Genomic DNA, 230,686 nt, shown 5'->3' on the forward strand with positions numbered 1-230,686 from the left:
TCACCGTCACGTTCAAGTCGGGCACGAACCTCGATGCCGCGCAGGTGCTGGTGCAGAACCGCGTCGCCGTCGCGATCCCGCGCTTGCCGGAGGAAGTTCAGCGGCTGGGCGTCGTGACGCGCAAGACCACGCCGGACTTCCTGATGGTGGTCAACCTGATCTCGCCGGACAAGTCGATCGACCGGAGCTACATCTCCAACTACGCCCTCACACAGGTGAAGGACCGGCTTGCGCGTATCGACGGGGTCGGTGACGTTCGCATGTTCGGTGCGCGCGACTTTGCCATGCGCGTCTGGATCGATCCGGGTCGGGCTGCAGCCCTGAACCTGACGGCGGGCGATATCGTCCAGGCGCTCCGCGGTCAGAATATCCAGGTGGCGGCCGGTTCGCTCGGTCAGCCGGGCTCGGCGCCCAGCGGCAACGCGTTCCAGCTCAACATTGAGACGCAAGGACGCCTGAAGGACCCGGCGGAATTCGGCCAGGTCGTCATTCGCAGCGATCCCGACGGTCGCCAGGTCCGCGTCAGCGATGTGGCCCGCGTAGAACTGGGGGCGGCGGATTATTCGTCCAACACGTATCTTTCGAACCAGCCGACCGTGATCCTGGCGGTGTTCCAGCGGCCGGGCTCGAACGCGCTTGCGGCAGCCACCGCCGTCCAGAACGAACTCGAGGCGATGTCAAAGGACTTTCCCAAGGGTCTGGAATATCGCGTCATTTACAATCCCACCGAGTTCATTTCCCAGTCGATCGATGCCGTGTATCACACCCTGGGCGAGGCGGTGCTGCTCGTCGTCCTGGTCGTGATCGTGTTCCTGCAGAAGTGGCGGGCTGCGATCATCCCGGTGGTCGCGATCCCGGTATCGTTGATCGGCACGATGGCGGTGCTGCTGCCGCTTGGCTATTCGCTCAACAACCTCTCGCTGTTCGGCCTGGTGCTGGCGATCGGTATCGTCGTCGACGATGCCATCGTCGTGGTCGAGAATGTGGAGCGCAACCTCGCGCGGGGGATGACCCCGCTGGAGGCGGCACAGACGTCGATGGACGAAGTGTCGGGCGCGCTGGTTGCGATCGTGCTGGTGCTGCTCGCGGTGTTCCTGCCGACGCTGTTCCTGAACGGCCTGTCGGGCGCATTCTACAAGCAGTTTGCGGTAACTATTTCGGTCGCTACCGCCATCTCGCTGCTCGTCTCGCTCACGCTGTCGCCGGCACTCGCGGCCGTCCTGCTCCGGCACCATGAGGGAGAGGCCAAAGGCCGCATCGGGCGCATCACCAGCCGCGCCGCAGACGCGTTCAACCGCGGCTTCGACCGGATGAGCCACGGCTACAGCCGCCTTACTCGGGTGCTGGTGACGCGTCCCAAGCGGATGATGCTCACCTATGCCGGATTGATCGCCGCGACGGTCGGGCTGTTCTGGGTAACGCCGGTAGGCTTCATCCCCGCACAGGACCAGGGCTATTTCCTGACTGTCATCCAGCTGCCGCCGGGCTCGTCGCTCGAGCGGACGGACGAGGTGATGCGCAAGGTCGTCGCCCGGATCCTGCCCATCAAGGGCGTGAAGGGTTCCGTGATGCTCGCCGGCTTCGACGGGCCGTCGCAGACGCTCGCACCCAACAGCGCCGCCGCCTATGTCCCGCTGCAGTCGTTCGAGGAGCGCAAGAAGCTCGGCGTCACCTATGCGGGCATCATGGACGAAGCGCGCAAGCGGACGGCCGACATCAATGAGGCGATGCTGCTCGTCGTGCCGCCGCCGCTGATCCAGGGCATTGGTTCTGCCGGTGGCTATCGGATGATGATCCAGGACCGCGGCGAGCATGGCTATGCGGACCTCGGCAAGGAGGCGTTCGGCCTGATCGGAAAGGCCAACCAGACCGAAGGCCTGCAGCAGATCTACACCTTCTTCAACACGGCGACCCCGCGCGTGTTCGCGGACATCGACCGGCGCAAGGCGAACCTGCTCGGGGTTCCGCCGGAGCGGGTGTTCGAGGCACTCAACGTCTATCTCGGTTCGACGTTCGTGAACGACTTCAACATGTTGGGACGCACATATCGCGTGACGGCTCAAGCCGATGCACCGTTCCGTTCGACCGAAGCGGACATCGCCAACCTCAAGACGCGGTCGGACAGCGGGGCGATGGTGCCGATCGGGTCCGTCTCCACTTTCGAGAACAAGACGGGCCCGTATCGCGTGACGCGCTACAACCTGTTCCCGGCGGTGGAGGTCGATGGCGATACTGCCCCTGGCTACAGCTCGGGCCGATCGCTGTTGACGATGGAGAAGCTCGCGAGCGAACTTCCGGCCGGATATGAGGCCGAGTGGACGGGCATCGCCTTCCAGCAGAAGATGGCGGGAAGCACCGCGGGCCTGGTCTTCGCCCTGGCCGTGCTGTTCGTCTTCCTGGTGCTGGCCGCGCAGTACGAAAGCCTGACGATGCCGCTGGCGATCATCCTGATCGTGCCGATGTGTCTGCTCGCGGCCATGGCCGGGGTGAACCTGCGGGGCATGGACAACAACGTCCTCACCCAGATCGGCCTGGTCGTGCTGATCGCGCTCGCGGCGAAGAACGCCATCCTGGTGGTGGAGTTCGCCAAGCAGGCGGAAGATGACGGCCTGTCGACGGTCGATGCGGCCGTGCGGGCCGCGCATGACCGACTGCGGCCGATCCTGATGACGTCGTTCGCTTTCATCCTCGGCTCCGTGCCGTTGCTGATCGCCAGCGGTGCCGGTGCAGAGCTTCGCCAGGCGCTCGGGACCGCCGTGTTCTTCGGGATGATGGGCGTCACCGCCTTCGGCCTGCTGTTCACGCCGACCTTCTACGTCGTCTGCCGCGGCTTCGGAGATCGCATTGCTCGCCGTCGCGCGCGCAAGGCGTCCGACGACGGTGCGGCACCTCACCTCCAGCCCGCTGAATAAGGAGGGCATGATGCGTTTCATTCTGGCAACCACGTCGCTGCTGGCGCTGAGCGCCTGCGCGGTCGGCCCCGACTACAAGGCGCCCAGCCGTCCGCAGAGCGCCGGGGGCAATTTCATCGCCGTCACCCCGGCGGTCAGCCTGGAGCCCGTGAAGGGCGACTGGTGGCGGCTCTACGACGATCCGGTGCTCGACCAGCTGGTGGCCGATGCACTGGCCGCCAACACGGACGTGCGGGCGGCGGCCGCCCGGATCGAGCGGGCCCGTGCCTTGCTGCGCGGCGCACGTGCCGATCGGCTTCCCCAGGCGAACCTCCAGGCCGGCGCGAACTATGGCCGCACGCCGCAGATCCAGCGGGTGCCCGGATTGTCGCGTGAGAACTGGCAGATCGATGCCGGGCTGAGCGTGAGCTATGAGGCGGACGTGTTCGGTCGCCTCTCCCGCGGGGTGGAAGCCGCGCAAGGCGACGTCGGCGCTGCGGAGGCGGACGCGGAGGCGGTTCGCGTGGCCATCGTCGCGGAGACCACCCGCGCCTATGCCGATGCGGCCTCGGCCGCCGAGCGGCTGCGCGTGGCGGAGCGGATCGTCCGGCTGCTCGACCAGTCCCTCGACCTTACCGAGCGGCGCCGGAGTGTCGGCGAGGGGACGCGGCTCGACACCGCCCGCATCGGTGCGCTCCGCAACGAACGCCAAGCCGACGTGCCCTCGTTGCAGGCAGAGCGGGACGCGGCGCTGTTCCGGCTTGCGTTGCTGACCGGGCGGACGCCTGCCGACCTGCCGCCCGTGGCGGGAGCCCGGACGACGACCTTGCGCCTCAGCCAGCCAATCCCTGTGGGAGACGGTGCCGCCCTGCTGGCGCGGCGCCCGGATGTGCGGGCGGCCGAGCGTCGCCTGGCGGCTTCCACCGCCCGGATCGGCGTGGCGACGGCGGATCTCTATCCGCGGATCAGCCTGGGAGCATCGGGCGGTTCGACGGGTACGGACATCGGCGACGTGTTCGGAGCTGGGCCGCTGCGGTGGCTGGTCGGCGGCCTGATCAACTGGGCGATCAACCCGGGGCCCGCACGCGCGCGGGTCGCAGCGGCAGAGGCGGAGAGCAGGGAGGCGCTGGCCGACTTCGACGGCTCCGTCCTGCGGGCACTGCAGGAGACCGAGACGGCACTGTCCGCCTATGGCCATGCACTGGACCGGCGCACCGCATTGCAGGCTGCGCGGAACGAAGCCGAGGCGGCCGTGAACATCGCCCGCGCTCGGCAGCGGGAGGGCGACATCGATTCGCTCGCCCTGCTGGACGCCGAGCGGACCTTTGCGGACGCAGAAGCGACGCTGGCCAGCGCGGACGCGTTCATTGCCCAGACGCAGGTCGACCTGTTCCGGGCGCTCGGTGGAGGTTGGCAGAGCCAGGCATGATGGCGGTGCGGCGGCGCTAAACGACTGCAAGGGCGCCCTTCCACGCTCTTGCAGTCCCACTATTTACGGCCCCCAAGCTTGCGCAGCGGCTGTCGCTGCACAACATTGTGCAATGCAGCAACGCCACATCGTCTCATGGCCGTTCTGCATTGCCGTGGCCTCCGCCAGGGCAGGAGAGCCCGGATGCGAAGCCTGAACGACACGCTCACCCGCCTTGCTGCCCTTCGAGGCAGGACCGACGCCGCGAGTGGCGGGGAGGGCGTTGATCGTCTCTCGGACCTGCGTGCGTTCGGTTCGAATCCCGGAGCACTGAAGGCGCGCCATTACGTCCCTGAAGGACTGACCGAAGGTGCGGCCCTGGTGGTCGTCCTGCATGGCTGCACCCAGACGGCGGCGGGCTATGATCATGGTTCCGGATGGTCGCGCCTGGCAGACGAGCAGGGCTTCGCCGTGCTGTTCCCGGAGCAGCAGCGCGCGAACAATGCGAACCTGTGTTTCAACTGGTTCAATGCCGAGGATACCCGGCGCGCATCCGGCGAGGCCCTGTCCATCCGGCAGATGGTTTCCGCGATGCTTTCGGCGCACAAGCTCGACGCGAGCCGGGTGTTCGTCACCGGGCTGTCCGCGGGCGGCGCGATGACCTCGGTCATGCTCGCGACCTATCCGGAAGTGTTCGCGGGCGGCGCGATCATCGCAGGCCTCCCTTATGGCACTGCCAATTCGGTTCCGGAGGCGTTCGATCGCATGCGTGCGCACGGCGGTCCCGCCGGGGCGGGATTGGGCCAGCTGGTCGCTTCGGCATCGGACCACGCCGGGCCATGGCCCACCATCTCCGTGTGGCACGGCGGCAGCGACATGACGGTGAGCCCCGCGAATGCAGGGTTGGTGATCGAGCAATGGCGGGCGCTGCACGGCGTATCCCCTACGCCGACCTACACCGAAACCGTCGCCGGGCACCCGCGGCGGGTGTGGCGCAACGCGGAGGGGCGGGAGGTCATCGAGGAGCACCGCATCGCCAGCCTGGGCCACGGCACACCCCTGAGCACCACCGGCGCCGACGCCTGCGGCGTGGCAGGCCCGTTCATGCTCGAAGCCGGCATCTCCTCCACCCGGCGGATCGCCGCCTTCTGGGGCTTGATGGACGGCAGTACGGCATGGCGTCAGCCTTCGTCCGCCGGGGGTGTCATCGCGGGGCGCACCGCGACGCTGGCCGTTCAGGTGCCGGGCCGTGCCCGTTCCGATGAAGCCGCGACGGCAGCCAGCCAAAGTCCGCAGCCTGCAACCGGCGTTCAACAGATCATCGAAGATGCCCTGCGCAGTGCGGGACTGATGCGCTAAAGGCTTCTGCCGTCCCCCACCAGTCCGGCGAATCGCGATGCGGCGGGTTCACCATCTAGTTCAAGTCACGTTCAACTGCCGGGGCCGATAAGGCGCACATGGTCAAGCTCCTGTAAGGACACGCCCGTGCCCAGATACCGGTTTGTTGTAGACGATGGTTCGGACGCCCCCTCTGCCGACCTCTTTGAATGTACGGACTACGGACAGGCGAAGCGGACAGCGGTGAATTACATCACCGAGCTGCTTCGTGAGCGCGACGAGGCATCGTCCTCCGCATGTGGATGTCAGGTGCAGGTGTCGGAGGAGCACGGCCCGGTTCGGTTTACGGTTGAGATGCGCGCGTTCGAGAGCGATCTGCAAGCGCAGGGGTAAGGCGGCTCGGCGGGAGCTGCCAAGACCCCGCCGAGCCTAGCCGCATCGTGGCTCCGAACGATGAAGGCTGTACTATGCCTACAACCTCCGGCGGGTCGTCCTATCGGTAGAAGCCCTTAGGTAGCGCTGTCCGCTCGCCCTGATTCCTCCCGTCGCCCTGCGCCGGCTTCGGGCTCGTGGAGCGTCCGCGGTACCATCCACCCCCATATTGCCCCTCATGGTGGCAATCCCGGCGGCGGCTGGTGGCTAGGTACATCCCGCAATTAGCCAGCATGCTTCGTGCCCCCATCTGATCCCGTGCAGCGGGCGGGCGACAGGAAGGTGCAATCGTGGAGACGGTGCTGATTCTCGTCTATGTCGTGGCGGCGTTGCTGATGGCATTCCTGTGCGCAGGGGCCTGGTATCTCTGGTTCTGCGCGATCTCAAGCGAAGGTCGGCTTGGCGCCGATCGCGACGCAGCCAGGCGCCATAAACTGCCGTGAAGTCGGCCGGCGGCGGTTGCGCTTCGCTCCGCGACTTTAGCGCCCCCTACCAGCCGACACTAGCTGTCAGGCGGGTCCTCGGGAACGTGCGCACGGAAGAAGCGTCCAACCGTATTCGGTGACGCGTATCAGCTGCGATGTCGCTGGTTGTCCATGGTGACCCCTACGAGAATCGAACTCGTGTTTTCGCCGTGAGAGGGCGACGTCCTAACCGCTAGACGAAGGGGCCAATCGCTTGGAGGGGGCCGTTTACGGGTGGGGGCGCAAGGCGTCAAGCATGCAATTGCAGGGCGAGGCAGGTTTTTGCCAAGTATCTATTACGGCGCCGAAAAAGTGCCGGATAGGTGGGTGCAGGCCATCCACCCGAGACGACGCTGTTGCCTGACGACCAGCGCGCTCGTTCATGTTTGGGCAACCTTTTCGGTTCCGGCGCATTGAGCAACTGACAACCTTGTAGGTGATTTACGATGTTAAAGTTGTTTCCCGTAGTGTTCGCATCAGTCCCGTTTGTGGCGGTAGTCAGCGCCTACATCATGGTTCATTGATCGCGACCTAAGCGCGCCGCTACGCACAGGCTGGCGGGGCGTTCACGGGCACAAAGAAAGGGCCGCCGGGATGATCCCGACGGCCCTTCTTTTTTACGTTGCCGCGTTGGGCTTAGGCTTCTTCGCCCTCGACCGGCGCTTCGTCGCGCGCGATCTCGCCCGGCTCGGCGTTGGGGTCATAGTCCTCGGTGAAGCCGGCGGTGTCCTGTTCGAACATCGCAGCCATCACGTCGACGCCCTGCGCCTGCATCTCGGCCTCTTCCGGCGAGCGGGCCACGTTGACCTTGACGGTCACCGCGACTTCCGGGTGCAGGGCCACGCGCACGTCGTGCACGCCGATCGTCTTGATCGGACGGTCGAGCACGACCTGTGCCTTGTTGACCTTGTGGCCGTCGGCGACCAGCACCTCGACCAGGTCGCGGACTGCGACCGAGCCGTACAGCTGACCGGTGTTCGATGCCTGACGGATCAGCGTGACCGAAACGCCTTCCAGCGTCTTGGCCTCGGCCTGTGCGTCGGTGCGGCGCGAAGCGTTGTCGGCCTCGATGCGCTCGCGGTTGGCTTCGAAAACCTTGCGGTTGGCTTCGTTGGCGCGCAGCGCCTTCTTGCGCGGCAGAAGGAAGTTACGGGCAAAGCCGTCCTTTACCTTCACCACGTCGCCGATGTGGCCGAGCTTCTCGACGCGCTCCAGCAGAATAACGTCCATGTGGGCGCTCCTTACTTCACGATGTAGGGCAGCAGGCCCAGGTGGCGTGCACGCTTGATCGCCTGGGCGAGCTCGCGCTGCTTCTTTGCGCTCACCGAAGTGATGCGCGACGGGACGATCTTGCCACGCTCGGACACAAAGCCCTGCAGCAGACGGACGTCCTTATAGTCGATCCGGGGAGCGTCCTTGCCCGAGAAGGGGCAGCTCTTGCGGCGGCGGAAAAACGGTCGTGCCATGATGCTGCTCCTTTACGCTTCTTCGCGGCGCGGGGCGCGGTCTTCGCGCGGACCACGATCGTCACGGTCGCGGCCACGACCACCACGGTCGCCACGCTCCGAACGCTCGCTCTTGCGCATCATCACGGTCGGACCCTCTTCCAGCTTGTCGACCTTGACGGTCATGAAGCGGATCACGTCCTCGTTGATCTGGGTCTGGCGCTCCAGCTCTGCGACAACACCCGCGGGGGCGTCGATTTCGAGCATCACGTAGTGGGCCTTGCGGTTCTTGGCGATCCGGTAGGCCAGCGAACGCAGCCCCCAGGTCTCCGTCTTCACGACGCGGCCGTTATTCTCTTCGATGATCTTCGTGGCGTTTTCCGCCAGCTGGTCCACCTGCGCCTGTGCCAGATCCTGGCGCGCAAGGAACACATGCTCGTACAGAGCCATGCTGCTTACCTATGTTGGCCGATCGCTGACGCCGCCCCATGCGGCGCCCCTCCGGCTGTCGTCCCGAAATCAAACGAGGGCGGAAGGACGCGCCTTCCACCCCCGAGGACCCGTGCCTGTACCGCAAAAGCGGCGGAAGGCAAGGCATTTAGTGCCGATCAGTTGGCCAGGACGCCACCGATCACCGCGCCGATCAGGCCGCTGGCAAGTGCGACCAGCACTGCGTCGTTGCCCGACTGCACCCACTGATAGCCGCTGGGCGGGGCGTAGAGCCGGCCATTGCGACGATAATCGACCTGGCGATAGTTGGTCGCATAGCGATTGTCGAAGCGCTCGCCCCGCTTCCAGTTGCGGTTGGTCTGCGCATAGCGGGTGTTATTCCAGTTACGATTGTCATTGCCGCGGGCGAATTGCGGCTGGGCGTTGCGGACCACCTTGCGCTGCACGGTAGTCGTGCGCTCGACGGTCCGGTGTGCTCCATGATCCGAGCGCTGCGGCGCGGCCATGGCGGGCGTCGCGAGCAGCGAAGCAGCGACGGCGGCGAGAACGAACTTCTTCATGGGACAACTCCTTGACCGCCCTCAGTGGCGATGAAGACAAATTGGGCCCGGCGTGTCGCAGGCGTTTGTCGCGATCGGCATGAAATGGTCGCAATCTGTCGCCGTTCGCGGGGTTGCGTTCATCTTGTCCCTCGGCCTAACCCGCGCGATGGAATTCAAGGAGAGGTACGTGCGCGCTTTCATCTTTCCGGGGCAGGGCAGCCAGTCGGTCGGCATGGGTGCCGCGCTTGCGGCCGCGTCGCCCCACGCTCGCGAGGTATTCGGGGAAGTCGACGAGGCGCTCGGGCAGAGCCTGTTCCGGCTGATGACCGAGGGCCCTGCCGACGAGCTGATGCTGACCGAGAACGCCCAGCCGGCGATCATGGCGAACGCGATCGCCGTGTTGCGCGTGCTGGAACGAGAGGGCGGTATCCGCCTGGCGGAGAAGGCGGACTTCGTCGCGGGCCATTCGCTCGGCGAGTATTCCGCGCTGTGTGCGGCGGGAACGTTCGACCTCGCGACGACGGCGCGCCTGCTCAAGGTGCGCGGCCAGGCAATGCAGGAAGCCGTGCCGGTGGGCGAGGGTGCGATGGCGGCACTGCTGGGCGTCGACCTGGAAAAGGCCCAGGCGATCGCCGGGGCGGCCGCCGACTCGATCCTGGCCGAAGGCGGGCCGCAGCTCGTCTCGACCGTCGCCAACGACAATGATCCGGGCCAGGTGGTGATTTCCGGTCATCGCCAGGCGATCGAGCGCGCCGTCGCGCTTGCCAAGGAAATGGGCGCCAAGCGCGCCCTGCTGCTGCCGGTGTCGGCGCCGTTCCACTGCCCGCTGATGCAGCCGGCGGCCGAGGTGATGGAGAACGCGCTTCTCGACGCCGACCTGCGCGCGCCGCTGGTCCCGGTCTTTGCCAATGTCGACGCCGTTGCGATCGTGAGCCCCGGCGAGATCCGGGTGGCGCTGGTGCAGCAGGTGACCGGCATGGTCCGCTGGCGGGAGTCGGTGCTGGCGATGCAGGCCGCCGGCGTGTCCGATTTCGTCGAGTTCGGCGGCAAGGTTCTTGGCGCGATGGTCAAGCGGACCGCACCCGATGCGACCGCGACCAGCGTCGTCACCATGGATGACATCGAGGCGCTGGCAGCGCGCCTCTGAACAGGGATCAGGAAATGTTCGATCTTACAGGAATGACGGCGCTCGTGACCGGCGCATCGGGCGGCATCGGCTCCGCGATCGCCAAGGCGCTTGCAGGGCAGGGCGCCCGGCTCGCACTTTCGGGCTCGAACCTCGAAAAGCTCGAGGCTTTTAAGGCAGAGCTTGGTGGTGACCATGTGGCGCTTCCATGCAACCTGTCGGACGCTGCCGCGGTGGACCAGCTGGTTCCCCAGGCGGTCGAGGCGCTCGGCAAGTTCGACATCCTCGTCAATAATGCCGGGGTGACCCGCGACAATCTGACGATGCGGATGAAGGATGACGAGTGGGACCAGGTGATCCGCGTCAACCTAGAGGCGGCGTTTCGCCTGATGCGCGCCGCTGCCAAGCCGATGATGAAGGCGCGGTTCGGCCGCATGATCTCGATTACCTCGATCGTAGGCCAGACCGGCAACCCGGGGCAGGCGAATTATGCGGCGTCCAAGGCCGGTCTCGTCGGGATGTCCAAGGCGATGGCCCAGGAACTGGGAAGCCGCGGCATCACCGTGAACTGCGTGGCCCCTGGCTTCATCCGCTCGGCAATGACCGATGTGCTGCCCGACGCGCAGAAGCAGGCGCTGCTCGGCAAGATCCCGGCAGGTGATCTTGGGACCGGCGAAGACATTGGCGCGGCGGTTGTTTATCTCGCCAGCCGAGAGGCCGGTTATGTCACGGGGCAGACGCTGCACGTGAATGGCGGGATGGCAATGATCTGAGCCGGGGCACGCTCCAGCGCGCCGGCCCCCTTGCAAGCGGAGGGACGGCGTTCTAGGTGCGTTCAGGATTTAGCGTTACTGCATTTTGAAAGAGGAACAGGGAATGAGCGAGACCGCCGATCGCGTGAAGAAGATCGTCGTCGAGCATCTGGGCGTCGAAGCCGAGAAGGTGACCGAGGACGCCAGCTTCATCGACGACCTGGGCGCGGACAGCCTCGACATTGTCGAGCTGGTCATGGCTTTCGAGGAAGAATTCGGGGTCGAGATTCCCGACGATGCAGCCGAGAAGATCACGACCGTCAAGGACGCGATCAGCTACATCGACGAGCACAAGGGCTAAGCTCTGCCGGCCCGGTCGTGTGACGCGACGGGGCCGCGGCTGATGCCGATTCAGAACGGCCCTCCGTCCCGCCGCGACAAGCGAGGGGCGGGGGGCCGTTCGCATTTCTGAGCATAGACGGAGAGTTGCCATGCGCCGCGTAGTCGTGACCGGGCTCGGGCTCGTCACCCCGCTGGGTGCCGAGGTCGAAACGGCCTGGAAGAACATCATTGCCGGGAAGTCCGGCGCCGGAACCATCAAGCGCTTCGACGCAACCGACTTCCACACCAACTATGCTTGTGAGGTGAAGCCGGCGGACCATGAATATGGTTTCGACCCGAACAAGCGTGTGGACCACAAGGTTCAGCGCCAGGTCGACCCGTTCATCGTCTATGGCATCGACGCGGCCGGCCAGGCGATCGAGGACGCCGGCCTGACCGACATGACCGAGGAAGAGCGCTTCCGCGCTGGCTGCTCGATCGGTTCGGGCATCGGCGGCCTGCCTGGCATCGAGAGCGAGTCGCTCGTGCTCGCGGCCAAGGGCCCGAAGCGCGTGTCGCCGCACTTCGTCCATGGTCGCCTGATCAACCTGATCTCGGGTCAGGTCTCGATCAAGTACGGGCTGATGGGCCCGAACCACGCAGTGGTGACCGCCTGTTCGACGGGCGCGCACTCGATCGGCGACGCCGCGCGGATGATCGCGATGGACGATGCCGACGTGATGCTTGCCGGTGGTGCGGAAAGCGCGATCTGCCCGATCGGCATCGCCGGCTTTGGTCAGGCGCGGGCGCTGTCGACCGGGTTCCGGGACGATCCCACGAAAGGCAGCCGCCCCTATGATCGCGACCGCGACGGCTTCGTCATGGGCGAAGGCGCGGGCGTGGTGGTGCTCGAGGAGTATGAGCGCGCCAAGAAGCGCGGCGCCAAGATCTACGCGGAAGTGATCGGCTATGGCCTGTCCGGCGACGCTTACCACGTGACCGCACCGCACCCCGAAGGGTCTGGCGCGTTCCGTTCGATGGAGATGGCGCTCCGCAAGTCCGGGCTCGCCCTGTCCGACATCGATTACATCAACGCACATGGCACCTCGACGCCGCTGGGTGACGAACTCGAACTGGGTGCTGTTCGCCGCTTGTTCGGCAGCGCGATGGACGGCGTGTCGATGAGCTCGACCAAATCGGCGATCGGCCACTTGCTGGGCGGCGCGGGCGCGGTCGAGTCCATCTTCTGCATCCTGGCGATGCGCGACGGGATCGTTCCGCCGACGCTCAACCTGGATAACCCCAGCGACAATTGCGCCGGTGTGGACCTGGTTCCGCACGTGGCCAAGGAGCGCAAGGTGAACGCGATCCTGAACAACTCGTTCGGGTTCGGCGGCACCAATGCTTCGTTGGTGATGAAGGCGATCTGATGCAGGCATCACGGCAGTTCTGGAGCCGCGTCTGATGCGTCGTCCCGGTTGTTTGGGAATGGTGCTCGCGCTGGTTCTGCTGGCCGCGCTGTTTGGGGTGACCCGTAGCTGGATCGGATCCGGTCCTGCGGACAAGGACGTGGCAGTGGTGGTGCCGAGCGGCGCCACCCTGTCACGTGCTGCAACGGAGCTTGAGACCGCCGGTGTGATCCCTTCGGCTCGCCGGTTCCTGCTGCTTGCCCGCGTATTCGGATCGGATGAGCCGATCCGCGCGGGTGAGTACCGCGTTCCGGCGCACGCCAGCCAGTCCGACGTGCTGGAATTGCTCCAGAGCGGCAAGGTCGTTCAGCGCCGTGTGACGGTGCCTGAGGGCATGCCGTCGGTGCTGGTGCACGAGGCGCTGATGCGGGCGCCCTATTTGACGGGCAGCGTCGCGGTGCCGGAAGAAGGCAGCGTGCTGCCGGACAGCTACAACTACCAGCGTGGCGACACGCGCCAGCAGGTGCTGGACCGCATGCAGGCAGCAATGCGCGAGTACCTTGCCGATGCCTGGAAGCGCCGTCAGCCGACCACTCCGGTGCGCAGCCCGCGGGAGGCGCTGATCCTGGCCTCGATCGTCGAGAAGGAAACGTCGAAGGAAGCAGAGCGGCGAACGGTGGCGGCGGTCTATAGCAATCGCCTGAAGCAGGGGATGCCGCTGCAGGCCGATCCGACCGTGATCTATCCCGTGACCAAGGGGCGGCCACTCGGCCGGCGCATCCTCCGGTCGGAGCTGATCGCGAAGAACGGCTACAACACCTATGCATCGGCGGGGCTGCCGGTCGGGCCGATCGCAAACCCCGGGCGGGCCTCCATCGAGGCGGTGCTGGATCCCGCGACGACGAACGCGCTGTACTTTGTGGCGGATGGCACCGGTGGGCACGTGTTCGCGGACACGCTGGACGAGCACAACGCCAATGTCCGCAAGTGGTACGCGATCCGCCGGGCACGCGGCGAGATGTAGAACTGGCTTGGTGGCGGGGGTGCGTTGCGCATCCCCGCCATCAAAGCACCCGTAGACCTGCCGCCCACGTCGACGCGAAGACGCCCGCGACGAAAGGCCGCGGGCGCGCATCAATCTCCGAAAGGCGAGCCTCGGATCAGCGCTTCAGCTGAGCGGCGGCGCGTGCCTTGGCCTCGACTTCTTCCATGGTCCCGGTCGCAAGCCAGCTTCCGCCGACGCAGAGCACCGGATCGAAGGCGAGCCATTCCGGTGCGGTTTCCAGCGTGACGCCGCCGGTCGGGCAGAAACGCGCGTTGTAGAAGGGCGCGGCGAGGGCCTTCAGCGCCTTCAGTCCGCCCGATGCTTCAGCCGGGAAGAATTTGAAGTGGGTGAGGCCAAGGTCGAGGCCGCGCATGATGTCGCCGGCATTGGCCACGCCGGGGAGGAACGGGACGCGGCTGTCGATCACCGGTCCGGCGAGCTTTTCGGTCAGGCCCGGCGAGACGATGAACTCGGCGCCCGCCTCCATCGCCTGTGCGAACTGGGTGGGGTTCACCACGGTGCCCGCGCCCACGATCGCGCCCTCGACCTTCTTCATCTCACGGATGGCGTCCAGGGCGGCGGGGGTGCGCAGCGTCACTTCCAGCGTACGGATGCCGCCGCGCACCAGCGCTTCTGCAAGCGGGCGCGCCGTCGACGCATCGTCGATCACCAGCACCGGGATGACCGGCCCGGCGTTCATGATCGTCTGGATGTTGGGAAGGGTCATCGTGCGTGCTCCTGCGCAAAGGCGGCCGCGGCGCCGAACAGGCCGGGCTGGGGATGGGTGATAATCTTGACCGGGATGGTGTTCATCAGCTGCTGGAACCGCCCCTTTGCGACGAAACGCTGTGCAAAGCCGGACTCGACCAGCCGGTCCTTCAGCCGCAGGCCGAGGCCGCCGGCGATGACCACCCCGGTCGGGCCATGCGCGAGGGCCAGGTCCCCGGCCACGCCGCCCAGACAGACGCAGAAGCGGTCCAGCGCAGCCACCGCGAGCTTGTCCGTGCCTTCGAACGCAAGCTGCCAGAGGCGCTTGTCGTCCAGATGGACAAAGGGCTTGCCCTCGATCTGCGCCAGCGTCTCATAGATGTGGACGAGGCCGGGGCCGGCACAGACGCGCTCGGCGGACACGCGGGTATAGGTCGGGCGAAGACGGCGGATGATCGCGTCGTCGATCTCGTCCAGCGGCGCATAGTCCTGGTGCCCGCCTTCGGTAGGGATGACGTGATAGTCGCCGGAACGCCGATACACCTGCGCCACGCCCAGGCCAGTCCCCGGCCCGCACACCGTGATCGATCCGTGATCCGGCAAGGGCACGTCGGGGCCGCACAGGTGGACATAGGCGTCCCCATCGAGCTGCCCCACGGCGTGACCGATCGCGCCGAAGTCGTTGATGAGGGTATAGCTATCGACGTCGAGCCGTTCCTTGATCAGCGGCGGCCGGATGATCCAGGAATTGTTGGTCAGCTTGATGAGATCGGGATTGATCGGCGAGGCGAGCGCGATCGCAGCGGCTCGGGGGATCGGGCGATCCAGCTGTTCGGCGAAGGCCGCCCAGGCGAGCGGGAAAGTCGAGTGCTCGGCCACCTTCTGGGTGACGGGCTCGTCCATCCGCACGACGCGACCGCCTTCGACTTCCGCGATGGCGAAGCGGGCATGGGTGCCCCCGATATCAACCGCGACGACTTCCATCTAGCATCCTTTCCGGGCTTCCCGCCTGCGGCGGGGCGGGTCTTAGAACCCTGCCATCGCCAGCATTGCAGAGGCGCCTGCTTCCGCCTCGCTCGCGCCGTGGCGCATCAGGGCGAACAGCTCGCGACCGGTGCCCTGGACGGGTGCCGGGGCCGGTGCCAGCTCGCGCGCTTCCCATTCGGCCGCGTCGACTAGGGCGGTGAGGACGCCCGCCTCCGCGTCGATGCGGATGATGTCGCCGTCGCGGACCTTGCCGATCGGGCCGTTCCCCAGCGCCTCGGGCGACAGGTGGATGGCGCAGGGCACCTTGCCGCTGGCGCCCGACATGCGACCGTCGGTGACGAGCGCGACACGGAAGCCACGGTTCTGGAGCACGCCCAAGGGAGGGGTGAGCTTGTGCAGTTCGGGCATGCCGTTTGCGCGCGGCCCCTGATGGCGGACGACCACGACCACGTCGCGGTCGAGCTCACCCGCCTTGAACGCGGTTTGCACCTGCGACTGATCGGAGAAGACGCGAGCGGGCGCTTCGATGATCCAGCGGTCTCGCTCCACGGCAGATACCTTGATGCACGCCCGGCCGAGGTTGCCCTGCAGGATGCGGAAGCCGCCTTCGGGAGAGAAGGGGGCGTCGGTCGTGCGGACGATGTTCTCGTCGCCCGATCGCTGGCCGTGCTCGCGCCACACGAGCGCGTCGGCTTCGATCTCCGCCTTGCGGGAATAGGCAGCCATGCCGTCCTTGGCGATCGTCATCACGTCGCCATGGAGCAGACCGTCCTTGAGCAACTCGCGGATCACGAAGCTCGGACCGCCGGCGTCCTCGAACATGTTCACGTCAGCAGCGCCATTCGGATAGACGCGCGCCAGCAGCGGCACAGCCTTGGAGAGCCGGTCGAAATCCTCCCAGTCGAGCACCACGCCGGCGCAGCGCGCGATGGCGGGCAGATGGATCAGGTGATTGGTCGAGCCGCCCGTCGCCAGCAACACGATCGCCGCGTTGACGATCGCCTTCTCGTCGACGCAGCGCCCCAGCGGGCGATAGTCGTTCCCGCCCCAGCCGATCTCGGCAAGCCGGTGGACGGCCGCGCGGGTCAGTTCCTGCCGCAATTTGGTGCCCGGATTGGCGAAGGCGGCGCCGGGCACGTGCAGCCCCATCGCCTCCATCATCATCTGGTTGGAATTGGCGGTGCCGTAGAAGGTGCAGGTGCCCTTGCCGTGATAGGCGGCGATCTCCGCGTCGAGCAACTCCTCGCGCGTCGCCTTGCCCTCGGCATAGCGCTCGCGGACCGCCGCCTTGTCCTTGTTGGCGAGGCCCGAGCGCATCGGGCCGCCGGGCACCATGACCATCGGCAGGTGACCGAAGCGCAACGCGCCCATCAGCAGGCCGGGGACGATCTTGTCGCAGATGCCGAGCAGGGCTGCGCCCTCGAACATGCCATGGCTGAGCGCGATCGCCGTCGACAGCGCGATCGTGTCGCGGCTGAACAGCGACAGCTCCATGCCGGGATAACCCTGGGTGACGCCGTCGCACATCGCCGGAACGCCGCCTGCGACCTGCGCGGTGATGCCCGCCTCCCGCGCCCAGACCTTCATCTGCTCGGGGTAGCGATAGTAGGTCGCATGGGCCGAGAGCATGTCGTTGTAGGCAGTGACGATGCCGACGTTCATGTTCTTGGCGGGCCGCATGAAGTCGCGGTCTTCATCAGTGCCGGCATAGCCGTGTGCAAGGTTCGCACAGCCCAGCATCGGACGATCGACGCCGCTCTCCCGCTCTCGGTCAATCAGCGCCAGATAGGCGGCGCGGCGGTCGCGCGAGTTCTGAATGACCCGATCGGTGACGGCGGCGATTTCCGGATGCAGCGTCATGATTCGCTCCAGTGCACATCGACCGGCAACTCGACTTCCGAGAGCACGCGGCCGATCGGCAGCGTAGAGCCTGCGCCCTCGCTGATCGCACGCTCCAGAACCTCACGCTTCTTCGCGCCGGTGATCGCGATCATCAGTGCACGCGAGGAGGCAATCGCAGAGTGGGAGAGGGTGACGCGGGCGACCGGCGCCTCGGGCGGCAGCGGGTCCGGCATGACGCCGAGCGCGCGGCGTTCTTTCGGGCCCTGCAGCGCCTCGTCGAGATCGGGCCCCGGGAAGATCGAGGCGGTGTGGCCATCGGCACCCATGCCCAGGAGGCACAGGTCGAGTGGCCAGTGCACGTCTTGAAGCCGTGCGTCCGCCGCGCGGCCCGCGGCGCGATAGTCCGTCGCCTTCTCGCTGGTCAGCGGCAGGACCCGGCCGCCCTTGGGCAGGAAGATCTTGGCAATCGCGGTAACGTTCGACAGCGCGTCTCCCATCGGCACCAGGCGATCGTCGGTGGGGACGATCGTCACGCGCTTCCAGTCGAGCTTGGCGGTTACCAGCTTCTCGTAGATGGGCATCGGCGTCTTGCCGCCGGGCAGCGCGATGACGGCGCCGCCGCGGGCGTCGATCGCGCTCTCGATGATGAACTGCACGTCGCCGGCGACTGCGGCTGCCATTTCGGCCGCGTCGTCATATTCCCACCATTCAATCTCGGTCATTCTAATATCCTGCTTGCCGGCCGATGCCGCGGGGCCGCGGCCCCGCGCTGCTTTCCGAACGAACGGAACGGACGGGGGAAAGGTTCACTCGTTCCAGGTCACGCCGTCGCGTTCGGTAAGCCCGACGCTCGCGCTGGGGCCCCAGCTGCCCGACGCATAGGGCTTGGGCTTCATGTCGTTCGCCTTCCAGCCCGCGCGGATGCCGTCGATCCACTCCCACTGCGCTTCCACTTCGTCGCGGCGGACGAACAGCGTGGGATCGCCCTCGATCAGGTCGAGGAGCAGGCGCTCATAGGCGATGCGGCGGCGCGTGTTGGCAAAGGCGGTGGTGAGCGACAGGTCGAGCGGCACTTCGCGCAGGCGAATGCCCTCGCGGTCGAGCCCCGGCTCCTTGGCCATCACCAGCAGCCGGATATATTCCTCCGGCTGAAGGCGAATCACCAGCGTGTTGGGCTGAAGCTGGCCGCCGCGTTCCGCGAAGATCGAATGCGGGACGGGCTTGAACTGGATCGAAATCTCCGACTGCCGCCCTGCGAGCCGCTTGCCGGTCCGCAGGTAGAAGGGGACCCCCTGCCAGCGCCAGCTGTCGACGTGCGCCTTCACTGCGACGAAGGTTTCGGTGTTCGACGGCTTTTCGAGCTCGTCGGTATAGCCACGGACGATCTCGCCGTTCACGGCGCCGTCGCGATACTGGCCGATCACGGTTTCCGACTGCACCTCGGCCGGGCCGATCGGACGCAGCGAGCGCAGGACCTTTACCTTTTCGTCCCGGATCGCGGTGCCGTCGAAGCGGGCCGGCGGCTCCATCGCGATCAGTGCGAGCAGTTGGAGCATGTGGTTCTGCACCATGTCGCGCAACGCGCCGACATCGTCGTAATAGCCGGCCCGCCCCTCAAGACCGACCGTCTCGGATACCGTGATCTGGACGTGGTCGATGCCGCGTGCGTTCCAGATCGGCTCGAACATGGCGTTGCCGAAGCGGAGCGCCAGGATGTTCTGGACCGTTTCCTTGCCGAGATAATGGTCGATCCGGAAGGTGCGCTCCTCGGGAAAGGCGAGTGCGACCAGGTCGTTGATCTCGCGGCTCGACTTCAGGTCGTTGCCGAGCGGCTTTTCCAGGCCGATGCGAACATTGGCGCCGGCAAGTCCCGCGGCCTCAAGGCCCTTGATCGTGGGCGCGAACAGCCAGGGTGCGGTCGAGAGGAAAATCGCGAGGCCGCCGGAGATGTCGCCCAGCTTTTCGGCAAGGCCCTTGAAGCCTTCCACCTGAGACGCGTCCATCGAATGGAACTGAAGCCGCTCGAGGAAGCCGGCGAGCGCCGACTCATCGCGGTCGCTCGGCAGATGCTCTTCCAGCGCCGTCTTCGCGAATTCGCGATAGGCCGCGTCGTCATAGGCGTGGCGCGCGGTGCCGGTGATGGTGAGCCCTTCCGGCAGCAGCCCGTCGGCGTGAAGTCCGTAGAGCGAAGGCAGCAGCATGCGCTGCGCCAGATCGCCCGTCGCCCCGAACAGCAGCAGCTTGCCGACCGGCTGTCTCATATCAACTCCTTACTCTAGCTTCGGGCATGCGATAGTCCGGTCGTGAACCCGCGCAACCCGCGGGATCGTGAAACAGACGGTGCTTCAGAGCACGAGCCCAGCGGCAGGGTCGAACCCGGCCATGATGTTGAGGTTCTGCACGGCGGCACCGGCAGCCCCCTTGCCAAGGTTGTCCAGCGTCGCGACCAGGCGAAGTTGCCCCGTCGCCTGGTTTCCGAACACGCGCACGGTCAGCCGGTCGGTTCCGGCATTCTCCTCGATCGAGACTGTCGATGCCTCCGAAGACCCGACCCGGACGACGGCAGAGCCGCGATACGCATCCTGCAGCGCGCTTTCGATCGCGGCCAGAGTGGGGCGCGGGGTCATCGCGTGGAGCGGCAGCGGCACCTCGACCACCATCCCGCGATAGGTATTCACGACCGCGGGGGTAAAGATCGGCGGGTGAGCGAGCCGGGCGTGGCGCTGCATTTCCGGCACATGCTTGTGCGCAAGCGCCATCGCATAGGCGCGGAATGCCGGCGGATCGGGCTGCTGATACTCCTCGATCATCGCGCGACCGCCGCCGGAATAGCCGGAGACCGCGTTGACGCTGACCGGCCAGTCGTGCGCGATCAGCCCCGCGCGCACCAAGGGCCGCACCAGCGCGAGAAAACCGGTGGGATAGCAGCCGGGATTGGCCACCCGCGCCGCCTCGGCGATCAGCGCCGGCTGCGCCGGCTCCAGCTCCGCCATGCCATAGGTCCAGCCCTCGACGGTACGGTGGGCGGTGGAGGCATCGATCACCCGCGTGCGATCATTCTCGATCAGCGAAACGGCCTCTCGGGCCGCGTCATCCGGCAGGCAGAGAACCACGAAGTCTGCGTCGTTCAGCGCTTCGCGCCGGGCGACCGGATCCTTGCGGCGGCTGTCGTCCAGCGTGACCAGCGTTATTTCCGGCCGATCGGCCAGCCGGTCGCGGATTTCCAGGCCGGTGGTGCCTGCGGCACCGTCGATGAACACCGTTGCGTTCACGGCTGCCGCCTCCTGAGAATGGGGCCATAGATAGTAGTAAGTTCGGAAACTTCCGCTTGCACGACGCCGTCCGCGCTGACGTGAATGGCGTGCGCCTCGTCAACGGCGATCGCCGCATGATCCTCAAAGAACAGGACCTGGCCACGCGTCATCTGCGCGGCCTCGACCAGGCTCGCGCCGAGTTGCACCGATTGAAGGTCGAGAAAGCGGGGTGCGGAAACTCCGGCCAGATGCAGCGACAGGAACACCAGCCCCGCAGGATCGAGCCCAGCGCCGGACCGGCCACCGGCACGCAGCGGCGCGCCGATCAGGCGCTCGGCAACCGTCGCGATATCGAGCGACAGATCGCTCAGCGGAAGCAGCGCGTCGGCGTCGAGATAGCCTCCTTCGACTTCGAAGATCGAATCGCTCGCCGCGGTCGAGGCCACACAGGATCCCATCGGGAGGGTGGCGACGGGGCTGCTGTCGAGAGAAGGCAGCGCGCGGATCGCTGCGCTGCGAACGGCAACGATATGGGTCGGGGCGAGGAACGCGGTGAACGCGTCCGCCGCTACATACCCGACGCTACCGTCGATCGGGGAAACGCCCCAGATGTGGGTGCCCGACATCTCGAGCGCGTCAAAGGGTTCGCCCGCAAGTACCTCGGAAAGAACGCTTTCAGAATTTCCGGCGCGGGCGAATAGCGGAACGCTGCGGCCGGCCGTACGCGGCACTGCCAGCGAATAGTGAGGGGCGAAAACCCGTTCGGCGAGGCGAATGTCGGCCAGATCCCGGCGAGCGGCGTCGACACGACCGTCAAGGACAGGGGAGCGGCCCGCGAGCGAAAACCGGCTACGCCGTTGCCCTTCGGACAACGAGCTCGCTGACGCGATCGTCTGCGAGGAAATGCCCGAACTCTGCAAGAAAATTTGCCCCTTCGCTGGTTTTGGCGACGAAGATGTTGCGTTTGTCCGCTTCGTCACGTTGGCGGCGCAGATAGCCGAGGGTGCCCAGCCTGTTCAAGGCGCGCGTGACAACGGGCTTCGACACGTTCAGCGCGCGCGCCAATCCGCGCACGGTGTGGGGGCCAGGCTCGAGGTACACGAGCAGCATCAACGCCATCTGCCGATTCGTCAGGTCGGGCTCCCCGGACCGGACGTAATCGACCAATCCGCGCATCCACTTCCCGAGGGATTTCTCGGAGAACGGTTTCACGTTTTCTCCCATGACGTTATGCTTCGTCCGCGAAGAAGCTGACCGGGATCTGAACGCCCCTGAAGGTGCAAGTTTCCCGCCGTTTGCGAAATGTTACGGGTGCGTTCATCCGTTGCGGTTGATCCCCCGCCTGCGGTCGCCTATGTCGCCGCCATCCCCTGGAAAATCGGATCGCTTTCCCGACATGTTCACCTTCCTGCTCATCGTTCATGCCATCATCGCTGCGCTTCTGGTGGCGGTGATCCTGATGCAGCGTTCGGAAGGGGGCGGCCTGACCACGGGCGGTAGCCCTTCGGGGCTGATGTCCGCGCGCGGCGCGGCCGATTTCCTCACCCGGTCGACCGCGATCCTGGGTGGCCTGTTCATCGCGATGAGCATCCTGCTCGCTGCGCTGGCAGCGACGCGGCACGACGCGATCGACACCACGCTGGCCCGCCCGGCCAGCCCGGCCGCGGCTGCTCCGACGGGGCCGGTCGCTCCTGACGCGGGTGCGCCGACGAATGGCGTGGCACCGGCTCCGGTTGAGAATGGCGCGGTTCCGATCGCCCGCTGAGTCTTCTTTTTCAAACATTTTGCCGTTTTGCGGGGCGCGCGAGCAATCGCGCGCTTGCGCAATGCGGCTGCAACACGTTAGGCGTTCCCTCCCATGGCGCGGTATATTTTCATCACCGGCGGCGTGGTATCGTCGCTCGGTAAAGGTCTCATGGCAGCCAGCCTCGCGGCGCTGCTTCAGGCGCGGGGCTACAAGGTCCGCATTCGCAAGTTCGATCCTTACCTGAACGTCGATCCCGGCACGATGTCGCCGTATCAGCACGGCGAAGTGTATGTGACCGACGACGGTGCGGAAACGGACCTCGACCTTGGCCACTATGAGCGGTTCACGGGCGTTGCGGCGCACCAGTCCGACAACGTCACATCCGGACGCATTTATCAGCAGATCATCGCGCGCGAGCGCCGTGGCGACTATCTGGGCGCGACCGTCCAGGTGATCCCGCACGTGACCGACGCGATCAAGGCGTTCGCCCTGGCGGACACCGAAGACCTCGACTTCGTGCTGTGTGAAATCGGCGGCACGGTGGGCGACATCGAGTCGCTGCCGTTCATCGAAGCGATCCGCCAGCTCAAGAACGAGATGGGTCGCGGCCAGTCGATCAGCGTCCACGTGACTCTCGTCCCCTACATCTCGGCAGCGGGCGAGCTGAAGACGAAGCCGACGCAGCATTCGGTGCGCGAACTGGCGGCGCTGGGCGTGCAGCCCGACGTGCTGGTCTGCCGCTGCGAGCAGCCGCTTCCGGAAGGCGAACGCGCCAAGATCGCGCTGTTCTGCAACGTCCGCAAGGAAGCCGTCATTCCGGCACTGGATGCGTCGAGCATCTATGCGGTGCCGTTGCAGTATCACGGCGAGGGCCTCGATTCCGAGGTACTGCGCGCGTTCGGGATCGAGCCCGGCGAACCGCCGAAGCTCGATCGGTGGTCGAACATCATCGAGCGTCTGTCGAACCCCGAGGGCGAAGTCACCGTCGGCGTGGTCGGCAAGTATGTCGGCCTGCCGGATGCGTACAAGTCGCTGCACGAAGCGCTGGTGCACGGCGGCATCGCCAACCGGGTAAAGGTCAACGTTCGCTGGCTCGATGCCGAGCTGTTCGAGCGGGATGCCGAGACCATCGCCAGCCAACTGGAGCCGATGGACGCGATCCTGGTGCCGGGCGGCTTCGGGGAGCGCGGGTCTGAGGGCAAGATCGCCTCGGTCCGGTTTGCGCGCGAGCGCGGGGTGCCGTTCTTCGGCATCTGCCTGGGCATGCAGATGGCGTGCGTGGAAGCGGCACGCGAGCAGGGCATCGCGAAGGCTTCGACCACCGAGTTCGGCGCGACCGAGGAGCCGGTCGTCGGCCTAATTACCGAGTGGATGTCCGAAAAGGGCCTGGAGAAGCGGGAAGCCGGCGGCGACCTTGGCGGTACGATGCGCCTGGGCGCCTATCCGGCCAAGCTCGCTGGAAACAGCGTCGTCGCCTCTATCTATCAGGCCACCGAAATCAGCGAGCGGCACCGCCACCGCTACGAAGTGAACACGCATTATCGCGATGTTCTGGAGCGCAGCGGGCTGGTCGTGTCCGGCACCTCGCCCGACGAGACGCTGCCCGAGATCGTCGAGCGGCCGGACCACCCCTGGTTTGTCGGCGTGCAGTTCCACCCGGAGCTCAAGTCCAAGCCGTTCGACCCACATCCGCTGTTCGCCAGCTTCATCGAAGCGGCGGTCCGCCAGTCGCGGCTCGTCTGAATAGCAAAGGGCGCCCGGGCCTTCGTCCGGGCGCCCCTGCTTCGGCGCGCAAGGGAGCAACGCGCCTCAGTATATAACCCCGCTCAGGCGGCCTGAGCCTCGGGGTGTTGCTGCGTCGCCTGATGCTCCACGGCGGGAGCGGCGCCGGTCGAAACCGCGATCTTGCGGGGCTTCATCGCGTCCGGGATCTCGCGGACCAGCTCGATCACGAGCAGGCCGTCGGCCAGATTGGCGCTCTCGACCCGGACGAAGTCGGCGAGTTCGAAGCGGCGCTCGAAGCTGCGGTTGGCGATCCCCAGGTGGAGGAAGCCACTGCGCTGCGCGTCCGATTCCGCGGCCTTCTTGCCGACCACCAGCAACAGGTTCTGCTGTGCGGTGATGTCGATTTCCTCGGGCTTGAACCCGGCGACCGCAAGCGTGATGCGGTAGCGATCCTCGGCCAGGCGCTCGAGGTTGAACGGGGGGTAGTTTTCCGACGACGCCTGACGGGCCGAAGCCTCCATCATGTCGAACAGGCGGTCAAAGCCGATCGTGGAACGGCGATAGGGGGTGAAGTCAAACTGGCGCATGCAAATCCTCCATCGAGCAAAATGCGTGTTTCACGCCGGCGTGGCCGGTTTCGAGCGACCCCGAAGGCATCGCTCGCCACAGGATTTGGGAGTGGAAATCGCCCTTTCAAGGGGGCAAAAACACGGTGTGGCGGGCCTTCTCGAAAAACCCTCCCCAGCGCCGTCGCAGCGGCGGCATTGATTTGAAATTATAGGATGCGGTCCCGCCGGGCTAAGGCTCTGTTCGAGCACCTGGCGATGCTCAAAAACGACAAACGCTCGGACCGTTGCCGATCCGAGCGCCTGCGTGACGATCGCTCGTCAGCCCCCTTGTCAGCTTCCCGCCCGCACGCTGTTTCCCCTAAGGACAGCGGGGCTTGGAAGCCTCCCCGAACCACGGCCTGTTTTGCCTGCGTTTCGTTCGGACTTGCTACGTCGGCTGCCGCGGCTTGTCACCAGCCTCTGGGAGGGGGTGTGGAGAATCGCTTAACCCTGTGTTCATTGGGCAACAGGGCAGATTGCCACTCTTCGCCCCGCCACTTACAGGCGTGGTATCTTTTCTCCTGCGGGACCTGTCCAGCCAATGCTCCTGTCCAGCTACGAGCGCATGATCGCCCGACGCTACCTCCTGCCCGGAAGGGGGGAAGCGTTCATCGCCCTGGTCGCCGGGATCAGCTTGATCGCTGTGATGCTCGGCGTCGCCGCGCTCGTGATCGTGATGAGCGTCATGAACGGCTTTCGCGCGGAGCTGTTCGACAAGATCGTCGGCCTGAACGGCCATGCGGTGGTGCAGGGCCATAACGGCACCATCCGCGATTGGCGCCAGGTGCTGGAGGAGGCGCGCAAGACCCCGGGCGTTACCTCCGCGGTTCCGCTGATCGAGCAGCCGCTGTTCGCCACGCTGGACGGTCGGTCGGACTTCGTGCTGGTCCGCGGCATGGAGGTGCCGGACATCGTTGGAAACCCCACGATCCGCGACAATGTGAAGGCGGGTTCGCTTGCCTCGCTGGTACCGAACAGCGGCACCGTCGCGATCGGCTCCCGGCTGGCGGAGTCGCTGGGCGCGACGATCGGCAGCGACATCTCGATCATCAATCCGCAAGGACCGGCCACCCCGTTCGGAACGGCGCTGAGGATGGTGAGCTATCGTGTAGGCGCGATCGTCGAAGTCGGCGTGTACGACTATGACAAGGCCTTCGTCATCATGCCCATGCAGGACGCCCAAACCCTGCTGATGCTGGGCGACGGGGTGGGCATGATCGAGATCGAAACGGTCGATGCCGACAGGGTCGAACAGATCGTAGCGCCGCTGGCCGAAAAGGTCGCGCGGGTAGGGCGTATCGTGGACTGGCGTCAGCTCAATTCGCAGCTGTTCGAAGCGCTTGCGGTCGACCGGATCGTTACCTTCACCGTGCTGTCGATCATCATCCTGGTCGCCGTGTTCAACATCCTGTCCTCGCTGATCATGCTCGTGCGCGCGAAGACCCGCGACATCGCGATCCTGCGGACGATGGGGGCAAGCCGGGCCAGCCTGCTGCGGATCTTCATGACGGTCGGCACCACGGTCGGCGTGCTCGGGGTCGGCGCCGGCTTGGTGCTCGGCTTTATCTTCCTTTACTACCGCCAGGGCGTCGTGCGCTTCATCGGCCTGGTTACGGGGCAGAACATCTGGGACCCGACGGTGCGGTTCCTGACGACGTTGCCGTCCAAGGTGGACCCGGTGGAAATCACCACCATCGCCGTCGTGGCGCTTCTGCTCGCCTTCCTCGCGACTTTGTACCCGGCCCTCAAGGCCGCCAATACCGATCCTGTGCAGGTGCTTCGTTATGACTGATCCCGTCCTGCAGACCACGGACCTGCGCCGTAGCTTTACCCAGGGCGAGCAGACGATCCACGTGCTGCGCGGCGTCGACCTGAGGGTAGAGCCCGGGGAAATCGTCGCGCTTCTGGGGCCGTCGGGCTCGGGCAAGTCCACCCTGCTTCAGGCGGTGGGCCTGCTGGAGGGCGGCTTCGAAGGATCGATCCGGATCGCGGGGGTCGAGGCTGCCAAGCTCGACAGCCACGGACGCACGGCCATGCGGCGCGAGCGGCTTGGCTTCATCTATCAGTTCCACCACCTGCTGCCGGACTTCAACGCGGTGGAGAATGTGGTGCTGCCGCAGCTGATTGCCGGGAGCGGCCGCGCCAATGCCGAGGCGCGCGCGGAGGCACTGCTCACGGCGCTGGGCCTCGGGCATCGGTTGGGCCATCGGCCGAGCCAGCTCTCGGGCGGAGAGCAGCAGCGAGTCGCGGTCGCCCGCGCGCTCGCGACGCAGCCCGCGCTCGTCCTTGCGGACGAACCGACCGGCAATCTGGACGAGGCAACCGCCGATGTGGTGCTCGCCGAGTTCCTGCGTCTGGTCCGGCACGAAGGGTCGGCGGCGCTGATCGCCACCCATAACGAGCGGTTGGCGCTGCGGATGGATCGCGTGGTGCGGCTGCACGAGGGCGTGCTGGAATGAGCGCATGGACCGACCCGCCGGTGCTGCAGGGTCGGCATGTCACGCTGCGTCCGCTGGCGCCGAACGATCGCGACGCCCTGGTCTCGGCGGCGTCGGATGGGCGGCTGTGGGAGCTGTTCTACACGACCGCTCCGGGCCCGGATTCGATCGACTCCTGGCTGGCCAATGCGGACCGGGAGCGGAGTGAAGGGCGGGGGATGCCGTTCACGGTGCTGGACGCAGACGGCGCGGTGGTCGGCTCCACGCGCTATCTGCGGATGAACCGGGCCAATCGCCGGGTGGAGATCGGCGGCACCTTTTACGCGGGGCGGTCGCAACGCACCGGGGTGAATACCGAGGCGAAGCTGTTGCTGCTGGGCCATGCGTTCCAGGCGATGGACTGCGTGTGCGTTCAGTTCCGCACCGACTGGTTCAACAAGGCATCGCAGCGCGCGATCGAGCGGTTGGGTGCGAAGCGCGACGGCGTGCTGCGCGGCCAGCGCGTGATGCCGGACGGGCGGGTGCGGGACACGGTGGTCTATTCGATCCTTCAGCACGAATGGCCCGGCGTGAAGCGGAACCTGGAAATGATGCTGGCGCGAGGGAACAGGCAATGACCACGATCACCGAACTTCCCGTGACATTTGCCGACGGCACCACCGGCACTCTTGCCGACTTCGCCGGCAAGGTGCTGCTGATCGTCAACGTCGCTTCAAAGTGCGGGTTCACGCCGCAATATGAGGGGCTTGAGGCGCTGCACCGGCGCTATGCCGATCGCGGGTTCGCGGTGCTTGGGTTTCCGTGCAATCAGTTCGGCGCGCAGGAGCCGGGGGACGCGGCCGAAATCGCGAGCTTCTGCTCGCTGACCTATGACGTCACCTTCCCGATCTTCGCGAAGATCGACGTCAATGGAGAGAATGCGGCGCCGCTATTTCGGGTGCTCGCCGCCGAGGCGCCGGGATTGCTCGGCAGCAAGTCCATCAAGTGGAACTTCACCAAGTTCCTGGTCGACCGGTCGGGGCAGGTGGTGGAACGCTATGCGCCCACCACCAAGCCCGAAGCCTTGGCCACCGATGTCGAGCGACTGCTCGGCTGAGGCTCAGCTTGCCATCTTGAAGGCAGGGGTGCCGGATCGGTGGCTCAGAGCGCTTGCAATCGCGGTGATGCCGCCGAGCAGGAAGCTGAACCCCAGGATGAACCCAGGGAGGGTGAGGGCCGAGAAGGGGACCGTCACCAGGATCAGGATCGCGAGGACCAGGTTCACGACGCCGAGTATCAGCATGAGGACGCGGCCGGCGCGTATCTTGATGCCCCAGCGGATCTCCATCAACCCGCGCACCGCAAGCCAGATCGCCACAAGCAGGGTGAGGGAGATGGCGCCGGCGACCGGGCTGAAGACCAGCATCAGTCCGACGATCAGGGACAAGATCCCATAGGCGATCGTGTAGCCGCGGGACTCGTAGCCTTTTCCGGCGATGCCCGCGATGATGGCGAAGACGCCCGAGACCAGGAAGAAACTTCCGATCACGATTGTCACTGCGAGTGTGGCCGAGAACGGCCAGACGAAGGCGAGCACGCCGATCCCTGCCGAGACGATGCCATAGAGCAGGATCCAGCCCCAACCGGGGCCGGGGCGGGGCAGTGCGTCGGTCATGCTGGCGGAGGCGGTGCGGAAATCGGTCATATGCCATTCCTCGTCCGGTTCGGGCTGAAACGAAGCGGAAGGTCTGCTGTTCCGTGATGGGCGCGCTGGAAGAATCAGGGCGCTTCGGCTAGGCTCACCCGATGCCGCATTCCGGGTTCGTACCGCTTCGCACCTTCTCCTCCTTCACCATGCTCGAAGGCGCAATCGACCCGAAGGCGATTGCCAAGAAAGCGGCGAAGCTCGGCTTTCCTGCGATCGCGCTGAGCGACCGCAATGGCCTGTACGCGGCCATGGCATTTTCCGATGCGTGCAAGGCGGAAGGTGTGCAGCCGATCATCGGCACGCTGCTGTGCGTCGCGCGTCCCGTCCCGGAAGGCGTGGAGCCGCCGCTCGACTGGCTGGCGCTCTATGCCCAGGACATGCGCGGTTATGAGAACCTGTGCGCGCTGGTTTCGAAGGCACATCTCGACCGCCCTGTGGAGATCCCGGCACATGTGACGCTGGATATGTTGGAGGGCTATACGGACGGCCTGATCGCACTGACCGCGGACGGAGAAGGTGCGCTCGCGCGCCTCTTTGCCGAGGGGCAGGAGAGTGCGGCCTTCGCCTATGCCGATAAGCTCGAGGCGTTGTTTCCGGGGCGGCTCTACATCGAGCTGTGTCGCCGGAACGACGATGTGGAGCAGCGCGCGGAGGCGGCGTTGCTTGACCTGGCCTATGATCGCAACCTGCCGCTGGTCGCGACCAATCCCTGCTGCTTTGCCGATCCCGACTTCCACGAAGCGCATGACGCGATGCTGTGCATCGCCAGCTCAAGCTATGTTGCGAGCGAGGATCGCCAGCGGAGTTCGCCCGACCTCTGGATGAAGCCCGCCGACATGATGCGCGACATGTTCGCGGACTTGCCGGAGGCGATCGCGAACACGCTGGTGGTGGCACAGCGCTGCGCCGTGGCCGCGCCGAAACGCAAGCCCATCCTGCCCAGCCTTGCCGGCGACCGCGAGGCGGAGGCCGCGCGGCTGCGCGAAGACGCCTTTGCCGGCCTAGTCGCGCGCCTGCACAAGATCGTCGAGCTGGAAGATGGCGAGGGGCAGCAGCTCAGTGAGGCTGCCCTGCGCGAGCGCTTCCCGGAGTATTTCGAACGCCTGGAGTTCGAGGTCGGCATCATCATCCAGATGGGCTTCCCGGGCTATTTCCTGATCGTTGCCGACTTCATCAAATGGGCCAAGGACCATGACATTCCCGTGGGCCCGGGACGTGGATCGGGCGCCGGCTCTGCGGTGGCATGGGCGCTCACCATCACCGATCTCGATCCGATCAAGCTGGGCCTGCTATTCGAGCGCTTCCTGAACCCGGAACGTGTGTCGATGCCCGACTTCGACATCGACTTCTGCGAAACGCGACGTGGCGAGGTCATCCGCTACGTCCAGCAGAAGTACGGCCGTGACCAGGTGGCGCAGATCATCACCTTCGGTAAGCTCAAGGCACGCGCGGTGTTGAAGGACACCGGCCGTGTGCTGCAGATGAGCTATGGCCAGGTCGATCGCCTCGCCAAGCTGGTGCCGAACCACCCGACCGACCCGTGGACGCTGGAACGCGCCATCAACGGCGTGACGGAGCTAGCGCACCAATATGAGCGGGAAGACGACGTCCGCCGCCTGCTCGACCTGGCGATGAGGCTGGAAGGTCTGCCGCGCCACAGTTCCACCCACGCCGCCGGCGTGGTGATCGGGGACCGGCCGCTTGCCGAGCTGGTGCCGCTCTACCGCGATCCCCGTTCCGACATGCCCGTCACCCAGTTTGACATGAAATATGTCGAAGGTGCCGGCCTGGTGAAGTTCGACTTCCTCGGACTCAAGACGCTTTCGGTGCTCAAGAAGGGCGTGCAGCTGCTTGCGAAGCGCGGCGTCACGGTCGATCTGGACAGCCTGAAGTGGGATGACGAGGGCGTGTACGCGCTCCTGCAGCGCGGTGAGACGGTCGGCGTGTTCCAGCTGGAATCCGAAGGCATGCGCCGCACGCTGACGGCGGTGCGCCCGACCAACTTCGGCGACATCATCGCGCTCGTTTCGCTCTATCGCCCCGGCCCGATGGACAACATCCCGAGCTTCGGCGCGCGCAAGGCCGGGCGCGAGGAGATCGTCTATCCGCATGCGCTGCTGGAGCCGATCCTGAAGGAGACCTACGGGATCTTCGTCTATCAGGAACAGGTGATGCAGGCGGCGCAGATCCTCGCCGGCTACAGCCTGGGTGGCGCGGACATGCTGCGCCGGGCGATGGGCAAGAAGGTCCAGGCGGAGATGGATGCCCAGCGCTCGATCTTCGTAGAGGGCTGCGCCAAGGTGAACAACATCCCGGAGGCGAAGGCCAACGAGCTGTTCGACTTGATCGACAAGTTCGCGGGCTATGGCTTCAACAAGTCGCACGCCGCCGCCTATGCGCTGCTCGCCTACCAGACGGCGTGGCTGAAGGCGCACTATCCGCACGAGTTCTTCGCGGCCTCGATGTGCTTCGACATGGCGCAGACGGACAAGCTCGCCGTGTTTGTCGACGACATGAAGCGCCTGGGCATTCCGTGCCTAGGACCGGACTTGAACGCCAGCGAGGCCGAGTTCGACGTGCAGCCGCATGGCGACGGACTGGCGGTCCGCTACGCACTCGCCGCGCTGAAGGGCGTCGGTGAGCGGGCGATGGAGCAGCTGATCGAGGAGCGGCGCGCCAATGGCCCGTTCAAGACCCTCGACGATTTCGCCCATCGCGCCGACCCGCGGCTGCTCAACAAGCGGCAGCTGGAAACGCTCGCCTCGGCAGGCGCCTTCGATAGCATCGTTGCCGATCGCGCGGCCGTGGCAGCGGCGGCGGAGACGGTGCTGGGGGTGGCCGCGCGCACGCAGGAGAACAAGATCAGCGGGCAGGGTGGCTTGTTCGGCATTGGCGGCGGGGCCGCCGAACCGGCGATCCGCCTACCGGACGCGCACTGGTCGATGACCCAGGGGATTGCAGCCGAGCGCGAGGCATTCGGCTTTTACTTCTCCGCGCATCCGCTCGATCGCTACGCCCATCTGGCAAAGGTGCATGGGGCTCGCACCATCGCGGCGCTGGCGGATACGCCGGTTCCCGAAGGCGGGCGCTCCGGTGCGACGGTCGCGGCGTTGGTCGAGGATGCGCGCTGGCGCACGTCTGCCCGGGGCAAGCGCTACATGATGGCGACGCTTTCGGACGCGAGCGGCCAGTGCATCGCGACCTGTTTCGAGGATGCTGCCGCCGACGCGCTGGAAGAGGCGAGCAAGCTTGGCGGCTGCGGCCTGATGACGCTGGAGCTAGACCGTCGTCCGGGCGACGAGAGCGCACGGGTGACGGTGAAGTCGGTGAAGCCGTTCGAGGCGCTCGCCAACAGCATTCGCCTGACGCTCGAACTGAAGCTCAGCGATGCGGCGGCGCTACCGACGCTGGCGACGCTGCTGGCCGGCCACCGCGGGGCCCGCGGGGAAGTCTGGGCAGAGGTCGAAGCGGCGGGCGGCACCACCGCGCACCTGGTCCTTGGCCGCGACTATCTGCTCGACGGCGAGCTCACCAGCCACGTCGAACGGGTGCCGGGGGTCGTGTCCGCGACCTTGCGGGCCGCGGACGCGAAACGCCTGGCTGCCGTCGCCTGAAGCTCAGCCGGCGACGACCAGCTTGACCAGACGACCCGGCGTCAGCGTCGAGCTGTCCTCCAACGCGTTGAGCGTCACGAACCGGTCGCGCTGGTGGTCGGGGTACGCCATCTGGCGGGCGAGGCTGTCGATCGTATCGCCCGCCTTTACCGTGACGATGCGGATGCGTTTGCCCTTGATCCCGGCGGCCGCCTGCGGCGACAGTTCCGAGACGCTCGACACCAGACTGGTGAGCGGGCCAAGACGGCTGCCGCTGGGCGTCACCACGAGGAAATAATAGGTCGATGAGGGGAAGCGGTAGGCGATGATGGTCGCATCCACCGCGCGGCCGTTGCTGGTGGCCGAGACCGTGCCCTGCACCGTCTGCAAGCCGTTGATCTGGCCGCTGCGCAGTTCGACGCCGGCCGTGTCGCGGGCTCCGAGCTCCGCGAGCCGGGCGCGCACGAATGCGGAAAGGTCGGTAGTGGCGGCGGCCGTGCGGAACTGGGCCTGGCCGCCGCTGCCGGCGATCGTCACCGCGTCGGTGCCGTTGTCGATCTTGTAGCCCGCGGGCGCGGTGAACTGCAGGCGAAACTGCGGGTGGCGAAAGGTCTGCCCGTCGACGATGCCCTGCGCGGGATTGTCGTCGTACGGCATCCCGTCGAGCATCCGCAGAAAGGCGATGTCCTGTACGCCAGCGGCCGGGGCGCCGCGAACCTGCTGCGCAAGCTTGCGAGCGCGCGCGACGCGATCCTCGCCATTCGGATGGGTGCTGGCCCAGGTCGGCACGGCATCTGCCTGCTTGCCCTCGATCCGCGCAGTCAGCGTCTGGTCGTCGTTGAGCTGGCGAAGCATCGCCGCCATGCCATAGGGATCGTAGCCGGCGGCCGTCGCATAGCGCACGCCCAGACCGTCCGCTTCATATTCCTGGGAGCGACTGAATCCCAGCGTGTAGAGCTGGGAGCCGGTGCTGGCGAGGCGGGTCAGCACATCACTTCCCGTCAGCACGCCTACGCCGGCGGACAACAGGTTGCCCAGCGTGGCGCGGGTGTTGCGCTTGTTGGAATGGCGTGCGGCGACATGGCCGACCTCATGGCCCAGCACGGCGGCAAGCTCAGCCTCGCTGTTCATCAGCGCCAGCAGCTGGCGTGTCACATAGACATAGCCGCCGGGCACCGCGAACGCGTTCTCGACCGGGGAGTCGAGCAGGGTGACGGTGAAGTCGCCCTGCGCATTCGACAAGCCTGACTGCACCGCGACGCGCTTGCCCACGCGCTCAACGAACGCTGCCTGTGGGCCGGTGTAGGGTCCACCGAACTGCGCGAGCAGCTGCGGATGCGCCTGCGCCCCCTGCGCTTTGTCGGATCGGGAAATGGCTCGTGCAGTTTGTGCCGAGGCAGGAAGCGTCGGCGTCACGATCAAGGCGGTGGCCGCGGTCGCGGCAATATACATAGGGTTCATAGCGTCTCCGGCGTCCCAGCGCTTGTAGCGGCATCCGGTTCCCGCACCCAGATGCTGCAACCACCGGGAAGCCTAGCCGAACAACTCTCCCTGCGGCCCGGGCGGAGGGCGAAACAGGTCGCAGCGCAGTGGTGTGCGCTTTCGGTCGAGGCCATGCCGGCGCAGCGCGATGCGGAACCGGGTTCGCATCAGTTCTGCCCACGGACCCGAACCCTGCATTCGCGTGAAGAAGTCCGGGTCGTTCACCCGGCCGCCGCGTAACGAGCGGATGATGGCCATTACCTTGTCCGCGCGATCCGGGAAATGCGTATCGAGCCACGCCCGGAACAACGGCGCCACTTCCCAGGGCAGCCGCACGGGCAGGAAGAAGGCGCCGCATGCGCCCGCCGCGGCGGCTTCTTCGAGGATGTGTTCGATCTCTCCGTCGGTGATCGCCGGGATTACCGGTGCGACCGAGACCGAGCACGGCACCCCTGCGGCCGTGAGCGCGGCCACCGCCGCAAGGCGCTTTCGGGGATGGGGCGCACGCGGCTCAAGGGTGCGCGCGATCGACGGGTCCAGCGACGTGATCGACAGCGCCACCGACACCAGCCCCTTGGTTGCCATCGGTGCGAGCAGGTCGAGGTCGCGCACCACCCGGTCCGACTTGGTCGTGATCGTCAGCGGATGATCGCACTCGGCGAGAACCTCGATGCAGTTGCGCGCGACCCGCCATTCCGCCTCGATCGGTTGATAGGGATCGGTGTTCGTCCCGAAGGCGATGGGGCGGACGCGATAGCTAGCCTTCCCGAGTTCCGCGCGCAGGAGCATTGGCGCGTCCGGCTTCGCGAACAGCCGCGTTTCGAAATCGATGCCCGGTGACAGGTCGTGATAGGCGTGGCTGGGCCGCGCGAAGCAATAGATACACCCGTGCTCACAGCCGTTGTACGGGTTCACGGACCGGTCGAAACCGACGTCAGGCGACTGGTTGTAGCTGATGGCGGTGCGCGGGGTCAGGATCCCGACGGTCGTACGAACTGGCGGCGGGGCGCCGTCGATTACTTCCTGTGCGTCCAGCCAGTCGCCATCCGCCTCCCGTTCGGGCAAGCCGAAGCGGGTGCTGGTGCTGTTAATCGTTGCGCCACGTGCGGTGCGAGCCATGGCGCATGAGAACACAACAAGAACGGAGAAGCAAGCCGCTTGGGTCAGCGCTCCAGCAGGCGGGGCATCAACTCGACGAAGTTGCAGGGGCGGTGCCGGCTGTCGAGCTGGCTTGAAAGGATGCCCTCCCACCCGTCGCGCACCGCGCCGGTCGAGCCGGGCAATGCGAAGATATAGGTGCCGCGCGCGACGCAGGCACAGGCCCGCGACTGCACGGTAGAGGTGCCGATCTTGGCATAGCTTAGCCAACGGAACAGTTCGCCGAAGCCGGGGATCATCTTGTCGGCGACGCGCTCTACCGCTTCCGGGGTGACGTCCCGACCGGTCACGCCGGTGCCGCCGGTCGTCAGGATGCAGTCAATCTCCGGGTCGGCGATCCAGCCGTGAAGCCGCCCGACGATGGCATCGACATCGTCGCGAAGCAGCGCGCGATCTGCAAGCACATGGCCAGCTTCCGTCAGGAGCGCGACCAGCGTGTCGCCTGAACGGTCCTCGGCGAGCGTCCGGCTGTCGGAGACCGTCAGGACAGCGATGCGAACGGGAAGGAAGGCGCGGTCGGGATCAATTGGCATTGGTAAGCCGCGAACGCCCGGCACTGCTGATGCGGACGGCGCCGCTGCCCTTCGCGCCCGGGAACTTGGGCCACATGCCCTGCGCCAGCGCCGCCCGGCTCGCGGACGTCTTGCCGGCCTGCTTCTCGTACATCCAGTAATTGCGCAGCACCGACATCACATAGCCGCGGGTTTCCCAATAGGGGATCGACTCGATGTAGAGCAGCGGATCGCCGCCATCGCGGGATTGCAGGTCCCACGCCTGTACCGGGCTCGGTCCCGCGTTATAGGCGGCGATGACCTTGGGCAGCAGGCCGCCGGTGGCTGACATGTCGCGCAGCTTTTCCAGATAGCTCTGGCCGACTTCGATATTCGTCGAGGGACGGGCAAGCGCCGAGCGGTCGATCGTAACCCCGCGCGCGCGGCCGAAGTCGCTGGCGGCAGCGGGCATGATCTGCATCAGCCCGAACGCGCCGGCGGGGCTGACCACCTGCGGGTTGAACTTCGATTCCTGAAGCGCATGGGCGTAGACCAGCGACTTGTCGACGCGCCAGCCGCCGTCGGGTGTCCAGTTGGGCTCAGGGAAGCGAGCCTCCATCACGGGCTTCGCCCCGGCAGGGCCGTTGTGCGAGAGCCAAAGCTGGGTGGCGGGCAGGTTCATGCTGCCCGATACGCGGGTCAACGCGGCATAATCGCTGGGGTCGCCGATCTTCGCCTGGTGGCGCAGGACCTGGTCCGCGAGTGCTGCCTCCCCGATTTCGGAAAGCGCGGCCGCAACCCGCACATTGGGGCGCCGCTCGAGCATCTGCCAGTCGGCAGTGACCTTCTCTGGCGAGGACTTGCGGTCGATCATGCCGAGCGCCTGTCGCGCGAGCAGTCCGTAATAGGTGTCGCCATATTGGGCGGCGCTCTGCAGGCGGGGCTGGACCAGATCGGGGCGACCGCAGGCGATGTCCGCCCGCGTAGCCCAATAGAGGCCGGCTGAACGCAGTTCGGTGTCGCTGGCCCGGCGCGCGACGTCTCCGAAGGCGACCTGGGCGGCGGCGCAATCCTTCTGCCGCCACGCAGCCAGCCCCTGGGTCCAGTCCGCCTGTGCGGCCCAATCGCCCCGGCCGGTCTGGGCAAGCCGGGCGACGCGTCGCGCGTTTCCGTCGTCGCCAGCGACGAAATAGATCCAGGCGACGCGCTGCTGCCATTCGGTAAGGGCTTCAGGCGTCAGTTCCCCCGCCCGCTGGTTGAGCAGCGCTTCGGCGGAAGGGCCGTCGTCGAGCTTTACGAAGGGCTTCATCGCGACTGCGAGTTCGGCCGCAACCTGGTCGCTCCGGATCGCACGGGTCCGAATGCGCGTGGGGGCGCCGTCGAACCAGGTCATGCGCTGCTCGGTCGGCAGGGACGGGAGAGAGGTGGCGCCCCGCAGCTGGGCCAACCGGGCGAGTTGCTGTGCCTGCGGAAGCTCCGGCGCTTCGGCCAGGAGTGCAAGCAGCGGCTCGAGCGGGGTCTTGGGAGAGCTAGGCGCGGTGTAGATCTGGGCACGCGCGATTGCGTGCAACGGGCCGGGCTTCAGCGCGGCGAGCTGAAGCTGGGCGTCGGCCCAGCGCTGGCTGCGAATTGCCTCGAACACGGAACGGTAGGCGGAGCGTTCCTCTGCCGTCAGCTGGCTGGGAATCCCTTGGGAAGCCGGGGGCCGGGTGACGCGGCCCGGAGTGCGGCCGCCATCGACGTCGTCGGTAGCGGCGAAAGCTGGCGCGGCCATCAACAGCGCGCCCATGGCAAGAGCGAGTTTCACGCGTTGTCTTCCTCGATCAGCAACTGCAGGTCGCGCCAGGCCTCTGCCTTGCACATCGGTCGTTCCAGCAGCACCCGCGGGTGGTAGGTGGCGACCGCCTTGCACGCTAAGTTGTCAGGGATAAGGGCGTTCGAACAATCTCCGTTGCCGGCCGCATCCGGCCCCAGCACGGCACGGCTTGCCGTCTGGCCGAGCAGCAGCAGCCGCCGTGGTCGCACGATCTTCACCAAATGCCGCGCGAGCGCTTCGAGCTCGGTGGCGCTCGCGCGCGGTACCCGCCCGGCAAGCGGCCGTGCGACGCATACGGACGCAAACAGGGTCTGTTCGCGGGTGACGCCGATCGCCGCCAGCATGCGATCGAGCAGTCGTCCCTCAGGGCCGGAGAGCAGGCGGCCGGCCGCGACATCGCCTTCTTCCGGCACGTCGGTCAGGACCATCAGCGTCGCGGTTGCCGGGTCGCCAACAGGAGCCACACGCACCTGAGCCCATTTTGCATCGGGGACGGCATCCCCCATCCGATACGCCACGAACTGCTGGTATTCGTCGGGGTAGCCCGCAGCCGCATCCGAAGCCGTCGGAGCGGTTTGAAGCTGGGGCGCGGGGAGGGGAGCGGGTCGCTCTTCCGGCACCAGCCAGTCGCGCGGAAGCTCCTGCACCAGCGTGTCCGCGCCGGCGTCTGCCCACCAATCGAGCACACTCTCCGCGGCTTTTCGCCAATCCTGATGCTGATCCGCCCCCATCGCCCTATATAGGCCACCGGGTTGACGCCGCGGTCAATCTGAATGAATCCGGCCACCGACAAGGCGTTGCAGCGACGCGACGACACGGTGCTGCGGCGAAACAGGAGTAGGAGTGAATGAGCGAGCGGGAATCGATGCCCTATGACGTCGTGATTGTCGGCGCCGGCCCCGCAGGCCTGTCGGCTGCGATCCGGCTGAAGCAGTTGGCGAACGAAGCAGGGCGCGAGATTGCCGTCTGCGTCCTGGAAAAAGGGTCCGAGGTAGGCGCCCATATCCTGTCGGGCGCGGTGATCGATCCGCGTGCGCTCGACGAGCTATTGCCCGAATGGCGCGACCAGGGCTGTCCGCTGGCCCAAGTGCCGGTGACGGAGAATCATCACTGGATCCTCAGCGCCGCGGGCAAGACCGAAATGCCGCACGCGGCATTGCCGCCGTTCATGTCGAACGAGGGGACCTATACCGGTTCGCTGGGCAGCCTGTGCCGCTGGCTCGCAGAGCAGGCCGAAGGGCTCGGCGTCGAGATCTTCCCTGGGTTCGCTGCCGCCGAAGTGCTGTTCCACGAGGACGGTTCCGTAAAGGGCGTCGCGACCGGCGACATGGGCGTTGCGCGCGACGGCACGCACAAGCCCGACTGGCAGCCCGGCCTCGAACTCCATGCGAAGTACACCTTCCTCGCCGAGGGCGTGCGCGGACATCTCAGCAAGCAGCTGATCCGCACTTTCGACCTTGCGAAGGATTCCCAGCCGCAGGTCTATGGCATCGGCATCAAGGAACTGTGGGACATCGCGCCGGACAAGCATGTTCCCGGCCGGGTCATCCACACACAGGGCTGGCCGCTTTCTGAGACCCGCGGGACCAATGGTGGTGGCTTCCTCTACCACCAGGCGAACGGGCAGGTAGCGCTGGGCCTCGTCACCTGGCTCAATTATTCCAACCCGTATCTGTCTCCCTTCCATGAGATGCAGCGCTGGAAGACCCATCCCGAGATCGCAAAGATCCTGGAGGGCGGCAAGCGCGTGTCCTACGGCGCCCGCGCGATCAACGACGGCGGCTGGCAGTCAGTGCCGAAGCTGGTCTTCCCCGGCGGCGCCCTGATCGGTTGCTCGGCGGGCTTCGTGAACGTGCCGCGCATCAAGGGTACGCACACGGCGATGAAGACGGCAATGCTCGCAGCCGAAGCGGCGTTCGAGGCGATCGTCGCCGACCGCGGCGGAGACACGCTCGACGCCTATCCGCGCGCCTATGAAGCAAGCTGGGTCTATGAAGAGCTGCGCAAGGTCCGCAACGTCGTGCCGCTGGTCAAGAAGTTCGGCGACTTCGTCGGCTCCGGCCTGTCGGGCATGACGATGTGGGCGGAGCATTGGGGCATTCGCATGCCCTTCACCATGAAGCACCACCCGGACCACGAAAGCCTGTGGCGCAAGGACCAGGTGCAGCCGATCGCCTATCCCAAGCCAGACGGGAAGCTGACCTTCGACCGCCTCTCCTCGGTGTTCCTGTCGAACACCAACCATGAGGAGGACCAGCCGGTCCACCTGACGCTGCGCGACCCGGACATCCCCATCGACTATGACCTGCCGATGTTCGATGAGCCGGCCCAGCGCTATTGTCCGGCCGGCGTCTATGAGGTCGTGGAGACCGAAGGCGCGAAGCCGCGCTTCGTGATCAACGCGCAGAACTGCGTCCACTGCAAGACCTGTGACATCAAGGACCCCACCCAGAACATCAACTGGGTGGTGCCAGAGGGCGGGGGAGGCCCGAACTATCCGAACATGTAAGCGCCTGCTGTGGGTGGCAGCGGTTTCGGCGATGGCGCTGTCCGCCTCGCCGGCCGCTGCCGCCGCCGCGGAGGAGAACCTTCCGGCGTACGTCCGGGCACGCGCTGCGGACGCGGACGGAAACGTCGATGCCGCGGCCCGCTATTACGCGCTGGCACTGGCGGCGAAACCCGGGAGCGAGGTAGTCGCGATCCGTGCCTATCGCGAGGGGCTGGCCAGCGGCGACATGGCGCTGGCGCGAAGGTCGGCACAGGTGCTGGCGCGCGCGGGCGTGGCGCCGCCGGACGCGGCGCTCCTGGACTTTGCGGATGCGCTCGCCGCCCGCCGGCGCGATCAGGCTGTGGCGGCGCTCGAAAGCCTTGGCGAAAGCCCGTTTGATTTCATGCGGCCGGTGCTGGCGGCGTGGCTTGCAATGGACGGGCGCGACAATGCCGCTGCGCTCCAACTGGGAACTTCGGGTGGGGATGCGCTTGATCGGCGCTACGCGTCCGAGAACAAGGCGCTCCTCCTGATCGCACAGAAGCGGACGGCGGAAGGGCTTGCCGCGGTTCAGGCGCAGCTCGGCGGGTTGCGGGACGACACGCAGCTGCGCTTTGCCGCGGCATCGTTGCTGGCAGGGCAGGGAAAGTCGGACGCGGCGAAGATGCTGCTCGCAGGCGAGGACCCGGCGATTGCGACGTACCGCCAACGGCTCGGCCGGGGCGCCAAGGGCGATGCCCGGTTCGGAGCATCCCGGTTCCTGGTCCGGGTGGCAGTCGACATGACTTCCGAGGAGACGGCGCCTCTGGGGATCGTCCTGACGCGCGCCGCGCTGGTGCTCGACCCGGGTTATGATCGGGCGCGCATCGCTCTGGCCGATGCCCTTTCTCAGGAGGGCGCCCATGCCAAGGCGCGTGAGGCGTTGGCGGCGGTCCCGGCCAAGAGCCCTTTCGCGCGCGAAGCCCGCGTCGCCGAAGTCGCGGTGCTTTCACGCGCCGGCAAGGCAGAGGCCGCCATTGCGGCAGCCGCTGCCCTTTCGGCTGGCGCTGGCGGCAGCAGCGACGATGCCCGGCGGCTGGCCGATCTACTGACCGAGCAAAGCCGTTTCGACGATGCCGCTGCGAGCTATGCGGTCGCGATCGAGCGCGAAGGAGAGCAGGCCGACTGGACGCTTCTGCTCCAGCGTGGCGCCGCCCTGGAACAGGGCGGGCGGTGGGACGAAGCGCTGCCGGTCCTGCATCAGGCGGTGCAGATTGCACCGGAGGAGCCGCTGGCCCTCAATTACCTCGGCTATGCGCAGGTGGAGCGCGGCCAGAATGTGCCTGCGGCCGTCGCGCTGCTGGAAAAGGCACACCGCCTTGCGCCCGAGGACCTCAGCATCGCGGACTCATTGGGGTGGGGCTATTATCGCCAGGGCGACCTTGCCCGTGCGCTCCCGCTCCTTGAGGTGGCGGCGAACACCAACGATGTGAGCGGGACGGTGCAGGAGCATCTGGGCGACGTGCTGTGGGCGCTCGGCCGCCGGTACGAGGCGCGATATGCCTGGTCGGCGGCGCAACTCGATGCCGAGGATGCGACGGTCGAAGCGCGGCTGGCGGACAAGCTGGCCCATGGAATGGCCGCAGCGCCGGGGGCGCGTCCGTGATCCAGGAAGTTGCGCGAGCAAAGCTGAACCTTGCCCTTCACGTGCGAGGCCGGCGGCCGGACGGCTACCACGAACTCGAAACATTGTTCGCCTTTGTCCGGGACGGCGACCTGCTGACGGTCTCGCCCGCCGAGCAGGACAGCTTCGCCATCACCGGGCCTTTCGCGGCCACCCTGCAGGGGGACGGGGACAATCTGGTGACGCGCGCCCGCGACCGGTTCCGGGCGGCGTTCGGCGACCGGCGGGGGCACCAAATCCTGCTCGACAAGCGTCTGCCGGTTGCATCCGGTATCGGCGGGGGATCGGCCGACGCGGCCGCGACACTCAGGGCGCTAGCGGCGTTGGACGGCGTGTCTCTGAACCATCCAGACCTGCTCGCATGTGCCGATGCACTGGGATCGGACGTGCCGGCGTGCCTCCTCAGCCGCACCGCGATCGGTCGCGGGCGGGGCGAGGAACTGACGCCTGTTGACGGTCTGGCCGGCATCCCGGCGCTGCTCGTGAACCCCGGCGTCGGCGTATCGACCGCGGCAGTTTTTTCACGATGGGACGGAGTCGATCGCGGCCCGATCGGGATCGGAAATCCGCTGGAGGTGGCTCGCACCGGTCGCAACGATCTTGAACCGCCGGCCCGGGAATTGGCGCCGGAGATCGACGCGGTGTTGGCTGAGCTGGAACGTCAGGACGGGACCTGGATGGTTCGCATGTCCGGGTCGGGCGCGACCTGCTTCGCCCTGTTCGACGACCGAGCCCGGTGCACAGCCGCCGCGAGCACGATCCGGAGCGCGCATCCGGGGTGGTGGTGTCTCGAAACGGAACTGGTCTGAGCCGGAATCCCGGGGCGGGACGTGCAAGCACGCAGCGGCGATGATGTCGGCGGTTGCGGAACGCCTCGCCGTGCGGCCTAAGCGGGATGCGGATCAGACGCCGTTAGCGGGACGTCCGTGGATGGCCCCTGCCGAGTGCAGGCGCCATCCTCCCCGGCTCCAGGGGTGACAGACGCGCCTGTCTGGGGCAGGTCGCTGTCATGGATCCCGTGAACCAGCCGCCCGAACTCGCAGCACTACCCCCGGCGGAGCAGATCGACGGCCCGGGTGGGGGCGTACTGCTGCTGTGTGATCATGCGTCCAACCATGTGCCAGCCGACATCTCGCTGGGCGTGCTCCCGGCGCTGCTCGACCTGCACATCGGCTATGATATCGGCGCAGCTGCGCTGACCCGCAGCCTTGCGACGAGGATCCGGGCGCCGGCCGTGCTCGGCACGGTCTCCCGGCTTGTGATCGACCTGCATCGCGAACCGCATCATGATGCGCTGGTTCCGCCGGCGAGCGATGGTCATGTCATTCCGGGCAACGCCGCCGCCGATCGTCTCGGGCGGATCGAGCGCTTTCACATGCCCTATCATGCGGCGATCGAGCAGGCGGTGCGCGACTATCGCCCGGCGCTGGTCGTGGCGATCCACAGCTTTACGCCGCGGCTGGCGAGCGGCGGCCCGGAGCGGCCGTGGCAGGTCGGCATCCTCTACAATCAGGACAGCCGCGCTGCCCATCCGGCGATCGCCGCCCTGCGTGGCCGCGGATTGGTGACCGGGGATAACGAGCCCTATTCCGGTCGCGAGCTCAACGCGACGCTCAACCGCCATGCCGAGGCACATGGCATTCCCAGCATTTCCGTCGAAGTGCGCAACGACCTGATCGGCGACGATGCCGGGGTCGCGAACTGGACGGCCATTCTCGCCGAGGTGATCGGCACCGTACGGACACAGCTGCGCTGACGTTCGCTAGCGCTAGCCCAAGTCTGAGTCGGCAGCCTACAAGGCCAGCGATGACACCTATCCGATATGCCCGTGTGGCCAGCCTGACGCTTCCCACCCTTTTGCTCGTGAGTTGCGGCGGAAGCAGCGCTGACGAGCCGGTGACGGGCGGGCTGCGCATCGCCTGCGCCATCGGTTCGAGCAATTTCGAAGAGGCCTGTTACGTCGATCGAGCAGAGACACCCGACGGCCTTGTGCTCACCCTGCGCAAGCCCGACGGCGGGTTTCAACGTTTGCGCGTGACGGATGATGGAAGCGGCGTTGTGGCTGCAGATGGCGCCGAGCCTGCGCTGGTGACCCTGCACGGGCCGGACCAGATCGAGGTGGCGATCGGCGATACGCGCTATCGCCTGCCGGCCCATCAGGAAGTGGGGAAGGGCGCATGAGGATCCTGCCCACGGGCGCTCCCATCCTTCGCGCCGCCGAAATGCGTGCGGCGGAGCAGCGCTGCTTTGATGCCGGCGTCGGCCAAGCCGAATTGATGGAGCGGGCATCGCTGGCGGTGGCAGGCGAAGTGGCGCGGCTGGGTGCCGGGCAGCCGGTGCTCGTGCTGGCGGGGCCCGGCAATAACGGCGGGGACGCATATGGCGTCGCCCGCCTGCTCCGGGACTGGGGTCACGACGTCGCCGTCGCCGCGCTCGGACAGCCGGCGCACGGCGCAGCGGCCGAGAACTTCGCGAAGTGGAATGCACCGGTGCAGGCTCTGGCCGAAGCGACGCCGCGCCCGGTGGTGGTGGACGGCCTGTTCGGCACCGGCATGACCCGCGCCCTCGACGACGCGGTCGCGGCGCAACTCGCGCGCCTGGTTGGGGCTGCGTCGGTTACCGTTGCGATCGATCTCCCCTCGGGCATCGCCACCGACAGCGGCGCCGATCTTGGCGCACCGGATGGAATTACCGCTACCGTCGCGCTGGGAGCCCTGAAGCCGGGGCATGTGCTCGGCGCGGGTGTCGCCAGGTGCGGGCATGTCCTCCTCGCCGACATCGGCGTGGAGGCCGCTACGGCGTGGCACAGCATCGACCGACCCGCACTGCGGGGGCCGGCTTTTGACGCCCACAAGTACCGGCGCGGGCTGGTGGTGGCCGTGGCGGGCAGCATGGCAGGCGCCTCGCGTCTTGCCGCCCGTGCCGCGCTCCACGGCGGCGCCGGCTATGTCATCCTTGCGGCGCAGGAGGCGGCATCGGGCGGGCCTGACGCGATCGTCCATCGTGCGGTCCATGACGGAAACGCACTCACAGAATTACTCACCGATGCGCGCATCGGCGCCGTGTTGGTCGGTCCGGGCCTCGGCCGGGACGACGCCGCGGTCGATCTGCTGAATGCGGCCGTCGACTGCGACCGCGACCTCGTGATCGATGGCGATGCCCTGACCTTGTTGGGATCGGATGCCGCCCACCGGCTGCGGGCGCGGGGTGCGGCGACGCTGCTGACGCCCCATGCTGCCGAGTTCTCACGCATGTTCGAGGCCGGAGAAGACAAGATCACGGCAACACTTGCCGCGGCGCAGGCTACAGGGGCGGCCGTGATCCATAAGGGTCCGGACACCGTGGTTGCCTGGCCAGACGGAAAGGTGGTCGTCGCTTCGGCTGCCTCTCCGTGGCTGTCGACCGCCGGAACCGGGGACGTGCTCGCCGGCCTGGTGGCGGCACGACATGCGGCGGGCGGTAGTGCCGACGAGGCGGTGTGGCTGCACGCGCGCGCCGCGCGACGCGCGGGCCCAGCCTTCGCCGCCGACGATTTGATTGCGCAGATTCCCGCTGCGCTGGGAGAATGCCTGTGAGCGGGAACGTGATCGTGCGGGTGGCCGCGCGCGGCGAGGGCATCTCCGCGGACGGCCGCCACGCCGCGCTCGCTGCCCCCGGGGATCTGCTCCTCGCTGACAACAGTGTCGTGCCCGGGCCGCATCATCAGCAGCCACCGTGCCGTCACTTCCCGGAATGTGGCGGATGTCAGCTTCAGCACCTTGACGAGGCAAGCTACGCGGACTTCGTGCGCGATCGCGTCCTCGGCGCGCTCGCAGGGCAGGGGCTGAACGCCGAGGTTCGACCAGCGATCGTCTCGCCGCCCCGGACGCGCCGGCGCGCGACTCTTCATGCGGAGCGGCGCGGCCGGCAGGTTCTGCTCGGGTTCACCGAGGGAAGCAGCCACCGCATCGTCGACATGATGGAATGTCATGTCCTGCTGCCCGAATTGTTTGCCCTGGTAGCGCCGCTGCGGATGCTGCTGGCCGCAATGCTGGGGGATCGTCGCGCCGATGTTCACCTCGCGCTGACCGACCGCGGGGTCGACGTGCTGATCACCGGTACGCTGGGAGACAAGCTCGCCGAGGTCGAAGCGCTTACCGCGTTTGCTGAACGCCACGGCCTCGCCCGGCTTTCGGTGGACGACGGCTATGGCCCGGAAACCCGCTGGGAGCCCGAACCCGCGACCGTCAGCTTTGCCGGCGTCCCCGTGGCGCTGCAGCCCGGCGCCTTCCTGCAAGCCACGCGGGAGGGGGAGGCGGCCCTGGTCGACGGCGTTGCCGAAGCGGTGGGGGGCGCTCCGATCGTGGCCGATCTCTTCGCGGGGCTAGGTACTTTTTCGCTGGCGTTGGCGCGGACTGCGAAGGTCTATGCGGGGGAGGCTGCGCGCGAGCCGATCCTGGCGCTGAAGGCGGCGGCGGGGCGGGCCGGGCGCCCTGTGTTTGCCGAGCATCGCGACCTCTATCGCCGACCCTTGGCTCCGGCCGAACTGGACCGCTTTGCAGCGGTGGTGCTTGATCCGCCGCGTGCCGGTGCCCGCGAACAGGCCGGTGCGCTCGCTGCGAGCAAGGTGCCGGTGGTGGCCTATGTTTCGTGTAATCCCAGCAGCTTCGCACGCGATGTGAAGACGATGTGCGATGGCGGATATCGCCTCGACTGGATCCAGCCGGTCGGTCAGTTCCGCTGGTCCACCCATGTCGAGCTGGTGGCGCGGCTCAGTCGCTGACTGGGTAGACCGCGCCGGTGAAATACAGCCCGTCCGGCGGGGCGTTGAGCCCCAGCCGGGCGCGGTCTCTTGCCTCCAATACCTCCGCGAGCAGGTCCGCGCTCCAGCGGCCCTGGCCCACGAGACCGAGGCATCCCACCATCGAGCGGACCTGGTGGTGAAGGAAGGACCGGGCGGCGGCGCGGATGACGACGCGGTCGCCGTGCCGCTCCACCTCAAGCAGGTCCAAAGTCCGCACCGGGCTTTCGGCTTGGCAATGGGCCGAGCGGAAGGTGGTGAAGTCGTGGCGGCCGACCAGGATCTGGGCGGCGGTGTGCATCGCATCGGCATCGAGTGGCTGCGGAACCTGCCAGGCGAGACCGGCCTCCCAGGTCAGGGGCGCGCGGCGGTTGACGATGCGGTATTCATAAGAGCGACCGACACAGGAAAAGCGGGCGTGCCAGTCATCAGGCACCGCCTCACACGCGAGGATCGCGACCGGATCGGGGCGAAGCAGCGCGTTCAACGCCTCCATCAGGCGGAACGGGGCGATGTCCTTCACGATCTCCACATGGGCGCGCATTGCGAGCGCATGGACGCCGGCATCGGTGCGGCCGGCCGCATGGACGGCGACCGTTTCCCCCGTAACGCGCCACACGGCGCGCTCGATCGCTTCCTGCACGCTCGGTCCGTGTGACTGGCGTTGCCATCCCATGAAGGGCCGGCCGTCAAATTCCACCGTGAGCGCGAAGCGAGTCACGAGAGCTGCGTTCCCTCTGGGATCGCGAACCCCCGCAACAGGTCTGCGGCCGGCATTGCGCCGCGACCGGCGCGCTGGACGAGCGTCGGGCGGATCGCGCCCGCGCCGCACGCGATCGTCAGCCGGTCGTCCAACACGGTTCCGGGTGTCCCGGCGCCCGGCACCACCTCTGCCGCGAGCACACGAAAACGCTCCCCATCCAGTTCGAAGAAACTGGCTGGATGGAGCGCGCGGACCTGGCGCTCGACCGCCTCGGCGGGGTGGTCGAAGCGCAATCGTGCCTCAGCCTTGTCGATCTTGGCCGCATAGGTGACGCCCGTTTCCGGTTGCGGAACAGGGGGATAGCGTTCGAAGTTGGCAAGGACTTCCACCATCGCGGTGCCGCCAAGCTGGGCAAGCTGCTCGGTGAGTTCGCCCGCCGTGGCGGTGCCGATGGCGATCCGCCGCTCAAGCCGCACGGGGCCGGTGTCGAGGCCGGCCTCCATCTGCATGATGCCGACGCCCGTCTCCACATCGCCGGCGAGGATCGCGCGCTGCACCGGCGCGGCGCCCCGCCAGCGCGGCAGCAGCGACGCATGGACATTGAGGCAGCCGAGACGGGGAGCATCGAGGACTGGCTGCGGCAGGATCAGGCCATAGGCGGCAACCACGGCGACATCAGCGCCAAGCGCGGCAAACGCCTCCTGCGCTTCTGTTGTCCTCAGCGTGGTGGGGTGCCGCACGGGAATCCCCAGCGCCTCGGCGCGGACATGAACCGGGGTCGGGGTGGGGGCCTTGCCGCGACGGCCACCGGGGCGCGGCGGTTGGGTATAGGCAGCCACGATCTCGTGCCCGGCATCGACCAGAGCGTCGAGGATGGTGACGGCGAAGTCGGGCGTGCCCATGAAGATGATGCGCATGGGGGCTCTCGACACGCTGGCGGCGCGGCACGCAACCCCCTATCTGTACCTGCGATGGCTTCCCCCGAGATCGAGGCGCTGACGCAGGCGCTGTCCCGCCTCCCTGGACTGGGCCCGCGTTCCGCGCGGCGCGCAGTGCTGCACCTGATCAAGAAGCGGGAAACCGCGCTTGTCCCGCTGCTGGCCGCGCTCGAACGGGTGAGCGAGCGGCTGTCGACCTGCTCGACCTGTGGGAATGTCGACACCTCTGATCCCTGCGCCGTCTGCTCCGATCCCCGACGCGACGCGCGCGCGCTGTGCGTGGTCGAAGAGGTCGCGGACCTGTGGGCGCTGGAGCGGTCGCGCCTGTTTCCCGGCCGCTTCCATGTGCTGGGCGGGCGGCTGTCTGCGCTGGAGGGCGTGCGGCCGGAGGATCTGGCGATCGAGGGCCTGGTCGCCCGCATCGCCAAGGGCGGCATCGACGAAGTCGTGCTGGCGATGAACGCCACGCTGGAGGGACAGACCACCGCCCATTATCTGGCCGAGCGGATCGAGGGCTATCCGGTTCGCGTCACGCAATTGGCCCATGGGCTGCCCGTCGGCGGCGAACTCGACTATCTCGACGAGGGGACGCTCGCCCAGGCATTGCGCGCGCGTCGTCCCGTGGCATGAGCAGGTTCGCTTGACGTGCCGGGGGCGCTTACCTAGCTAGCCCCTTATGGCCATCCTGCCCATCATTGAGATACCCGATCCGCGTCTGCGGCTGATTTCCACCCCGGTGGAGGCGGTCGACGACGAAGTCCGCACGCTCATCACCGACATGTTCGAGACGATGTACGATGCTCCCGGCATCGGCCTTGCCGCCATCCAGGTGGCGGTGCCGAAGCGGGTGCTGGTCATCGACCTGCAGGAGCAGGAGGATGAAGAGGGCAAGCCGGTCAAGCAGCCGCGCGCCTTCGTCAATCCGGAGATCCTGGAGACGTCGGACGAATATTCCGTCTACAAGGAAGGCTGCCTCTCGATCCCCGAGCAGTTCGCCGATGTGGAGCGCCCCGCGCGGTGCCGCGTCCGCTGGCTGGACGAGCAGGGTGCAGAGCATGACGAGTGGCTCGACGGGCTGCTGGCGACCTGCCTCCAGCACGAGATGGATCACCTGAACGGCGTGCTGTTCATCGACCACCTGTCTCGGCTGAAGCGCGACATGGTGATCAAGAAGCTCAACAAGATCCGTAAGGCGGCCTGAGGCGGCGGCGAAACGCCCGCCGCCCCGTCTACCTACGACAGGCCTTCGATCTGACCTGCGGCATTGACGTGGATGCCCTCTGCGGCGGGCTTCCGCGGCAGGCCGGGCATGGTCATGATCTCTCCGCAGATGGCGACTACGAAACCGGCGCCGGCAGCCAACCGCACTTCGCGGACGTGTACGACATGCCCGGTCGGCGCTCCCAGTTGCGTCGGATCGGTCGAGAAGCTGTACTGCGTCTTGGCCATGCACACGGGCAAGTCGCCGAAGCCGTCCGCTTCCCAGCGGCGCAGCTGGGTGAGCACGCTTGCGTCCGCGACGGCTTCCTCGGCACGGTAGATGCGGGTCGCAACCGTGTTGATCTTGTCGAACAGGCTCAACCGATCGTCATACAGCGGGACGAAGCGAGCGCTGCCTGAGTCCGTTAGTGCTGCCACAGCCTCCGCCAAATCCGCCGCGCCGGCGCCTCCATCGGCGAAATGGGTGCAGACAATCGCCTCGCATCCTTGCTGCCGGGCGATCGCGCGCACCGCTTCGATCTCCTCGGCCGTGTCGGACGCGAAGCGGTTGATCGCCACCACGGCGGGGACGCCGAATGCGCGGATATTCTCCAGATGGCGCGCTAGGTTGACGCCCCCGCGGGTCAGGGCGGCCACGTCCGGCTTGGCGAGGTCGGCCTTTGCGACGCCGCCGTTCATCTTCAGCGCGCGGACTGTTGCCACCACGACCACCGCGTCGGGGGAGAGGCCTGCCTTGCGGCACTTGATGTCGAAGAACTTCTCCGCGCCCAGGTCCGCACCGAAACCCGCTTCCGTCACCACATAGTCGGCTAGGCCGAGGGCGGTCCGGGTGGCGATCACCGAATTGCACCCGTGCGCGATATTTGCGAACGGGCCGCCGTGGACGAAGGCGGGCGTGCCCTCCAGCGTCTGGACGAGGTTGGGCTTTACCGCTTGGGCGAGGAGGGCGGCCATCGCGCCCTCCGCGTTCAGATCGCGAGCGGTCACCGCGCGGCGGTCGGCGGTATAGCCCACGATGATCCGGCCCAGCCGCGCTTCAAGGTCGGCGAGGTCACTCGCGAGGCACAGGATCGCCATAACCTCGGACGCGACCGTGATGTCGAAGCCGGACTCGCGCGGATAGCCGTTGCTGGCGCCGCCCAGCGACTGGACGATGCTGCGCAGCGCCCGGTCATTCATGTCGACCACGCGCCGCCAGCTGATGCGGCGCACGTCGAGGCCGAGTTCGTTGCCCCAATAGACGTGGTTGTCGACCATCGCAGCCAGCAAATTGTGGGCGCTGGTGATCGCGTGGAAGTCCCCGGTGAAGTGGAGGTTGATGTCCTCCATCGGGACCACCTGCGCATAGCCGCCTCCGGCAGCACCGCCCTTGGTGCCGAAGCAGGGGCCGAGCGACGGTTCCCGCAGGCAGAGCGCCGTCTTGCGGCCGCTGCGCGACAGGGCGTCGGCGAGACCGACCGACGTCGTGGTCTTGCCTTCGCCCGCGGGTGTGGGATTAATCGCGGTGACCAGGATCAGCTTCCCGCTTGCCGTTCGCTTGGGCAGCATCCCGACCGCGATCTTGGCCTTGTGATGGCCATAGGGCTCTACTGCCTGGGCGGGGATGCCGAGCGTTGCGGCCACTTCCTGGATCGGGAGCAGGGTCGCGGCGCGGGAGATTTCGATGTCGGTCTGCATGGGCGCGACTTAGGGGAGCCGGGGCCGGGCGGAAAGGGTGATCGGGGTCCCTTGCGGCTGTGCAGGGCGCGGGTTTTCCGATGTTCCGCTTGTGACCGTCGGTGGGTCCGCGTAAGTTCCGGGTTCGTTCGCTTTGAGGTGCTTTGGAATGGATGCGGTGGTTCTGCTGGTGGTCGTGCTGGCGATGGTTGCGGGGCTGGCGATTGGCTGGTTCCTGGGACAGCGCGGCGTCGCCGAGGCTCGGAGCGAGCGCGATCGGCGCGAGGGCGACTTCAAGGCGGCGATCGCGGACCTGGCGCTTGCAACCGAGCGCGCGAAGGACGCGGTTCGGCTGCGCGAGGAAGCCGACACCTTCCGCCGGGAGCTGGAGGCAGAACGCTTGGAGCATGCCCGGCTAAAGGCAACGGCAGCGGCCTTCGAGGAGCGGCTGAGCGAATTCAAGGACGCGCGAGAGGCGATGACGGCGCAGTTCCGCGAAACTGCGCAAGTGATGCTCGACGGCGCCCAGCGGTCGTTCCTGGAGCGCGCCAACGAGCGCTTCCACCAGGCCGGCGAGTCGAACGAGATGAAGCTGAAGGCGCTGCTCGGGCCGGTCGAACAGACGCTCAAGCGCTATGAGCAGAATGTCAGCAAGGTCGAGGGTGAGCGCAAGGAAGCATACGGCAACCTGGCCGGCCTCATGGAGGCGATGCGCATCGGCCAGGAGTCGGTGAAGAGCGAAGCGGCAAAGCTGGTCAACGCGCTCCGTTCGGCTCCCAAGGCGCGGGGTCGCTGGGGCGAGCAGCAGCTTCGTAACGTGCTGGAGACCTGCGGCCTTGCCGAGCACACCGATTTCGCGATGGAAGTCAGCGTCGAGAGCGAGGGCGGGCGGCTGCGTCCGGACGCCATCGTCCGCGTACCCGGCGGCAAGAGCCTGGTGATCGACGCGAAGGTGTCGCTCAACGCCTATCAGGACGCGCATGGCGCGCTCGATGAGCGGGAGCGTGCGACCCATATGCAAGCGCATGTGGCGTCCATGAAGACCCACATCACCCAGCTAGGTGCCAAGGCGTACCAGGCGCAGTTCGACGATACGCCGGATTACGTCATCATGTTCGTGCCGGGCGAGCACTTCCTGTCCGCTGCGCTGGAACACGCCCCGGACCTCTGGGACTTCGCGTTCGAGCGGCGGGTCCTGATCGCGACCCCGACCAACCTGATCGCCATTGCGCGAACCGTCGCGGCAGTGTGGCGGCAGGAGAAGCTGGCGGGCGAGGCGCGGCAGATCGCGGAACTGGGCAAGGAGCTCCATAGCCGGCTCTGCACGATGGGGACGCACGTCGCGAAGCTCGGCAAGAACCTGGAGACGGCGACCAGCGCCTACAACGCCTTTGTCGGAAGCCTGGAGTCCCAGGTGCTGACGTCCGCACGCCGGTTCGAAGCGCTCAACATCGATACCGGGGGGAAGGCGATCGACCCGCTGCCGGTGGTCGAGCAGAACACGCGCCCGCTCACCAAACTTGCTCCGGTTCTCACAGAGGTGGAGTCCGCGGCTGCGGAGTAAATGCCCGCTAGTTCAACATGCTGCAGGGAAATCCTGACAGCATGTTGAAGGTGTCTCAGCTGCCCGGGCTATGCTCAAGACGGTCGAGCACCGTGTAGGCCATTACGGCAGTAGCGACCGCGGCGTTGAGGCTATCGGCCTTTCCGCGCATGGGGATCTTGACCAGCAGGTCGCATTCGGCCGCCATGAAATCGGGCATTCCCTGCGCCTCGTTACCGGTGAGCAGGAACACCGGCGCCGCATAGGGCGGCGCACGGTAGTCGTGGTCGGTATCGAGGCTCAAGCCGACCAACTGGCCGGGGCCGGAGCGGAGCCATGGCTGGAACTCGTCCCACCGCGCGCGAGCAAGCGGAACGGTGAAGATCGCGCCCATGCTCGCGCGTACCGCCTCCACCGAAAAGGGATCCACGCAGTCGTCGAGCAGGATGACGCCGCCCGCGCCGGTCGCGTCGGCCGTGCGCAGGATCGTGCCCAGGTTGCCGGGGTCGCGAAGTCGCTCGGCCACGAGCCAGAGGGATGCGGTGCTACGGTCCAGTCGGTCCAGCGTGGCTGGCAGTTCGTCATAGACGCCCAGCACGGCTCCGGGATTGTCCTTGCCCGACAGCTTCGACAGGATGTCGGCATTGGTTTCGATCGCTTCGCCGCCGGCCGCTTCGCAGGCCGTGACCAGGGGACGCACCAACGCATGATCTGCACTCGCGCGGGTGTAGAACAGGTAGCGTGGCAAATAGCCGGCTTCGCGTGCCTCGGTGAGGATACGCAGACCTTCGGCGAGGAAAAGACCCTCGTCGCGGCGATGCTTCTTGTCGCGAAGCGTGCGGACCCGCTTTACCAGCGGGTTCGAGAAGGCAGTGATTTCTCTGGGCATGACACAAGCAGCGAGGATCAATCCTCGCCGAAACGATCCTCTACCAGCGCCACCATCTCTCCAACCACGCGGTCGGCCTCGGGGCCCTTGCCGCTGATGACGATGGTGTCGCCCATTGCGGCACCCAGCATCATCAGCCCCATGATCGAGGTCGCGGTGACTTCCGTCCCGTCCTTTTCGACGGTCAACGCAATGGGCTGGGTCGAGGCGAGCGTCACGAATTTGGCACTGGCGCGCGCGTGCAGCCCCCGGCGGTTTGCGATGCGGACTTCACGGCGGACTTCGCTCATGCGGCAGCTTCTCCCAGGACCTCGGAAGCGACTGAAATATATTTGCGGCCGGCATCGCGCGCGGCGGCGACAGCCTCGACGACCTTCATCGTCTTGCGTGCGCCGCCCAGCCGGATCAGCATCGGCAGGTTGATACCTGCGATCACCTCGATCCGCCCGGTCTCCATCAACGAAATCGCGAGATTGGACGGGGTGCCGCCGAACAGATCGGTCAGGACGATCACGCCGCTGCCGTCGTTCACCTCGTCGATGCCGCGCGCAATGTCCGCGCGGCGTTCTTCCATGTCGTCGTCCGGGCCGATGCAGACGGCGGCAATCCGTTCCTGCTGGCCAACGACATGCTCCATCGCGACGACGAACTCTTCTGCGAGCCGCCCGTGCGTCACGAGTACCAAGCCGATCATTTCTCTCGAGCCCCCGAGCAGTTCATGGAGCCTGTGGCGCACCCTCCAGCGAGTTCTGGGGCTTCATTCCCAGATCGCGGTGGGTAACCGTGGGCGAAAATCCTGCGTCGCGCAACCATGACGCCATTCGTTCTGCGACGTGGACCGAACGATGCCGCCCCCCGGTACACCCGAACGCGACCGTAACATAGGCCTTTCCTTCGGCCCGGTAGCGCGGAAGCAGGATACCCAGGAGCGTTTCGATCGCCGCCATCGACGCAGGATAGGCGGGATCATCGGCGACATAGGCGGCAACATCGGCATCCTGTCCCGTTCCGGGGCGTAGTTCGGGCACCCAATGCGGATTTCGCAGGAAGCGCATGTCGAGGACGATATCCGCGTTTCTCGGCAAGCCGCGAGCGAAGCCAAACGACATCACCGACAGCGTCGGCTCGCCATGGCCGGGGATCGCGTAGGTCGAGCGGACCTGCTTCGCGAGGTCGGCGGCCGACATGTCGGTCGTGTCGATCAGCTGGCCTGCCGTATGCCGAAGTGGTGCGAGCAGCTCACGCTCGCGCGCGATGCCGTCACTTGCCGGCCGATCGAGGGCGAGGGGGTGGCGCCGGCGCGTCTCCGAATACCGCCGTTCAAGCTCGCTGCCCGCGCAGTCGAGAAACAGTGTGCTGACGTCGCGCTGGCCTTCGTCGTTCAGCCGCTTGATCCGACGGACGATGCTCTCGGCGTCGAAACCCCGAGTACGCGACCCGATGCCCAGCGCCAACGGCTGCCCGCCGTCCCGGTGGGTTACGGGCTGCTCGGTCGCGAGCAACCGGTCGAGCAATAGCAGCGGAAGGTTGTCGACGACCTCCCAACCAAGGTCCTCAAGCGTCTTGAGCACGGTCGATTTGCCCGCGCCGGAGAGCCCGGTCACGAGGAGGATGCGTTGCGGGTCGGCCGGGGCGGTCATGCCGCGGCCGCCAGCATGCGCAGAGCAAGTTCCACCTTGATCGGCGCGGAAGGCTCCAGCGCCGGCAGCGCCACCACGGGAAGCTCTATGCCTGCGACCCGGCGACGTTCGGGCCGTTCCGGCAAACGCTCGGGCAACGGCTCGATCCGGACCAACATGGCGACAGCTACCTCCTTGCGATAGGGCAAATTGACAATGCCGATGCCCCGTATTTCGATCCGCCCGGCAATGCTTACTGGCGCGCGGCCCAGGAGTTGCGCGCCGTCCCGCTCCAGCAGCGTATAGTCGTCGCTGACCAGTTCGGCCCCCCGATCCACGAGGCGAAGGGTCAGATCGGATTTGCCGGCGCCCGATGCGCCTTCGATCAACACGCCCTGGCCGTTGATCGCCACGCAGCAGGCGTGGAGCGTCTCTGTCGGAGCGGTCACGCCGGAACCTGCGGCAGCCGTACGACGAAGCGCGCTCCGCTCAGGCGATCTTCCCGGGATTCGACTGCGATCATACCGCCATGTCCTTCGACGATGGTGCGCGCGATAGCAAGGCCGAGGCCCGAATGGATGCCGAACGCTTCGCTGGCGGGACGAACGGAATGGAAGCGCCGGAAGATCGCGTCGCGCGCCTCCTCGGGAACGCCCGGCCCTTCATCCTCGACCCGGACAATGATGTTCCCGTCCTCCGCGATCGCGGACACCGTCACCAGGCCATCGTCGGGTGAGAAGGAGACCGCGTTGTCGAGCAGGTTCTCGAACACGCGCTCCAGTCGCGAGCCTTCGCCCGACACGAGCAGCGGTCCCTCCGTCAGCTGGTCGAAGCGGATGCGGACGCCCCGGACCGCGTCGCGCTCGGCCCGCAGCCGGACCAGCGCTTGCAGCAGCGCCGCGATGTCGATCGGCTCGAACTTGGCGCGGCTGAGCTGCGCGTCGAGCCGCGATGCGTCCGAGATATCGCTGATCAGGCGATCGAGCCGGTGCACGTCGTCGCGCATGATCGCCATCAGGCGTTCCTGAAGCGCGGGATCGCGGACGTGGTCCAGGCTATCCATCGCCGATCGCAACGACGCCAGCGGGTTCTTCAACTCGTGCGTAACGTCCGCCGCAAAGGCTTCGGTCGCATCGATCCGCTGGCGCAACGCGCTGCTCATGTCGGACAGAGCGCGGGCCAGCATGCCGATTTCATCGCGACGATAGGGCAGGCGAGGCACCACCACCTCGCGCGCACGGCCCAGGCGGACGCGAACCGCGGCCCGGGCCAGCAGGCGGAGGGGCTGCACGATGGTCCGCGCAAGAAACAGCGAGAGCAGGATGGAGACGAGCGCGACGACCAGCAGGACGACGCTCAGCCGAAGACGCTCCGCCCGCACTGTCTGGACGATGTCGCGCGCGTCCACCGTCGTGTGAAGGGTCATGCCGGCAGCCAAGGGGGCGGCAGCGGTGATGACGGGCGTGCGATCCGGCGCACGCCAGACCGACGCCACGCCCCGGCCGGTGGCGACGGCGCTGCGAACCTCCGGCCACTTCAAGCCTTCGGCCTCGCCGCGTTCGCGGTAGAGCGGCGCGCGGCGGGTCCCGGCCACCGTGTCGATCAGCGCATCCAGAAGTCGTGCAACGTCCTGCTGCCAGGGCTCCTTGTCGGGATCGCGCAGACGGAAATTCTGGACGCCTTCATCCCGGCTGTCGAAGCGCTCGACGCCGGCGGCGTCATAGACGCGCAGCCGAGAGCCCTGCGCGCGCGCCATGCGCAGGAGGAGGGCGGGCCGCGCATCCGGCGCCACGGCGCGCAACGCTTCGCCGATGAGGGCGATTTCCCGCTCCGAACGGCTGACCCGAGCGTCGAGAATGCGCGCGCGAAAGCTGTCGAGGTAGAAGAAACCGCCCGCGACCAGTGCGAGGGCGAAGATGTTGACGAACAGGATGCGGGGAGTGAGGGAGACCCGCCCCGACCGGCGGGGCGTCAGCGCCTCCTCGTCACTCTTCGGAGAAACGGTAGCCGGCGCCATAAAGCGTCTCGATCGCGTCGAACTCGTTGTCGACTTGCCGGAACTTGCGCCGGATGCGCTTGATGTGGCTGTCGATGGTACGGTCATCGACATAGATGTCGTCCTGATAGGCCGCATCCATCAACTGGTTCCGCGTCTTCACGATGCCGGGACGCTGCGCCAGCGTTTCCAGGATCAGGAACTCGGTGACGGTCAGCGTTACGACCCTGTCGTCCCAGGTGACGCGGTGGCGCGCAGGATCCATCGAAAGCCGTCCGCGGACAAGCACTGGCTGCGCGGACTCCTCGCCGGTGCCGCTCGCTGCCATCGGCGTCTCCGCCCGCCGCAGGATCGCCCGGATGCGCGCGATCAGGAGCCGCTGGGAGAAGGGCTTTGCGATATAGTCGTCGGCACCCATGGCGAGGCCGAGCGCTTCGTCCAGCTCATCGTCCTTTGAGGTCAGGAAGATCACCGGGACCGAGCTTTTTTCCCGCAGGCGCCGCAGCAGCTCCAGCCCGTCCATCTTGGGCATCTTGATGTCGAGCACGGCCAGGTCTGGCGGATTGTCGACCAGCGCCTTCAGCGCGGCTTCGCCATCCGAATAGACGCGCGTCGCAAACCCATCCGCCTGCAGCGCGATGGACACTGAAGTCAGGATGTTGCGGTCGTCATCGACGAGCGCGATGGTCGCTGTCATGCCGTGCCTTTGGTTGCTTCACCGGACGCGGGTATCGCAAAGGGGAGGGCGGCTCAACCTCGCGCCTTTGCGATGAACGCGTCGACGTTGCGTTCCAGCACCGTCATCGGCACGCCGCCGCCCGTCACCACCGCGTCGTTAAAGGCGCGGAAATCATAGCGGTTGGCCAGCGCGGCCTGGGCCTTTGCGCGCAGCCGGTTGATCTCGGAATGGCCGACCTTGTAGCCGCACGCCTGCCCGGGCCAGGAGCAATAGCGGTCAACCTCGCCGCTGACCTCGGCGACGCTGGAGCCGTTCGTGGTTGCGAACCACTGGATGGCATGGTCGCGGGTCCAGCGCTTGGCATGAATGCCGCTGTCGACGACCAGGCGGCAGGCACGGAACGCGATCGACTGGAGGTAGCCGAGCCGACCGACGGGGTCGTTCTCGTACACGCCGAGTTCGTCGCCAAGCTGCTCGCCATACAGCGCCCAGCCTTCCGAAAAGGCGTTGAAGCCTAAGAGCGAGCGCATCAGCGGCAGGCGGAAGGTATATTCACCCTGCCAGATGTGGCCCGGGATCGCCTCGTGATAGGACAGGGTCGGAAGGGCGTAGCGCGGCCAGATTTCGGTGGTGCGCAGGTTGATCCAGAGCTTGCCCGGCACGCTGCCGTCGATCGAGCCGGGGCCGCCATAGGCGCCGGGCGCGCCCGCTTCCTCCACCATCGGAATGCGGCGGACCTCTGCCCGGCCCGGCACCAGCGTGTTGAAGGCGCGCGGCATGCGGGAGCGCATGTCGTTGATCCGGTCCGTCAGCAGCGCGACGATCTGCTCGCGGCCCTTGTCGTCGTTGGGGAAGAGGAAGCGCGGATCCTTGCCCAGAGCAGTCATCCGCTCGCCGACCGTTCCCTTGGTATAGCCGAGCGGCTTCAGGATCGTGTCCATCTCGCCCTGCAGCCGCGCGAGTTCCTCGCGGCCCATCGCATGGACTTCGTCGGGCGTCATGTTGGTGGTGGTCGAGGCACGCAGCGCCCAGGCGTAAAAGGCGTCGCCCTGGGGCAGCTTCCACACGCCAGCGTCGCTGGTGGCCTTCGCGCGCTGCGCCTGCAACGCCGCCTCCTGCCGCAGCAGTGCCGGGCGGACCTTCTCGTCAAGCAGCCGCGCTATCGCCTTGGCATCTGCACCGGGAATCTCGGCCGTGCGCGACGCATAGCTCTTGTAGACATCCCAGTCGGTGACCGCGCCCTGACGGCTCTTGCCGATCTGGACCAGCGTCTTGTCGAGGAGGAAGTCGGGCGGGACCACGCCGAGGCCCGTCGCCGCACGCAGGCGCTCCGTCTCGCCGTCGAGCTGATCGGAATAGGATTCCAGGCGGGCGACAAAGGCGTCGGCATCTGCCCGGTTCTCGATCTTGTGGTCGCTGTCGAGGAAGCGCGGGATGTCGAGATAGGCGCCGACGTTCTGGACAACGACATAGGGCGTGTTGCGCCATCCGCCGACCGCGACATCGCCATAGGGCAGCGCGAGCCCGTCGAGCGCGATCTCGAACGCGGTCCGAACGACGTCCACGTCCGTCCGCTTCGCGTCGGAAAGCCGGGCCGTGTCGATGGCGCGAAGCCTGGCCACGTGATCGGTGAGGTGGCGGCGAAGCAGGGCTTGTCCCGCAGGAGAGCGGTCGGTGAGCTTCGACTTGAGTGCCGCCCGCGTGCCGGTGTCTATCCCAAGGCTGGAGGCGGCCTCAGGCATGTCGGCCAGCAGGGCCTCGGCGATCTGGGAAAGCAGTGTGTCTGCTGCTGCATCGGCATTCTGCGCCGTGCGGGCCGCGGAAGGCAGCGCCTGGATCGCGACGGTGGCGGCGCCGGCAGCGAGAAGTTCGCGGCGAGTGACAGTCATGCAGGCTCCCGGAGGAAGGGGGCGGTGGCTTGCGGAAGTTCCACAGGCCGCCGCGCTTGGAATCGTGCGGCATTGCTAGCATGACCGCGCGATGAGGAAACCCCATCTAACCCGCGCTGGTGCCCCCCGCTGATGCGCCGTCGGATCCTGTTCGGGGAGCATGCGACCCAGGCGCCCGCGATCGCCCGCTTCATCGATCGCACCCGGTTCGAGCCAAGCTTCGCCGACCTCGCGCATGCGGACTTCGCACCCTTTGACCTGGTCGTGCCGCTGAGCATCGCGCAGATCGAAGCCGCGCGCGCCGCCAACGATGACGGCCGGCGGCGGGCCGTGCTGCCCACGCCGGAACTGGTGGCGCTGTGCGACGACAAGCTTGCCTGCAACCAGTGGCTGATCGCCCATGGCTTTGCCGCGCATGTGCCGGCGCTGCTTGGGCCGGAACCCGATAGCTACCCCTATATCCGGAAGTCCCGGCACGGAGATTTCGGTGCCGGCTGCATCATGGTGCCGGATGCCGCGGCGGCGGCAGCGCTGGAGCCGATCGACGCGCACTCCTTCCACCAGCGTGCCGTTGCTGGCGCGGACGAGTATGTCCTTCACCTGCTCCGGATCGACGGGGAGATCCGTTTCCGGCTTTGTTACCGGTATGACATGGGAACGCCGCTCGCGGTGCGCGGTGGCGGAGCGCGCGCGAAGGCGACGGTGCCGGCGGACGCTGCGCTGGCGCTGCCGCTGTGCAGCGCCATCCTGGACGTGATGGCATATGAGGGCACCTGCTGCTTCAACTACAAGCTTGAAGGCGGCCGGGTTCAGCTGCTGGAGATTAACCCGCGCTTCGGCGGATCCCTGGTCGGGGAAGTGAGCGCCTACCTTCAGGCGCACTTCGCCGCACTCGATCCAATCGCCCCCTAGCGCCCGGGGGCAGCCTTGGTTACATGGGCCGCCAACTTCCGACTCCCGCAGGATCTGGCGCCCCCATGGACATCCCTCTCGGTCTCACTTTCGACGACGTTCTCCTGTACCCGGCAGAATCCGACGTTCTGCCCAGCCAGGCGGACACGCGAACCCGGGTGAGCCGCGGCCTCGCACTCAACATTCCCGTGCTTTCCTCGGCCATGGATACGGTGACTGAGGCGGACATGGCGATCGTCATGGCGCAGCTGGGCGGCATCGGCGTCCTCCACCGCAATCTGGACATCGAACAGCAGGTTGCGGCCGTGCGTGCCGTCAAGCGCTTTGAGTCCGGCATGGTGGTCAATCCGATCACGATCCTGTCGGACGCTCCGCTTGCCGAGGCGCAGGCGCTGATGGAGCGCCACCGGATCAGCGGCATCCCCGTTACCGATCCCTCGGGCAAGCTGGTCGGCATCCTTACCCACCGCGACGTGCGCTTTGCCGGCGACCCGGCGCAACCGGTTGCCGAGCTGATGACGCGGGACAACCTTGCGACCGTCCCCGCCGGTGTCAGCCAGGAAGAGGCACGCCGCCTGCTGCACCAGCGCCGGATCGAGAAGCTGCTGGTGGTGGATGAAGCCTATCGCTGCGTCGGCCTCATCACCGTCAAGGACATCGAAAAGGCGGTGACCTATCCGTCGGCGACCAAGGACGCTGCCGGTCGGCTCTGCGTCGCCGCGGCGACTACCGTCGGCGACAAGGGCTATGACCGCACTGCCGCGCTGGTCGAGGCCGAGTGCGACCTGATCGTGATCGACACCGCCCACGGCCATAACCGCGAAGTCGCGCGCGCCGTCGAGCGGGTGAAGAAGCTGTCCAACTCGGTCCAGGTGATCGCCGGCAATGTCGCGACCGCAGAGGCGACCCGCGCCCTGATCGATGCCGGTGCCGATGGCATCAAGGTCGGCATCGGCCCGGGATCGATCTGCACCACGCGCGTGGTCGCAGGTGTCGGCGTGCCGCAGCTTACCGCCGTCATGGAAGCGGCCCGGGAGGCCGCCAAGTCCGGAGTTCCGGTGATCGCCGACGGCGGCATCCGCACGTCGGGCGACGTCGCCAAGGCGCTCGCCGCCGGTGCATCGGCCGTGATGATCGGATCGCTGCTCGCCGGGACCGAAGAGGCCCCGGGCGAAACCTTCCTGTACCAGGGGCGCGCTTACAAGTCGTACCGGGGCATGGGCTCGGTCGGCGCGATGGCCCGGGGTTCGGCGGACCGCTATTTCCAGCAGGACATCAAGGACCAGATGAAGCTGGTGCCGGAAGGCATCGAGGGCCAGGTGCCGTACAAGGGGCCGGCTCGCGACGTGATCCACCAGCTCGTGGGCGGCGTGAAGGCGGCCATGGGCTACACCGGATCGCCCACCATCCCTGAGCTTCAGGAGCGTGCCCGCTTCGTCCGGATCACGGGCGCCGGCCTGCGGGAAAGCCATGTTCACGACGTGACGATCACCCGTGAAGCGCCCAACTATCCGACGCGCTGATCGCGCAGACTAGGCGAGACAATGACCCCGGCGGCGCGGACCCAGGCCGCGATCGACATGCTGGACGCCGTGATCGAGGCTGCTCGCGGTGGTGGCGCTGCGGCGGACACCATCGCGCAGCGGTTCTTCGCGGCGCGCCGCTACGCCGGCTCCAAGGACCGGCGGGCGATCCGCAGCCTTGTCTATGAGGCGATCCGGAGCTTTGGCGAGCGGCCGGAGAGTGGGCGTGCGGCGCTGGTCGCACTCGCCCGCAGCCAGCCAGAGCTGGCGGCGTGCTTCGACGGCTCCCCCTATGGGCCGGCTCCGATCGAACCGGCGGAACCTGCCGCGGAGCCCGGCCTCGCGCCTGCGTGGCTGATCGACGCGTTTGCCGCGTCCGGCCTTGGAACCGACGAGATCGCGGCGCTGCTGGACCGCGCGCCGGTCGATGTGCGCGTCAACCGGCTGCGGGCCGATCGGGCCGAAGTGCAGGCAGAGATCGGCGGCGATCCGCTGCCCTTCGCTCCAGACGCGCTGCGGCTGGCGACCGATGCGCCCGTGGAGCAACTGCCGGCATGGCGGGAAGGGCGGATCGAGGTTCAGGACGCGGGTAGCCAGCTGGTCGGCAGTATCGCCGGCGCGGCTCCGGGCATGTGCGCGGTGGATCTATGCGCGGGCGGCGGCGGCAAGACGCTGTCGCTCGCTGCCAGCATGCAGAACAACGGTCGCATCATCGCGAGCGATACCGATCGCGGTCGGCTTTCGCGGCTGCCGGAGCGGGCCGCGCGCGCAGGTGTGACCATCGCCGAGACCCGGTTGCTCAACCCCAATCGCGAGGTGGAGGGGCTGGCCGACATCCAGGGCACTGCCGATCTCGTCCTGGTGGACGCGCCTTGCTCTGCGACAGGAACGTGGCGCCGTAATCCCGAGGCGCGGTGGCGGCTCACGCCCGAGCGGCTCGCACGGTTCGCCGGCGTTCAGGCGCGCCTTCTCGACGTGGCGGAAGGGCTTGTGCGTCCGGGCGGCACCCTGACCTATGTCGTCTGTTCGCTCCTCGACGACGAGGGCCGCGACCAGGTGGACGCGTTCCTCGCGCGGCATCCGGACTGGCGTGCGTTGCCGGTCGAAGCCGGCGCCGGACGGACCCATGGCGCCGGTCTTCGGTTGACGCCTTTGCACGATGGTACCGACGGCTTTTTTGTCGCGCGGCTTGCACGGTCATGATAGCCGTGCGGCCGTGACGCTTATGGAGAAGATCATGCGCCTCACCACCTTGACGGCGGCGGCCGCGCTGGCGCTGGTCAGCATCTCCACGTCGCTGAACGGGCAGCGTCCCGACGACCAGATCAACCCGCGCTCGATGGCCTTGCTCCAGCAGGGGGAGGCCGCCCGCGCCGCCGGGCAGCTCGACCGCGCGACCGGATTGATCGAGACCGCGCTGGTGGTCGATCCGCGCAATCGCCAGGGTTTCATCGCGCTGGCGGAGATCGCCCGTGCGCGCGGCCTGCCGGGCCAGTCGATACGCCTCTATCGGGAAGCGCTGGCGCTTGAGCCGACCGACCTCCGGGCGCTGCGCGGACAGGGCGAGGCGCTGGTAGCCAAGGGCGCCATCGTGAAGGCCGAGGAAAACCTCGCCAAGATCCGGAAGCTCTGCGGCAACCAGTGCACCGATGCGACTGCGCTTGCATCAGCCATCGCAAAGGGCCCGCCCGCGACAGCAACGGCGCAGCAGTCGGTTACCCCGACGCCCAAGGACGCACCGGTACCCGCAAAGCCCTGAGCCGCTCAGCCGCGCGCCGCATCCAGTGCGCGCGCCAGCGCGACGAATTCCTCGACGCAGACCGTCTCGGCGCGCCGGGTAAGGTCGATCCCGATGGCTTCTGCGGCCTCCGGCGCCCCCTGAACCGGCTTCAGGCTCTGGCGCAGCATCTTGCGACGCTGGCCGAAGGCGGCGGCGGTGATCCGTTCCAGTGTCGCCATCCGGACACCCTCCGGCATTGGCGCCGGCAGGATGTGGACCACGGCGGACATGACCTTGGGCGGCGGCGTGAATGCCGAGCGGTGCACCGGCATTGCGATCCGGGCGGTCGAACGCCATTGGGCGAGGACAGCGAGACGCCCATAGGCATCGTCGCCAGCCTGCGAAACGATCCGCTCGGCAACTTCCTTCTGGAACATCAGCGTCAGGCTTTGCCACCACGGTGCCCATTCGCCGGACAGCCAGCCGATCAGCAGCGCCGTTCCTACGTTGTAGGGAAGGTTCGAAACGATGTGCGGCTTGCCCTGAAACAATGAGGGCGCGTCGACTTCAAGCGCGTCTCCCTCGATGAGCGTAAGCTTCCCGGGGTAGGCGGCTGCAAGTTCTTCCAGCGCCGGGATGCAGCGGCGGTCGCGCTCGATCGCCGTCACCTGGGCGCCGGCCGCGAGGAGTGCGCGCGTGAGGCCGCCGGGGCCGGGACCGACCTCGAGCACTTCTTGCCCCGCAAGATCGCCGGGAACCCGTGCGATCCGCGCGAGCAACTGTCCGTCGAAGAGGAAGTTCTGGCCCAGCGCCTTGCTGGCGGTAAGCCCGTGGCGGCGAATGACCTCCCGAAGCGGGGGCAGCGTGTCTTCCATGCTTACTGGATCGTGCTGGCGCGCCGCACCGCCGCGGCCTGTGCGGCCATGCGGATCGCGGCGATCATGGCGCCTGGCTCGGCCCGGTTCTGGCCGGCGATGCCGAACGCCGTGCCATGATCGGGCGAGGTCCGCACGATCGGCAGGCCCAACGTCATGTTCACGCCCTCGTCGAAGTGCAGCGTCTTGATCGGGATCAGCGCCTGATCATGATAGAGGCAGAGCGCCACGTCATAGAGCGCCCGGGCGCGCGGGTGGAACATCGTGTCGGCGGCGAACGGCCCGTCGGCATCGATCCCCTCCGCCTTCAACTGCTCGATCGCGGGGATGAGATACTCGATCTCTTCGGTGCCGATCGCACCGCCTTCGCCCGCATGCGGGTTGAAGCCGGCGAATGCTAGCCGCGGCGCCGCGATGCCGAAGTTGCGCTGGAGCCCGCGCGCGGTGGCGCGCGCCTTGGCAACGATGAGCTCAATGCTGATGGTCGCGGCGACGCTCTTGAGCGGGATGTGCGTCGTGATCGGCACCACCCGCAGGGTCGGACCAGCGAGCATCATGACGGCGTTCTCGCGCGCCACGCCGCAGCGCTCGGCGACGAACTCGGTCTGGCCGGGATAGGTAAAGCCGATGTCGTAGAGCTGCTTCTTCGACACGGGTCCGGTCACCACCGCTCCGGCGGCGCAGGAGCGGGCGAGACCCGCAGCGAGCTCGAGAGACTGGAGCGCGCACCGGGCGCCGTCGATGTCCGGCATCCCCGGAACGACCTCACCGGCGTCCGCCGCGGCAATCACGGGCAACCCGTCCTCGAACGCCGCCACGGCCTGATCCGGATCGGTGATCGGCACGATCGGGCCGTCCCAGACCTGCTTGACCGCGCGCGGATCGCCTACGGCGAAGAACGGAGCCAGCCGGTGGGGCCGGCGAGCGGCCCAGGCCTTGGCGATAATTTCCGGCCCGATCCCGGCAGGATCGCCCATCGAGACTGCGAGCGGGGGAGCCTCGGGCATCCGCTCGCCGGAAGGCGCGGCGCTAGCGATCAGCGATACTCCACGATCGCGTCGCGACGAAGGTCGCGCAGCATGCGCTGGGCGCGAAGGTTCACGCGCTCCTGCTCGACCTGCTGCTGCACGGCCTCGGCAGAGGGCAGGCTTGCCGCACGATTTTCGTCGCGGCCGCACAGCACCAGCACGCGCACGCCCTCAGTCGGGCTGCCGAAGGGCTGGGTGGCCTCGCCGACCTGAAGCTTTACCATCAGCTCCTGGAGGGCCGGCGGCAGGTCGCGGATACGGACGGAGTCGTTGTCGACCACCTCGGCGCCCAGGTCGCTCGCCACCTTGGCCACCTCGCCGCAACCGCGGATCTTGCCGGTTGCCTCGGCGAACTGCGCAGCGAGCTTCGCCGCCTGTGCCTGGCTCGTCCCGGCCGGGAAGTTCTTCGTAAGCTGGCGAAGGCTCAGGCGCGCGTCACGCGGGTCGGCCATCAGCACCTGGCGCTTGTCGACCAGGTACAGGATCGAAAAGCCGCCCGGGGTCTCGATCGGGCCGGCAATCTGGCCGACCTGCATGCTCTGAGCCGCTTCGGACAGGGGGGCGGGAAGGGTCGCGAGGCGGATCCAGCCGAGGTCGCCCTGCACGGCGCGAGTCGAGGCTTCGGAGAAGTTGCCCGCGAAATACTCGAACGGCGCGCCCTTGCGGATCTGCTCGATGATCTTCTTGCTGGCGTCGATCACCTCGGCAGTTCGGTCCGGGGTCGCGGACAGATAGATTTCCTTGAGGTGATACTCGTCGGTACCCTTGGCCGCCTCGAGACGGTCGAGGATCGCCTTCACCTCTTCGTCGCCGACGTTGATGAAAGGCTCCACGCGGCTGCGGAGCAGACGGCTCCAGGCGAGTTCGCCCTCGATCTGCCGCTTCATCGACTTCTCGGACGAGCCGATCTGGCGGAGATAGTCGCGCATCTGGTCCGGCGTGCGCTTGAAGTTGCGCGACACGCGGGCGAAACCCTGGTCGATCTCGGCCGGGGTGACGGTGATGTCGTTGGCCTTGGCTTCCTGGATCTGCAGCGTCTCGTCGATCAGCTGGCGCACGATCTGCAGGCGAAGCTGGTCGCGATCCTGGGGGCTCAGCTTGATGTCGTTGAGCGCGACCACCAGGGCGATGCGCTGATCCACGTCCGTGCCGGTCAGCACCGCGTTGTTCACGATCGCCGTCGCCTTGCGGACGTTGGGATCCTGCTTGCCAAAGATCGTCGGGTTCTGTGGCAGGTTGAGGTTGGCCGCAGGACCCGCCTGGTCATCGGGTACGGTCTGGGCCCACAGGGTCGAGCCGGTCGCGGCACCGGCGAGCAGCAGCAGCGCGGCGGCGTTCCGGATCCGGCGCCCGTTCACGAAATTCTTGATCACCTAGCGTTCAACCTCATCAACCATGCGGCGCGGCGAGTGCACATTACAGCGCGCGCTCTTGCCCGCATGCTTCTGAACAGGGGCTTAGCGGCCCAGGTTCTTGAACGCCAGCGTCAGCAGATAGCTGTTACCGCCGCGGGCGTCGCCGTTGTCCTGATAATCGCGCTTCCACGTCGCGCCCAGCCGGAGGCAGTCGTCCTCATAGGCAACGCCGAGCCGGTGCCGGATGGCATCGAAGCCGTCCGAAGCGGAGAAGATGTCCTCCCGCTGGTCGGTCAGGTCGATCGTCGCGGAGCCGAATGCCGACCAGAAGCGGCCGATCTTCACGCGGGCGCCCACGCGCAGTTCCTCGCGATCCTGCAGATCCTCGATGACGTCGATGTCGCGGTTCAGGCGCAGATAGCCGACGAGGATGTAGGTTTGCCGGGAGCCGATGGCGGCGTCGATCTCGTTACGCCGTACCGCCAAGCCGTCCTTGTCGAGGCGGTAGCGGTGGGTGATCTGGACGAAATCGCGATAGCGGATCTCCGTCCGACCGACGATGTCCGAGAGCCGGTCGTCGAGGCCGGTGCCGCTCGGAAGGATGGTCTCGCGATTGGACAGGCGATAGCTCTGGCCAACCGACGCATTGATCTCGAAACCGGGCAGAAACAGCGCGTAATCGAGACCGTAGGTAAAGCGGGTGGAGTCCTCAAACCGATCGTAGCCGGAGAACCGGTTGAGCGCGAAGATGTTCGAGTCGTCGAGGTCGACTGCGCGGGAATCCTCGTTCGGCACCGAAAGGTTTGCGGTGCGGGGCGACACCACCGTCTGCAGGCGCGGGGTGATGCGCTGGGTCCCGCCAAAGGCTTCGCCGATGAACGGCCACTGGACATCCAGCGCCAGGGCGCCGATCGCGCGTGTGCTGATGCCTTCGTTGCCGCGATAGCTGGCGACCATCGTCTCCAGCGTATCGTTCGTGTTGTAGATGTCGCCGCGGGCATAGGCCGTGAGGGTAAGCTGCTGGCCCCAGTCGGTGACGCGGCGCAGGTCCCATTGTGCCGCGGCGAACGCGCGCTGGGTATCCTGGCCCTCCTCGCGGAACAGCGCCAGCGTGTTGGCCTGCAGCTGAAGCACGCCGCCGGCAATGTTCTGGAAACGACGACGATAGTCGACCACCGGAAGCGCCACTGGCTGCATCTTCTGGTTGTCGCCAAGGCGCATCGTCTGCACCGCCCAGGCGTTGACCGAGAAGTAGCTGTTCTCGTCGATTCGCTGGACCGCGACGTTGTTGCGCAGCCGGTCCTCGCGCGAGATGTCGTACCGGCGGAGGAACGTGTCGTCTGTCTGGAGCCGAAGCGACGTGCTGACGCTCCAATTGGGGTCCAGCTGGAAATTGCCCACGGCATCGAGGTAGCCGCGAAATGCACGCTTGCTGTTCACCTCGCCATCGCTGCCCATCATCGCGTCGGTACGGCGGCCATAGGTGCCATAGCCGATGACCCGGTATGCGCCGGTATCGGTCAGCTGCCGGTATTCCGCTTGCAGCATCGGCAGGGCGTTGGTGAAGATGTGCGGCGTGACGGTCAGGTCACGGTTCGGCGCGAGCGCGAAATAATAGGGGACCGTAACTTCGAGCCCGTTCACCCGGTCGATCCGCAGCGATGGCGTGAGCACGCCCCCGGCGCTTCCGCCGCCCACGACATGGCTGAACGACGGCAGCGGGATGCCCGGCAGGCTGAACAGCTTGAGCTGGGCGCCTGAATAGCGAATCCGGTGATCGGTGGGATCGTAGGTCACGCGTACGGCAGTGATCTGCCACGAGGGCTGCTTTGGGCATCCCTCGGAGTTGGTGACGGCGCAGGGACTATAGGTCGCCTGTTCGACCTGGATGATCCCGCCTGCATTGCGGTTGCCACTGCGTGCGGCGATCCGGCCACCCTCGTCCAGGACGACGAGCATGTTCTGAATCATGCCGTCCTTGAGCGTATCGGTAAGCTCGATGCGGTCGCCATAGGCGACGTCGCCCTGCGGGTTGGTGACCGCGATATCGCCTTCGGCCACCACCTGGCCCGACTTGCGATTCCAGCTGACCTTGTCGGCGCGCAGCCGGTCGCCCTCGCGAAACATCCGCACGTCACCGGTCGCGGTGACGATATCCGTCTCGCTGTCATATTCGACCTGGTCGGCCGTGAAGCGGATCTCGTCACTGGCCGCCGGTGCAGCCGCGGCTTCGGCCGGCGCAGCTTCGGCCGGTGGGGGCGCTACGGCTCGATCCTGAAGATCCTGCGCCATGGCGGCGCCACCAAAGGCCAGCCAGAGCGGAAGGGCACCGGACAGGAGGAGGACGCTACGCTTCACCTAGAATGACTCTCCATGGGCGGCCGCAGCGCGCGGGGGCAATCTGTAAACGCGCCCTATCGCATCCACTTCCGGGAACCGCAATCGCCCTCCGGTCGCTTTGCGTGCGCGTCGTGCCTGTCCTAAGGGTGCGGCATCGCCATTGGCGCCCGATTCCACCACAGGGACATTATTGATGCAGATCCGTTTCATCTCCTCGCGGCCCGCCGACGCGGCGGCGCTGGTGCTGCCGGTGGGCAAGGGCGGCGTCGCCGGCCTCGGCGATGCGGGGCTGGAAAGCGCCACTGCAGCGCTGGTTCGCGGTGCTGCGGAAGGGGCCCGTTTCGACGGCGAACCCGGCACGATCGCCGAGATTTTCGTTCCCCAAGGCGGTGGCGCGGCGCGCGTGATCCTGCTGGGCACCGGCAACGGCGAAGACGCGGATTTCGAGCGTGCAGGCGGCGCCTTGGCGGGACGTTTCCTCACCGCCGGCATCCCTGCGCTCGTCATTGACTTCTCCACGCTTTCGTCCGCTCCCGCCGCCACGGCGGTCGCGCGGCTGCTGGCTGCGGCCGAGCAGCGCAGCTGGCGGCATGACGTCTATCGCACGCGGCTTCCCGCCAGCCAGCAGATTACGCTGGAGCGGATCGAGGCGGTGGGCGCCCCTGAAGGGATCGACGCGGCCTGGACCGATGCAAAGGCGCTGACCGACGGCCTGGCCCTAACCCGCACGCTGGTGAGCGAGCCGCCGAACATCCTCTATCCCGAGAGCTTCGTAGAGCGCTGCCGCCACCTCGAAGAGCTGGGCGTCGAGATCACCGTCCTGGATGAGGCGGCGATGCGCGAGCTTGGCATGGGTGCCCTGCTGGGCGTGAGCCAGGGCTCGGTGCGTGAGGCACAGCTGCTGGCCATGCGCTGGAACGGCAAGGGCGAAGGCGACGTGGACGTGGCCTTTGTCGGCAAGGGCGTGACCTTTGACACGGGCGGCATCTCGCTCAAGCCCGGGCCCGGCATGGAAGACATGAAGTGGGACATGGGCGGTGCCGGTGCTGTTGCCGGCGCGATGAAGGCACTGGCGCTGCGCAAGGCGAAGGCGAACGTCATCGGCGTCTGTGGTCTGGTGGAGAACATGCCCGACGGCAACGCCCAGCGTCCGGGCGACATCGTGACGTCGATGTCCGGCCAGACGATCGAGATCCTGAATACCGACGCGGAAGGGCGCCTTGTCCTCTGCGACGCCGTCACCTGGGTCCAGCGCACCCACAAGCCCAAGACGATCATCGACCTCGCCACGCTCACCGGCGCGATGATCATTGCGCTCGGCCATGAGCACGGCGGCCTGTTCGCGAACGACGACTCGCTGGCCGAGCAACTGCTCGCGGCCGGCAAGGCGACGGGCGACAAGCTGTGGCGCTTCCCGCTGTCGCCGGCATACGACAAGCTGATCGACTCGCCGATCGCCGACATGAAGAACATCGGCGGCCGCGGCGCTGGCTCGATCACTGCCGCGCAGTTCATCGCTCGCTTCGTCGAGCCGGAAGTCCGTTGGGCGCATCTCGACATCGCCGGCATGGTCTGGGCCGACAAGCCGGGTACCGCCTGGGACAAGGGCGCGACCGGCTATGGGGTGCGGGTGCTCGATCGCTTCGTGCGCGACCAGTTCGAGGGCTGATCGCGCAGCCGCCATGCAGGTCGACTTCTATCACCTGACCCAGCTCCCGCTCGACCGTGCGCTGCCGCGCATCGCCGAGCGGGTCGTTGCGGGTGGCGGCCGGTTGCTGGTGGTGGCGGAGCAGGAAGAGGCGCGCCACGCGCTCGACCGGTGCCTGTGGGCGTATAGCCCGGAGAGTTTTCTGCCGCACGCTCAATCGGGCGGGGCACGGGACGATCGCCAGCCCGTATTGATCTCGGGCTCCGTCGAGGCTCCGAACGGCGCACGCAACATCGCGCTCGCCGATGGCATCTGGCGCGATGAAGCACTCGCGTTCGACCGCACCTTCCACTTCTTTGACGACGAGCGGATCGTCGAGGCGCGCCAGGCGTGGCGCGCGCTGGGCGACCGTTCAGAGATCGTTCGTCGATATTGGAAGCAGAACGACGGCGGGCGCTGGGAACAGGCGGCCTGACGCGCCTGCCCGGGCGTCCGCTTGCATCGCGACTGCGGGGCGACTAGGGAGCCGCGACTTTCCAACATGCCAATTCGAGGAGCCGCATGGCCATGGCCGCGACCCGCACGTTTTCGATCATCAAGCCCGATGCTACCCGCCGCAACCTGACCGGCGCCGTCACCAAGATGCTGGAAGAGGCCGGTCTTCGCGTCGTCGCTTCCAAGCGTATCCAGATGACCAAGGAGCAGGCCGAGGGATTCTACGCGGTCCACAAGGAGCGCCCGTTCTTCAACGACCTCGTCTCCTTCATGATCTCCGGCCCGGTGGTCGTGCAGGTGCTCGAGGGTGAGGACGCTGTAAAGCGTAACCGCGACATCATGGGCGCCACCAACCCCGCGAACGCCGAGCCGGGCACGATCCGCAAGGAACTGGCGGAGTCGATCGAAGCGAACTCGGTCCATGGTTCGGACTCGGAAGAGAACGCAAAGATCGAGATCGACTATTTCTTCAAGCCGGAAGAAATCGTCGGCTGATCCGGACGCTGCCCTTCTGGGGGCAGCATTCCGATCTTCAATAGGGCGTCGCTCCCAGCGGGGGGTGGCGCCCTATTTCGTTGCGCGAAGCCCCAGCCGCCGGCGCTCTGCCGCCCAGAGCGCCTCAAGCCGTTCGTCGGACTTGGCCCCCGGCCGCCGCTGCTTGAGCGTCACGCCCTGCAGCTTGAGCGTCCGGCCGCCGATGAGGCGGCCCTGGGTTGCGAACACGAGTTCATAGATCGCGCTGTCTTCGCGCTGCACATCGCCGTCCCAATATTGGCTGTCGATGCGGATCGGCAGGCGGCCCTGGATCGCGTCCGCGCCCCCATCCGTCAGCTTGAGCAGCGGCCCGGAGATCCAGTCGGCATCGATACGGGTGTCGAGCACGCCATCCTTGGCCGGGACGCCCAGCGACGGCGGGAACTGCACCTCGATGCGCTCGATCCGGTGGTTCGCATCGCTGAGCTGGAGCGTCCGCCCCGTGTTCCCGGGCGTGCCGACGAGGGTGACCAGCTGCGCGACATGCGCCTGTGCGTCTGCCGCGGCCCGCTCACGCGCCGCCTGCTCCGCGCGCTCGATCTGGTTGTCCTTGCGGGACGAGACATTGTTCCACAACGTCAGGCCAGAGATCGCCAGCGCGGCCACCCCCACCACCTCGGCCAGCGTCAGCCAGCGCCAGCGCTTGCGCGGGGTTTCGTTCACCGGCCGCCGGCTTCCAGCAACGCTGGTGGTGCGGTCAGTTCCCATCCGCGCGCAATCGCGTCGCCGACGAGCGTCCAGTCGATGTCGCCGGCCAGCGACAGGGTCTGCCATCCATCATCGCTGCGAACCTTGAGCGCGCTATCGCCGGTCATCCGCGCAAAGGGCGTGTCCGCGACGGTGAAGCTGGGCTGGCCGTCTTCGTTCGACTCGCTGGTTTCGGGCAGGCCGAGCGCGAGGCTGCGGACGCGGGCTAGGGGATCGTCGGTCATGGTACGCACGAACTCCGCCAGGATGCGTGGATAGAGCCGATGTTCCTCCACCAGGACGCGGGCTGCAAGCGCCTCTGCAGTGTCGCCGGGTTCGATCGTGACTTCTGCCTGGCCCAGCACCGTGCCGGCGTCGAGTTCCGCCGTGACGAGGTGTACGGAGCATCCCGCCACGGCATCGCCAGCCGCGATCGCCCGCGCGTGGGTGTCGAGTCCCTTATACTTGGGGAGAAGCGACGGATGGATGTTCACGATCCGCCCGCCCCAACGGTCTACGAATGCCGGGGAGAGCAAGCGCATGTAGCCCGCGAGCGCGATGAGCTCGACCCCGGCGCTCCGCAGCGCGGCATCGATGCGTGCTTCGTACTCCGCCTTCGGCATTCCCTTGGGGCTTTGCGCGAAGGTGGCGATGCCCTGTTCCGACGCCCAGGCGAGACCTGCGGCATCGGGCTTGTCGCTGGCGACAATCGCGATTTCGAACGGGCAGTCCGCCGCACGCGCCGCCTCGACGAGGGCGGCCATGTTCGAGCCGCGACCCGAGATAAGGACACCGACCTTGCGGCGAGCCCGTTCAGCCAAGGTGCGTCGCCGACCAATCGGCACGGGCGCTCCACGTGCCCACGCTGCCGGTAACGGTGCAGCCGCAGTCGCCGGCCTCGACGACACCGATGCGGAAGACCTGCTCGCCCGCGGCAGCAAGCGCCGCGGCGACGCCGTCTGCTTCCTCCGGAGAGACCAGAACGGCCATGCCGATCCCGCAATTGAACGTGCGGGCCATCTCCTCGGGTTCGATCGCGCCCTGCGCCTGCAGGAACGCCATCAACCGCGGCTGCTCCCACGCATCGGCATCGACCCGGGCATGGCATCCGTCCGGCAGGACACGCGGGATATTCTCGAGCAAACCGCCGCCGGTAATGTGCGCGAGGCCGTGGATGCGCTCTTCCCGCAGCAGCGGCAGCAGGCTCTTCACATAGATGCGGGTCGGCGCCATCAGCGTGTCGATCAGCAGATGATCCTGGTCGAACAGGGCAGGGCGATCGAGCTTCCAGCCCTTGTCGGCCGCCAATCGACGGACGAGCGAGAAGCCGTTCGAGTGCACGCCCGAAGAGGCGAGGCCCAGGATCACGTCGCCGACCGCGACGCGGCCCTTGGTCAACAGCTGTTCGCGCTCGACTGCCCCGACGCAGAAGCCGGCGAGGTCGTAATCGTCACCGGCGTACATCCCCGGCATCTCTGCGGTCTCGCCACCGATCAGCGCGCAGCCCGCCTGACGGCACCCTTCCGCGATGGAAGCGATCACGCGCTCCGCAACCGCGGCCTCCAGCTTCCCGCTGGCGTAATAGTCGAGGAAGAACAGCGGCTCGGCGCCCTGAACGATGAGATCGTTGGCGCACATCGCGACGAGGTCGATGCCGACGCCGTCATGGGCATTATGCTCGATCGCCAGCTTCAGCTTGGTACCGACGCCGTCGTTGGCAGCGACCAGCAGCGGGTCCTTGAACCCCGCCGCCTTGGGATCGAAGATCCCGCCGAACCCGCCCAGATCGGCGTCGGCACCGCTGCGTCGGGTGGAGCGGGCAAGCGGCGCGATGGCGCGGACCAGCGCGTTGCCTGCGGCGATCGAAACGCCGGCTCCGGCGTAGGTATAGGGCGTCCCGCCCGCATCTTCGGTGCTCATGGCCGAGCGACTAGCCATATCCTGCTTGGATTTCCACGCCCGCTTCGTCAAAAGGCGGCGGATGCCCTCCTTGCGCCTTTCCAGAACCCTGTGTGCCGGCCTCTTGGTGGCCCTCCTTGCTACCGGCGGGACCGTCGTCGCACAGATCGAGGACAGCGGCCGCGGGGTCGCGCCGATCGCAAGCTCCGGCAGTTTCGAGGTTTCCGGCGTGCGCGTCGACGTCTCTGGCCCGACCGCCGAGGCGGCGCGCATCGGTGGCTGGCGGCTCGCGCAGCGCAAGGGCTGGGACATGCTGTCGCGGCGGCTGACCGGGCGGCCGGGGTCGCTTCCCGATTCGACCCTCGATTCGCTGGTGAGCGGGATCGTGGTCGAGAACGAGCAGATTGGCCCGAATCGCTATGTCGCCCGCCTGGGGGTGCTGTTCAATCGCGCCCGGGCAGGCTCGATCCTTGGAGTCGCGGGCGAGACCCTGCGCTCGCCGGGCCTGCTGGTCGTGCCGCTGCAGGAGTCGGGCGGTGCCGCCACCGTGTTCGAGCGCGCGACGCCGTGGCAGGAAGCCTGGGCGCGTTTCCGGACCGGCAACAGCGTCATCGACTATGTCCGCCTGACCGGAACAGGCCCCGACGCCCTGCTCGTCAACGCCGGACAGGTGAGCCGCCGCGGTCGCGGCTGGTGGCGCACCATCCTCGACCAATATGGCGCGGCGGACGTGCTGATCCCCCAGGTCAAGCTGCGGCGGCAGTGGCCGGGCGGGCCGGTGATCGCCGACTTCACCGCCGGCTATGGCCCGGACCATCATGTGCTCACCCGCTTCACCTTGAAGGTGGACCGGGCCGAGTCGATCCCGGCCTTGCTCGACGAAGGCGTCCGCCGGATCGACACCGCCTATCAGCAGGCCTTGCGTGAGGGTCGCTTGCGCACGGATCCGGCGCTGTCGGCACCGCCCCCTGGTCAGCCGGCGCCTGCGGCTGCACCTTCGGACACCGGGAGCGAGACCCCTGGAGCCGATTTCTCCGCGACGGCACCCGAAGGCCGCACAACGGTGTCGATCCAGTTCGACACGCCAGGCGTCGCAGCCGTGGCCTCCTCCGAAGGCGCGCTCCGTTCCATTGCGGGCGTGCGCTCGGCCGTTACGACCAGCCTGGCGCTTGGCGGCGTGTCGGTGATGCGCGTGGTGTTCGACGGCGACCCGGCCGTGCTTGCGGCCGCACTTCAGGCGCGCGGCTGGCAAGTGACGCAGGGGCCAGGGGTTCTCCGCATCCGCCGCCCGGCAGGCACGCCGACGCCAACTCCCTCTGCCGCGCCGGTGACACCGGCAGCACAGACGGGCGGCTGATGCAGTTCGACTTGCCCCTCGGCCAGCCGGTGGGTGCGCGGGCGGACGAATTCCTCGTGAGCGACATCAACGCCCACGCCGTCCAGCATCTGGAGCATTGGGGCACCTGGCCCGTCATGGCCGCGCTCCTGGTGGGCCCACGCAAGTCGGGGCGGTCGCTGCTCGCTCGCCTGTTCGCGCTCCGCACCGGAGGCACCGTCGTCGATGACGCAGAGCGCCAGCCGGAAGTCGACATCTTTCACGCATGGAACCGTGCGCAGGCGGAGCGTCGGCCGCTGCTGATCGTCGCGGACGCGCCGCCGCCGGCATGGGAGATCCGGCTGCCGGATCTGCGGTCGCGGATCGGCGCGACCCCGGTGCTCTCGCTGGGCATGCCGGACGCGCGCCTGGTGGCGTCGCTGCTCGATTATCTGTTCGAACGTCGCGAAATTGTCGCAGGACCAGGTCTAATCGACTGGATCACCCGGCGGGTTGAGCGGAGCTACATCAGCATCCTCGGCGTTGTCGAAGCGTTGGAGGAGGATGCGATGGTTCGCCAGAACCGTCGCCTCTCGATCGCCACCGCCCGCCCGGTGCTGACAAAAGCGGGGCTGGTACCAAGCGGCCCTCCGACGAGTTTGGAACACGAGGGAGCGTGATCGTGCCAGAGACCGGCCGAAGATATTTCAACCGCGAACTGTCTTGGCTGGCCTTTAATCGCCGCGTTCTGGAAGAGGCCTGCAACCCCGCGCATCCGCTGCTGGAGCGGCTGCGCTTTCTGTCGATCTCGGCCAGCAACCTCGACGAATTCTTCATGGTGCGCGTCGCCGGCCTGAAGGGCCAGATGCTGCAGGGCGTGGAGCTGAAGTCGATCGACGGCTTCACACCTGCCCAGCAGCTCGCGGCTATCGTGGAAGACGCGGCCGACCTAGTCGCTAGCCAGCAGCGGATCTGGAACGAACTGGCGGAAGCGCTGGGGGAGGCCGGCATCTTCGTGCTGGAAAGCGACGCGATCACGGGCGAAGCGGAGGATTGGCTGCGGCGCCACTTCCAGGACCAGCTGTTCCCGATGATCACGCCCCAGGCGCTCGATCCGGCCCACCCGTTCCCGTTCATCCCGAACCAGGGATCGAGCGTGATCTTCGACCTGGTCCGCCTTGCCGATGGGGTGGCGATCCGCGAGCTGGTGCTGCTGCCCGCCGCGGCGCCGCGCTTCGTGAGGATTCCCGGGACGCCGGCGCGATATGTCGCGGTAGAAACGCTCATCAAGCATTTCTCATCGCTGCTTTTTCCCGGGTATCAAGTCTGCGCCTCGGCCGATTTCCGCGTCCTGCGCGACAGCGACATCGAGCTGGAGGAGGAAGCCGAGGATCTCGTCCTCTACTTCCGGTCGGCCATCAAGCGGCGCCGTCGCGGCCGCGTCATCCGCCTCGAGACCGAGAGCGTGATCAGCGAGGGACTCCTCAACGTCCTGAAAGAGGAACTCGGCGGCAGCGACGCGCTTCTGATCGAGAAGAGCGGGTTCCTGGGTCTTGGCGACCTGTCGTTGCTGGTCGAGGAGGACCGACCCGACCTCAAATTCCCACCCTTCAGCCCGCGCTTCCCCGAGCGCATCCGCGAGTTCGGCGGGGATTGCTTCGCGGCGATCCGGTCGAAGGACATCATCGTCCACCACCCCTATGAAACGTTCGACGTGGTGCTGGCTTTCCTGAAGCAGGCGGCGGCGGATCCGGACGTGCTCGCGATCAAGCAGACGCTCTATCGTGCGGGCAAGCAGTCGGCGGTCGTCAACGCGCTCATCGCGGCAGCCGAGGCCGGCAAGTCGGTCACCGCCGTGGTGGAGCTGAAGGCGCGCTTCGACGAGGAGCAGAACCTCTACTGGGCGTCTGCACTGGAGCGCGCCGGGGTGCAGGTCGTCTATGGGTTCATCGACTGGAAGACCCACGCCAAGATATCGATGGTCGTCCGCCGCGAGGACGGCGGCGTGCGCACCTACTGTCACTTCGGAACCGGCAACTACCACCCGGTGACGGCGCGGATTTACACCGACTTGAGCTTCTTCACGGCCGACCCCGTTATCGGGCGCGATGCGGCGCAGGTGTTCAATTACATCACCGGCTATGTCGAGCCCCCCAAGCTTGAGCGGCTCGCGATCTCGCCACGCAACCTGCGGACGCGGCTGATCGAAATGATCGACGGCGAGATCGAGCACGCGAAAGCAGGCCGGAGCGGTGCGATCTGGGCGAAGATGAACTCGCTGGTCGACCCGACCGTTATCGACAAGCTCTACGAGGCGAGCGACGCCGGGGTGCAGATCGAGTTGGTGATCCGCGGCATCTGCTGCCTGCGCCCGCACGTGCCGGGCATGTCCGAGAACATCCGCGTCAAGTCGATCGTCGGCCGCTTCCTGGAGCACAGCCGGATCTGGGCGTTCGGGAACGGCAAGGCCCTGCCGAATGACGGCGCGCTCCTGTTCATGTCCTCCGCCGACTGGATGCCGCGCAACTTCGACCGACGCGTCGAGTATCTGCTGCCGATCACCAACCCCACCGTGCACGAGCAGGTGCTTGACCAGGTGATGCTCGCCAACCTCATCGACGAGGAGCAGAGCTGGGAGCTGGATGCGGATGGCGTTTATCAACGGATCAAGGTCGACGGGCCTGGCTTCAACCTGCACCGCTACTTCATGACCAACCCGTCGCTGTCCGGCCGGGGCGCCGCGCTCGACGATACGATGCCGCAGGAACTTTCGCTGCGGCAGCATCTAACCGAACAGGACGCGTGACCATGGCGCTGCTTTCTCTTCTTCGGCCGATGGCCGCGCCTTCGCCCGCCCATGCGGCGCACACCGCGATCATCGACATCGGCTCAAACTCGGTCCGCCTGGTCGTCTACAGCGGGCCTCTGCGGCTGCCGTCGGTAGTGTTCAACGAGAAGGTGCTGGCCGGGCTCGGAGGCTCGCTCAGCCGGACCGGCAGCATCGACCGGACAGCGATGTCGATGGCCGCAACCGCAATCGCGCGCTTTGCCTGGCTGACCCGCGAGATGAAGGTATCGGAAGTCCGCACCGTCGCCACGGCTGCGGTGCGAGACGCGAGCAACGGCTCCGAACTGATCGCGCTCGCCGCCGCCGAAGGGCTGGAAGTCGAGGTGCTGCCGGGGGAGGCAGAGGCAATCGGCGCAGGCTATGGCGTGCTGTCGGCCTTCCCGGATGCGGACGGTATCGTCGGGGACCTTGGCGGCGGCAGCCTTGAGCTTGTCCGCGTCAGCCGCGGCGAAGTGCGCGAGCGGACGTCCTTTCCCCTGGGGGTGCTGCGGATCGCGGCCATCCGTGACAAGGGCAAGGGTGCGCTGGAGCGGCATGTTACCGAGGCGCTGAAGGAAAGCGGCTGGACCGCCCAAGGGAAGGGGCTTCCATTCTATCTCGTCGGCGGCTCCTGGCGGGCGCTTACCCAATTCGACATGCACCTCACCGAATATCCGCTGCCGATCGTCAACGGCTATGCGATGTCGCGTGAGCGGATCCGAACGCTGGCCAACGTGGTCGCGACCGCGACGAAGCAGGAACTGAAAGCGGTGCCGAACCTGTCGTCCGGGCGCATTCCCACGCTCGCAGGCGCCGCGGTGTTGCTCTCGTCCGTACTCGACGAGCTTGGCTGCGAACGTACAGTCACCTCGTCGTTCGGCTTGCGCGAGGGGTTGTTGTACCAGGCGCTTTCACCGGAAGCGCGCCGCCAGGACCCGCTGCTCGCCGCCGCCCGGGCGGAAGCGCATCTGCTTTCGCGCTTCGAAGAGCACGGCGACCTGTTGAACCGTTGGATCGCGGCGCTGTTTCCGGACGAACTGCCGGAACGCGCGAGGCTGCGTCACACCGCGTGCCTGCTGGCCGACGTGGGGTGGCACGCCAACCCCGACTTCCGCGCCGAGCGCGGGGTCGAGATCGCGCTGCACGGCCAGTGGGTGGGGATCGATGCGGAAGGCAGGGCGATGGTCGCCCAGGCACTGCACACGGCCCTGGGGGGCGGAAACGACACGCCCGCGCCGCTTGCCACCCTCGCACACAGTGCAACGCTCGACACCGCCCGGCGCTGGGGCCTCGCGATCCGGCTAGGCCAGCGGCTCAGCGGCGGCGTGGCCGCGCCGCTGGAACGCACGCGCCTTGAACAGACCGACGATGCGATCCGGCTTCGCTATTCGCCCGCCGATGCCGCGCTCTACGGTGAAGCCGTCCAGAAGCGGCATCGGGCCCTCGCAAACGCCTTCGGCCTTGAGGCGGCCGTCGGCTAAAGGCTTACCCGCAGTGGAAGCGGGTGACGGTCCCGTTCGCGTCGGTGTCCATGTTCAGGCGGTCGTGGCGATAGTCCATGGTGACGGCCATGCCGGGCTCAATCCGCCGGAAGGTGCGGGCCCCGGAGCGGCGAAGCGCTTCCTTTGCGACCTCGGCAGTACCCGGCTTTCCGACCAGGTCCGAGAGTTCGTCGGTGCGGCATCCGCCCTCTTCGCCGTTGGGAGCGACCGTTTCCGGCCCCGTGACAGGCGCCTGATCGGCAAGTGTCGGCGTGCAGCCGGCCAGTACCAGCAGCGGGAGTATCGTGCGGATCATTCTGCAGCCTCCGTCAACGTCATCTTGAGCTTTCCACCGCCGACGGAGAAAGCCATGCGTCCCTCGACCAGTGCGAGCGCGTCGCGCCCGAATTCCTCGTAGCGCCAGCCCCGCAGGATGCCGAGCCCCTCGCGTTGTCCGGCGGCGAGCGCCTCAAGTTCGTCCGAGCGTGCGAGCAGCCGTGCCGCGACGTTGATGTCGCGCGCGCGGATCTTGAGCAGCAGCTTGAGGAGGTCGGCGACGAGCGCGCCTTCCTTGCCCAGCGAAGGCCCGCGCTCCTCGCGCGTCGGCATCTCCGACGCAGGAAGCGGCTCCGCCTCTGCCAGCGCGGTCATCATCCTGCCGCCGATGTCGTTGCCGGCCCAGGCGGCGGACAGCCCGCGCACCTTGGCGAGATCGGCCTGCTTCTTGGGCGGGTTGCCCGCCAGGTCGGCAATCGTCTCGTCCTTGGCGATGCGGCCGCGGGGCAGGTCCTTGTTCTGGGCCTCCAGCTCGCGCCAGCGCGCCAGCGCCTTCAAGCGGCCGAGCACCTCCGGCTTGCGGCTGCTCACGCGCACCCGCTGCCATGCGGTGTCGGGATCGTTGAAATAGTTGGAAGGGTTGCCGATCCGCTCCATCTCTTCGTCCAGCCAATCGCCGCGTCCGGTCTTGCGCAACCGGGTGAGCATCTTGGGGAAGATCTTGGAGAGGTGCGTCACGTCCGCGATGGCGTAGTCGAGCTGGCGGCTGTCGAGCGGCCGGCGGCTCCAGTCGGTGAAGCGCGCGCCCTTGTCGACGGCGATCCCCAGATAGGCTTCGACCAGGTTCGAGTAGCCGACCTGTTCCCCCTGGCCGAGCGCCATGGCAGCGATCTGGGTGTCAAACAGCGGGTAGGGCGTCTTGCCCGTCAGATTGTAGACGATCTCAAGATCCTGCCCGCCGGCGTGGAAGACCTTGAGGACGTCGTCGTTGTTGACCATGAGTTCGAGGAGCGGGCCGAGGTCGATCCCGGGTGCCATCGGATCGATCGCGGCGGCTTCCTTGTCATCCGCGATCTGGATGAGGCAAAGCTCCGGCCAGTAGCTGTTCTCGCGCATGAATTCGGTATCGACGCAGACATAGTCGGCATCGGCGAGACGCGCGCAAAGATCGGCAAGAGTGGCGCTGTCGGTGATCAACGGATGGATGTGCATCATCGCCCCATAGGCGGTGCTGCGGGTTGACAAAAGGGGGATGGGGAGGGAAGCGGCGGGCCTGCCTTTCCCCGTCACTTCAGCGGAGGCTGGGTCCTCTTCATGCAGGCCCGACGCCTGCGGACCCAGATCCCGGCCTTCGCAGGGGTGACGCTATCAGAGATTGCATCATGCACCCCTATCGTACGCACAATTGCAGCCAGCTCGACGCCGACAACGACGGCCAGGAAGTTCGCCTGTCGGGTTGGGTGCATCGCAAGCGCGACCATGGCGGCGTGCTCTTCATCGACCTGCGCGACCATTATGGCATCACCCAGATCGTCGCGGACAGCGACTCGGCGGCGTTGCCGACGCTCGAGTCGCTGCGTGCCGAGTCCGTTGTGACGATCGACGGCGTGGTGAAGCGGCGCAGCGCCGCAAGCGTGAACCCGAACCTGCCCACCGGTGAGATCGAGGTGTTCGCGCGTTCGGTGACCGTCCAGTCGATGGCGCAGGAACTGCCGATGCCCGTCGCGGGCGACGCCGAATATCCCGAGGATATCCGCCTTCGCTATCGCTTCCTCGACCTGCGGCGTGAGAAGGTGCACGCCAACATCATGCTGCGTGCAAAGGTGATCGCGTCGCTGCGCCAGCGCATGATCGAGCAGGGGTTTACCGAGTTCCAGACGCCGATCCTGACGGCTTCCTCGCCGGAGGGCGCGCGCGACTATCTGGTGCCCAGCCGCGTGCATCCGGGCAAGTTCTACGCGCTCCCGCAGGCGCCGCAGATGTTCAAGCAGCTGCTGATGGTCGCGGGCTTCGACCGCTATTTCCAGATCGCGCCCTGCTTCCGCGACGAGGACGCCCGCGCCGATCGCTCGCCGGGAGAGTTCTACCAGCTCGATTTCGAGATGAGCTACGTCACCCAGGAAGACGTGTTCGCCGCGATCGAGCCGGTGCTGCATGGCGTCTTCGAGGAATTCGCGAACTGGCAGGGCAAGGGCCGCAGCGTGAGCGCGCTGCCGTTCCGCCGCATCCCGTACCGGGAATCGATGCTGAAGTACGGCAACGACAAGCCGGACCTGCGCAACCCCATCCTGATCTCCGACGTCTCCGAGCATTTCCGCGGATCGGGCTTTGGCCTGTTCGACCGGATCGTCCAGGGCGGCGGCGTCGTGCGCGCCATCCCGGCGCCGAACACCGCGGGCAAGAGTCGCAAGTTCTTCGACGACCTGAACGACTGGGCCCGCTCGGAAGGCCATGCGGGCCTGGGCTATATCACCCAGAAGAACGGCGAGCTGGGCGGCCCCATCGCCAAGAACCACGGTGAAGAGGCGACTCGCAAGCTGATCGCAGAACTGGGCCTTGGCCCGGACGACGGCATCGTGTTTGCCGCTGGCAAGGAACTGCAGGCGGCAAAGCTCGCCGGCCTCGCCCGCACCCGGATCGGTGAGCAGCTGGAGCTGATCGACCAGAGCCGTTTCGAGTTCTGCTGGATCGTCGACTTCCCGATGTTCGAGTATGACGAGGACGCCAAGAAGGTCGACTTCAGCCACAATCCGTTCTCGATGCCCCAAGGCGAGCTGGAAGCGCTGGAGACCAAGGATCCGCTCGATATCCTGGCGTACCAGTACGACATCGTCTGTAACGGCATCGAGCTATCCTCGGGCGCGATCCGGAACCATCGTCCGGAGATCATGTACAAGGCATTCGAGATCGCCGGCTATTCGCAGGCGGACGTGGATGCGCACTTCGCGGGCATGATGAACGCGTTCAAATACGGGGCGCCGCCGCACGGCGGGTCGGCACCGGGCGTCGATCGCATCGTCATGCTGCTCGCCGACGAGCCGAACATCCGCGAGGTCATCACCTTCCCGATGACGCAGAAGGCGGAAGACCTGATGATGGGCGCGCCCAGCTTTGCGACTGCCAAGCAGCTGCGCGAGCTCAACATCCGCGTGACCGCCGACACGGCCAAGAAGGAAGCGGCAGCCGCGGTCGCACCCGACGCCGCCAACTGAGTGATCCCGCCACTCGCGCAAACGCGCGGTGGCGGCCAGGAACCGCGTTTCCCCCCCGGTCCGGCGTTGCGGGCAGATGCTGCCCTCGCACGAACACCCCCAAAGCGCACGCAACGGCCACGAAAAAGCCGTCCGGACGCGGCACATGGCCACGTCGCGGACGGCTTGAGAGTTGGGGTAGGGACTTCACTGGACCGCGGGGGAGCTTGCCGTCTCCGGCAAGGCCCCGCGGCGATGTAGCGGATCAGGCGACCGAGAAGCTGTCGGTCTCGTCGCGAACGCGCAGCTTTCCGTCCTCGATTGCGAAGACGGCGCCGTGGATGCTCAGGCTGCCGGCGTCGACGCGTTCCTTGACGAACGGGAAGGTGAGCAGGTTCGCCATCGAGACGCGGACGCCTTCCTGCTCAAGAGCGCGCTGACCCTCGGGACCATCGCCGTGTTCGGCAAGAACGCGATCGCGCGCTTCGTCGAGCAGGTCGATCCAGTGGGCAACAAAGCCGCCTTCACCGGGGGCGGTGTTCTCAAGAGCGCGGGTCAGCGCCGCGTTGACGCCGCCGCAGGCACCGTGGCCGAGGACGAGGATCTGCTCGACCTTCAGCTTGGTGACGGCGAACTCAAGGGCTGCAGAGACACCGTGGCGACCACCGCCGGTCTCGAACGGCGGCACCAGATTGGCGACGTTGCGGACCACGAACACTTCGCCGGGGCGCGTGCCGAAGATCGTCGCCGGATCGACCCGGCTGTCGGAACAGGCGATGATCATCACCCGCGGCGACTGCCCGTCCTTGAGCTCCGCCCAGCGCTCGCGTTCTTCCTGCCATTCACCGCCGCGGAAGCGGTAATAGCCTTCGATGAGGTCTGTCATGCGTGTCATGCCATTTTGGTAACAAAGCAAATCCGACGACGCGAGTAACAAAGCATGTCCGGCGTAGCTGCGCTTGTGTGCGCCTAAGGCGGGCAGGTGGTTGTGGGAGCGCCCCACGAGCGCTATCTGGCGGCCATGAACGAGATGACGCCGCTCGCCCGTCCGCCCCGCGAACGCAAACCTGACTGGATCCGGGTAAAGGCGCCTACCTCCACGGGGTTTGCGGCGACGCGGGCGTTGATGCGCTCGAAGAGCCTGACCACCGTGTGCGAGGAGGCCGCCTGCCCGAACATCGGGGAGTGCTGGAGCAAGAAGCACGCGACCGTCATGATCCTGGGCGATACGTGCACCCGGGCCTGCGCATTCTGCAACGTGAAGACCGGCATGCCGCGGGCCGTCGATCCGATGGAGCCGCAGAACGTCGCCGACGCTGCCGCGCAGATGGGTCTGCAGCACATCGTGGTAACGTCGGTCGACCGGGATGACCTGCCCGATGGCGGCGCGAGGCAGTTCGTAAAGGTCATCGAGGCGATCCGCAGCGCTAATCCGACGACGACCATCGAGATCCTGACCCCGGACTTCCGCAACAAGCATGAAGCCGCCGTGGAGGCGATCGTTGCGGCGCGTCCCGACGTCTACAACCACAATCTCGAAACGGTGCCCCGGCTTTATCCGACGATCCGTCCGGGCGCGCGCTACTATGCCTCCCTGCGGCTGCTGGAGAGCGTGAAGAAGCTGGATCCGTCGATCTTCACCAAGTCGGGCGTGATGCTCGGCCTCGGCGAGGAGCGTCTGGAGGTCCACCAGGTCATGGACGACATGCGGTCGGCGGACATCGATTTCCTGACGATGGGCCAGTATCTTCAACCGACGCCACGCCATGCGAAGGTCGCGGAGTTCGTGACGCCCAAGGCGTTCGACGCCTATGCCGCGATCGCGCGCGCCAAGGGGTTCCTGCTGGTCGCATCTTCGCCGCTGACGCGGTCGAGCTATCACGCTGGCGACGATTTCGAGAAGATGCGGGCTGCGCGTGAGGCGAAGCTGGGCGTGGCGCGGGGCTGAAGACATGCCGCGCCACTCCGAAACGCGCCAACTGCCGTACACCCCTGATCAGATGTTTCAGCTCGTGGCCGATGTCGGGCGCTACGGTGAGTTCCTGCCCTGGGTGACCGCCACCCGGGTCCGGTCCAACAGCGATGCGGAAATGGTCGCTGACATGATTGTCGGCTTCAAGGGCCTGCGGGAGACCTTCACATCGAAGGTCACGAAGGAGCGCCCTGGGCACATCCGCGTCGATTACCTCGACGGCCCGCTGAAGCACCTCAACAACGACTGGACCTTCCGGCCGGATGGGCAGGGGGGCACCTTTGTCGACTTCTGCGTCGACTTCGCGTTCAAGAACCGCGTGTTCGAGCTTCTGGCGGGGCAGGTCTTCGACCGTGCCCTGCGCAAGATGATCGGCGCTTTCGAGGAGCGGGCGGCCGCGCTTTACGGGGCCGCTGGCGCATCCTCGAGTTCGGACGGGCCGGGCAGCAGCAGTTCCAGCGCACAAAGCGCCGCCTGAAGCTGGATCTCGCCGCGGCCTTCGACATCGAAGTGCCGCGAATCGGCGACGACATGCTGGGGATCCGCACCGCGTTCGGCACGGGCGAACACGACCGTGCCGACTGGCTTCCGCTCGGTTCCGCCGGCCGGCCCGGCAACGCCGGTGATCGCCACGCCCACATCCGCCTCGGTGACCTCGATCAGCCCCTGGGCCATGCTCCAGGCAGTTGCGATGGACACGGCGCCAAAGGTTTCCAGTACGTCCGTGCTGACGTTGAGGACGCGCGCCTTCAACTCGTTCGAATAGGTCACGAGGCCGCCCTCGAAGACATCAGACGACCCGGGGATGGCAGTGATCGCGGCCGAGACGAGCCCGCCGGTGCAGCTCTCCGCAACGGCGATACGGCGGCCGGCGGCCCGGTTCTCTTCAACGACGCGACGCCCGGCCTCTACGAGTTCGGGGGGGAGGACTGTATGCGCCATGTTATTCCTTGCCGGCTGCGCAAATGGGAAGGCGCATCATTGGGCGGGGGCTTGCGGCGTCGGCCTGTGCGAACAGCACCAGCAGGGCAGCGGTATTCCGGGCGGGCAAGGGCTGCACCAGCGTCATCGCACGCTCTACGGTTGCGCAATCCTTGTCCTGCAGGTTGCCGGTGACGAGGGGGGCGACAAGCGTCCCGATCATTGGCTTGGCGAACGCAGAGTCGAGCATCTGGCTCGCCTCCGGGCCCGCGATCTTGAGCAACGCCTTGCGCGCCTGCGGCCATGCGCGTGTGGATTCTGCTTCGTATTTGCCGATCAGCGTTCCGGAATTCTGCCGGACCAGCGCGCTGGCGGGGAGCGTCGTGGCGCAGCGCTGCCCGACCTGGCGGATCAGGTCCGGGGCGACGAACAGCACCAGGGCCTCCGCCTCGGTGTTGGTGACGCAGGCGGCAGTCTGCGCCTGCGCGGTGCCTGCGGTGGCGAGCAGGGCTGCGATCGCTGCGGGGAAGTAAGCCTTCATCATGCCTCCGGAATGCGGACCGTGGCGATCGCCTGCGCAGCGATGCCTTCGCTGCGGCCAGTGAAGCCCAGGCGCTCGGTCGTGGTCGCCTTGATGCTCACCTCATCCTCCGCAATCGCCAGCAAGTCGGCGATGCGAGAACGAATGGCTGCTCGATGCGGGCCAATCTTGGGTGCCTCGCAAATAAGGGTCAGGTCGACGAAGTCGATGATGCCGCCCCGCTGGCGGATCAGGTCCGCGGCATGAACGAGGAAACGGTCGGACGCCGCGCCTTTCCACTGCGGGTCGGTCGGCGGAAAGTGGGTGCCGATGTCGCCGGCGCCAATGGTGCCCAGCAGCGCATCGGTGAGGGCGTGTAGCCCAACATCGGCGTCGCTGTGCCCGGACAGCCCGCGGTTGTGGGGGATGCGGATGCCGCCGAGCCAGAGCTCTTCGCCGGCTTCGAGTCGGTGGACGTCGTAGCCGGTGGCGCTGCGCACCCGGAAACGAGCCCCGGCGCGGGCGTCAGCGGCCGCGAAGTCGGCGGGATAGGTTACTTTCTCGAGCATCGAATCTCCTGTCACCGCAACGACGTGACCGCCCGCAGCGCGCATCATCTGGGCGTCGTCGGTCGGCTCGCCATCCCCGGACCAGTCGCGATGGGCGGCCAGAATGTCGGCAAAGCGGAACGCCTGCGGTGTCTGCACGCGCACCAGTCCGTCGCGCGGCACCACCTCTCCAAGGGACGATCCGGATTGCGCCAGCGTGTCCGCGACCGGTAGCACCGGCACCGTGCCCGGGGCATCGGCGAGGGCCGACAACAGCCGGTCTATGACCGCGGCAGGAAGGAAGGGGCGGGCGGCATCGTGGATCAGCACCTGCCCGGCGCCGCCTTCTGCCGCAATCGCCTCCAGCCCGGCGCGCACCGACAGGCGCCGCGTTGCGCCTCCGGCCACGCGCGGTACGGGCCCCAGTGCAGCATCCAACTGCTCGAACTGGTCAGCCCCGGTGACTACCAGCACCGTATCGATATCAGGGTGGGCCGAAAGGGCGGCGTAGCTGTGCGCCACCATCGGCCGACCGGCGACCGTTGCGTATTGCTTGGGAAGCGCGCTGCCGGATCGATCGCCGCGACCTGCGGCGACAATCAGCGCGACCGTGCGTTGGCCGTTCATGGGCGCCGGTTAGCGCAACCGGCCGCGGGCCGCCAGCCTTGCCACTGCCCGCCCGGTAGCGTACACGCTGCCCGTTTTTCAGGCACATCCCGATGCAAACCCTCGCTCCTATCCAGATCGGTCCCGTGACCGTCTCCGCGCCGGTCATTCTCGCGCCCATGACGGGCGTGACCGATCTGCCGTTCCGTCGCATCGTGCGGCGGTACGGGTCGGGGTTGAACGTCACGGAGATGATCGCCAGCCAGGCCGCCATCCGCGAGACGCGCCAGTCGATCCAAAAGGCTGCCTGGGATCCGGCGGAAGAGCCGGTCTCGATGCAGCTGGTCGGATGCACGCCTGCCGAAATGGCGGAAGCTGCCAAGCTGAGCGAGGAGCGCGGCGCCGCGATCATCGACATCAACATGGGTTGCCCGGTCCGCAAGGTGACGAACGGCGACGCTGGTTCTGCGCTGATGCGGGACCTGAAGCTAGCGGCGGCGTTGATCGATGCGACGGTGAAGGCGGTGAAGCTGCCCGTGACCGTGAAGATGCGGATGGGCTGGGATCATGGGAGCCTCAACGCCCCAGAACTTGCGCGCATCGCCCAGGATCTCGGCGCGCAAATGGTTACGGTCCACGGTCGCACCCGCAATCAGATGTACAAGGGGGAGGCGGACTGGGCCTTTATCCGCAGCGTGAAGGATGCGGTCACCATTCCCGTGATTGCCAACGGCGACATCTGCTCGGTCGAGGATGCCCGGACTGCGCTTGCGCAATCCGGCGCAGATGGCGTGATGATCGGTCGGGGGGCGTACGGGCGCCCGTGGATCCTGCGCCAGGTGATGGATGCACTGTCCGGTGCCGGCGAGCGCGCTGAGCCGACCCTAGACGAGCAATATGCCCTGATTGCAGAGCATTACGACATGATGCTCCAGCATTACGGCAACGAAGTCGGCGTCAACATGATGCGCAAGCACATTGGCTGGTACACGCGCGGGCTCCACGGCTCGGCCGAGTTCCGCAACAAGGTCAACCAGGAGGCTGATCCGGCGGTGGTCCAGCGGATGCTCGCCGAGTTCTACGCACCGTGGCGCGAGCGCGTCGCCGCTTGAGCCGCAGCGATCCGGAGGCCGGTACGGCTGTGCAGGCCGCGCCCGAACCCGGCCCGGCCGACTGGTTTGCCGCGCTCCCGGTAGCGGCACTCATCGTACGGCCCGACGGCGCCGTGGCGCACGCCAACAGTGCGTCAGAGAGCCTGCTCAACCACTCCGAGCGCGCCATGAAAGGGCAGCCGATCGACTCCCTGGTGCGCCTGCCGGCGGGTGAGGCGTCGCGCCGGGACGGGCATGGCTTTGCCGTCTATGACGTGGAGCTGGTTCTCGACCGGGTGGGCCCGGTGCGCGCCGATTACGTGGAGGGCATGCTGCCCGAGCAGCCGGGCTGGCGCATCATCACCATCCATCCTGAGGGCGCCTCGCGCCGATTCGCGAATGCGGGCGATCGCGGCGGCGTTCGCGCGGCAATCGGTGCCGCGGCGATGCTCGCGCATGAGATCAAGAACCCGCTGTCGGGCATCCGTGGCGCCGCGCAATTGCTGGCCGAAGTCACGGAGCCGGAGGCGCGTCACGAACTCACCACCCTGATCACGTCCGAGGTCGACCGGGTCGCAGCGCTGATCGACCGGATGGAAGACTTCACCGACGAGCGTCCGCGCACGCTTGAGGCGCGCAACATCTATCCGCTGATCGCCCGCGCGCGACAGGTCGCCGCTGCCGGGTTCGCGCGCGAGATGGTGATCGAGGAGCGGTTCGACCCGTCATTGCCCGACGTGATGCTGGATGGTGATGCGTTTGTGCAACTGCTGCTCAACCTGATCAAGAACGCGGCCGAGGCGCTGGAAGAGACTGCTGCGCCGCGCATCACCCTGGCGACGGCCTATCGCCACGGCGTCTCCGTCAGCGGCGGCCGTGGCAAGCCGCGTCGCCCGCTGCCGATCGAATTGTGCGTGATCGACAACGGCCCGGGCGCGCCTCCCGACCTTGCCGAGCATTTGTTTGAACCGTTCGTGTCGGGGAAGCGCAAGGGGCGCGGCCTGGGCCTGCCGCTCGTCGAGAAGCTGGTCGGGGAGCTCGGCGGCGTGATCCGCTATGCCCGGGAAGGCGACCCGCCCGCCACCGTCTTTCGTATCCTCCTGCCGCGAGCGCCCGACGCATGACCGACGCCTCGATCCTCGTCGTGGACGACGATGCCAGCATTCGGACCGTCGTCACCCAAGCGCTTCGGCGTGATGGGTATCGCGTGTCCGCTGCCGCCTCGCTCACGCAACTGCGCGCAGAGCTGGCGACGGCGCAGCCCGACGTCCTCATTACCGACGTCGTGCTGCCGGACGGCGACGGCCTGGAGAGTGCGGCGGCACTTCGCGCGGAATATCCGGACCTTCCGATCATCGTCCTTTCCGCCCAGAACACGCTCACGACGGCAGTGCGCGCGAACGAGGCGGGAGCGTTCGACTATCTTCCCAAGCCCTTCGACCTCGACGCACTCGGCCTTGCCGTGAAGGGCGCGCTCGCCCGGCGGATCAGGGCGCCGGAAGATGTGGCCGAAGCGATCGACCCCAATCTGCCGCTGATCGGCCGTTCCCCTGCGATGCAGGACGTGTACCGCGTCATCGCGCGCGTCGTCTCGAGCGATCTCACCGTCCTGATCTCGGGCGAATCGGGCACTGGCAAGGAGCTCGTCGCCCGTGCCTTGCATGATCTCGGTCCGCGCCGGCGAGCGCCTTTCATTGCACTCAACATGGCCGCAATTCCGCGCGAGCTGATCGAGGCAGAGCTTTTCGGTCATGAGCGCGGTGCCTTTACGGGTGCGGCCCAGCGAGTGGCGGGCAAGTTCGAGCGTGCCGCCGGCGGCACGCTGTTCCTGGACGAGATCGGCGACATGCCGATGGAGGCGCAGACGCGACTGCTGCGCGTGCTTCAATCGGGTGAGTTCACGACCGTTGGCGGCGCGCGGACGATCCGCGCAGATGTGCGCATCGTCGCGGCAACCAACCGGGACTTGGCATCGCTGGTGCAGGCCAATGCCTTTCGCGAGGACCTGTTCTACCGCCTGAATGTCGTGCCGGTCACGCTTCCAGCTCTGCGTGAGCGGCGGCAGGACATCGCACTGCTGGCGCGCCACTTCCTAAGCCGTGCGGCAGAGGAGGGGCTCCCACGTCGCTCCTTGTCCCCGGGGGCGATCGCCGCGCTCGAGAACCACGACTGGCCGGGCAATGTGCGCGAGCTGGAGAACCTGATGCGGCGCTGTGCCGTTTTGGGGCGAGACGATCAGATCGCCGCCGACGAGCTTCGCGGTTCGTTCGGCGAGAACGCGCGTGGCGTGGCGCCCGCATCCGGTGAGGCAAGTTTCGACGCCGCGGTGCGCACTTTCCTGAGGCGCCTGTCAAACGACACCCCCCAGGCGCTGGACGACGGCACCTTGTACGATCGGGTGATCGCCGAAGTGGAGCGGCCGTTGATCGAGGCGATGCTGGAGCGACACGGGAACAACCAGCTGCGGGCTGCCCGAGCGCTCGGGATCAATCGAAACACTTTGCGCAAGCGTCTGGACGACCTGGCGATCGAACCGGGTATGATCCGCACGATCCCCCGCTGAGCAGCATCCCCCACGGGGTCCGAAAGAATATGTGTTTTCTCGGCAACAGTAACGTTGTACGCCACCTAGAATGATCGATGGCGCGCGTATCGAGGACAGGCGGAGTTTCAGGCTCCCGACGCGCTTCGTCCCGGCGATCGAACTCGGTGTTTTCGCCATCGCCGTCGCAGTCGCAGTCGGCAGCTATTTCATTCTTGCGGGAGACAGTGAGCGGCAACGCCTGCTGACGCCGCCGCTGGTGGCGTTGCTGCTGGTCGCCAACCTGATCCCGAACATGGCGTTGCTGGTGCTGCTGGGGCGCCGCGCCGCGATGCGACGTGCTGCGCGATCCTCGCTGGGAGCGCCCGGGCAGCTGCACGTGCGCCTCGTGGCGGTTTTCTCGCTTTTGGCGAGCGTCCCGATGTTGCTCGTGACGATCTTCGCGTCGTTGCTGTTCCAGTATGGCGTTGAGTTCTGGTTCTCGGACCGGGCGCGCAGCATGTTGGAGAATGCCAATGCGATCGCGCAGGACAGCTATGTCCAGATGCGCAACGGTGTCTCCAGCAACACGTCGGCCATGGCCACGGATCTTGCGGCCAACCTAAAGGAATGGTCGCTCGAAAGCATCGACTTCCAGAATTACTTCGCCTGGCAGACCTATGCCCGATCCTTGTCGGAAGCAGCCATCGTCCGGGTGACGAACGATCAGGTGCAGGCGTTCGCGCTGGTCAACCCGTACGACCGCGACATCGAGCAGCAGATCAGCCTGCCTGCTGTCCGCCGCCTGCGGGCCGGGGAGCCGCAGGTGATCGAGGAAGTGGACGGCCGCTTCAAGGCGCTGGTCCCGTTCCCGGGGGAGCGCGACGTGTACCTCTACAGCGCCCGCGTGTTCGACCCGCAGATGACGCTGGCGCGGACGCGCTCGGCTGCGGTGTTGCGCGATTACCAGACGCTGGTGAACCGATCGCGGTCGTTGCAGATCCAGTTCAACGCGGCACTGCTGATCATCTCGCTCCTGATCGTCGGCCTCGCCGTTCTCGTCGCCCTGGCGGTCGCGGATCGACTAGTGCGCCCGGTCGCGCAGCTCGTCGATGCGGCTCGCAAGGTTGCGAGTGGGGATCTGACCGCGCGTGTCGATGCCCCCCGGACGCGCGACGAGGTCGGCGTACTCGCCTCGGCGTTCAACATAATGACGGAGCGGTTGGGGGAGCAGACCAGTGCGCTGGTGGCTGCCAACGAGCAGATCGACAGTAGGCGCGCGCTGATCGAGGCGGTGATGTCGGGTGTCAGCGCCGGCGTCATCTCGGTCGGGTCGGATCGCACCGTGCGCGTGATCAACGCTTCGGCAGCCGACCTGCTCGACACGGATGCGTTGGAGGCCGTTGGACGGCCGCTTTCAGAGGTAGCGGCGGAATTGGACGCCGCGCTCACGAGCGGCGCACGCGAGACGATCGTTCAGTTGCAGGCAGGCGGTGAGGCCAAGACGCTCGCGGTGAAGGTCACGCGCGACGACGGGAGCTTCATCCTCACCTTCGACGATATCACGCAGCAGCTGCTGGATCAGCGACGCGCTGCCTGGTCCGACGTAGCCCGACGGATCGCGCACGAGATCAAGAACCCGTTGACGCCCATCCAGCTTGCCGCCGAGCGTCTGAAGCGCCGGTACGGCCGCCAGATAGAGAACGACGACGGCACCTTCGTCAGGCTCACCGACACGATCGTGCGACAGGTCGGCGACCTGCGGCGGATGGTAGACGAGTTTTCGTCATTCGCCCGTATGCCCAAGCCGATTTTCCACGAGGAATCGATGCTCGACATCGCTCGTCAGGCGGTGTTCCTGCACGAAGTCGCGCACCCCGAGATCGACTTCGTCCTAGAGGCAGACGAGGAGTTGCCGCCCGTCGTGTGTGATCGCCGTCAGTTCGGCCAGGCGCTCACCAATATCGTCAAGAATGCGGTGGAAGCGATTGATGCGGGGCCTGAAAACGAAGGGAAAGGGAAGATTGTCGTCGCCCTGCACGCGACCCCGAACAACCAATTCTCGTTAACCGTCAGCGACAACGGCATCGGCCTTCCCGTTGAGCGCGACCGGATTGTTGAGCCATATATGACGACGCGCGCTCGCGGCACCGGCCTCGGGCTCGCGATCGTGAAGAAGATCGTGGAGGAGCATTTTGGCGCCATCAGCTTTGGCGACCGTCCCGGCGGCGGCACGATCGTGACGATTACCCTCGACCTCAACGTGCTCGCCGCACTCGCGGGCGAAAACGACGGCGATAGTTTCGCCGGCAGCGAAGAAAGTCAGCGCCAGGCCATGCTCACCCGTAATGGAACAGCCCGCTCATGAAGCTCGATATCCTCGTCGTTGATGATGAAACCGACATCCGTGATCTCGTCTCCGGCGTTCTTGAAGACGAAGGCTATGAGACGCGGGGCGCGGCCGACAGCGACGGGGCGCTTGAAGCGATCGCGGCGCGACGTCCGTCGCTGGTCCTGCTCGACGTTTGGCTCCAAGGTTCCCGGCTCGATGGCCTCGAATTGCTGGATGTGATCAAGCAGCGTGATCCCACGCTGCCGGTGCTGGTGATCTCCGGCCACGGGAACATTGACACGGCGGTGGCGGCGATCCGCCGCGGCGCCGTCGACTTCATCGAAAAGCCGTTCGAGGCGGAGCGGCTGCTGTTCCTGGTGGAGCGCGCGACCGAGACGGAGCGCCTGCGCCGGGAAGTCGCATCGCTGCGCGCATCGGCCGGGCGTGAGGACGACCTGACGGGCAGCTCGGCCGCAATCAACACGGTGCGTGCGACGCTGAAGCGTGTCGCATCCACCGGCAGCCGCGTGCTCATCACTGGCGGTCCTGGCATCGGCAAGGAGGTCGCCGCACGGCTGCTCCACGGGTGGAGCCAGCGCGCGTCGGCGCCGTTCATCATCGTCAGCGCAGCGCGCATGACGCCCGAGCGAGTCGATGAGGAATTGTTCGGGGCAGAGGAGGGGGGCGAGCTGGTTCGCCCGGGCCTCCTCGAGCAGGCTCACGGCGGTACTTTGTTCCTCGACGAAATCGCCGACATGCCGATTGCGACGCAGGCGCGCATTCTGCGCGTGCTGACCGACCAGAGCTTTACGCGGGTGGGCGGCCAGCGCGTGGTGAAGGTCGACGTGCGCGTGGTTTCCGCCACCGCGCGCAATCTTCAGGACGAGATCGCCGAGGGGCGTTTCCGCGAAGATCTCTACTATCGTCTCAACGTCGTTCCCGTGGCGATCCCCGGCCTGACGGAGCGGCGTGAAGACATTCCGGCGCTGGTCGAGCATTTCGTGGCCCATTACGCATCGGAACGTCGCGTGCCGACGCCGGAGATTGCGCCCGACGCAATGGTTGCGCTGCAATCCTATGAGTGGCCCGGCAACGTGCGCCAGCTGCGCAACGTGGTGGAACGCACGGTCATCCTGGCGCCGGGCAATCGCATCGGACGGATCGACGTCGACCTGCTGCCCCCCGAAGTGCTCGGCAATCCCGGGGAGAGCGGGGGCGGCTTCGGCGCCAATGCGATCATGGGCGCGCCGCTGCGCGAGGCCCGCGAATCCTTTGAGCGCGAGTATCTGCGTGTGCAGATCCGCCGCTTTTCCGGGAACATCTCGCGCACTGCGAGCTTCATTGGCATGGAGCGGTCCGCTCTGCACCGCAAGCTCAAGCTGCTGGGCATCACCGATACGCGCGGCGACGAGTAGCATGGTGGACGCGACGGCTCCTGCGTCCTAAATCAGTCGCGCATCGTCGCGGTGACGGCGCAACGCGGGTATACCCGCCAAGAACAAAGGGCAGGACATGGCCGAGAAACAGAGCTCGCTCCAGGATCTCTTCCTCAACGCGCTTCGGCGCTCCAAAACACCGGTAACGATGTTCCTTGTGAAGGGCGTGAAGCTCCAGGGCATCGTGACGTGGTTCGACAATTTTTCGGTGCTGCTCCGGCGCGACGGGCAGTCGCAGCTGATCTACAAGCATGCCATCTCCACGATCATGCCGGCCTCGCAGGTCGATCTGGAGCCGATTGTGGCGGCAGCGGCCGAGCAGGGTTCGCGCAATGCCTTGCTGCAGGAAATTTTCCTCAACGCGGTCCGGAAGAACCAGGAAAGCGTTACGATGTTTCTGGTGAATGGCGTGATGCTCCAGGGGCAGATCGCTGCTTTCGACCTCTTTTGCATGCTGCTGCAGCGGGATGGCGTGTCGCAGCTGGTTTACAAACATGCGGTGTCGACGGTGCAGCCGGCGCACCCCCTCAACTTGGCCGAGGAACAGGCCGGATCGGACGCTGATTGACCACCGGATTTGAACGCGACGTAGAAGAATTCTCCCGGGGTGCGCGCGCGATCGTGGTGCTGCCCGACATGGGCGGCGCGAGCCGCGACGCGGATGCGAGGCTTGCCGAAACGGCCGGCCTCGCCCTTGCGATCGGCGTCGAAGTGGAAGAGCGCGTCGCACTGCGCGTGCGCCAGCCAAAGGCCGCGACACTCATCGGCAGCGGCCAGGTCGAGGCACTCGCCGAGACGATCCGCGACAAGGAAGTGCAGCTGGCGGTGTTCGACGCTGCGCTTACGCCGATCCAGCAGCGGAACCTGGAAAAGGGGCTCGGGTGCAAGGTCATCGACCGCACCGGGCTCATCCTGGAGATCTTCGGCGAGCGCGCCCGTACGGCTGAGGGACGCCTTCAGGTGGAGCTTGCGCACCTCGACTATCAGGCAGGCCGGCTTGTTCGCAGCTGGACCCACCTTGAGCGCCAGCGCGGCGGCTTCGGCTTTCTTGGCGGCCCGGGCGAGACACAGATCGAGGCGGATCGCCGCCTGATCCGCGACCGGATGGCCCGCTTGCGGCGGGAACTCGAGAGCGTCTCGCGTACGCGCGGGCTGCACCGCGACCGCCGCCAGCGGGCGCCCTGGCCCGTGATTGCGCTGGTCGGCTATACCAATGCCGGCAAGTCGACGCTGTTCAACCGGGTGACCGGGGCCGAGGTGATGGCGGAGAACATGCTGTTCGCCACGCTCGATCCCACGTTGCGCCAGATATCCCTTCCCGGGGTGGACAAGGCGATCCTGTCCGACACGGTGGGCTTCGTCTCCGAGCTGCCGACGCAGCTCGTCGCTGCGTTCAAGGCGACCCTGGAAGAGGTCGTTTCGGCCGACCTGCTGGTGCATGTCCGCGACATCGCGCACCCCGATACCCAGGCGCAGGCCGATGACGTCGAAACGGTGCTGGCAGACATTGGGGTCGACGAAACCATGCCGCGGATCGAGGCATGGAATAAGCTCGACCTGCTCGATCCCGAAGACCGGATCGAACTGGAGGGCGAGGCGGCCCATCGGGAGGACGTCGTCGCGATCTCCGCGCTGAGCGGGGAAGGGGTAGATACCCTGATGCGAGCGATTGCCGATCGCCTGACGCAGGGACACCGGCGGTATCGCATCGCGCTTGCGCCCGAGGATGGCGCCAGCGCCGCCTGGCTCCACGCCCATGGCGAGGTCGTCGACCACTGGATGGATGATGGGCGCTCACTCTATGATGTGCGAATGGCACCGGCCGATTACGATCGGTTCCTCACACGCTGAGTGAGCAAGTAGTGGAGGTGTCAGGTCCGCTCGGCGGATTTGGCAGCCCCCCAGAGCGCTTCCTTCTCGTCGAGCGGCAGGGCAGAAAAGCGCGCGCCGGCTTCTGCTTCCATTGCGGCAAAGCGGCGCTCGAATTTGGCGTTGGCGTCGCGGAGAGCAGCTTCCGCATCGACACCCAGGTGACGCGCCCAGTTCACCACGGAGAACAGCAGGTCACCGACTTCCTCCGAACGGTGCGCTTCATCGGCTTCTTCGATTTCGGCGAGTTCCTCATCGATCTTGGCACGAGGTCCGCTCGGGTCGGGCCAGTCGAAGCCGACGCGGGCCGCACGCTTCTGGAGCTTTTCGGCGCGACTGAGGGCCGGCAGGCCGAGCGCCACGCCTGAAAGCGCACCGTTTGTGGCGTCCGTGGTCTTCTCGTCACGCTCTGCGGCTTTGATCGCTTCCCAGCCGGGGCTGGCAGCGGCATCGCCGAAGATATGCGGGTGGCGCCGTTCCATCTTTTCACTGATCGCCGCGACGACGTCGGGCAGTGCAAACTGGCCAGCTTCTTCCGCGATGCGGCTGTGGAACACCACCTGAAGCAGCAGGTCGCCGAGCTCGTTCTTCAGATCGCCGACATCGTTGCGGGCGATGGCGTCGGCGACCTCATAGGCTTCCTCGATCGTATAGGGTGCGATGGTCGCGAAGGTCTGCGCGCGATCCCATTCGCATCCGAGCTCCGGATCGCGAAGCCGGGTCATGATAGCCACGAGGCGTTCCATCATCAGAACACGCCCCGGAGAAGGATATCGGAAAGTGCGGTAATCTGCATTATGTTAATCCCGCGACGATCTGGGTTCGAGAATGAGGGTATCCCGCTCTACCCGCCAGGACTCGAGCCGCGACAGGAAGTTCATTCCCAAAACGTCGATCTCTCCGAAGCTGGCGGATATGACCACCGGCAAGCTATGGGCCGTAAGCGCACCGATCGTCAGTTCATGAACGGCCCCGCGCTCTGCCGGAACGTCCCCGTTCGCTGTCGACAGCACCACCGGCCGGCCATCGCTCTCTACACCGGCGAGATCCGCCGTCCTTTGCGACAAGGCAGTCACCGTCGCGCCACTGTCGATCAACATGCGGCGCGGATGGCCGTTGACGCTTACGTTCGCCCAGAAATGCCCATCGGCCGATTGGCGGATGCGCACCGTCTCACCGTCGATCGTCTGCTCCTGAAGACCGAGCCGGCTCCCGATATTCCCGAAGATCCCTCCGAGCTCGTGGCGATATGCCACGACTACAAGGACCAGAACGCCGATGACTGCCCAGGCAAGCAGCGAGCGAAGGAGCGTCCCGGCCCGAGGCCGCTGCGCGGCCAAGGCTGAGATTGCCAGCACCAGCACGCCGACACCCCACAGCAGCTGCGCCTGGTTGTCTGCGTTCACGCGGTCCGTTCCAGCCCGTCATAGCCGGGTTCGACGTGCTCCGGCAGTCGCGACTTCAAGGTTCGATAGTCGAGGCTGTGGTCCATGTGGATCAACACGGCGCGTGGATTTCCGCAGGCTGCGATCAGCTCCAGCGCTCCATCGACGGTAGGATGCGTCGGATGGGGCGCGTCCCGCAACGCGTCGACGACCATCAGGTCGCACCCCCGGTACAGATCGCGCATCGCGGCGGTCGCCTTATGGAAATCCGTCGCGTAGACGATGGAGCGCCCGTCGTGGTCGAACCGGAGTCCTGCCGAAGATATCGTGCCGTGGGGCTGATCCGTTACCGATACGTCGATGTCGCCGATCCGCAGTCGATCCGGCAGAACCTCCGCCTCGACGGTCGCACGATATCCATCGCGGCCGAAAAAGACATAACCGAAGCGCTTCTGGAGCACGTCGAGCGTCGCCGCGCGGGCGTAGCCGCGGACCGGTCGTCCACGGACATGGAACACTTGGCGGAGATCGTCGATGCCGTGACAATGGTCGGCGTGATCATGGGTCCAAAGCACCGCGTCGACGTCGCTGACCTGAGCGTCCAGCAACTGCTGCCGCATATCCGGACCTGTATCGATGAGGATGCGGGTGGTGGCGGTTTCGATCAGCGCCGAGACGCGGGTGCGGCGATTGCGCGGATCCGTCGGATCACAGTCACCCCAGTCTCCGCCGATCCGCGGGACGCCGGACGATGTTCCGGAGCCGAGGATGCGGATCTTCACGCTACGGTTTTCGCAAACAGCGCGTGAAAGTTGGCGCGGGTCGCGTCGGCGAGTTCGTCGGCGTCCTCACCCCGCAGTTCGGCGAGGAAGCGGCAGGTGTCCGCGACATAGGCCGGCTCACCGGGGCGGCCGCGATGGGGCACCGGTGCCAGGAACGGCGCATCGGTTTCCACCAGCAGTCGCTCACGCGGGAGCCAGCGCGCCGTCTCCTGGAGTTCGCGCGCATTCTTGAACGTGACGATGCCCGAGATCGAGATATAGAACCCGAGATCAAGGGCTTGGCGGGCGAAGTCGCCAGTCCCGGTGAAGCAGTGGATCACGCCGGTGAAGGCGCCCTTCCCCAGTTCCTCTTTCAGGATCCGCGCGGTATCAGCCTCTGCGTCGCGGGTGTGGACGACCACCGGCAACCCGGTTTCGCGACAGGCGGCGAGATGTGAGCGGAAGCTCGCTTGCTGCCGGTCGCGATCCGAATGCTCGTAATAATAGTCCAGTCCGGTTTCGCCCAGGCCGACGACACGCGGGTGCGCCGCACGCTCTACCAGGCGCTGCGTGCCCACATCGGGATATTGATCCGCCTCATTGGGGTGGATGCCGACGGTCGCCCAGACATCCCCTTCCCGCTCAGCCGTCGCGATCACCGCATCCCATTCGCTTTCGCGCGTGGAAATGTTGAGCATCGCCACCACGCCGGAACTGCGCGCACGGGCCAGCACTTCGCCCTGTTGTTCTGCGACGCCCTTGTAGTTCAGGTGGCAGTGGCTGTCGGCAAGCTTCATGCGGTTTCCGTGACTTCCTGCAGGGTCAAGCGTGGGAAGATGGGCGCTGGTGGCGCAATGCGGAAGCCCGCTTCGCTTGCGCGCTGATACCACCCGCCGTCGTCAAGCGCAGCATGGTCGCGAGCATCCTGCCCAAGCTGGTCAAGCACCCGTCCCGCGGAAGTCGGGATCACCGGCCACACCACGATCGCAAGATCGCGTATCGCGCGCACCAGCGTGCCCAGCACTGCGTGCATGCGTTCCGGATCGGTCTTGCGCAGCGACCAAGGCGCCTGTGCGTCGATATACTGGTTGCAGGCAAAGACGCCGCGCATCCAGCTCTCCAGGGCCTGCGATAGCGATAGCTCTGCGAACTCACGCCGGAACTGCGCGCCCGCTTCCGCGACCTGTTCCAGCAGTGCGGCATCGGCCGGATCGCTGCGGCCGGGAAGCGGCAGCGCGCCTTCCAGGTTCTTGGCGATGAACGACAGCGTGCGCTGCGCCAGATTGCCGAAACTGTTGGCAAGATCGGCGTTGGCGCGGGTCACGATCGCTTCGTCCGAGAAGGTCCCGTCCTGCCCGAAACTGATGTCGCGCATCAGGAAATAGCGAAGTGCGTCGACGCCGTAGAGCTCGGCGAGCGCCATCGGATCGACGACATTGCCTGTCGACTTCGACATCTTTTCGCCGCGGTTCAGCAGGAAGCCGTGCCCGAACACGCGACGCGGCAGAGCGAGTTGGGCGGACATCAGGAACGCCGGCCAGTACACGGCGTGGAAGCGAACGATGTCCTTGCCGATGAGGTGCAGGTCGGCGGGCCAGAAGCGCGCGGTGTCGCCGCCGTCGGGATAGCCGGCGCCGGTCAGGTAGTTGGTCAGTGCATCGACCCACACGTACATGACGTGCCCGGGGCTCCCCGGAACCGGTACTCCCCAGTCAAAGCTGGTGCGCGAGACCGACAGGTCGGCAAGGCCACCCTCCACGAAGCGAAGCACCTCGTTGCGGCGACTTTCAGGCTGGATGAACTCCGGATTTGCCGCGTAGAAATCCAGCAGCCGCTGCTGATACTTCGAAAGCCGGAAGAACCAGGTCTCCTCGGCGGTCCACTCCACGGGGGTGCCCTGCGGAGAGAGGCGAACGCCCCCTTCCTCGTCGGTCAGTTCCTTCTCTTCGTAGAAGGCCTCGTCTCGGACCGAGTACCAGCCCTCGTAGCGCGACAGATACAGGTCGCCCGCGCCCGCCATCGCCTGCCAGATGGCCTGGCTCGCGGCATAATGCGCGGGCTCTACCGTGCGGATGAACCGGTCATAGGAAATATCAAGCCTGTCTGCCATCTCATGGAAATAGCTCGACATTTCGTCCGCCAGATCGCGCACTTCCATGGCGCGCTTGCGGGCGGTCTGGACCATCTTGAGACCGTGCTCGTCGGTGCCCGTCTGGAAGCGGACATCGCGGCCCGCCTGTCGGTGGAAACGCGCGATCGCGTCGGCGGCGATCATCTCATAGGCATGGCCGATATGCGGCTTGCCGTTGGGATAATGGATCGCGGTGGTGATGTAATAGGGCTCGGCCATGCCGTGTCCCCTAGTGCATCGCTCCGCGGGATTGAAGCCCGTCCTGCGGTGCAAGTCGCGCCAGAATGCCTGCCATCTCGAACACGGTCCCCTGCGCGTCGAGCGACAATGCCGGCGCAGCTGCCGCAAGGGCCCGTGCGGCCTGGTATGCCTCCAGCGCCGTGCGGAGCTCCGACCCGGTGCGCAGGCGTGCAGTCGCCGCAATGAAGCTGGGCGCGCGTTCCAGAAACGCTTCATAGCGCGCCTGGGCGGCCTTGCCGGCAAGAGCCTTGGCAAGCCTGCTGCGCTGCGCATTGCTGGGGTCCCCATCCTGCGCGATGGTTGCCATCGCTCGCTCGATCGCGGCGACGTCGAGCCCCGCAAATGTGAGGGCGCGCCCGGCAGAGCCGTCGCCGCCGCGGACAAGCGCGTCACACTCGACCTCGCTGACGTCGGGCATGGCCTGGCGCACCACGGTTGCGACCTCTTCGTCCGACAGCCGTTCGAACCGCAGCAAGCGGCAGCGGGAGCGGATTGTCGGCAGCAGGCGGCCGGCGGCATGGCTTACCAGCAGGAAGATGGTGCCGGCGGGCGGCTCTTCCAGATTCTTGAGCAACGCGTTGGCCGCCGCTGTTTCAAGATCGTCGATCGAGTCGATCACCACGACCCGCCGCTCGGACAAAGAAGGCTTCGTCGCGAACAGCGGCTGCAGTGCCCGCACCTGCGCGATCGGGATACTCCGCGCGAGGTTCTCGTCGGGTTTCGCCGGATCCTTGGGCTGGCGCGCCATCTCCCGGTAATCGGGGTGGGAGCCGGCCGCGATCAGCGACGCCGTACGGTCCTCGATCGGCAGCGGCCCGCCCCTGATCGGGATCCGCGGGTTGGCGGCATGGGCCAGCAGCCGCGCAGCCGCGATCCGGGCAAAGCTCGCCTTGCCGACGCCCTCGGGACCAGTCAGCAGCCATGCGTGATGAAGGCTGCCGCCTTCCGCCGCCGTGAAGAAGGCGTCGTGCGCGGCCGCGTTGCCGACCAGTTCGTTCACGGCAACAGGTCGGACAGCGCGTCCATCAGCCGTCCGGTCACGGCATCCGGCGAGCCGCTGGCGTCGACCCGGCGAATGCGGTCGCCCTCGGCGTCCGCAATGCGATCAAAGGCTGCGGCGACCTGCGCGTGGAACTCCGATCCCCGTGCGCCGAAGCGATCGGCAATCCCTTGGTCCCGCTCGAGCGCGCGCTCTTCGCCGGTCCCGGCCGGCAGCGTCAGCAGCAGCGTACGGTCCGGCAAAAGCCCCTTCGAGCCGAAGGCGTGCAGCGCCAGGATCGCCGCGTCATCGATCCCCTGGCCGCCCTGATAAGCGCGGGTGCTGTCGATGTAGCGATCGCACAGCACCCATTGCCCGGCTTCCAGCGCCGGCCGGATTCGCTTTTCGACATGGTCCGCGCGCGCCGCGGCGAACAGCAGGGCTTCGGCGTGCGGGCTCCAGCGGCTCACCTCCCCCTGCATCAACAGGCCGCGGATCGCCTCTGCACCTTCGCTGCCGCCCGGCTCACGCGTGACGACGACGTGCACACCGCGTGCTTCCAGCGCGGCGGCAAGGCGGGCGGTTTGGGTCGACTTGCCGACGCCCTCACCGCCCTCCAGCGAGATGAACTGGCCGCTCAAGCGCCGAACAGCGCCATCAGCCCCGCCCATGCGCGGCCGAAGAAGCCTGCCTCATCCACGTCCTTCTCCGCGACGAGCGGCAGGCGCTGCGGGTCCATCCCGGGCGAAGTGATCACCAGATCGGCAATGTGCTGCCCGGCCTTGATCGGCGCGCGGATCGGTCCCTGATAGACGACCGTGCCGGCGAGCTCCGTGGCGGCGCCTGCCGGGACGGTTACGTTCAGGTCGCGGGGCGCGACCAGACCGACCTTGCTGCTGTCGCCCATCTGGACATCGGCGGTCTCGACGAGCTTGCCCTTCTTTGCGATCGGGCGGGCGCGCCAGGCGCGGAAGCCCCACTCCATGAAGCGCACCGACTCCGCAATGCGCTGATTGGAACTCGTGAGGCCGGCGAGCACCATCACCAGGCGACGGCCGTTCTGCTCGGCCGAACCGGTGAAGCCATAGCCAGCCTCCTGCGTGTGGCCGGTCTTCAGGCCGTCGGCCCCGGCGACCCGGCCCAGCAGCGGGTCGCGATTGGCCTGGGTGATGGCGTTGCCGGCGCCCAGCGTCTTGCCCCAGGTGAAGCTCTCCAGCGAGTAGAAGCGCTTGTAGAGATCGGGGAAGTTCTGGATCGTGGCGGAGGCGAGCTTCGAAAGATCCCGCGCGCTGACGAAGGTGCGGCCTTCATCCGGCCAGCCGTTGGACGTGCCGAACTGGCTGTTCGTCAGCCCCAGTTCCTTGGCGCGCTGGTTCATCAGGCTCGTGAACGCCTCTTCGGTGCCCGCAACACCTTCCGCAAGCACGACGCAGGCGTCGTTTCCGGAAAGGGTGATGATGCCCTTCAGCAGATCGTCGACGCTGACCTGTTCATTGGGGGACAGGAACATCGTGGAGCCCGCGGCGGGGCCGTGCCAGCGCTTCCACGTCTCCGGCCGAACCGTGAACTTCTGGTCGAGCTTGAGCTCGCCCTTCTTGATCAGGTCGAACGCGACATAGGCGGTCATCATCTTTGCCATCGAAGCCGGCGGCATCCGCCTGTCGGCATCCTTGGCATAGAGGATCGCGCCCGAAGACAGGTCCTGCAGATAGGCAACGGGAGCCGGCGTTTCGAACGGCGGCGGGGCAGCGACCGACGGCGTTACGGCGACGGCGGAGAGCAGGACGGCAGTGATCAGCTTCTTCATCGTGGGATGTCCAGGGCCTTGGTCAGTCGTTGCGAATAAGTTTTGCGTCACCATAGCCGCGGGCGATGGCTTGCGCACGCGCGCGTTCTGCTGCGGCCGCGCTTGAAAATGGTCCCATCCGCACGCGCACCAGCGAGCCGGCGGGAACGGTGAAGCCACCGAGCTCGCGTGCCAGCGCTTCCGCGCGGGTTGCGTCTGAAAGGGCCGCCACCTGGACCGCCCAGCCGCCTTCTGCTGCCGGTGCGCCAGCGGGCGCCGGCGCGCTAGGAAGAGACGACAGCTGGCTCGGCGGCAGGTCGACGGTCGCGATCGGCGCCGGGCCTGCCGGCGGAACGGAGGGAATGGATGGCTGTACCGCAGGCCGTTCCACCGGTGCGCCGGTGGGCGCTGGCGGAAGGCGTTTCCGGAGCGCGGCGAGCAGGACTTGTGGCGCGTCGATGCGGGTCAGGCTGCCGCCCGCCGCCGCAGCGCGATCCTGCGGCGCGACGGTGACTTCCCGGACGCGGACGGGTGCGCCAGCTTCGCCAACCCCAAAGGCTTGTGCAGCGACGGGTGACAGCGTGAGGATATACCCCGCCGGCACCTCGGCCTGTTTACCGACCCTCGCTACCACCGTACGGCCCGTCCGGAGCAGCGTCAGTTCGACGAAGCTCCCCACCGGCAGCGTCGGATGGACAACGAACACGTCCTGCGCCGCATCGGCGGATCGCTCCGTCGCAGCCCAGCCGACGGCGTCATACCGCGTCTGCACCGACATCGCTTCGCCGCCCACCGGCGTGTTCATGTTTGCCGCGGCCGGCTGCTGCGGCGCGGGCGGCAAGGAATTGCCAGCACATCCCGACAGCAGCAGCACGGCAACCGCGCTAGCGTGCGACTTCATCGGCCAGCAGCCCCACGGAAAGCGCGTAGAAGTTCGAGCAGTTGTAATCCAGGATTACGCGATAGTTGCCGGTGAGCAGGTACGCCGTCTTGCCGGGGCCATCTGGCTCCAGCAACGTCGCCTGGATGCTGTCGTCCGGCCAGCGACCGGTAAGCGGCGCCACGCCAAGCCGCCGCCATTCGGCCATGGTCCGCCAACGGGTATGCCGTTCATGGACGCGGGGGCATCGCGGCGAGCGCGTAGGCGATGTCAGCGCCCCGCGATCCAGCCCCGCCGGAACCGTCACGGCGACGCCCCAGGGCTGCCCGGCACGCCAGCCGGCGTTCACGAGATAGTTGCCGATCGAAGCCAGCGCGTCGGCTGCGTTGGTCCAGATGTCCGCACGCCCGTCGCCATCCCCATCCCGCGCCAGGCGCAGATAGATGGACGGGAGGAACTGCGGGTATCCCGTGGCCCCAGCCCAGCTTCCCTTCAGGCTGTCGCGCGGAACCCCGCGATCGACCATCTTCATGGTCGCGATCAACTCGGGCTCGAACAGGGTGCGGCGACGCCCTTCATAGGCGAGCGTTGCAAGCGAGCGTGGCAGGTCGAAGTTGCCGGTATAGCCGCCATAGTTGGTCTCATGGCCCCAGATCGCGACCATGATTGATTCGGGAACGCCGGTTTCCTGCTCGATGCCCATCAGCTTGGGCCGCTGTGCGCGATAGGCGTCGCGGCCGCGGCTGATCCGTGCGGCATCGACGTGCCTCGCCTTGTACGGCGCAAAGGCAGGAATGCTGCTGGGACTGGTGCCGCCGGGCTGGCCGCGGTCGAGCTCAACCACTCGGGGATTATAGGTAAGCCCGCTCAGTACGGACGCGATCGCGCGATCGCTTACCCCTTCGGCGCGCGCCTTGGCGGCAACGCCCCGAAGATAGGTCTGAAAACCAGCCTCATCCTGCGCTGCGGCCGAGCCGCTGAACGTCATCATCCCTGCAAGGGCGAGCAGCCCCTTGCCCCATTTACGCATACTAGGCTCCCGCACGTGAAACGGCTCTGTGCCACAGGCGAGACGCCGGGCGAAACCCCTTAACCGTCAGGAGACTTGCACAAACCCGACAAGCCGCCGTAAGCGCGCTGTGTGCGGAGACATGGCCGGGCGGTTCAAGGCAGCGGTCTTGAGAGCTGCCCGCCGGTATCGGTATGGAAGAGTGTCCGAGTGGTTTAAGGAACCGGTCTTGAAAACCGGCGAGCGGGTAACCGTTCCGTGGGTTCGAATCCCACCTCTTCCGCCGAACCCCTGCCGTTTTGGGACCCTTTTGTTCATCAGCGCTGCGAGTGGAGCGTCCGTATGACGCAGGCGAGAACCGCGTACGCGATGGTCGCGGCTACGGCTGCCCTCCAAGTACTGTTACCGGTGTTGCGGCCTGTCATCGGCCGGTATCGCTGCTATCCGGAGAATGGTCGCCCGGATAACGGAGGTGCGATATGAAATATCTAGTCGCGGGCACGCTTGCGCTGCTCGTCGCTGCGCCCGCCGCGGCGCAGTCCGGCCCTTCAGTGACCTCAGGCGGGCGCGTCGAAGCACGCTTCGGGTGGGACCGGGCCGAATTCAAGGACAGGATCTTCGCCGGAGATCTGGCAATAGAGCGCAAGGACGGCAAGAGCGGCATCGCCTATGGCGTCGAGGCCGGGTACGACTACGTCCTGGACACGTCGCCCATTCTGATCGGCGCCTATGCCGGCCTCGCGGGGTCGAATATCAAGGATTGCGAGCGCACTCCCTTCGGCGATCGCTTCTGCCTGAAGCGTGGCCGCAACATCACGGTAGGCGCCCGTGTTGGTTACGTCTTGAGCCGCGGTGTCGTGTATTTGAAGGGTGGCTACTCGAATAGCCGGCTGAAGCAAAAATATACGGATGCGGATTTTCCGGAGCTCAATTTCAACGAGGGAAAGAACTTTGGTGGCTTCCATCTTGGCGCCGGTGGTGAAGTGATGATCACCGACAGCGTCTACGGCAAGCTCGAATATGTCTACACCGACTATTCAAACGAGAAGTCCTTTGACGACGGGGTGTACGAGAATTTCGGGTCAAAGCGGCATCAGATTGTCGCGGGCGTGGGCCTCCGCTTCTGACGAATCTGGGCGGCGAGCAGCAGGGATAGCATGTTGCAACCGTCGAGCCCACTCGCCGCCCCGCCTGTTGCGCAGGCTCGGACCTTGGTGCGAGGCTATAGCCGCAGGGTGAACACCGGCCGGTAGAGTTCGCTCGAATTGCGGGTGGCAGAGTGGTCGACTCAGCGGCCTGCAAAGATAGCGAAGGGGTAACTCCTTCGCTGGGTTCCAATCCCACTTTCGCCGCCAACCGGTTCTGCGGCGCGTCTAAACAATCGTGCTTGGCGCCAGTTCCATCACGATAGAAATTTCCCTCGGGTTGAAGTATATCCCCCGCCGGGGACCCGACTGAACGATGCATTTAGACCTTCTCACCTTGTATGGTCTCGCCATCGGGACGTTGCTGGTTAGCGCGGCGATGACGCTGTGGGAGCGGCAGGCCCGGCCTGAACGATCGACGGCGCTCGGCATCTGGGCTGGCGGATATGCGCTGCTCGCCGCGGGTTGCGGCCTGGCGATCGCGCGGACGCATCTGCCCGCACCCGGGGGCTGGGCGCTAAGCAACCTCGTGATCCTGTCGGGATATCTGCTGATCCTGAACGGTATCGGGCACGTCAACGGGCGACGGTACGGCCAGCTGTCGGCAGGGATCCTTGCGGTGGTGGCCCTGGTCTGGGCAGCCGGCGGGTTCGCGAACCAGGCGATGTTCTGGAATTACTGGTCGGCATTCCCGATTGCGCTGGCGTGCGGCCTTGCCGCTCGGGAGCTCCTGCGGGACGGGCCGCTGCGCTCGATGCGCTCCCTACCCCTCCCTGTCGCGATCACCGGGGGGCACGCGATCTTCTATGCGTTCCGGTCCCTGGTGCTGCCGGTGCTGGTGGCGCATCACGGCGGGGATATCCTGCCAGCGGTTGGCGAAGCCACATTGTACGAGGGCGTGCTCTACTCGGTGGCGATGCCAATGGCATTGCTCGCGCTGGTGCGCGAGGAGGCGCAGGGGCATCTGTTGGCCGCATCGCGCACGGACTTTCTGACCGGCCTTGGCAATCGCCAACGCTTCTTCGAGGAAGGCGTCCCGATGCTGCGTGGAGACGCGCCCCTGTCGCTGCTCGCCTTCGACCTGGACCATTTCAAGACGATCAATGACCGCTGGGGCCATGCCGCGGGCGATGAAGTGTTGAAGTCCTTTGCGCGCGTGGCGCGGGAAATCGTCGGCAAGGACGCGCTGCTCGTCCGCCTCGGCGGCGAGGAATTTGCAGCGCTGTTGCCCGGAGAGGATAGTTGGGGTGCGCAGCAAGTCGGCGAGGCGGTCGCACGGCGTCTCGCCGCCACCGGCAATGGCGAAGACGGCCGCATCCGCGCGACCGTCAGCGTGGGTGTTGCCGAATACGGGGTTGATGGCTCGGACCTGCAGACCCTCATGTCTACGGCTGACCGCGCCCTCTATGCCGCCAAGGCGATGGGTCGCAACCGGACGGCTTTTGCCCGCCCGCTGACACTCGTCACCCACGCTTGAGATCGCCCGCCAGGGTCTCGCAGGGAACCTCTCCTTCCCTCCGCGCGCTTTGTGCGGGCAATCGATAGGAGGTGCCTGTGGCAACTACGAACGAAGTCATCCGTCCACTTTTCATCGTCGGCCTGCGCGATGTGCACGCGGTGGAGCATCAGGCACTGGCTCTGATCGACCGCCAGCTCGATCGGCTGAAGAATTACCCTGAGGTAGAGGCCCGCCTGCGCAGCCACCGCACGGAAACCGAGCAACAGATCAGCCGCGTAGAGCAGATCCTGGCCGATCTTGGCGAAAGCCATTCGAGCATCAAGGATCTGGGCCTCACCATTTCAGGCAACCTCGCCGCGCTCAGCCACACCATCGCCGGCGACGAGATCATCAAGAACAGCTTTGCCAATTTCGCGTTCGAGAACTTCGAGATCGCGAGCTACACCGGCCTCATCACGCTCGCGCAGGATGGCGGGTTCGGCAACGTCACCTCGTTGCTGGAACAGTCGCTTGCGGAGGAACAAGCGATGGCCGACTTCGTGATCGGCGGCATTCCAAAGATCATGCGCACCTTTGTCGACCTGAAGGTCGCGGGCGAAGACGGCAGCCGCTGATCCCTGGCTGGACGTTCACCCCGAAAAGGACCTGTCATGCCCCTGGCCCCTGACCCCCGTGGCCGCCCGCCGATCAAGCGCCTTGCGATCATTCTCGTGATCGTCGTCTTGGTCGCTGTTGTCGTCTTCGTGGGCTATAACATCAGCCATTATCAGCAGATCAACGAAGAGGGGCCTTCCGGCCAACCGGCGCCGGCTGCGCAGCAGCAGGCTCCGTAACGGCAAGCCGCTTGCAAGACCTTCGGGTCCGCAAGCGGCGCTTGCCCGCGGGCACTGGCTATACGTCCACCGCGCTAGCCACCCGATCTTCCCCGCCGAACACGCGCAGATAGCGGGCGATCTCGTCCGGTTCGCCGGTCGCCTTGGCGGGATTGTCTGAGAGTTTCACCGCGGGGCGACCGTTCACCCGCGTGACCTTGCAGACAAGCGAAATCGGCTCCAGCCCGTGTGCGCCGTCCGGGTCACAATCCCGAAAATCGTTGGTGAGGTTGGTGCCCCAGCCAAAGCTCATCCGCACGCGCCCGTGGAAATGGCGATACACCTGCTCGATCGTGTCGACGTCCATCCCGTCCGAGAAGATCAGCAGCTTGGTACGCGGATCGACGCCGTGCTTCTGCCACCACGCCAGGATCTGCTCGCCTGCGGGGATCGGCGGCGCGCTGTCGGGACGGAAGCCGGTCCAGTCCGCTACCCAGCGAGGCGCGTTGGCTAGGAACGCCGTCGTGCCATAGGCGTCCGGCAAGGCGACCAGCAAGTTGCCGCCGTAATGCTGGCGCCATTGTTCGAGGACGCGATACGGCGCCCCGGCGAGCTCGGCGTCGTTGTTGGACAACGCTGCCTCCACCATCGGCAGCTCATGCGCATTGGTGCCGATCGCCTCCAGGTCCGCGTCCATCGCCAGCAGGACGTTGGAGGTGCCGATGAAACGGCTCCCCAGCCCCTCCTTCAGGGCATCCACGCACCAGCGCTGCCACAGGAAACCGTGGCGGCGGCGGGTGCCGAAGTCCGACAGAACCAGATCGGGCAGTGCGCGCAGCCGCTCGACCTTTTGCCAAAGCTTCGCCTTGCCGCGGGCATAGAGCACATCGAGCGCAAAGCGGCCCTTGTCCTGCATCGCGGCCCGGGCACGGAGCTCGTTGAGGATGGTGAGCGCAGGGATTTCCCACATGGTCGTGTGGGTCCAGGGGCCTTCGAAGCGCAGCGCATATTGGCCGTCCTGCTTCTCCAGCACATAGGGGGGCAGCTGGAACTCCGAAAGCCACTGGATGAAGTCCGGGCTGAACATCCGCGCCGTTCCATAGAAGCTGTTGCCGGCGAGCCAGATCAACTCCTTCTTGGCGAAGCGCACCGTGCGCGCGTGATCCAGCTGCGCGCGAAGCTCGGCTTCGTCGATCACATCGGCGAGACGGACCGACCGGGTCCGGTTGATGACGGAAAAGGTCGCCTGGACGTCCGGATACACGTTCCGGATCATCTGCAGCATCAGCAGCTTGTAGAAGTCGGTGTCCAGCAGGCTGCGGACGATAGGGTCGAGCCGGAAATTGTGATTATAGGTCCGGGTGGCGATGTCGGTGAAGACCATCGGGGACATCCTGTGCAGTGGCGCGCGGTCAAAGCCGCGCCGGCTATGCCCCTCGTCGCGAGAGAGCATCTCCACTGCAAGCCCTGCAGGGGCCGGAAAGTTGCTGCCCGGCCCCGCTGCGCGGAAGCCGGGCAGGCTGGATCAGAGTGCGCGAACGGTTACCGGAACCTCGGCTTCCCGCGCGAGCGGGTTGCGCAGAGGCAGGGTAAACGGCGCGGCTTCGATCTCGAACACGTCGCCGGTTTCCGTCTTCACGCCATCGCTGAACGACAGCGTTGCCGTGCCGAAGAAGTGGATGTGGATGTCGCCCGGACGGCGAAACAGTGCGTATTTGAAGTGATGCGCTTCCAGGTTCGCCAGCGTGTGGGACATGTTGTCCTCACCCGAAAGGAACGGCTTTTCCCAAAGAACCTCGCCGTTGCGGAGAATGCGGCTGCTGCCGCGCACGTCCGACGGCGGCGTGCCGACGACGATCTCCGGCCCTAGCGACGCCTGCCGCAGCTTGGAATGTGCGAGCCACAGATAGTTGTGACGCTCGGTCACGTGATCGCTGAACTCGTTGGCGAGGCACAGGCCCAGGCGGAACGGCGTTCCGTCCGGACCGATCAGGTAGATGCCTGCCAGTTCGGGCTCTTCGCCGCCATCCTGCGCGAACGCCGGCATCGACAGCGGAGCACCCGGTGCAACCAGCTGCGATCCATCGCCCTTATAGAACCATTCCGGCTGCTGGCCGACCTGGCCGGGAGCGGGCTTGCCGCCCTCGACGCCTTCCAGGAACATCCGCATCGAGTCCGTCTGCTTTTCGGCAGAAGCGGCCTCGCGGTGCATCTTGTCACGGCCTTCGGCAGAGCCGAGGTGCGTGAGGCCGGTGCCCGTCATCACGACGTGCGCCGGATCCTCATGGTCGATCGGCGCGATCAGGTGTCCGGCTGCGAACTCTGCGGCGAGGTCGACCGAAGCCCCCTCCCCGCAAGCTTTCACCGCATCCGCAAGGCTGGTGCCCTCGGCAATGGCGCGGGCGGCAAGCGCCCGCACACTGTCGACACCCGGCACGATCGCAGCTCGGTCGCCCTGGGCCGCGATCACCGATCGCGTGCCGTCGGGCCCCCGATGCTGCAACAAACGCAACGTCATCCTAATTCCTCCCCTAATCGAACGCCGCGGTTGCGGTCGCCGGGATTGATCAATCGTTCTGAAGCTTGCCGTCGATCAGGCGCGGCAGGCCGGCCTGGGCACCGTCGCGCAGATCCTGCGGCAGCAGTTCCGGCAGCAGGTTCTGGTACGACACCGGACGCAGGAAGCGATCGATGGCGAGGCTGCCGACCGAAGTCGTGCGACCATCGGACGTGGACGGGAACGGCCCGCCATGAACCATGGCATGCGTCACCTCCACGCCGGTCGGCCAACCATTGGCGAGGATGCGGCCCGCCTTGCGCTCAAGCACCGGCACCATCCGCGCTGCCAGCTCGGTATCGCCGGCATCCATGTGCAGCGTCGCCGTCAGCTGACCCTCGGACGCGACCAGAACCTGACGGAGTTCCTCTTCGTTGCGGCAGCGCACCAGGATCGACGACGCACCGAACACTTCGTGCCCAAGCGCCTTGTCGGCCAGGAAAGCCTCTGCCGTGGTCGAGAAGAACGCGGCCTGACCCTGGGTCACGCCCTCACCCACCTTGCCGCGTGCGATCGTCTCGACGTTCGCGTGCGAGGCGAGGTTCTCGACGCCCTGGCAATATGCCTGGTGGATGCCCGGGGTGAGCATCGTGCTCGCGCCTGCGTCGGTCAGCGCGGTACGTGCTGCCTCGACGAACGCGTCCAGCCCTTCGCCTTCGATCGCGAGTACCAGGCCCGGATTGGTGCAGAACTGGCCGGCGCCCATCGTCAGCGAGCCGACAAAGGCGGTGCCGAGCGCTGCGCCGCGCGCCTTGAGCGCCTCCGGCATCAGCAGCACGGGGTTGATGCTCGACATCTCGGCATAGACCGGGATCGGAACCTCGCGCGCCTGCGCGAGCTTGACCAGGGCCAGGCCGCCCGCACGCGAGCCGGTGAAGCCGACCGCAGTGATGCGCGGATCCTGGACCAGCTGCGAACCGAGCTCGTTGCCGGGACCCACGAGGTGCGAGAACACACCCTCGGGAAGACCGGAAGCAGCCACCGCGCGGCGGATGGCGTCGGCAACCAGTGCGCCCGTCGCGGGATGCGCCGGGTGACCCTTCACGACGACCGGGCAGCCTGCCGCGAGTGCCGAGGCGGTGTCGCCACCGGCGGTCGAGAAGGCGAGCGGGAAGTTGGATGCGCCGAACACGGCAACCGGGCCCAGCGGGATCATGCGCAGGCGCAGGTCAGGGCGCGGCAGCGGCTGACGATCCGGAAGCGCGGGATCGATGCGCAGGCCAAGCCAGCCGCCGGCACGGACCACGCCGGCAAACATCTTGAGTTGACCGACGGTACGTCCGCGCTCACCCTCCAGGCGCGCGCGCGGCAGGCCGCTCTCCCGCATGGCCGTTTCGATCAGTTCATCGCCAATCGCGAGAATCTCTTCGCCGATCTTTTCCAGGAACGCCGCGCGGGTCTCGCGGTCGGTCGAACGATACACGTCGAATGCTGCTTCGGCTGCTGCACAGGCGGCTTCGACATCTGCCGGGCCGTGAACAGCGAACGGCTCACCGTAAGGCTGGCCCGTGTCGGCGGAGATTGAGCGAAAGCCGGTATCGCTGGCCCGGTCGAGGGTTGCGGTCTGGTTGGTCATGGTGGCTCCTTATTTACTCGGACATATTAAAGCGGTGCCGGCTTGGCAATCGTTCGTTCCGCATACAAAACACAACTACGGCCTGAATGGGGAGATAGGGATGACCGATGCGAAGGGCGAGGGCGACGCGACGAATGCGGCGACACCCGCGGCGCGTCGACCGCGCGGAACGGGCCGGCGGCTGCGAGGCGCAATCGCGCACAAGCTTGGGCTGGCCATCGTATCCGGCGAATATGCTCCGGGAGATACGCTCTCGGGAGAGGTGGCGTTTTCGGAAGCACTGGACGTGTCGCGCAGCGCCTATCGAGAGGCGGTGCAAGTATTGACGGCAAAGGGGCTGGTGGAGAGCCGGCCAAAGGCCGGAACGCGCGTGCTTCCCAGAAGCCGGTGGAACTTGCTTGATCCGGATGTGGTCGCCTGGGCTTTTGCCGGAGATCCCGACATCCACTTCATCCGCAGCCTGTTCGAACTGCGTGCCATCGTGGAGCCGGCCGCGGCCCGCCTTGCGGCGGAGCGCCGGGACCGTTCGGACCTGAAGGCGATGAAGGACGCTCTCGCGGCGATGCGCCGCCATACCCTGGCGACGGACGCGGGGCTGGCCGCCGACCGCGATTTCCACGACGCGGTGCTGCGTGCCACCCGCAATGACGCGCTGGTGGTCCTCAGCGCGAGCATCGGTGCGGCGGTGAACTGGACGACGCAGTTCAAGCAGCGTTCGCGTGCCCTGCCCCGCGATCCGCTCCCCGACCATTTCCGCGTGTACGAGGGAATTGCCGCGGGCGATCCGGAAGCGGCGGGCGCGGCGATGCGCGCGCTGGTGGAACTGGCGCTTGAAGATACCCGCTACGCCATGACGTGATACAAAAAGGGCGCCCCCGCAGTAGCGGAGGCGCCCTCGAAGTTCAGGGATCAAGGCTTAGTTGATCACTTCCGGATCCGGCAGCGCATGCGTCGGCTTGGAGCCCCACAGCGCGTAGAACAGGATGTAGAGTTCGCACACTGCGGTCAGCAGGAACGACATCTGCAGACCGACCGTATCGGCCAGCCAGCCCTGCACCACGACCAGCGCGCCACCTGCAATCGCCATGATCAGCAGGCCCGAACCTTCTTCGGTGAGCGGGCCGAGGCCCTTGATACCCAGCGTGAAGATCGTCGGGAACATGATCGAGTGGAACAGGCCGACCGCGATCAGCGACCACATCGCGACGTGGCCGGTCGTGAAGGTCGCGAGAAGCATCACGATGAATGCGCCGACCGCGAAGGCAGCCAGAACCTTCTCTGCCGCAACCTTCTGCATCAGGAAGCTGCCAGCAAAGCGGCCGATCATCATGCCGGCCCACAGCAGGGCCAGATAGCGCGATGCCTGCTCGTGCGTGATCGCGGCAATATCGGGCTGCGACACGAAGTTGATGAACAGGTTGGCGACGCCGATTTCCGCGATCAGGTAGATGAAGATCGCGGGGACGCCCCAGACAAGGTTGCGGTGCTTCCACAACGACATGTCACGACGGGCTTCGCGCGAGACGCGCTGCGTCGCCTGGCCGATGGCCGGCAGCGGGAAGCGGGCGATCACGAACGCCAGGACGACCAGAACCGCCGCGACGATCAGGTAAGGCAGAATGACGGACTGGGCATCCGCATAGCGCTCTGCGGCGGTCAGCGTGGTGCCTGCCTCCGCGGTGCCGCCCTTCGAACGGCCCAGGATCAGATAACCGGCGAACAGCGGTGCGAGCGTGGTGCCGAGCGAATTGAACGCCTGCACCAGGTTCAGCCGCGACGAGCCGGTTTCCGGCGGACCGATGACGGCAACATAGGGGTTGGCCGCGACCTGCAGCAGCGTGATGCCGCTCGCGATGATGAAGAGCGCGGTGAGCACGACCCCGTAGGACGGGATCTTTGCTGCCGGCACCATCAACAGCGCACCGGCTGCCATGATGACGAGCCCGGTCACGATCGACTTCTGGTAGCCGATCCGCTCGATCAACTTGGCCGACGGAATGGACGCCACGAAATAGGCGATGAACCATACAGATTCGATCAGCGTCGTCTGTGTATAGTCGAGTTCGAAAACACTCCGGAGATGCGGAAGCAGAGTGTTGTTGATGACGGTGATGAAGCCCCACATGAAGAAGAGGCTGGCAAGCAGCGTCAGTGCGGGCCTGTAGCTTGCACCGGTCCCATGATGGGCGCCTGGCGAAGCTGCGGAAGAAGTTGGCGGCAACGCCATGCATCCTGTCTCCTATGTGGAAGCCGAAGCGGTCGCGCTGTTCCCCAGCATCTGCTGCGCGGCTTGCCCTGGTGAATTTTGTCTGACTATATAGCCCCGAAAGGCGCGTCAACGGCGTCGATACACAAGGACGGGATAATGCGGAAGGTGGGCAACGAAGGGGTTGTTCTGGCGCTTTTGGCAGCAGCCACAACGGCGCTGACAGGAGGCGCGGCGACCGCCGCGCAAGTACAACGGGCCGCTGCCGGCACGCTCAAGGACGGTACTGCGGTCGAAGCAATCACGCTCGTTGGGGACAATGGCGTTTCCGCCCGCATCCTCACCTATGGCGCGACCCTGCAGTCGCTGATCGCGCCCGATCGCGACGGCAACAAGGCGGACGTCGTGCTCGGGTATGACGACCTGTCCAGCTATGTGGATCATCCGAACTATTTCGGCGTCACGGTCGGGCGGTACGCGAACCGTATTGCCGGCGGTGCATTCACGCTGGATGGCAAGCGTTTCCAGCTGCCGCTGAACGACAAGACCAACTCGCTGCATGGCGGCGGCAATGGTTTCGACAAGAAGGTCTGGCGCGTCGTCTCCGTAAAGAACGGCCCGGTCGCGAGCGTTGTGCTGGCCCACCGCAGCCCGGACGGCGATTCCGGATATCCCGGTCAGTTCGACGTCACCGTCACCTACTCGCTCGACGACAAGGGATCGCTCACGATCGCGTTCGACGGCAAGACGACCAAGCCGACCGTGGTCAACATGACCAACCATGCGATCTTCAACCTGGCTGGCGAAGGTTCGCCGATGGGTGCGACGGGTCACCGGCTGACCGTCCCCGCCGCGACCTATACCCCGGTCGATGCCAAGCTGGTGCCGACAGGCGAGCGCCGCCCGGTCGCCGGCACCGTGTTCGACTTCCGCAGCCCGCGCGTCATCGCCGACGGCATTCGCGACGGCAACGACCAGCAGATCCGCTACGGCCAGGGCTATGACCACAACTTCGCGCTCGACAAGGGCGTGACGGCGAAGCCCGAACTGGCTGCCCGCCTGGAGGATCCGGAATCGGGTCGCGTGCTCGAGGTTCTCAGCACGGAGCCTGGCCTGCAGTTCTACACCGGCAACTTCCTCGACGGTACGTTCGTTGGTAAGAAGGGTCATCTCTACCGCATGGGCGACGGCATCGCGTTGGAACCACAGAAGTTTCCTAACGCACCCAACCAGAAAGATTTTGTTTCCGCCCGAGTGGATCCCGGCAAGCCATACCGGCATGTCATGATCTATCGCCTTTCCACGACTCGCTGACCGGACATCCTCCCCATGACGACCACCCCCAACAACAAGCTTCGCTCGCGCGCCTGGTTCGATAATCCCGCGAATATCGACATGACGGCGCTCTACATCGAGCGGTACATGAACTTCGGCATCAGCCAGGCTGAACTTCAGTCGGGCAAGCCGATCATCGGCATCGCGCAGACCGGCAGCGACCTGTCGCCCTGCAACCGGCACCACCTGGTCCTGGCGGAGCGTCTGCGCGAAGGTATCCGGGAAGCCGGCGGCATCGCCCTTGAGTTCCCGGTCCACCCGATCCAGGAAACCGGCAAGCGCCCGACCGCGGGCCTCGACCGCAACCTGGCATACATGGCGCTGGTCGAGGTGCTCTACGGCTATCCGCTCGACGCCGTCGTGCTGACGATCGGCTGCGACAAGACCACGCCGGCATGCCTGATGGCGGCGGCGACCGTGAACATCCCGGCGATCGCACTGTCGGTCGGCCCGATGCTGAACGGCTGGCACAAGGGCGAGCGCACGGGTTCGGGCACGATCGTCTGGAAGGCGCGCGAGATGCTGGCCGCTGGCGAGATCGACAACGCGGGCTTCATCAAGCTCGTCGCGTCGTCGGCGCCGTCGACCGGCTATTGCAACACCATGGGCACGGCGACGACGATGAACTCGCTCGCCGAGGCGCTGGGCATGCAGCTGCCGGGTTCGGCCGCGATCCCGGCCCCGTATCGGGACCGTCAGGAAGTCGCGTACGAAACCGGCAAGCGCATCGTCGAGATGGTCGCAGAAGATCTGAAGCCGTCCGACATCATGACGCGCGAGGCGTTCCTGAACGCGATCGTCGTCAACTCGGCGATCGGCGGATCGACCAACGCGCCGATCCACCTCGCGGCGCTCGCGCGCCACATGGGCGTCGAGCTCGACATCCGCGATTGGCAGGAGCACGGCCACAAGGTGCCGCTGCTCGTGAACCTGCAGCCGGCTGGCGAGTACCTCGGTGAGGATTATTATCGCGCTGGCGGCGTACCCGCGGTCGTGTCGCAGCTGATGGATCAGGGCCTGATCCATGAGGATGTGATGACCGTCAACGGCAAGACGATGGGCGAGAACTGCCGTGGCGTCGAGATCGAGGACGAGCGCGTCATCCGTCCGTTCGACCAGCCGCTCAAGGAAGAAGCCGGCTTCATCGTGCTGTCGGGCAACCTGTTCGATGCGGCGATCATGAAGACCAGCGTCATCAGCGAGGAATTCCGCGCGCGCTACCTGTCGAACCCCGATGATCCGAACGCCTTCGAAGGCCCCGCGATCGTGTTCGATGGCCCGGAGGACTATCACCACCGCATCGACGATCCTTCGCTCAACATCACGTCCGAGACGCTGATGTTCATGCGCGGCGCCGGCCCGATCGGCTATCCGGGCGCGGCCGAGGTCGTGAACATGCGGCCGCCGGCCTATCTGATCCGGGAAGGCATCCACGCCCTCCCCTGCATCGGTGACGGCCGCCAGTCCGGCACCAGCGGCAGCCCGTCGATCCTCAACGCCTCGCCCGAGGCTGCGGCGATGGGTGGCCTGGCTCTGATCCAGACCGGCGACCGCGTTCGCATCGACCTCAACACGGGTTCGGCGAACGTGCTGATCTCCGACGAGGAACTGGCAGAGCGCCGCCGCAAGCTTGAGGCCGAAGGCGGCTACAAGTACCCGGCGTCGCAGACCCCGTGGCAGGAGATCCAGCGTTCGGTGGTCGGCCAGATGAACACCGGCGCCATCCTGGAAGGTGCGGAGAAGTACCAGCGCATCGCCCAGACCATGGGTCTGCCGCGCGACAACCACTAAAGGCGAATGGCATGGCGGGGGTCGGCATCGGGCAACGATGCCGCTACATCCCCCGCCATGCCCAGCTTTGCAGCCCATCGCGCCGACCTGGCGTATCTGGTGGACCAACATCGCGCCCGGCGGCTCCAGCCGCGCCGCGGCGTGGACTTCGCCTCCAACGACTATCTCGCCCTTGCCTCCGCGCCACGCCTGCGCGACGCGGTCGCTGCGGCACTTGCCGAGGGCGTCGCAGTTGGCTCCGGCGGATCGCGGCTGCTCCGCGGCAATTCCGAGGAGCATGAGGCCCTGGAGGCTGAGGCCGCCGCCTTCTTCGGCACCGAGGCGGCGCTTTTCTTTGCGAGCGGCTTTGCCGCCAACGCCGCATTGTTCGCCACCCTGCCCCAGCGCGGCGATCTGGTCGTCCATGATGCCCTGATCCACGCGAGCGCGCATGAAGGCATGCGGCTCGGGCGTGCGAATTGCGTGGCCGCCACGCACAACGACCCGAACGCATTTGAGGAAGCAATCCACGCCTGGCGTAGCTCTGGAGGCACGGGAACGCCGTGGATCGCGGTCGAGAGCCTCTACAGCATGGACGGCGACCGGGCGCCCCTCGCGGCACTTGCCGATATCGCCGGTCGCCATGACGCCATCCTGCTGATCGATGAGGCGCACGCCACCGGCGTGTTCGGAACCGATGGCCGGGGCCTGGCCGAGGCCCTCGATGGGCAGGACAATGTCATGACTCTGCGAACCTGCGGAAAGGCGCTCGGGTGTGAGGGGGCGCTGGTGTGCGGGCCCAAGGTAGTGCGCGACTTTCTCGTCAATCGCGGGCGCGGTTTCATCTTCTCGACCGCCCCCTCGCCACTCATGGCCCGCGCCGTGCGTGAGAGCCTGCGCATTTTGGTGGACGAACCCGACCGGCGCGAACGACTGCACGCCCTCGTAGCCCATGCAGAGCGGGCGCTGACACCGGCCGGTGTGACGGCAACCGGGTCCCAGATCCTGCCGCTCGTGATTGGCGATGATGCAGCGACGATGCGTGCCGCAGAGGCGGTTCAGGCCGCGGGCTTCGACGTGCGCGGCATTCGCCCGCCGACCGTGCCCAAGGGCACCTCGCGCCTCCGGATTTCGCTCACACTCAACGCCTCTGCCGGGGAGGTCGACCGGCTGGCCTCGTTGCTGCAGGAGGTCATTCGATGAACCAGGCCATCGTCGTAACCGGAACCGACACTGACATCGGGAAGACTGTCTTTGCCGCTGGCCTGACGGCAGCGCTCGGCGCCCGCTATTGGAAGCCGGTCCAGTCCGGGCTTGCCGATGGAAGCGATGCCGCCCGCGTCGAGGCACTGGGCGTACCAGCCGACAGCATCGTTCCAGAGGCATATCGCCTTGCGACGCCCTGCTCGCCCCACCGGGCTGCGGAGATCGACGGCGTTACCATCGACCCGGCGCGGCTCGGGCTGCCGGCCGGTGACGGCCCCCTGGTCGTTGAAGGCGCAGGCGGCGTGCTGGTTCCGGTGACCCGGACGCTGTTGTTTGCCGATCTCTTCGCCCAATGGCGGCGCCCGGTGGTGCTGGTCGCGCGGACGGGCCTCGGCACCATCAACCATAGCCTCCTGTCGATCGAGGCACTGCGCGCCCGCGACGTGCCGATCCTGGGCGTCGCCTTCATCGGCGATCCTGTGGAAGACAGCGAGGCGATCATCGCGGATCTGGGGCAGGTACGCCGGCTCGGACGCCTTCCCCTGCTCTCCCGACTGGACGCCGATACGCTCGCCCGGGCCTTTCGCACCCACTTCGACCTTGAGGACTTCCGGTGAGCCCTTCCCCGATCTGGCACCCGTTCACGCAGCATGGACTTGGCGAGCCGATCCCGCTCGTCACCCGGGCCGAGGGCGCGGCGCTCTACACGAGCGACGGGCGGCGGATCGTGGACGCGATCTCGTCCTGGTGGGTGACGACACACGGGCACTCGCACCCGCGCATTGTCGCGGCGATCCGGGAGCAGGCCGAGGTCCTCGATCAGATCATTTTCGCAGGCTGGACGCACGAGCCTGCGGAGGCAGTGGCACGGGGCCTTTGCGAGCGCATGCCGGCAGAGCTTAGCCGCGTCTTCTTCTCGGACTCCGGCTCGACCAGCGTTGAGGTCGCGCTGAAGATGGCGCTCGGCTACTGGCGCGCGCACGACCCGAAGCGGCACCGTATCCTGGTGTTGGAGCACGGCTATCACGGCGACACGATCGGGGCGATGTCGGTCGGCGCGCGCGGGGTGTTTAATCGCGCCTACGAGCCGCTGCTGTTCGACGTCGGCACCGTCCCCTTTCCCGTCGCCGGACAGGAGCAGGACACGCTCGACGCGCTGGAGCATGCGTGTGCCGACGGCGCCGCCGCGTTCATCGTGGAGCCTCTGGTGCTCGGCGCGGGCGGGATGCATTTCTATGCGCCTGCTGTGCTGCGCGAAATGCGGGCCATCTGCGCGCGATACGGCGTGTTATTCATTGCCGACGAAGTAATGACCGGTTGGGGCCGCACCGGTACGTTGCTGGCCTGCGATCAGGCGGACATCGTCCCCGACATCCTCTGCCTTTCCAAGGGACTGACCGGGGGGGCGATCCCGCTCGCCGTAACCATGGCGACCGAACCGATCTTCGAGGCGCATTACGGGTCGGATCGCGCGCGGATGTTTTTTCATTCGTCGAGCTACACCGCCAACCCGATCGCCTGTGCCGCCGCCAGGGCAAACCTCGCCATCTGGGACGAGGAGCCGGTGCAAGAGCGCATCGCTTCCTTAGCCGCGCGCCAGCAGGTGCGGCTCGACCGATTGGCAACCCACCCGCGCGTCCACGGGGCGAGGCGCATTGGCACCATCGCCGCGCTGGAGGTCGGTGGCGGTGAGGGATATCTGTCCGCCGTGGCGCCCCGCCTCCTGGCGCATTTCCGAGAGCGCGATCTGCTGCTCCGCCCCCTTGGCAATACCGTCTATGTGATGCCCCCCTATTGCATCGAAGATGCGGACCTGGACCGCGTGTATGGCGCCATCGAAGAGGCGTGCGATTGTATCTAGGCGGATCGTGCCGGATCATATCGCGGGCGAAACCGTTCATGAGGCATGAGCACGGCACCGGCCGGGACGTTATTTGAGGGAGCCGGAGCGGTGAAGGCGGGTATGGGTTGGTGGATCGCTGCCGGTGCCGCAGCCACAGGCATCCTCTGGTGGCGCAATCGTCTGCCATCCGACGTCCAGCGGCTGAAGTCGGGCGCGATCACCGACGCTGCCGACACGGCTCTCGGGCGGGGCGCCGCTCGCGAGGCGGCGGCGCATCCGGGACTATCCGGGGTTCAACTGCTGGCGGACGCGCGAGAGGCATTTGCGGCCCGGGTTGCGCTCGCGCGAGCGGCCGAACGGAGCCTCGATCTCCAATATTATATTTGGCACGGCGACCGTTCCGGCACGCTGATGCTGGAGGCGGTACACGCCGCAGCCGAGCGCGGGGTCCGCGTTCGCCTGCTGCTGGACGATAATGGCATCTCCGGCCTCGACGCGGCGCTTGCCGCGCTCGATCATCACCCGAACATCCAGGTTCGCCTGTTCAACCCGTTTCGCATCCGCTGGCCAAAGGCGATTGGGTATCTGACGGAGTTTCCCCGCCTCAATCGTCGCATGCACAACAAGAGCTTCACCGCCGATAACAGTGTGACCATCGTCGGCGGGCGCAACATCGGGGATGAGTATTTCGGTGCTTCCGACGGTGGCCTGTTCGCGGATCTCGACGCGCTGGCGGTGGGGCCGATCGTCGCCGATGTTTCGGCCGATTTCGACCGCTACTGGTGCTGCGACTCTTCCTTTCCGGTCTCAAGCATCCTGCCCCCGGTCGGCGACCGGCAGCGGCGCCGGCTGATCAAGCGCGCCTCGATCATCGAGCGGGATCCCTCGGCGAAACGCTATGTCGAGGCGTTGCGCGACCTGCCGCTTGTCCATCAGCTGATCGATGGCCACTTGCCGCTCGAATGGGTTCGCGTGCGGATGATCAGCGACGATCCGGCAAAAGCCGTCGGCGGTGAGCATGAACGATCCCTGGTCAGCGACAATCTTCGCGCGGAGCTTGATCGGTCCGAGCGCGAACTCGGTCTGATCTCCAGCTACTTCGTGCCGGGAAAGCGCGGCTGCGCCGAGTTTGGGAAGCTGGCGCGGCAAGGGGTCGCGGTCTCGGTGCTCACCAACGCCTATGAAGCCACGGACGTCGGCATCGTGCATGCGGGCTATGCACCCTATCGCAAGCAGTTGCTGGAAGCCGGCGTGCGCCTGTTCGAGATGCGGCGCGAAACGCGCGCCGTTCCGCGGCGCCGTGACCGTCGTCGTGGCGTCCGACTGGGTGTCGCAAGCAACTTCCGCGGCTCGGGAACGGGATCGACCGCAGCGCTACGCTCCGGCGCATCGACGCTCCACGCCAAGACGTTCACCGTGGATCGCGAGCGTCTGTTCATCGGTTCGTTCAATCTCGACCCGCGCTCGGTCGCGCTCAACACCGAGCTGGGCTTCCTGATCGAGAGCCCCAATCTGGCCACGCAGGTGGCGGAGGTGTTCGCAGAACAGGTGGCGCATCTCGCCTATGAGGTTCGGTTGGACGGAGAGGACCTGGTGTGGGTGGAGCGGGACGGCGCCGAAGAGCGCATCCTCCGCCACGAACCCGGCATGGGCGTGATCCCGCGCATCGGGCTGGCCGCTGCGGCCAAACTGCCGATCGAGTGGCTCCTTTGAGCGCCCAAAGCTGTCCGGGGACACTCCGCGACGCTACGATGACAAGCGAATGGAAGAAGAAGGTTCGTTGATGCTGGTGATCAAGAGGCTTTTGGCGACCCTCCTCATGATGACGGTGGCGGCACTTCCCGCCCATGCGCAGGAGGCAGCCGGAAATCAGACGGCGCCTGCCGTACTAGCCGACCTCTATGGCCGCGAAACGCCGCGTTCGACGGTCACGGGCTTGGTGAAAGCACTCGGTGAGCGCGATTACACCCGTGCCGCCAATTACTTTGAAGTCACGCAACCCGAAAACCCCAAGGCGATCGCAGCGGCGTCCGATCTGGCGCGCAGGCTAGAGTCCGCGCTCGACAGCGGGGGATCTCTCATTCCGTTCGCGGGCCTTTCCAACGATGCCACCGGCCGGATCGACGACACCTTGCCGCCGGAACAGGAACAGGTCGGCACCCTTAAGTTCAACGACAAGAGTGAGCCCATTCTCCTGACCCGCGGGGAAGTCACCCCGGGGCAGCAAGTCTGGCGCGTCTCCAGCGAAACGATGAAGCTGTTGCGCGCACACGCTCCGAAGCCGGAAGTGACTGCCCCGGCGGACAATATCACCGAAACCACCGTCGCCGGTGCGCCGCTCGTCGACTGGGGGCTGCTGCTCGGCCTTGCCATCGTGAGTTTCCTGGCGCTGCGCCTGCTCGCGAGCCTCATCCTGTTCTCGCTGGGCCGGGTGGTGCGCAACCGCGAGCAGAGCGCCGTCTATCGCTTCTCCCACGCGGCACTGCCGCCGCTCAGCCTTTTCGTCGCGGTGATCGGCTTCTACGCCTATGCGGACTCGCTCCCGGTCTCGATCGTGGCCCGCCAGACGTTGCTGCGGTATGCGGGCATCGTTGCATGGGTAGCGCTCGCGTGGTTCGCCCTACGCTTCGTCGACGCGGTCAGTCGCCTGGTGATCGCGCGGATGCAGCGATCCCAGCGGCGCCAGGCAGTGTCGGTCATCACCCTCCTGCGCCGGTCGGCAAAACTGTTCCTGTTGGCGTTCGCAATCGTCGCAATCCTCGACACGCTCGGTATCGACGTCACCACGGGTATCGCCGCGCTGGGCATCGGCGGTATCGCGCTTGCACTGGGCGCCCAGAAGACGATCGAGAACCTTGTCGGCAGCGTGACCGTCATTGTCGATCGTCCCGTGCAGGTCGGTGACTTCTGCAAGGTCGGCGATGTCACCGGCACGGTAGAAGACGTGGGCATGCGCTCCACCCGTATCCGGACCAACGATCGCACCGTCGTGACCATCCCCAATGGCAACTTCGCAGCACTTCAGATCGAGAACTTCGCGACCCGGGACCGCTTTCTGTTCAACCCGGTGATCCGCCTCGAATACGGCATCTCGGCCGAGAAGCTGCGCGAAGGCATCGAGATCATCGACGGCGTGCTGAAGGAACATGCGTCCATCGCGGAAGACGGCGCACGCGCGAGCCTTGCTGCCTTTGGGGAAAGCTCGTTCAACGTGGAAATCTTCTCGTACATCACCACCGCGGATGCAGCGGAAGCGCAGTACATCAAGCAGGACCTGTTGCTGACCATGCTCGAGCGTCTGGAGAAGGCAGGGATCGCGCTCGCCTCCCCCACCCGTACACTGCACATCAACCCCAGCCCGCTGACGATCACGCGGGAAGCCAGGCCGGCAGAAGAAGCCGTAACCGATTAGGAACCGGCGCAAAAACGAGCGCAGGGCTCGCGTTCAGCCGTCTAGTGCGCTACGGCTGCAACACGGTGGCAGGATGGTCCTCCACGCGGAGTATTCTGCCGTCCATGCCGCCTCCCCGTCTGACCCGGCTATTTGAGCGGTTCCTGTCGCTGTCGATCCGCCGTCCCGTGCCCGTGGCGGCGCAGTTTGGCATCGCGACCGGGGTCATCCTGCTCGTTTCGGTGGTGCGCGTGCTCTTCGTCACGGTCTTGCTGCCGTGGCTGCTCTTCCTGCCCGCGATCCTGCTGCTTGCGCTCACGTTCGGCCGAGCGGTCGGGATCTATGCTACCTTTCTTGCAGCGGTGCTGGCCGGGTGGTCGATCGCGGGCGACGGCGGCTTCCTGGGGCTGGACCTCCTGCAGTGGATCGCCTCGGCGCTCTTCGTGATCGTCTCGATGGGCATCGTCCTGCTGGCGTCGGAGCTTCGCGCTGCGTTCGTCCGGGCCGATCGGCTGATGCGCGATGCCCGTGAGGCGCGGGACGAGCTTGCGTCCCGGGAGGCATTTCTCTCCGGCGTTCTCGATAGCTCAGGGGACTGCATCGCAGTCCTCGACGGCGACGCCAGCCTCCTGTTCCTGACCGACAACGCCTGGCGGGCCGTGTCATTGCCGGACGACGTCCCCGTCCGCGGAACGCCGTGGCATGACCTGTGGCAGGAAGTCGGCGGCAACCGCGCGCAAGGGGCCATCGCTGCGGCGTGCGAAGGGCACGCGACCAATTTCATTGCCCCTGCCCGCGTACGCGGCGCATCGATGCGGTGGTGGGATGTGTCTGTCAGCCCGATCGCGGGGGACGGGGAGCAGACCGGCCGAGTGCTGCTTGTGGCGCGCGACATCACCGAACGGCGGGCAGGCGAACGCGAGCGCAACCGGCTCGCGCGCGTGGTCGAGAACAGCGCCGACTTCATCGGCGTTGCGGGCCTCGACCAGCGGGTCGAGTTCCTGAACCCCGCGGGCTGCAACATGGTCGGCCTTTCGCCCGAGGAAATCGCAGAGACGCGGATGCTGGACTATATCTGGCCCGAGGACTCCCAGCGGCTGATCCGGGAGGTGCTGCCCACGATCCGGGATGCAGGCAGCTGGAGCGGGGAGATCAACGTGCGCCACTTCCGGACGGGCGATCGGATCCCGGTTCATTATCTGGGCTTTCAAGTTCAGGAGCAGGACGGCTCCCTGATCGGCTATGGCGCGGTCATGCGCGACTTCAGCGAGGTCGAGCACGCCCGGGCGCAGCAGCGCTTGCTCAACAACGAACTCAGCCATCGGCTGAAGAACATCCTGACGATGGTTCAGGCGATCGCCGCGCAGTCGATCCGCCAGGCGACCACCCTGGAAGATGCCGGCGAGGCCGTCAGCGCTCGCTTGGTGGCGCTCGGGCGGGCGACCGACATCCTCACGACGACATCGTGGCAGACGGCGGAAATCCAGGCCCTCGTCGCGACGGTCCTCGGACCGCATGGGGCATTTCGCCGGCGTATTCGTGTCGAAGGGCCGATCGTCTCCGTGAATCCGCGTGCGGCGCTCGCGCTCGCGCTCGCCATTCATGAGCTTGCGACGAATGCGATCAAATATGGGGCACTTTCCAACGACAATGGCAAAGTAGCGCTGCAATGGTCGATTGCCGGCGGACCTAATGAGGCCGATCAACGTTTGCACCTAACCTGGCGTGAGACGGGCGGCCCGCTTGTCACGCCGCCCGCGCGAAGGGGCTTCGGATCTGTCATGATTGAGCGATCGCTTAAGGCGTATTTCCGGGCCGACGTGTCGCTCGACTTTTCTCCGGAAGGTCTGCTGCTGACGCTGGACGCGCCCTTGGCAGATGCAGTCGCGACTGGTCAGCCGGGCTGATGGAGCGGGATGAAGTCCCCACCCCGACGATCCTGATCGTAGAGGACGAGGTACTGTTCCGGGTTGAGCTGGCAGATCTGTTCGAGTCCTCGGGATATCGGGTCGTGGAGGCCGGCGATTCCGATGAAGCTACCGCAATCCTGGACCAGGACCCGACGATCCGCATTGTACTAACCGATATCCAGATGCCGGGATCGATGGATGGTCTTCGGCTAGGCCATTACGTACGGGCACATTTTCCGCCCGTCACGTTGGTAATCGCGTCAGGGGCGCACCGACCGGATCCGGAGGACCTGCCCGAGCGTAGCCTTTATCTCTCCAAGCCGTTCAACCCGTTCATGCTCCTGCGGCGGTTGAACGAGTTCGCCTAGAAGCGATCGTCGGACGCCGGAGGGTCTTCCTTGTGATCCAGTGCGTGGGCCGCAGCTTCCAGCTTCGCGAGCATGTCGCGAAGCGCCGCCCGCTCCCCCTCATCCAGCACCCCGAAGATCGCTCGGTTCAGGCGTAGGCGCACCGGCTCGGCGGAGGCGATTGCCGCCTCCCCCGCTTCGGTGAGCGAAATGCGCTTCACCCGCCCGTCCGTTCGATCGGGCGAGCGTCGAATGAGCCCGTCGCGCTCAAGGCCCTCGATCGCTTCGCTGACGGTTCGCGGGGAGTGGCCGAAGAAGCTGGCAATGTCCGCGGCACGGGCGCCGCTTTCCTCGCAGCGCAGGTACATCAGCAACTTCATGCGAGCGAGAGACACTCCCTGCTCGGCCAGCTGCGCATCGGCAATGCGCCGCAAGCGGACCACAAGCCTTCCAAAGGCGTCGACGAGGCTGGTGGAATCGGGCATTTCGTGAGGGCCCTCATAAATAGTGTTGCGTTATGCTGCAACTGCGAGCAGATGCGCCCGTCAGTTTGCATATCGAAGGCGAGGATATGGCCGATCCACACGAACAGCCGACCGACACCGGCGACAGCACGCACGATGAGGCGCTGGCGGACGCCGCGCCCGCATCTCCGGGCAAGAAGCGCAATATACGGATCGTCCTGATCGCCATCGCCGCTGTTGTCCTTATCGGCGGATTATTGTGGTTCATCCAGTACCGCAGTGTCGGCCGCTTCATGCAAAGCACCGACGACGCCTATATTCAGGCGGATGCGGTGATCGTTGCGCCCAAGGTCGCTGGCTATGTCGAGCGCGTCTTCGTCGACGACAACCAGCCGGTACGGGCCGGACAACCGCTCCTGCAGATCGACCCGGGCGATTATCGTTCGCGCGCCGAACAGTTCGAAGCCCAGATCGCCGTGGCCGAGGCCAATGCCGAGGGTGTCCGCGCGCAGATTCGGGAGCAGGAAGCCGCCATCGACCGAGCGCAGGCCGAGCTCGCCACCGCCCGCAGCCGCGCCGCCTTTGCGAACGCGGAAGTCGCGCGCTACCGTCCGCTCGCGGCCAGCGGCGCGGAAAGCCGTCAGCGCCTCGCACAGCTCGAGAGCGACGCACGCCAGGCAAATGCGCAGGTCGCCGGCGCCGAGGCCGCGCTGACGAGTGCACGCCGCCGCGTGGGAACGCTCAACGCACAAGTAGCGCAGGCGCTGTCGCAGGGGAAATCGGCCCGAGCGCAGCTCGCCAGCGCGCAGAGTGACGTCGGCTCCACCCTGATCCGCGCCAGCATCGACGGACGCATCGGCGACAAGACCGTGCGCGTGGGCCAGTATCTTCAGCCTGCCACCCGCACCATGTCGATCGTGCCGACCAGCAAGCTTTATGTCGTGGCGAACTTCAAGGAGACCCAGCTGGGCCTGATGCGGGTCGGGCAGCCGGTGCGCCTGGAAGTCGACGCGCTTCCCGGCGTCGAGATCCACGGCCGGGTGCAGAGCATCTCGCCGGGGACCGGCGCGCAATTCTCCGTGCTGCCGCCCCAGAATGCGACGGGCAACTTCACCAAGATCGTCCAGCGCGTGCCGGTCCGGATCGCGATCGATGCCGGTCCGGAGACGCTCAAGCTGCTGGTGCCCGGAATGTCGGTGAGCCCGACCGTGGATACCCGCGCGGCTCGCGACGCGCGCGAGCGGATCAAGAAGGAGCAGGAACGCTACAACGAGCAGCGGGGCCATGACTAAAGCTGGTGTTGCCAGCCGCACCGCTGGTACTCATCCCCCGGCGAAGGCGGACGCCGCCGCCTGGCTGGCGGTCTTTGCCGGCAGCCTGGGCGCGTTCATGGCGACGCTGGATATTTCCATCGTCAACTCGGCGCTTCCCACGATCCAGGGCGAAATCGGTGCCAGCGGCACGGAAGGCACCTGGATTGCGACATCCTATCTGGTGGCCGAGATCATCATCATCCCGCTGTCGGCTTGGCTCGAGCGGGTGCTGGGGCTGCGCACGCTGCTGCTGATCGCGACGGTGCTGTTCACCGCTTTCTCGATGGTCTGCGGGCTTTCGACCAACCTTACCATGATGATCATCGGCCGCGCCGGCCAGGGCATTACCGGCGGCGCGCTCATTCCAACGGCGATGACGATCATCGCCACGCGCCTGCCTCCGCACCAGCAGCCGATCGGGACCGCGATGTTCGGGGTCACGGCTATCCTGGGCCCGGTGCTCGGGCCCCTGATCGGCGGCTGGCTGACCGAGAGCATCAGCTGGCACTACGCCTTCTTCCTGAACCTGCCCGTCGGTATCCTTCTCGTGACGTTGCTGATGCTTGGCTTGCCGCATCAGAAGGCGCGGCTCGGCGATCTCCTGCGTGCCGACTGGCTTGGCATCGCCGGCCTGGCGCTCGGCCTCGGCGGGCTGACCGTCGTGCTTGAGGAAGGCCAGCGCGAACAGTGGTTCCAGTCGAGCGAAATCATCCAGCTCACCGCAGTTACGATCCTTGGTTTCGGGCTGTTGTTTGCGGGCCAGTTCCTGTCCGAACGCCCGGTCATCCGGTTGCGGCTGCTGCTGGACAGGCAGTTCGGCAGCGTCGCCTTGATGGGGGTCGTCATCGGGATGGTGATCTATGGCACTTCCTACCTGATCCCGCAGTTCCTGGCCGCGATCGCGAACTACAATGCGCTGCAGGCCGGTAAAGTCGTCTTGCTGTCGGGCATCCCCAGCCTGATCCTGCTACCGTTCACGCCGCTGCTGATCCGGCACGTCGACATTCGGATTGCGGTGGCGGCCGGCCTCGCCATCCTCGCGGTCAGTTGCTGGATCGACACGACGCTGACTGCACAGTCGACGGGCGGCGCCTTTGTCGAATCGCAACTGTTGCGAGGCACCGGCACGATCCTGGCGTTCGTCTTCCTGAACCAGGCAGCCGTCTCGTCCGTAGCCTCGAAATACGCTGCCGACGCGGCCGGCATCTTCAATGCGGCGCGCAACATCGGCGGGTCACTCGCGCTCGCCGCCATCGCGACCCTGCAGGACCAGCGCAACTGGCTGCACACCCGCCGCATTGAGGAGACGTTCAACGCCAACTCGGTCGATGTGCAGAGCTACCTCGCGGGATTGGCCCAGGCGCTGGGAAGCCCAGACGCGGCCCTGCGCCTCGTCGCCCGGACGATGCAGCGCGACGCGTTGGTGATGACGTACAACGACCTGTTCTGGCTCCTTGCCGTGGGGATCCTGGCGGTGATGCCGCTGGTCCTTTTCCTCCGCCCGCTTCCCAAGGGCGTCTCCCTTGCTGCCGGTCACTAGAGGCTCGCTCATGCGCACCCTGCCCCTTCTCGCCCTCACCCTGCCGCTTGCGGCATGCACCCTGGGCCCGGACTATGCCGGACCGCCGGCGGCGCCGTCCTCCGTCCCCGCCGGCGGGTTCGCGCGCGCCGGCAGCGGCGTGCAGGACACGGCACCTGCCGCCGCAAACTGGTGGACGAGCCTCAACGACCCACGCCTCGACGTGCTTCAACAGCGTGCGCTGGCGGCCAATCCGTCGATCGCCGTCGCCCAGGCCCGCGTTCGCCGGGCCCGCAGTGCGTTGCGACTGGAGCGCGCGAACCGGCTGCCAAACGGCAGCGCCAGCGGCAGCTATCTGCACGCGGAGCTGCCGGGGGTCGATCTCGGCTCCCTGACGGATGACTCAGGCGGAGAAAGCGGTGGCGGCGGCAGCGGCCTCGACTTCTTCAACCTGGGATTTGACGCGAGCTGGGAGGCCGACCTGTTCGGTCGCCAGCGTCGCACGGTCGAGGCGGCACGCGCGGCGGCGGAAGGAGCAGAGGCGAACCTTGCCGATGCGCAGGTGCAACTCACCGCCGAGGTCGCCCAGGCCTATGTCGCGCTTCGGGATCGACAGGCGCGGATTGCGCTATCCCAACGGTCTTCGGAGATGCAGCGCCGCATCCTGCAACTGACCGAACAGCGCTACGCCCAGGGGACGGTGTCGGCGCTCGACGTCGAGCGCCTGCGCCTTCAGGTCGAGAACACCGATGCCGAACTGGTGCCGTTGAACGCAGAGGTCGCGAGCTACCTGAACGCCCTGGCGGTGCTGGTAGGGGAAGCGCCGGGCGCCTTGGACGCCGAACTTCAGGCGCCTGCCCCAATCCCCTTGGTGCCGGCACAAGTCCGGGTCGGCGATCCAGCCGCCTTGCTACAGCGTCGCCCCGACATCCGGGCTGCGGAGCGGCAGCTGGCGTCGCGCACCGCGCGGATCGGCGTGGCGGAGGCAGCGCGTTTTCCGACCCTGAGCCTACAGGGGCTGATCGGGCTGGGCGGCACCTCCGTGGCCGACGTCGTCGATCCCGACAACCTCGTCGCACTCGCCACGCCGATGCTGCGCTGGAACTTCCTCGATTTCGGTCGCGGACGCGCGCGGGTCGAACAGACGCAGGGGGAACGCGACGAGGCGGAGGCGCAGTATCGCCAGGCCGTTCTCTCGGCATTGCGGGATGCAGAGGACGCGCTCGCCCGGTTCGGTGGCCGCCGCCAGACGCTCGTCAGCCTCGTTCGCGCGAAAGCATCGGCCGATCGCGCATCGGCGTTGATGCAGCAGCGCTACCAGGCAGGTACGGCCACGCTGATCGACACATTGGACGTGGAGCGGCAGCGGGTCGCGGCCGAGCAGCAGCTGTCGATGGCGACCGCCGGGCTCACCACGGACTATATTGCGCTTCAAAAGGCGCTGGGTCTGGGCTGGTCGGCGCCGGATCGCCCGGCGCCCTGACCTCCACGTCTTAGTGACGAACCTTGTGGAGCACGGTGGCGATCACCGCGCCGACTGCCAGGCCGAGCACGCCCGAGAGCAGCGCCGTTAGAAACCACGACACCACGCCACCCAGCGGCACGGCGTGGTGCACTGCTTCGGCCAGGTGATGGACGAACTCCGCCGGGGCCCCGAAGCCGAGCACTTCGCTACCGTGCAACAGGATGCCGCCTCCGACCCAGAGCATGGCGCCCGTACCGACGATCGACAGAACCTGCATCACACCGGGCATGCTCTTCACCATGCCCCTTCCGAGCGCGCGGACGCCGGAGGAAGAACGCTGGGCCAGGTGCAGGCCGATGTCATCGAGCTTCACAATCAGGCCGACGACACCATAGACGCCCGCAGTGATGGCCAGACCGACGACGATGAGCACCAGCGCCTGCGTCAGGATCGACGAGTCCGCCACATCCGCGAGGGCAATCGCCATGATCTCCGCCGACAGGATGAGGTCGGTGCGCACGGCGTCGCCGACCTTGGCCTTTTCGAGCGCCGCTGCGTCGACGAACTCGTCCCCGACGGGAGCAGCATCGTGATGTTCCCCCTTCAGCGCACCGATGATCTTCTCGGCACCCTCGAAGCAGAGGAAGGCGCCGCCCATCATCAGCAAGGGTGTGATCGCCCAGGGTGCGAATGCGCTGAGCAACAAGGCAGCCGGGAGCAGGATCAACAGTTTGTTGCGGACGGATCCCAGCGCGATCTTGCCGATGATCGGAAGCTCGCGCTGCGGGGTCAGGCCGGTGACATAGCGCGGCGTGACGGCAGCATCGTCGACCACGACACCCAGCGCCTTTGAACCCGCCTTGCCCGCTGCCGCCCCCACGTCATCCAGGGAGGCTGCCGCCAGTTTCGTGAGACCGGCAATGTCGTCGAGAAGCGCAACCAGTCCACCGGGCATGTGCTCACCTGTAGCATGAGGAACGGCGTGCCTTGCCGGGGAAGTCGAGCGCGCTCAAGCGTACGTTTACACGGACCGCCAATCATGATGATGGAAGACGGTGACTGCGGCCTTTTGGGCGCAGTTTTCGTCTGTGAAGGCCCGGCTGCTCGTGCAGGGGCACAAGCCTAGTAAGGAAGTCACCATGTTGCCGCTCCCTGCCCCCGGCGAGTCGATGCCGCTTCCAAATCGGTCCTGGTATCGGCACCTCTACTTGCAGGTGCTGGTCGCGATCTTTGCAGGCGTGACGCTGGGCCATTTCTATCCCGAGACCGGGGCCGCGATGAAGCCGCTGGGCGACGCCTTCATCAAGCTGGTGAAGATGATCATCGCGCCCGTGATCTTCCTGACGATCGTGACCGGGATCGCGGGCATGCGGGATCTGGGATCGGTCGGACGCGTAGCGGCAAAAGCGTTCGGTTACTTCCTGTTCTTCTCCACCTTCGCGTTGATCGTCGGGCTGATCGTCGCCAACGTCATCCGCCCGGGCGCCGGGATGGACATCGATCCTGCCACCCTGGATGCGTCCAAAGTCGCGGTCTACGCCGCCAAGGCGCACGAGACATCGCTGGTCGGCTTCCTGATGGCCATGATCCCCGAGACCATCCTCTCGGCAATGGTCCAGGACAACATCCTGCAGGTTCTTTTCGTATCGATCCTGTTCGGCGTCAGCCTGGCAATGGTTGGCGATCGGGTCGCGGGAGTGCTGGACCTGCTCAACCAGGTCTCCGTCGTGGTGTTCAAGCTGGTGGCGCTGTTGATGAAGGCGGCACCGATCGGCGCCTTCGGCGCGATGGCGTTCACCATCGGCGCTTATGGCGTAGGCACGCTTGCGAACCTCGCGCTCCTTGTCGGCACCTTTTATCTCACCTCCTTTCTGTTCGTCTTTGGCGTGCTGGGCATCGTTGCGCGGCTGTGCGGCTTTTCGATCGTCCGCCTGGTCGGATATCTCAAGACCGAGCTGCTGCTGGTGCTTGGCACTTCTTCTTCGGAAAGCGCGCTGCCGGCGTTGATCGAGAAGATGGAGCGCGCGGGCTGCCCGAAGACGATCGTCGGGCTGGTGGTGCCGACCGGCTACTCGTTCAACCTGGACGGAACCAACATCTACATGACCCTCGCCGCGCTGTTCATCGCGCAGGCGACCGGCGTGCATCTGTCGCTGGGGGAGCAGTTGCTGTTGCTGGGGGTCGCGATGTTGTCTTCCAAGGGTGCCGCGGGCGTGACCGGCGCGGGCTTCATCACCCTTGCGGCGACGCTTTCGATCGTACCGTCGGTGCCGGTCGCGGGCATGGCCCTGATCCTGGGCGTCGACCGCTTCATGAGCGAGTGCCGCAGCCTCACCAACTTCATCGGCAATGCGGTTGCGACGGTGGTCATCACCCGGTGGGAAGGCGCTCTCGACCGTGAGCGCTTTGACGCGGCGCTTCGCGGCGAGATGCCACGAGTGGATGCGCTTGAACCCGCTGCGGTGGCTCCCTGAACGTCACTCTCGCGTAATCCGGGTCAGACCGTCCTCAGCTTGAGAGGGCGCGCCGGGCCAGAGCCGCGCAGTCCGCGTCCGTCGCAAGCGGCGCCTGTTTCCCGGTGATCGCCTTCCCCACCATCTTGAGCACGCTGCCCACGGTCTTCACGCGGGGGGGCAATCCGATCTCCGGATCCTTGATCGTGCCGGTCACGCGCACCGGCGTGTCGAGCCGCAGCAGGCTATTGTGTTTGGGGGCGCCGGTGATCGCCAAGGCGACCGTTTCCGGGCCGAAGCGGACGGTGCCCGTCACCGCACTCTGACTGCGCGAGGTGTCGATCAGGATCGGATTGCCCCGCCCCAACCCGTCGCGAACGTCAAGACGCATTACCAGGCACCGCAGTGTCGCGCCCTTGTCCTCATCCGTCAGCGTGCCCCGGCCGACATCCAGACCGAGGAATGAGGCGAGTTTCGCCGGCATGGGGCCGTCGCGCGCTACCAGTCCGACGAAGCCGTTCGAATGCGAGACGGCTTCGCGCACCGTCGTGCCTGGACCGCGTAATCGCGCACGGGCCTGAAACTGGCCATCCATCGGCGCCGTCGGCACGAACGTCTTGAGCGTACTCCCATTCACATCAAGGTTCAGCGTGAGCGTGGGAACACGGGCTCCGTCCCGCTGGTCGACGACGGCTCGGCCGGTCATCCTTCCGCGCGACAGCGCGATCGACGCCGGCGACAGGGTCAGGCGGCCATGGTCCAGCGTAAGCGTGCCGCGGGCCGCCCGGAACGGGCTGGGCTGCTTCCATAGCAGGCGCTTCACGGTGAAGCGCAGTTCGCCATCCAGGTCCTGCATCTTCGAAAGGTCGATGCGGCTGTCGGGCACCACGCGCGGCCCTATACGGCGCTGCTTTGCCGCAGCACGCGCCTTGCCCTCGTTCGACGAAAGATCGTCGAAGTCGAGGGCGTCGGCCACCAGCTCGGCGTCGAGCTTCTTGCGGTTTCCTTCCTCCCACACCTTCACCTTGCCGGTGAAGCGGGAGCGGCCGATGGTACCGCCGACGTTCTGCACGTCCCAGCGATCATCCGCATGGCGGGCGTCTGCGGAGAGTTTCACCGGCTGGGTTCCGAACAATCCCGCCTCGATGATCGCATCCACCAGGCGCAGGTCGGACGCGCGCGTCTCGACATGGACCTGCATGTCCGACGTGTCGAAGACATGGGCCATGTCCCCGCGCGCCTCGAAGCGCAGATCGGGACCGTCGAGAAGCGCGTGGAACGGCCACCGCTTGCCCGGAGCTGACGGACCGCCGCGCAGGGTGGCACGCACCGCCGCACCGCGTACGGTGCCGCTGCCCGTCCCGGTCAGCGCGCTGCCAGGACGCGCCTCGACCCGCAGGGTGACGCTGCGATCCCGTTTGAAGTCGCGGTAGGTGACGAGCGTGTCGTGGACCGCGAGTTCCTCCAGGCGGGGTCCGCTGCCGGAGCTCTCCTTCTTCGGGCCATCCTTGGACCAGCTTTCCCGTCCATCGGCCGCACGAACGAGCGTGAACCGGCCGCCCGTGACGGTGATCGCCTGCGGAGAGATCCGCCCCACCAATACCGGGACGATGGGAAGGCGCATGCGGACTTCCCGGACGGAGGCGAGATCCCCGGTTCCTGCCCATGCCGCCTGGGGCACCCGCACGTCGCGCAACAGGATCGTGGGGGTAAAGGAGAAACGTTCGACCCGCTCCACACTGCCCAGCGTCACCGGGCGGCCGAACTGCGCGCTGAGACGCTCCGCGATCAGCCCGCGGGCGTGGTGTACGGGCAAGGCTCCAAGGACCAGCAGCAGGATGCACACGAGCACCGCCCCGCCGATCGCGAGCCGGACAAGGGCAGGACGCGTCATCTGCCTGCACAACCGCAACAGGCGACGTCGGTTCCAAGTCCCGTGTTTCGGACACACGAACGCCCGCCGGCTCTGCAGCCGACGGGCGTCGTATCTCGTGCGATCAAGCCGTAGGCGGGACCAGCCCGCCCGAGCTTACTTCTTGCCGAGCGTGAGGCCGCCGAAGCGCTTGTTGAAGCGTGCGACCTGGCCGCCGGCATCGAGCAGGCGCTGGTTGCCACCGGTCCATGCCGGGTGTGCCAGCGGATCGATGTCGAGCTGCATCGTGTCGCCTTCCTTGCCCCAGGTGGAGCGGGTTTCGAACACGGTCCCGTCGGTCATCTGCACCTTGATGGTGTGATACTCGGGGTGGATATCTTTCTTCATCGTCAGGCTCCTGTGAATGGCTGGTTTCCGACCAGCCGGAACGAAGGGCGCCCCCTACACGGACGAGCGGCCCGCCGCAAGCAGCAGGCCGCCCTGGAGGCGGAAAGTCAGGGGAAAGTCAGTCCAAGATCACGCCTTGGGCGGATCCGCGATCATCGCCGTGAACTCGCACTCGGTAGCCACTTCGCCGTCGAGCAGGGCCTTGCCGGCAAACTTGCAGACACGCGACCGCTTCTGAACGAACTCGACCTCCAGCTTGAGAAGCACACCCGGTTCCACCGGCTTGCGGAACTTCACGCCGTCGATCGACATGAAATAGACGAGCTTGCCCGAGCCCGCGAGGCCGAGGCTCTCGACCGCCAGCACGCCGGCTGCCTGTGCGAGGGCTTCGACCTGAAGCACGCCCGGCATGATCGGCCGCCCAGGGAAATGCCCCTGGAAGAACTCTTCGTTGATCGAGACTGCCTTGATCGCCGTGATGCGCTGATCGAGGACGAGTTCTTCAACCCGGTCGACCAGCAGCATCGGATAGCGGTGCGGCAGCGCCGCCATGACCCGCTTGATATCATAGGGTTGGGTCATGACCTCGTCTGCCGTCACGATCAGCGGCCCTTCGGCTTCGCCGCCGGAGCCGCCGGAGCAGCAGCTGCTGCCGGAGCAGCCTGCTGGCCACCCGGCTGCCAACCGGCCGGCGGGGTGATCTGCACGCTGGGGACCAGGCGGTTGAGCTCTGCGATCACATCGTTGGTGACCTGGGCCGCCGGCAGCGACTTCACAGTCGCGTCGGGCGGAATGATCACGGACAGGCGACGTGCGGCCATCACGCGGTCGAGCGCCGGCTCAAGCTGGCGAACGATCTGCTCGTTCACATAGGCCTGCGCCAGCTGGACCGGCTGAAGGATGCGGCCGAGCTCCTGCTGGGCAGTCTGCTCGCGCTGCTGGATGCCCTGATACTGGGTCTGAAGCGCCTGCTGGTTTGCGTTCGGCGCCGCACGTGCCGCCTCAAACGCGTCGACCTGCGGCTTCAGCTCGTTCTGGATCGCGGTGCGACGGGCGTTCGCCTGATCGATCTGCGCCTTATAGGTGGTCTGGATCTGCGTCATCGCGGTCGTGAACGCGTTGGAGCGGCGCACCGCTTCCTGGAGGTCCACGACGCCCAGGCCCTGGACCTGCGCGAAGGCAGGTGCGGCAACCGACGTCGCCGATACGGTAACGAGTGCGGCGAGCGCCGCCTTGGAGAAGCTACGCATCAGAATTGAGTCCCTACGTTGAAGGTAATGAGCTTGGTATCGTCGCCCTTCTGCTTGAGCAGCGCCTTGGCCACGTCGATGCGCAGCGGCCCGAACGGCGAGTTCCAGTTGACGCCGATGCCGACCGAGAGGCGCGGCTTGGGCGAGTCACCCAGGAACTGTTCGAGGAAGGGAGCAATCGTGTTGATCGCCGGGGTGTTGCTTTCGCCGCCAACGCACGTCCCGCCATAGGTAGCGGAGTAGCCCGTCGAGCAGGTGGTATAGCGCGTCGCCGGCGCGCCGTTCGTGCCGGTATAGGGGTTGAGGTACAACGGCTGCCCATCGGACGTCGTAATCGGCTGCGAACCCGGCAGGAGCGTGGGCGAGCCGTCCTTGTTGAACAGCGGCTGCCCGGCGGCGTCGGTGGCCTGGGTGAAGTCGAACGTCGGACGCGGCCGCTTCAGCCCGAACAACGCACCGAACTGGATGAAGACCGACGGACGCAGGCCAAGTTCGGCGATGCCGGAGCCGAGCGGCGGCTCAAGCTCGAGCTTGCCGAGGTAGTAGGCCTTGCCGCCCAGAGGATCGTCAAACTGGTTCTGGGTGGTGAGTTCCTGCGTGCCCGTGAACGGGTCGCCGGTGTAATTGGTGCGACGGATGCGCGGACCCACACCGCGGATGTCGAAGCCGCGGAACTGCGGCTCGCCCAGATAGAAGCGGTCGGTGATGCGAACCGGATCGACGCCCTCGCCGGGGCTCTTCTGCAGGGCATGGATGTAACCGCCCTCCAGGCCCGCCGACAGGATCCAGCCACCGAGGTTCCAGTATTTGTCACCGTCGAAGCGGCCACGGATGTAGCGGACGTCGCCCCCCAGACCGGCGAAATCCGCACCCAGCACGAGGCGCGAGCCGCGGCTCGGCCGCAGACGGCTGTTCAGGCTGTCGTAGATCAGCGAGGTGCCGATTGAGGAGGTGATGCGATTGCCGATGGCTTCGCAGAGGTAGCGGCCCGCCTTGAGCGGATCGCACTCGCCGTTGGTGTAATAGTTGCCGCGATCCAGCGTGACCTTGTCCTGCTGGAGCGTGTAGCGGCCCGACAGCTGCCAATATTCCGTCAGCGAGACGCCCGATACGAGCGAGCCACCGGTGGAAAGCTGCGAATAAAGCTCGTTCCGGTCGCGGTTGCTGCCGTAGAAATTGAACGAGTTGAAGTCGCGGCGGAACAGGGTGCCGCCGAGCGCGATGTTCTTGTCGAACAGATAGGGTTCGGTGAAGCCCAGCTCGACGGACTTCGAATAGCTGGAATAGCTGGCGCTGGCCTGGAGCGTCTGCCCCTTGCCGCGGAAGTTGTTCTGCCGGATCGACGCCTGAAGAATGAACTTTTCCAGGCTCGAGAAGCCGGCCGACAGCGACAGTTCGCCGGTCGACCGTTCCTCGACGTTCGCGGCGAGCACGACTCGGTCTGGAGCCGAACCCTGTTCCTGCTTGATCTCGAACTTGTCGGCGAAATAGCCGAGCGAGTTGATGCGGTCCTGCGAGCGCTTGACCAGGAACTGGTTGAAGGCGTCGCCCTCGGCAACACGCATTTCGCGGCGGATCACCTTGTCCTGCGTCTGCGTGTTCCCGGTGATGTCGATGCGCTCGACATAGGTCCGGTTCGCCTCGCCGATGAAGAAGTTGATCCCCATCGTCAGGTTTTCGCGGTCGCGCTGGAACTCGGGGCGCACGTCTGCGAACGCATAGCCGTAGAGGCCGGCATATTCGCTCAGGCGATCGATCGAGTCCTCGACGAGCTTGGCGTTGTACCAGTCGCCGCTCTTCATCGGCAGCGTCTTGGCGAGCTTTTCGCCGTCGAAATCGCGGATCGCGCTGTCGACCTTCACATCGCCGAACTTATAGCGCGGGCCTTCTTCCACCACATAGGTGATGATGAAGTCGCGCTTGTCGGGTGTGAGTTCCGCTACAGCGGAGATCACGCGGAAATCGGCGTAGCCCTGGGTCAGGTAATACTGGCGCAGCTTCTGCTGGTCGGCCGCGAGCCGGTCCTGGTCATAGCTGGTGGCCGAGCTGAACAGGCGGAAGGTGCGCGCCTGCTTCGTGTACATCTCCTTGCGGAGATCGGAATCCGAATAGACATCATTGCCGATGATGTTGATTTGACGGACCTTGCTCTTGGGTCCCTCGTTGATCTCGAACACCACGTCGACGCGGTTCTGGTCGAGCATGACCATCTGCGGCTCGACGGACGCGGCAAAGCGGCCCTGGCGGCGGTACAGCTCGATGATCCGCGCGACGTCGGCGCGGACGGCGGTGCGGGTGAAGATCTGCCGCGGCGCGAGCTTGATCTCCTTGACGATCTTGTCGTCCTTCAGCCGCTTGTTGCCTTCCAGCACCACGCGGTTGATGATCGGGTTCTCACGCACCACGACGACGATGTCGCCGGTCTCGACACCCTCGATCTGCGCGTCTGCGAGCAGGTCGGACGCGAGCAGATCGACGATCGCCTGGTCGAGGCTTTCGGTCGTGTAGGGCTGGCCCACGCGCAGCTTGGTATAGGACAGCACCGTGTCCGGCTCGATACGCTGCGAACCGCGCACCGTCAGCGAGCGGATGGTGCGGACCGGCGCCGACACGACCACCGGCGGAGTCGTGGGAGCTGCCTGTTCCGCACGGGCAGCGGGGGCGGCCGGCGTCGTCTGCGCCATTGCGACACCTGACAGCATCGTCCCTGCCATCAGCACGGTCGCGCGCACGCCGTAGTTGGAAACCTTCGTCACATCCCACCCCAGTCGGTAAGCCGTAAAACACACACGGCATGCGGATCGCGTCCGCCCTGCCCTAACCCGCTCACCCGATCAAGCCGGACAAGCCACGCCACAAACCGAGCGATCCCAGATCGTTCGCAGTCACCAGAAGCATGAGCGCCAAAATCGCCATCACCCCGCCGCGGAACGCCCACTCCACGACGCGCGGGTCCGTCGGCCGGCGGCGGATCGCCTCGATTGCATAGAACAAGAGATGCCCGCCATCCAGCATTGGAACTGGCAATAGATTGATGAACCCCAAGTTAATCGAAATAAGGGCCACCAAGAAGACGAAGGCCTGGGGGCCGAGAACCAGCTGCTCGCCAGAGGCGCGCGCGATGCTGATGGGGCCGCCGAGTTCCGACACCGGCCGACGGCCGCTGACGATCTGCCACAGCGTGTCGGTCATCATGCCCAGGATGGCGCCGGTCTGACGCACCGCTACCGCGGGTGCCTCCAGCACGCCGACGGGCTCCACGACCCGGCCTGCAGGGCCGATCCCGAGCTGGCCGAGGCGGAAGACGTTGCCGAAACGATCCTGCTCGCTGGTGGTGCCCAGCGTTACGGAGACGACCTGCTCCTGCCCATCACGGACAAGGCGGATGTCGCTGGTCTCGCCCGGGCGGATACGGGTGTATCGGGCGACATCGTCGAAGGTATCGATCGCGCGCCCGCCCATCGAGATGATGCGGTCACCGGGCTGGAGCCCAGCCTCGGCAGCCGCGCTTTGCGGCGCGACCACGCCGATCGTGGCCGGCGTGCGGCTTTCGCCATAGGCGAGCGCAAAGCCTGCCAGGATCAGGATTGCGATGACGAAATTCGTGACGGGTCCGGCAGCAACGATGATCGCGCGCTGCCATAGCGGCTTTGCCTGGAAGGTCCCGCTGCGCTCAGCCGCCGGCAGCGACATCCAGTCGGCAGAGGGCTGGCTTGCCGGGTTCATGTCCCCGGCAAAGCGGACATAGCCGCCCAGCGGCAGCCACCCGAATTTCCAGCGGGTGCCATGGCGGTCGGTGAAGCCGCCGATCTCCCGGCCGAAGCCGACGGAGAACGCCTCCACCTTCACCCCGAACCGCCGGCCCGCGAGATAGTGGCCAAGTTCGTGGAGGAAGACGAGCGGACCGAGCGCGAGCAGGAAAGCCAGCACACTCAGCAGGAAGCCCGGGCTCTCGATCAAACGACGCAGTCCTTCACACGCTCTCCGGCCAACCGCCGAGCCTCCGCATCGATGGCGAAGACCGCCTCAAGCGTGGCCGGAGACTCCGGATCGTAGCGATCCAGAGTATCCGCAACGATTGCGGCAATTTCGAGGAAACCGATAGCCCCCTGCAGGAAGGCCGCCACCGCGACTTCGTTCGCCGCGTTGAGGATCGCCGGACGCGCGCCGCCTGCCGTAAGGGCGGCACGCGCAAGCGCCAGCGCAGGAAAGCGAACCGGATCGGCGGGCTCGAAGTCGAGACGGCCGACCGCGGCCAGATCGAGCGGCGCGCACGGCGTCTCCATGCGATCCGGCCAGGCGAGCGTATGCGCGATCGGCGTGCGCATGTCGGGCGTACCCATCTGCGCCAGCACCGAGCCATCGACATATTCGACCATGGAATGGACCACCGACTGGCGATGGACGATCACATCAAGCTGCTCGGCCGCCACCGGGAAGAGGTGGAACGCTTCGATCAGCTCCAGCCCCTTGTTCATCATGGTGGCGGAGTCGACCGAGATCTTGGCGCCCATCGACCAGTTCGGATGGGCCACCGCCTGTGCTGGCGTGATCGCGCGCATCGCCTCCAAGCTGGTCTCCCGGAACGGGCCACCGCTGGCCGTCAGGACGATGCGGCGCACCCGCTCGGGCGCTGCGAAGTCAAAGCACTGGAAGACGGCGTTATGTTCGGAATCGACGGGCAGCAGCGTCGCGCCATGGGTGCGCGCGGCGGCCGTAGCGACCTCCCCTGCGGAGACCAGTGCCTCCTTGTTGGCGAGGGCAACCGTGCCACCGGCCTTGAGCGCGGCCATCACGGGACGCAAGCCAGCGGTCCCCACGATCGCGGCCATGGTCCAGTCGGCACCCATCGTTGCAGCCTCTGCTACCGCGTCGGGACCCGCGGCGGCTTCGACGCCGGACCCTGCCAGGGCGTCGCGCAACGCATCAAGGCACCCCGGATCGGCAACCACGGCACGTTGGGCGCGCGTGCGAATGGCGGCTTCGGCGAGCTTCTTAACGTCGCGGTTGGCGGTGAGTGCCAGCACCTCGAACGCATCAGGCGCGCGCGCGATCAGGTCCAGCGTAGAGGTGCCGATCGACCCCGTCGCGCCCAGAATGGTAACAGTTTTCATGTGGTGATCTTCGCCAACTCAACCATCAGCGCAGCAGCCGGCGCCACCGGCACAAGGCCGTCGAGCCGGTCGAGCACGCCGCCATGGCCCGGGAGGATGTTGCCCGAGTCCTTGACCCCGGCGCGGCGTTTGAGCTGGCTCTCATACAGATCGCCCATCTGGGCCAACACCGCCAGCAGCGGCGTCGCCAGCGCTAGGTGAAGCGGGAGGCCCTGGGTCTGCAGAACGGCGCCGAAGAACGTCGCGGCGATCACGCCGCCGATCAATCCGGCCCAGGTCTTGTTCGGGCTGATCGTCGGCGCGAGCTTCGGGCCGCCGATGGAGCGGCCGGCGAAATAGGCGCCGATGTCGCATGCCCAGACGAGTGCCATCGCCCAGAAGCTCAGCAGCAGCCCCTGCTCCTGATTGCGGAGCAGCACCAGCGCGAGCACGGGCAAGCCGACATAGAGGATGCCATGGGCGAGCCCCGGTCGACGCGTGACGATAACGACGAAGAACGCTGAACCGGCGATCAGGCCGAGCGCCAGAAACCCGGCGCCAGCGGCAATCGGCGCCATGATCGCAACCGGCACGAACAGCGCAAACTGCGCCAGGCGCTTGTCCTTGTAGGGGACGCCCTGGAGGTCCGCCCATTCCGCCATCATGAACAACGCGGCCACCGCGATCAGCAGCCAGTACAGGAACCCGCCGGCGTAGACGGCAACGCCGGCAACGCCGATCATCGCGACGCCGGCAACTGCGCGAATGCCCAGATCAGAGCGCCGCTGGGGCGCCGGCGCGTCGGTCACAGACCACCGAAGCGGCGTTGCCGCTGGCCGAACTGCGCGACTGCATCGGCCAGGGCGTCCGCACCGAAATCGGGCCAGAGCGTGTCGACGAACAGAAGCTCGGCATAAGCCGCCTGCCACAGCAGGAAGTTCGACAGCCGGACCTCACCGGAAGTCCGGATCATCAGGTCGAGCGGCGGCAGTGCACGCGTCGTGAGCGCGCTCTCGATCGCGGCTTCGTCGATCGCCTCGACCGGGATCTCGCCGTCCCGAACGCGCACGGCGAGCTGACGCGCGGCGGCAACAATCTCTGCCTGCGCGCCATAGTTCAGCGCGATCGCCAGCTGGGAGCCGCTATTATGCGCCGTCCGCGCGACCGCATCCTCGATCAGCCGGACGAGATCCGGCGACAGCCGCCGCCAGTCGCCGATGATGTGGAGCTGGACGTTCTCGCGGGCAAGCTCGTCGATCTCGCTGCGCAGGAAGTGGCGCAGCAGGCCCATGAGGTCGCTGACCTCTTCTTCGGGCCGGCGCCAGTTTTCCGACGAGAAGGCGTAGAGGGTGAGCGCCTCGATGCCCAGTTCGCGCGCAGCACGGGCGGTTCGGCGCACCGCCTCCACGCCCTGGCGATGGCCGGCGATACGCGGCAGCCGCCGGGCTTTCGCCCAGCGACCGTTTCCGTCCATGATGATCGCGACGTGACGGGGCATCGCAGCGCCCGTCCCCCCCGATGTCGGAACCGGGGCTGCAAGCGGCCTCACTTGCCCAGGATTTCCTTTTCCTTGGCAGTGGCGGCAGCGTCGATGTCCGCGACCGTCGCGTCCGTGAGCTTCTGCACCTCGGTCTCGTGACGCTTGCGCTCGTCCTCCGAGATGACGCCCTTCTTCTCGTCGGTCTTCAGGCTGTCCATGCCGTCGCGACGGACGTTGCGGACAGCAATGCGAGCCTTTTCAGCATATTGGCCGGCGAGCTTCGCAAGTTCCTTGCGGCGATCTTCGGTCAAATCCGGGATCGGCAGACGCAGCGTCTGGCCGTCCACGATGGGGTTGAGGCCCAGGCCCGCCGAGCGGATCGCCTTGTCAGCCGGGCCGACGTTGGACTTGTCCCACACCTGGACCGAAAGCATCCGCGGCTCCGGTGCCGAAACGGTCGCGACCTGATTCAGCGGCATGTGCGCGCCATAGACTTCGACGGTGACGGGGTCGAGCAGCGAAACGGAGGCGCGGCCGGTCCGCAGACCGCCCAGATCGCCCTTCAGCGCTTCTACGGCGCCGGCCATCCGGCGTTCGAGATCGGCCTTGTCATATGCAGCCATGGATCAGGCTCCTGTTATGCGTTGTTCTGGTTCTGGACGATCGTCGCGGTGCCTTCGCCCCGCAGTACGGCTGCCAGATTGCCCTCGTCGCGGATGTTGAACACGACGATGGGGATGTCGTTGTCGCGGCAGAGCGCGACGGCGCTTGCGTCCATGACCTTGAGGTCATCGGCAAGCACGCGGCCGAAGCTGAGCGTTTCGTAGCGCTTGGCCGTGGGTACCTTCTTCGGATCGGCATCATAGACGCCGTCGACACTGGTGCCCTTGAACAGGGCGCTGCAGCCCATTTCGGCGGCCCGCAGCGCAGCGGTGGTGTCGGTGGTGAAGAACGGGCTGCCGGTACCGGCGGCGAAGATCACCACCCGTCCCTTCTCCATGTGGCGAACGGCGCGACGGCGGATGTACGGCTCGCACACCGACGCCATCGGGATCGCCGACTGGACGCGGGTTTCGACGCCGATCCGCTCGAGCGCGTTCTGCACGGCGAGCGCGTTCATGACGGTTGCCAGCATGCCCATATAGTCGGCGCTGGCGCGGTCGAAGCCCTGGGCAGCACCGGCCAGGCCGCGGAAGATGTTGCCGCCGCCGACGACCAGGCACAGTTCGTGCCCCTCGTCACGGGCGGCCTTCACCTCACGCGCGACGCGGTCGCACGTTGCGGGATCTATGCCGAACTGACCTGGTCCCATCAGGACCTCGCCCGAGAGTTTCAGAAGGATGCGATCAAAGCGAGGCAGGGTCATGACACCTTGTACATAAGGGTTCGGGGACGGCGCGAACCTTAGGCGCGAGCGGCAGCGATGCCAAGCGCCGATGCCGTGCAGATCCCGTGAATACGACAGCGGGCGCGGCCACCCGAGGGTAGCCGCGCCCGCCCGAAGATCGCGTGAAAGCGAGACTTACTTGGCGATGCCGGCGGTTGCCGCCACTTCCGCTGCGAAGTCGCTCTCTTCCTTCTCAATGCCCTCGCCGAGCTGGAAGCGGACATAGTCCTTCAGCACGATGGTGGCGCCGGCGTCCTTGCCCGCCTTGGCGATCACGTCCTGGACCGGCGTCTTGCCGTCCATGACGAATGCCTGCGTCAGGAGCGCGTTCTCCTTCTTGAACTTCTCGATCGGGCCGTTGAGAATCTTCTCGGCCACTTCGGCGCTCTTGCCGACGATCTTCTCCGCGTTCTTCTCGCGCAGGACCGCAGCTTCACGCTCGACGACGTCCGGATCCAGCGTCTCGACCGACAGCGCCAGCGGGAACGCCGCAGCAATGTGCATCGCGATCTGCTTGCCCAGCGGCTCGAGCACGTCGGCGGGTGCCTCGCTCTCGAGCGCAACCAGCACGCCGATCTTGCCGAGGCCTGCCGAAGCGGCGTTGTGGACGTACGGGACGACCACGCCGTTGGTGACTTCGAGGCGCTTGGCGCGACGGATCGACTGGTTCTCGCCGATGGTGGCGATGTTGTGGGTCAGCACGTCGGCAACGGTGGTGCCCGATGCCATCGCCGCACCCTTGATCGCTTCAACGTCGTCACCGACGGAGAGGGCGACCTGGGTCACTTCGCGAACGAAATTCTGGAACTGGTCGTTCTTGGCGACGAAGTCGGTCTCGGAGTTGACCTCGACTGCCGCGCCGACGGTGCCGGCAACAGCAACGCCGACCAGGCCCTCGGCCGCGGTGCGGCTGGACTTCTTGGCGGCGGCGGCGAGGCCCTTGGTGCGCAGCCAGTCAACGGCTGCTTCCATGTCGCCGCCGTTCTCGGCCAGCGCCTTCTTGCAATCCATCATGCCCGCGCCGGAACGCTCGCGCAGTTCCTTGACGGCGGCGGCGGTGATCTCTGCCATGTGGTGGCTCCTTGTCTGTCAGCTAAAGCTACGGGCGGGGCGAAGCGTCACGCCCCACCCCGCCCGGAAAGTTCGACCAGCGTCGATCAGGCGTCGAGCTGGCGCTCGCCCTCGGCAGCCGCTGCGGGCTCCGTGGTGGCTGCCGGATGCTCCGGATCGCCTGCGGTCAGGGCTTCCTCGACCGGCGGCTCTTCCATTGCACCCATGTCGAAGTCAGCCTCTGCCATCTGCTGATGGCCACCGCGGGTCGCGGCGATCGCCACTGCTTCGCAGTAGAGACGGATCGCACGGCTTGCGTCGTCGTTCGCGGGGACCGGGAACGCGATGCCGTCCGGCGAGACGTTCGAGTCGAGGATCGCGACGACGGGGATGCCAAGGGTGTTGGCTTCCTTGATCGCGAGCTCCTCCTTGTTGGCGTCGATCACGAACATGATGTCCGGGATGCCGCCGAGGTCGCGGATACCGCCCAGCGACAGCTCGAGCTTGTCGCGCTCACGGGTGAGCTGCAGCACTTCCTTCTTGGTGAGGCCGTGCGTGTCGCCCGACAGCTGCTCCTCGAGCGTCTTGAGACGCTTGATCGACTGGGAAATGGTCTTCCAGTTGGTGAGCATGCCGCCCAGCCAGCGGTGGTTGACGAAATGCTGGCCCGACTTGCGCGCGGCGTCAGCGATCGGCTCCTGCGCCTGGCGCTTGGTGCCGACGAACAGAACCTTGCCGCCAGCGGCCACGGTCGACGACACGAACTCGAGCGCGCGCGCGAACAGCGGCACGGTCTGCGAGAGGTCGAGGATGTGAACACCGTTGCGGTCGCCGAAAATGTACGGCTTCATCTTCGGGTTCCAGCGGTGGGTCTGGTGACCGAAGTGCGCGCCCGATTCGAGCAGCTGCTGCATGGAGACGACGGGTGCCGCCATAGGGATAACTCCTTCCGGTTGAGCCTCTGGGAAGCAGGAATCCGACGGCCTGATGGCCTTCGAACACCGGTATGTAGCGCTTCCCATGCGGGGTTGAGGCGGCGCGCTTAGCGCAAGACCGGGCGTTGATCAAGCATTGACACAGGAACGTAAGCGGAACACAACAGGACCACAACGGGATTTCGGAACAATCCGGTGCGCGCCTCTTTTTTCTTAAAGAAGCGTTACCGCGTTCCGACGAGCGCTCGGAGGTTGTTCATGGCCAGTCTGTTTGCTTCACTACTCTTTGCCCTCACCTTCGCGGTGGCGATCTCCACCATTGTCGCGACCGTTGCACCCGAATGGCAGCGGATCCTGCGCCTGCTGCGCAACGGGCCCCAGGCGCCGATGGAACGGCTGCCGGCGGTGCGGTTGTCCTCGCGCCGCGACCTTATTCGGCAGCGGGCAACGGCGCGGACCCTTCGCGCAGCCGCTTGACCCGGCGGTAGGACCGGATGCTGAACGGCAGCGTCGCGAGATAGGCGATGCACAGCACCGTGAGCGTGGGCCATGGCGCGGAGACCAGCGCCGCGGCTGCGACCACTACCACCACGATCGCCTCGAACCGGATGTTCCGGCGCAGTTTGAGGGACGACCAGCTGTAGGTCGCGAGGCTGGAGACCATCAGGAAGGCGACGAACGCCACCCAGGGCGCCACCAGCCAGGGCGAGCGGAACATTGGCTCGTCCGACCACAGCCAGGCATAGATCGGCAGCATGGCAAGACCGGCCCCGGTGGGTGCCGGAATGCCGGTCAGGAAGCCGGCCGACTTGTGCGGCTGTTCCGCGACGTCGATCTGGGCGTTGAAGCGGGCGAGCCGGAGCGCGCAGAAGACCGCGTAGACAAGCGCACAGATCCATCCGACCCGCGGCGCTGCACCCAGCGACCAGAGGTAGAGGATCAGCGCAGGCGATACGCCGAACGAAATCGCGTCAGAGAGCGAGTCGAGTTCCGCGCCGAACCGGCTTTGCCCGCGGATCATCCGGGCGATGCGGCCGTCGACCCCGTCGAGAACGCCGGCGACCAGGATCATGATGATCGCCCGCTCCCAGTCGCCGCCGATTGCAAAGCGGATGCCGGTGAGGCCGGAACACAGCGCCAGTGCGGTGACCGCGTTGGGCGCGACGGCTCGCAGTGGAATACCACCTGCGGAACGCGGACGACGCATCGCGGCCGCCTTACTGGGCGACGCCGGCGGGCGCCGGCACTGCAGGACGACCGAGGATGGTCTCGCCGGCGATGCTGCGCTGGCCGAGAATCACCTGCGGCTCGATACCGTCCGGCAGGAACACGTCGACGCGGCTGCCAAAGCGGATGAGGCCCACGCGCTGTCCGGCGGCGATAATGTCTCCAGGCTTCACGAAGCCCACGATGCGGCGTGCGACCAGTCCGGCGATCTGGGTGAAGCCGATGCGGCGGCCGTACATGTCCTCCACCACGATGTGCTGACGCTCATTCTCGTCGCTGGCCTTGTTGAGGTCGGCGTTGAGGAACTTGCCGGAGATGTAGACCACCTGCCGGACGGTGCCGGCGATCGGCGAGCGATTGATGTGGACGTCGAACACGCTCATGAAAATCGAGACGCGAACCAGCGGCTCGTCGCCCAGGCCGTTGGGGCCACGCAGCTCGGGCGGCAGGGGCACGCGCTCGATCATCGTCACCAGGCCGTCGGCTGGGGCGACGATCAGGTCGGCTCCCTGCGGCGTCACCCGGACCGGATCGCGGAAGAACGCCGCCACCCAGATGGTGAAACCGATCAGCGCGCAGCCGAGCTCGTCCCACACGAAGAAGAAGACGATCGCGGCGACGGCCGCGGAAATCGCAACATATTTGCGACCCTCGGGGTGAACCGAAGGCCAGCGCCATTTGACCGTCGTCGTCACGATCGGCGGTTTTTCTAAGGATGCCATGCCGGGCGGTGTACCCGGCCGCCGTTCGCCTGACAACACGCGCGCTTCGCCGCGCGCCTCCCCAAGGCTGCCGGTTGATCGTCGCCCAGGTTGCTCCTAGACGCAGGGGCAATCCCCTTTGCAGCAAATCGGAAAGCGAGATCATGGCCAAGATCAAGGTGAAGACGCCCGTCGTGGAGATCGACGGCGACGAGATGACGCGCATCATCTGGGCGTGGATCCGTGAGCGGCTGATCCTCCCCTACCTCGACATCGACCTCGAATATTACGACCTGGGCATTCAGAAGCGCGACGAGACGGACGACCAGATCACCGTCGATTCGGCCAAGGCGATCCAGAAGTACGGCGTCGGCGTGAAGTGCGCCACGATCACCCCGGACGAGGCACGCGTCGAGGAATTCGGCCTCAAGAAGATGTGGCGTTCGCCCAACGGCACGATCCGCAACATCCTGGGCGGCGTGATCTTCCGCGAGCCGATCGTCATCAAGAACGTACCCCGCCTGATTCCGGGCTGGACCCACCCGATCGTCGTCGGCCGCCATGCATTTGGCGACCAGTACAAGGCGACCGACTTCAAGGTGCCCGGTGCGGGCAAGCTGACCATGAAGTTCGAGGGCGTCGACGGCCAGGTCATCGAGCACGAAGTGTTCGACTTCCCGGCTTCGGGCGTCGCGATGGGCATGTACAACCTGGACGAATCGATCCGCGACTTCGCCCGCGCGAGCATGAACTACAGCCTGGGCCGCGGCTGGCCGCTGTATCTTTCGACCAAGAACACCATCCTCAAGGCCTATGACGGCCGCTTCAAGGACATCTTTGAAGAGGTGTTCGCGACCGAGTTCGCCGACAAGTTCCAGGAAGCCGGCATCGTCTACCAGCACCGCCTGATCGACGACATGGTCGCCTCGGCGCTCAAGTGGCACGGCGAGTTCGTCTGGGCCTGCAAGAACTATGACGGCGACGTGCAGTCGGATCAGGTCGCGCAGGGCTTCGGCTCGCTGGGCCTGATGACGTCGGTGCTGATGAGCCCGGACGGCAAGACGATCGAGGCAGAGGCGGCGCACGGCACCGTCACCCGCCACTATCGCCAGCACGAGCAGGGCAAGGCGACCTCGACCAACCCGATCGCCTCGATCTTCGCATGGACCGGCGGCCTGAAGTACCGCGGCAAGTTCGACGGCACCCCGGAAGTGACGAAGTTCGCCGAGACGCTGGAGCGCGTCTGCATCGAGACCGTCGAGAACGGCCACATGACCAAGGATCTCGCGATCCTGATCGGCCCGGACCAGCCCTGGATGACGACCGAGCAGTTCTTCGAGCAGGTCCGCGTGAACCTGGAGAGCAAGATGGGCGCGATCGCCGCCTGATCTTCGGCTCGAGCGAGCAACGGGAAGGGGCCGGCGGGGCGATCCGCCGGCCCCTTTTCTGTTGGATACCTCGCACGTCGCCAGCCGGCCCGCGCGCAAAGATCGCGTAGCAGCGACGTTGGCATCCGCCGCGCCATCCGCAACAAGGGCTGCATGCCACTACCGATCGACTCGACCCCGTTCAGCGACTCCCTGGTTATCCTGGGCGCTGCCGGGCTCGTCATCCCGGCCTTTGCGCGGTTCCGCGTCAACCCGGTGATCGGATTTATCCTCGTGGGCGTATTGGTCGGCCCGGCAGGACTTGGCGGGTTGGTCGACCGGTTTCCTTGGCTGTTTCACGTCACCATCACGGACCGACATTCGATCGAGCCGTTCGCCGAGTTCGGCATCGTCCTGCTATTGTTCTCCATCGGCCTGGAGCTGTCGTTCCGGCGATTATGGGCGATGCGCGCGCAGGTGTTCGGCCTGGGCGCGTCGGAACTGCTGCTGGCGGCGGCAGTGATCGGCGGCGGCCTGTTCCTGCTGGGCCAGAAGCTCCCCGGCGCGATGGGGCTGGGCCTCGCTCTCGCGCTCTCCTCCACCGCGCTGGTCCTGCCGATGGCGGGCACGACCAGCACCGTTGGGCGCACTGCCTTCTCGATGCTGTTGTTCGAGGATCTGGCGCTGGTGCCGATCATCTTCGCGCTGGGGGCACTCGCGCCCAATGCGCAGGACGCCGGTTGGGGCGGGCTGATCCAGACGCTCATCTGGGGATCGGTGGCGATCGCGGGCTTGTTCGTCGGCGGCCGACTGGTGCTGCCGAGGCTGTTCGCCCAGGCGGCTCGCACCAAGAGCCCCGAGCTATTCCTTTCTGCGAGCCTGCTGGTGGTGATCGTCGCCAGCATGGTCACCACCGCCGCCGGGCTGTCGCCGATCGTCGGCGCGCTGCTGGCGGGCCTGCTGATCGCGGAGACCGAGTATCACACCGAAGTCGAGGTGATAACAGCGCCCTTCAAGGGTCTGGCACTGGGCGTTTTTCTGATCACCATCGGCATGAGCTTGGACTTGCGCTCGATCGCCGAGAACTGGCTGACACTTGCCGCCGCGGTCGGCGGGGTCGTGCTGGTGAAGGCGCTGGTGACCGCCGCCATGCTGCGCATCGCGGGCCTGCGCCGCGGCGTGGCGGCGGAGACCAGCCTGTTGATGGCGAGTCCATCCGAGACGACGCTGATCGTGCTCGCCACCGCCGCACAGGCGCAGCTGATCCAGCCTTCGACGGCGGCCTTCTGGCAGACGGTCACCGCGGTTGGCCTCACCATCACGCCCCTGCTGGCGACGATCGGCAAACGGGCGGCGCGCAAGATCGACCTTGGCACGGGCGTGGAAGAACCGCAGCCGAGTGCGGACGGACCGGGCGCGGTCATCATCGGCTTCGGCCGGGTGGGCCAGATGGTCGCGGACATGCTGCGCGCGCATAACAAGCCCTTCATCGCGGTGGAGTCCAACATCGACACCGTCGCGGCGGCGCGGCGCGACGGATACCCCGTCATCTTCGGGGATGTCGTGCGCCCCGAACTGGTCGACCGGCTGAACCTTGGCCGCGCCACCGCCCTGATCCTGACCATGGATGAGCCCGTGCTGACGGTCCGTATCGTTCGCCGGGTACGCGCCTGGGTACCGGACCTGACGATCGTCGCCCGCGCCCGCGACGCCGCCCACGCCGCCGAACTTTACGCCGCCGGCGTTACCGAAGCGGTGCCGGAGACGCTGGAAAGCTCGCTGCAGCTTTCGGAGGCAGTGCTGGTGGAGATGGGCGTCCCGATGGGACCGGTGATCGCATCCATTCACGAAAAGCGCGATGAACTACGGCGCGAGATCCGCGAGGCCGCCGGGCTGGAGCGCGAACCCCGGCTGCGGCGGATGCGACGCAACGATGTCCCGGGATAGTCTCGGACCGCAAGCCTGCGAGCTCCGAGTGTTTGCGAGCTGAATCGACCAAATCTACCATAAAGACAGAAGGTTGGCGGCCGAACTTACCGGTCAAATTGATCGAATAGAGCGCGCTAAGCTGCCGCTAACGAAGTCGGCGGCTCAGTGTGAGCAAGGATCAGGGGCGGAGTTGATCCGCCCTGCCCGTTCAGGCCGCGACCGGCTCCAACGCCGCGCGAACGGCGGCGAGAGCGTCAGCTCCCTTATCGCCGTCCGGGCCGCCGCCCTGGGCCATGTCGGGCCGGCCGCCGCCGCCCTGCCCGCCAAGCGCCGCCACCGCAGCCTTGACGAGATCGACCGCGCTGTGGGTTCCGACCAGATCGGCCGTGACGCCGACCGCGACCGAGGCACGACCCTCGTTGACCGCGACCAGGGCGACCACACCGGAGCCGATGCGCTGCTTGGCTTCGTCAACCGCGCCGCGCAGTGCCTTGGCCTCCAGGCCATCGAGCACCTGCCCGACGAATGCGACGCCGCCCACCGTCTCCGGGCCTGCCGGTGCGGCACCGGCGCCACCACCTAGTGCCAGCGCCTTCTTGGCCTCAGCCAGTTCGCGTTCCAGTCGGCGACGTTCCTCGACCAGCGTCGCCACCCGCGCGGGCACTTCGTCGGGAGTGGCTTTCAGCATGGCTGCTGCCTCACGCAGCTTTTCGTCGCGACCGGCGAGCCACTGGCGGGCGGTTTCGCCGGTCAGCGCCTCGACCCGGCGCACGCCGCTGGACACGGCGCCTTCGCCGACGATCTTGAATACGCCGATTTCGCCAAGGGCGTTGACGTGCGTGCCGCCGCACAGCTCGATGGAATAGGTACCCTCGGCATCCTCCCCCATCGAGACGACGCGGACTTCGTCGCCGTACTTCTCGCCGAATAGCGCCATCGCCCCCATCGCGATCGCGTCGTCAGGGGTCATGAGCCGGGTGGTGACGGTGCCGTTCCCGCGCACCTGCGCATTCACCTGCGCCTCTACCTCGGCGATGTCGGCGGGTGAGATCGGGGTCGGCTGCGAAAAGTCGAAGCGCAGGCGGTCGGGTGCGACCAGGCTGCCCTTCTGCGCGACATGCGTGCCGAGCCGCTCGCGCAGCGCCTCGTGCAGCAGGTGGGTCGCCGAGTGGTTGGCGCGGATCTGGTTGCGGCGCGCGGTGTCGATCGCGAGGTGTACGCTGTCACCAACCGCCAGCGTCCCCGCATCGATGCGCGTGCGGTGGACGTGAAGCTTGCCGAGCTGCTTGGACGTGTCGAGCACTTCAGCCGAAAGACCCTTGTCGGTGTCGATCGTGCCGCTGTCGCCTACCTGGCCACCGCTTTCGGCGTAGAATGGGGTCTGGTTGGTGATGACGAAGACTTCGTCACCGGCCTCAGCACGATCGACGCGCACGCCGTCGCGGACGAGTGCGATCACTTCGCCCTGCCCCTCGGCCACCGCATAGCCAGTGAACTCGGTGGCGCCGCTTTCCTCGACGATGTCGAACCAGACCTCATCCGAAGCCTTGGCGCCGGAGCCCTTCCAGGCGGCGCGCGCCGCGCGCTTCTGCTCGGCCATCGCGGTTTCAAAGCCGGCGCGGTCGACGCCCAGACCCTGGCTGCGCAGGGCATCCTCGGTCAGGTCATAGGGGAAGCCGAAGGTGTCGTAGAGCTTGAACGCGGTTTCACCGGCGAGCGTGTCGCCCTTGGCCATTCCGGCAGTCGCCTCGTCGAGCAGGCGCAGACCCTTGTCCAGCGTCTGGCGGAAGCGGGTCTCCTCCTGAAACAGCGTGGCTTCGATCAGCGGCTGAGCGCGGACGAGATCCGGATAGGCAGCGCCCATCTCCGCCACCAGCGCGGGGACCATGCGATGCATCAGGGGCTGCTTGGCGCCCAGCAGGTGCGCATGGCGCATGGCGCGACGCATGATGCGGCGAAGCACATAGCCGCGGCCCTCGTTGGCCGGCAGCACGCCGTCCGAGACCAGGAAGCCCGACGCGCGCAGATGGTCGGCGATGATGCGATGGCTCGCCTGCATCGGACCGTCGGTGGGGGCGCCGGTGAGCGCACCCGATTCGTCGATCAGCGCGCGGAAGGTGTCGGTATCGTAATTGTCATGGACGCCCTGCAGGACGGCGGCGACCCGCTCCAGGCCCATGCCAGTGTCGATCGACGGACGCGGCAGTTCGCCGACGATCTCGTTCGCCTGCTGCAGATATTGCATGAAGACGAGGTTCCAGATCTCGACGAACCGGTCGCCATCCTCATCCGGCGATCCCGGAGGTCCGCCGGCGATGTGGTCGCCGTGGTCGAAGAAGATCTCGGAGCACGGCCCGCAGGGGCCGTCATCGCCCATCGCCCAGAAATTGTCCTTCGTCGCGATGCGGATGATGCGGTCGTCGGAAAGGCCGGCGATCTTCTTCCAGAGATCGGCCGCCTGATCGTCGGTGTGATAGACGGTGACGAGCAGCCGGTCCTTTGCGATCCCCCATTCGCGCGTGATCAGGTTCCAGGCGAGCTCGATCGCGCGATCCTTGAAATAGTCGCCGAACGAGAAGTTGCCGAGCATCTCGAAGAAGGTGTGATGGCGCGCGGTGTACCCGACATTGTCGAGGTCGTTGTGCTTGCCACCGGCGCGCACGCACTTCTGCGACGAGGTCGCGGTGCTGTAGGGGCGCGTCTCCAGCCCGGTGAAAACATTCTTGAACGGGACCATGCCTGCGTTCACGAACATCAGCGTCGGGTCGTTCTGCGGCACAAGCGGGGCCGATGGAACGCGCGCATGCCCCTCCTTCTCGAAATAGTCGAGGAACGAGCGGCGAACATCGTTGGTCGAGATCATGCGCGCTGATTAGGCGCAAGGCGCGACCTTGCCAAGCGATCCGAACGCGGTTCATGCCCCTGTTCGGCGAAGGTTCCGCAGAAGCGCGAAAAAAGAGGCGCTGCGGCCTCATTCCGCTACTGTGGAGCGGACAATCGGCTTGACCCGCGCGACGCATTCCCCTTGGTTGCGCGCCGGTTTCCTGGGGGTGTGTTGAATGGCCAAGCGGCTTACCGCGTATATTCTGATTGGACTGGTCGCTGGTCTTGTACTCGGCTGGGTGCTGAATGCGTCACTGGACGATGGCGGCGGCGCGGGTACCGCGCAGCTGAAGGACATCGCCGGCTATTTCTCGATCGTGACTGCCCTGTTCCTGCGGTTGATCAAGATGATCATCGCGCCGCTCGTTTTCTCGACGCTGGTGGTGGGCATCACCCACATGGGCGACACGAGTGCCCTTGGCCGCGTGGGCCTGCGCGCCTTCGCCTGGTTCGTGGGCGCCAGCCTGCTCTCGCTGACGGTCGGCCTGATCCTAGTGAACCTGCTGCAGCCGGGTGTCGGCCTGGGCCTGCCGATGCCGCCGGCGGATGCTTCCGCCGGTCTGGCCAAGGCATCGTTCAACCTCAAGGATTTCGTCAGCCATATCGTCCCGGCCTCGATGGTCGAGGCGATGGCGACCAACGAGATCCTGCAGATCGTCGTCTTCTCGGTGTTCGTGGGCGTCGCGATGACGGCCATCGGCGAAAAGGCCGCGCCGCTTGTGCGCGGGTTGGAAGCTCTGGTGCAGGTGATGCTCCAGATCACCGACTATGTGATGCGATTCGCGCCCATCGCGGTGTTCGCGGCCGTCGCCGGTACGCTTGCCGAACAGGGCCCGAGCGTGATCGGCCAGCTCGCCTACTTCATGGGCAGCGTCTATGCCGGCCTCGCCGCGCTGTGGCTGCTCTTGTTCGGCGTTGCCTTCGTGGTGATCGGTCCCCGGATCCTGCAGCTGATCCGGTACCTGCGTGAGCCGATCCTGCTGGGCTTCTCGACCGCATCGTCCGAAGCCGCCTTCCCGCGTACGCTGGAAGCACTCGACCGGTTCGGCGTGCCTCCGCGCATCGCCAGCTTCGTGCTGCCGCTCGGCTATTCGTTCAACCTGGACGGGTCGATGATGTACATGACGTTCGCGTCGCTGTTCATCGCCCAGGCCTATGGCATCGACCTCTCCATCGGCCAGCAGATCACCATGTTGCTGGTGCTGATGGTGACGTCGAAGGGCATTGCCGGGGTTCCGCGCGCAAGCCTGGTGGTGATTGCGGCCACGCTGGCGATGTTCGACATCCCGGAAGCGGGCCTGCTGCTGATCCTGGCGGTCGATCACTTCCTCGACATGGGCCGCACCGCCACCAACGTGGTCGGCAATGCGATCGCTGCGACCGTGATCGCGAAGTGGGAGGGCGGCTTCGACCCGCCCGAGCCGCCGGAGATCGAGCCGCCGCGCGCGCCCTCCGGTCACCCGCGCGAGGATGTTCCGGACAGCTTCCGGGACATGGGCTGATCAGGCGTAGGCGTAGGGCCCGCCCTTCGCCAACGCCGCACCATAGGCGGGGCGCGCATGGATGCGCTCAAGCCAATCGATCGTAGCCGGGCGGGTCTCATCGAGGCCCGCCCGATTGCGTGCCGCCTCCAGCGGGAAACTCATCATGACGTCGGCCGCGCTGAAGCGATCGCCGGCGAACCAGTCGCGGCGCGAAAGCTCTCCCTCCACATAATCGAGGTGGACGTCGATCATCGGCTGGATGCGGCGCTGCGCCGCCTTGCCCAGCAACGGCACCCGTCCCAGCACCAGCTTGATCAAGAGCGGCGGCATCAGCGAGCCCTCCGCATAATGGAGGAAGTGGCGATAGCGCATCGCGGACTGGTGGTGCGCCGGTGCACCGAGCCGGCCATCGGCCTTTTCGATGAGATATTCGACGATCGCGCCCGTCTCTGCCACGACCACGGCGGTGCCGCCCGCCGACGCTGCATCCTCGATCACCGGCGCCTTGCCCAGCGGGTGCACCTCGCGCAGTTCGGGCGGGGCGAGCAACGTACGCTTGTTCCGCTTGTAGCGGCGGACTTCATAGGGGAGGCCGAGCTCCTCCAGCAGCCAGAGCACCCGCTGCGAGCGGCTGTTCTCGAGATGGTGAACCGTGATCATCCAGTGCCTCCTGCTGGCCAGCCCAACGCGGCGGGCGGCAACTTGGCTGCAAGCGGATTGCGCGGCGGCCGGTCCGGCGGCTAACCGTCCGCGACATCGCGGGTGCGTCGATCCCGGCGCGCCTTCCCCCCTTTCGGAAGAGACTATGGCCTTCGAACAGCTGACCCTTTTGCCTGCCGATCCGCTATTGGCGCTGATCGGCGCCTATCGCGACGACCCGCGGCCCAACAAGCTCGACCTGGGCGTGGGCGTGTTCCGCGACACAGACGGCGGAACGCCCGTGATGCGTGCGGTCAAGAAGGCCGAGGAGCGGCTGTTCGCGACGCAGGACAGCAAGTCGTATTTGGGACCGGAAGGGGATGCCGCCTTCGTCGCCGCGCTCGCGCCGCTCGTGCTGGGCGACGCGGTGGCGAGCGACCGGCTGGCCGGCGTGCAGACCCCCGGCGGCACCGGCGCATTGCGACTGGGCGCCGAGATGCTGGCGCGGGCCGGCGTCTCGCGCATCTGGATCGCCACGCCGAGCTGGCCCAACCACGCGCCGATTTTTGCAGCCGCAGGACTGAAGCCGGAAGCGTTCGACCCGTTTGATGTCGCGACCCAGACGCTGGATGGCGCGGCGATGCTCACCGCGCTTGACCAGGCGGAGCCGGGCGACGCGGTGCTGCTGCACGGCTGCTGCCACAATCCGACCGGCATCGATCCCGACGCGGCCCTGTGGACGCAGATCGCCGAGCGGGTAGAGGCGCGCGCGCTCGTGCCGTTGGTGGACCTGGCCTATCAAGGACTCGGCGACGGCTGGGACGCGGATGCGGCGGGTGCCAGGACGGTGCTGGCACGCTGCCAGTACGGCCTGCTTGCCTATTCCTGTGACAAGAACTTCGCCCTGTATCGCGAGCGGACGGGCGCACTGTGGACGGTTGCCCCGGACGCGGACGCGAGCGCGATCCTCTATTCCAACCTGCTGGCGCTGGCGCGGGCCAACTGGTCGATGCCGCCCGATCATGGCGCGGCGGCCGCGCGGATCGTGCTGGAGGACGCGGCGCTTGCGGCGGAATGGCGGGCGGAACTCGAAGCCATGCGCGAACGGCTGGCGGCCCTTCGCCAGGGCGTGAGCGCGCTGGGCATGATCGGGAGCATCGACCTGGCGCCGATCGCCGGCGGCAAGGGCATGTTCGCGACCCTGTCGGTCACCCGCAGTCAGGTGGCATGGCTGCGCGAACATCACGCGATCTACATGGCAGCGTCGGGTCGTATCAATATCGCCGGGTTCAGCGAGGCAAGCATCGCGCCGTTCGGCGAGGCGTTGAAGGCGTTGGTCGCAGCCGAGGTTGCATAAGGGCGAACGTCGTTCGCTGGCCCATCAAGCGGTTCGCGGCCGCTTCCGGGGCTAGCGCGTGGGCGGGCGGCGTGGAATGGGGTTCGGATGAGCAGCGCCGTCGAACCCTTCCACGCCATCGCCATCAGCCAGCTTGCGCACCAGCTCAAGCGCGAGGGGCGGTCGATCATCCACATGGAGTTCGGCCAGCCCTCGACCGGCGCCCCGACCACCGCGATCGCCGCGGCACATCATGTGCTCGACAACGATGGGATGGGCTATTGGGAGAGCCCGACGCTGAAGGCACGGATTGCCCGCCATTATGCCGACCGCTATGGCGTTGTGGTCGAGCCCGAGCGCATCCTGCTGACCTGCGGCGCGTCCCCTGCCCTGGTGCTGGCGCTCGCCACGGCATTTCGGCCGGGCGACCGGGTAGCAACCGCCCGGCCCGGCTATGTCGCCTATCGCAACACCTTGCGCGCCCTCCACATGCAGCCGGTCGAGATCGACTGTGGCGAGGAGGTGCGCTTCCAGATGTCGCGGGAGGCGCTGGCGGCGCTCGACCCCGCGCCCAAGGGCCTGATCCTGGCGAGCCCCGCCAATCCGACCGGCACGATCATCCCCACCGAGCAACTCGCCGACATCGCCGAGCTCTGCCGGGCCCGCGGCATCCGCATCCTGTCGGACGAGATCTACCACGGGCTGAGCTATGGCACGCCGGCGGACACGATGCTGCGCCATGCCGAGGATGCGATCATCCTCAACAGCTTTTCCAAATACTTCAGCATGGCCGGATGGCGGCTGGGCTGGATGGTGGCGCCAGCGGACCTGGTCGAGGAAGCGCGCAAGCGGATGGGCAACCTGTTCCTGACGCCGCCGTCGCTCAGCCAGCACGCGGCGCTCGCCGCATTCGACGCGCTGGAGGAGCTGGAGGGGCACGTCGAGACCTATCGACGCAATCGCGAGCTGCTGCTCGCCGCCCTGCCCGAGCTTGGCCTGGGCGACATCGCGCCCCCCGACGGCGCCTTTTATATCTATGCCTCGGTCGCGCACCTGACCGACGACAGCATCGGCTTTTGCAAGCGGATGCTGGTCGACACCGGGATTGCGGCGGCGCCGGGCGTCGACTTCGATCCCGTTCGGGGTCACCAGTTCGTTCGGTTCAGCTTCGCGGTCGCGACGCCGCTGGTCGAGGAAGCCATTGCGCGGCTGCGCAGCTGGCTTCCAGCGCAGGCACGCGCCGCTTGATCGGGCTCAATCCTCGGCCGGGTTGCCGAGTTTGGCCGCGGTGATGCGATTGAAGGTCACGAGCGGGCACGGCGTCTCGGCATCTCCACAGCCGGGAATGGCGATGTAGCGCCGGACGGGAGGATTGCGCTTGCCGAGTTCGGCGAGGTCGCGGACCTGGTCCATCGTCTGCGACTGCACGAATGCGCGGACGAAGCGGTTTCCTTGCGCATCGCTCCAGCGTTCGAAGCCGATCGCGCCGCCGGGCGAAATATCGTCGCGTGGATAGTCCGCCATCGTCCAGTGCAGGTCGTAGAAGCCGCCGAGAGCCGCCAGGTTGCTGTCGTGGCCGAACAACAGGGTCACTTTGGCGTCGCCCTGGCTTAGCGCCATGCCGATCCGACGTGCGATCGGCGCCGCCACCCGCTCGGCTACATAGGCAGGGCGCGTTTCGTACCGAAACTTGATCGGGTGGAAGCGCAGCATCGTCTGGATGTCGCGCTTGGAAGCCCGACCCCAGCCGACCGAGCGCATCGGCATTCCCTCCAGATACTGGAGCAGGATCGTCTGGCCCACGGTGGAGGCGAAGCCGAGCGCACCGTCCAGGTCGGGCTTGTCCCCCGGCTCTGCCACGAGTTTTGAAGCGCGGTGCGTGGCGCAGGCGGGCCGGCGCCTGGCGGTGGTTGCGCAGGCCTTGCCGGGGCAGCAGCCGACGACGCGATCCAGCACGTCGAAGGCATCGGCGTTGCGTTCAACCACTTCCGCGATCCCGCCAGGAGGCAGCAGCGCTTCGGCGGCGGCGAGCGCCTTTTGCCCGTTGATTTCCATGCTGCCGTCGAGCGGATGGAAGACGACATCGTCGTCCTCGTTGGCAGGATGGTCGAGCGGAACGGCACAGCCGGGCTGGAGCGTCTCAAGAAACGCCTTCCCGGTCTTGATTGCGCGTGATGCGGAGCTGGCCCACGCGACTATTGTACCGGGGGCAGCACAGCCGGATGCCGGCAACAGGCCCTGTTCTGCAAAGAGCGCACCGTCATAGGAGCCCAGACGCCGGATGGCGTCGGCGCCGTGAGGGGTGAGGTCGCCTGCCGGGGTCGACCAAGCCGGCCAGGGTTGGCGGGTGGTGCCGACCGGGGTCGCTGGAAACTTGGTCGAGGGGCGCACGCCGTGACGCATCAGCAACACGACGCGATCGAGTTTGAGCGTGCCCGTGGCCGCGGGTTCTGGCGCCGCCTGAGCCGCGGCCGACTGCGTGAGCGCGAGGATCCCGAGGGCGGCGCAGGCGAGATACTGGGTCATGTCTGGTGCTCTCCTGCCGCTCACATCGTGATCTTGAAACCAAACTTCCCCGTCCAGCCATATTCCTCGTGCTGGGCGATGCGGCGGCCACCAGCCTGCGTTCCCGTATAGTAGCGATCGAAGGGTTCGTTGCCGACGTTGATGAAGTCTGCCGTGAGCTGAACACCCGGCGCAACCCGGAGCTTTGCCCCGACGTCGAACAGCAGGCGGTGATCGACATAAATGTCACCGTCGCCGTCGGCAGTGACCTCGTCGAGATAGCGACCGCGATAGGTACCGCTCGCCCTCAGCTGGAGCGGGCCCTTGTCATAGCCGACGAAGGCGTTCCAGATGTGCCTGGAGCTGCCGGGCAGCGTCAGCTCGCGGCCATAGAGCGTCGCCTCGGTGTCGACATAGGTGTAGTTCCCGCCGACCAGCAGGCCGTCGAGCGGTGATGGCAGGAAGCTGAGGGCAGCCTGAAGGTTCAGCTCGACGCCTGAGACCTTCGCGGTGTCCCCATTCAGGGCGATGGTGGCCTCGTCGATCACGATGCCGCCGAAGTTGTAATCGTCGATCCGGGACTGGAAGATGAAGTCCGATATCCGCTTGTGGAACACCGCCACCTCGGCGAGCGCGTTCGGGGCGAAGTAATATTCGGCCGACGCATCGAAATTCCAGGAGCGGTAGGGCTTGAGCGCGGGATTGCCGAATTCGCCCTCACCCTCGGTCACATTATAGGAGAAGCGGGGGGCGAGGTCCGAGACGTTGGGCCGTACCAGGCTGCGCGTGGCCGCGGCGCGGAGCACCAGCTTCGACGTCGGCTCGAAGCGGATGTTAAGGCTGGGCAGCCAGTTGGTGTAGCTGCGATCGAAGGTGACGGGCGTCGCCTCCACCGCATCGGCGTCGATCGCGTAGCCGCGCATCCTGTTCTCGGTGTGCTCCATGCGAACACCGCCGATCGCGCGCAGCGCGCCGCTGTCGTAGCGGAGCTGGCCGTAGCCCGCATAGATGTCCTCATCGACGCCATAGCTGGCCGAGAGGCTGGAGAGGATGCTGTCCTCCTCGTTGCGGATGAGGCGGTCGCGGTTCGCCTGGAACCACCCGCGCACGGCCAAGGGGTCGACCGCCGGGTTCATGTCCACCAGACCCTTGCCACCGATCGACCGGGAGAGATCGGCCAGCGTCGGGAAGCTGCCTCCGGTGAGGGCGTCATAGCTGTTGAAGTCCAGGTCGTACTGCTTGCGGCGGAAGCGGCCCTTGAAGCCGGTCTTCACCTGCAACGTGCCCGAGGCGAGCGGAACGTCCCGGGCGATGTCCAGGCGGGTCGCCCATTCGCGATCGGTGCTGAGGCCGTCCGTAGTCTCGATGGCGCTCATCGGATCGCTGCCGTTGGTGAAGCGCGCGGGATCGCTGACACTATACTCCGGCGTCTGCGTGTCGAGGCCGGAGAGCGTCACCCCGATCTGGCTGGTGCCGGCCTGGAAGCGGCGATCGAAGATCGTATCCTGGCGATTGGGCTCGCGTTCTTCCGAATGGGAGAAGCTGCCTGAATAGTCGATCGTCCAAAGTCCCGCCTCGGTCTTGCCGCCGACCGTCCCGGAATAAACGTTCTGGATTTCGGTGCGGTCCTTCATCTCGCGGCGAACGCGGATGCGGTTGGCGGCACCCGCGCCGGAGAGAAAGCTGGCGCTACTGCCGTCGCCTGCGACCGGCTGCCCGCCAAAGGTGAAGCGCAGGCGGCTGCGCTGCTCGTCGTCGCGAAACGAACTGACGATGCCGCGCGCGTAGAGGGTGGTGCCGACGGTCGGGCGCCAGTCGAGCGAGAGCGCCCCTGCCATGCGCGTGCGCGTCACGTCATAGGCGCGATAGTCGACCTCCTCCGGATAGGCGACACCGGCATCGCTGCGCGCCCAGTCGGACGTCTCCACCCCGTCGGTGCCGAAGCGGCGGCGATAATAAGAGGCACCACCCGAGATGCCGAAGTCCGGCGTGATGCGCTTGGAGAAGTCCACCGCCCCCTTGGGCGAGGCGCGGTCGCGCAGATCGTTGTAGCTTTCCTCAAAGCTGAAGCTCAGCAGGTCCTTCTTGCGGTCAAAGGCGCTGGTCGTCTTCACCTCGATCGAGCCGCCGATGGTGTCCGCATCCATGTCCGGCGTCAGCGTCTTCTTCACCTCGATCGAGCCGACCAGCTCCGACGGGAGGGTGTCGAGCGCCAGCGCGCGATTGTCCGCCTCCGGAGAAGGAATGCGGGCGCCGTTGATGGAGACGTTGTTGAGCTGGGGTGCGAGGCCGCGCACCACGACGAAGCGCCCCTCCCCCTGATCGTCCTGTACGGAGATGCCGGGCACACGGCGCAACGCCTCTGCCACGTTCTGGTCCGGGTTCTGGCCGATCGCGTCGCGCGACAGCACGCTTTCGACGCCGTCGGCGGAGCGCTTCTGCGAGAGCGCGCTCGCCTGATTGGCGGCCAGCCCCACGACGAGGATGGTGTCGGCCGCGTCGGCGGCAGCGCCAGCGGGAGCGAGCGCGAAGTCGGCGACCGCGTCGCTGTCGTTCGCCACGATGACGTGCCGACTCGAGTCGGCGGCGCCGATGTAGCGGGCGACTATAGTGTAATCGCCTGGCGCCACGTCGACGAAGCGGAAGCGCCCATCCCGGTTTGCCTGGGCTACCCGGTTGAGTTCGATGATGCGAAGTTCGGCCCCATTCAGGCTGCGGGTGCCGCTCGCGTCCACGACGGTCCCGGTTACGTCACGCGCGAAAGCGGGACCGGCGATGGCGAGCGACAAGGTGGATGCAAGCAGAGCCGAGCGCAGCAGTGCGCGGGCAAGTCGAGCGTTTGACACGCGAATTTCCCCCAGGAAAGCGACAGGCGCGATCGGTGCGACGGTCGCCGGCTGCCTAGGAGTGGCGAAAGACGGTCTCGTGGCGGTATCGTGACAGGTGCGTTACAACACCGAGCGGCGCCAGCCTGGGGCCACGAAGCGCCGGCATTTCGTGTCGCGCAGCGTATCGCGAAAGCAACACTCGGCCCTTAGAAATCTCCTCCCCAATAAGAATCGTATAACGTATTTGACATTTCGTATCCGATCGGGTGTGTTCTGATCAGGGACTGATCAAGGGGAGAGTAGAGATGCGTCGCAGGGGAATTTTGCGGTACACGTCGGTGATCGCCGTCGCCGCCGCGCTGACCGCTGGGGGACAGGCGCTTGCGCAGACGACCAGCCCGGTCATCGAGGATATCGTCTCGGCGCCTGAGACCGAGGCCGGCTCGATCACGGTCACGGGCACGCGCATCCAGCGGCCGGACCTCACCAGCAACAGCCCGCTCACCGTTGTCGGTGCCCAGGAAATCCGCCTTCAGGGCGCCACCAACGTCGAGAGCGTGCTGAACCGCCTGCCGCAGGTCACCGCCGACTCCAACGAGAATGTATCGAACGGGTCGGACGGCACCGCAAAGGTGAACCTCCGCAACCTGGGCAACAACCGTAACCTCGTGCTCGTGAACGGCCAGCGGCTGCTGCCGGTGCAGGCGGTCGACCTCAACCTGATCCCGTCGGTGCTGGTGGACCGCGTCGATGTGGTCACGGGCGGCGCATCCGCGGTCTATGGTTCCGATGCGATTTCGGGCGTCGTGAACTTCATCCTGAAGCAGGATCTCAACGGGATCCGCGCCGACGCGCAATATGGCTTCTCGTTCCACGACAACAACAACCGCGCGGCCCGCCAGATCGTCCAGGATGCCGGCTATGATCGCGCGAACCGCAACGTGCTCGACGGCCAGCGCCTCGACCTGAACCTGGCAGCCGGCAAGAACTTCGCCGAAGGTCGCGGCAACATCACCGTCTATGGCGGTTACCGTAATGTGAAGCCGATCCTGCAATCGGACCGCGACGTCTCCGCCTGCGCCTTCGATCCGAACTCGACCGCAACCGGCCTTATCTGTGGCGGCTCCTCGAACAACCAGTACGGCCTGTTCACGCCGCTCACCGGCCCGGGGCGCGGCAACAGCTTCGTCAACACCAAGGACGGGCAGAAGACCTGGACGACCTATGGTCCCGACTTCCGCTACAACACGGCGCCGCTGAACTATTTCCAGCGTTCGGATGAGCGCTACACGGCCGGCGGCTTCGCCCGATTCGAGATCAGCCCGGCCGCCGAAGTCTATGCCAGCGGCATGTTCATGGACGACCGCAGCTATTCGCAGGTCGCGCCGTCCGCCATGTGGCAGGGCGACAACTACACCATCAACTGCAACAACCCGCTGATGAGTGCGCAGCAGGGCCAGATCCTCTGCGGTTCCGCCTATGGCACGCCGCAGACGCAGGACCTGTTCGTCGGCTATCGCCCGGTCGCCGGCCTTGCCCGCCCGCGCCGCGACGATCTGCGCCACACCGACTACCGCTTCACCGGCGGCGTCCGCGGCAAGATCGCGGAGGGTATCCAGTATGACGTGAACGCCCTGTATTCGCGGGTGCTGTTCCGCGAGAATTACCAGAACGACATCGACGCACGCCGCGCCAACCGCGGCCTACAGGTGGTGGACGTCAACGGCACCCCCACCTGTACGTCTGTCATCGACGGCACCGATCCGAACTGCGTGCCTCTCGACGTGTTCGGCTATGGCGCGATCTCGCAGGACGCGTTCGACTATATCTATGCGCCGACCTACACGCGGGGCGTCGATACCGAGCAGGTCTATAGCGGCAACATCAGCGCCGACCTGACCAGCTACGGTGTGAGCAGCCCCTGGGCGACGCGCGGCATTGGCCTCGTCCTGGGTGTCGAGCATCGGCGCGAGAGCCTGAAGTTCACCGCCGACGAGCTCGCCCGGTTCAAGGGCACGACCGAGTCCCAGGGCAAGTTCAACGTCAGCGAAATCTACGGCGAAATCGAAATCCCGGTTCTCCAGGACCTGCCGTTCGCCAAATCGCTGACCCTGAACGCGGGCTATCGCCTGTCCGACTACAGCAGCCAGGCGAAGAAGATCTCGACCTACAAGTTCGAGGTCGAATACTCGCCGGTGTCGGACATCCGCTTCCGCGGCAGCTACAACCGCGCGATCCGCGCCCCGAACATCAGCGAACTGTACGCCAGCCAGGGTCTCGGCAACGTCTCGGCGCAGGACCCCTGCTCCGGCGCCAACCCGGTGGCGAGCCTGGAGCAGTGCCTGGCGACCGGCGTGACCCCGGCGCAATATGGCACGATCCCCGAGTGCCCGGCGCAGACCTGCGTATCGCTGTTCGGCGGCAACCCCAACGTCCGCCCGGAAAAGGGCGACACCTACACCGCGGGCATGGTGCTGACGCCCAGCTTCCTCCCGCGCTTCTCGCTGTCGGTCGACTACTTCAACATCAAGGTGAAGGACTACATCGGCTCGATCCCGGCGGCGCTGTCGATCGAGCAGTGCCTCGAGAGCGGTCAGGCGTATTTCTGCGATCTGTTCCGACGTGATCCGCGCACCGGCGTGCTGTTCGGCCGCGAAGGCTATGTCGTTTCGACGACCCTTAACACGGGGTCGCTTGCCACCGCCGGCATCGACGTGGTCGCGAGCTACTCGGTTCCGACGGCTTCGGTGGGTACCTTCTCCGCCGATCTCGTGGGCACCTGGCTCGACAAGCTGGTGACGGAGCCGGTTCCGGGCCTGGGTTCCTATGACTGCAAGGGCCTGTTCGGTCCGACCTGCGGCCAGCCCACGCCAGAATGGCGCCACCAGGCTCGCCTGACCTGGACCGACGCACAGAAGATCGGCACCATCTCGCTCAACTGGCGCTACATCGGCGCGACCGAGATCTACACCGGCGCCGCGCTGAACCACGATATCAACGCGTATAACTACTTCGACCTCGCCGGGACGGTGAAGGTGCAGGAAGGCATCATCTTCCGCGCCGGCGTGAACAACCTGCTCGACAAGGATCCGCCCTTCCTCGCGCAGGGTAACCTCTATGCCTTTGGCAACGGGAACACTTATCCCGGCGTGTATGACGTCGCCGGACGGACGCTGTTCATGGGCATCAGCGCCAACTTCTAAAATCCGGCCGGCAGGTTCACCCAAAGGGCGAGCCTGCCGCACCGGCGAACGACAGAGGCGGTCCAGTCGGATCGCCTCTTCGCGTCCGACGCGTTTCAGAGGAACGAGCGTGACCATAGCCCGCCGCCGCACCGCGCTCCTCGCAACGCTGGCGCTGGCCGGCCTGGCGTCCGCGCCCGCCTACGCGGCCCCAGCCTCGACAGATGCACGGCCCGAGTGGGAGCAGCCGGAAGTCTTCCAGATCGGCAAGGAAGCGGCCCACGCGACCTTCCGCGGCTATCCGACCCGCGCCGAGGCGCTTGCCGACAAGCCCGAGCAATCGCGATATCACCGCTCGCTCGACGGCGAATGGCAGTTCGCCTTCTCTCCCAATCCCGAGGCTCGGCCGAAGGACTTCTACCGTCCCGATTATGACGTCTCGGGCTGGAAGACCGTGCAGGTGCCCGGCATCCTGCAGGCCCTGGGTTACGGGCAGCCGCTGTTCAGCAGCTCGGGCTATCCGTTCGGGACGAACCAGCCGTTGGTGCGGCATGACATGAACGAGGTCGGGTCCTATCGGCGCGAGTTCGAGGTCGGTGCGGATTGGGCCGATCGCGACGTGTTTCTGACCATCGGCGCGGCTGGTGCTGCCTATTACGTCTGGGTGAACGGCGCGCGCGTCGGGTACAGCGAGGACTCAAAACTTCCTTCCGAATTCAATGTGACGCCGCACCTGCGGCAGGGGCGCAACGTCGTCGCGATCGAACTCTATCGCTACGCCGACGGCAGCTATCTGGAGGACCAGGATTTCTGGCGCCTGAGTGGCATCGAGCGGAGCGTCACGCTGTATGCGGCGCCGAAAACGCGCATCCGCGACTTCGAGGCGCGGGCGGGGCTCACCAACAACTACCGCGACGGATCGCTCGACCTGTCCGTGGAAGTTGCCGGCAAGAAGGCGCCGGCCCGCGTCCGGGCGACGGTACTCGACGGGGAGACTGCGCTGCTGACGCGCGAGGTGGGCGTGACGGGTCCGAACGGGACCGCGCGGGTGCGGGCTACCCTGCCCGGCATCCGCAGCTGGTCCGCCGAGCGGCCGGATCTCTATACGCTGATCGTCGAGCTGCTCGACGCGAAGGGCGAGGTGATCGAGGCGACGCGACAGCGCATCGGCTTTCGGACGATCGAGATCGTCGACAATGAAGTCCGGGTAAACGGCAAGCGGGTGATGATCCGCGGCGTGAACCGCCATGAGCATGATCCGCACACCTTCCGCGTGCTGTCCGAAGAGAGCATGCGCAAGGACATCGAGCTGATGAAGCGCGCGAATGTGAACGCGGTTCGCAACTCGCATTATCCCAACGATCCGCGCTGGTACGCGCTCACCGACGAATATGGCCTCTACGTGATGGACGAGGCCAATATCGAGAGCCACACCTATATGGCGATCGGCAACTCCAGCCCCGATCGCTCAAAGCACCAGCTGGGCTTCAAGCCGGAATGGGCGGCCGCCCATATGGACCGGGTTCGGCGCATGGTGGAGCGCGACAAGAACCACCCTTCGGTCGTCTTCTGGTCGCTCGGCAATGAGGCCGGCATCGGCCCGAACTTCGAGGCTGCCGGGCGGTGGGCCAAGCAACGGGATCCGAGCCGGCTGCTCAACTATCTCGGCTGGGGCACGTTGATCTGGCGGCACGACCCCAACAGCTATGTCGACTTCTATGCCCCCATGTACGACGACATCGAGAAGATGGTCGATTATGCGACCTCCCCCGAATTCACCCAGCCGATGATCCAGTGCGAATATGGCCATGCGATGGGCAACAGCCTGGGCAATCTGCAGGATTATTGGGACGTCATCCGCGCCCACAAGAAGCTGCAGGGCGGCTTCCTGTGGGACTGGGTGGACCAGTCGATGCTGCGCAAGAACAAGGACGGGCGCGACTATTGGGCGCAGGGCTTCGATTACGGGCCCAACCCGATTGGCGACGACAGCACGATCGGCGACGGGGTGATCCAGGCGGATCGCACGCCGGACCCGGAGTATCATGAGGTGGCAAAGGTCTATGCGCCGATCTCGTTCGAGGCGGTCGACGCCCACGCCGGCCGCTTCACGCTGGTGAACCGGCACGACCACATCGGGCTGGAGGGTTTCCGCTTCGACTGGGAGCTGCTGGAGGACGGGATCGCGGTGGCACGCGGAGATGCGACCGCGCTGCCGACACCGGCTGGCGAGCGCACGCCGATGGACATCGCGCTGCCGCAGCGAACGAAAGCGGGGGCCGAATATCGCGTGGTGCTGCGCGCCCATGCCGGTGCTGGCACGGTGCCGATGGTGCCGGAAGGCACCGTAATGGCGTGGGAGCAGTTCGCGCTCGAGGGTCCCGCGAGCCCCCTGCCCGCCTTCGCCAGTGCGGGCGTGAAGCCGGTTGCCCAGGCGGGCACGCTGCAGTTGGCGGCGGCGGGCGCCGTGCTGGAGGTGGATGCCAAGACCGGATTGCTCATCCGCTATGCAGCGAACGGGCGCGAGTTGCTGACGGGCGGCGCGCCGAACTTCTGGAGGGCGCCGACCGACAACGACATCGGCACCGGCATCCCCAAGAGCCACGCCATGTGGAAGCTGTTCTCCGAGAAGCGGACACTGACCTCCGCCCGGATCGAGGGCGATGCGATCTCGATCAGCTATAACATCGGCGCCGGGGCAGTGCGGTTCGAGACGCGATACCGCATGGCCGGGGACGGCGCAGTGCGGGTCGAGGCGAGCTTTGTTCCGCTGCGCGACGATCTGCCCGATCCCCTTCGTATCGGCCTCGCCTTTGCGACGCCGCCGGCGCTCGATCAGGTGCAATGGTATGGTCGCGGGCCGCACGAAACCTATTCCGACCGCAAGACGAGCGGGCTGATCGCGGTGCATGGCGGCGCGCTCGCCGAGCAGCACCATGACTATATCCGCCCGCAGGAGACCGGGGCCAAGCAGGACGTGCGCTGGGTGGCGTTGTCGGGCAAGGCCGGCGGCGTTCGCGCGACCGGCGCGCAGCCGCTGTCGGTCAATGCCCTCGCCTTTCCCTATTCCGACCTGGAGATGAAACCGGTCGGCGAGGCGCACAGCTCCGATATCCGACCGCACGGCAACGGCACGCTCCTGGTCGATGCGGTACAGACCGGCGTCGGCGGCGACACCGGATGGAACGCCGATGGCCGACCCCATGTGAAATACCGGATTCCGCTGGAGCCGCGCAGCTTCGCGTTCGAGATCCGGCCCGAAGTCTCCAGGAACTGACATGATTTTTGCAAAGCTGCTCGCCGGCGCCGCTCTCTCCGCGCTCGTCACCCTGCCCCTGCCGGCCCTCGCAGGGGCGCCAGATCGCGCGGCGTTCCAACGGTCCGTCGACCTGCGGCAGGACTGGATGTTCCTGACCCGGGACGTGGCCGGCGAAGCCATCTGGAGCGCGGACGGAACGCGCTTTGCCTATCGCAAGACCGTCGAAGGCGGCTTCGCCTTTGTGACCGTCGACGCGCAGACGCTTGCCAAGACTGCGTCGTTCGACGCGACACGTTTGGCAGCGGCACTTGGGGAGGCGACGGGCAGCAAGGTCGACCCGCTGCGCCTGCCGTTCGAGAGTTTCGACTTTGGCGACGGCGCGACGATCACCTTCGCGATCGACTATACGCCGTGGCAGTGCGACCTCGCCGCGTATCGCTGCGCAAAGCAGGAGGCGAAGGATCGCAGCCGACCGCGCGGCTTTGGCGTGGTGCGTGACATGAGCGTGCCGGCCGACGACCGCCCCCACCGGTCGCCCGACGGGCGGTATGAAGCGCTGGTGGTGGACGACAATATCGTGGTCCGAGGCGCCGACGGCAGCAATCCGGTGACGCTCAGCACGGATGGAACACCGGGCGACTTCTACGATCCTGAGACGATCCGCTGGTCGCCGGACTCCCGGCATCTGGTCGCCTATCGCGTGCGCCCCGGATACCAGCGTCAGGTGACGCGAGTTGCAGCAGCGCCCACGGACTCGCTTCAGCCGCAGGTGCGGACGCAGCTCTATCCGAAGCCGGGCGACGCGGTGGACCAGGAGCGGCCGGTGCTGTTCGAGGTCGCAGCACGGCGGCGGATCGAAGTGGCGGACACGCTGTTCCCCAACCCCTATCAACTATCCGACCTGACCTGGCGCAAGGACGGCCGCAGCTTTGCGTTCGAATATCTGCGCCGTGGCCATCAGCAGGCCCGCATGATCTCCGTGGACGTCGCCACGGGTGCGGCCCATGCCCCGGTGACCGAGGACGCCAGGACCTTCTTCTACTGGGATCGCCGGTTCAGCCATGACGTCGGCGGGCTCGGCCGGGAGATCCTGTGGACTTCCGAGCGGGACGGCTGGAACCACCTCTACCTGATCGACGGCCGGACTGGCCGGGTGAAGAACCAGGTCACGCGTGGCAACTGGGTCGTGCGCGAAGTGGTGAAGGTCGACGACGAGAAGCGGCAGATCTGGTTCGCCGCAAGCGGCATGCACCCGGGCAAGGATCCCTATTACAAACACTACTTCCGGGTCGACTTCGACGGTCGCAACCTGGTCGCCCTGACGAGCGCGGACGCGACGCACGAGGTGCGCTTCTCGCCGGACATGACCCGCTACGTTGATGCCTATTCGCGGGTGGACCTGCCGACCGTTTCGGAACTTCGCGACGCGCGCGACGGGCGGCTGATCACGACTCTGGAGCGCGGCGATATCTCGCGGCTGCTCGCTGCCGGCTTCCGTCCGCCCGAGCCGTTCGTCGCCAAGGGCCGCGATGGCAAGACCGACATCTGGGGGCTGGTCGTGCGCCCGCGCGACTATGACCCCGCCAAGCGCTACCCCGTCATCGAGAACATCTATGCGGGGCCGCACGACAGCTTCGTGCCAAAGGCGTTTTGGCCGTTCGGCTATCATTCCGGCGGCGACAAGGTGATCGGCATGCAGGCGCAGGCGGACCTGGGCTTCATCGTCGTACAGATCGACGGCATGGGCACGGCAAACCGGTCGAAAGCGTTTCACGATGTTGCGTGGAAGAACCTGGCGGACTCGGGCTTTGCCGATCGCATCCTGTGGCACAAGGCGCTGGCGGCCAAGGACCCGGCGTACGACATCAGCCGCGTGGGCATCTATGGCGCCTCCGCCGGTGGCCAGAGCTCGCTCAACGCGCTGCTGTTCCACCCCGATTTCTACAAGGCGGGGGTCGCCTATGCCGGCTGCTACGACAACCGGATGGACAAGATCAGCTGGAATGAACAGTGGCTCGGCTGGCCGGTGGACGAGAGCTATGCCGCCGCATCGGGCGTTGATCATGCCGGCAAGCTCCAGGGCGAGCTGCTGCTGATCGTTGGCGAGCAGGACAGCAATGTCGATCCTGCCTCCACCATGCAGGTCGCCGATGCCCTGATCCGCGCAGGCAAGGACTTTGAACTGCTGGCCTTGCCCAACGAAGAGCATAGCGTCGGACGCTCGACCGGACCGATCAACTATGTCCAGCGCCGTCAATTCGACTTTTTCGTCCGCAAGCTTCGCGGTGAGGCGACGCCGAAGTGGAATATGGCGACGACGGCAACCAATTCCGCAAACAAATAGCGGAATCTTTTTCGCGGGCTCTTCCGTCCGGCTTCGAGCTGGTTACACTCGCGTCATGAACAGGTTCCGCACCCGCCTCGTCTCCGTTGCCGCGCTTGCGCTCGCAATGCCCATGCTGCTTGGCAACGGCTATCAGGATGTCGATCCCCGCATCGGCACGGGCGGCGAAGGCCACACCTTCCCCGGCGCGGTCGCCCCGTTCGGGATGGTTCAGCTCAGCCCGGATACGGACACTGGGTGCGAGATCCGCGAATGCTACCCGCACGCGGCCGGCTATCGGTATGACGACCCGACCATCCAGGGGTTTTCGCACACCCATTTTTCCGGTTCCGGCCATTCGGACCTGGGCGACTTCCTGGTGATGCCCGTCTCGGGCGACGTCGTGCCGCTGGAACCGGGCGATCCCAAACAGCCGGGTTCCGGCTATCGCTCGCGGTTCAGCCATGCCGATGAAGTCGCGCAGCCGGGCTATTATGCGGTGACGCTGACCGATCCCAGGGTGCGGGCGGAGATGACCGCCGGCACGCGGGTTGGCGTCCACCGCTATACGTTCGCCAAGGACAAGGCCGCGCACCTTCTGCTCGACCTGCGCAGCTCGCTCTACAATTACCCCGGCAAGATCCTGTGGTCTTCGCTGCGGATGCGGCCCGACGGGACGATGACGGGATCGCGCACGACGCGCGGGTGGGCGGCCGGGCGCCAGCTCTATTTCGCGATGCGTTTCTCCGCACCGGTGAAGGACCACGCGTTCGTCAGCACCGAGAAGGACGTGAAGTACAAGGGCTTCCAGGCGCCGGGCCGTGGCAGCGACGCGGTGGCGGAGCGCAGCGGCCAGGCACTGGTCGCCCGGCTCGACTTCGGGAACCTAGACGCGCCGCTCGAGGTAACGGTCGCGATCTCCTCGGTGGACGAGGCCGGCGCGATTGCGAACCTGGAGAGCGAGAGCGGCGGGTTCGAGGCAGTGCGCAGCGCCACCCGCGGCGCCTGGGAAAAGGCATTGTCCGCCGTCGAGATCGAGGCGCCAGAGCCGATGCGCCGCAACCTCTACACGGCCCTCTACCACACCCTGATCGCGCCTTCGGTCGCGGGCGATGTGGACGGGCGGTATCGTGGGCCGGACAACGCCGTGCACAAGGCGGAGGGATTTACCTTCCGCTCGACCTTTTCGCTGTGGGACACGTTCCGTGCCGAGCATCCGCTCCTGACGCTGGTCGCGCCGGAAAAGGCCAACAGCGACATGATCCGCTCGCTGATCGCCAGCCAGAAGGTGAGCCCGGACGGCATCCTGCCTGTATGGCAGTTCCAGGGGCGCGAGACCTGGACGATGATCGGCTATCACGCGGTGCCGGTCATCGCCGATGCGTATCTGAAGGGGATCGGCGGCTTCGATCCGAACGAGGCGCTCGACGCCATGATCGCGAGCGCGACCTACGCGCCATATGGCGGCCTGGGCGACTATCAAAAGCTTGGCTATGTCCCGATCGATCGCGAGCCCGAGGCAGCGTCGAAGACGGTCGAATATGCATATGACGACTGGACGATCGCTCGCATGGCGGAAAAGCTCGGCCGTACAGACGTCGCCAAGCAGTTCTACGCGCGTGCCGGCAACTGGCGGAACAGCTTCGATCCGAAGACCGGTTTCGTCCGCGCGAGGAAGAGTGACGGGGCGTTCCGCACCCCCTTTGATCCGACCGCGATCAACTACGGGTCCGATTATACCGAGGGCAACGCCTGGCAATATAGCTGGTTCGTGCCCCAGGATCAGGCCGCGCTGTTCCGCGCGATGGGTGGCGACGCAAAGACCATCGCCAAGCTCGACGCCATGTTTGAATATGATAATTCCAAGCTCGACTACAGCCATGCCGAGGACATTGCAGGCCTGATCGGCCAGTATATCCACGGTAATGAACCGAGCCACCACGTCGCCTATCTCTATGCCCATGCCGGCGCACCCTGGCGGACGCAGGCGCGGCTGAAGCAGATCGTCGACAGCCAGTACAAGCCGACGCCGGACGGGCTCTCCGGCAACGACGATCTCGGCCAGATGTCGGCCTGGCTCATGTTCACCGGGCTCGGCTTCTACCCCGTGACGCCTGGCAGCCTGGAATATGTGATCGGGCGCCCGTTCGTGGATCGCGCGGCGCTCAACCTTCCGAACGGCAAGCGCTTCACCGTGGTCACGGAGGGGCTGAACGACGCCAATCTCTACGTCGGCAAGGTTTTCCTGAACGGGAAGCCGCTGCCCCGCACCTATCTCCGCCACGACGAGATCATGGCTGGTGGTGAGTTGCGCTTCCTGATGCAGGCGACGCCGAACCGCAGCTGGGGCAAGGCCGCAAGCGCCCGTCCCTATTCGATGAGCGGAGCAAAGCGTTGATGCCGATGCTGGAAGTGTGCGTCGACGAGGCTGCGGGGATCGAGGCCGCAGTCGCCGGCGGTGCTGACCGCATCGAATTGTGCGCCGCCCTCTCGGTGGGGGGCCTGACGCCCCCCGTCTCGCTGGTCCGGCTCGCGACCGAGGCGCCGATCCCGGTGAACCTGCTGGCGCGCCCGCGTGACGGCGACTTCTGCTACAGCGCGGCGGAGGTGGCGCTGATTGCCGAGGACATCACGCTCGCGGCCGAGGCCGGGCTCGCCGGCGTCGTCATCGGTGCCAGCGCGCCGGATCGCCGTCTCGATGCGCTGCTGCTTGCCGGGTTGGTCGCGCACGCGCGGGAAGCCGGTGCGAAACGCGGGCGGCCGCTGTCGCTGACCCTCCATCGTGCGTTCGATCTCTGCCCCGACCTGCCCGCGGCGCTCGACGTGGCGGTGGAACTGGGGTTCGATCGCATCCTCACCTCCGGCGGCGAGCCGCGCGCGGCGGACGCCCTGCCCATGCTGGCGGAACTACACCAGCGTGCAGCCGGTCGGATCATCATCCTGCCCGGCAGCGGCATCGACGCAAATTGCCTGCCGGCAGTACTGGAAACGGGTGTGCGGGAGGCTCATGCTTCTTGCCGCAGCCCGAGCGAGGATGCCGGCGAGGTCGAGCGGCGGTTCGGCTTCCAGACCGGGCCGCGGCTGCGCACCGATACGGCCAAGGTAGCGGCGGTGAAGGCCATAATGCTCGGGGTGCGATAGTACCTTGTAGAATACCAATCTGTAACTTATCGTCGCCGGAATGGAACGAGGGGTAACAGTGGCCGACGCGCGCGCGACTCTGATGGCGAGCGAAGCGCGCGAAGCCGGGGAGGCAGTTCGCCGACTGCTGGACAGCAATGGCGCAGCGCTCGCGACGCTCGGCGAGACGCTGCGTGCGCACCCGCCCAAGGTGGTCGTTACCTGTGCGCGCGGGTCATCCGACCATGCCGCGACCTATGGCAAATATCTGATCGAGACCCTGGTGGGCGTGCCCGTCGCTTCGGCCGCGCCATCGGTGGCAAGCGTCTTTCGCGCACCCCTAGCCACCGGAGATTCGCTGTGCATCGCGATTTCGCAGAGCGGGCGTAGCCCCGACCTGCTGGAGACGGTGAAGGCACAAAAGGCTGCAGGCGCGCATGTGGTGGCGCTGGTCAACGACGAGACCTCGCCGTTGGCCGCCCTGGCCGACACGCTGATCGGCCTGAAGGCAGGCCCCGAGCGATCGGTCGCGGCGACCAAGTCCTACATCACGGCGCTTGCCGGGCTTGCCGCGATCGTTGCGTCGTGGAGCCGGGATGCGGAACTGGCGGAGGCGCTGGCCGCCCTGCCGGACGCGCTCGACCAGGCGCGCGACCTCGACTGGAGTGCCGCGCAGGACGCGTTGCTCGATGCGCGCAACCTGTTAGTGATCGGCCGCGGCTATAGCCTGAGCATCGCGCAGGAAGCCGCGCTCAAGTTCAAGGAAACCTCTGGCCTGCATGCCGAGGCGTTCAGCGCGGCAGAGGTCCGCCACGGGCCGATGGCGATCGTCGGCAAGGATTTCCCCGTACTGGGCTTCGCAACCTCCGACGCGGCCGGCGATAGCGTGCGTGAAGCAGCGTCCGACTTCGCGAGCCGCGGCGCGCGGGTTTGCCTCGCCGATGCGCGCGCCGGTGCGCAATCGACCCTTCCCACCATCACCGCCCATCCCGCGATGGAACCGATGCTGATGGTGCAGAGCTTTTACCTGATGATGAATGCGCTGGCGGTGGCTCGGGGATTCGACCCCGACCGTCCGCAGCACCTGCGCAAGGTTACCGAGACCCGATGAGCACGATCCGCTTTGCCAATGGCCGGGTGTTGACCGCAGCCGGCACCCTGGATGGTGCGACGTTCACGCTCGAGCAGGGCCGGATCGTTTCGATCGACCCTGCCGCCCCCGGGGCGGAGCAGGAGATCGACCTGGCCGGAGGCATGGTCGTTCCGGGCTTCATCGACGTGCAGGTCAACGGCGGCGGCGGCGTGCTGTTCAATGACGAGCTCACCCCCGGGGGGATCGACGCGATCGGGCGCGGCCATGCGCCGTTCGGGACCACCGGCTTTCTCCCCACCCTGATCAGCGACGTGCCCGATGCGATCGCGCGGGCGCTCGACGCGACCGAAGAGGCGATCGCGGCGGGCGTGCCCGGCTGCATCGGCGTCCACATCGAAGGGCCGGTGATCAATGCCGCGCGCAAGGGCATCCATGATCCCGCCAAATTCCGGCGGCTGGACGATGGGCTGATCGAGCTGCTCACCCGCCCCCGCAAGGGCAAGGTGCTGCTCACGCTGGCACCCGAGATGGTCTCGCTGGACGACATCCGCCGCCTTGCCGCAGCGGGCGTGATCCTGAGCGTCGGCCACAGCGATGCCGATCACGATACGATCGCGGCTGCGTTCGAGGCGGGCATGACGGGTGTCACCCACCTCTACAACGCCATGTCCCCGCTCAAGCACCGCGCGCCGGGTGTGGTCGGTGCGGCGCTGGACGACCAGCAGGTCTATTGCGGGGTCATCGCCGACGGCTTCCACGTCCATGACGCGGCGTTGCGCATTGCGATGCGCGCGCGGCCGCGCGACCGGTTCCTCCTCGTCACGGACGCGATGTCGTGCGTAGGCGCGAACGTCGACAGCTTCGTCCTGCACGGCCAGACCATTCGCGTCGAGAACGGCTGCTGCCTGGGCGAGGACGGCACGCTTGCCGGCTCGGCGCTGGACATGGCGGGTGCGTTCCGTCACGCCGTGACCCGGCTTGGCCTTACTCCGGAAGAGGCCGCAGGAATGGCTGCGACCAGCCCGGCCGCGTTCCTGGGCCTGTCGCACGAGCGCGGCGCACTGGCGCCGGGGCTGCGCGCGGACTGGGCATGCCTTACCCAAGATCTGCAGCCGGCAGGCACCTGGATTGCCGGCAACCAGGTCGCCTGACTATTCTGCCTGACCCCTCGGAGGATCCCCTGAGCACGACCACGCCGACCGCAATGATCGACGACAAGGCCGTGGCCTCCATCGTCCTCCATGCACCGATGCAGGGCTGGCGCTGCCCGCTCGCCGAAGTGCCGGACGCGGTGTTTGCGCAAGGGATGCTGGGGGCGGGTATCGCGATCGACCCCACCGGCGACACGGTCCACGCCCCCTGTGACGGCACGATCCGCACGCTGCAGCCGACCGGCCATGCCGTGACCATTGCCGCCGCCGACGGTGCCGAGGTGCTGATCCACGTCGGCGTGGACACGGTGGCATTGGGCGGCCGCGGCTTCACGCCGCTGGTGGCGACCGGGGCCAGGGTGAAGCGCGGCGATCCGTTGATCCGGTTCGACCTGGACCTGCTCGTGCGGGAAGCGCCGTCGGTGATCACGCCGGTGCTGCTGCTCGAGAGCGAAGCCTATGCCGTCGAGGCGATCGGCGGCGAAGACCGCGCCGTGGCCGTCGGCGATCCCCTGTTCACGCTGGTCCCGCAGCACGGGGCCGCCAGCCGCGCGGCGCCAACCGACGAAGGTGCGGTGGTTACCCGCGAACTGCGCCTGCCCCTCGCCCACGGCATCCACGCGCGGCCGGCGGCACGCATCCGCGAGACGGCGTTGCGCTTCTCTGCCGAGGTCAGGATCGTCAAGGACGAGCGTGTGGCAAACGCCCGCAGCCCCGTGACGCTGCTGACGCTGGGCGCGCGGCTGGGCGACACGATCCGCGTCGAGGGTTTTGGTGCCGACGCCGAAGCGGCGGTCGAGGCGGTTGCCGCGCTGATCGAAAGCGGCATGGGGGAGGCCGCCGACCCGCTTCAGGCGCCGGGCGCGCCGCAGCCGGTCGCAGTTGCGGCCCCTGCCCCAGCCATTTCTGCCGACGGGCGGCTCGCGGGCGTGACCGCCTCCCCGGGGCTGGCGATCGGTCATGCCCGCACGCTGCACCTTGCCGAGATCGCGGTCGACCCGGAGGGTGTCGGTGCCGAGGAAGAACAGGCCCGGCTCGATCAGGCGCTGCGCACGCTCGCTCGCCGGCTCGAGGCAGAGGCGGCAACCGCTTCGGGCGCGCGGCGCTCGATCCTGGCCGCGCATCGATCGATGCTGGAGGACGAGAGCCTTCGCGATGCGGCACAGGCGATGATCGCCGATGGCGCAAGTGCGAGCTACGCCTGGCGCGAGGCGATCCGGCCGCAGGCGGAGGCGCTGCGTGCCACCGGCGACGCGCACCTCGCCGAGCGCGCCGACGACATGCGTGACCTCGAGCGGCGCATCCTGTCGCTGCTGATGGGTGTCGAAGATGCGCCGATCACCTTTCCGCCGGACACGATCCTGCTCGCCGACGATCTGCTGCCGTCGCAACTGATGGCGCTCGACCCGGCGAATGTCGTCGGCTTCTGCGTCGAAAAGGGCGGACCCACATCACATGTCGCGATCCTCGCGGCGAGCATGGGGCTGCCGGCGCTGGTGGCGATGGGCCCGGCGCTGCACGAGATTGCGGAAGGGTCGATGCTGATCCTCGACGCCGACGCAGCCTCCCTTCAGATCGCACCCGATGCCGAGAAGCTGGCAAGGGCCCGCACGCTGCTCGCGGATCGCCACGCACGTCGGCTGGAAGCGCAGGCCAATGCGGCAGCGCCCTGCCACATGATCGGCGGCGAGCGTATCGAGGTGTTCGCGAACCTCGGCTCGCGCGCCGATGCTGAAGCTGCGGTCGCAAACGGTGCCGAGGGTTGCGGGCTGCTGCGGACCGAGTTCCTGTTCCTGGAGCGCGACACCGCTCCCTCACTCGCCGAGCAAACCGCGGAGTACCAGGCGATTGCCGATGCGCTGGCCGGCCGCGCGCTGATCGTTCGCCTGCTCGACATCGGTGGCGACAAGCCGGCCCCTTATCTTCCGATCCCTGCGGAAGAGAACCCGGCTTTGGGCCTGCGCGGCATCCGGGTGGGCTTTGCGCACCCGCAGCTGCTGCAGGACCAGATCCGCGCCATCCTGCGCGTGCAGCCGATCGGCCAGTGCCGCATCATGATCCCGATGATCGCCAGCCTCGACGAATTGCGGCGCGTGCGCGGCGTCGTCGACGAGATCCGAGGCGAGTTGGGCATCCGCGAGCATGTCGAGGTCGGCGTGATGATCGAGACGCCGGCCGCCGCCGTGACCGCCGACCTGCTGGCGCGCGAGGCCGACTTCCTGTCGGTGGGTACCAACGACCTCACCCAATATGCACTCGCGATGGACCGCGGGAACCCGGCGGTTGCCGGCGCGATCGACGGGCTGCACCCGGCGGTGCTGCGCATGATTGCCGAAACCTGCCGCGGCGCCGCCCGCCATGATCGCTGGACGGGCGTCTGCGGGGGTCTTGCCTCCGACCCGCTCGCCGTGCCGATCCTGGTTGGCCTGGGCGTCACCGAACTGTCCGCGACCGCGGCATTGGTGCCCCAGATCAAGGCGCTGGTCGCCCGCCTTTCGATGGACGCTTGCCGCGCCCATGCCGCCGCCGCGCTGGAATGCGGGTCGGCCGCCGAAGTCCGCACCCTCGCCCGGGAGTTCCGCGCATGAAATCGATCCTGGAAGCGCTGCAGCCGCTGGGCCGCGCGTTGATGCTGCCGATCGCGGTCTTGCCGGTTGCCGGGTTGCTGCTCCGCCTCGGTCAGCCCGACCTGCTCGATATCGCGCTGTTGAGCGCCGCCGGCGATGCGCTGTTCTCGCACCTGGGCCTGTTGTTCGCGATCGGCGTTGCCACCGGCTATGCCCGCGATGGCAATGGCGCGGCCTGCCTGGCCGGCATCGTCTGCTTCCTGGTCACCACCCAGTCCGCTCAGGTGCTGCTGCAGGTGCCGGGCAACGTCATCCAGGGTATGGACACGGCGACCGCTGACATGGCCGCGGCGGCATGGAAGGCCAAGGCGATCGCGCGACTGGACGTGCCGATCGGGATCCTTTCCGGGCTGACCGGGGGCATCTTCTACAACCGTTTTTCCGGCATCAAGCTACCGGAATATCTCGCGTTCTTCGGCGGACGGCGTTTCGTGCCGATCGTCAGCGGTGTCGCCGGCCTCGGGCTGGCGGTGATCGTCGGCACCAGCTTCAATGCGCTGAGCACCGCCATCGACAGCCTGGGCCATGGCATCGCCAATGCGGGCGGGTTCGGCCTGTTCGCCTTTGGCCTGATGAACCGGCTGCTGCTGGTGACCGGGCTGCACCATATCCTGAACAACGTGTTCTGGTTCGTGCTGGGCGACTATAACGGCGCCAACGGGGAGCTGCGGCGCTTCTTTGCGGGCGATCCCACCGCGGGCAGCTTCATGGCGGGGTTCTTCCCGGTGATGATGTTCGGCCTGCCGGCGGCCTGCCTCGCCATGTACCGCACGGCCCTGCCCGAGCGGCGCAAGGCGGTGGGAGGCATGTTGTTCAGCCTGGCGCTGACGTCGATGCTGACGGGCGTGACCGAGCCGATCGAGTTCAGCTTTATGTTCCTCGCCCCGGCGCTCTATGCGGTCCACGCGGTGCTCACCGGCGTGTCGATGACGCTGATGGACATGCTGGGCGTGAAGCTGGGCTTTGGCTTTTCGGCGGGGCTGTTCGACTACGCGCTTAACTATGGAAAGTCGACGCGGCCGCTGATGCTGATCCCGGTCGGGCTGCTGTATTTCGCGCTCTATTACGGCATCTTCAGCTTCGTGATCCGACGGTTCGACCTGAAGACGCCGGGCCGCGAGCCGGAGCCGGTCGGCGCGTCGGCGGCGCCGGCAACAGCCGGCGGGCGCGGCGCGGCGTTCGCAAAGGCGCTGGGCGGTGCGGAGAACCTGTCCGAAGTCGGCGCCTGCACCACGCGGCTGCGGTTGATCGTGAAGGATCAATCCAGGATCGACGAGGCGGCGCTGAAGGCGCTTGGCGCGCGCGGCATCATCCGTCCGTCCGACAAGGCGGTGCAGGTCGTGCTTGGGCCAATTGCCGACGTTGTGGCCGTGGAAATCCGCGACGCGCTCGAGCTGCCTGCGACCGCAGCCCCGGCGGAAGCGCCGGCCGGTTCGGAGGCACAGCTTGCGCCGGCGCTGCTCGCGGCGCTGGGCGGCGCAGCGAACGTCTGCGGCGCGAGCGTTCACGGAAACCGCATCCGGGTCGAGCTGACCGAACCTGCGGACGCTCGCGAAGCAGAGCTGAGCGCGCTTGGTGTGCGTGCCGTGGCCAAGCCGGCGGATGGGCTGGCGCACCTGATCGTGGGCCCTGGCAAGCTCAACGCGCTGCTCGCCCGCTAGGGACCCGAGCCTGTACCCCGGCCCTGACCGGGGTACAGGCCGCGCTCAGCGCGTGGTGATGCCGACGCGCCCCATAATGCCCGAAGGCGCGTTCGCGGGCGCCGAAACCAGCAGCGCCACCCGACGTACGCCAGCGCCGGCCGGAAGGTCCGCCACAAGGGGTCCCGAGGTCGCGCTGCTCTTTGCGGCGAGCTTCTGGCCGTCGATCCACAGCTCCGCGCTGCCCGCGATCTTGTCGAAGCGGATGGTACCGCCTTCCGCAGCGACCCGCTTCCACGGCCGGAACGACGCACGATAGACCCGCCAGCCGGCAGTCGCTTCAGCCCGCGTCGGAGTGCCGCTGCGCACGAACGCCCAGCTGTTGTTGTCCCCGTCCGGCGGGGCGAGCGAGGGGTCGGGCCGCTCGGTCATCGCGGGCGAACGGCGCCATTCGCCCAGCGTCATGGTAGGGGGCGTGACCGCCACCTGCGGCGGCGCCTGCGTGGCGAGCCGGTTGATCGTGAGACGCGCCGGCTTCAGGCCCTCGGCCGTCGCGCCGAGAGTTACGATCCCCTTCCCCGGCGCCGCGCGGACGATCAGCTGGGCGAGGCCGTTGAACAGCGATCGGCGGTCTCCATGCTCCGGCTCATGGCTGTTGGGATCGCCATTGCCGAGGCCGATGATCTCGGCCCCTTCGACCGCGAACCGGGCCATGAGGTTGGCGGTCGGGACATGGCGCCCGCGCGCGTCGACCGCGTCGACGGTTACCGGCTGCACATCCTCTCCGTCGCCCGCCATCACAATGCGGGCGGGTGTCAGGCGCAGCGCGACCGCGGGACCGGCCGTCTCATGCGCGGCAGTCGCCACCACCTTGCCGCCGCGCATGGCCAGCGCCTCGATGCGGCCGGCCTCGTACGGGAGCTGCCATTCGTTGCCCATGATCCGATCGACCATTTGGACGCCCAGGTCACGGCCGTTGAGCCGCAGCAGCACCGTCTCGGCATTGCTGCTGACGAAGACCGGGATGGTCTTGCCTTCCTTGCCGGGCCACGTCCAATGTGGTGCGATGCCGACGACGGCCTCGTTGTCGATCCAGTGGGCGCGGTGAATGTCGAAGGCCGTCTTGGGAAAGCCGCAGAGGTCGAGGATCCCGAAGAAGCTGGAGATGGTCGGCCAGTCATAGGGCGTCGGCTCGCCATGATAGTCAAAGCCGGTCCACACGAATCCGCCGGCGACGAACGGGCGCTTGGCGATCTCTCGCCAGGTATCGCGATGGGTGCCTCCCCAGCTTGCCGCCTCCTTGTCGTAGGAGGTGATGACGTGCTTGGCGGGAATGCTCTCATAGGCGCCGCGCGTCTCGAAGGCGCTCGTATCTTCCGAACTGGTGATCGGCACCGTCGGGTTGAGCTGGTGGAAGCGGTCGTAGTCGGCCTGGTAATAGTTGAAGCCCATGACATCGACGACGGTCGAGACGTTGATCGGATCGTAGAAGGACCCGTTCATCGCCGCCGTCACGGGGCGTGCGCCGTCGAGCCGATGGACGACCGCCGCCATCCGGCGGACCATCTCCACCCCCGCTTCGGTCCCCTGCATGGGCTCTTCGTTGAAGACCGACCAGAGGATCACGCTCGGGTGGTTGCGGTCGCGCCGCACCAGCCATTCGAGCTGCTCCATATAGTCGGGCGCCGGGTTGAAGTGGCGGTTCTCGTCCATGACGAGGAAGCCCATCCGGTCACACAGGTCGAGCAGTTCGGCATTGGGCGCGTTGTGGGTGCAGCGAATGGCGTTGCAGCCCATCGTCTTCAGCCGCTCCAGCCGCCACGCGATCAACGCGTCCGGTACCGCCACCCCGACCCCGGCATGGTCCTGGTGCAGGCAGACGCCCTTCAGCTTCACGGACTGGTCGTTGAGGAAGAAGCCCCGATCCGCGTCGAAGCGGATGGTCCGGAAGCCGATCGGGATGCGACGCTCGTCGACCAAGGCACCGTCGCGCAGGACGCGCGTGACAACGGTGTAGAGCGTCGGCGCCTCGACCGACCACAGGCTCGGGGTGCCGGCATCGAGGGTCAGGGACGCGTCGGCGCGCTCCAGAACGGGCACGGTCACATCGGTGCGGCCGGTCGCGACGGTCCCGCCCACGGGATCGAGCAGCAACGCTTCGACGGTGACGGTCGCGGGCTCACGACCGACGTTACCCATGGTGGCGGTGACGGGAACGCGCCAGCGCCCATCCTCAGCCTTCCGCGGATCGCAATGGACGCCGTCGGTCAGGATCGCGACGGGCGCGCGGCGGACCAGCCAGGCGTGACGATAGAGGCCCGCGCCCTCGTACCACCAGCCTTCCATCGCATTGGCGTCGACGCGGATCGCGATGACGTTCGCCTCGTCGCCGAAGCGCGCGAAGGGCGTCAGGTCGATGTGGACGCTGTTATAGCCCGACCAGTTGTGCGCGACCGTGCTGCCGTTGACCCAGATCGTCGCATTGGTGGCGATGCCATCGAAATGGAGTTCGATGGTCTTGCCGCGATCGGCCGGATCGAGCTGGAGGCTACGGCGATACCAGGCGATGCCGCGCGGGCGATAGCCCTGCGAGACGTTTGCGGTTTCCACGAACGGCTGCGCGGCGGCCCAGTCGTGCGGCAACCGCACCTCCTGCCAATCCGAATCGTCATAGACCATCGCCGCCGCGCCCAGCGCATTGCCCGCTTTCACGCTCAGGTAGGTCGAGTTGTGGCTGTCCGGCATCGCCGGCACGATGTCGCCCTCGTGGAACCGCCATCCGCGCTCCAGCAGCGTGCGCGAAGGATCCTGCACCAGCAGCGGCTGCGGCAGCGAACGCGCGGGCTGCGGCATTGGAAGGCCATCATGGTGTCCTTCCCGGCGCGCGGCGAGGGCGAGCGGCGGGTTAGCGGCGATCAGGGCGCCAAGCCCTGCGCCCCCCGCCAGAAGCTGGCGTCGGTGCATGGAAGATACTCCGGTGGCGGCGGCCGGGGCCGCGCGCGTTTACGAAAGGCGGGCGACCGTCAGAGGTCGTTCAGTTCCGCCACGAAATCATAGGCATCACCGCGATAGTAGGAGCGGGTGAACTCCACCGCCCTGCCGTCCCGCAGAAAGCCGTGGCGCTCGATCAGCAGCCCGGGCGCACCCGTGTCCACTTCCAGCATCCGCGCCTGCTCGGCCCCGAACGGGACGGCACGTAGCCGCTGGAGTGCGCGCACCGGGCGATTGCCGGCCGCGTCGAGCGCCTCGTACAACGAGTCCCCAACGGCATCGACCGAACTCAGGCAGAAGCCGGCGATCGTGGAATATTCGAGCGCCATCGGCACATCATCGGCAGACCGGATGCGGCTGAACCGCAAGACGGGCGCGCCTGGGGAAAGCCCGAGGGCCATGGCCTCTTCCGGGTTCACGGTACCTGCCGCGCGGGAAATCCAGCGGCTGCCGGCCGTACGCCCCCGCGCCGCCATGTCTTCCGAAAAGGAGGAGAGCTTCGAGAAGCTTTTCTCGACCCGGCCGGCGACAAACGTGCCGGCCCCGCGCCGGCGAGTCAGCAGCCCCTCTTCCACCAGACCACCGATCGCCTTGCGAACCGTGATGCGCGAGACGTCGTACTCGGTCGCAAGGTCCCGTTCGGGCGGGATGGCGTCACCCTGCCCAAGCAAGTTGTTGTTGATGCCGTCGCGGATCAGTTGCTGGAGCTGGAGGTAGAGCGGCGAGGGGTTGTCTTTACGGAACCGGCCTACCTGATCCGAAAACGTCATTCTGTCGCTCCCCTACTCCGGCGCCTGTTCGCGCCATTTACACCAGAGCTATCGCAAGCGTGGACCCCGGGCAACTGCGGTCCTGCAATGGTATTGCCGATGGCATCCCATAACACCCCTGTTGCGCCGCAGGACCTATATTGGTTACACAGTTACAAGACCAGGGCGAGGAACGCCCGGATTTGCAGGGGGGTATCTGATGCCAGCAAAGTTTGCACGGACCGGCCGGCCGGCCCTGACGGCACTGCTGTTGCTCGGCACTGCCGCCCCTTCGCTCGCCGGCCCACTGCCGCTGGTTCCGATGCCAGTCTCGGTCGTACCGGGAAGAGCCAGCTTCACCGTTCGCGACGGCGCCGGGATTGCGGTTCCGTCCGGCGACGCTGCCGCCGAGGCTGCGGCGCGGGTGTTGATCGGCCATGCCCGGACGGAGCGCGGGCTGACGCTTACCCAGGCGAACGGCGCAGCGCCCATCACAATGGTGCGCGACGCTGCGATCAAGGGCGACGAGGCCTATCGCCTGACAGTGACCGCCGCCAGCATCCGGATTGCGGCATCGGGCGATCGCGGGCTGCTCTATGGGGCGATGACGCTCGCGCAGTTGCTGAGCCCGGACCATGCCTATGGCAAGCCGGTGAAGGTGGCGGCCGTCACCATCGAGGACGCGCCGCGCTTTGCCTGGCGGGGGCTGATGATCGACCCCGTCCGCCATTTCCAGCCACTCGAGAGCATCCGGCTCGTCATCGACCAGATGGCGTCGGTGAAACTCAACACGCTGCACCTGCACCTGACGGACGACCAGGGGTGGCGCTTCGAAGTGAAGCGCTACCCGAAGCTGACCGAGGTCGGAGCATGGCGCACCCCACCCTCGTCGGGCGGCGCGCCGGGGCCGAAGGTCGGCGGCTTCTATACACAGGACGAGCTGAAGCAACTGGTCGCCTATGCCGCCGAGCGCGGGGTGACGATCGTTCCGGAAATCGACCTGCCCGGTCACGCGCAGGCGCTGGTTGCCGCGTACCCGGAGCTGGGCGTGCTGGGCGATGCGCCGGAGGTGGGACACGACTGGGGCGTGAACCCCTATCTTCTGAACCCGGGGCCCGAGGGCGTCGAGTTCGTGAAGAACGTCCTCGACGAACTGGTCGAGGTATTCCCGAGCACCTTCATCCACATCGGCGGCGATGAGGCGGTCAAGGACCAGTGGGAGCGCTCGCCCGAGGTACAGGCGCAGATCAAGGCGCTGGGACTGAAGGACGAGAACCAGCTGCAGAGCTGGTTGATCGGGGAATTCGGCAAGCATCTCGCCACCAAGCGCCGGCGACTGATCGGCTGGGATGAGATCCTGGATGGCGGCATTCCGCCCTCCTCCACGGTAATGTCGTGGCGCGGCGAGAAGGGCGCAATCGAGGCGGCCAACCAGGGGCATGACGTCGTCCTTTCCCCCGGCCCCATTCTCTACTTCGACAATCTCCAGAGCAGCCGCGGCGACGAGCCGCCGGGCCGCGGGTTCGTGCAGACGCTGGAGACGATCTACGGATATGATCCGATGCCGGCCGGTATCGCGCCCGACAAGGCGAAGCACGTGCTGGGCGCGCAGGCCAATGCCTGGAGCGAGTATCTGGTCACGCCGTACCAGGTGCAGCACAAGCTGTTTCCGCGCGCGGCCGCACTGGCGGAGATCAACTGGTCGCCTGCGGGAACACGGGATTTCCGCGGCTTCCTCGATCGCGTCCGCCCGCAGATGCACCGCTGGAAGCGATCGGGCCTGCAGGTTGCGGACAGCGCCTTCGCGGTCGGCTTCGAAGTGCAGGGCGATCGCAGCGCGACGTTGCGCGACAACAAGGCCGTCGTCGCGCTGAGCACCCAGGCGTCCTATGGCACCATCCGCTACACGCTCGACGGCAAGGACCCGACTGCCCGCTCGCGCGCTTACAAGGGCGCGCTGAGCCTGACACCCGGCGTGACGATCCGCGCTGCGGCATTCGACGCTGCCGGCAACGCTACCGCCGGGCCGCGCAGCTTCGATACGAGCCGTGCGGCCCTGCTCACCCGCACTAATGCCGAGATGGTCGGCTGCCCCGACGGCGCGCTGTGGCTGCGGGTGCCATTGACGGCGGACGCGACGGCCAACGCCCCGGCCTACAACATCAACATCTATAACCCGTGCAGCGCCTATCCCGATGCGCCGCTGGACGTTGCGAGCGGCTTCACGCTCGATGTGGCGCGGCTGCCGCGTCCCTATGGCCTTGCGCACGACTTCGTGAAGCTGCGCCACCACTATAACGTCACTCCCTATGGGGAGCTGATGGTGCAGGCCGGCTGCCTGGCGGCCGACAAGGACAAGTCCCGCAAGCCGGTAACGGTCGGCACTTTCCCGCTTCCCAGCCCTGCTACCGCGCCCGCGCGCTTCCAGGTGTCCGGCAAGCTCCCGCCTCTAAATGGCGAGCGCGACCTCTGTTTCCAGTTCACCTCCCCGACTTCTGATCCCCTTTATGCCGTCGAACGGGCGACGCTTACGGAGACCGCACAATGAAGCGTTGGTTCGCCCTGCCCCTGTTGTTCGCCGCGCTGCCGGCCTGGGGTGCACCGCGCACCAGCGTGTCGCTGGACGGCGAATGGCAGGCCCGCATCGATCCGTCCGACGCGACGGCGGCCGGCCAGCACCCGCGCGAGGCCAAGTGGTTCCGTTCCAAGGTGCCGGGCAGCGTTCAGCAGGACCTGATCGCCGCCAAGCGGGTTCCGGACCCGTTCCTGGGCAAGAACGAGGACAAGATCCAGTGGGCGGGGCTCACCAACTGGCAGTTCCGCCGCGTCATCGACGTGACGCCGGAGATGCTTCAGCGCGACCACCTCGATCTGGTGTTCGACGGCCTCGACACCTTTGCGACGGTGTCGCTGAACGGACAGCAATTGCTCGCGACCTCCAACGCGCATCGCCAATGGCGGGTGGCCGCGAAGCCCGCGCTCAAGGTCGGTCGGAACGAACTGCTGGTGTCGATCGCATCGCCCGTGCGCACGCTCCAGCCGATGGTGCTCAAGGAGCCGAACCCGCTGCCGGGCGAGTATGACTCCGCCTATGGCGATGAGCCCAAGGGCAAGCAGACGTCGCCCTACATCCGCAAACCCAAATATCATTACAGCTGGGACTGGGGTCCCCGGATCATCAACATCGGCGTGTGGCGTCCGGTCCGCCTTGAAGCTTGGGACGATGCCCGCATCGAGGCGATGCAGATCGACCAGGAAGCGATCAACGACGCCGAAGCGCGGCTGACCGCGCGCTACACGCTGGTGGCGGACACCGCCGGCAGCGTCACCCTGCGCACCCATGTCGTCGGACCGAATGGTCAGACGCACGGTGTCGACCGGACGGTGCAGGTCGCGGCTGGCGAAAACCAGGTGACGGTGCCGCTGTCGATCACAAACCCGCAACGCTGGCAGCCGGTCGGCTATGGCGCGCAGCCCCTCTACCGGGTGCGCGGTGCGCTGATCGAGGGGGGTGCCGAGACCGACCGTACCGAGCGTCGCATCGGCCTGCGCACGGTGGAGCTACTGACCGAGAACGGCGGCTTCGGCTTCAAGGTCAACGGCATTCCGATCTTTGCCAAGGGCGCGAACCTGATCCCGTTCGACAATTTCCCCAGCCGGGTGCCAGCCGCGCAGATGCGGCACATCCTGCAGGGTGCCGTCGACGCCAACATGAACATGCTGCGCATCTGGGGCGGCGGCTATTACCTCGACGACGCTTTCTACGACATGGCGGACGAAATGGGCGTCATGATCTGGCAGGACTTCATGTTCGGCGGAGCGGTGACACCGCCGGATGCCGAGTTCCGCGAGAATGTGCGCATCGAGGCCGAGCAGCAGGTCGCCCGGCTCCAGTCGCACCCGTCCGTGGTCGCCTGGGCAGGCGGCAACGAGGTTTTGTCCGGCTGGGAGAACTGGTCCGACCGCAAGTCGTTCAAGAAGCGCGTCGGCGCCGATGAGCAGGAGCGGATCGGCACCAACATGGCGGTGCTCTTCGACCGGGTGCTGCGCAATGCGGTGCTGACCCGCTCGCCCGGCACGCCCTATTGGCCGGGCTCGCCCTCGACCGATTATGAAGGCCCGGTCGACACCGACGCCGCCGGTGATCGTCACTATTGGGACGTGTGGTCCGGCTCAAAGCCGGTCGAGAACTTCCTCGACAGCTGCACGCGCTTCATGTCCGAATATGGTTTCCAGGCGATGCCGGACGTGGCGACGATCCGCGAGTTCGCCGGCAATGGCCCGCTCGCGCTCGACAGCCCGGTGCTGAAGGCGCACCAGAAGTTCCTGGCCGGCGAAGGCAATGAGCGGCTGCGCATGTACCTCGACCAGCGGCTGCGCCCGGCGAAGGACTTTGCCGACACGGTTTACCTGACCCAGGTCAACCAGGCGCAGGCGATCGACATGGCCGCGCGCCACCATCGCGCGTGCCGCCCGACCAACATGGGCTCGCTCTACTGGCAGATGAACGATACCTGGCCCTCGATCTCCTGGGCGAGCATCGACTATCATGGCCGCTGGAAGCTGCTGCATTACGCAGCCCGACGCTTCTTCGCTCCGCAGGCGATCGTCGCCGAGCACCGCGGCGGAAAGACGCGGATCGCGCTGGTGTCCGACGCGACCCAGCCGATTGCCGCCCAGTGGCGGGTGCGGGCCTTCGACATGGCGGGGCAGCCGGTCGGCGACAAGGGCGGTACGACCACCCTCGCGCCGCTTTCCTCCACGGACATCGCCAGCTTTGCAGACGCCGAGCTGTTCGGTAGCGCGGCACCCAATGCCAGCTTCGCGGTCGCCGAGCTGGTGATCGACGGCAAGACCGCGTCGCGGCATGTGTTCGAGCGGATGCTGCCCAAGGATATGGCCTATCCGGCGCCGGGTCTCACCGCCCGCTGGGAAGGCAAGCGCGTGATGATCACTACCAGGAACCTCGCGCGGGCGGTCATGCTCGACTTCGGCGCGATCGCCGCGCAGCCGAGCGATGACGGCTTCGACCTGATGCCCGGCGAGAGCGTGACGATCGACGTCGCGTCCGACGCCTCCGCAAGCGCGCTCGCCCGCGCCCTCACCCTTCGTACCCTGAGTGCCCAGCCATGATCTTCCTTCCCCTGCTTCTCGCCGGCGTCGAGGCGCCCGCCGATCCGGTCGTGGCGACGGTGTCGCAGATGTCGATCGAGGAAAAGGCAGCGCAGCTTCAGAGCAGCGCGCCGGCCGATCCGAAGGCGCAGCTGCCCGCCTATGACTGGTGGAACGAGGGGCTGCACGGCCTTGCGCGCAATGGTGTGGCGACGGTCTTCCCACAGGCGATCGGCATGGCCGCGACCTGGGACGTGAAGCTGCTCCACGACATCGGCGACGTCGTGGCGACCGAAGCGCGCGCCAGCTTCAACCGCAAGCCCGTGCATGCCGACCGGCGGATTTATGAGGGGCTGACCATCTGGTCGCCCAACATCAACATCTTCCGCGATCCACGCTGGGGCCGCGGCCAGGAAACCTATGGCGAAGACCCACACCTGACGGGCAAGCTGGGGGTCGCCTTTATCCAGGGACTGCAGGGGCCCGACCCCGCGCATCCCAAGGTGATCGGCACGCCCAAGCACTTCGCCGTGCACAGCGGCCCCGAGGCCGGTCGCGACAGTTTCGATGTCGACGTGAGCCCGCAGGATCTGGAATCCACCTATCTGCCAGCGTTCCGCATGGCGATCATGGAGGGCAAGGCGCAGTCGCTGATGTGCGCCTACAACTCGATCCACGGCACACCCGCCTGCGCGCTGCCGTCGCTGATGGTCGACCGGCTGCGGAACGACTGGGGCTTCAACGGCTTCACCGTATCCGACTGCGACGCGGTCGCGAACATCAATGTGTTTCACCACTATCGGCTCGACAATGCCGGTGCTGCGGCGGCCGCGATCAAGGGCGGCAACGACCTGAACTGCGGCACCGCCTATGCAGCGCTGCCGCAAGCGGTGGCCAAGGGTCTGGTGACCGAGGCGGAGGTCGACACTGCCCTGGTGCGGGCGCTCAACGCGCGGCGCGCGCTCGGGATCGCGTTCGGGGCGAACAGCCCCTGGTCAAAGATCAAGCCGAGCCAGATCGGCACGCCGGAACATCGCAAGCTCGCTCTGGAAGCGGCGCGCAAGGCAATCGTGCTGCTGAAGAACGATGCCGACCGCCTGCCGCTGAAGGCCGGAAGCCGCATTGCGGTGATCGGGACCAACGCCGACGACCTGGGCGTCCTGCAGGCCAATTACCACGGCACCGCCGGTGCGCCGGTGACGCCGCTCGACGGAATCCGCACGCAGTTCGGCGCGGGGAACGTCCGCTACGCGCAAGGTTCCGTCCTCGCCGACGGCGCGCCGGTGGTGGTGCCGGAAACCGCGCTGCGCGCGGACGGCAAGCCCGGCCTGCGTGGCGAGTATTTCGCCAGCCGCACCGTGACGGGCACTCCGGTCGCCGTCCGGCAGGATCGTCGGATCGATTTCGACTATAATCGCGCCGCCCCCCTGCCCCAGCTTTCGCCGGAAGGGTTCGCCGTGCGCTGGACCGGACAGCTCGTGCCGCCGGGCCCAGGCAAATACCGTCTGGCGATCGATGCGCCGGCCTGCTGGAAATATTGCAAGTCGCATGATGCCGCGCGCCTGTGGATCGACGGCAAGCAGCTGATCACGGGGGAGATCACCAAGGGTCGCGTCGAGGTGCCGTTCACCAGTGACGGCCGCCCGGTCGATATCCGACTTGAGCTCGACCACCAGAGCGAGGACGAAGGCGTCCGCCTGATGTGGCTGCCGCCCGCCGAGCCGCTGATGGCGGAGGCGGTGAACGCGGCCAAGGACGCAGACGTCGTCGTCGCCGTGCTCGGCCTCTCGCCCGACCTGGAGGGTGAGGCGCTGCAGGTGAGCGTGCCCGGCTTCGTTGGCGGCGACCGCACCGACATCGCCCTGCCCCTCGTCCAGCAGCGACTGCTCGAGGCGCTGCGCGAGACCGCCAAGCCGGTGGTGCTGGTGCTGACCAGCGGGAGCGCTGTCGCGGTCGAACCCGACATGGCCGACGCGATCCTGGCCGCCTGGTATCCGGGGGAAGCCGGGGGCACCGCGATCGCGGAGACGCTGGCGGGGCTCAACAATCCGTCGGGCCGCCTGCCGGTCACCTTCTACCGCGAGACCCGCGATCTGCCGGCGTTCACCGACTATGGCATGAAGGAGCGGACCTATCGCTTCTTCACCGGCGAGCCGCTGTGGGGCTTTGGCCATGGCCTGAGCTACACCCGCTTCGGCTATGGCGCGCCGGTTACCAAGGCGAGCGACACCGCGACCCACGTGTCGGTCAGCTTCGCCGTTCGCAACGAAGGCGCACGGGCCGGCGACGAGGTGGTGCAGGCCTATGTGGTGCCGCCCGCCGCCGGCAAGGGCAGCGGGATCACCACGCCTGTACTCCAGCGCCAGCTGGTCGCGTTCCAGCGGGTCACGCTCAAGCCCGGCAAGTCCGCGACCGTCCGCTTCGACCTCGATCCGCGCAGCCTGAGCACGGTCGCGCGCGACGGCACCCGCACCGTCCAGCCGGGCGCCTATCGCCTCTATGTCGGCGGCGGCCAGCCGGGCGATGGCGCTGGCGCCTGGACCGATTTCACTTTGACGGGCGACGCCCGGGAGCTTGCAAAATGATTGATCGCCGCACTGTCCTGGGCGCCGGGATGGCGCTTGCCGCCGCGCCGGCCTTTGCGCGCGCAGCGCCTACGCTTGCCAGCAAGCGGCCGGCACTTGCCGAACGGCATTTCACCAGCAAGGCAGTTGAGCGCGAGATTGCGCGGGTGTCGGCGAAGATCGCCGATACCAAGCTGCGCTGGATGTTCGCCAACTGCTATCCGAACACCCTCGATACGACCGTCAAAATGGGTACCGTCGATGGCAAGCCCGACAGCTTCGTCATCACCGGCGATATCGACGCGCTGTGGCTGCGGGATTCCGCCGCGCAGGTGAAGCCCTACCTGCATCTGGTGAAGCAGGACCCGAAGCTGCGCACGCTGTTCCAGGGACTGATCAACCGGCACACCCGCTGCATCCTGATCGACCCCTATGCCAACGCCTTCCTGGAGGATCCGAACGGTAAGACCGAGCTTAGCTGGGCGCTGACCGACCAGACCGAGATGAAGCCGGGCGTCGCCGAGCGGAAGTGGGAGATCGACTCCCTCTGCTATGCGATGCGGCTCGCCCACGGCTATTGGCAGGCGACCCGCGATGTGACGCCGTTCGACGCCCAATGGGCGCAAGCCGCGCGGCTGAGCATTCGCACGTTCCGCGAGCAGCAGCGCAAGACCGACCGCGGCCCCTATCGTTTCCAGCGCGTCAGCAACCGCACGACCGAGACGATGATGCTCGACGGCTGGGGCCCGCCTTCCAAGTCGGTGGGGCTGATCCACTGCGGCTTCCGCCCGTCCGATGACGCCTGCCTCTATCCCTTCCTGATCCCCGCAAACTGGTTCGCCGTGACTGCGCTTCGGGAGCTGGCGGTCGTCGCCAACGAAGCGCGTGGCGACACGGCGCTGGCGCAGGATGCGGTGGCGCTTGCCGCAGAAGTGGAAGCGGCGCTCCACGAATATGGCAAGATGCGCCTGCGCGACGGTCGCGAAGTCTGGGCCTTCGAAGTCGATGGCTTTGGCAACGCGATCTTCATGGACGATGCCAATGTGCCGTCGCTCTCCAGCCTCGCCTATCTCGGCTGCATGCCGGCGAGCGATCCGCTGTTCCGCCGCACGGCCGATGCGGCGTGGAGCGACGTGAACCCCTATTGGTCGCGCGGCCGCGCTGCCGAGGGAATCGGCGGACCGCACGTCGGCCTGGGTCAGATCTGGCCGATGTCGCTGATCCAGCGCGCCTTCGTCGCCCAGGATGACGCCACCATCCGCAGCTGCCTGAAGATGTTGCGAGATACCGACGGTGGGACCGGCTTCATCCATGAAGCCTTTGACCAGAACGATCCGACCAAGTTCACCCGCGTCTGGTTCGCCTGGGCGAATGGGTTGTTCGGCGAACTGCTCGTCACCCTAGCCGACCGTCGCCCGAAGCTGCTTGCCGAGACATTCTGAAATGACCGCACTCACTCGCCGCGCCCTGCTCGCCACCTCCGGCCTCGCTGCCGCCGCGGCCGGCCTCCCCGCTCCCGTGTTCGCGCGCGGGGTCGTGAAGACGCCGCCTGACCTGTTCATCGGCACCGGGGGAGACGGGCATACCTACCCCGGCCCGACGATGCCGTTCGGCATGGTGCAGGTCGGCCCCGACACCGACAATACGCGGTGGGAGGGATGCTCCGGCTATCACCGCACCGACACCTCGATCATGGGCTTTTCGCACACCCACCTGTCAGGCACCGGCATCGGCGACCTGATGGACGTGCTGGTGGTGCCGACCCGTGGCCCCGTGGAGCTGGTGCCGGGCCCGCGTGAGGACCCGGACAAAGGCTATCGCCAGCGCTTCTCCGACGAGCATGCGGAGCCGGGCTATTACCGCGTCCGCCTGGAAAGCGGCGTGTTGTCGGAACTGACCGCAACCGAACGGACCGGTTGGCAGCGCCACCGCTTCCCGCAGGGGCCGGGCCACATCCTGCTCGACTTCTGGCACATGCCGCCGGTTCAGCCGCCCACCTATCGGTTGGTGCGGGACGCGACGCTGTCGGTGGCTGCGGACGGGACCATCACCGGCAGCCGCTCGGTCTACCGCTGGGCCAAGGGTCGCAAGATCCACTTTGCACTCAAGCTGTCGCGCACCCCGGACCGCGTGACCTTCTACGTCGATGACAAGGCGCAGCCCGAAGGCACCCCCACCGTGTCCGGTGACAAGCTCAAAATGGTTCTTCACTATAAGGACGCGGGCGGCGCGCCGATCCTGACCAAGTGCGGCCTGTCCGGCGTGGACGTGGCGGGCGCGCTCGCCAACCTGGAGGCGGAAGGCCGCGGCTGGGACTTCGACACCCGACGGCGTGCCGCTGCAAAGGCGTGGGACAAGGCCCTGGGGACGGTGCGCGTGTCCGGCGGCACTCCGGAGCAGCGGACGATCCTGGCAAGCGCCATCTATCATGCGCAGCTGGCGCCGACGCTCTTCTCGGACGTCGACGGCCGCTACATGGGGCTCGACCGGAAGGTGCACCAGCTCCCGGCCAAGGAGCGCTCCTACAGCACCTATTCGCTGTGGGACACGTACCGCACGCTCCACCCGCTGCTGACCCTGATCGCGCCGGAACGCGCGGTCGAGTTCACTCACGACCTGCTCCGCCAGAGCAGCGAGAGCCCGTTCGGTCCGCCGATCTGGCCGCTGCAAGGTGTCGAGACGGGCACGATGATCGGCTGGCACGCCGTCGCCGTGCTGGCGGAAGCACGCGCCAAGGGCATTCCGGCCGACTATGCAGCGGCGTGGCCGGCGATCCGCGCGCGGGCGTTCGATCCCACGACCCCCGACGTAGACGGGACGCGCGGACGCGGTGACTATGCGAAATATGGCTATCTGCCGGCAGACCGCGTCGACGAGTCCGTCAGCCGCACCCAGGAATATGCCTATGACGACTGGGCGATGGCGCATCTGGCCGAAGCAGCGGGCGCGCATGAGGACGCAGCAGCCCTGCGCAAGCGCAGCCTCAACTATCGCAATGTCCTCGATCCCAAGATCCGGTTCGCACGAGCGCGGCTTGCCGACGGCAGCTGGATCACGCCGTACGACCCGATCCAGATCGGCCACAAGGTCGAGAAATATCGTGACTATACCGAGGCGAACGGCTGGCAGGCGACCTTCCTGAACCAGCACGACATCTACGGCCATATCGCGCACTTCGGTGGCGACGCGGCGTTCGAGGCGAAGCTGGACGCGCTGTTCACCGCGCCTTCCACGCTTCCCGACAACGCGCCGCCCGACATCTCGGGACTGGTCGGCCAATATGCGCATGGCAACGAGCCGAGCCATCACGTCGCCTATCTTTACGCCTATACCGGCGCGCCGTGGAAGACGCAGGCGATGGTGCGCCGGCTGCTCACCGAGATGTACAAGGCAGATCCCGACGGCGTCATCGGCAATGACGATTGCGGGCAGATGAGCGCGTGGTTCGTGATGAGCGCGCTCGGCTTCTATCCGGTCGATCCGGTGGAGGCGGCCTATGTGTTCGGGTCGCCCCTGTTCGAACGGGCCGAGGTGAAGTTGGGCGGCAACCGCAAGCTGGTGGTCGAAGCACCGGGGAACCGCCCGGACACGCCCTATGTCGCGGCCGTGACCTGGAACGGGCGTCCGTGGACGCGCAGCTGGATCTCGCATCGTGAGCTCGCAAAGGGCGGGACGCTGCGCTTCACCATCAGCGCGACCCCGAACCGCAGCTTTGGCCACGCACCGGCCGATCGCCCGCCTTCCTACGGCAGCACGCCGGCCTGATCCCGTTTCCCCGGAGTTCCCCATGACCGATCTCACGCGGCGCACTCTGATCGCCACCGGCCTGGTGGCGGGCGCCCTTCCCGCCGGTGCGGCGCACGCCGCTGCCCGGTCCCGCGCGCCCAAGCCCTGGGGTGCCGTCCCCTCCCCGCGCCAGTGGCGGTGGCACGGGCGAGAGACCTATGCCTTCGTGCACTTCTCGATCAACACCTACACGGACAAGGAATGGGGCTTCGGCGACGAGAGCCCCAAGCTGTTCAACCCAACCGACTTCGACGCCGATCAGATCGTCGCTGCTGCCAAGGCAGGCGGGCTCAACGGACTGATCCTGACGGCCAAGCACCACGACGGTTTCTGCCTGTGGCCAACGATGCTCACCGAGCATTGCATCCGCAACAGCCCGTACAAGGACGGCAAGGGCGACATCGTGCGTGAGATGGCGGATGCCTGCCGCCGTGCGAACCTGCCCTTCGGCCTCTACCTGTCGCCCTGGGACCGGAACCACGCCGAATATGGCCGGCCGGAGTATATCACCTACTATCGCGCGCAGCTGACCGAATTGTGCACCCGCTATGGCGAGCTGTTCGAAGTGTGGTTCGACGGCGCCAACGGCGGTGACGGCTATTACGGCGGTGCGCGGGAAGCGCGGAAGATCGACGCACCGCGTTACTATAACTGGCCCTCGATCGTCGCCCTGGTCCACAAGCTGCAGCCGAATGCCTGTACCTTCGATCCGCTCGGCGCGGACATCCGCTGGGTCGGCAATGAGGATGGCGTGGCGGGAGATCCCTGCTGGCCGACCATGCCCAACGAGCCCTATGACCAGAAGAACGGCAACAGCGGTGTGCGCGGGGCCGAATTGTGGTGGCCAGCCGAGACCGACGTGTCGATCCGGCCGGGCTGGTTCTACCACGCGGACGAAGACTCCAAGGTGAAGAGCCCGGAGCGGCTGGTGCGCATGTACGACGAGTCCGTCGGGCGTGGTACCAATCTGAACCTCAACCTGCCGCCGGATCGCCGGGGACGTATTCCCGATCAGGACATGAAGATCCTGAAGTCGTTCGGCGATGCCATCCGCGCAACCTTTGCCAACGACCTCGCCAGGGGAGCGGTAGCGAGCGCCAGCCACAGCCGCGGCCACGGGTTCGAACCGGCGCGGGTGCTCGACGGCGACCGGGAAAGTTATTGGTCCTCGCCCGACAACGTCACGACGCCGACGCTTACCCTCGATCTGCCGCCCGGCCGCAGCTTCGACGTGGTACGAGTGCGCGAGTATCTCCCGTTAGGCGTTCGCGTGACGCGCTTCGCCATCGACGCCGAGGTGGATGGGCGCTGGCAGCTGCTTGGTGAGCATGAGTGTATTTCAGCCCAGCGGATCGTGCGATTGGCAAAGCCGATCACCGCGCGGCGCGTCCGGCTTCGCATCCTGGAGGCGCCGGCCAGCCCGGCGATCAGCGAGTTCGCGCTGTTCCGCTCGGTCGCGCCAGTGGATGTTCCGGCCATCGTGTCGTCAGATCCGACCGTTCTCGACACCTCCGGCTGGAAGATCGTCGAGGCGAGCGCAGTCGGCGCGGAGAAGCTGCTCGACAATGACGCGGCCACCATCTGGGCACAGCCAGCCCCCGCTGCGGGCAAGCCCGCGAGCGTGACCGTCGCGCTTCCGGACGCGGTCATGCTGGCCGGCTTCAGCCTGACGCCGTCCCGCCAGGTGATGGCCAACGCCGCGCCTCCAAAGGGCTATGTCGCCGAGACCAGCATGGATGGGAAGCGTTGGCAGCCGGCCGCCTCGGGCGAGTTCAGCAACATTGCCTATGCGCTGTCGACGCAGCGTATCCCCTTCGACCAGCCCCGCACCGCGCGCTTTGTGCGACTGCGCTTCGCCGAAACGGCGGTTCCCGCCCAAAGGCTTGCCATCGCAGGCATCGGTGGGTTCATCGTGCGGCAATAGCAGCTGCCACAACTGACATACGGAAGGCCGCGGCGCGCGAGCGTCTGCGGCCTTTCTGTTGCAGTCAGATGCGCGGACGGACGACGGATATAACCTTTACCGTTTTTGGTATTGAATTGCTCCCGCTGCTGTGACAGGTTTGTTTCATCAGCGCGCCCCTTCCGGGCTTGCGCGCTACGCTTGGAGGGGCGGGACAATGGTCCCGCGGGGTCGGGGAGGCCATGCCGTGGTTGTTTCGCGCAGGGATACGCTTGCCATCGGTCTTGCTGGACTGGCGACCGCCTCGGTGGCGCGGGCGGCACCAGCCGGCCGAGCCCTCATCGTCTCCACCTGGGACTTCGGTGCTGCCGCCAACGCCGCGGCCTTCGTGCGCTTCAAGGCAGGCGGATCGCTCATCGACGCCGTCGAGGCGGGCGCAAAGATCCCCGAGGCGGACGCCACCAATCACTCTGTGGGCTATGGCGGCTACCCGGATCGGGACGGCCATGTGACGGTCGATGCGATCATCATGGACGACCAGGGCCATGTCGGCGCCGTCGCCGCGCTTGAAGACGTGCTGCATCCGATCTCCGTCGCCCGTCGCGTGATGGAGAAGACTCCGCACACGATGCTGGTCGGCGAAGGTGCCCGCCAGTTCGCGATCGCCGAGGGTTTCGAGCGCACCAAGCTGTTGACGCCCGAGGCGGAGGCCGCGTGGCGCGAATGGCTGAAGACCGCCAAGTACCAGCCGATCGCCAATATCGAGAACCAGCGCGGCTCCGCGCTCGACCACGATACCATCGGCATCGTCGCCTGCGGCCCGGAGGGGCGATTGGCGGGGGCGTGCACGACATCGGGCATGGCGTTCAAGCTGCGCGGCCGTGTCGGCGACTCCCCCCAGGCCGGTTGCGGCCTGATGGTCGAGCCGGGCGTGGGTGCGGCGACGGCGACGGGCGTGGGTGAGGAAGTCACCCGCATCGCCGGTGCCGCCCGCATCACCGGCTCGATGCGCATGGGCATGACCCCGCAAGCTGCGTGCCGCGAGGCCGTGCAGCACATCGCCAAGCTTCGCGGCGAAGCCGTCCGGGACGCGCAGGTCGCGTTCCTGGCGATCAACGCCAAGGGACAGGTCGGCGCCTTCGCGCACCTGCCGGGCTTCACCTACGCGGTCACCGACACGGCGGGCCGGACCACCATTCACGCTGCGCAGAGCCTCAAAGGGCCGAGCGGCGCAAAAAACTAAAAGATCAAAGGGACGAGCATGAAGACGATGACGCGTTTGTTGCTGGCATCCACCTGCATTGCTGGCCTCGGGGCAATGCCGGCGGCGGCTCAGGAAGCCAATGTCACGGGCGGCCCGGTCGCCACGGACTCCGCTCTCGAGCCCGTCCAGGACGAGGCACCGCAGGACTCCGGGTCGATCGTCGTCACCGGCTCGCGCATCACCCGCCCCAACGTCACCGCAGCGGCGCCGATCACCTCGGTCACATCGGAATCGATCCGCGCCCAGGCAGCGGTGAACATCGAGGAAGTGCTCAACCGCATCCCGCAGATCGCACCCGACAGCCAGCAGAACTACGCGGATTCCGACGGCCGCCAGCGCATCAAGCTGCGCAACCTGGGCTTCGAGCGTACGCTCGTCCTGGTCGACGGCAAGCGCCTGGGCACTGTCAACGGCCTCGACGCGAACATGATCCCGACTTCGCTGATCAAGCGCGTCGACGTACTGACTGGCGGCGCATCGGCCGTCTATGGTTCGGACGCGATTGCGGGCGTCGTGAACTTCGTCCTCGATAGTGATTTCGAGGGCGTGCAGATCAACGGCAACTATAATTTCTACGCACACAACAACAAGCCGGGCCTCGCATCGGAAGTCGCCAGCCGCTACAACTTCGGCCAGCCGGCTCGCGGCAATGCTTTCGACGGCGCCCGTACGGACGTTTCGATCACCGCCGGCAAGAAGCTGTTCGACGACCGCTTCCACATCTCCGGCTATGTGAACTATCGCCAGGCTGAACTGGTACCGTTCAGCTCGCGTGAGATCGCTGCCTGCGAACTGACCCAGCCGGTGAAGGATGGTGCACTCGGCTGCACCTCGTCCACCTACACCCCGTTCGGCTACATCTCGCCGGCCAGCGGCCCTAACCGTGGCAACACCTATGTGAACAATCCGGATGGGTCGGGCACGCTGCTCCCCTATTCGGAAGCCTATGCCGCCAATCCTTTCGACGGCACGGCGTTCCAGCGCGCGAACAAGCGCTGGAATGCGGGCGGCTTCACCTCGTTCGAGATCTCGCCTGCGGCAGAGGTCTATGCGAACGCGATGTGGTTCCGCGACAAGTCGTCCAACCCCTTCCCGGCGCGCGTCCTGAGCTCCACCGCCTATGGCGATGGCGCGACGCCCTACACCGTCGGCTGCAACAACCCGTTCCTCTCGGCAGCACAGGCGCAGATCATCTGCGGCGGCGCTGCCGGTACCGCAGCGACGGTCCCGGTCGAGCTGCGATACCGCGCGAACGGCGCCGACCCGATCGACGACACCTATCTGAACAAGGGCCTGCGGATCACCGGCGGCGTGCGCGGCGCGTTTGCCGAGGGATGGAGCTATGACGTCGGCGGCGTCTACGCGCGCAACCAGATGAACATGACCTGGGGTCGGCCGAACTTCGACCGGGTCAACAATGCGCTCGACACGGTCAACAGCAACGGCTCGATCATCTGCCGCGACACGAGCGACGGCTGCGTGCCCTTCAACCCGTTCGGTGCGAACTCCCCGGTCAACGACCAGGCGCTGTTCGATTACCTGATGGTCGGCGGCTACGGCACGCAGAAGACGGTCAACACGCTCTACAACGCGATCGCGACCATCCAGGGCGACCTTGGCCAGCACGGCATCACCAGCCCCTGGGCGGAACAGGGCGTCGCCGTCGCGTTCGGTGCCGAGTATCGTGAGGACCGGCTCGACTCCACCGCCGACGCGGTCTGGCGCGACCTGTACAGCGGCACCGACCAGCATCTCTCGCAGAACGTCTGGGAAGGAAATATCGAGGTCCAGGTCCCGCTAGTCGAGAACCGCCCGTTCGCGGAACTGCTCCAGGTCAACGGTGCCTATCGCCTGTCGAAGTACAGCAGCAATCCGAAGACCTTCTCGACCTGGAAGGCCGAGGCGATCTGGGCACCGATCCCGGACGTCACCTTCCGCGCGTCGATGAACAGGGCGCAGCGCGCGCCGACGGTCGTCGAGGCGTTCCAGGCGAGCAACAGCAGCTATTCGCGCATCGACCCGAACGGCTTCAACGACTTCTGCGCGCCGACCATCCTGCGCTACGAGACCGATGGTTCGGGCCAGCAGCGCCCGGTCTTCGGCGCTCCGCAGGCGTCGCGCGAAGTCTGCGCGGCGACCGGCCTTGCCGACAATCTCTATGGCAGCGAGACCCTGCTCTGCCCGACCGATGTCGGCTGCACCACGCGCAGCGGCGGCTTCACGGTGGATCCGGAGACGGCCTACACCAAGACGATCGGCATCGTGCTGAAGCCGCGCTTCCTGCCCGGCCTCACGGTTTCGGTCGATCGCTACATGATCGATCTGGATGACTCGATCGGCTACAACAACTACGACTTCTTCCGCGACGGATGCCTTTCCAGCGGCAACGAGTTCTTCTGCTCGATGTTCGTCCGCAACCCGGATGGCACGCTGTACAGCCCGACTACCGGCAACGCCCAGACCGGCTATGTCCGCAGCGGCACGACGAACTACTACAAGAGCAAGTCGTATGGCTGGGATTTCCAGGGCCAGTATGCGCTGCGCATGGGTTCGGCCGGCAAGCTGGACTTCGACTTCTCGGGCTCGCTCACCACGCTGCTGGGTGCACAGGATGCGCCGACGCTCAACAAGCGCAACTGCGTGGGCTATTACGGTGGTGCCGGCTGCGGCCAGTTCATCCCGAAGTGGACGCACAACCTGCGCGGCACCTACACCACCGCGGACGGCATCTTCAGCGCGTCGCTCAACTGGCGCTACCTGGGTCCGCTGACCAACGTGTCGAACTCCGGTGACACCAACCTCGGCTGGACGCCCGAAGCAACCCGCGAGACCTTCTACAAGGTCAATGCGGTCAGCTACTTCGACCTGGCGCTCGCATATCGCGTGAACGAGCAGTTCTCGTTCCGTGTCGCTGCGAACAACCTGCTCGACAAGTCGCCGCCGGTGTTCCCGAACTCGCGCGATGTGACGGGGCTGTTCCGCAACAACACGATCTCTTCGCGCTACGACATCCTCGGCCGCCAGATCGCGGTCGGGGCGACGGTCAACTTCTGATCCTGTCCATCCGGACTTCCAAGTTCCCATGAACTGGGCCCGTGCTCTCCCGAGCATGGGCCCTTTTTTTGCGCGCCGTGCTGGAGACGGGCGGGTTGCGGAGCGGTTGGTGGTGCCTACCTAGCAGGTTCCCTTCGCGACGCGGACACTCCCCATGCCCCCATCCTCTCCTGTCTGGTTCATCACCGGCTGCTCCACCGGCTTTGGTCGCGCACTGGCGACGCGCGTACTGGAGCGCGGCTGGCGCGCCGTAGTGACCGCACGCAACCGCGACAGTGTCGCCGACCTGGTCGAGGGCCGCGAGGATCGTGCGCTGGCGGTGGCGCTGGACGTGACCGACCAGGCGCAGATCGCCGACGCCGTGGCTGCCGCCCGGGAGAAGTTCGGGCGCATCGATGTGCTCGTGAACAATGCGGGCTATGGCTATCAGAGCAGCGTCGAGGAAGGTGACGAGGCTGAAATCCGCGCGCAATTCGACGCCAATGTCTTCGGCTTGTTTGCCGTGACCCGCGCCGTACTGCCGATCATGCGGGAACAGCGCAGCGGTCACATCATCAACATCACTTCCCTCGCGGGCCTCGCCGGCTACCCCGCGTCCGGCTATTATGCCGCGTCGAAGCATGCGGTGGAGGGCTGGTCGGACACGCTGCGCGCCGAGGCCGCCCCGCTGGGCATCCACGTAACCTGCGTCGAGCCGGGCCCGTTCCGCACCGATTGGGCGGGCCGGTCGCTCCGCCAGACCCCGAACCGCATTGCCGACTATGCGGAGACCGCTGGCAAGCGAATGGACGATACGCGCGGCGTCAGCGGTACCCAGGCCGGCGACCCCGAGCGCGCCGCCGCGGCGATGATCGCACTGTCCGAGCAGGCCGACCCGCCACGCCACCTGGTGTTGGGGCGCTTCGCCCATGATGCCGTGGTCGCACGGTTGAAGGAACGTCTCGCGGAGATCGAGCGCTATCGCGACATCAGCCTCGCCACCGATTTCCCCGACGCCTGACGGAGTTTTCATGACCACCCCAGCCCTTTTCAAGCCGGCGACCCTGGGCTCGCTGAAGATGGACAACCGCATCGTCATCGCGCCGATGTGCCAGTATTCCGCGGTCGACGGCTGCATGACCGACTGGCACCAGATCCATCTGGGTCATCTCGCGCTGTCCGGGGCCGGTCTGCTGACCATCGAGGCGACGGCGGTCGTGCCGGAAGGGCGCATCACCTATGCCGACGTCGGCCTGTGGGACGACGCGACGGAGGCGGCGATGGCCCGGACGCTGGAGAGCATCCGCCGTCACTCCCGGATGCCGATTGCCATCCAGCTTGCACATGCCGGCCGCAAGGCATCGACGGAAGTGCCTTGGAAGGGCAGCGCGCAGTTGCCGCCGGACGACGCCAATGGCTGGCAGACCGTGTCTGCCTCTGCCCTCCCTTTTGAAGCGCACGAGAATGCACCGGTGGCACTGGATCGCGCCGGCATGGAGCGGGTGCGCGACGCCTTTGCCTCCGCCGCGCGCCGCGCCGAACGGTTGGGGATCGACGCGATCCAGATCCATGCGGCACACGGCTATCTGCTGCACCAGTTCCTGTCGCCCCTCTCGAACCAGCGCAATGATGAATACGGCGGCAGCCTTGAGAACCGGATGCGGTTTCCGCTCGAGGTATATGACGCCGTCCGGGCCGCCTTTCCGGCCGAGAAGCCGGTGACGGTGCGCGTGTCCGGCACAGACTGGGTCGAGGGCGGCTGGGATGTCGAGCAGACCATTGCCTTCGCCCGGGCGCTGGAGGCGCGCGGTTGCGGCCTCCTGCATGTGTCGAGCGGCGGGCTCGACCCACGTCAGCAGATTCCGGTCGGACCCAGCTATCAGGTGCCGCTCGCCCGCGCGGTGAAGCAGGCTACCGGACTTCAGGTGGTTGCGGTCGGGCTGATCACCGACTTCGAACAGGCGGAGGCGATCATCGGGACCGGCGATGCGGATTATGTCGGGCTCGCCCGCACGATCCTCTATGATCCGCGCTGGCCGTGGCACGCCGCGGCGCATCTGGGTGCCAGCATTCGCGCGCCGGACCAGTATCTGCGCTCGCAGCCGCGTCAGTATCGTGCCCTGTTCGAACATCCGGGGAGCACTGCATCATGACCCAAGAGGAACGGAGTGACGTCCCAGCCCTCTCGCCCGTCGGCGGGCGGCAGCGCGCGCACCTCGCCATCCGGTTCGGTCGCCGGCGCGGCCTGCGCGCCAGTGTGGAGGTGACACCCGCCGGGCTGCTCGCGATCGGCGGCTTGGTGTCGTCCATCCTGCTGTCAACCGCCGTGCTGGTTCGCGCCGCCGGATCGGTGCGCGCGGAGATCGAGCGCGAGCACTAGACAGGAGGCGAATGATCTGAGACCTTTTGGCTACCTATCGGAGACCAAAGTGCCTCAGACCATTTTCTGCCGAACCCTTCTGCTCACCACCGCAGCACTGCTCGCAGGCACTGCCCAGGCGTCGCCCGTGAGCAGCCTGCCCTCCGTGTTCCCGCAGCCTGTTGCGATGAAGCTCACCGGGCCGGCGCTTGAAATCGGCCGCGAAGTGACGATCGTCAGCGCCGAGCAGGCGGATCCCGCGACGGTTGCGTTGATCCGCGGGGCGCTGACGGCGGCGGGAGTGGATACGATCCAGACCGCGCGCAGCCTGCCGGCGAAGCCGCGCGGTACGGTGGTGGTGATCGGCACCAGCAAGTCCGCACCGGTCCGGTCGGCGGTGTCCCGCCTGGGCGGCACCCTTCCCGACCAGCGTGAGGGCTATGCGCTGCTTAGCGGCGCGACGGATAACGGTGCACTGGTCGTGCTCGCAGGGCAGGACGCGGACGGCCTCTATTTTGCCGCGCAGACGCTGCGTCAGCTGACCGAGCGCGGCACGATGCCCGCCGTTACGATCCAGGATCGTCCCGCAATGGCGATACGGGGCACGATCGAAGGCTTCTATGGTGCCCCCTGGTCGATGCACGACCGCGCGCAGCACATTGGCTTCCTCGCAAGCGTGAAGGCAAACACCTATGTGTACAGCCCCAAGGACGATCCTTTCGCGCGCGACAAGTGGCGCGAGGATTATCCGCAGGCGACGCTCAACGAGCTCAAGGGCCTGATCGACCAGGCACGCGCGCACCACGTCCGCTTCACCTATGCGATCTCTCCCGGCCCCTCGATCTGCTATTCCAACCCCGACGATGTGCAGGCGCTCAAGCGCAAGTTCGAGGCGTTCCGCGCACTAGGAGTGCGGTCGTTCTACATCGCGTTCGACGACATCGAATATACCAAGTGGAATTGCGACCAGGACCGCGCCGCGCTGGGTGAGCCCGGCGAGCGTGCGGCGGGTCTCGCCCAGGCGCAGCTTTCGAACACGATCTACAGCTGGTTGAAGGCCAAGGATGGTGCCGAGGCCGAGTTGATGATCGTGCCGACCGAGTATTTCAACACCACCGAATCCCCCTACAAGGCGGCGCTGCGGCAGGTGGACCCGGCGGTATACGTGCAATGGACCGGCACGGACGTGGTGCCGCCGGCGATCTCGACCGGCGACGCGAAGGCGGCCACCAAGGCGTTCGGCCGCAAGACGCTGCTGTGGGACAACTATCCCGTCAATGACTATGGCGAGTCCAGCGGACGCCTGCTGATGGCCCCCTATGCCAAGCGCGAGGCGGGCCTTTCGGACGAGCTGAGCGGCATCCTGGCGAACCCGATGAACCAGGAAGCGCCGAGCCGGGTGGCGGTGTTCGGCAGCGCCGCCTTCGCCTGGAACGACCGCGGCTATGACGCCGATCGTGCGTGGAAGGCGGCGGCACGGATGCTCGCCTCCAACGACGCGGCCACGACTGCGGCGCTGATGACCTTCTTCGATGTCGAGCATCTCGCGCCCATGTTCGGCAGCCAGCCCTGGCAGCCGTCCGCCCCGCGCCTGAAGGCGACGCTGGACGGTGTCGCCGATTCACTGGCGCATGGCAGCGCCGAGCAGCGCCGCGACGCCCTCGCTCGGTTGAAGGCGACCGCCGACGACCTCGCCAGCGCGCCGGACACGATCCGCGCGGGCGTGAGCGATGCGGGCTTTATCGCGCAGAGCAAGCCGTGGCTGGACGCGCTCCAGCTTTGGGGTCGTGCGTTGCAGGCAACCGCGTCTGGGCTTTCAGCCGCCGAACAGGGAAGCCCGCGTGCCCGCGCGTTCTTTGCGCAGGCAGAGGCGCTCGCTACCCAGGCCGAGGCAATCCAGACGATCCCCAACACGACCCGGCCGCAGGGCCCGATCAAGCTCGCCGACGGCGTGCTCGATCGGTTCGTGCGGGAGGCGCCGTCCCTGCTGTACGTGTCCCGCGACTAAAAACCCGTCGCCGCTTCTGCCGAGGCGGCAACGACCGGCGTCTTCCACAAGGCGCCGGGCTTGGGGAGCAGGAAGTGGCTGAACGGGAGGACGGCCGCACCCACCGCGGGTGCGTCCTCCGACAGCGCAGCCCGGGCGACCGGTGCGATCGCGGGGATCACATCGGCTTGCTCCTGCATCAGCGCATTCACCCGTTCCGCCAGTTGCTCGACGAACACGCTCGGCAGTCTCCCCCCGACCAGCACCGTTGCCGGATTGATGAGGCAGCAGATCGCCGAGATGGGCGTGCACAGGCGCTGCGCCGCAGCCTCGATCCATTCACCGACACAGGCGGTAAGGTCCGCCGGCAGTTCCGTCCGATGGAGTGTGTCGGCGAGGCTGAAGCCGGCGGCCTCCAGATGACGGGCGAGGCCGGACAGCGACACCAGGTTCTGGACCGGTTCGCGTCCGCCATTCCCGTCCGGGGCGAGCATGAAGCCCAGTTCGCCGCTTCGCCCCTGCGCGCCGCGGACATAGACCCCGTCGACGACGAAACCGCCGCCCAGGCCAGCAGACAGCAGAACGTAAAAGAAGCTGCTGTGTTTCTGGCCAAGGCCCAGCTGCATCTCGCCGGTGGCAGCTGCAGCAGCGTCGTTCTCGAAGAACACCGGCAGATCGAGCGGCTCGGCAAACAGCGCGGCCATGTCGACGCCATTCCACGCGTCATAGGCGGCCGGCCGGCCTGGCAGGTCCACCAGCCCCAGATCGTCGGGCACGGCAACCCCGATCCCGACGAGCTTGGACGGCGGTACGTCCGCCGAGCTGAGCATCTCCTTGATCGACCGCGCGTAGAGCGAGCGAACATGATCGGGCAGCGCAAACGCGACCTCTTCGGACACCCGTGCGAGCGTGCGCCCGGCAAAGTCGACCAGCACGATGGTGATATGGTCGCGATCGATGTTGACGCCGATCGAGTAGCAGGCGTTGCCGCGCACCACGAGCTTCGTCGGCGGCTGCCCGCGGCCACCGCGGCGCTGGCCGGCCTCTTCGATCAGCCCATCCTGCAGCAGCCGGCGGGTGATGTTGGCGATCGCGGGCGGCGTCAGGCCGGTGATCCCCGCCAATTCCACGCGCGTCAGCGATCCGCAGACCCGGATCGCATGAAGTGTCACGCGCTGGTTATGATCGGCCGCACGCTCAAGATTGGTTCCGGACAGACGCGCCCCAGACGTTTCCGAAATCATGCGGGGCGAATTTCCAGACGGGTACAGCGGTGCGTCGGGTCGGGGAACGTGGTTTTGCCCGGATGCATTTGCCTCTCCTGTTCGCCGACAACCGGCATATGCGTAGTCACCTAGTAATGCCGCAGCGCGCAGCGGATACAAGCTCCCGCAGCATCGATGGATGAGAATGCCGAGATACGGTTGTCGGTTGAGTTACGAAATTTGGTGTATTAATTCGGAAATGTGAAGGGCGCGCGGGGACCCTTTCTATCGGCGACGCTATCAAGGGGAGTGATGAATTGATCTTGCGGTTGAACCCGGTGGCAGCGACCCGCCTGCCATCTCTTCCCCCGATTGTGCCGTTTCAGGACGCGCGCGCGTGAGTGCGATTTCGGCCGACGCGCGCGGCGCGACCGATCTTCCCCTCGCCGGTATCGAACTCGGCGGCACCAAGTGCATCTGCACGCTTGCCCATGGACCCGATACGATCCTCGATCAGCGCACCGTTCCCACGACCGTGCCCGGCGAGACGCTCCCGGCGATCCTGGCCATCCTCAAGGAATGGCATGCGGCGCACGGCTTTCGCGCGATCGGCATTGCCTCGTTCGGGCCGATCGACATCAACCCGCGCTCGCCGACCTATGGCCAGGTGATGGCGACCAACAAGGTAGCATGGCCCGGGGCGGACGTGCTCGGCACGCTTTCGGCGCCGTTCGACGTGCCGGTCGCCTTCGACACGGACGTCAACGGGGCGGCACTGGCGGAGATCCGCTGGGGCTGTGCGCAGGGGCTGGACGACTTCGCCTATGTGACGGTCGGAACCGGTGTCGGCGTCGGTCTGGTCGTGCACGGGCGGCCGACGCGCGGGATCAGCCACAGCGAGATCGGCCATCTGCGCGTCCCGCGTCTGCCCTCCGACACGGTTCCGAGCGTTTGTCGCTATCACCCGGACTGCATCGAGGGGCTCGCATCGGGCACTGCCCTGGTCGCGCGCCTGGGTGGCCGATCGGTTGCCGATGTGGCGGAGGATGATCCGGTGTGGGATCCGATCGTCTCCGCACTGGCGCTGATGTGCCATGACCTCGTGTGCACCACCGGTCCGCTGCGCATTGCGATCGGCGGCGGCGTGCTTTCGGGCCAGCCGCATCTTCATGCTCGCATCGAGGCAGCGATGCTGGAGAGCCTGGGGGGCTATATGCCCGTGCCTCAGGATCAACCCTATATCGTGGCTCCGGGACTGGGCGGGCTTGCCGGGCCGATGGGGGCGATCGCGGTGGCTGTCTCCGCGCTGTAATCCGCTGCGGCGCGCGCCGCCCCTCCCTTTGCGTGGCGACGGCGCTATAGCGCAGCTTTCGTCACGCTCCCGGAGACCTGCTTTGACCGACCGCTTCGATATCCTGATCGTGGGCGCCGGCCATGGGGGCGCACAGGCGGCGATCGCGTTGCGGCAGCGCAAGTTCAACGGCAGCATCGGGATCATCGGGGAGGAGCCGGAACTCCCCTATGAGCGGCCGCCGCTTTCCAAGGATTATCTGGCCGGCGACAAGCCGTTCGAGCGCCTGCTCGTCCGCCCGGCCGCATTCTGGGAAGAGCGTGTCGTTGCCCTGCTCACTGGCCGCCGCGTGGTGGCGGTGGACCCGGCCGTGCAGGCCGTCACCTGCGAGGACGGCGCGACCATCGCCTATGGCACGCTGGTCTGGGCAACCGGCGGCCACGCGCGACGACTGAGCTGCACCGGGCACGATCTTGCCGGCGTGCATTCGGTGCGCAGCCGCGCAGACGTCGACCGCCTGCTCGTGGAGCTGCCGGACACCCGACGCGTGGTGGTGATCGGTGGCGGTTATATCGGGCTGGAGGCGGCAGCGGTCCTGTCCAAGCTCGGCAAGCAGGTGACGGTGCTGGAGGCGCAGGACCGGGTGCTCGCGCGGGTGGCGGGGGAACCTCTGTCACGCTTCTATGAGACGGAACACCGCGCCCATGGCGTCGACGTGCGACTGGGCACGAGCGTGACGTGCATCGAGGAAGCCGCCGGTCGCGCAACGGGCGTGCGCCTCGCCAGCGGCGAAGTTCTGCCAGCCGAGATGGTGATCATCGGCATCGGCATCGTGCCCGCGGTCGAGCCGTTGATGGCCGCCGGCGCTCGCGGCGGCAATGGCGTGGCGGTGGATGCGCACTGCCGCACCTCCCTGCCCCATATCTACGCGATCGGTGACTGCGCGTTGCACGCCAACCCCTTTGCCGATGGCCTGCCGATCCGGCTGGAGTCCGTCCAGAACGCGCATGACATGGCGGCGACCGCCGTTCGCGCGATCCTTGGTGAGCCGGCGCCCTATCATGCGGTGCCGTGGTTCTGGTCGAACCAGTACGACCTGAAGCTGCAGACCGTGGGCCTGTCCGCCGGGCACGATGCGGTCGTGACGCGCGGTGACCCGGCAGCGCGGAGCTTTGCCCTGATCTATCTGCGCGAGGGGCGCGTCGTGGCGCTCGACTGCGTCAACGCGACGCGGGACTATGTGCAGGGGCGTGCGCTGGTCGCGGTAAGTGCGATGGTCGATCCGGCAGCGCTCGCCGACATAGGTACGCCGCTCAAGTCCCTGGTGCCGATCGCATCCCACTGAGCCGAGGCGCCCCAGTCCATCAGTCCCAGATGCACAAAAGCCCTGCCGGGCAAATGCCTGGCAGGGCTTTCGATGGTGCGCCCGGAACGATTCGAACGTCCGACCCTCAGATTCGTAGTCTGATGCTCTATCCAGCTGAGCTACGGGCGCCCGGTGGAGGTGGCCTAATAGGCGGGGGTTTTCGGGGACGCAAGCCCGTTGCGCAGTTTTTCTCCACGACCTAGACCCGCGTCATGCGCAGGCCATTTCTCCTTCTCGTCCCCGTTGTTCTCACCTCGAGCTGCGCCCAGGACCGCGGCGATTTCCCGTCGCTTCTGCCCCGTCCGATCGAGCAGCGCAGCGATGCGGAGCCGGACCGCCCGCTCCCCGTCGCGGCCCCGGACCCGGCGCTCGACGCGCAGATCGCCAAGCTCATGCAGGAAGTCGAGGCAGCAGACGCCGGTTTCGCGAAAGCCGCCAATACGGCCGAGCAAGTGGCGCGCGGCGCGCGGGGTTCTGCAGAAGGCAGCGAGCCGTGGCTGAACGCGCAAATGGCGCTTGCGGAAGTGGATGTCGCTCGCACCGCCATCCAGGGACCGGCGGCCGAACTGGAACAGCTCGCGATCGACCGTGCCGTCGCCGGGCAGCCGCCCTACCCCGCCCTGACTGCTGCGCGGGAAACGGTAACCGCACGGGCGGCGGCCCAGTTCGATCGTCTCCGCGCCATCGAGGCGCTGCTCGCCTGAGCCCGCTCAGTCGGCGTCGATGGTGATGCCGCGCAGCACGGGGACGATCGAGGCATAATCATCGGTCCAGGGTTGCAACCGCGGATCGACTTGCAGCTCGCGCCAGCCGGCGTTCGTGCCGACCAACCGCTCGAAGCTCGGGCCCCGCCCCAGCACGAGCCATTGCGAAGCGCTGGCATCCTGTTCGACCGCATCCTCGCTGGGTGAGAAGTCGAGCGCTGCGGCGTGCCAGCCCGTGCCGGCGATCGTCGCGGCGACCACCTGCTCCATCGCGATATAGCGGTTGGACGTGTGGAGCAGCAGCAAGCCGTCGGGAGCCAGCACCCGCGCATAGGTTGCAAATGCCTCCCGCGTCATCAGGTGGAGCGGCACCGCGTCGGAGGTAAACGCGTCGAGCACGAGCAGGTCGAGTTCGTCGGACGGCTCTTCGCTCAGGGACAGCCGAGCGTCGCCGAGCTTGATGTCGGCGTCTGGGAGACAGCGAGAGAGGAAGCTGAACCGGCCGCTGCCACTGGCAATGCGGACCACCGCCGGGTCGATCTCGTAAAAGCGCCAGTGCTGCCCCGGCTGGGCGTAGCAGGCGAGCGTGCCCGTACCCAGGCCGACGACGCCCACCCGCGCGCCGTGGCGGTACAGCGAAGGTAGCGCCCGCATGGCGAGCCCGACGCCGGAATCCGGGACATAATAGGTCGTCGGCTGCCGCAACCGCGCCTCGCTTCCGAGCAGCTGCACGCCATGAAGGGTCGTGCCGTGCGCCAGGTCGCGCGCACCCGGTCGATCGGTGATGGTGTAGACCCCGAAATAGCTGCGGGTGCGTGCGCCCGGGATCGCCGAGAGCCGCAGCGCGTCGTACACGCCGAACAGGAACAGCGAGCCCGCGACGATGCAGGCAAACACGGGCCGCACGCCGATGGCGAACAGGCCGAGGACCGCGAGCATCACGAACACCATGCCCTGGCGGCTGCCACCCGCTAGGGTCGCCTCGGGATCCAGCCCGAACCAGACCGCGGCGGCGGTGACGGCCAGCATCACGGCGGCGACGATGCGTCGGCGCTTGGGGCCGCCGCTCCACAGCTGCGCCGTGATGGGGACCAGGAAGTGCTGGGGCGCGAGCACGCCAGCTGCCAGGATCAGCAGCGGATATTCATAGGTCCAGTCGAACACGACCGGCGCCACCAGTCCCGCGAACACACCGCCCAAAGCGCCGCCGAACGACATTGCGAGGTAAAAACCGGTCAGCCGTTCTGGCGCAGGGCGATGCGCGTACATGCAGCTGTGCAACGCGACCGAGATGACGAACAGCAGCAACAGCGCCATCACGGCGTTCAGGACCGGATAGTCGTGATGGCCGGAAACGACGATGCTGCCGAACACGAGTACCACCACCGGCGCATATTGCGTTAGGAACCGCGCGGCGCCCCTCCGCGCAGCGAACGCGACCGTGAAGCTGAGGAGATACAGCCCCAGCGGCAGCACCCAAAGCAGCGGCACCGCGACGATATCGGTCGTCAGGTAGCTCGACGTGACGATCATCAACGCCGAGGGCACGAACGCCAGGGCGATCCACCACCAGACGCGGCGCCGGGTGGGTGCAGCGCTGGTGAGCGGCGGGTGCTGGGCGGCGGGACCACTGCGCGGCAGCAGCAGCGCGCAGCCCGCGACCAGCAGCACCAGGAACAGATAGCCGCCCGTCCACAGCCAGCTCTGCCCGGCAAGCGCCAGCCGGGGCTCGACCAGCAGCGGGTAGGCGAGGAGCCCGGCAAAGCTGCCGACATTGGATGCGGCGTAGAGCGCGTATGGATCGCGCCCACCGGTCGCTGCCGAATACCAGCGCTGCATCAGCGGCGCCTGGGCAGAGACCGCGAAGAACAAGGGGCCGATGGAGGCGCCGAGCAGCCAGGGCACCCACAAAGCGGGCTCCGCTCCGCTCGGCAGCCGCATCGCTGACAGCCCGATCGGGAGCCATAATGCCGCGACCGCGAACAGCCCGAGATGAACCAGCGCCTGCGTCCGCGGGCGGCGGTGCGCGAGCCAATGGGCATAGGCATAGCCGCCCAGAAGCAGCGCCTGGTACACCAGCATCGCCGAGTTCCAGACCGCCGGCGCTCCGCCGAGCCGCGGCAACGCCATGCGCGCAACCATCGGCTGGATCAGGAACAGCAGGAACGACCCCGTGAGGATCGTGAGCACGAACAGGGCGCGTGTTGGCCCCGGGCGGGGAAGATCCGGCACAGGGTCCGTCACCTCAGGCAAACACCCGGTAGTGCCGCACCTCGGACAGCCATCCGCAACCGGTCTGCATCACGCACCGAGCAGCCGTGCCGCATGTGCCGCGTGATAGGTCAGCACGCCCGTACAGCCGGCGCGTTTGAACGCCATCAGCGTCTCGAGCACCAGGCCGTCGCGATCGCCGGCACCGACCGCTGCCGCCGCCTCGATCATCGCGTACTCGCCAGAGACTTGGTACGCAAAAACAGGGACTTCGAAGGCCGTCTTCACCCGCAGGATGATGTCCAGATAGGGAAGTCCGGGCTTCACCATCACGCTGTCGGCACCCTCCGACAAGTCCAGCGCGACTTCCCGCAGCGCCTCTTCGGCATTGGCCGGGTTCATCTGATAGGTCTTCTTGTCGCCCTTCAGCAGCCCACGCGAACCTACGGCGTCGCGGAACGGGCCATAGAAGCCGCTCGCATATTTGGCGGCATAGGCCATGATCTGGACGTTGTGATGCCCATCGGCTTCGAGCGCATCGCGGATCAGGCCGATGCGACCGTCCATCATGTCGGACGGCGCGATGATGTCGGCGCCAGCCCGTGCCTGCGCCAGCGCCTGGCGGACGAGCTGTTCGGCCGTGGCATCGTTCATCACATAGCCGCGGTCGTCCACCAGCCCGTCGTGGCCGTGGCTGGTATAGGGATCGAGGGCGACATCGGTGAGCAGCCCGACCTCCGGCACCGCATCCTTGATGGTCGCAATTGCGCGGCACATCAGATTGTCCGGGTTGAAGGATTCCTCGCCGAGTTCGCTACGCAGATCCGCGGGGGTGTTCGGGAACAGCGCGAGGCACGGAATGCCGAGGTCGCGGGCTTCGCGAGCACGCTCGACAAGACCCGACATCGACCAGCGCGACACGCCGGGCAATGCTGCGACCGGCTCCTCACCTTCCCCGCCGGTGATGAAGAGCGGCCAGATCAGGTCCGCGGGGGTCAGCACCGTCTCGGCGTGCATCCGCCGGCTCCACTCGGCGGCACGGGTACGACGAAGGCGGAGCGCGGGATAAGCTGCGATAGACATGGGCCGCTGTGTGGGCCAAGCTCCGGCGGCGCGCAAGCGCAGGCCACGCATCCCCGCGTGCATCCTGCGAGCCCTTCGCGCGTTGGGGGTGCATGGACAAGATCCGCTCGGCCGCGCTGGTCGTTAATACGCAATCCCGTACCGGGCAGGATCAATTCGAACAGGCGTGTGCCGCTCTGAGCGGCCTGCCGTTCGACGTCGATCCCCATCCCGTTGAAGATCCCGACCGCCTTCAGGACACCATGAAGGAGGTCATGGCGAAGAAGCCGGATCTGCTGATCCTGGGCGGTGGCGATGGCACCATCAGCAGCCTGGTCGATCACCTGGTCGGCACCGACACGATCCTGGGGGTGCTGCCGCTCGGCACCGCGAACAGCTTTGCACGTACCTTGGGCATCCCGCTGGAAATGGAAGGCGCCGTCGAGGTGCTGCGCTCCGGAGAGCCCCGGCAGATCGATCTCGGCATGATAGACGCCGACTATTTCGCCAATTGCGCGGCAATCGGCATCTCGCCACAGATCGCCAGCACCATTCCGCACAAGCTGAAGCGCTGGTTCGGCCGGGCCGGGTATCTGGCCTGGGCTGCGCTGCAGTTCGCGCGTTTCCGTCCGTTCGAACTCGTCATCGGTGACGGCCCCGACGCGAAGCGGATGCACGCGACGGAGGTCCGCATCTCCAACGGCCGCTTCCACGGCGGCGTCGAGATGATCGAGGAAGCGCGGCTGGATAGCGGCGAGATCATCGTCCAGGCGGTCGCCCGGAACGGTCGGCGCGGATTGCTGCGCAACTGGGGCGGCACCGTGCTGGGACTGGACTCGCGACGCGAGGACATCGTCACCTTCCACGCGCAGGAGCTGCGGATCGCGACCAAGCCGCCGCTGCCGATTTCGATCGATGGCGAAGTTCTCGCCACCACCCCGATCACCGCGCGCATCGCAGCGGGCGCGATCCGGGTGATGGCGCCTGTATCAGCCTAGGCGCGCTTCCCAGAATTCGCAGCGATGCCGCTCGGCGAAGTCCGTCTCTGTCCGGTCGCCTTCGGGCGCAAAGACTCGCAAGACGGGGTTGGCTTCGGTGTACCGCGGCCAGTCCGTCGGCGTCTCGCCACGGGCAAATTCGCCCCAGGCGTCTCGCATCCGCCGGGCGAGCGCGGCCTGGGCTGGCGTGAAGCGGGCCGGGTTGGCGAGAACCCAGCGGGTGCCGAATATATAGGCCAGCTCCCCCGCGTGGTAGGCGCGCAGCGGGGACGGCGCCCATGGGTGCGGGATCGTGAACGGGGCAGCGGCATCATCGAAGCGATAGGCGTAGACCGGCGTTCGGTCGGCGATACGCCGCCGCAGCCGCTCCGCCGGATGCGCGAAGCGGGCATCGGTCAGCAGGTCGGCAAACACCTGTTGCGCCTGTGCGCGGGTGGTGGCGGGATAATGCGCCAGGACCGCGTCGGCATCCGCGCCCCAATCGAACCGGACCCGGGCTTCATAGACAGCGTGACTGGTGACGCCGAGCGCGAAGAGGCGCCCCTCCTCGCTGTTGGTGCCGACGATCACGGGCATGTCGTTGTAGCGCCCCTTGGCGAAGGCGCGGTTCGGCTCCACCGGGATGACCGCTTCGCCCCACACCGGGCCCCAGCTTCCCGGCCCCATGATGCCGCGCCGCACTGCAGGCGCGCGCGCCACCGATGCCGCTGAAACTGCGCGCAGGCGATCGAGCGCTCCGGGGCCCTCCGCCCCAAGATTGCGCGCGAAAGCGACCCCGTCCCGTTCTGCTTCCTCAGCCGCGACGATCGAGAGCGGATCGGTCGCACTTCCGCTTTGCAGGATCACCCGGTGGAACAATCCCGCCGCGCCTGGCGACAACATCTGGTAAGAAGCGCTCCACGCCCCGGCCGACTCCCCGAACAGCGTCACCCGGTCCGGATCGCCGCCAAAGGACTTGATGTTGTCGCGGACCCACCGGAGCGCCGCCTGCTGATCCAGCAAGCCGAAATTGCCCGATCCCCCGTCCGGCTCCTCCTCGGCCAGGGCCGGATGTGCGAAAAATCCGAAGGCGCCCAGGCGGTAATTGGGAGCGACCACGATCACTTCCTGCTCGGTGGCAAGCAGGCTGGGATCGTAGTTGTCTGACGCGCCAAGCGCGAAGGCGCCGCCGTGGAGGTACACCATCACCGGCCACCCGGCGGCGGGCGGGTCACCGGGCGGCGCATAGAGGTTCAGGTACAGACAGTCCTCGCTCCCCGTCACCGGCGCAAACCGCCCCTGGCCGACGGTCTGCACTGCTGGCGAGCCGGTACGCGATGCGTCCCGCTCCCCCTTCCACGCGGTCGCCGGCTGGGGTGCGCGCCACCGAAGCGCACCGACCGGCGGTGCGGCATAGGGGATGCCGAGGAACGCGCGTCCATGCGCGGCACGTACGCCGGATAGTACGCCCGCGCGGGTTTCCACCCTCTCCCGCACCGCGCCCGGCGCGTTCACGAGGTGGGAGACCCGCCCGGGGTAGACCAGCTCCCCTTGGAGCAGCGGACGCAGTTGCTTGAGCCTCATGATGCGGTAGCTGGGCTGTGCGGGGACCACCGACAAGTAGGGTTGTACCGCGACCCGTGCGACGAGCGGCAACAACAGCCGCAACGGTGACTTGACGGCCGCAGATCGCTTGGACGATACCGCTAACAAGTCTGGAGAGGATAATGACAATTACTGCCACGTCGATCGTGAGCGCGCTGCCGGCCGACTGGCGCAGCGCGACGTTGTTGGGCCGCATCGATCGCGGCCACGGCCCGTCCCCCGTGCTCGTCCGGGACGGCATCGTCTATGACATGGCGACCGTGGCACCGACGGTGTCTGCGCTCATCGAAAAGGGCGTGCGCGAACCGACTGGCGGCGAAGCGCTCGGCGATCTCGAAGCCCTCGGCCTTTCGCCGGATGCGGACGCCGCTGTCCGCCTTTTGAGCCCGATCGATCTCCAGTGCGTCAAGGCAGCGGGCGTCACGTTTGCCGTGTCCGCGCTCGAGCGCGTGATCGAGGAAGGCGCGCGCGGCGATCATGAACGTGCCGCTGAAGTTCGCAGCCGGCTCGAATCCGCATTGGGTGGCAGCATCCGTTCGGTGGTGCCCGGTTCGCCGGAAGCGGCCGCCCTCAAGGACGCGCTGATCGCCGATGGCCTGTGGTCGCAGTATCTGGAGGTCGCGATCGGCCCGGATGCAGAGATCTTCACCAAGGCCCCGGTGCTCTCCACCGTCGGCTGGGGCGCCGAAGTCGGTGTGCGTTCGGACTCGACCTGGAACAACCCTGAGCCGGAAGTCGTGCTGCTTGCCGATGCGAACGGCCGTGCAGTCGGCGCGACGCTGGGCAACGACGTCAACCTGCGCGACTTCGAAGGCCGTTCGGCGCTGCTTTTGGGCAAAGCCAAGGATAACAACGCATCCTGCTCGGTCGGGCCGTTCGTGCGCCTGTTCGACGACAGCTTCAGCATGGACGACGTGCGCTCGGCCGAAGTGACGCTGCACATCGAAGGTACCGAGGGCTATACGCTCGACGGCTACAGCACGATGCGCGAGATCAGCCGCGATCCCGAGACGTTGCTCGCCCAGGCGATGAGCGAGCACCAGTATCCTGATGGGCTGGTATTGTTCCTGGGAACGCTGTTCGCGCCGACGCAGGACCGCGACGCGCCGGGCCGCGGCTTCACCCACAAGGTGGGCGACAGGGTCACGATTTCGAGCGCGCCGCTCGGCACGCTCGTCAACACGGTTACGACGTCCAAGGCGGCTGCCCCCTGGAGCCAGGGGATCGGCGCCCTGATGCAGAATTTGGCACAGCGCGGCCTGTTGGCAGCCTGAGCTCATCGACCATCCTTGAGAGGACTTGCGTGTTGCAGCAAACGAGTACGGCCGAACGGCGGGCGAGCTACCCCAGCCTGAAGGACAAGCGGGTGATCGTCACCGGGGGCGGCTCGGGGATCGGCGAAGGGCTGACCGAGGCGTTCGTCGCGCAGGGTGCGCGCGTCGCCTTTGTCGACATTGCGGAGGAGCCGAGCCACAAGCTCGTCGCGCGGCTGTCGGTCGATGCCGAGCATGCGCCGCTGTTCTTTTCGTGCAACCTCACCGACATCGAGGCACTGCGCAGCTGTTTTCGGGAGATGGAAGCGGCACTCGGCGGCGTCGATATCCTGATCAACAACGCCGGCAACGACGACCGCCATACCATCGAGGAAGTGACGCCCGATTATTGGGACGAACGGCTTGCGGTGAACCTGCGCCACCAGTTCTTTGCGGCACAGGCGGTCGCCCCGGCGATGAAGCAGGGCGGCGGCGGCGTCATCCTGAACTTCGGCTCGATCAGCTGGCACCTCGCCCTGCCAGAGCTCGTTCTCTACCAGACGTCCAAGGCAGCAATCGAAGGGCTGACGCGCAGCCTGGCGCGCGACCTTGGCCGTCAGAACATTCGCGTAAACACGATTGTCCCCGGCAACGTGCAGACGCCCCGACAGGAGCGTTGGTATACGCCGGAAGGCGAAGCCGAGATCATCGCGGGTCAATGCCTCGACGGACGTATCCAGCCGACCGATGTCGCTGCGCTGGTGCTGTTCCTGGCGTCCGATGATGCCCGGATGTGCACGGGACACGACTATTTCATCGACGCCGGCTGGCGCTGAGAGGAAACATCGGTGACATGCGAACCGGCCAGGGTGCGGAGCGTCCGGGCCGGTTTGTTATTGCTGGGCCCGCGCCCGCGGGCGCTTGCGGGGCGAGGCGTCGGACTGGCGCCGGACCAGGGTATAATCCAGCACCTCCCGTCGAACGGGATCCTCGTGCCCGCCGCGCTGTGCGCGGATGCGCTCGGCCAGCAGGGCGACGGCCGCGCGGGACATTTCGGCAATCGGCTGGTTGATCGTGGTGAGTTCCGGCCAGATCGTGGTGGCAACCGGGCTGTCGTCGAATCCGCACACGGTGAGGTCGCCGGGCACGTCCAGCCCGCGGCGGTGCGCCACCGCCACCGTCGCTGCCGCCATGTCGTCGTTGCTCGCGAAGATCGCGGTCGGCGGGGACTCCAGGTCCAGCAGCACCTCGGCCGCGTCCAGTCCGGAGCGATAGGTGAACAGCGCACCGACCTCAAGCGCGGGGTCCTGCGGAATACCGGCCTCGGCCAGTGCCGCCCGATACCCCTCCAGCCGCTCCTGGCTGACCGTCTGGTTCGGATTGCCGGTGATGAAGCCGATCCGCATGTGGCCGAGCGACAGCAGGTGCCGGGTCATTTCACGGGCGGCGGCACGGTCGTTGATCAGGACCGCCGTGGCATCGGCCGGCGGCTTGCCGGTCGCCACCACGACGGTCGGCACGCCCACTTCCGCGCAATATTCGAGCATTGCCTGCGAGTCGCACAGCGGCGGCGGGAGGATGATGCCGTCGATGCCGCTGATCAGCCGCTGGGCAACACGGCGCTCGTCGCCATTCCCCTCACATTTCTCGACGACCAGCTGGATGTCGCTGCGGCCGGCCTGATCGAGGCTGCCGACCAGAAACTCGCTCAGATAGGACGAGCTGGGATTGCTGTAGAGCAAGGCCATCCGCAGCTGGGCAGCGCCGGCGAGGCTGCGTGCAGCCCGGTTGGGCGCATAGTGAAGCTCGGCAATCGCATCGAGGACCGTCCGGCGAGTCGTTTCGCGGACGCTTCCCTCACCGTTGATGACGCGCGATACCGTCATCGTCGAGACTCCGGCGAGCTCCGCTACATCGGAAATCGTCGGCGCTCCGCTCTGGCGGCCGTTGCGTGCTCGGGGTTTCCTGTCGGGTTGGCGCATGTCGGCAACGATGAAGCATCTGCGAGGCCCGACGCCAAGCCCGCAGAAGGTATTAGACGAACTATTTTTCGAATAGCGTTACGATCGTCCACATTACGGTACGAAGAACGCAGGTCGCTAACAGGCGATATTGGGAGGGATGCATGACCAGGCTTTCGATGCTGAGCGGCCTGTTGGCGGGCGCAGCGATTTTCACAGCTCCGCTGGCGGCGCAGCAGGCGACAAGCTCTTCCGACGGCGCCCAAAGCACGGCGCATGCCGCTCGCTGGCCGGCTGCGAAGAGCCCGGACCTCATCGATCCCGCGACCGAGGCCTTTGTCACCCGGCTGATGACGCAGATGTCGCTGGAGGAAAAAGTCGGCCAGATGATCCAGGCCGACACCAGTGCGATCACGCCTGAGGATCTGCGCCGCTATCCGCTGGGCAGCATCCTGGCAGGTGGCAGCTCGCCGCCCCTGAGTGCACCGGATCGCTCGCCTGCCGGGGCCTGGGTGGCAACCACGCAAGCCTTCAGCAAGGTCGCTATGGAGAAGCGCCCCGGCCATGTCCCGATCCCACTGATGTTCGGCATCGACGCGGTGCACGGCAACAGCAATGTCGTGGGCGCGACGATCTTCCCCCACAACGTCGGTCTCGGCGCCATGCGCGATCCCGACCTGATCCGCCGCATCGGCATGGCCACGGCAGCAGAAACGGCCGCTGCCGGGTTCGACTGGGCGTTCGGCCCCACGCTGGCGGTGCCGCAGGACGACCGCTGGGGCCGCGCGTATGAGGGGTATTCGGAAGACCCGGCGGTGGTCCGATCCTACGCCGGTGCGATGGTCGAGGGCCTCCAGGGCCGCAGCAAGGCGGTAGCCAGCGGCAAGGGGCCGATCCAGGCGGGGCATGTCTCGGCCAGCGTGAAGCATTTTCTGGGCGACGGCGGCACTGCCAACGGCATCGACCAGGGCGATACGCAGGTCGACGAGGACACGCTCATCCGCATTCACAATGCCGGCTATCCGGCCGCCGTCGACGCCGGCACGATGACCGTGATGGCGTCGTTCAGCAGCTGGAACGGTTCCAAGATGCACGGCAATCGCTCGCTGCTGACCGATGTGCTGAAGGGCCGGATGGGCTTCGACGGGTTCGTCGTGGGCGACTGGAACGGGCATGGGCAGGTCGCGGGTTGCACGAACACGGACTGCGCCGCCACGTTCAACGCCGGGCTGGACATGGCGATGGCGCCGGACAGCTGGAAGGGCCTCTTCGAAACCACAGTCGCTGCGGCCAAGGACGGCCGCATCCCGATGTCGCGGCTCGACGACGCCGTCCGCCGCATCCTGCGGGTGAAAGCGAAGCTAGGCCTGTTCGACCCCGCCCGCCCCTATGAAGCGCGTCCGCAGGTGATGGGATCCCCCGAGCACCGCGCGATCGCCCGCGAAGCGGTGGCCAAGAGCCTCGTCCTGCTCAAGAACTCCGGCGTCCTGCCCATCAAGGCGAGCGCCAACGTCCTCGTCGCGGGTGATGCCGCCGACGATATCGGGCGCCAGTCCGGTGGCTGGACGCTGAGCTGGCAGGGTGACGGCAACACCAATGCCGATTTCCCGAACGGCCAGTCCATCTTCTCGGGCATCGCCCAGGCGATGAAGGCGAGCGGCGGCACGGCAACGCTCAGCCCCGACGGCAGCTTCACGAAGAAGCCCGACGTGGCGATCGTGGTGTTCGGCGAGATGCCCTATGCCGAAATGCGCGGCGACGTTCGCACGCTGGAATTCCAGCCGGGTGACAAGCAGTCGCTCGAACTGCTCAAGAAGCTGAAGGCGGCCGGCGTGCCGACCGTTTCGGTCTTCCTGTCCGGCCGGCCGATGTGGGTGAACCCGGAGATCAACCAGTCGGATGCGTTTGTCGCCGCATGGTTTCCCGGAAGCGAGGGTGGCGGTGTCGCCGATGTGCTGATCGGGGATGCGAGCGGCCGCCCGCGCCGGGACTTCACCGGCAAGCTCTCCTTCAGCTGGCCCAAGACGGCGGGGCAGTTCACGCTCAACAAGGGTGCGCCCAACTACGACCCACTGTTCCCCTTCGGCTATGGTCTTTCCTACGCGCAGCGGACGAGCGTGCCGCGGCTGTCCGAAGTCGCAGGGGTGGATGCGAGCCTCGGCAACACCAGCCTCTATTTCGCGCGCGGTCAGGTGCCGGCACCGTTCAAGCTTGCAGCGGACGCGGCCGTAAAGGTGACGCCGGTGGACGGTCCGCAGACCCAGGAAGGCGCTCACCAGTTCGCCTGGAGCGGCACCAGGCCAGCCACCGTGCGGATCACCGGCGGCGAGCTGGACCTGACGCGGGAGACCAACGCCGACCTGCTGCTGCAGATGAACTACCGCGTGACCAACGCCGCGACCGGGCCGGTGACGCTCTCCTTCGGAGGCGGCCGGATCAACGGGTCGACCTTGTTCACGCCAGCCGGCTCCGAATGGCGCACGGCCCGCATCCCGCTCAAGTGCTTCCGCGACAAGGGAGCGGACGTCGCCAAGGTCAGCGAAGTCTTCGCGGTCACCGCGACGGCACCGCTCACCTTCGCGATCGGCGACCTGCGCCTCGTCACCGATCCCGCCAACGCCGTGTGCCCGAACTGAGATGGCGGAGAAAATGCGAATGCACGCTTCTTGCCGCCTGGTTCTCCTGCCCCTGCTGCTCGCGGGGGCAGCGAACTCTGCCTCTGCTCAGGTAAAACTGCCGGGCGACCCCTACGCCAGTGACGCAGTCGGCATCGTCACTGACCCCTGCCCCGTGCATCCCGCGCCGACGGACGATGCCGCGCGGACCATGGCCAAGCTGCACCAGGTGACGCGCGACTGGGCGCAGCTCTGCCGCTATCACCGCGACAATGCCGCGTTGCGAGGCCAGCCGGTGAGCGTCGTCTTCATGGGCGACAGCATCACCGACGGGTGGATCAAGGACGACCCGGACTTCTTCAAGGACGGGCGCGTCGACCGCGGCATCAGCGGCCAGACCACACCGCAGATGCTCCTCCGCTTCCGCGAGGACGTCATCGCCCTGAAGCCAAAAGCCGTGCACATCATGGTCGGCACCAACGACATCGCGGGCAACACCGGCGCCGCCACGATGGCGATGGTGCAGGGGTACATCCAGAGCATGGCGGAACTGGCGCGCGCCAATGGCATCAAGGTGATGCTGGCGTCGGTGCCGCCAGCCGCTTCCTTCCCCTGGAGCCCGGACAAGCGCCCTGCGCCGCAGATCGCCGAGATGAACGCCTGGCTGAAGCGGTATGCCGCAGCGAACGGGTTCACCTTTGTCGACTACCACCCCGCCCTCGCTACTGCGGAGGGTGCGATGAAGCCCGGGATGGCGACGGACGGGGTTCACCCGACACCGGCAGGCTATGCGGCGATGCGGCCCGTCGCCCTGGCCGCGATCCGAAAGACGCTCGGCAAGTAGCGGCTCCCGCACCTGCGCGCGTGACTCGGGCCGAGCCGGGGGGTACGGCAGCAGCGTGACAGCGCTCCGCCGCCATCTCCTGGCTCATTGCCGATTGGCTGGCTGGCTGATCGCGGCGGCGCTGCTGATGCGGATCGTCATCCCGACCGGCTATATGCTGGTCGAGGCCCCCACCGGGGGCATCACCTTCGCGATGTGCTCGGGCTATGGGCCCGTCGAGCCGGTCGTGGCGGAACATGCCATGCACCATGGCGACGCGGACGCGCATGGCTCGCACAGCGCGAGCAAGCCGGATCACGGCGGGCATGACGAATCGACCAGGGAAATGCCGTGCGCCTTTGCCGGTGCTGCCACCGCCTCCCTTGCGGCGGTCGACCCTGTGCTGCTCGCGGCCGCGCTGTTCTTCATCGTGGCGGCGGCGTTCCGCCTGCCGCTGCGCCTACCGCTCGCCACAGCCCCTTTCCTGCGCCCACCGCTGCGAGGACCACCCGCAACTTTCTGATCCACCCGTCTCTTTCAGGGCGCGTGCCCTCGCGCGCCGGATCAGGATTTTTCGATGCATCTTCTACAGACCGCCGCCTGTGCGGCGCTGGTCGTCGCGGGCTGTCCCGCGGCGGCGCAATCCGTTAATCCGCCGCCGCCACCACCACAGCGCGGCTCCGACACCAGCCTCACCGTGGGCGAGGTGGTGGTTACCGGCAACCGGCTCGCGCGCTCCGCGGGAGAGGTTGTAACCTCGGTCGACGTGCTGGGCGGCGACCTTGCCCAGCGGCAGAGCGTCGACAACAGCTGGGAGCTGTTCGCGCGCCTGCCCGGCGTCACCCTCACCGATTTCAGTCAGGGGAACACATCGGGCCGCTTCTCTGTCCGCGGCTTCAATGGCGAGGGCGAGATCAACGCCGTCAAGCTGCTGATCGACGGCATCCCTAGCAATGCCAACGACGGCGGGATGGTCTTCATCGACGCCGTGATGCCGCTCGACATCGCGGCGGTGGAACTGGTCCGCGGCACGTCCGACCCCCGCTACGGGCTCCACAATATCGCCGGCAACGCGAACATCCTCACTCGGATCGGTGGCACCTATCTCGACGCGCGGGTACTTGCGGGCGCGTTCGGCACCTATGAGGGCCAGGTCTCAGCCGGGTATGAGCGCGGCGGGTTCAGCCAGAATTACTTCGTCGGCATCCGCAACACCGATGGGTTCCGCGACCATTCCGACCTCCGGCGACGCAACCTCGCCGGGAAGTGGTTCTATGACTTCGGGTCTGCGCAGCTCGGTGCGATCGCCCGATACGCGACGTCCCGTGCGCAGGAACCGGGTTATCTGACCGCCGCGGACAATGCCGCGGATCGTTCGGCTTCCTACGCCATTTCGGAAACGGACGGCGGCAAGCGCCGGCTGGGCCAGTACAGCCTGCACCTGGATGCGGAAGTCGCCCCGGAACTGACGGTCGGGGCGAAGGGCTATGTCACGACACAATATGACGATCGCTATGTGCGGTTTTCCGCAGGCGTCGCGCAGCAGCGGAGGCTGACCGACGAAACCCAGGTCGGCGCACTGCTGGCCGTACAGTACCGGCCCCGGGTCTCGTTCCTCCACCGGCTCCTGATCGAAGCGGGTGGCGACGTGCAGGTCCAGGATAACCAGAGCCGCCGCTGGCTGACGGAGCGGCGCGCGACCATTCGCCAGACGCGTGACCAGGCGTTCGACCTCACTGTATACGGCGGCTACCTCCAGGCAGTCGTGGAGCCGACTGCCTGGCTGAAGATCACACCGGCGTGGCGGGTTGATCGCGTGTCCGGGGATCTCAACGATCCCCTCAACGGCGCCCGCTACGCGGTCAACGACTATGGCACGATCAGCCAGCCAAAGCTCAGTGTGGCAGCGACGCCGATTGCGGGGCTTACGGCCTATGCGAACTATGGCCGCACCTTCCAGATCGGCGCCGGATCGGGCGCGTACAAGGTCCCGCCCCGCACGACGGAACTCGCGCCCTCGATCAACACCGGCTGGGAAGCGGGGGTGAAATATACCCGCGGCAACTGGCTGGAGGGTCGCATCGCACTCTGGCGGCAGACCGCCACCGGCGAGATCAAGCGGCGGCTCAACGATCCCAGCGGAGACTTCGACAACCTGGGCGAGACGCGCCGCCAGGGCGTCGACGTCCAGATCAACGCCCGGCCGATGGACGGCGTAAGCCTGTGGGGCGCCTATTCCTACCAGCACGCGCGGATCACCACGCCCGATCCTTCGACGCCTGCACAGGCCGGTAATCGGATCGACCATGTGCCGCAGAACCTGTTCTCCGGTGGGATCGACGTGGTGCCCGCCGAACGATGGCGGGTGTCATTGTGGGGGAACGGCCAGTCCGCCTATGAGCTGACCACCGCCAACGACCGTGGCCGCTTCGGCGACTATGTGGTCGTGACCGGCGAGTTGGCGTTCGAGCTGGCGCCGGCGATCGAGCTTTCTGCGCAGCTGAAGAATATCGGCAACGCGCGGTACGAATATGTGTGGTGGGACGGCAGCGAGTTGCTCCACGCGCCAGCGGACCCGCGCGCCGTCTACGGCGCCGTGCGAGTGCGGCTGTGAAGGTGGGTCGCGTGGCACCGGGTGTTCCCCGCCCCGCCGCCCTCTATCGCGCAGTATGGCGTTGGCATTTCTATGCGGGGCTGCTGGTGCTGCCCTTCCTCTGCTGGTTGGCGATCACGGGCGGCCTGTACCTCTACAAGCCGGAGCTGGAGCGGCTGGTGTATCCCGGGATGGTCCTGGTCGAGCCGGCGCAATCCTCGCTTCCCCTGTCGACGATCGTCGAGAAGGTCGAAGAGGCCACCGGCGCAAAGGTCACCGCGATCGATCGCCCTGCCGATCGGGACCGCAGCTGGCAGCTGCTGATCACGAGCGCCGATGGTCAGGCGCACACCGCCTGGGTTGATCCATATCGCGGCCGGGTACTCGCCGTCACGCGTCCTGGCGGCGTATTCCAGACGGTCCGCGATCTCCATAGCCTGATCCTGACCGGCCCGGTCGGCAACAGATTGATCGAGGCGGTGGGTGGCTGGGCGATCCTGCTGGTCGTCACCGGCCTCTATCTTTGGTGGCCACGCGGAGGCAGTCCGGTGATCGGCGTGCGCGGGAGAGCAGGCAGCCGCCTCTTCTGGCGCGATCTTCATGCCTCCATCGGGATCGTCGCGGGCACTGTGGTGCTGTTCCTCGCGATCACGGGCATGCCCTGGACCGGCGTCTGGGGCGCCACTCTCAGGACCGCGATCGCCAGTAACGGCCTCGGGCGACCGGAGCCGCCGAAGGCCTCTGCGGTCGCGGTGCCGGGGCACGGCGGCCACACCGGGCACGATATGGCGGAGAAGCTGCCTTGGACTCTTCAGGGTCGGCCGACACCGCATGGCCAACGGGGCGACATCGGCATCGACCGGGCGGCGGCGCTTGCCGACCAACACGGCATGGCGGCACCCTGGGTGCTGGGACTGCCGGCGTCGCCAGGGGAGCCCTACCTCTTCTCCAAGTCGATCACGCGCGCGCAGGAGGGCCGCGCGCTCTACCTCGACGCGGGGAGCGGGCGGGTGCTGCAGGACGCGCGCTTTGCCGATTTCGGCGCGGGGGCGAAGGTCGTGGAATGGGGCATCGCCACCCACAAGGGTGAGCAATATGGCGAGCCGAACCGGCTCCTGATGCTGTTCGGGTGCATCTCGGTCGTGCTGCTTTCGATCAGCGCGGCGGTGATGTGGTGGAAGCGGCGAACACCCGGCACGCTTTCTGCGCCGCCACGAAATCCCAACAACGCCGCCGATCGAACGGTCCTGATCATGATGTTGGCTGCGGGACTGGTGTTTCCGCTCACTGGCCTGACGATGCTGCTCGCGCTCGCGTGCGAGACTTTTTTGAGAATCACTCGCACCAAGTCTTTACAGATGTAGCGGGTTGTTTATTGAGAACCACACGCAATAGCGGAGTGGGGAGTAACCGTGACGAAGCCATTGGCCTGCCAT

General features: G+C 66.7%; 189 protein-coding genes and 3 tRNA genes (1 of these 192 running past the window's edge). 105 read left to right on the plus strand and 87 right to left on the minus strand.

The genetic code is table 11. The features are described 5' to 3' along the window. From QP045_RS03475 to QP045_RS03495, 5 genes are all read left to right on the plus strand, one after another. Positions 1-2,912, plus strand: the 3' portion of a protein-coding gene (locus tag QP045_RS03475) for an efflux RND transporter permease subunit (protein ID WP_422513573.1). The gene continues 274 nt to the left of window position 1, outside the view; only the last 2,912 of its 3,186 coding nucleotides appear in the window; the start codon falls outside the window, past its left edge; the stop codon is at positions 2,910-2,912. A 7-nt stretch (positions 2,913-2,919) separates the two neighbouring features. Then, on the plus strand, positions 2,920-4,320 hold the full coding sequence (locus QP045_RS03480; protein ID WP_422513574.1) for an efflux transporter outer membrane subunit: 1,401 nt from the start codon (positions 2,920-2,922) through the stop codon (positions 4,318-4,320). Between the two features lie 183 nt (positions 4,321-4,503). Beyond that, positions 4,504-5,658 (plus strand): alpha/beta hydrolase family esterase, encoded by a 1,155-nt coding sequence (locus tag QP045_RS03485; RefSeq protein ID WP_422513575.1) that lies wholly within the window; start codon positions 4,504-4,506, stop codon positions 5,656-5,658. Positions 5,659-5,784: 126 nt separating this feature from the next. Then, entirely contained in the window at positions 5,785-6,030 is a 246-nt protein-coding gene (locus QP045_RS03490; RefSeq protein WP_422513576.1) for a DUF6894 family protein, read from the plus strand. 329 nt (positions 6,031-6,359) lie between these two features. Continuing rightward, positions 6,360-6,512, plus strand: coding sequence for a hypothetical protein (locus QP045_RS03495; protein WP_422513577.1), 153 nt, complete (start codon positions 6,360-6,362; stop codon positions 6,510-6,512). 154 nt (positions 6,513-6,666) lie between these two features. Here QP045_RS03495 and QP045_RS03500 read toward each other — a convergent pair. From QP045_RS03500 to QP045_RS03520, 5 genes are all read right to left on the minus strand, one after another. After that, positions 6,667-6,741: transfer RNA gene (locus QP045_RS03500), tRNA-Glu, on the minus strand. A 428-nt stretch (positions 6,742-7,169) separates the two neighbouring features. Next, the gene (rplI, locus tag QP045_RS03505) at positions 7,170-7,763 is read right to left on the minus strand and encodes a 50S ribosomal protein L9 (protein WP_422513578.1); all 594 of its coding nucleotides are present in this window, start codon (positions 7,761-7,763) and stop codon (positions 7,170-7,172) included. Between the two features lie 11 nt (positions 7,764-7,774). Then, positions 7,775-7,999: a 30S ribosomal protein S18 gene (rpsR, locus tag QP045_RS03510; protein ID WP_125959570.1), complete on the minus strand. Its 225-nt coding sequence runs from the start codon at positions 7,997-7,999 to the stop codon at positions 7,775-7,777. Positions 8,000-8,011: 12 nt separating this feature from the next. After that, complete coding sequence (gene rpsF / locus QP045_RS03515) at positions 8,012-8,428, minus strand: 30S ribosomal protein S6 (protein WP_422513579.1); 417 nt, start codon at positions 8,426-8,428, stop codon at positions 8,012-8,014. Positions 8,429-8,586: 158 nt separating this feature from the next. After that, a complete protein-coding gene (locus QP045_RS03520; RefSeq protein ID WP_422513580.1) occupies positions 8,587-8,988 on the minus strand; it encodes an RcnB family protein in 402 nt (133 codons plus the stop codon). Positions 8,989-9,157: 169 nt separating this feature from the next. Here QP045_RS03520 and fabD point away from each other — a divergent pair, with 169 nt between their 5' ends. The 5 genes from fabD to mltG all read left to right on the plus strand — a co-directional run bounded on the left by fabD (position 9,158) and on the right by mltG (position 13,602). Continuing rightward, the gene (gene fabD / locus QP045_RS03525; RefSeq protein ID WP_422513581.1) at positions 9,158-10,117 is read left to right on the plus strand and encodes an ACP S-malonyltransferase; all 960 of its coding nucleotides are present in this window, start codon (positions 9,158-9,160) and stop codon (positions 10,115-10,117) included. A gap of 14 nt (positions 10,118-10,131) precedes the next feature. Continuing rightward, positions 10,132-10,869, plus strand: coding sequence for a 3-oxoacyl-[acyl-carrier-protein] reductase (gene fabG / locus QP045_RS03530; protein WP_422513582.1), 738 nt, complete (start codon positions 10,132-10,134; stop codon positions 10,867-10,869). A gap of 103 nt (positions 10,870-10,972) precedes the next feature. Next, positions 10,973-11,209, plus strand: coding sequence for an acyl carrier protein (locus QP045_RS03535; RefSeq protein ID WP_299650314.1), 237 nt, complete (start codon positions 10,973-10,975; stop codon positions 11,207-11,209). A gap of 130 nt (positions 11,210-11,339) precedes the next feature. Further along, the gene (fabF, locus tag QP045_RS03540) at positions 11,340-12,599 is read left to right on the plus strand and encodes a beta-ketoacyl-ACP synthase II (protein WP_422513583.1); all 1,260 of its coding nucleotides are present in this window, start codon (positions 11,340-11,342) and stop codon (positions 12,597-12,599) included. 34 nt (positions 12,600-12,633) lie between these two features. Continuing rightward, entirely contained in the window at positions 12,634-13,602 is a 969-nt protein-coding gene (gene mltG, locus QP045_RS03545) for an endolytic transglycosylase MltG (RefSeq protein WP_422513584.1), read from the plus strand. Between the two features lie 136 nt (positions 13,603-13,738). On the opposite strand, the gene eda is transcribed toward mltG, so the two are convergent. From eda to QP045_RS03585, 8 genes are all read right to left on the minus strand, one after another. Beyond that, positions 13,739-14,350, minus strand: a complete 612-nt coding sequence (gene eda, locus QP045_RS03550; RefSeq protein WP_422513585.1) for a bifunctional 4-hydroxy-2-oxoglutarate aldolase/2-dehydro-3-deoxy-phosphogluconate aldolase — start codon at positions 14,348-14,350, stop codon at positions 13,739-13,741. After that, the gene (locus QP045_RS03555) at positions 14,347-15,315 is read right to left on the minus strand and encodes a glucokinase (RefSeq protein WP_422513586.1); all 969 of its coding nucleotides are present in this window, start codon (positions 15,313-15,315) and stop codon (positions 14,347-14,349) included. The genes eda and QP045_RS03555 overlap by 4 nt, the downstream gene beginning before the upstream one ends. 42 nt (positions 15,316-15,357) lie before the next feature. Beyond that, a complete protein-coding gene (edd, locus tag QP045_RS03560) occupies positions 15,358-17,178 on the minus strand; it encodes a phosphogluconate dehydratase (RefSeq protein ID WP_422513587.1) in 1,821 nt (606 codons plus the stop codon). Continuing rightward, complete coding sequence (pgl, locus tag QP045_RS03565) at positions 17,175-17,882, minus strand: 6-phosphogluconolactonase (protein ID WP_422513588.1); 708 nt, start codon at positions 17,880-17,882, stop codon at positions 17,175-17,177. The genes edd and pgl overlap by 4 nt, the downstream gene beginning before the upstream one ends. An 84-nt stretch (positions 17,883-17,966) precedes the next feature. Next, positions 17,967-19,421 carry a glucose-6-phosphate dehydrogenase gene (zwf, locus tag QP045_RS03570; RefSeq protein WP_422513589.1) on the minus strand — a complete coding sequence of 485 codons (1,455 nt, stop codon included), beginning with the start codon at positions 19,419-19,421 and terminating at the stop codon, positions 17,967-17,969. A gap of 84 nt (positions 19,422-19,505) precedes the next feature. Further along, on the minus strand, positions 19,506-20,432 hold the full coding sequence (argC, locus tag QP045_RS03575; RefSeq protein ID WP_422513590.1) for an N-acetyl-gamma-glutamyl-phosphate reductase: 927 nt from the start codon (positions 20,430-20,432) through the stop codon (positions 19,506-19,508). Beyond that, positions 20,429-21,040 carry an NlpC/P60 family protein gene (locus QP045_RS03580; protein ID WP_422513591.1) on the minus strand — a complete coding sequence of 204 codons (612 nt, stop codon included), beginning with the start codon at positions 21,038-21,040 and terminating at the stop codon, positions 20,429-20,431. The genes argC and QP045_RS03580 overlap by 4 nt, the downstream gene beginning before the upstream one ends. Positions 21,041-21,263: 223 nt before the next feature. Continuing rightward, complete coding sequence (locus QP045_RS03585) at positions 21,264-21,590, minus strand: MarR family transcriptional regulator (protein WP_422513867.1); 327 nt, start codon at positions 21,588-21,590, stop codon at positions 21,264-21,266. A 220-nt stretch (positions 21,591-21,810) separates the two neighbouring features. On the opposite strand from QP045_RS03585, the gene secG reads away from it, so the two are divergent. Next, positions 21,811-22,179 (plus strand): preprotein translocase subunit SecG, encoded by a 369-nt coding sequence (secG, locus tag QP045_RS03590; protein ID WP_422513868.1) that lies wholly within the window; start codon positions 21,811-21,813, stop codon positions 22,177-22,179. A 93-nt stretch (positions 22,180-22,272) separates the two neighbouring features. After that, positions 22,273-23,904: a CTP synthase gene (locus tag QP045_RS03595; RefSeq protein ID WP_422513592.1), complete on the plus strand. Its 1,632-nt coding sequence runs from the start codon at positions 22,273-22,275 to the stop codon at positions 23,902-23,904. Between the two features lie 83 nt (positions 23,905-23,987). On the opposite strand, the gene QP045_RS03600 is transcribed toward QP045_RS03595, so the two are convergent. Beyond that, entirely contained in the window at positions 23,988-24,473 is a 486-nt protein-coding gene (locus QP045_RS03600) for an Hsp20 family protein (RefSeq protein ID WP_422513593.1), read from the minus strand. A 562-nt stretch (positions 24,474-25,035) separates the two neighbouring features. Here QP045_RS03600 and QP045_RS03605 point away from each other — a divergent pair. From QP045_RS03605 to QP045_RS03620, 4 genes are read left to right on the plus strand one after another with little or no spacing between them, the layout of a single operon-like run. After that, complete coding sequence (locus QP045_RS03605) at positions 25,036-26,286, plus strand: lipoprotein-releasing ABC transporter permease subunit (RefSeq protein WP_422513594.1); 1,251 nt, start codon at positions 25,036-25,038, stop codon at positions 26,284-26,286. Further along, positions 26,279-26,953, plus strand: coding sequence for an ABC transporter ATP-binding protein (locus tag QP045_RS03610; RefSeq protein WP_422513595.1), 675 nt, complete (start codon positions 26,279-26,281; stop codon positions 26,951-26,953). Before QP045_RS03605 ends, QP045_RS03610 begins: the two co-directional genes overlap by 8 nt. Then, positions 26,950-27,549, plus strand: coding sequence for a GNAT family N-acetyltransferase (locus QP045_RS03615; protein ID WP_422513596.1), 600 nt, complete (start codon positions 26,950-26,952; stop codon positions 27,547-27,549). Before QP045_RS03610 ends, QP045_RS03615 begins: the two co-directional genes overlap by 4 nt. Next, positions 27,546-28,028, plus strand: coding sequence for a glutathione peroxidase (locus QP045_RS03620; RefSeq protein WP_422513597.1), 483 nt, complete (start codon positions 27,546-27,548; stop codon positions 28,026-28,028). Before QP045_RS03615 ends, QP045_RS03620 begins: the two co-directional genes overlap by 4 nt. Positions 28,029-28,031: 3 nt before the next feature. Here QP045_RS03620 and QP045_RS03625 read toward each other — a convergent pair whose 3' ends face one another. Further along, on the minus strand, positions 28,032-28,616 hold the full coding sequence (locus QP045_RS03625; protein ID WP_422513598.1) for an HdeD family acid-resistance protein: 585 nt from the start codon (positions 28,614-28,616) through the stop codon (positions 28,032-28,034). 101 nt (positions 28,617-28,717) lie between these two features. Here QP045_RS03625 and dnaE point away from each other — a divergent pair, with 101 nt between their 5' ends. Next, positions 28,718-32,233, plus strand: coding sequence for a DNA polymerase III subunit alpha (gene dnaE / locus QP045_RS03630; RefSeq protein WP_422513599.1), 3,516 nt, complete (start codon positions 28,718-28,720; stop codon positions 32,231-32,233). Positions 32,234-32,236: 3 nt separating this feature from the next. Here the strand turns inward: dnaE and QP045_RS03635 are convergent, their stop codons facing one another. From QP045_RS03635 to QP045_RS03655, 5 genes are all read right to left on the minus strand, one after another. Then, complete coding sequence (locus tag QP045_RS03635; RefSeq protein WP_422513600.1) at positions 32,237-33,673, minus strand: M48 family metalloprotease; 1,437 nt, start codon at positions 33,671-33,673, stop codon at positions 32,237-32,239. A gap of 72 nt (positions 33,674-33,745) precedes the next feature. Beyond that, entirely contained in the window at positions 33,746-34,813 is a 1,068-nt protein-coding gene (locus QP045_RS03640; RefSeq protein WP_422513601.1) for a PA0069 family radical SAM protein, read from the minus strand. Positions 34,814-34,857: 44 nt separating this feature from the next. After that, positions 34,858-35,385 (minus strand): molybdenum cofactor biosynthesis protein B, encoded by a 528-nt coding sequence (moaB, locus tag QP045_RS03645; RefSeq protein ID WP_422513602.1) that lies wholly within the window; start codon positions 35,383-35,385, stop codon positions 34,858-34,860. Continuing rightward, the gene (locus tag QP045_RS03650) at positions 35,375-37,132 is read right to left on the minus strand and encodes a transglycosylase SLT domain-containing protein (protein WP_422513869.1); all 1,758 of its coding nucleotides are present in this window, start codon (positions 37,130-37,132) and stop codon (positions 35,375-35,377) included. The genes moaB and QP045_RS03650 overlap by 11 nt, the downstream gene beginning before the upstream one ends. Before the next feature lie 14 nt (positions 37,133-37,146). Continuing rightward, positions 37,147-37,890: a uracil-DNA glycosylase family protein gene (locus QP045_RS03655; protein ID WP_422513603.1), complete on the minus strand. Its 744-nt coding sequence runs from the start codon at positions 37,888-37,890 to the stop codon at positions 37,147-37,149. A gap of 116 nt (positions 37,891-38,006) precedes the next feature. Between QP045_RS03655 and QP045_RS03660 the strand changes: the two genes are divergently transcribed. From QP045_RS03660 to QP045_RS03690, 7 genes are all read left to right on the plus strand, one after another. Beyond that, a complete protein-coding gene (locus tag QP045_RS03660) occupies positions 38,007-39,668 on the plus strand; it encodes an electron transfer flavoprotein-ubiquinone oxidoreductase (RefSeq protein ID WP_422513604.1) in 1,662 nt (553 codons plus the stop codon). 31 nt (positions 39,669-39,699) lie between these two features. Next, positions 39,700-41,292, plus strand: coding sequence for a tetratricopeptide repeat protein (locus QP045_RS03665; RefSeq protein WP_422513605.1), 1,593 nt, complete (start codon positions 39,700-39,702; stop codon positions 41,290-41,292). Beyond that, positions 41,289-42,119 carry a 4-(cytidine 5'-diphospho)-2-C-methyl-D-erythritol kinase gene (locus QP045_RS03670; protein WP_422513606.1) on the plus strand — a complete coding sequence of 277 codons (831 nt, stop codon included), beginning with the start codon at positions 41,289-41,291 and terminating at the stop codon, positions 42,117-42,119. The genes QP045_RS03665 and QP045_RS03670 overlap by 4 nt, the downstream gene beginning before the upstream one ends. A gap of 200 nt (positions 42,120-42,319) precedes the next feature. Further along, the gene (locus tag QP045_RS03675; protein ID WP_422513607.1) at positions 42,320-43,066 is read left to right on the plus strand and encodes an N-formylglutamate amidohydrolase; all 747 of its coding nucleotides are present in this window, start codon (positions 42,320-42,322) and stop codon (positions 43,064-43,066) included. 50 nt (positions 43,067-43,116) lie between these two features. Next, a complete protein-coding gene (locus tag QP045_RS03680) occupies positions 43,117-43,491 on the plus strand; it encodes a hypothetical protein (RefSeq protein ID WP_422513608.1) in 375 nt (124 codons plus the stop codon). Next, positions 43,488-44,885, plus strand: coding sequence for an NAD(P)H-hydrate epimerase (locus QP045_RS03685; RefSeq protein WP_422513609.1), 1,398 nt, complete (start codon positions 43,488-43,490; stop codon positions 44,883-44,885). Before QP045_RS03680 ends, QP045_RS03685 begins: the two co-directional genes overlap by 4 nt. Next, positions 44,876-46,072, plus strand: coding sequence for a class I SAM-dependent RNA methyltransferase (locus QP045_RS03690; protein WP_422513610.1), 1,197 nt, complete (start codon positions 44,876-44,878; stop codon positions 46,070-46,072). The genes QP045_RS03685 and QP045_RS03690 overlap by 10 nt, the downstream gene beginning before the upstream one ends. Here QP045_RS03690 and truA read toward each other — a convergent pair. Both truA and fmt read right to left on the minus strand, forming a co-directional pair. Then, positions 46,062-46,811, minus strand: coding sequence for a tRNA pseudouridine(38-40) synthase TruA (gene truA / locus QP045_RS03695; RefSeq protein WP_422513611.1), 750 nt, complete (start codon positions 46,809-46,811; stop codon positions 46,062-46,064). The two genes, QP045_RS03690 and truA, sit on opposite strands and share 11 nt — an antisense overlap. Then, entirely contained in the window at positions 46,808-47,710 is a 903-nt protein-coding gene (fmt, locus tag QP045_RS03700) for a methionyl-tRNA formyltransferase (protein WP_422513612.1), read from the minus strand. The genes truA and fmt overlap by 4 nt, the downstream gene beginning before the upstream one ends. A gap of 54 nt (positions 47,711-47,764) precedes the next feature. Here fmt and recR point away from each other — a divergent pair, with 54 nt between their 5' ends. Then, positions 47,765-48,361 (plus strand): recombination mediator RecR, encoded by a 597-nt coding sequence (gene recR / locus QP045_RS03705; RefSeq protein WP_422513613.1) that lies wholly within the window; start codon positions 47,765-47,767, stop codon positions 48,359-48,361. A 46-nt stretch (positions 48,362-48,407) separates the two neighbouring features. Further along, a complete protein-coding gene (gene def, locus QP045_RS03710; protein WP_422513614.1) occupies positions 48,408-48,932 on the plus strand; it encodes a peptide deformylase in 525 nt (174 codons plus the stop codon). Positions 48,933-48,964: 32 nt separating this feature from the next. Here def and QP045_RS03715 read toward each other — a convergent pair whose 3' ends face one another. Then, positions 48,965-50,629, minus strand: a complete 1,665-nt coding sequence (locus tag QP045_RS03715) for a formate--tetrahydrofolate ligase (protein ID WP_422513615.1) — start codon at positions 50,627-50,629, stop codon at positions 48,965-48,967. A 148-nt stretch (positions 50,630-50,777) separates the two neighbouring features. On the opposite strand from QP045_RS03715, the gene QP045_RS03720 reads away from it, so the two are divergent. After that, the gene (locus tag QP045_RS03720; protein ID WP_422513616.1) at positions 50,778-52,172 is read left to right on the plus strand and encodes a DNA recombination protein RmuC; all 1,395 of its coding nucleotides are present in this window, start codon (positions 50,778-50,780) and stop codon (positions 52,170-52,172) included. Positions 52,173-52,227: 55 nt separating this feature from the next. Here QP045_RS03720 and QP045_RS03725 read toward each other — a convergent pair whose 3' ends face one another. From QP045_RS03725 to QP045_RS03760, 8 genes are read right to left on the minus strand one after another with little or no spacing between them, the layout of a single operon-like run. Continuing rightward, positions 52,228-53,040 (minus strand): TrmH family RNA methyltransferase, encoded by an 813-nt coding sequence (locus QP045_RS03725; RefSeq protein ID WP_422513617.1) that lies wholly within the window; start codon positions 53,038-53,040, stop codon positions 52,228-52,230. Positions 53,041-53,057: 17 nt separating this feature from the next. After that, positions 53,058-53,330, minus strand: coding sequence for an HPr family phosphocarrier protein (locus QP045_RS03730; RefSeq protein ID WP_422513618.1), 273 nt, complete (start codon positions 53,328-53,330; stop codon positions 53,058-53,060). Then, entirely contained in the window at positions 53,327-53,734 is a 408-nt protein-coding gene (locus QP045_RS03735) for a PTS sugar transporter subunit IIA (protein ID WP_422513619.1), read from the minus strand. Before QP045_RS03735 ends, QP045_RS03730 begins: the two co-directional genes overlap by 4 nt. A 22-nt stretch (positions 53,735-53,756) precedes the next feature. Further along, positions 53,757-54,680 (minus strand): RNase adapter RapZ, encoded by a 924-nt coding sequence (rapZ, locus tag QP045_RS03740; protein WP_422513620.1) that lies wholly within the window; start codon positions 54,678-54,680, stop codon positions 53,757-53,759. Then, positions 54,677-55,108, minus strand: a complete 432-nt coding sequence (locus tag QP045_RS03745; protein WP_422513621.1) for an HPr kinase/phosphorylase — start codon at positions 55,106-55,108, stop codon at positions 54,677-54,679. Before QP045_RS03745 ends, rapZ begins: the two co-directional genes overlap by 4 nt. After that, positions 55,105-56,676 (minus strand): stimulus-sensing domain-containing protein, encoded by a 1,572-nt coding sequence (locus tag QP045_RS03750; RefSeq protein ID WP_422513622.1) that lies wholly within the window; start codon positions 56,674-56,676, stop codon positions 55,105-55,107. The genes QP045_RS03745 and QP045_RS03750 overlap by 4 nt, the downstream gene beginning before the upstream one ends. Then, positions 56,645-57,352 carry a response regulator gene (locus QP045_RS03755; protein WP_422513623.1) on the minus strand — a complete coding sequence of 236 codons (708 nt, stop codon included), beginning with the start codon at positions 57,350-57,352 and terminating at the stop codon, positions 56,645-56,647. The genes QP045_RS03750 and QP045_RS03755 overlap by 32 nt, the downstream gene beginning before the upstream one ends. A 53-nt stretch (positions 57,353-57,405) precedes the next feature. Beyond that, positions 57,406-59,223, minus strand: a complete 1,818-nt coding sequence (locus tag QP045_RS03760; protein WP_422513624.1) for a DUF885 domain-containing protein — start codon at positions 59,221-59,223, stop codon at positions 57,406-57,408. A gap of 132 nt (positions 59,224-59,355) precedes the next feature. On the opposite strand from QP045_RS03760, the gene QP045_RS03765 reads away from it, so the two are divergent. The 4 genes from QP045_RS03765 to QP045_RS03780 all read left to right on the plus strand — a co-directional run bounded on the left by QP045_RS03765 (position 59,356) and on the right by QP045_RS03780 (position 63,417). Beyond that, the gene (locus tag QP045_RS03765) at positions 59,356-60,135 is read left to right on the plus strand and encodes a hypothetical protein (RefSeq protein ID WP_422513625.1); all 780 of its coding nucleotides are present in this window, start codon (positions 59,356-59,358) and stop codon (positions 60,133-60,135) included. A 65-nt stretch (positions 60,136-60,200) separates the two neighbouring features. Further along, on the plus strand, positions 60,201-61,658 hold the full coding sequence (gene guaB, locus QP045_RS03770; RefSeq protein ID WP_422513626.1) for an IMP dehydrogenase: 1,458 nt from the start codon (positions 60,201-60,203) through the stop codon (positions 61,656-61,658). 21 nt (positions 61,659-61,679) lie between these two features. Next, positions 61,680-62,861, plus strand: a complete 1,182-nt coding sequence (locus QP045_RS03775) for an RsmB/NOP family class I SAM-dependent RNA methyltransferase (protein ID WP_422513627.1) — start codon at positions 61,680-61,682, stop codon at positions 62,859-62,861. A 22-nt stretch (positions 62,862-62,883) separates the two neighbouring features. Continuing rightward, entirely contained in the window at positions 62,884-63,417 is a 534-nt protein-coding gene (locus QP045_RS03780) for a hypothetical protein (RefSeq protein WP_422513628.1), read from the plus strand. 5 nt (positions 63,418-63,422) lie between these two features. On the opposite strand, the gene rsmA is transcribed toward QP045_RS03780, so the two are convergent. From rsmA to QP045_RS03800, 4 genes are all read right to left on the minus strand, one after another. Next, positions 63,423-64,253: a 16S rRNA (adenine(1518)-N(6)/adenine(1519)-N(6))-dimethyltransferase RsmA gene (rsmA, locus tag QP045_RS03785; protein WP_422513629.1), complete on the minus strand. Its 831-nt coding sequence runs from the start codon at positions 64,251-64,253 to the stop codon at positions 63,423-63,425. A gap of 2 nt (positions 64,254-64,255) precedes the next feature. Continuing rightward, positions 64,256-65,260 (minus strand): 4-hydroxythreonine-4-phosphate dehydrogenase PdxA, encoded by a 1,005-nt coding sequence (gene pdxA / locus QP045_RS03790; RefSeq protein ID WP_422513630.1) that lies wholly within the window; start codon positions 65,258-65,260, stop codon positions 64,256-64,258. 29 nt (positions 65,261-65,289) lie between these two features. Next, on the minus strand, positions 65,290-66,654 hold the full coding sequence (locus tag QP045_RS03795) for a peptidylprolyl isomerase (protein ID WP_422513631.1): 1,365 nt from the start codon (positions 66,652-66,654) through the stop codon (positions 65,290-65,292). Positions 66,655-66,738: 84 nt separating this feature from the next. After that, on the minus strand, positions 66,739-68,928 hold the full coding sequence (locus tag QP045_RS03800; protein ID WP_422513870.1) for an LPS-assembly protein LptD: 2,190 nt from the start codon (positions 68,926-68,928) through the stop codon (positions 66,739-66,741). Positions 68,929-69,169: 241 nt separating this feature from the next. On the opposite strand from QP045_RS03800, the gene QP045_RS03805 reads away from it, so the two are divergent. The 3 genes from QP045_RS03805 to ndk all read left to right on the plus strand — a co-directional run bounded on the left by QP045_RS03805 (position 69,170) and on the right by ndk (position 71,614). Then, complete coding sequence (locus tag QP045_RS03805; protein ID WP_422513632.1) at positions 69,170-70,645, plus strand: leucyl aminopeptidase; 1,476 nt, start codon at positions 69,170-69,172, stop codon at positions 70,643-70,645. Between the two features lie 13 nt (positions 70,646-70,658). Then, a complete protein-coding gene (locus tag QP045_RS03810; protein ID WP_422513633.1) occupies positions 70,659-71,099 on the plus strand; it encodes a DNA polymerase III subunit chi in 441 nt (146 codons plus the stop codon). Between the two features lie 92 nt (positions 71,100-71,191). Then, a complete protein-coding gene (ndk, locus tag QP045_RS03815) occupies positions 71,192-71,614 on the plus strand; it encodes a nucleoside-diphosphate kinase (RefSeq protein ID WP_422513871.1) in 423 nt (140 codons plus the stop codon). 72 nt (positions 71,615-71,686) lie between these two features. On the opposite strand, the gene QP045_RS03820 is transcribed toward ndk, so the two are convergent. Genes QP045_RS03820 through purM form a run of 3 tightly spaced genes read right to left on the minus strand, consistent with a single transcriptional unit; the run spans position 71,687 to position 74,260 of the window. Further along, entirely contained in the window at positions 71,687-72,316 is a 630-nt protein-coding gene (locus tag QP045_RS03820; protein ID WP_422513634.1) for a hypothetical protein, read from the minus strand. Beyond that, positions 72,313-73,161, minus strand: a complete 849-nt coding sequence (gene purN, locus QP045_RS03825; RefSeq protein WP_422513635.1) for a phosphoribosylglycinamide formyltransferase — start codon at positions 73,159-73,161, stop codon at positions 72,313-72,315. The genes QP045_RS03820 and purN overlap by 4 nt, the downstream gene beginning before the upstream one ends. Further along, entirely contained in the window at positions 73,154-74,260 is a 1,107-nt protein-coding gene (gene purM, locus QP045_RS03830; protein WP_422513636.1) for a phosphoribosylformylglycinamidine cyclo-ligase, read from the minus strand. The genes purN and purM overlap by 8 nt, the downstream gene beginning before the upstream one ends. A gap of 61 nt (positions 74,261-74,321) precedes the next feature. Between purM and QP045_RS03835 the strand changes: the two genes are divergently transcribed. Genes QP045_RS03835 through QP045_RS03850 form a run of 4 tightly spaced genes read left to right on the plus strand, consistent with a single transcriptional unit; the run spans position 74,322 to position 79,862 of the window. After that, the gene (locus QP045_RS03835; RefSeq protein WP_422513637.1) at positions 74,322-75,596 is read left to right on the plus strand and encodes a heavy-metal-associated domain-containing protein; all 1,275 of its coding nucleotides are present in this window, start codon (positions 74,322-74,324) and stop codon (positions 75,594-75,596) included. Continuing rightward, positions 75,596-76,234 (plus strand): chromosomal replication initiator DnaA, encoded by a 639-nt coding sequence (locus QP045_RS03840; protein ID WP_422513638.1) that lies wholly within the window; start codon positions 75,596-75,598, stop codon positions 76,232-76,234. Before QP045_RS03835 ends, QP045_RS03840 begins: the two co-directional genes overlap by 1 nt. Continuing rightward, positions 76,231-78,360, plus strand: coding sequence for an RNA degradosome polyphosphate kinase (locus QP045_RS03845; RefSeq protein ID WP_422513639.1), 2,130 nt, complete (start codon positions 76,231-76,233; stop codon positions 78,358-78,360). Before QP045_RS03840 ends, QP045_RS03845 begins: the two co-directional genes overlap by 4 nt. A 2-nt stretch (positions 78,361-78,362) precedes the next feature. Next, the gene (locus QP045_RS03850) at positions 78,363-79,862 is read left to right on the plus strand and encodes a Ppx/GppA family phosphatase (protein ID WP_422513640.1); all 1,500 of its coding nucleotides are present in this window, start codon (positions 78,363-78,365) and stop codon (positions 79,860-79,862) included. A 4-nt stretch (positions 79,863-79,866) separates the two neighbouring features. Here the strand turns inward: QP045_RS03850 and QP045_RS03855 are convergent, their stop codons facing one another. Beyond that, the gene (locus QP045_RS03855; protein ID WP_422513641.1) at positions 79,867-80,178 is read right to left on the minus strand and encodes an I78 family peptidase inhibitor; all 312 of its coding nucleotides are present in this window, start codon (positions 80,176-80,178) and stop codon (positions 79,867-79,869) included. Continuing rightward, positions 80,175-81,350: a ribonuclease D gene (gene rnd / locus QP045_RS03860; protein WP_422513642.1), complete on the minus strand. Its 1,176-nt coding sequence runs from the start codon at positions 81,348-81,350 to the stop codon at positions 80,175-80,177. The genes QP045_RS03855 and rnd overlap by 4 nt, the downstream gene beginning before the upstream one ends. A 170-nt stretch (positions 81,351-81,520) precedes the next feature. On the opposite strand from rnd, the gene aspS reads away from it, so the two are divergent. Then, on the plus strand, positions 81,521-83,350 hold the full coding sequence (aspS, locus tag QP045_RS03865) for an aspartate--tRNA ligase (protein ID WP_422513643.1): 1,830 nt from the start codon (positions 81,521-81,523) through the stop codon (positions 83,348-83,350). Positions 83,351-83,594: 244 nt separating this feature from the next. Here aspS and QP045_RS03870 read toward each other — a convergent pair whose 3' ends face one another. Next, positions 83,595-84,224 (minus strand): carbonic anhydrase, encoded by a 630-nt coding sequence (locus QP045_RS03870; protein ID WP_422513644.1) that lies wholly within the window; start codon positions 84,222-84,224, stop codon positions 83,595-83,597. Between the two features lie 126 nt (positions 84,225-84,350). Here QP045_RS03870 and lipA point away from each other — a divergent pair, with 126 nt between their 5' ends. Next, a complete protein-coding gene (gene lipA / locus QP045_RS03875) occupies positions 84,351-85,277 on the plus strand; it encodes a lipoyl synthase (protein ID WP_422513645.1) in 927 nt (308 codons plus the stop codon). Between the two features lie 4 nt (positions 85,278-85,281). Then, positions 85,282-85,779 carry a type II toxin-antitoxin system RatA family toxin gene (locus QP045_RS03880; RefSeq protein ID WP_422513646.1) on the plus strand — a complete coding sequence of 166 codons (498 nt, stop codon included), beginning with the start codon at positions 85,282-85,284 and terminating at the stop codon, positions 85,777-85,779. Here QP045_RS03880 and QP045_RS03885 read toward each other — a convergent pair. From QP045_RS03885 to QP045_RS03895, 3 genes are read right to left on the minus strand one after another with little or no spacing between them, the layout of a single operon-like run. Next, entirely contained in the window at positions 85,704-86,243 is a 540-nt protein-coding gene (locus QP045_RS03885) for a CinA family protein (RefSeq protein WP_422513647.1), read from the minus strand. The two genes, QP045_RS03880 and QP045_RS03885, sit on opposite strands and share 76 nt — an antisense overlap. Before the next feature lies 1 nt (position 86,244). Next, positions 86,245-86,763: a hypothetical protein gene (locus QP045_RS03890; protein ID WP_422513648.1), complete on the minus strand. Its 519-nt coding sequence runs from the start codon at positions 86,761-86,763 to the stop codon at positions 86,245-86,247. Next, a complete protein-coding gene (locus tag QP045_RS03895) occupies positions 86,763-87,917 on the minus strand; it encodes a bifunctional 2-C-methyl-D-erythritol 4-phosphate cytidylyltransferase/2-C-methyl-D-erythritol 2,4-cyclodiphosphate synthase (RefSeq protein ID WP_422513649.1) in 1,155 nt (384 codons plus the stop codon). Before QP045_RS03895 ends, QP045_RS03890 begins: the two co-directional genes overlap by 1 nt. A 92-nt stretch (positions 87,918-88,009) precedes the next feature. On the opposite strand from QP045_RS03895, the gene dusB reads away from it, so the two are divergent. The 7 genes from dusB (at position 88,010) to hflX (ending at position 97,127) form a co-directional block, all read left to right on the plus strand. Beyond that, positions 88,010-89,008, plus strand: coding sequence for a tRNA dihydrouridine synthase DusB (gene dusB, locus QP045_RS03900; RefSeq protein ID WP_422513650.1), 999 nt, complete (start codon positions 88,010-88,012; stop codon positions 89,006-89,008). Beyond that, positions 89,005-90,111, plus strand: coding sequence for a two-component system sensor histidine kinase NtrB (locus QP045_RS03905; RefSeq protein ID WP_422513651.1), 1,107 nt, complete (start codon positions 89,005-89,007; stop codon positions 90,109-90,111). The genes dusB and QP045_RS03905 overlap by 4 nt, the downstream gene beginning before the upstream one ends. Continuing rightward, on the plus strand, positions 90,108-91,550 hold the full coding sequence (ntrC, locus tag QP045_RS03910; RefSeq protein WP_422513652.1) for a nitrogen regulation protein NR(I): 1,443 nt from the start codon (positions 90,108-90,110) through the stop codon (positions 91,548-91,550). Before QP045_RS03905 ends, ntrC begins: the two co-directional genes overlap by 4 nt. A 70-nt stretch (positions 91,551-91,620) precedes the next feature. After that, positions 91,621-93,876, plus strand: coding sequence for an ATP-binding protein (locus QP045_RS03915; RefSeq protein WP_422513653.1), 2,256 nt, complete (start codon positions 91,621-91,623; stop codon positions 93,874-93,876). Further along, positions 93,873-95,255, plus strand: a complete 1,383-nt coding sequence (locus tag QP045_RS03920) for a sigma-54-dependent transcriptional regulator (protein ID WP_422513654.1) — start codon at positions 93,873-93,875, stop codon at positions 95,253-95,255. Before QP045_RS03915 ends, QP045_RS03920 begins: the two co-directional genes overlap by 4 nt. Before the next feature lie 70 nt (positions 95,256-95,325). Next, positions 95,326-95,844 carry an RNA chaperone Hfq gene (gene hfq, locus QP045_RS03925; protein WP_422513872.1) on the plus strand — a complete coding sequence of 173 codons (519 nt, stop codon included), beginning with the start codon at positions 95,326-95,328 and terminating at the stop codon, positions 95,842-95,844. Then, positions 95,841-97,127, plus strand: a complete 1,287-nt coding sequence (hflX, locus tag QP045_RS03930) for a GTPase HflX (protein WP_422513655.1) — start codon at positions 95,841-95,843, stop codon at positions 97,125-97,127. The genes hfq and hflX overlap by 4 nt, the downstream gene beginning before the upstream one ends. A 20-nt stretch (positions 97,128-97,147) precedes the next feature. On the opposite strand, the gene mazG is transcribed toward hflX, so the two are convergent. From mazG to QP045_RS03980, 10 genes are all read right to left on the minus strand, one after another. Continuing rightward, positions 97,148-97,894: a nucleoside triphosphate pyrophosphohydrolase gene (gene mazG, locus QP045_RS03935; RefSeq protein WP_422513656.1), complete on the minus strand. Its 747-nt coding sequence runs from the start codon at positions 97,892-97,894 to the stop codon at positions 97,148-97,150. A gap of 51 nt (positions 97,895-97,945) precedes the next feature. Beyond that, on the minus strand, positions 97,946-98,551 hold the full coding sequence (locus QP045_RS03940; RefSeq protein ID WP_422513657.1) for a retropepsin-like aspartic protease family protein: 606 nt from the start codon (positions 98,549-98,551) through the stop codon (positions 97,946-97,948). Next, positions 98,548-99,312, minus strand: coding sequence for an MBL fold metallo-hydrolase (locus QP045_RS03945; RefSeq protein WP_422513658.1), 765 nt, complete (start codon positions 99,310-99,312; stop codon positions 98,548-98,550). Before QP045_RS03945 ends, QP045_RS03940 begins: the two co-directional genes overlap by 4 nt. Then, positions 99,309-100,088 (minus strand): TatD family hydrolase, encoded by a 780-nt coding sequence (locus QP045_RS03950; protein ID WP_422513659.1) that lies wholly within the window; start codon positions 100,086-100,088, stop codon positions 99,309-99,311. Before QP045_RS03950 ends, QP045_RS03945 begins: the two co-directional genes overlap by 4 nt. Beyond that, entirely contained in the window at positions 100,085-101,641 is a 1,557-nt protein-coding gene (gene metG / locus QP045_RS03955; protein WP_422513660.1) for a methionine--tRNA ligase, read from the minus strand. The genes QP045_RS03950 and metG overlap by 4 nt, the downstream gene beginning before the upstream one ends. A 10-nt stretch (positions 101,642-101,651) precedes the next feature. Beyond that, positions 101,652-102,662: an AAA family ATPase gene (locus QP045_RS03960; RefSeq protein WP_422513661.1), complete on the minus strand. Its 1,011-nt coding sequence runs from the start codon at positions 102,660-102,662 to the stop codon at positions 101,652-101,654. Next, complete coding sequence (gene tmk / locus QP045_RS03965) at positions 102,659-103,312, minus strand: dTMP kinase (RefSeq protein WP_422513662.1); 654 nt, start codon at positions 103,310-103,312, stop codon at positions 102,659-102,661. The genes QP045_RS03960 and tmk overlap by 4 nt, the downstream gene beginning before the upstream one ends. Beyond that, the gene (locus tag QP045_RS03970; RefSeq protein WP_422513663.1) at positions 103,279-104,448 is read right to left on the minus strand and encodes a D-alanyl-D-alanine carboxypeptidase family protein; all 1,170 of its coding nucleotides are present in this window, start codon (positions 104,446-104,448) and stop codon (positions 103,279-103,281) included. Before QP045_RS03970 ends, tmk begins: the two co-directional genes overlap by 34 nt. A gap of 22 nt (positions 104,449-104,470) precedes the next feature. Next, complete coding sequence (locus QP045_RS03975) at positions 104,471-105,232, minus strand: SPOR domain-containing protein (RefSeq protein WP_422513664.1); 762 nt, start codon at positions 105,230-105,232, stop codon at positions 104,471-104,473. Positions 105,233-105,311: 79 nt separating this feature from the next. After that, positions 105,312-106,337, minus strand: a complete 1,026-nt coding sequence (locus tag QP045_RS03980) for a lytic murein transglycosylase (protein ID WP_422513665.1) — start codon at positions 106,335-106,337, stop codon at positions 105,312-105,314. Between the two features lie 175 nt (positions 106,338-106,512). Here QP045_RS03980 and QP045_RS03985 point away from each other — a divergent pair. The 5 genes from QP045_RS03985 (at position 106,513) to QP045_RS04005 (ending at position 109,753) form a co-directional block, all read left to right on the plus strand. Further along, positions 106,513-106,599, plus strand: a tRNA-Ser gene (locus QP045_RS03985). A gap of 196 nt (positions 106,600-106,795) precedes the next feature. Beyond that, positions 106,796-107,443 (plus strand): outer membrane protein, encoded by a 648-nt coding sequence (locus QP045_RS03990; RefSeq protein ID WP_422513666.1) that lies wholly within the window; start codon positions 106,796-106,798, stop codon positions 107,441-107,443. A gap of 334 nt (positions 107,444-107,777) precedes the next feature. Further along, the gene (locus QP045_RS03995; RefSeq protein WP_422513667.1) at positions 107,778-108,938 is read left to right on the plus strand and encodes a diguanylate cyclase domain-containing protein; all 1,161 of its coding nucleotides are present in this window, start codon (positions 107,778-107,780) and stop codon (positions 108,936-108,938) included. 77 nt (positions 108,939-109,015) lie between these two features. After that, positions 109,016-109,534, plus strand: coding sequence for a ferritin-like domain-containing protein (locus tag QP045_RS04000; protein ID WP_422513668.1), 519 nt, complete (start codon positions 109,016-109,018; stop codon positions 109,532-109,534). A gap of 36 nt (positions 109,535-109,570) precedes the next feature. Further along, on the plus strand, positions 109,571-109,753 hold the full coding sequence (locus QP045_RS04005; RefSeq protein WP_422513669.1) for a hypothetical protein: 183 nt from the start codon (positions 109,571-109,573) through the stop codon (positions 109,751-109,753). A gap of 58 nt (positions 109,754-109,811) precedes the next feature. Here QP045_RS04005 and pncB read toward each other — a convergent pair whose 3' ends face one another. The 3 genes from pncB to QP045_RS04020 all read right to left on the minus strand — a co-directional run bounded on the left by pncB (position 109,812) and on the right by QP045_RS04020 (position 113,865). Further along, positions 109,812-111,116, minus strand: coding sequence for a nicotinate phosphoribosyltransferase (gene pncB, locus QP045_RS04010; protein ID WP_422513873.1), 1,305 nt, complete (start codon positions 111,114-111,116; stop codon positions 109,812-109,814). 141 nt (positions 111,117-111,257) lie between these two features. Continuing rightward, a complete protein-coding gene (gene araD1 / locus QP045_RS04015) occupies positions 111,258-112,250 on the minus strand; it encodes an AraD1 family protein (RefSeq protein WP_422513670.1) in 993 nt (330 codons plus the stop codon). 49 nt (positions 112,251-112,299) lie between these two features. Then, positions 112,300-113,865: an aldehyde dehydrogenase (NADP(+)) gene (locus QP045_RS04020; RefSeq protein WP_422513671.1), complete on the minus strand. Its 1,566-nt coding sequence runs from the start codon at positions 113,863-113,865 to the stop codon at positions 112,300-112,302. Positions 113,866-113,965: 100 nt separating this feature from the next. Here QP045_RS04020 and QP045_RS04025 point away from each other — a divergent pair, with 100 nt between their 5' ends. After that, positions 113,966-114,724 (plus strand): FadR/GntR family transcriptional regulator, encoded by a 759-nt coding sequence (locus tag QP045_RS04025; protein WP_422513672.1) that lies wholly within the window; start codon positions 113,966-113,968, stop codon positions 114,722-114,724. Positions 114,725-114,781: 57 nt separating this feature from the next. Here the strand turns inward: QP045_RS04025 and QP045_RS04030 are convergent, their stop codons facing one another. Next, complete coding sequence (locus QP045_RS04030; RefSeq protein WP_422513673.1) at positions 114,782-116,092, minus strand: sugar MFS transporter; 1,311 nt, start codon at positions 116,090-116,092, stop codon at positions 114,782-114,784. Between the two features lie 138 nt (positions 116,093-116,230). Between QP045_RS04030 and QP045_RS04035 the strand changes: the two genes are divergently transcribed. The 9 genes from QP045_RS04035 to QP045_RS04075 all read left to right on the plus strand — a co-directional run bounded on the left by QP045_RS04035 (position 116,231) and on the right by QP045_RS04075 (position 127,894). Then, positions 116,231-117,385, plus strand: a complete 1,155-nt coding sequence (locus tag QP045_RS04035; RefSeq protein WP_422513674.1) for an aldose epimerase family protein — start codon at positions 116,231-116,233, stop codon at positions 117,383-117,385. Between the two features lie 15 nt (positions 117,386-117,400). Beyond that, positions 117,401-119,197, plus strand: coding sequence for an IlvD/Edd family dehydratase (locus tag QP045_RS04040; RefSeq protein WP_422513675.1), 1,797 nt, complete (start codon positions 117,401-117,403; stop codon positions 119,195-119,197). 57 nt (positions 119,198-119,254) lie between these two features. Beyond that, positions 119,255-120,379, plus strand: a complete 1,125-nt coding sequence (locus QP045_RS04045; RefSeq protein ID WP_422513676.1) for an 8-amino-7-oxononanoate synthase — start codon at positions 119,255-119,257, stop codon at positions 120,377-120,379. Then, complete coding sequence (gene bioD / locus QP045_RS04050; RefSeq protein ID WP_422513677.1) at positions 120,376-120,999, plus strand: dethiobiotin synthase; 624 nt, start codon at positions 120,376-120,378, stop codon at positions 120,997-120,999. The genes QP045_RS04045 and bioD overlap by 4 nt, the downstream gene beginning before the upstream one ends. Then, the gene (locus QP045_RS04055; RefSeq protein ID WP_422513678.1) at positions 120,996-122,243 is read left to right on the plus strand and encodes an adenosylmethionine--8-amino-7-oxononanoate transaminase; all 1,248 of its coding nucleotides are present in this window, start codon (positions 120,996-120,998) and stop codon (positions 122,241-122,243) included. The genes bioD and QP045_RS04055 overlap by 4 nt, the downstream gene beginning before the upstream one ends. A 90-nt stretch (positions 122,244-122,333) precedes the next feature. Then, complete coding sequence (locus QP045_RS04060; RefSeq protein WP_422513679.1) at positions 122,334-123,938, plus strand: phospholipase D family protein; 1,605 nt, start codon at positions 122,334-122,336, stop codon at positions 123,936-123,938. 70 nt (positions 123,939-124,008) lie between these two features. After that, positions 124,009-125,637 (plus strand): mechanosensitive ion channel family protein, encoded by a 1,629-nt coding sequence (locus QP045_RS04065; RefSeq protein ID WP_422513680.1) that lies wholly within the window; start codon positions 124,009-124,011, stop codon positions 125,635-125,637. Positions 125,638-125,741: 104 nt separating this feature from the next. Beyond that, entirely contained in the window at positions 125,742-127,523 is a 1,782-nt protein-coding gene (locus QP045_RS04070; protein WP_422513681.1) for a sensor histidine kinase, read from the plus strand. Continuing rightward, entirely contained in the window at positions 127,523-127,894 is a 372-nt protein-coding gene (locus QP045_RS04075; protein ID WP_422513682.1) for a response regulator, read from the plus strand. The genes QP045_RS04070 and QP045_RS04075 overlap by 1 nt, the downstream gene beginning before the upstream one ends. On the opposite strand, the gene QP045_RS04080 is transcribed toward QP045_RS04075, so the two are convergent. After that, on the minus strand, positions 127,891-128,358 hold the full coding sequence (locus tag QP045_RS04080) for a MarR family winged helix-turn-helix transcriptional regulator (protein WP_422513683.1): 468 nt from the start codon (positions 128,356-128,358) through the stop codon (positions 127,891-127,893). The two genes, QP045_RS04075 and QP045_RS04080, sit on opposite strands and share 4 nt — an antisense overlap. A gap of 86 nt (positions 128,359-128,444) precedes the next feature. Here QP045_RS04080 and QP045_RS04085 point away from each other — a divergent pair, with 86 nt between their 5' ends. Genes QP045_RS04085 through QP045_RS04095 form a run of 3 tightly spaced genes read left to right on the plus strand, consistent with a single transcriptional unit; the run spans position 128,445 to position 132,652 of the window. After that, positions 128,445-129,629 (plus strand): HlyD family secretion protein, encoded by a 1,185-nt coding sequence (locus QP045_RS04085; RefSeq protein ID WP_422513684.1) that lies wholly within the window; start codon positions 128,445-128,447, stop codon positions 129,627-129,629. Next, positions 129,622-131,190: an MDR family MFS transporter gene (locus tag QP045_RS04090; protein ID WP_422513685.1), complete on the plus strand. Its 1,569-nt coding sequence runs from the start codon at positions 129,622-129,624 to the stop codon at positions 131,188-131,190. Before QP045_RS04085 ends, QP045_RS04090 begins: the two co-directional genes overlap by 8 nt. A 10-nt stretch (positions 131,191-131,200) precedes the next feature. Continuing rightward, positions 131,201-132,652, plus strand: a complete 1,452-nt coding sequence (locus tag QP045_RS04095; RefSeq protein ID WP_422513686.1) for an efflux transporter outer membrane subunit — start codon at positions 131,201-131,203, stop codon at positions 132,650-132,652. Positions 132,653-132,662: 10 nt separating this feature from the next. On the opposite strand, the gene QP045_RS04100 is transcribed toward QP045_RS04095, so the two are convergent. Then, positions 132,663-133,589 (minus strand): DUF808 domain-containing protein, encoded by a 927-nt coding sequence (locus tag QP045_RS04100; protein ID WP_422513687.1) that lies wholly within the window; start codon positions 133,587-133,589, stop codon positions 132,663-132,665. Between the two features lie 184 nt (positions 133,590-133,773). Between QP045_RS04100 and QP045_RS04105 the strand changes: the two genes are divergently transcribed. After that, positions 133,774-135,108: a dicarboxylate/amino acid:cation symporter gene (locus tag QP045_RS04105; RefSeq protein ID WP_422513874.1), complete on the plus strand. Its 1,335-nt coding sequence runs from the start codon at positions 133,774-133,776 to the stop codon at positions 135,106-135,108. A 34-nt stretch (positions 135,109-135,142) separates the two neighbouring features. On the opposite strand, the gene QP045_RS04110 is transcribed toward QP045_RS04105, so the two are convergent. From QP045_RS04110 to rpsB, 13 genes are all read right to left on the minus strand, one after another. Beyond that, the gene (locus tag QP045_RS04110) at positions 135,143-136,981 is read right to left on the minus strand and encodes an AsmA family protein (protein ID WP_422513688.1); all 1,839 of its coding nucleotides are present in this window, start codon (positions 136,979-136,981) and stop codon (positions 135,143-135,145) included. 135 nt (positions 136,982-137,116) lie between these two features. After that, positions 137,117-137,347, minus strand: a complete 231-nt coding sequence (gene rpmE, locus QP045_RS04115; protein WP_422513689.1) for a 50S ribosomal protein L31 — start codon at positions 137,345-137,347, stop codon at positions 137,117-137,119. Positions 137,348-137,476: 129 nt separating this feature from the next. Beyond that, the gene (gene fabZ / locus QP045_RS04120; protein ID WP_239435582.1) at positions 137,477-137,929 is read right to left on the minus strand and encodes a 3-hydroxyacyl-ACP dehydratase FabZ; all 453 of its coding nucleotides are present in this window, start codon (positions 137,927-137,929) and stop codon (positions 137,477-137,479) included. A 20-nt stretch (positions 137,930-137,949) separates the two neighbouring features. After that, positions 137,950-138,597 carry an OmpH family outer membrane protein gene (locus QP045_RS04125; RefSeq protein ID WP_422513690.1) on the minus strand — a complete coding sequence of 216 codons (648 nt, stop codon included), beginning with the start codon at positions 138,595-138,597 and terminating at the stop codon, positions 137,950-137,952. Then, positions 138,597-141,311: an outer membrane protein assembly factor BamA gene (gene bamA, locus QP045_RS04130; protein ID WP_422513875.1), complete on the minus strand. Its 2,715-nt coding sequence runs from the start codon at positions 141,309-141,311 to the stop codon at positions 138,597-138,599. The genes QP045_RS04125 and bamA overlap by 1 nt, the downstream gene beginning before the upstream one ends. A 112-nt stretch (positions 141,312-141,423) precedes the next feature. Then, positions 141,424-142,557, minus strand: a complete 1,134-nt coding sequence (locus QP045_RS04135; protein ID WP_422513691.1) for a M50 family metallopeptidase — start codon at positions 142,555-142,557, stop codon at positions 141,424-141,426. Next, positions 142,554-143,711 carry a 1-deoxy-D-xylulose-5-phosphate reductoisomerase gene (locus QP045_RS04140; protein ID WP_422513692.1) on the minus strand — a complete coding sequence of 386 codons (1,158 nt, stop codon included), beginning with the start codon at positions 143,709-143,711 and terminating at the stop codon, positions 142,554-142,556. The genes QP045_RS04135 and QP045_RS04140 overlap by 4 nt, the downstream gene beginning before the upstream one ends. Beyond that, positions 143,708-144,499 carry a phosphatidate cytidylyltransferase gene (locus tag QP045_RS04145; protein ID WP_422513693.1) on the minus strand — a complete coding sequence of 264 codons (792 nt, stop codon included), beginning with the start codon at positions 144,497-144,499 and terminating at the stop codon, positions 143,708-143,710. The genes QP045_RS04140 and QP045_RS04145 overlap by 4 nt, the downstream gene beginning before the upstream one ends. Then, positions 144,496-145,188 carry an isoprenyl transferase gene (locus QP045_RS04150; protein WP_422513694.1) on the minus strand — a complete coding sequence of 231 codons (693 nt, stop codon included), beginning with the start codon at positions 145,186-145,188 and terminating at the stop codon, positions 144,496-144,498. The genes QP045_RS04145 and QP045_RS04150 overlap by 4 nt, the downstream gene beginning before the upstream one ends. Before the next feature lie 47 nt (positions 145,189-145,235). Beyond that, the gene (frr, locus tag QP045_RS04155) at positions 145,236-145,793 is read right to left on the minus strand and encodes a ribosome recycling factor (RefSeq protein WP_422513695.1); all 558 of its coding nucleotides are present in this window, start codon (positions 145,791-145,793) and stop codon (positions 145,236-145,238) included. A 14-nt stretch (positions 145,794-145,807) separates the two neighbouring features. Further along, on the minus strand, positions 145,808-146,536 hold the full coding sequence (gene pyrH / locus QP045_RS04160; protein WP_422513696.1) for a UMP kinase: 729 nt from the start codon (positions 146,534-146,536) through the stop codon (positions 145,808-145,810). 156 nt (positions 146,537-146,692) lie between these two features. After that, positions 146,693-147,628, minus strand: a complete 936-nt coding sequence (gene tsf / locus QP045_RS04165; protein WP_422513697.1) for a translation elongation factor Ts — start codon at positions 147,626-147,628, stop codon at positions 146,693-146,695. A gap of 86 nt (positions 147,629-147,714) precedes the next feature. Beyond that, positions 147,715-148,542, minus strand: a complete 828-nt coding sequence (rpsB, locus tag QP045_RS04170; protein ID WP_422513698.1) for a 30S ribosomal protein S2 — start codon at positions 148,540-148,542, stop codon at positions 147,715-147,717. Positions 148,543-148,800: 258 nt separating this feature from the next. Here rpsB and QP045_RS04175 point away from each other — a divergent pair, with 258 nt between their 5' ends. Beyond that, entirely contained in the window at positions 148,801-149,019 is a 219-nt protein-coding gene (locus QP045_RS04175; protein ID WP_422513699.1) for a hypothetical protein, read from the plus strand. Here QP045_RS04175 and QP045_RS04180 read toward each other — a convergent pair. Next, positions 148,973-149,749, minus strand: coding sequence for a CDP-alcohol phosphatidyltransferase family protein (locus QP045_RS04180; protein WP_422513700.1), 777 nt, complete (start codon positions 149,747-149,749; stop codon positions 148,973-148,975). The genes QP045_RS04175 and QP045_RS04180 overlap by 47 nt on opposite strands. 10 nt (positions 149,750-149,759) lie before the next feature. Next, the gene (locus tag QP045_RS04185) at positions 149,760-150,491 is read right to left on the minus strand and encodes a phosphatidylserine decarboxylase (RefSeq protein WP_422513701.1); all 732 of its coding nucleotides are present in this window, start codon (positions 150,489-150,491) and stop codon (positions 149,760-149,762) included. Between the two features lie 143 nt (positions 150,492-150,634). Between QP045_RS04185 and QP045_RS04190 the strand changes: the two genes are divergently transcribed. Then, positions 150,635-151,858, plus strand: coding sequence for an NADP-dependent isocitrate dehydrogenase (locus QP045_RS04190; RefSeq protein WP_422513702.1), 1,224 nt, complete (start codon positions 150,635-150,637; stop codon positions 151,856-151,858). Between the two features lie 153 nt (positions 151,859-152,011). Then, a complete protein-coding gene (locus QP045_RS04195; RefSeq protein ID WP_422513703.1) occupies positions 152,012-153,784 on the plus strand; it encodes a cation:proton antiporter in 1,773 nt (590 codons plus the stop codon). Between the two features lie 190 nt (positions 153,785-153,974). On the opposite strand, the gene alaS is transcribed toward QP045_RS04195, so the two are convergent. Continuing rightward, positions 153,975-156,629 (minus strand): alanine--tRNA ligase, encoded by a 2,655-nt coding sequence (gene alaS, locus QP045_RS04200; protein ID WP_422513704.1) that lies wholly within the window; start codon positions 156,627-156,629, stop codon positions 153,975-153,977. Positions 156,630-156,825: 196 nt separating this feature from the next. Between alaS and QP045_RS04205 the strand changes: the two genes are divergently transcribed. Then, entirely contained in the window at positions 156,826-158,151 is a 1,326-nt protein-coding gene (locus QP045_RS04205) for a dicarboxylate/amino acid:cation symporter (protein WP_422513705.1), read from the plus strand. On the opposite strand, the gene QP045_RS04210 is transcribed toward QP045_RS04205, so the two are convergent. After that, positions 158,152-158,793 carry a glutathione S-transferase family protein gene (locus QP045_RS04210; protein WP_422513706.1) on the minus strand — a complete coding sequence of 214 codons (642 nt, stop codon included), beginning with the start codon at positions 158,791-158,793 and terminating at the stop codon, positions 158,152-158,154. A gap of 145 nt (positions 158,794-158,938) precedes the next feature. Between QP045_RS04210 and QP045_RS04215 the strand changes: the two genes are divergently transcribed. Further along, positions 158,939-160,129, plus strand: coding sequence for an aromatic amino acid transaminase (locus QP045_RS04215; RefSeq protein ID WP_422513707.1), 1,191 nt, complete (start codon positions 158,939-158,941; stop codon positions 160,127-160,129). An 87-nt stretch (positions 160,130-160,216) separates the two neighbouring features. Then, on the plus strand, positions 160,217-161,356 hold the full coding sequence (locus tag QP045_RS04220; protein ID WP_422513708.1) for an aminotransferase class I/II-fold pyridoxal phosphate-dependent enzyme: 1,140 nt from the start codon (positions 160,217-160,219) through the stop codon (positions 161,354-161,356). A 6-nt stretch (positions 161,357-161,362) separates the two neighbouring features. Here QP045_RS04220 and QP045_RS04225 read toward each other — a convergent pair whose 3' ends face one another. Both QP045_RS04225 and QP045_RS04230 read right to left on the minus strand, forming a co-directional pair. Then, positions 161,363-162,634 carry a histidine-type phosphatase gene (locus tag QP045_RS04225; protein WP_422513709.1) on the minus strand — a complete coding sequence of 424 codons (1,272 nt, stop codon included), beginning with the start codon at positions 162,632-162,634 and terminating at the stop codon, positions 161,363-161,365. A gap of 20 nt (positions 162,635-162,654) precedes the next feature. Beyond that, positions 162,655-165,459, minus strand: a complete 2,805-nt coding sequence (locus QP045_RS04230) for a TonB-dependent receptor (protein WP_422513710.1) — start codon at positions 165,457-165,459, stop codon at positions 162,655-162,657. 287 nt (positions 165,460-165,746) lie between these two features. On the opposite strand from QP045_RS04230, the gene QP045_RS04235 reads away from it, so the two are divergent. From QP045_RS04235 to nagE, 9 genes are all read left to right on the plus strand, one after another. Next, entirely contained in the window at positions 165,747-168,644 is a 2,898-nt protein-coding gene (locus QP045_RS04235) for a TonB-dependent receptor domain-containing protein (RefSeq protein WP_422513711.1), read from the plus strand. 109 nt (positions 168,645-168,753) lie between these two features. After that, positions 168,754-171,900, plus strand: a complete 3,147-nt coding sequence (locus tag QP045_RS04240; RefSeq protein WP_422513712.1) for a glycoside hydrolase family 2 TIM barrel-domain containing protein — start codon at positions 168,754-168,756, stop codon at positions 171,898-171,900. Between the two features lies 1 nt (position 171,901). Beyond that, complete coding sequence (locus QP045_RS04245; RefSeq protein WP_422513713.1) at positions 171,902-174,226, plus strand: DPP IV N-terminal domain-containing protein; 2,325 nt, start codon at positions 171,902-171,904, stop codon at positions 174,224-174,226. Between the two features lie 55 nt (positions 174,227-174,281). Beyond that, positions 174,282-176,603, plus strand: coding sequence for a GH92 family glycosyl hydrolase (locus QP045_RS04250; protein WP_422513714.1), 2,322 nt, complete (start codon positions 174,282-174,284; stop codon positions 176,601-176,603). Next, the gene (locus tag QP045_RS04255) at positions 176,603-177,346 is read left to right on the plus strand and encodes a copper homeostasis protein CutC (RefSeq protein ID WP_422513715.1); all 744 of its coding nucleotides are present in this window, start codon (positions 176,603-176,605) and stop codon (positions 177,344-177,346) included. The genes QP045_RS04250 and QP045_RS04255 overlap by 1 nt, the downstream gene beginning before the upstream one ends. A gap of 40 nt (positions 177,347-177,386) precedes the next feature. Continuing rightward, positions 177,387-178,436 (plus strand): SIS domain-containing protein, encoded by a 1,050-nt coding sequence (locus tag QP045_RS04260; RefSeq protein WP_422513716.1) that lies wholly within the window; start codon positions 177,387-177,389, stop codon positions 178,434-178,436. After that, the gene (gene nagA, locus QP045_RS04265) at positions 178,433-179,569 is read left to right on the plus strand and encodes an N-acetylglucosamine-6-phosphate deacetylase (RefSeq protein ID WP_422513717.1); all 1,137 of its coding nucleotides are present in this window, start codon (positions 178,433-178,435) and stop codon (positions 179,567-179,569) included. The genes QP045_RS04260 and nagA overlap by 4 nt, the downstream gene beginning before the upstream one ends. Positions 179,570-179,622: 53 nt before the next feature. Next, positions 179,623-182,157, plus strand: a complete 2,535-nt coding sequence (gene ptsP, locus QP045_RS04270; RefSeq protein ID WP_422513718.1) for a phosphoenolpyruvate--protein phosphotransferase — start codon at positions 179,623-179,625, stop codon at positions 182,155-182,157. Next, positions 182,154-183,857 (plus strand): N-acetylglucosamine-specific PTS transporter subunit IIBC, encoded by a 1,704-nt coding sequence (gene nagE, locus QP045_RS04275; protein WP_422513719.1) that lies wholly within the window; start codon positions 182,154-182,156, stop codon positions 183,855-183,857. Before ptsP ends, nagE begins: the two co-directional genes overlap by 4 nt. A gap of 45 nt (positions 183,858-183,902) precedes the next feature. Here nagE and galA read toward each other — a convergent pair whose 3' ends face one another. Both galA and QP045_RS04285 read right to left on the minus strand, forming a co-directional pair. Beyond that, on the minus strand, positions 183,903-186,800 hold the full coding sequence (gene galA / locus QP045_RS04280) for a beta-galactosidase GalA (RefSeq protein WP_422513720.1): 2,898 nt from the start codon (positions 186,798-186,800) through the stop codon (positions 183,903-183,905). Positions 186,801-186,859: 59 nt separating this feature from the next. After that, on the minus strand, positions 186,860-187,597 hold the full coding sequence (locus tag QP045_RS04285) for a GntR family transcriptional regulator (RefSeq protein ID WP_422513721.1): 738 nt from the start codon (positions 187,595-187,597) through the stop codon (positions 186,860-186,862). Between the two features lie 199 nt (positions 187,598-187,796). On the opposite strand from QP045_RS04285, the gene QP045_RS04290 reads away from it, so the two are divergent. The 12 genes from QP045_RS04290 to QP045_RS04345 all read left to right on the plus strand — a co-directional run bounded on the left by QP045_RS04290 (position 187,797) and on the right by QP045_RS04345 (position 209,605). Continuing rightward, positions 187,797-190,124: a beta-N-acetylhexosaminidase gene (locus tag QP045_RS04290; RefSeq protein ID WP_422513722.1), complete on the plus strand. Its 2,328-nt coding sequence runs from the start codon at positions 187,797-187,799 to the stop codon at positions 190,122-190,124. Then, positions 190,121-192,709 (plus strand): beta-mannosidase, encoded by a 2,589-nt coding sequence (locus QP045_RS04295; protein WP_422513723.1) that lies wholly within the window; start codon positions 190,121-190,123, stop codon positions 192,707-192,709. The genes QP045_RS04290 and QP045_RS04295 overlap by 4 nt, the downstream gene beginning before the upstream one ends. Beyond that, complete coding sequence (locus QP045_RS04300) at positions 192,706-195,273, plus strand: glycoside hydrolase family 3 C-terminal domain-containing protein (protein ID WP_422513724.1); 2,568 nt, start codon at positions 192,706-192,708, stop codon at positions 195,271-195,273. The genes QP045_RS04295 and QP045_RS04300 overlap by 4 nt, the downstream gene beginning before the upstream one ends. Then, a complete protein-coding gene (locus tag QP045_RS04305) occupies positions 195,270-196,694 on the plus strand; it encodes a glycoside hydrolase family 125 protein (RefSeq protein ID WP_422513725.1) in 1,425 nt (474 codons plus the stop codon). Before QP045_RS04300 ends, QP045_RS04305 begins: the two co-directional genes overlap by 4 nt. Before the next feature lies 1 nt (position 196,695). Continuing rightward, positions 196,696-199,017, plus strand: coding sequence for a GH92 family glycosyl hydrolase (locus QP045_RS04310; protein WP_422513726.1), 2,322 nt, complete (start codon positions 196,696-196,698; stop codon positions 199,015-199,017). A 22-nt stretch (positions 199,018-199,039) separates the two neighbouring features. After that, on the plus strand, positions 199,040-200,962 hold the full coding sequence (locus QP045_RS04315; RefSeq protein WP_422513727.1) for an alpha-L-fucosidase: 1,923 nt from the start codon (positions 199,040-199,042) through the stop codon (positions 200,960-200,962). Positions 200,963-201,188: 226 nt separating this feature from the next. Beyond that, positions 201,189-202,184: a N(4)-(beta-N-acetylglucosaminyl)-L-asparaginase gene (locus QP045_RS04320; RefSeq protein ID WP_422513728.1), complete on the plus strand. Its 996-nt coding sequence runs from the start codon at positions 201,189-201,191 to the stop codon at positions 202,182-202,184. Between the two features lie 18 nt (positions 202,185-202,202). After that, positions 202,203-205,259, plus strand: a complete 3,057-nt coding sequence (locus QP045_RS04325; protein WP_422513729.1) for a TonB-dependent receptor domain-containing protein — start codon at positions 202,203-202,205, stop codon at positions 205,257-205,259. A 154-nt stretch (positions 205,260-205,413) separates the two neighbouring features. Beyond that, entirely contained in the window at positions 205,414-206,259 is an 846-nt protein-coding gene (locus QP045_RS04330) for an oxidoreductase (RefSeq protein ID WP_422513730.1), read from the plus strand. A gap of 10 nt (positions 206,260-206,269) precedes the next feature. Continuing rightward, on the plus strand, positions 206,270-207,391 hold the full coding sequence (locus tag QP045_RS04335; RefSeq protein ID WP_422513731.1) for an NADH:flavin oxidoreductase/NADH oxidase: 1,122 nt from the start codon (positions 206,270-206,272) through the stop codon (positions 207,389-207,391). Continuing rightward, positions 207,388-207,618 carry a hypothetical protein gene (locus QP045_RS04340; protein WP_422513732.1) on the plus strand — a complete coding sequence of 77 codons (231 nt, stop codon included), beginning with the start codon at positions 207,388-207,390 and terminating at the stop codon, positions 207,616-207,618. The genes QP045_RS04335 and QP045_RS04340 overlap by 4 nt, the downstream gene beginning before the upstream one ends. Positions 207,619-207,667: 49 nt before the next feature. Further along, a complete protein-coding gene (locus QP045_RS04345) occupies positions 207,668-209,605 on the plus strand; it encodes a beta-N-acetylhexosaminidase family protein (protein ID WP_422513733.1) in 1,938 nt (645 codons plus the stop codon). Here the strand turns inward: QP045_RS04345 and QP045_RS04350 are convergent. Then, positions 209,602-210,756 (minus strand): ROK family transcriptional regulator, encoded by a 1,155-nt coding sequence (locus QP045_RS04350; protein ID WP_422513734.1) that lies wholly within the window; start codon positions 210,754-210,756, stop codon positions 209,602-209,604. The two genes, QP045_RS04345 and QP045_RS04350, sit on opposite strands and share 4 nt — an antisense overlap. Before the next feature lie 430 nt (positions 210,757-211,186). Here QP045_RS04350 and QP045_RS04355 point away from each other — a divergent pair, with 430 nt between their 5' ends. Further along, positions 211,187-212,101, plus strand: coding sequence for an ROK family protein (locus tag QP045_RS04355; protein WP_422513735.1), 915 nt, complete (start codon positions 211,187-211,189; stop codon positions 212,099-212,101). Between the two features lie 82 nt (positions 212,102-212,183). Next, entirely contained in the window at positions 212,184-213,425 is a 1,242-nt protein-coding gene (locus QP045_RS04360; RefSeq protein ID WP_422513736.1) for an NAD(P)/FAD-dependent oxidoreductase, read from the plus strand. Positions 213,426-213,498: 73 nt separating this feature from the next. On the opposite strand, the gene QP045_RS04365 is transcribed toward QP045_RS04360, so the two are convergent. Then, a tRNA-Arg gene (locus QP045_RS04365) sits at positions 213,499-213,575 on the minus strand. A gap of 83 nt (positions 213,576-213,658) precedes the next feature. Here QP045_RS04365 and QP045_RS04370 point away from each other — a divergent pair. Next, positions 213,659-214,150 (plus strand): hypothetical protein, encoded by a 492-nt coding sequence (locus tag QP045_RS04370; protein WP_422513737.1) that lies wholly within the window; start codon positions 213,659-213,661, stop codon positions 214,148-214,150. Positions 214,151-214,156: 6 nt separating this feature from the next. Here the strand turns inward: QP045_RS04370 and QP045_RS04375 are convergent, their stop codons facing one another. Further along, entirely contained in the window at positions 214,157-216,394 is a 2,238-nt protein-coding gene (locus QP045_RS04375) for a spermidine synthase (RefSeq protein WP_422513738.1), read from the minus strand. A gap of 57 nt (positions 216,395-216,451) precedes the next feature. Beyond that, positions 216,452-217,444, minus strand: a complete 993-nt coding sequence (gene hemB, locus QP045_RS04380) for a porphobilinogen synthase (protein ID WP_422513739.1) — start codon at positions 217,442-217,444, stop codon at positions 216,452-216,454. 92 nt (positions 217,445-217,536) lie between these two features. On the opposite strand from hemB, the gene QP045_RS04385 reads away from it, so the two are divergent. Continuing rightward, the gene (locus QP045_RS04385) at positions 217,537-218,421 is read left to right on the plus strand and encodes a diacylglycerol/lipid kinase family protein (RefSeq protein ID WP_422513740.1); all 885 of its coding nucleotides are present in this window, start codon (positions 217,537-217,539) and stop codon (positions 218,419-218,421) included. Here the strand turns inward: QP045_RS04385 and QP045_RS04390 are convergent. Continuing rightward, a complete protein-coding gene (locus tag QP045_RS04390) occupies positions 218,413-219,984 on the minus strand; it encodes a carboxylesterase/lipase family protein (protein ID WP_422513741.1) in 1,572 nt (523 codons plus the stop codon). The two genes, QP045_RS04385 and QP045_RS04390, sit on opposite strands and share 9 nt — an antisense overlap. A gap of 143 nt (positions 219,985-220,127) precedes the next feature. On the opposite strand from QP045_RS04390, the gene QP045_RS04395 reads away from it, so the two are divergent. Both QP045_RS04395 and QP045_RS04400 read left to right on the plus strand, forming a co-directional pair. Next, positions 220,128-221,279, plus strand: coding sequence for a fumarylacetoacetate hydrolase family protein (locus tag QP045_RS04395; protein WP_422513742.1), 1,152 nt, complete (start codon positions 220,128-220,130; stop codon positions 221,277-221,279). Between the two features lie 29 nt (positions 221,280-221,308). Further along, complete coding sequence (locus QP045_RS04400; RefSeq protein WP_422513743.1) at positions 221,309-222,094, plus strand: SDR family NAD(P)-dependent oxidoreductase; 786 nt, start codon at positions 221,309-221,311, stop codon at positions 222,092-222,094. A 57-nt stretch (positions 222,095-222,151) separates the two neighbouring features. Here the strand turns inward: QP045_RS04400 and QP045_RS04405 are convergent, their stop codons facing one another. Beyond that, the gene (locus QP045_RS04405) at positions 222,152-223,240 is read right to left on the minus strand and encodes a LacI family DNA-binding transcriptional regulator (protein ID WP_422513744.1); all 1,089 of its coding nucleotides are present in this window, start codon (positions 223,238-223,240) and stop codon (positions 222,152-222,154) included. Between the two features lie 143 nt (positions 223,241-223,383). Here QP045_RS04405 and QP045_RS04410 point away from each other — a divergent pair, with 143 nt between their 5' ends. The 5 genes from QP045_RS04410 (at position 223,384) to QP045_RS04430 (ending at position 230,614) form a co-directional block, all read left to right on the plus strand. After that, on the plus strand, positions 223,384-225,855 hold the full coding sequence (locus QP045_RS04410; protein ID WP_422513745.1) for a glycoside hydrolase family 3 N-terminal domain-containing protein: 2,472 nt from the start codon (positions 223,384-223,386) through the stop codon (positions 225,853-225,855). Positions 225,856-225,874: 19 nt separating this feature from the next. Next, the gene (locus QP045_RS04415) at positions 225,875-226,678 is read left to right on the plus strand and encodes an SGNH/GDSL hydrolase family protein (RefSeq protein ID WP_422513746.1); all 804 of its coding nucleotides are present in this window, start codon (positions 225,875-225,877) and stop codon (positions 226,676-226,678) included. A gap of 94 nt (positions 226,679-226,772) precedes the next feature. Continuing rightward, the gene (locus tag QP045_RS04420) at positions 226,773-227,180 is read left to right on the plus strand and encodes a hypothetical protein (RefSeq protein ID WP_422513747.1); all 408 of its coding nucleotides are present in this window, start codon (positions 226,773-226,775) and stop codon (positions 227,178-227,180) included. Positions 227,181-227,234: 54 nt separating this feature from the next. After that, the gene (locus QP045_RS04425; protein WP_422513748.1) at positions 227,235-229,271 is read left to right on the plus strand and encodes a TonB-dependent receptor; all 2,037 of its coding nucleotides are present in this window, start codon (positions 227,235-227,237) and stop codon (positions 229,269-229,271) included. A gap of 11 nt (positions 229,272-229,282) precedes the next feature. After that, positions 229,283-230,614 (plus strand): PepSY-associated TM helix domain-containing protein, encoded by a 1,332-nt coding sequence (locus QP045_RS04430; RefSeq protein WP_422513749.1) that lies wholly within the window; start codon positions 229,283-229,285, stop codon positions 230,612-230,614. The last annotated feature ends 72 nt before the right edge of the window (positions 230,615-230,686 follow it).

This window comes from Sphingomonas sp. 3-13AW (genome assembly GCF_049311085.1).
Taxonomy (GTDB): Bacteria; Pseudomonadota; Alphaproteobacteria; order Sphingomonadales; family Sphingomonadaceae; genus Sphingomonas.

Coding starts and splice junctions, on each gene's coding strand:
- QP045_RS03480 (WP_422513574.1), top strand. CDS start 2,920: ATGATGCGTTTCATTCTGGCAACCACGTCGCTGCTGGCGCTGAGCGCC.
- QP045_RS03485 (WP_422513575.1), top strand. CDS start 4,504: ATGCGAAGCCTGAACGACACGCTCACCCGCCTTGCTGCCCTTCGAGGC.
- rplI (WP_422513578.1), bottom strand. CDS start 7,763: ATGGACGTTATTCTGCTGGAGCGCGTCGAGAAGCTCGGCCACATCGGC.
- rpsR (WP_125959570.1), bottom strand. CDS start 7,999: ATGGCACGACCGTTTTTCCGCCGCCGCAAGAGCTGCCCCTTCTCGGGC.
- rpsF (WP_422513579.1), bottom strand. CDS start 8,428: ATGGCTCTGTACGAGCATGTGTTCCTTGCGCGCCAGGATCTGGCACAG.
- QP045_RS03520 (WP_422513580.1), bottom strand. CDS start 8,988: ATGAAGAAGTTCGTTCTCGCCGCCGTCGCTGCTTCGCTGCTCGCGACG.
- fabG (WP_422513582.1), top strand. CDS start 10,132: ATGTTCGATCTTACAGGAATGACGGCGCTCGTGACCGGCGCATCGGGC.
- QP045_RS03535 (WP_299650314.1), top strand. CDS start 10,973: ATGAGCGAGACCGCCGATCGCGTGAAGAAGATCGTCGTCGAGCATCTG.
- fabF (WP_422513583.1), top strand. CDS start 11,340: ATGCGCCGCGTAGTCGTGACCGGGCTCGGGCTCGTCACCCCGCTGGGT.
- mltG (WP_422513584.1), top strand. CDS start 12,634: ATGCGTCGTCCCGGTTGTTTGGGAATGGTGCTCGCGCTGGTTCTGCTG.
- eda (WP_422513585.1), bottom strand. CDS start 14,350: ATGACCCTTCCCAACATCCAGACGATCATGAACGCCGGGCCGGTCATC.
- QP045_RS03555 (WP_422513586.1), bottom strand. CDS start 15,315: ATGGAAGTCGTCGCGGTTGATATCGGGGGCACCCATGCCCGCTTCGCC.
- edd (WP_422513587.1), bottom strand. CDS start 17,178: ATGACGCTGCATCCGGAAATCGCCGCCGTCACCGATCGGGTCATTCAG.
- pgl (WP_422513588.1), bottom strand. CDS start 17,882: ATGACCGAGATTGAATGGTGGGAATATGACGACGCGGCCGAAATGGCA.
- zwf (WP_422513589.1), bottom strand. CDS start 19,421: ATGAGACAGCCGGTCGGCAAGCTGCTGCTGTTCGGGGCGACGGGCGAT.
- QP045_RS03580 (WP_422513591.1), bottom strand. CDS start 21,040: ATGTCGGGCACCCACATCTGGGGCGTTTCCCCGATCGACGGTAGCGTC.
- QP045_RS03585 (WP_422513867.1), bottom strand. CDS start 21,590: ATGCGCGGATTGGTCGATTACGTCCGGTCCGGGGAGCCCGACCTGACG.
- secG (WP_422513868.1), top strand. CDS start 21,811: ATGTTCACCTTCCTGCTCATCGTTCATGCCATCATCGCTGCGCTTCTG.
- QP045_RS03595 (WP_422513592.1), top strand. CDS start 22,273: ATGGCGCGGTATATTTTCATCACCGGCGGCGTGGTATCGTCGCTCGGT.
- QP045_RS03600 (WP_422513593.1), bottom strand. CDS start 24,473: ATGCGCCAGTTTGACTTCACCCCCTATCGCCGTTCCACGATCGGCTTT.
- QP045_RS03605 (WP_422513594.1), top strand. CDS start 25,036: ATGCTCCTGTCCAGCTACGAGCGCATGATCGCCCGACGCTACCTCCTG.
- QP045_RS03610 (WP_422513595.1), top strand. CDS start 26,279: ATGACTGATCCCGTCCTGCAGACCACGGACCTGCGCCGTAGCTTTACC.
- QP045_RS03615 (WP_422513596.1), top strand. CDS start 26,950: ATGAGCGCATGGACCGACCCGCCGGTGCTGCAGGGTCGGCATGTCACG.
- QP045_RS03620 (WP_422513597.1), top strand. CDS start 27,546: ATGACCACGATCACCGAACTTCCCGTGACATTTGCCGACGGCACCACC.
- QP045_RS03625 (WP_422513598.1), bottom strand. CDS start 28,616: ATGACCGATTTCCGCACCGCCTCCGCCAGCATGACCGACGCACTGCCC.
- dnaE (WP_422513599.1), top strand. CDS start 28,718: ATGCCGCATTCCGGGTTCGTACCGCTTCGCACCTTCTCCTCCTTCACC.
- QP045_RS03635 (WP_422513600.1), bottom strand. CDS start 33,673: ATGAACCCTATGTATATTGCCGCGACCGCGGCCACCGCCTTGATCGTG.
- QP045_RS03640 (WP_422513601.1), bottom strand. CDS start 34,813: ATGGCTCGCACCGCACGTGGCGCAACGATTAACAGCACCAGCACCCGC.
- moaB (WP_422513602.1), bottom strand. CDS start 35,385: ATGCCAATTGATCCCGACCGCGCCTTCCTTCCCGTTCGCATCGCTGTC.
- QP045_RS03650 (WP_422513869.1), bottom strand. CDS start 37,132: ATGGGCGCGCTGTTGATGGCCGCGCCAGCTTTCGCCGCTACCGACGAC.
- QP045_RS03655 (WP_422513603.1), bottom strand. CDS start 37,890: ATGGGGGCGGATCAGCATCAGGATTGGCGAAAAGCCGCGGAGAGTGTG.
- QP045_RS03660 (WP_422513604.1), top strand. CDS start 38,007: ATGAGCGAGCGGGAATCGATGCCCTATGACGTCGTGATTGTCGGCGCC.
- QP045_RS03665 (WP_422513605.1), top strand. CDS start 39,700: ATGGCGCTGTCCGCCTCGCCGGCCGCTGCCGCCGCCGCGGAGGAGAAC.
- QP045_RS03675 (WP_422513607.1), top strand. CDS start 42,320: ATGGATCCCGTGAACCAGCCGCCCGAACTCGCAGCACTACCCCCGGCG.
- QP045_RS03680 (WP_422513608.1), top strand. CDS start 43,117: ATGACACCTATCCGATATGCCCGTGTGGCCAGCCTGACGCTTCCCACC.
- QP045_RS03685 (WP_422513609.1), top strand. CDS start 43,488: ATGAGGATCCTGCCCACGGGCGCTCCCATCCTTCGCGCCGCCGAAATG.
- QP045_RS03690 (WP_422513610.1), top strand. CDS start 44,876: ATGCCTGTGAGCGGGAACGTGATCGTGCGGGTGGCCGCGCGCGGCGAG.
- fmt (WP_422513612.1), bottom strand. CDS start 47,710: ATGCGCATCATCTTCATGGGCACGCCCGACTTCGCCGTCACCATCCTC.
- recR (WP_422513613.1), top strand. CDS start 47,765: ATGGCTTCCCCCGAGATCGAGGCGCTGACGCAGGCGCTGTCCCGCCTC.
- def (WP_422513614.1), top strand. CDS start 48,408: ATGGCCATCCTGCCCATCATTGAGATACCCGATCCGCGTCTGCGGCTG.
- QP045_RS03715 (WP_422513615.1), bottom strand. CDS start 50,629: ATGCAGACCGACATCGAAATCTCCCGCGCCGCGACCCTGCTCCCGATC.
- QP045_RS03720 (WP_422513616.1), top strand. CDS start 50,778: ATGGATGCGGTGGTTCTGCTGGTGGTCGTGCTGGCGATGGTTGCGGGG.
- QP045_RS03725 (WP_422513617.1), bottom strand. CDS start 53,040: ATGCCCAGAGAAATCACTGCCTTCTCGAACCCGCTGGTAAAGCGGGTC.
- QP045_RS03730 (WP_422513618.1), bottom strand. CDS start 53,330: ATGAGCGAAGTCCGCCGTGAAGTCCGCATCGCAAACCGCCGGGGGCTG.
- QP045_RS03735 (WP_422513619.1), bottom strand. CDS start 53,734: ATGATCGGCTTGGTACTCGTGACGCACGGGCGGCTCGCAGAAGAGTTC.
- rapZ (WP_422513620.1), bottom strand. CDS start 54,680: ATGACCGCCCCGGCCGACCCGCAACGCATCCTCCTCGTGACCGGGCTC.
- QP045_RS03750 (WP_422513622.1), bottom strand. CDS start 56,676: ATGGCGCCGGCTACCGTTTCTCCGAAGAGTGACGAGGAGGCGCTGACG.
- QP045_RS03755 (WP_422513623.1), bottom strand. CDS start 57,352: ATGACAGCGACCATCGCGCTCGTCGATGACGACCGCAACATCCTGACT.
- QP045_RS03760 (WP_422513624.1), bottom strand. CDS start 59,223: ATGACTGTCACTCGCCGCGAACTTCTCGCTGCCGGCGCCGCCACCGTC.
- QP045_RS03765 (WP_422513625.1), top strand. CDS start 59,356: ATGCGCCGTCGGATCCTGTTCGGGGAGCATGCGACCCAGGCGCCCGCG.
- guaB (WP_422513626.1), top strand. CDS start 60,201: ATGGACATCCCTCTCGGTCTCACTTTCGACGACGTTCTCCTGTACCCG.
- QP045_RS03775 (WP_422513627.1), top strand. CDS start 61,680: ATGACCCCGGCGGCGCGGACCCAGGCCGCGATCGACATGCTGGACGCC.
- QP045_RS03780 (WP_422513628.1), top strand. CDS start 62,884: ATGGAGAAGATCATGCGCCTCACCACCTTGACGGCGGCGGCCGCGCTG.
- rsmA (WP_422513629.1), bottom strand. CDS start 64,253: ATGGAAGACACGCTGCCCCCGCTTCGGGAGGTCATTCGCCGCCACGGG.
- pdxA (WP_422513630.1), bottom strand. CDS start 65,260: ATGCCCGAGGCTCCCCCGCTCGCAGTCTCGATGGGCGATCCTGCCGGG.
- QP045_RS03800 (WP_422513870.1), bottom strand. CDS start 68,928: ATGGCGCAGGATCTTCAGGATCGAGCCGTAGCGCCCCCACCGGCCGAA.
- QP045_RS03805 (WP_422513632.1), top strand. CDS start 69,170: ATGCAGATCCGTTTCATCTCCTCGCGGCCCGCCGACGCGGCGGCGCTG.
- QP045_RS03810 (WP_422513633.1), top strand. CDS start 70,659: ATGCAGGTCGACTTCTATCACCTGACCCAGCTCCCGCTCGACCGTGCG.
- ndk (WP_422513871.1), top strand. CDS start 71,192: ATGGCCGCGACCCGCACGTTTTCGATCATCAAGCCCGATGCTACCCGC.
- purM (WP_422513636.1), bottom strand. CDS start 74,260: ATGAGCACCGAAGATGCGGGCGGGACGCCCTATACCTACGCCGGAGCC.
- QP045_RS03835 (WP_422513637.1), top strand. CDS start 74,322: ATGCCCTCCTTGCGCCTTTCCAGAACCCTGTGTGCCGGCCTCTTGGTG.
- QP045_RS03840 (WP_422513638.1), top strand. CDS start 75,596: ATGCAGTTCGACTTGCCCCTCGGCCAGCCGGTGGGTGCGCGGGCGGAC.
- QP045_RS03850 (WP_422513640.1), top strand. CDS start 78,363: ATGGCGCTGCTTTCTCTTCTTCGGCCGATGGCCGCGCCTTCGCCCGCC.
- QP045_RS03855 (WP_422513641.1), bottom strand. CDS start 80,178: ATGATCCGCACGATACTCCCGCTGCTGGTACTGGCCGGCTGCACGCCG.
- rnd (WP_422513642.1), bottom strand. CDS start 81,350: ATGCACATCCATCCGTTGATCACCGACAGCGCCACTCTTGCCGATCTT.
- aspS (WP_422513643.1), top strand. CDS start 81,521: ATGCACCCCTATCGTACGCACAATTGCAGCCAGCTCGACGCCGACAAC.
- QP045_RS03870 (WP_422513644.1), bottom strand. CDS start 84,224: ATGACACGCATGACAGACCTCATCGAAGGCTATTACCGCTTCCGCGGC.
- lipA (WP_422513645.1), top strand. CDS start 84,351: ATGAACGAGATGACGCCGCTCGCCCGTCCGCCCCGCGAACGCAAACCT.
- QP045_RS03880 (WP_422513646.1), top strand. CDS start 85,282: ATGCCGCGCCACTCCGAAACGCGCCAACTGCCGTACACCCCTGATCAG.
- QP045_RS03885 (WP_422513647.1), bottom strand. CDS start 86,243: ATGGCGCATACAGTCCTCCCCCCCGAACTCGTAGAGGCCGGGCGTCGC.
- QP045_RS03890 (WP_422513648.1), bottom strand. CDS start 86,763: ATGAAGGCTTACTTCCCCGCAGCGATCGCAGCCCTGCTCGCCACCGCA.
- QP045_RS03895 (WP_422513649.1), bottom strand. CDS start 87,917: ATGAACGGCCAACGCACGGTCGCGCTGATTGTCGCCGCAGGTCGCGGC.
- dusB (WP_422513650.1), top strand. CDS start 88,010: ATGCAAACCCTCGCTCCTATCCAGATCGGTCCCGTGACCGTCTCCGCG.
- ntrC (WP_422513652.1), top strand. CDS start 90,108: ATGACCGACGCCTCGATCCTCGTCGTGGACGACGATGCCAGCATTCGG.
- QP045_RS03915 (WP_422513653.1), top strand. CDS start 91,621: ATGATCGATGGCGCGCGTATCGAGGACAGGCGGAGTTTCAGGCTCCCG.
- QP045_RS03920 (WP_422513654.1), top strand. CDS start 93,873: ATGAAGCTCGATATCCTCGTCGTTGATGATGAAACCGACATCCGTGAT.
- mazG (WP_422513656.1), bottom strand. CDS start 97,894: ATGATGGAACGCCTCGTGGCTATCATGACCCGGCTTCGCGATCCGGAG.
- QP045_RS03950 (WP_422513659.1), bottom strand. CDS start 100,088: ATGAAGCTTGCCGACAGCCACTGCCACCTGAACTACAAGGGCGTCGCA.
- metG (WP_422513660.1), bottom strand. CDS start 101,641: ATGGCCGAGCCCTATTACATCACCACCGCGATCCATTATCCCAACGGC.
- tmk (WP_422513662.1), bottom strand. CDS start 103,312: ATGGGCGGGGCTGATGGCGCTGTTCGGCGCTTGAGCGGCCAGTTCATC.
- QP045_RS03970 (WP_422513663.1), bottom strand. CDS start 104,448: ATGAAGAAGCTGATCACTGCCGTCCTGCTCTCCGCCGTCGCCGTAACG.
- QP045_RS03975 (WP_422513664.1), bottom strand. CDS start 105,232: ATGAACACGCCGGTGGGCGGCGAAGCGATGTCGGTGCAGACGCGGTAT.
- QP045_RS03980 (WP_422513665.1), bottom strand. CDS start 106,337: ATGCGTAAATGGGGCAAGGGGCTGCTCGCCCTTGCAGGGATGATGACG.
- QP045_RS03990 (WP_422513666.1), top strand. CDS start 106,796: ATGAAATATCTAGTCGCGGGCACGCTTGCGCTGCTCGTCGCTGCGCCC.
- QP045_RS03995 (WP_422513667.1), top strand. CDS start 107,778: ATGCATTTAGACCTTCTCACCTTGTATGGTCTCGCCATCGGGACGTTG.
- QP045_RS04005 (WP_422513669.1), top strand. CDS start 109,571: ATGCCCCTGGCCCCTGACCCCCGTGGCCGCCCGCCGATCAAGCGCCTT.
- pncB (WP_422513873.1), bottom strand. CDS start 111,116: ATGGTCTTCACCGACATCGCCACCCGGACCTATAATCACAATTTCCGG.
- araD1 (WP_422513670.1), bottom strand. CDS start 112,250: ATGACGTTGCGTTTGTTGCAGCATCGGGGGCCCGACGGCACGCGATCG.
- QP045_RS04020 (WP_422513671.1), bottom strand. CDS start 113,865: ATGACCAACCAGACCGCAACCCTCGACCGGGCCAGCGATACCGGCTTT.
- QP045_RS04025 (WP_422513672.1), top strand. CDS start 113,966: ATGACCGATGCGAAGGGCGAGGGCGACGCGACGAATGCGGCGACACCC.
- QP045_RS04030 (WP_422513673.1), bottom strand. CDS start 116,092: ATGGCGTTGCCGCCAACTTCTTCCGCAGCTTCGCCAGGCGCCCATCAT.
- QP045_RS04035 (WP_422513674.1), top strand. CDS start 116,231: ATGCGGAAGGTGGGCAACGAAGGGGTTGTTCTGGCGCTTTTGGCAGCA.
- QP045_RS04040 (WP_422513675.1), top strand. CDS start 117,401: ATGACGACCACCCCCAACAACAAGCTTCGCTCGCGCGCCTGGTTCGAT.
- QP045_RS04045 (WP_422513676.1), top strand. CDS start 119,255: ATGCCCAGCTTTGCAGCCCATCGCGCCGACCTGGCGTATCTGGTGGAC.
- bioD (WP_422513677.1), top strand. CDS start 120,376: ATGAACCAGGCCATCGTCGTAACCGGAACCGACACTGACATCGGGAAG.
- QP045_RS04065 (WP_422513680.1), top strand. CDS start 124,009: ATGCTGGTGATCAAGAGGCTTTTGGCGACCCTCCTCATGATGACGGTG.
- QP045_RS04070 (WP_422513681.1), top strand. CDS start 125,742: ATGCCGCCTCCCCGTCTGACCCGGCTATTTGAGCGGTTCCTGTCGCTG.
- QP045_RS04075 (WP_422513682.1), top strand. CDS start 127,523: ATGGAGCGGGATGAAGTCCCCACCCCGACGATCCTGATCGTAGAGGAC.
- QP045_RS04080 (WP_422513683.1), bottom strand. CDS start 128,358: ATGCCCGATTCCACCAGCCTCGTCGACGCCTTTGGAAGGCTTGTGGTC.
- QP045_RS04085 (WP_422513684.1), top strand. CDS start 128,445: ATGGCCGATCCACACGAACAGCCGACCGACACCGGCGACAGCACGCAC.
- QP045_RS04090 (WP_422513685.1), top strand. CDS start 129,622: ATGACTAAAGCTGGTGTTGCCAGCCGCACCGCTGGTACTCATCCCCCG.
- QP045_RS04095 (WP_422513686.1), top strand. CDS start 131,201: ATGCGCACCCTGCCCCTTCTCGCCCTCACCCTGCCGCTTGCGGCATGC.
- QP045_RS04100 (WP_422513687.1), bottom strand. CDS start 133,589: ATGCCCGGTGGACTGGTTGCGCTTCTCGACGACATTGCCGGTCTCACG.
- QP045_RS04105 (WP_422513874.1), top strand. CDS start 133,774: ATGTTGCCGCTCCCTGCCCCCGGCGAGTCGATGCCGCTTCCAAATCGG.
- QP045_RS04110 (WP_422513688.1), bottom strand. CDS start 136,981: ATGACGCGTCCTGCCCTTGTCCGGCTCGCGATCGGCGGGGCGGTGCTC.
- rpmE (WP_422513689.1), bottom strand. CDS start 137,347: ATGAAGAAAGATATCCACCCCGAGTATCACACCATCAAGGTGCAGATG.
- fabZ (WP_239435582.1), bottom strand. CDS start 137,929: ATGACCCAACCCTATGATATCAAGCGGGTCATGGCGGCGCTGCCGCAC.
- QP045_RS04125 (WP_422513690.1), bottom strand. CDS start 138,597: ATGCGTAGCTTCTCCAAGGCGGCGCTCGCCGCACTCGTTACCGTATCG.
- bamA (WP_422513875.1), bottom strand. CDS start 141,311: ATGGCAGGGACGATGCTGTCAGGTGTCGCAATGGCGCAGACGACGCCG.
- QP045_RS04140 (WP_422513692.1), bottom strand. CDS start 143,711: ATGAAAACTGTTACCATTCTGGGCGCGACGGGGTCGATCGGCACCTCT.
- QP045_RS04150 (WP_422513694.1), bottom strand. CDS start 145,188: ATGCCCCGTCACGTCGCGATCATCATGGACGGAAACGGTCGCTGGGCG.
- frr (WP_422513695.1), bottom strand. CDS start 145,793: ATGGCTGCATATGACAAGGCCGATCTCGAACGCCGGATGGCCGGCGCC.
- pyrH (WP_422513696.1), bottom strand. CDS start 146,536: ATGACCCTGCCTCGCTTTGATCGCATCCTTCTGAAACTCTCGGGCGAG.
- tsf (WP_422513697.1), bottom strand. CDS start 147,628: ATGGCAGAGATCACCGCCGCCGCCGTCAAGGAACTGCGCGAGCGTTCC.
- rpsB (WP_422513698.1), bottom strand. CDS start 148,542: ATGGCGGCACCCGTCGTCTCCATGCAGCAGCTGCTCGAATCGGGCGCG.
- QP045_RS04175 (WP_422513699.1), top strand. CDS start 148,801: ATGGCCAGTCTGTTTGCTTCACTACTCTTTGCCCTCACCTTCGCGGTG.
- QP045_RS04180 (WP_422513700.1), bottom strand. CDS start 149,749: ATGCGTCGTCCGCGTTCCGCAGGTGGTATTCCACTGCGAGCCGTCGCG.
- QP045_RS04185 (WP_422513701.1), bottom strand. CDS start 150,491: ATGGCATCCTTAGAAAAACCGCCGATCGTGACGACGACGGTCAAATGG.
- QP045_RS04190 (WP_422513702.1), top strand. CDS start 150,635: ATGGCCAAGATCAAGGTGAAGACGCCCGTCGTGGAGATCGACGGCGAC.
- QP045_RS04195 (WP_422513703.1), top strand. CDS start 152,012: ATGCCACTACCGATCGACTCGACCCCGTTCAGCGACTCCCTGGTTATC.
- alaS (WP_422513704.1), bottom strand. CDS start 156,629: ATGATCTCGACCAACGATGTTCGCCGCTCGTTCCTCGACTATTTCGAG.
- QP045_RS04205 (WP_422513705.1), top strand. CDS start 156,826: ATGGCCAAGCGGCTTACCGCGTATATTCTGATTGGACTGGTCGCTGGT.
- QP045_RS04210 (WP_422513706.1), bottom strand. CDS start 158,793: ATGATCACGGTTCACCATCTCGAGAACAGCCGCTCGCAGCGGGTGCTC.
- QP045_RS04215 (WP_422513707.1), top strand. CDS start 158,939: ATGGCCTTCGAACAGCTGACCCTTTTGCCTGCCGATCCGCTATTGGCG.
- QP045_RS04220 (WP_422513708.1), top strand. CDS start 160,217: ATGAGCAGCGCCGTCGAACCCTTCCACGCCATCGCCATCAGCCAGCTT.
- QP045_RS04225 (WP_422513709.1), bottom strand. CDS start 162,634: ATGACCCAGTATCTCGCCTGCGCCGCCCTCGGGATCCTCGCGCTCACG.
- QP045_RS04235 (WP_422513711.1), top strand. CDS start 165,747: ATGCGTCGCAGGGGAATTTTGCGGTACACGTCGGTGATCGCCGTCGCC.
- QP045_RS04245 (WP_422513713.1), top strand. CDS start 171,902: ATGATTTTTGCAAAGCTGCTCGCCGGCGCCGCTCTCTCCGCGCTCGTC.
- QP045_RS04250 (WP_422513714.1), top strand. CDS start 174,282: ATGAACAGGTTCCGCACCCGCCTCGTCTCCGTTGCCGCGCTTGCGCTC.
- QP045_RS04255 (WP_422513715.1), top strand. CDS start 176,603: ATGCCGATGCTGGAAGTGTGCGTCGACGAGGCTGCGGGGATCGAGGCC.
- QP045_RS04260 (WP_422513716.1), top strand. CDS start 177,387: ATGGAACGAGGGGTAACAGTGGCCGACGCGCGCGCGACTCTGATGGCG.
- nagA (WP_422513717.1), top strand. CDS start 178,433: ATGAGCACGATCCGCTTTGCCAATGGCCGGGTGTTGACCGCAGCCGGC.
- ptsP (WP_422513718.1), top strand. CDS start 179,623: ATGATCGACGACAAGGCCGTGGCCTCCATCGTCCTCCATGCACCGATG.
- nagE (WP_422513719.1), top strand. CDS start 182,154: ATGAAATCGATCCTGGAAGCGCTGCAGCCGCTGGGCCGCGCGTTGATG.
- galA (WP_422513720.1), bottom strand. CDS start 186,800: ATGCACCGACGCCAGCTTCTGGCGGGGGGCGCAGGGCTTGGCGCCCTG.
- QP045_RS04285 (WP_422513721.1), bottom strand. CDS start 187,597: ATGACGTTTTCGGATCAGGTAGGCCGGTTCCGTAAAGACAACCCCTCG.
- QP045_RS04290 (WP_422513722.1), top strand. CDS start 187,797: ATGCCAGCAAAGTTTGCACGGACCGGCCGGCCGGCCCTGACGGCACTG.
- QP045_RS04295 (WP_422513723.1), top strand. CDS start 190,121: ATGAAGCGTTGGTTCGCCCTGCCCCTGTTGTTCGCCGCGCTGCCGGCC.
- QP045_RS04300 (WP_422513724.1), top strand. CDS start 192,706: ATGATCTTCCTTCCCCTGCTTCTCGCCGGCGTCGAGGCGCCCGCCGAT.
- QP045_RS04305 (WP_422513725.1), top strand. CDS start 195,270: ATGATTGATCGCCGCACTGTCCTGGGCGCCGGGATGGCGCTTGCCGCC.
- QP045_RS04310 (WP_422513726.1), top strand. CDS start 196,696: ATGACCGCACTCACTCGCCGCGCCCTGCTCGCCACCTCCGGCCTCGCT.
- QP045_RS04315 (WP_422513727.1), top strand. CDS start 199,040: ATGACCGATCTCACGCGGCGCACTCTGATCGCCACCGGCCTGGTGGCG.
- QP045_RS04325 (WP_422513729.1), top strand. CDS start 202,203: ATGAAGACGATGACGCGTTTGTTGCTGGCATCCACCTGCATTGCTGGC.
- QP045_RS04330 (WP_422513730.1), top strand. CDS start 205,414: ATGCCCCCATCCTCTCCTGTCTGGTTCATCACCGGCTGCTCCACCGGC.
- QP045_RS04335 (WP_422513731.1), top strand. CDS start 206,270: ATGACCACCCCAGCCCTTTTCAAGCCGGCGACCCTGGGCTCGCTGAAG.
- QP045_RS04340 (WP_422513732.1), top strand. CDS start 207,388: ATGACCCAAGAGGAACGGAGTGACGTCCCAGCCCTCTCGCCCGTCGGC.
- QP045_RS04370 (WP_422513737.1), top strand. CDS start 213,659: ATGCGCAGGCCATTTCTCCTTCTCGTCCCCGTTGTTCTCACCTCGAGC.
- hemB (WP_422513739.1), bottom strand. CDS start 217,444: ATGTCTATCGCAGCTTATCCCGCGCTCCGCCTTCGTCGTACCCGTGCC.
- QP045_RS04385 (WP_422513740.1), top strand. CDS start 217,537: ATGGACAAGATCCGCTCGGCCGCGCTGGTCGTTAATACGCAATCCCGT.
- QP045_RS04390 (WP_422513741.1), bottom strand. CDS start 219,984: ATGAGGCTCAAGCAACTGCGTCCGCTGCTCCAAGGGGAGCTGGTCTAC.
- QP045_RS04395 (WP_422513742.1), top strand. CDS start 220,128: ATGACAATTACTGCCACGTCGATCGTGAGCGCGCTGCCGGCCGACTGG.
- QP045_RS04405 (WP_422513744.1), bottom strand. CDS start 223,240: ATGCGCCAACCCGACAGGAAACCCCGAGCACGCAACGGCCGCCAGAGC.
- QP045_RS04410 (WP_422513745.1), top strand. CDS start 223,384: ATGACCAGGCTTTCGATGCTGAGCGGCCTGTTGGCGGGCGCAGCGATT.
- QP045_RS04415 (WP_422513746.1), top strand. CDS start 225,875: ATGCACGCTTCTTGCCGCCTGGTTCTCCTGCCCCTGCTGCTCGCGGGG.
- QP045_RS04425 (WP_422513748.1), top strand. CDS start 227,235: ATGCATCTTCTACAGACCGCCGCCTGTGCGGCGCTGGTCGTCGCGGGC.